Source organism: Vibrio sp. 2132-1, from assembly GCF_033344315.1.
Window position 1 is genome coordinate 57,672 of record NZ_JAWPON010000007.1, and the last position, 230,686, is coordinate 288,357.

A 230,686-nucleotide genomic window follows, 5' to 3' on the forward strand; every position below is an offset into this window, starting at 1 on the left:
ATGGCAACCGCTCGTAAAGCGACCAACGTGCCAGTACTTATCTAAGGAGCGCAACATGCAACAAAGATCAAATAAGCTGTTTGAACCAGCTCAACTGAAAGCGTTGTCACTACAAAACCGTATTGTCATGGCACCAATGACTCGCGCACGCACCACTCAGCCGGGCAACATCCCGAATGAGATGATGGCAACGTATTATCAACAACGCGCTTCTGCCGGGCTGATCATTTCCGAAGCCACACAAATTTCGGACGATTCTCAAGGCTATTCGTTCACCCCTGGCGTTTACACCGATGCGCAAGTGGCGGGCTGGCAGGGTGTGACCCAAGCGGTCAAGTCACAAGGCGCAGCGATGTTTTGTCAGCTATGGCATGTGGGCAGAGTGTCTCACCCAACATTCCAAAATGGTGAACAGCCTATCGCGCCATCTGCGCTCGCTCCGGTAGAGACGCAAGTTTGGATTGCAGATGAACAAGGCAACGGCAATATGGTCGATTGTGTTGAGCCACGCGCCATGACACAAGCGGATATCAACCGAGTTGTCGGTGATTTCGCGAACGCAGCCAAACGCGCTATTGAATCGGGTTTTGATGGTGTAGAAATCCACGGCGGGAATGGGTATCTGATCGATCAGTTCTTAAGAACCAACTCAAACCATCGAATAGACAACTACGGCGGTTCACGAGAAAATCGTATCCGTTTTCTTATCGAAGTAGTGGATGCAGTTATCGCCGCTATTGGTGCGCATCGAGTTGGAGTGAGACTGGCACCATTCATTACGTTTAAAGATATGGACTGCCCAGATATCGTTCCAACAATCTTGGAAGCATCAAAACAGCTACAGGAGCGCGACATTGCCTACTTGCACTTGTCCGAGGCCGATTGGGCCGATGCACCAACGATTCCTGAGACGTTTCGAATCGAACTTAGAAAGCGCTTTCGCAACGCTATTATTGTTGCCGGTCGCTACGATCCTCAACGAGCAAACGAAGTATTAGAGAAAGGCTACGCGGATCTTGTAGCATTCGGACGGCCATTCGTAGCAAACCCAGACTTAGTCTCTCGCTTGCAACATCACCATCCGTTGGCAGAACTCGATGGCTCAACGTTGTTTGGCGGAAACGAACGAGGCTACACCGATTACCCTGCTCTGCAACAGGAATGCGCAGAACAGGCCTAACAAAAAAGCCCCAACCTAGCTGCTACGGTTGGGGCTGTCACCAAACTAAAATTGGTTTTAGCTAGCTTAATCTGGCTAAGAGTTAAATCACTTCTAACGCGCCGCTGCGCCAAGGTTCGATAACCACTTTGATGTGGTCATTGGGAGTCATTAACTGTCTAAACGCATCTTCCACACCATCGATCCCTACTTTGGCAGTGAGCATTTTCTGCCAAGGCAACTTATGTTCGGCAATCGCTTGTAGGCATTGCTCAAACTCGTGCGGTTGGTAGTAGTAAGAGAATCTCAAGTCGAGCTCTTTTACCGTCGCGTACGCGTAGTTAATGATTGCGGGTGTCGTATGGATACCCGAGATGACGATTCGCGCTCGGGCAGGAGCGCGGCGCAGAAAATCGTCAATCAAGGTATGCTTGCCAACACACTCATAAATGACCAAGCGTGAATTCATCGCGTACTGTGCCCCGACGGCGATCTCGTCTTCCTTGGTCGGGTTGATCAATCGATTTGCGCCAAACTCGCTGGCAAGTTGCAGCTTTTCTTCCTGAAGATCGACCGCAAGAATATTGCTGACGCCACGTTGTTTCAGTGCAGCAATCACCGCCAGCCCTATAGGGCCGCAACCGACAACCAGCGCTGTTTCTTCCGTTTCGATTTCACTGCGGTTGACCGCGTGCAAACCGACCGCTAGTGGTTCGGTTAATGCCGCCGCCTCAGACGGCATTCCGTCTGGCACAGGTAGCAATAACGCTTCATCAAGCAGGAAATACTCAGAGTAAGCGCCATAAGTACCCGGAGTAACACCAACGCCCGCGCCATTTTGGCTGAGCAACATCGGCACTGAGGTGACTCGGCTACCAACGGACAACGTTTGCTGCGTATCGGCACCGTATTCGATAATTTCCGCGCAGAACTCATGCCCCAACATCACTTGAGCGTGCTCACCGGCTTCATCAGGCATCAACCCGAGCTGGTGGAATACATCAAATACCTCATCCGCGTGTCGAGTAATGTGAAGGTCGGAGCCACAAATGCCACAAGCTAGACTACGAACCAACACTTGTCCCGCTGCAGGTTTGGGGATTTCGACTTGCTTCAGGCGGACACTACCATCCTGCATTATGATACTGTTCATCTGTTGCATGGGGTTACTCCGCTAGCTCATCGCTTAGGCCAGCAATCGCACCCGGTTTGATGTAGCGCGCAGTGAAGCCTTGTGCTTTCGCTGTTGCAATAACAACTTGCTCAATCCAACCCGCATCCATGATATTGATGAAGTTACCTTCTTCGTCAAAGTTAATGTTTGCACCAGTGATCACCATAAAACCGTCGGCACCGCCTGAGCTTTCAGGGCAGTGGAAGGTATGAATCGAACCGCCCGGCTCATATAAGTAGCTGCCAGCGGTTTGGACTTGAGCTGGGTATTCAATGTAGTGCCAAGCGCCACTCAGCGTATAGAAATGCACCACACCAGTGTGGAAGTGCTTAGGCAGAGTGATACCCGGTTTGAATTTGGCACGAATCACCCAAGTACCGTTTTCTGGGTCAAGAAACAACGGGTAAACATCCACACCCGGTAGCGCGTCTTTGATGAGCGACTCCTCATTGGTATTAAGAGTTAATAAGAAATCTTGGTGCTGAATAACTTCTGGTAATGACATAACTTACATCCTCGCTATTGCTGTAATGTGGCGTACTCGCCTATCCCATAAGTGGGTACTTAAAATTCTCGAAACCGTCAGATGCGCTGATGGTACAACCGTTGATACAGTTGGCTTTCTCGCTGACCAGAAACGCCACCACATCAGCAATCTCTTCTGGTTGTGTGAAGTTTTGACGCATCTGTTCTTTGCGGATGTGGTCCCACAGGCCAATCTCTTCGTATTGCCTTAACATCGGAGTATCAACGCGTCCCGGAGCGACAGCGCAAACACGAATACCCAATGGTGCGAGTTCTAATGCGGCGCATTTGGTCATCATATCGACTGCGGCTTTACTGACGTTGTAGGTAAAGGTCATCTCAGACGCCATTCGTGCGTAAACAGAAGAAGTATTGAGGATCACGCCCGGCGTGCCTTGCGCTTGGAATTGTCTTCCAGAGGCAAGAATGCCGTAGTAAACGCCATTTTGGTTGACCTTAGAGATCGGCTCAAAATCGGCAATTGGGTCGTGGTCAAGCAGAGGTTTCGGTGCACCGATGCCCGCGTTGTTGACCATGATGTCAAGCGAGCCAAACTGTTCAACCGCGCACTTCACCATAGCTTCAACTTGTTGGTAATCGGTGACGTCCGCGACAAAGGTTCCCAACTGCTTTGGGTCAAAACTTGTGTACATTTGCAATGATTGTTCTGAAATATCGACAGCAAGCACTTTGGCTCCTTGCTCTCTCAGCTTTGCAATGATGGCTTGGCCAATTCCACCAGCTGCCCCAGTCACAATGGCAGTTTTATTGATAAGTTCCATACTGCTTCTCATCCATGCGTTGTTGTTATCGAAATGTAACTTAGATCAACTCACTGGCACTCACTTGACCTTTTACGAAGTAAATTTGATATATTGCGATTTACAACCTGTTAACATTTTAAAATCGAGACATGTATATCGTACGAAGTGGCGCTGCTGATAAATTTGATAGCTTGGTTTCAGAATTAGGTCAGAATCCGCAAGAGATAATGGCCGCTGTTGGCCTGTCTGCGGCGCAGTTTCGCAATCCCGATACGTATCTCGCCTACCCTAGGCTGGCTGAATTGCTGGAGGAAGCGGCTGCTCGTTGTCAGCAACCGCTGTTTGGCGTGTTGCTCTCCGAGCGTCAAAACCTACAGAGCTTGGGAGACTTGCCAATGCTGGTTTCCCGGGCGCAAACGGTCGGTGAAGCCTTGGCGCGGGTGAATGATTTTCTCTATCTGCATTCGTCAGGGGTCACTCTCAACATGACGCCACAAGATGATTGGGTACGGTTGTCGCTCAATATTGATGTGCACAGCGAACGAGGTATAGCACAGCTGATGCAGCTCAGTGTGTCGCACTTAGCCATGTTTGTTGCGAGCTTACTTGATATTGAAGCAAGTCACTTCTGTTTACACCTCACCCAACACGCGAGCTTCGAGACAGAACAGAGCGAATTTGCCCAGCAGAACAAACTGCGTTTCGGTGATAAGTTTGACGGTATCCTACTTAAAGCGACTCTGCTTAACGCTAAGAACCACCAAGATGAAGACGCACTAGAGCGCCATTTTCAACAGCACTTCAAAGAGCTGCAAACCCGTTACCCCAACAATCTCAGTGACCAAGCAGCAAACATGATTGGCCGTCTGCTCTCAACCGGAGAATGCAGCGTTGAGCGCGTTGCAAGAGCATTAGACCTGCATCCGAGAATGCTGCAAAACAAGCTGAAACAACAGGGCACAAATTATCGGCAGCTTTTACAACAAGTGCGTCAGGATTTCGCCGAACAGCGATTGCATGAGAATATCCAGAGTATTACCGATATCGCGTTGCAACTGGGCTATGCAGAAACTGCGGTCTTCAGCCGCCACTTTCGCCGTTGGACGGGGAAATCGCCGAGACAATGGCGACAAGAAAAAACTCAGTTACAAACGTTTAAGCCCATCAGATAAAAGCATAAATAACCTATCGCTCAGACCAAAAAGTGTGAGGTGGGAGGGTTGGTATCGAGAATTTCAGCAATCACAGATAACCCGTGTTTGATGTAGCCTCGGTTTGTTTCTGCTCCCAAGCTGATTCGCACGTAAGGCATTGGCTGATTTGTATCGAGAACAAACGGTTTATATCCCGTGATCTGCACCCCTGAACGCTTAGCCGAAGCAACCAGGTCATCGCTATTCCACTGCTCGGGTAGTCTCAACCAAATGTGCTGTCCATTCGGGTGCGAGCTATAAACATGCCCTTCTAAAGCGGCTTTTGCTATTCGCTGTCGCTTAGCAAACTCATTGACTTGAAAGCGAATAAGTCGATTTAACGTACCGTTTTCGATCCACAAATGAGCGACTTCAAATGGTAATGGAGTCGCAGACCAACTCGTTGCCGCTAAACGACCAATCGCGTGCTGCAAAAAATGACGTGGGACCGTCAGATAGCCAGTGCGCATGCCTGGCGCTACAACTTTGGTTAAACTGGTGACATAGAAAGCTTGTTCGGGTAACAATGTGGCAAGGGGTGGGACACGGTTAGGTTCTAGTGCTCCATACACGTCATCTTCAATGACATAGATGTCGTATTGCTGCGCAATATTCGCTATCGCCTCTCGGCGTGCAACATCCATATGCGCACTAGTCGGGTTAGCCATGCTCGGTGTGCAACACAATACCTTGATTGGTTTGTGTTTACATGCCCATTCAAATGCATCCGGCGTTATACCAAACTCATCCATTTCAAGTGGTTGCAACTTAAATCCAAGCATTCTCGAGCGAGAGATCAAGCCATGATCAACCAAGTGACCACAAGCAACTACATCACCGTGTTCAACAACTGTGCTTAAAGCCAACGTTAAACCATGGCATGCACCATTTGTGAGTAATATTTGATCGGCACCCACATCCAGCCCTTGGCTACTTAGAAATCGTGCTCCTGACTCAATATGATGAGGCTGACCTGTTACCGGCTTTGCTTTACTGATCAAACCACGATTGTTTGTTTGCCCAGCAATCTCCATTAACGCCTGATTAAAAAGCGTAATGTGGCGATCGGTCACCACTGGATGTGCAATCGACATATCAATTTCATCCGGCGTTTCTTTCATCTCTTGTGTCAGCATGAACTCCGTGTCCGTACTTTCATCCACAAAACCTGATTTGACAAAAGTACCATTCCCAACCCAAGACTCGATCGCCCCTTTTTTCTCTGCATAACCATATGCATGGCTCACCGTTTGTACGCTGACGCCAATTTGCTCTGCAAACTCACGATGTGTGGGTAATCGAGTCCCCGGTTTTAGATAACCACTGCGGACACATTCGACAAGATAGTTACCAATGGAGATGTATTTAGCGGTGCCTGGCCGAATGATCGGGTTCAAAGAAATTGTCATGACACAATATTTTAATTGATTCATTTTTAACGCTCATTGTAACTTCCATTTAACAAATGGCGAACTTTAACTCACAAAACGAGGTGAAATGCACAAAAATAAACCACAATTGTAATGATTGACATGAAATGTATGGGTTAAACAAACATGTTAAACAGCATCGTTTAATCCAAATACAACCCCAGAGGTAAATTGCAATCATTTTTAACGCAGATCTGGCTAGCTGGTAGAAGGTAGAAATACCTCAGCGTCTCCGAAGGCCCATAAGGCGTCGGATTTCTAACAAGGAGAAAATATGAGAGGCGTTGCTTTGCATTTTACACTGGATGAGTTCCAGGATCGGTTAACGAAAGTTCGGCAATCGATGGAAGAAAGAGAATTGGATGTCCTTATCATTCATGACCCTTCTAACATGGCGTGGCTGACAGGCTATGATGGGTGGTCTTTTTACGTGCCACAATGTGTCGTTGTTGGTCCATCTGATGAGCCAGTTTGGTTTGGACGCTGCCAAGATGCCAACGGAGCATACAGGACTGCGTATATGTCGGCAGAAAACATTACCTACTATCCAGACCATTATGTAATGAACCCGCCGTTACACCCGATGGATTTCCTAGTCGAAGCCGTACTGGCTCCGCGCCTTTGGGATCGTGGTCGCATCGGCGTAGAAAAAGATAACTATTACTTTAGCGCCACCGCTTACGAATCACTCACTACGCACCTACCGAATGCTCAACTTCTCGATGCAACTGGACTAGTCAACTGGTGCCGCGCCGTTAAATCCGATCAAGAACTGGCGTACATGTACCGTGCCGCTCGCATTGTTGAAAATATGCACCGCGTCGCGTTCGACATGATTGAACCTGGATTACCGAAACACCACCTTGTTGCCGAGATTAACCGCCAAGCCGTGCTCGGGCATGAAGACCACTTTGGCGATTACACCGCGATTGTGCCGCTTTTGCCATCAGGTTCTGATGCTTCCGCACCTCACCTGACTTGGGATGACAGACCCTTCAAGAAAGGCGAAGGGACGTTTTTTGAAATCGCAGGGGCGCACCGCCGTTACCATTGCCCACTCTCACGCACTATTTTTCTTGGCGAGCCTGACGACAAGTTTAAACGAGCCGACGAAGCCCTGACTCTAGGACTTGAAGCGGGCTTGAAAGTGGCAAAGCCCGGAAATACCTGCGCCGACATCGCCAATGCACTAAACCAGGTTCTCGATAAAGCGGGATTCTCACGCGAAGGTGCCCGTTGTGGCTACCCAATAGGTTTGAGCTACCCACCAGATTGGGGGGAACGAACCATGAGTTTGCGAGACACCGATAAAACCATCTTGAGAGAAGGCATGACATTCCATTTTATGCCGGGGCTGTGGTTCAAAGATTGGGGGTTAGAAACAACGGAAAGTATCGTCATTACCCATGATGGAGCAAAAACATTGTGTGATTTTCCACGCCACTTATTTGTTAAACACTAATTTTTCAAACCTTAAGCTCTGTTGAGCCAGGTCTGAGAACTAAAAGGACTTGATATGCAAAAAAGCTCGATCACAGCCACCATAGACTTTGACCGAGAAGGTGTACAGCACGGCTTTTTAACGCTGCCCTATTCACATGACGACTCCGCTTGGGGCAGTATTATGATACCTATCACCGTGATCAAAAATGGTCACGGACCAACCGCACTGCTTACTGGCGGTAATCACGGAGACGAATACGAAGGCATCACCAGCCTGCTAAAATTGACGAACTCGCTTCAGGCAGATCAAATCCAAGGTCGTGTCATTATTGTACCCATGATGAACTTACCTGCGGTACAAAATGCCTCACGTACGTCGTTTATCGATAAAGGGAATTTAAATCGCAGCTTTCCTGGCAACCCCATAGGCACAGTGACCGAGAAAATTGCGGATTATTTTACTCGTTACCTAGTTCCTAAGTGCGATTTTGCGTTAGACATTCACTCAGGTGGTAAAACGTTAGATATCGTGCCGTTCGCCGCTGCCCATCGTCTCGACAATCTCGATCAAGAAGAAGCCTGCATATTAGGTGCAAAACTGTTTGGCGCACCTTACACCATGATCTTGCTCGAAATGGACGCCACCAGCCTGTATGACACTGCCGTGGAGTCTCAGGGAAAAATCTTTGTTACCACCGAACTCAGAGGAGGCGGAACCAGCACTCCAGAAACCATCGCTTATTCCGACCGTGGCATTCGCAACTTCTTACGCTTCTCAGGCAACTTGCCCGGTGACTACGAACAACCAACCCAACCAACTAAGTTATTAGATATGCCAGATGCAAGTTGTTATGTGCAAAGCCAACACCACGGCATCACAGAATACTTATTTGATCTTGGCGATACCGTCAAAAAGGGCGATGTATTAGTGAGAATCTTCTCGACCGAGCGCACAGGTACCGCCCCCGTTGAGTACAAGTCACAGCGCAATGGTATTTTCGCGGCACGTCGTTTTCCTGCTATGGTGAATATCGGTGACACTATCGCAGTTATAGCCGAAGACTGCGGCGAGATAGGCTGATTGAAAAGCCAACTAAAGAAATCAAAACAAATGGCATACCAGAAGCAAACTGGAAAGCACCTTATAACAGCGACCAGTCATCAGCCTTTCATGAAATGATTAGTATTCAACAGGGAGACTCATAATGCGCCTCGATCGCTACGACGTAAAAATTCTACAAATACTTCATGATAATGGTCGTATCACCAAATCTCACCTTGCCGAGGCCATCAACCTATCCGTGAGCCCTTGCTGGGAGCGCGTCAAAAAACTGGAAGAAGCAGGCATCATTGAAGGTTACGGAGCAAAAGTAAATACCGATATTTTGTTCAAACGAACGTCAGTTATGGTTGAAGTTACGCTCAAAGAACACAACGCCCAAGCGTTCAAACGCTTCGAGCAACTGGTTCAACATTCACAAGAAGTCACTGATTGCTATGCCACGGGCGGTGGTGTCGATTACATCCTTAAAATTCAGTCAGAAGATATCGACCAATATCAGCGGCTTATCGACAACTGGTTAGACTCAGATGTGGGCATTGAGCGCTACTTTACTTACATTGTGACAAAAACAATCAAACGTGATGCGGGCACATTCGAAGTAAACCAAAACGCTTTGTTATAAAAGGGAAAATGCGTATCAGGCGTGAACAGAAAAAACACCATATTTAACGGCACTAAAAAGAAAGTTCTGACGTTTTAAACCTCGGTATCAGAAATTATTTCGGTCACTTCTCCATTACAGTTTCATTATGGACAACGATGCTGGGAGAAGGACTCATGGCAGCACTGCACAGCTTACACGCTGAAGAATTAAAAGCCTCGCACGACATGATGGCGATAATGAAAGACGTACGTTTGGTGAGAGGTTTAGCGTACGTGAATGGCAAATGGGTAAGTGGTGATCAATTTCATCCGGTGGATAATCCAGCAGATGGCACGGTCATCGGTTACATCACTAAGCTATCTCAGCAACAACTCTATCAAGCGATTGATGAAGCCGACCAAGCCTTTCGTCAATGGCGAAAAATGCAAGCAGAAGAGCGCGCTGAAATTCTCATGCGTTGGCACGACCTGATTCTAGAATCAAAGCAAGACCTTGCTCATTTGATGGTGATGGAGCAAGGAAAAACACTAGGTGATGCTGTAGGTGAGATTGACTACGGCGCATCCTTTGTTCGTTGGTTTGCCGAAGAAGCACGCCGCTGTTATGGCGAAACCATCCCAAGTCATATTCCGAATGCGCAGCTATCAACGGTGCGCGAGCCAATTGGTGTCGCAGCACTGATTACGCCATGGAACTTTCCTAATGCCATGATCACACGCAAAGCCGCTGCCGCACTAGCAATAGGCTGTCCGGTGCTCATTAAGCCCGCCAGTGAAACGCCTTTTTCTGCATTAGCGTTGGCAGAGTTAGCAGACCGAGCTGGCTTTCCACCTGGTGTCTTTAACGTGATCACTGGCGATGCGGTGATGGTGTCACAAGCCTTGTGTCACTCCGATAAAGTCAAAGCGCTCTCGTTCACAGGCTCAACTCGAGTAGGCAAACTATTGCTACGCGACGCGGCACAAACCGTGAAGAAGTGCAGTATGGAGCTCGGTGGTAACGCCCCTTTCATCGTGCTGCCAGATATGGATGTCGAGCAAGCAGCCAAAGCCGCCGTGGATGCGAAGTTTCAAACCGCAGGACAAGACTGCTTGGCCGCAAACCGTATTTTCGTCCCTGACGATAAGTACGAAGCGTTTTTGGAAGCGTTTGCCAAAGAAATGAGCCACATCGTTTTGGGCAATGGCTTAGACGAAAAAACCACCATGGGACCGCTTATTAATCGCACTGCGGTGGATAAAGCGCATGATTTGGTGCGTGACGCGCTCGACAAAGGCGCGCGATTGGTAGCGGGATACCACCAGCCCGTACCAGGCGAAAACTTCTTCGCGCCGACATTGCTAGCCGATGTAACCCCTGAAATGGCGGTGTATCGCGAAGAGAATTTTTGTCCTGTGGCAGGCGTATTGCCTTACCAAGACTTAGATACCGTGATTGAAATGAGCAACGACACTGAGTACGGCTTAGCTGCCTATGTTTATGGTCACGATATTCACCAAATTTGGCACTGCATGCGCGGTTTGGAGTTTGGCATGGTGAGCGTGAACTCCGTCAAAATGACAGGGCACCCTATCCCATTCGGCGGCGTGAAACAGTCTGGTCTTGGACGAGAAGGAAGCCGTCACGGATTTGAAGAATACAGCGAAATCAAATACTGCTGCTTAGGCGCTTTACCAACCGTCAGTGGCAGTTGAGACACGAAATATGGATATCCAATTATTCGAGGAGAAGGATCATGAGTAACAAAACCCAACAACTTTTAGAGATCGATCGTCAGAGAGTATTTCATGCCTCAACCCACCTGAAGCAGTATGCGGCCGGGGAGCTTCCGGGAAGAATTATCTCGAGCGGAAGCGGAATACGCATCACCGATTCAGAAGGCATCGAGCTGATAGACGGCTTTGCCGGGTTGTATTGTGTAAACATTGGCTATGGCAGGACCGAAATGGCCGATGCGATTTATGAGCAAGCCAAAGAACTGGCGTACTACCACACGTACGTCGGTCATACGAACGAAGCGCTCGTGACACTGTCAGATCGCATCATCAAAATGGCGCCTGAAGGCATGAGCAAAGTTTACTACGGCATGTCAGGCAGCGACGCGAACGAAACTCAACTTAAGTTGGTGTGGTATTACAACAATGCTCGTGGTCTACCAGAGAAGAAAAAAATCATTTCGCGTGACCGCGGCTACCATGGTTCAAGTATCGCGTCCGGTTCACTGACAGGTTTACCGTTGTTCCACGCCCATTTTGATTTACCACTTGAGCGTATCAAACACACCATCGCGCCATATTATTATCGCCGTGAAGACGAGAGTATGTCTGAGCTTGAATTCTCTCAATATTGCGCAGATCAACTCGAAGCGATGATCTTGGAAGAAGGCCCAGAAACGGTAGCAGCAATGATTGCGGAACCAGTGCTCGGTACTGGCGGTATTGTGCCACCACCAGCAGGGTACTGGCAGGCGATTCGCAAAGTACTCGACAAATACGATGTGCTCTTGATTGCGGATGAAGTGGTGTGTGGCTTTGGTCGCCTCGGCTCCGATTTTGGCTCACTCCACTACGACATGAAACCAGATCTCATCACGGTAGCGAAAGGGTTAACCTCAGCGTATCAACCGCTGTCTGGCGTGATCGTCGGTGAACGAGTTTGGAGTGTGCTAGAAAACGGCACCGACCAATGGGGCGCTATCGGACACGGTTATACCTACTCTGGTCACCCAATGGGGGCGGCAGCCGCGAACTGCAACCTCGATATCATTGAACGTGAAGGCCTGGTGCAAAACGCAGCCGAAGTCGGCGCTTACTTGCAGCAACGCATGGCGGAGACGTTTAACGATCATCCATTGGTCGGTGATACTCGTGGCGTTGGCTTGTTGCATGCGTTGGAGTTTTCTTCAGACAAGCTCCGCCGTGCACACTTTGATCCAAACTTGAAAGTAGGCCCGCAAATCGCGGCGGCCTGTTTAGAGCAAGGCTTAATCGCTCGCGCCATGCCACATGGTGACATCCTCGGATTTGCTCCACCGCTTATCGCGAACCGTAACGATATAGACACCATTGTCGACAAAGCGCATCAAGCGGTAAACAAAGTGATGGATAACCTCGTCACATCTAAACAGTGGCAGCCATAACCCACCTAGATTTCAGTAATGCTCGCGGGCTTTGGAGAAGGCCCGCTTTGCACTTTCCATTAAAGAGACAACAAGCCAACCAAACATTTTAGACCCATAGAAAGCACTATTATTTACTACAAGTGGCAATAGTGGGTAAAATGCCCAAAATTGCGCACTAACTGGATGAAACATGGCAAAACTTACCCTTCAAGAACAAATGCTGAAAGCTGGCTTAGTTAATGAAAAGAAACTAAAGAAAGCGAAGAAAGGCTCAAAAAAATCACGCGTTCAAGCACGCGAAGTAAAAGCGGCGGTTGAAGAGAATAAACGCCAACAGTTAGAGCGTGATAAACAATTGAGCGAGCAACAAAATGCTGAGCGATTAAATAAAGAGATCAAAGCGCAGATCAATCAATTGATTGAGATGAACAAGATCGACTTAAAAGATGGCGACATCAAATACAACTTCACTCACGGTACGCTAGTGAAATCACTTTATGTAGATTCACTTATCCGCGAGCAGTTGATCAAAGGTATTTTGGCAATCGCAATTGTTGGTGAAAGCTATGTTGTCATTCCACGTGGAGTAGCGAATAAAATTGCTCAACGTGATGAGTCCGTCATCATCGAACAGAAAGAAGCAGAATCTGACATTCCAGCAGAAGACGATCCATACGCAGATTTCGTCGTGCCTGACGATTTGATGTGGTAACAATAAATAATCGATGCATCAACGAAAAGAGCCGCTGATGTAACATCAGCGGCTCTTTTTATAGAAAAATAATCTACAGAGATGATGTGTTGTTATTGCTTACTTAGTAGCAAATTCGCACCTGATGCTGCTAAAAACAACGAACATCCGCGATTGAAACGTTTCGCCATTTTTGGATTTGAAAACCAGTGTCTCAAGTACAAACCAAAGATGGCATAGATTGAAATGGCGACCATTTCTAATATCAAAAACGTGGAGCCAAGGGCAAAAAACTGCTCTTGAACGTTGGCATTGGCATCAACAAATTGCGGCAAGAATGCAGTAAAAATAAGTATCGCTTTCGGGTTGCCAGCAGCAAGCGTAAATTCTTGCTTCGCAAGTCCTGCGTAATTGCGCGAATTGTCCAAGTCAGAGATCGGGCTGGACTCTGAACGCCAAAGGTTGAACGCAATCCACAGTAGATACAGCGCCCCTACCAGCTTTATTGCCAAAAATAGCATTTCTGACGTATACAAAATCACAGCCAGACCTGATGCAGACAACGCAATCATCGCTGAAAAAGCAGCAATTCTGCCTAAACTGGCCGTAAACGCGGCCCTAAAGCCGTAACAACGAGCATTATTCATTGCCAATAAATTGTTTGGGCCTGGAGCCATATTTAGAGCAAAGCAAGCAGGGATAAAAAGGAGAAGCTGCCAAATATCCATAATAAAATGGTCTTAGTGAGTGATTTTGATCGGTACCCTAACATCTGTTAATAAAGTGAGTAAACCACAAACCGATCTTAAAGCAACTCAGCATCAAATCGTGCCGTGCGAGCTTGAACTAACGTGCAGTTCGTTTCAGCCATCAGCTCCGCTAAGGTGATGTTTGGGTTTTGTCTCACCAAACGTATCAACTTCACGTCCAAAGGTTCCAATTTGTCTTGGTGAGCAAGTAGAGCTTGTTCGATCTTGTTGATCGCAAATCGCATCGTCTCTGCTTCTTCGTTTTTGAGATGCTCTAAAAACGCTTTTACATCCAAAGCCTCGCCTGAGATTTGCCAATGACGAGATCGTCTAATTCGCTTAAGATCGCACTGTTTTTCTGCTGCGAGTGTTTTCGCTCGCTTGGCATGGTCGCCCCCAATACGGTGAATCAAGGATGGGAGCGAAATCGTAATCTTCGTCTCTTTCATGGCCTTTTCTTTCATCGCCTTAGCCCTCAACCACCGACACATTCTCGCCAACCCAAGCCAACAACTGTTTTGCCGCTTTGGATAACACCTGATTTTGACGCACGATGTAGCCGAAATCAGTGTTTGGAAAACTTGGCAAAGGCGTAACTTCTCGAGAAAGCTTTAATCTCGGATCGAGCGAAAAATCCGGCACAATAGCAGTCCCAAACCCCGCTTCCGCCCAGTCGATTTGTGCTTCCACACTGCCCACTTCCATCACGCGATGCTTAGGCAGATTTAGTTCAGGTAAAGACGCATCAATCAGCTCTCGGGTTCGAGTATCGTGCCCTAGCAGGATCAGCGTCTGGCTCTCTTTTCGATTGTCTTGCCACTCAAAAATGTTATCGCCAAACGCACACCAGTGAATTTGCGTGAGAGGCGTAAAATGCAGCGGTTGACTCTCTTTTTGTGCGATAACAAAGCCGATATCGGCACGCGCACTTTTCACCAAATCCACCGCTTGAGAAGATGTGGTATTGAACAATGCCAAGTCGATCCCCGGATATTCACTTTTGAATTGCTGAAATGGTTTGATAAGCAGTAAACGTGAAACAATATCGCTCGCCGCAATAGAAAGCGTCCCCTGCGTAAGATCGTTGATGGCATTGAGATCCGACTGACAAATTTGCAGCTCATTAAGCATCCGCTGCGCCGTAGCTAACAAACGCTTCCCCGCTTGCGTCAACTGCACAGGATTTCGCTCAATCAATTTCGTGCGCGTGGCTTGCTCCAGCTGCTTGATATGCAAACTTACGTTCGGCTGTGTCATGTGGAGTTCCGTCGCTGTTTTACCAAAGTGTTTTACCTCTGCAAGAGTTACGAAGGTTCGCAGCCAGTTCAAATCTAACATTGCCAATTCCGATATGAGATTCTTATCAAGTTAATGAGTATAATTAATTTCTCTTATTATGGCGAACACCTTAAGATTTTTGCATCTGTTTTTGGAGATTAAATTATGTCGTCTATCGTTGTTGTGGGTGCAAACTGGGGTGATGAAGGCAAAGGCCGCATCGTTGACTTTTTGGCAGAGCAAGCTTCTGCGAGCATTCGTTTCCAAGGTGGTAACAACGCGGGTCACACCGTGGTTAACGATCTAGGTACGTTTAAGCTGCACCAGCTACCAAGTGGCGTATTCAACCCAGACTGTTTGGCAGTGTTAGGTCCGGGTATGGTTATCAGCCCTGCGTTGCTGTCTCAGGAGATTGCGGAAGTTGAAGAAGCAGGCGTAAAAGTGAATATGTGCATCTCTGATCGCGCAACACTGTGTCTACCGCTACACGCACTAGAAGATACGCTAGAAGAACAACGTTTAGGCGACAAAGCATACGGTTCAACTCGTCAAGGTATTGCACCTGCTTACGGTGACCGCGTAATGAAGAAAGGCATCCTAGTTGGTTGGTTGAAGCAACCAGAAGTATTGGTTGAACGCCTTCAATTCATGATGGATTGGAAACTGCCGCAACTGCGTGCACTTTACCCGACGTTCGAGTTTGAACAAACCGCTGAAGAACTGGCGAACTGGCTGCTAGAAGTCTCTGCACCTTGGCGCGATTCAATTTGCAACGTAACGCTTCCTCTAAAAGAACTACAAGCGAAAGACAAAACTCTATTGTTCGAAGCGCAGCTTGGCGCGGGTCGTGACCTTGTTTACGGTGAGTACCCTTGGACAACATCTTCTAACGTTGTATCAATGTACGCGGGTATCGGTAGTGGCCTTCCGGCACTTCGTCCTGAACGCGTTATTGCGGTTGCAAAAGCCTTCAGCTCATCAGTGGGTACTGGTACGTTGATCACTGCAATGGAAGAGCAAGACGCTTTCCGCGAACTTGCTGGCGAGTTCGGTGCAACTACGGGTCGTCCACGCGACATGGGCTACTTCGACGCAGTCGCTACGAAGAATGGCGTTGAACTGCAAGCCGCAACTGAAATTGCACTAACGAAAGTAGACTGTTTGACTGGCCTTAACGATCTGAAAATCTGTGTTGGCTACGAAGGCGACCACAGCGAAAACCCAATCTGGCCTCAAACTGCCTCTCTTGCGCCAATCTACGAGAAGATGGAAAGCTGGAGCGAGGACATCACAGGTTGTCGTAAGTTTGAAGAGCTTCCAGTAGCAGCACAGAAATACGTTCTACGCATTGAGGAACTCATGGGCGTACCAGTAAAAATGGTGTCTGTGGGTCCTGGTCGTGAACAAATGATTATGCGATAAGATGTGAATTAACACATCATTGGCAAGCGGCTTTTATCTGTTCCGGGGTAAAGCCGCTTTTTTTTACACTGTAAACTTTGGAAAATTGCACGGCTAAATTCATGTTTAATAACCTCATCACGAGACTCCTACCTCCTTTATTTATAAATCAATAAATTATAGGACTTAACACGTTGTGCACGTTACTAGCACATCTCACTTGTTAAAGAAGCACGTCAATTAGGTTAACTGGTTGATTTGATATTCTTTAAGTGATTAGTTGATCACGATCTTCATCTGCAATTTGTTGAACTAGTACTCAAAAAATCTAACCCGCTGTTTTTAGGATAGATGAGTTCCCCAACATCCAACCTAACAGCAGGTGATTCCCATGACGAAAAATCTTTTCCGCCTCAGTACGATAACTCTCGGTTTATGCATCAGTTCGTTCTCTTTTGCGCAATCCGATCTTCCGAACATTAAAATCCTTGCCACTGGTGGCACCATAGCAGGCGCAGGTCAATCTGCAACAGAATCAAACTACACAGCAGGTAAAGTCGGCGTTGAATCATTGATTTCTGCGGTGCCGAGTATGACCAAGATTGCCGATATTTCTGGAGAGCAAGTGGTCAGTATCGGTTCACAAGATATGAATGATGAAGTGTGGCTAAAATTATCGAAAAGAGTTAATGAGCTACTCGCTCAAGATGATGTTGACGGCATCGTCATTACTCATGGTACGGATACGTTAGAGGAAACCGCTTACTTCCTTGATCTGACCGTCAAGAGCACAAAGCCTGTCGTGATCGTTGGTGCAATGCGTCCTTCCACCGCAATGAGTGCTGATGGACCAGTCAACTTATACAATGCAGTCGTAACAGCCACCGATGAAGATTCAGAAGGACGTGGCGTGCTAGTCGCAATGAATGACACGATTTTCGATGCGCGAGATGTGACAAAAACCAATACAACCTCCGTCAGCACTTTCCAGTCACCCAACTTTGGTGCTATCGGCTACATTCATAATAGCGATGCCAAATATCAACGAAGCCCAGAGCGTAAACATACGACAGAAACCCCATTCGATGTATCAAAGCTTACTAAGTTGCCTAAGGTCGGTATTGTTTATAACTATGCAAATGCCTCCAATTTGCCAGTGAAAGCCTTTGTGGATGCGAAGTTTGACGGCATCGTAAGTGCTGGTGTCGGTAATGGTAACTTGTACCACACTGTGTTTGATGAGCTAGAGAAAGCGAGTAAAGATGGCGTTGTTGTTGTAAGAAGCTCCCGAACGCCTAGCGGCTCAACCACTTTGGATGCTGAAATTGATGACAACAAATACGGCTTTGTTGCCGCTGGTACATTGAACCCACAAAAAGCACGTATCTTACTGATGCTGTCACTAACTCAGACCAAAAACTATCAAGACATCCAAAAGATGTTCCAATACTATTAATTCTGTCTAAGGTTCATTCGATAGAAGAGGTATACATCTTACCTCCTCTTACACATAGCGACATGAGCGTCTCTTGTTAGCCAAACAAGCGACGCTTCATTCCTGCTTTTTCCAGAATACGCGTAGTAATTTCCTCAACAGACAGAGAGGACGTATTGATATATGGGATCGCCTCTCTTCTAAACAACGCCTCAACAGTGTCTAGCTCCAGCTTGCACTGCTCTGTGCTAGCGTAATCACTTCCAGACAAACGATTTTCACGGATTTCAGTCAAGCGCTCGGGATCAATAGTCAGCCCGAACAACTTATGACGATGGATCTCAAATTCAGGCAACAAACGCATCATCTTCACATCTTCCGCAATGAACGGATAGTTCACAACACGTAAACCAAATTGCATCGCCATGTACAAGCTAGTCGGCGTTTTTCCACTGCGCGACACGCCAAGTAAGATAATATCAGCTTGCTCCAACCCTTTTAGCGTGATGCCATCATCATGCGCCAATGTGTATTCAATAGCCGCAATACGGTCAAAATAGGTGTCGGAATCTTTCCCCACACTGCGAGAACGCTGCAACTTAGGCTTTGGTGCCATCTGAATGTCGTCTTGCACTTTCTGCACAATACTCTCCAAAACATCGTAACTGTATGCCGGCGCTTCAAGCAGCATTTCACGTACTTCTGGAACGACAATTGAGAAAAAGACCAGAGGTTTGACGCCATTGCGCTGGTAGGAAGTTTCAATTTCTTTGACTACGTCAGTAGCTTTGTCCTGGCTTTCTACAAACGGAAAGGTTTTTTCGTTAGGAATGAACGGAAATTGACCGAGAACAACATGCCCTAATGTCTCACATGTTATCGCCGTACCGTCAGAAACATAGAATACATCACGACTTTGGTTATTTATTTGCATTTCTGTTTAATTTTTCAAAATCTTTTGAGTAGGATGGTACACATAATATTAATAAATCAGTTTGGCTTTCAGTTAGGTTCACCACAGCTTTAAAAATTCTTTTGAATTTTTTTCAGCCAGAACGTAATCGTTTGCCTTTGATATCAATCTAAATGAAGCAATGTATGGTCAACGTGTAATAACAGCCAACATGCGATTGTTTAGATCGATTTAAGTCCCCCTACTAAGCTGCAATGTTTCTGGAGAAAGACATGCAAAAGAACACCCTCTGGTTCAATGGCCTATCCATGGATGATGTCGACAAAGTCGGCGGTAAGAATGCTTCACTTGGCGAAATGGTTTCTAACCTAGCAAACGCAGGCGTTTCTGTACCAAATGGTTTTGCGACAACCTCATACGCGTTTAACCAATTCCTTGACCACGAAGGTTTGGATGAGCGTATTCACCAATTACTCGATGAACTAGACGTTGAAGATGTAGAAGCTCTGCGTAAGACAGGTGCAAACATTCGTCAATGGGTATTAGAGGCCCCTTTCCCTGCGGACCTTGAACAAGAAATTCGTGAAAATTACCAAGAACTGATCGAAGGCAATCCTGAGCTTTCAGTCGCAGTTCGTTCATCTGCTACGGCAGAAGACCTACCTGATGCTTCTTTTGCTGGTCAGCAAGAAACGTTTTTGAACGTGAAAGGCATCGACGCAGTACTAGAAGCAACTAAGCACGTTTACGCTTCTCTATTTAACGACCGTGCGATTTCTTACCGCGTTCACCAAGGGTTCGACCACCGTGGCATCTCGCTATCTGCGGGTATCCAACGTATGGTGCGTTCAGATAAAGCCTCGTCGGGTGTTATGTTTACACTAGACACTGAATCGGGTTTCGACCAAGTTGTCTTCATCACCTCTTCATGGGGTCTAGGCGAGATGGTCGTTCAAGGTGCAGTAAACCCTGACGAGTTCTACGTTCACAAGCCAATGCTTGAAGCAGGCGAACACCCAATCGTTAAGAAAACATTTGGTTCTAAGTTGATCAAAATGATCTACTCAGATAACCAAGAAATCGGCAAACAAGTTGATATCGTTGATACTCCTGATGAAGAGCGCAACACGTTCTCATTGAACGACGACGAGATCAAAGAGCTCGCAAAGCAAGCAATGATCATCGAAAAGCACTATCAGCGTCCAATGGACATTGAATGGGCAAAAGATGGCATTGATGGCAAACTGTACATTGTTCAAGCGCGTCCTGAAACCGTATGTTCACAAACGGAACAAAACGTGATTGAGCGCTACGAGCTACAAAACAAAGCGGATGTTTTAGTTGAAGGTCGTGCAATCGGTCAGCGCATCGGTAAAGGCGTGGTTCGCTTGGTTGACTCTCTGGACCAAATGTCTTTAGTCCAAGAAGGTGACGTGCTAGTTACAGACATGACTGACCCAGATTGGGAACCAGTGATGAAAAAAGCATCTGCAATCGTAACCAACCGTGGTGGCCGTACTTGCCACGCAGCCATCATCGCTCGTGAGCTTGGTATTCCTGCAATCGTTGGCTGTGGCGATGCGACAAGCAAGTTAACCGATGGTGCAACCGTGACCGTATCTTGTTCTGAAGGTGAAACGGGCTACGTTTACCAAGGTGAACTTGAATTTGATGTAAAACGCTCTTCTGTTGATGAACTGCCACTGCTACCAACAAAAGTGATGATGAACGTGGGTAACCCTGATCGTGCGTTTGACTTCGCACAAATTCCAAATGAAGGTGTTGGTCTTGCTCGTCTTGAATTCATCATCAATAAGATGATTGGTATCCACCCGAAAGCATTACTTAACTTTGATGCACAAAGCGATGAGCTAAAAGCAGAAATCACTCAGCGTATTCGTGGTTACAAAGATCCTATCGATTTCTACGTAAGCAAACTGACAGAAGGTATCGCAACCATTGCTGCGGCATTTTGGCCGAAACGCGTTATTGTTCGTATGTCTGACTTTAAGTCTAACGAATACAGCAACTTGGTTGGCGGTAAAGCCTACGAACCGCATGAAGAAAACCCAATGCTGGGCTTCCGTGGCGCGTCTCGTTACATTTCTCCAGTGTTTGAAGACTGCTTCGAGCTAGAAACTCAAGCAATCAAACGCGTTCGTAACGAAATGGGTCTGAAAAACGTTGAAATCATGATCCCATTTGTGCGTACACCAAGCGAAGCAGCATCAGTGATTGATTTGCTAGCGAAGTTTGATCTGCGCCGTGGCGATCAGGGTCTTAAAGTCATCATGATGTGCGAACTGCCATCCAACGCGGTCCTTGCCGATGAGTTCTTGAAGTACTTTGATGGCTTCTCGATTGGCTCAAACGACATGACTCAGCTAACGCTTGGTCTTGACCGTGACTCTGGCGATGTCGCACATCTATTTGATGAGCGCAACCCAGCGGTTAAGGTGATGCTTCAGATGGCGATTGATGCGGCAACAAAAGCAGGCAAATACGTTGGTATTTGTGGTCAAGGCCCATCAGACCACGACGACCTAGCGGAATGGCTAATGGATCAAGGTATTAGCTCTGTATCACTAAACCCAGATACGGTTATCGATACTTGGTTAAAACTCGGTAAAGTTAGCAGCAAGTAACACACGATAAACTCTAGCCCTCACACTCCCCTTGTGAGGGCTTTGTTATTCACACGTCATTTCACAATCAGTTCGTGATTCCTCTCTCAAGTTCGTCATTTAGTCAATTTCATTATCAAAGTCTGATGACCTAAAATGAATGGTATATCGATAACTCCAGAGAGAATTTGATGAAAAAGCCTATCGCACTCCTTACTACATTGATGCTCCTGGCATCCCCTGCTTATGCCGATTGGGATGAAATTTCCAATAAAATGTCTGAGCTTGGCGACGCAGTTTCTGATACTGCACAAGATGCTTGGGACGACACCAAAGCGTTTTCAAAACAAGCGTGGCAAGATTTCACGAATTGGTCCGAGGAAGCGATCAATACCGCAGGCGAATGGACAGAAGCCAGCATCGAGAAGAGCAAAGAATGGATAGATGCTGCCGACAAAAAAATTGATGAGCTGATGGAAGGCGATACGCCAGAAGAAGCTCGCCAAGCCGTGGACTTAATGGCAGATAGCGCTTTGCTCAAGTTATTTAATGAAAAGCCGGAGGCAAAAGCTATTTACGACAACGCGTACGGCTACGCGGTCTTTGATTCTCGTAAATTATCTTTGCTGTTTCACACCAACTCAGGGTCAGGAGTCGCAGTGAATAAGGAAACAGAAGAACGCACTTATATGAATATGTTTGGTTTGGGCGTTGCACTTGGGGCTGGCGGCAAATTTTACCAACAAGTGGTTCTGTTTGAGAGCAAAGAAGACTTTGATACGTTCGTCAACGAAGGATGGGAGGCCACAAGTGAAGCCTCTGCTGTTGCGGGCGAAGATTCAGAGCAACTTTCAAAACAATTTAACAGCGGCGTCGCCGTCTATCAGTTGAACGCTAAAGGTTTGCTCATCGATGCTAACGTGTCTGGTTCTAAATATTGGGTTAACGAAGAGCTCACTAACTCGCAGTAATGCATAGCAACTAATCGCTTAAATAAAACCGTTGTTATGCACCCTTATCAATAAGTTAACGGGGATATGATTCCTCAAAACTGAGCACTTACGCAACTTTCTCTATGGAAGTCACCAGAAGATGGCGACTTCCCTTTCTCGTTGGATTGCTTTTGGTTATGCTTGCGCAAAACCACCTGCAATTCGGTATCCCATGCCTGACAATAACTTTAATAATCTGCTAGCAGAAGCAATTTCTGCTCTTAACACGCCTAACTTTACTCCTAAACTTATGCGTGTCATTCGCACTCTTTTTCATTTTGATTGCGCAGTTATTTTAGGTTACCGAGAAGGTAAACATCCTATTTATCTCTACGACTCAATTGAGAACGAGCGAGAGTTACTTTTTCAACGCTACCTTACTGACTCATTTCAAAATGACCCTTTTTTTCTCAAACTAAACGAGACAAAGCAACAAGGCGTATTTACGCTCAAAGACGTGGCGCGTAAAGGCGTTGACTTCACCTCATACTGCGAGCAGTTCTATCATCAAACAGGGTGGAAAGACGAGCTTAGCATGCTAGTCGAAGTTGAATCTGGCCGTTGGGTCATGCTGTACTTCGGATATATGACTGATGGAAAATACTTTTCTCAGCAACAAATCAATAAGCTAAAGCCCTATTTCCCGATAATTCAGTCGCTTTGTCAGCAGCATTGGAAACAAACGGAATTTACCTTTTCTGAGCCTGTTTTTGCACAGAGTGCTTATTCTGGCAGTATGCGATTAGCCATTGAGCAAGCTTTAGCAACGTTTGGCGTAGAATCACTCACCCGTCGCGAACAAGAGGTGGCTTCGCTTCTCGCTCAAGGGTTTGACACCAAAGAAATTGCCGCGCGGTTACACTTAGTTCAAGGCACGGTCAAAAATCATCGAAAGCGAATTTACTCGCAATTAAATGTGTCTTCATTGAGTGAGTTATTCCAGCTTTTCCTCAATCACCTCATTCTCCATTCAAGATAAAAAACTGTCCCTTAAGGGATATATCGAGAAAAGGTGTCGCGTTTTAGTCTGAATGTAACAACCACTAAAGCAGACAAAAAGAATGACGACACCATTACTGCAAGATTTACAAGATCGCGGCTTGATTGCACAAGCCAGCGATTTGGAAGAAATTCAGACACTTCTCTCACAGCCACAAACCGTTTACTGCGGCTTCGATCCTACAGCTGGCAGCTTACATATCGGCCACCTCGTGCCTTTGATTATGCTTAAGCGCTTTCAAGATGCCGGACACCAAGCTGTTGCCTTGATTGGCGGTGCAACGGGCATGATTGGCGACCCAAGCTTTAAAGCGACTGAGCGCAGTCTGAACTCAGAGGAAATCGTCTCAGGCTGGGTTAACGATCTTTCTAATCAAATTCAGCAGTTGATGAATCACCAACTGGCCAAGCCGATGATCATGGTAAACAACGCTGACTGGATGAAAGCGATCAATGTGATCGACTTCTTCCGCGATGTGGGTAAGCACTTCTCAATCAATACTATGGTCAACCGAGAATCGGTAAAACAACGCCTGCAACGACCTGACCAAGGTATCTCCTTCACCGAATTTAGCTACGCCCTACTGCAATCGTACGATTTTGCCGAGCTAAACCGTCGATACGGTTGCCGTTTGCAAATCGGTGGCAATGACCAATGGGGAAACATCGTCAGCGGGATCGATTTAACTCGCCGTCAAAATGGTGAGCAAGTATTTGGCTTAACTCTGCCGCTGATCACCAAATCCGATGGTACCAAATTTGGCAAAACCGAAGGCGGCGCAGTGTGGCTAGATCCTAGCAAGACCTCTCCTTACGCGTTCTACCAGTTCTGGCTTGGCGCAGAAGACGCCGACGTTTACCACTTCTTGCGTTACTACACATTCTTGAGCTGCGAAGAAATTGCCAGCATTGAAGCGCAAGACCAAGCAAGCCAAGGTAAGCCACAAGCACAACGTATTCTCGCTGAAGAAATGACGCGATTTGTTCATGGCGAAGAAGGCCTAGCCAGTGCCGAGCGTATCACTCAAGCTTTATTCAGCGGTAATGTGCAACAACTGAGTTTGGGTGAATTAAAACAGTTGGAGTTGGATGGTTTACCAAGCATTGAGAGCACACAACAAGATTTGGTTGAGCTGTTGATTGAGTCGGGCTTAGCAAGTTCGAAGCGTGTTGCACGCGAACACATCAGCAACAACGCCATCAGTGTAAACGGTGAAAAAGTGGCGGCTGATAACCCGAGTTTAAGCTTCCCACTGTTTGATCAATATTGGTTACTGCAACGCGGTAAAAAGCACTTCTGCCTCGTAAAGCGTGCCGCGTAGCAACACTCGCAGTACAAAGCCTATAAAAAATTCCCCTCACCACTTTCGTGATGAGGGGAATCCAAATTTGAACGATTTTAAGCCTAACAATAGGCAAAGACGTTGCTTATTGCGTTCTTAAACGTTGCCAGTACTTTTCGTAAATCGCTAACGTTTCTGCGCCAACATCATTAATAAACTCGCCTTTTTTCATGTCTTCTGATGAAGGGAAAATAGTACGGTTATTTTTCAACTCTTCTGGCAATTTGTCACGCCCAGCGTTCGTTGCCGAGGCATAACCCAAACTGGTCACGATTTCCGCTTGGTTCTCTGATTGGTACATGAAGTTAATAAATTTATGCGCCAATGCTTTGTTTTTACTGCCAGACGGAATAGTGAAGTTGTCCATCCACAATACCGCGCCCTCTTCCGGCATCACGAACTTCAGCTCAGGCATTTCAACCTGTCCTTGGAATGCGTTGCCGTTCCATTGCATGCCGACCGATGTTTCACCGGACACGTAAGGGACTTGCGGCGCATCTGAGTTGTACAGTAATACGTTGTTTTTCAGCGCTACTAGAGAATCAAAAGCCTGCTCGATTTCAGCTTCGTCTTTTGTATTCACGCTATGGCCATTTTTCTTCAGCGCCATACCGAACACATCGCGAACGTCATCAATCAGCATGACTTGTTGTTCGTATTGAGACTCCCATAAGTCTGCCCATTTGGTCACTGGTTGCTCAACCATGGATTCGTTGTAGCTGATCCCGGTAATGCCCCAAATATAAGGCAGCGAGTAATCATTTTTAGGATCGTGCGCTTGGCCAAGTAAACCGTCCATTGTGTCTTGCATGTTTGGCACTTGAGCGTGATCTATTTTCGAAAGCAGCCCTTCTCGCCCCATTTTTTCAATGAAGTACGCAGAAGCAAAAACCACATCGTAGCCAGAACCTTTTAGCAATTTTAGCTTGGTGTACATTGATTCATTATTCTCAAAAGTCGAATAATTAATCGTAATACCTTCTTGTTTTTCAAACGCTTTTAACGATGCTTCCGGCAAATAGCCACCCCATGCATAAACGTTCAACGTTTTGCTATCTGCATGAGCAAACATGCTGAGCACAAGAGCACTCAGCCCCAATCCTTTGATGATTAATTTCATGGTATGCAATCCAACCAGTCCAGCGACGCGCTGGGATTCGGGTGCATAATTAGGTAATTGTTACCCAATTGAAAGAAAATTTAATTAATCTTTAACAGCAAAAATATTTATCGAATTTATAAAATTAACGCATGTTTTTAATAGCGACTGTGCATACCAAAATGATGAGACATTCCATCTTCCATTCGGCCACCTTTCCAGCCACCAGAACCGAGTAAATTAAGCACATCTTGAGCGGTATAATCGACACCAGCGAAGAAGTCATGCGCCACGTCTGAGCGTATTGCTTGCAACTCTGGTTGGTTTTCCAAATCAAGATCTTGCGGATCCGCATATAATGCCAACGCAATTTTTTGTTGGCACGCGCTTAACTCGCTGGTGCTCGTCTTTACCTGACCAACCGAAAAGTAGTCACGACTGCCGTATCCCACCACCAATCTGGTACTCATTAGTTTAATCACTTTCTTAATGCGGCGACGTTGTATAAATCTCAACATGTTTTGTTATTCCTGTATTAAGTTGGCTATGTCGTATTCTTTTGTTCGAATTAAAACACTCTGTTTTATCCGCGAAATTTCTCTAGCGCTTTTCGCGATGATCGGTTGTATAATACGATTCTGAAATATTTTGTTACGTTACCTCGGTAACCCCTGAGACTGCAACATGAACAACAGCAGATGGGTCGGCTTTATAGGCGGCACGATTGTCTTACTTAGTACCTTTATCCTATTCGGATCTTCCGTCCACGCTGCTTGGTACCGAATCCCTGCGGAAGCCATTCATGGTATCGCCTTCACTTTGGCTTTTGGTTTAGGGTTAAACAGCCTGCTGGCGTACGCGACGGCAGTGATTACTCTTGCTGCACTATTCTACATTGGCTTTGTCGTTAGCTATCGGGTCCATCAGAAACTTAAATAAACTTCTGTCTCAACCTGAGCTTAATAACGGATACTTAATAACTAAAAAGGGAGCAACTGCTCCCTTTTTAGTTATCAGCATATAGATGTTCTATACCCGCTTTAATCATTAAGGTGGTATACCCTCAACGACTGCTGCATACCTGAAACATCATCACCTAAATACTCAACCGTCATTGGAACGTTGGTCAGTAGAGTAAAACTGGAGTCACTGAACCTTCCATCAACATCACTTTCCAAATGAACAAAAAACGCAGGCTTATCCGCAATCAATGTAATTTGCCTCCCTTCAATAGAGACACCAATATTGGCTTTCGCTATCGGCAAGGTTTTTAGCTCGTGAGTACTAAACCATGTGTTGCTTATTTTGTCTTGACCGATTTGCGCTTCAACATAGAAGAAGCCTGACGTAAGTTCGTCCTTCTCGATCGATTCATCCAATTGCCACAAAATCGTATTGCTGTCTGCTATGACTGTTTGTTCTAAGCTCCAACATTGCTTTTCTTCCCCTTGCCAATCTACCCACTTAAGCAGTGCGTTGACGCTTGCGGACTCTTTGGCATCATTGAGCAAATGTAGGCTCAACTTGCCTGTATGCTCGGAAAATACCAAATACTGTGGCGCAAAAAATCGCTTCGCATGGTAGTGCAACTGCTTCCATCGACCACTGTATTCCAAACTAGACCAAGAACTGACAGGCCAATTGTCGTTGAGTTGCCAGTACAGCATGCCGCGACAAACTGGAGAAATGGCACGCCAATGATCGCATGCAGTTTTGATCGCGATTGCCTGCTGAACTTGACTTAAATACAGCATGCTCTCGAATCCAGAGGGAAAACGAAAATAGCGCGTGAACATCTCTGTGATAATACTATTACCTCGAGGGTTCTTCTGATGTTGTTCGAAAGTTGGGGATGTAATATTCCAGTCTTGCTCAGGGACAAACCGCTTAACTTCAGCAAAAGATGGCCAAGATTGAAAACCAAACTCAGAGCAAAAACGAGGATTCACGTCAAGGTAGGCATTGAATGATTTTCCTGAATGCCAAACGTCCCAAAAGTGCATATCGCCTTTACTATCATCATGCCACGCATCACCGAAATCCAATTCACCATTACACGGGGAACTTGGCCAGAAACGGCGAGTGCTATCTTGCTCGGTAATCTCCTTCTCAATCATGCGATTGAGGCGATCGTAGTTAACCGTGTATTTGACTTTACTGCGCTTAGATTCGTCATACCAACCAATAGCTCCAATCACTTCATTATCACCACACCAAAGTGCGATTGATGGGTGCTTCTTAAGCCTCGGGATTTGGAATCTAAGTTCTTCTTCTACGTCTTTTAAAAACTCGTCGTTTGATGGGTACAACGAGCAGGCGAACATCATGTCTTGCCACACCAACAAGCCAAGTTCATCACAAAGGTTATAAAAGGTTTCACTCTCGTACTGACCACCGCCCCATACGCGAATCATGTTCATGTTGGCGTCAACCGCACTTTGCAAAAGGTTGCGATAACGTGTTTCGTACTCTCGCCCCGGCATTGCGTCAATAGGGATCCAGTTGGCACCTTTAGCATTAATCGGTACGCCATTGACGATAAATTCCATTGCAGAGCCGTGCTCATCAGCTTGGTTATTTAGGGTTAACTGACGCAAACCAATGTTGTGCGTTAACTTTTGCTCTCTGCAAGAAATGGTAATGGGATAGAGATACGCTTCGCCATAACCCGATGGCCACCAGCGTTGAGGCTCCAAAATGTGGAACTGGCAATGATAGTGACCACTTCCTTTTGTTTGAATACGTTGACGCTCACCATTAAATTCAATCATCATTTCATGGCGTTGACTGTCCGTTTCCACTTCAACTACTACATCAAGAAACACACTCCCATCGGCTTGCCATTGCTGCTCTGTCGAGAAACCTTTGAGCCAAAGCTCATTCACAATGTCGATTTGAATGGGGTCGTAAATACCCGACACCATCAAACAAATGCCCCAGTCCCATCCGGAATGGCATTGTGTTTTGCGGATCAAGTTCATGTGTGGAATTTGGTTGTTGCCCATTGCCGATGGAATAGGAAATGGCAATTTTTTTGCTCTTGCGATACCTTCTAAATCCACCCGAGCAAACTCAACCCGAATCGTGTTAGTACCTTGCTTTAAATGCGGTTTAATATCCACACGTTGCTGGGTAAACATGTTGCTGCAAGTTAGTGCTAACTCACCATTAACATAGAAGGTTGCCAAGGTATCTACACGAGTTAGCGTCATCCAAATTTGCTTGGCAGACAACGTAAACGCGTCGACGTCAAACTCACGTGAGATATGCCACTCACACTCTTCAATCCATCGAACTTTGTTTTCATTATCGGCAAAATAAGGATCTGGAATCTGCTCTGCTTGTAAAAGCGCCGACACATTATCGCCCGGAATAAACATTGGAATTTCAAGATTGGGGCGCTGTGGCGAGGTAAGCATCCACTGCCCATTTAGTTCGAAGTGAGCCATCGAGTTAAACCTTAGCTTGGGAAAAACATGTTTTCTCAATGTAATCCTGATAAACCCATGCAAAAACAAGGGAAATGTTAATTACATACGAAATGCGGTGCATTTCACGTAAAAACTCTTTCTTTTGATCTCTACCCAAAAATCAGCAACTTGGCTAACCTGTTAAAAATTAATCGAAATCTAAGGTTATATTTGCAACTTCGACATGTTAACATCATCGGCTTTTTGAACATCCTCACACTTTTCGTTGAAACGATGTGAGGGGAAATGCACGGCTTCATAGCCCTAAAAAGCGAAGTAATTATGTCAAATATGACGAATGCCGCCTCCCACACAGCGCCTATTCAGGATGCTGACTATTCTGCTATTCATCCCCCATCTTTACTCAAGCGCCTCGAACTCACCAATCCTGTCTTTTGGTTAAGTGGTAGCTTCCTCACTCTATTCGTTTTACTTGCTCTAACGAATACCGACTCTCTAACCGCAATGGTTAACACCGGCTTCGGCTTTGCTACTAAATATTTCGGAGCTTACTGGCAAGTACTGCTTCTTCTGAATTTCCTAATTGGTTTGGCTCTTGCGTTTGGTCGCACTGGTTATGTGCGCCTAGGTGGTCTAGCGAAACCTGATATTGATAACTTTAAGTGGTTGTCAATCGTACTCTGTACTCTACTTGCAGGTGGTGGTGTGTTCTGGGCCGCAGCTGAGCCTATCGCGCACTTTGTGACTGCTCCGCCTCTATACGGGGAAGCCTCACCGAAAACTGCCGCAATCAATGCCCTATCTCAGTCTTTTATGCACTGGGGCTTCTTAGCTTGGGCGATCCTTGGTGGTCTATCTTCCATTGTCTTAATGCACTTGCATTACGATAAAGGCCTGCCTCTTAAGCCGCGTACTCTGCTTTACCCTGTGTTTGGTGATAAAGCCATTAAAGGCTGGATTGGTGATGTTGCTGACGCATGTAGCATCATTGCAGTAGCAGCAGGAACCATCGGTCCTATCGGCTTCTTAGGTTTACAAATTAGCTACGCGCTAAACTCATTGTTTGGCCTGCCAGATACGTTCGTAACGCAAAGTATGGTTATTATGGCGGCGATCCTGATGTATACCCTTTCCGCACTGAGCGGTTTGAGCAAGGGTATTCAAATCGTCAGTCGTTACAACATCATTTTGTCTGTACTATTAATTGGTTACATCCTGTTCTTCGGGCCGACAAGCTTTATCGTTGATGGCTACGTGCAAGGCGTTGGTCGTATGGTGGATAACTTCTTCCCTATGGCACTTTACCGTGGTGATACAGGCTGGCTAAGTTGGTGGACAGTATTCTTCTGGGGTTGGTTTATCGGTTATGGCCCAATGATGGCGATCTTTATTGCTCGTATCTCTCGTGGTCGTACAATTCGCCAATTAATCATGTCTATTAGCATCGCGGCACCGCTGATTACTTGCTTCTGGTTTAGTATCGTTGGTGGCAGTGGCCTTGCGTTTGAACTTGATAACCCTGGTTTGATTTCATCTGCGTTTGAAGGCTTTAACTTGCCTGCAGCACTGCTAGCGATTACTGGTGAATTACCTTACCCAATGATCATTTCGGTTCTTTTCCTGATCTTAACGACAACATTTATCGTGACGACGGGTGACTCGATGACTTACACAATCAGTGTAGTGATGACGGGCTCAACAGAACCAAACGCAGTGATTCGCTCGTTCTGGGGTCTGATTATGGGTATTGTCGCTATTGCGCTTATCTCAATGGGCTCTGGTGGTATTTCTGCATTGCAGTCTTTCATTGTAATTACTGCCGTGCCTGTGTCTTTCATTTTGCTGCCAAGCATTTGGAAAGCACCCGGCATTGCAAGCAGAATGGCAAAAGAGCAAGGCCTCGTTTAAACCGCCTCTCTAACCAATATGCGAAAAAGAGCCCTTCATTGGGCTCTTTTTAATTCTGCGCTTTATCCTACGCTATCAATGCGAATCATCACGGCGTCTGGACGCCAATACTCGAATTCGCAGTCCATTAAATGCCCATCTTGTTTGTAGTTTACCCGCCGAATTTTCAGAACGGGTTGTCCTTCAGCTAGGTTCAACGCCTTAGCGACATGAGCAGGCGCTGACGTGGGAATCACATCAAAACGAGAGCGCTTTGTCTCGTAACCATACTTCTCACGATAAATGCCCGTCAGGGACATGGTGAGGTTCTCAAACAATATACCCTCAAACAGTGCCGCTTTGAGCACGTTCTCAACAAACAATACCGCTCGCCCATCAATAAAACGTAACCGTTCAATTACATAAATTGGGGTAATTCGCTCCACCTCTAACGATTTGGCATACTCACCTGCGGCCATTTCACTTCGCACGTTGAGTAACTTAGTTTCTGCAATACGATGCTGCTCTCGAATCATCTGATGGAAGTGAGAACGAGACAACGGGTTGTAACAGATACGCTCAGGAGATACATACCAACCCCGGCGCTCTTCTCGATAAATAAGACCTTCAGTTTCTAAAGATACCAACGCATCTTTGATAGTGATTCGAGTTGTAGAAAACAGCTCACTGAGCTCTCTCTCTGACGGCAGTTTTTGTCCTTCCGACATGATGCCGGAAAGAATCTGCTGTTTTAAGCTGCTTCTAATTTTTCCTAATTGGGTACCAAATTGTCCGGTGCCTGTCGCTCTCATTCTGATCTAGTCCAAGGATAATTTGACGAATAACATAAGGCGTTTACGTAACAAAAATATGACATTAATCAACAGAACACATACTGAACGTATGAAATATAAGTGCCATATAAAATCAGCAAAACTGTCAAATTACTTGCGCTAAATCGTCACATTCCATCCATAGCATACAAAGCGAACTTACTGACCTAGTCCAGAAGGATGGAGACAATGAAAACTTTGCTAAGTCGTTCAATTACCGCACCAGCGGCAATCATTGCGGTAACGCTCGCTACGCCAACAGTAGCGAAAGAAGCCGATATTGAATCTTTGGTAGCAGCAGCACAAAAAGAAGGGGCGGTTTACAGTGTGGGTATGCCTGACAGTTGGGCAAACTGGAAAGACACTTGGGCTGATTTAAAGTCAAATTACAACCTTAAGCACCAAGACACGGATATGAGCTCGGCTCAAGAAATCGCAAAATTCGAAGCTGAGAAGAAAAACGCGACCGCAGACATTGGTGACGTAGGCTTTGCCTTCGCACGTGTAGCGGTAAAAAAAGGCGTCACTCAGCCATATAAACCAACAACTTGGAATGACATCCCAGATTGGGCAAAAGACGAAGATGGTCATTGGGCACTTGCTTACACTGGCACTATTTCTTTTATCTCCAACAATAACCTCGTAAAAGACGCGCCAAAAACGTGGGATGACCTATTAAAAGGCGACTACAAAGTGACCGTAGGTGACGTAGGCGTAGCAGCACAGGCAAACAACGCGGTTCTCGCCGCAGCGTTCGCCAACGGTGGGGACGAATCCAACCTCAAGCCTGCGCTCAAATTCTTTTCTGAACTCGCGAAGCAAGGTCGTCTTTCATTTACCGATCCGAACATCGCCAACCTAGAAAAAGGCGAAGTGGAAGTGGCGATCATGTGGGACTTCAATGCATTGAACTACCGCGACAAAATTGACCGCGACCGCTTTACAGTGAGCATTCCTCAAGATGGCTCTGTGATTTCTGGTTATACAACCATAATCAATAAATACGCGAAGAACCCTAATGCAGCAAAGCTTGCTCGTGAATACATCTTCAGCGATCAAGGGCAAATCAACTTAGCAGAAGGTTATGCGCGTCCAATCCGCACCAACATCACACTGCCTCAAGCAGTGCAAGACAAGCTAATTGCTAATGACCAATACAGCAATGTTCACCCAGTGACTGACTTCTCAGCTTGGGAAAAGTCCGCACGTAAGCTGCCACGTCAATGGCAAGAAAGTGTCTTAATCCACCAGCAATAAGAGTAAGTCGTTATGAGCAATAAGGTCATCCTTGTTGTTCTAGATGGACTGAACTATCAGGTAGCCCGTGATTGCATGGGCTACCTCAATGGTCTTCTAGAACAAAGTCGTTCCCAACAAGAAACTCGCGCAACGCTTTATCCTGTGCAGTGTGAGCTGCCCTCTATGTCTCGCCCACTTTATGAGTGCATTTTAACGGGCGTTCGCCCTGTAGAAAGCGGCATCGTAAACAACAATATCGTTCGTCTATCCAAACACGATTCCATTTTCAGTTTGGCAAAAGCCCAAGGAAAAGTGACCGCTGCGGCTGCCTACCACTGGGTAAGTGAGCTTTATAATCGCGCGCCATTTGAACCTGTTCGCGATCGTTTCACGCATGATGAAACCCTGAATATCCAGCACGGCTGCTTTTACCATTGGGATCATTATCCTGATGAAGCCTTGTTCCTGGACGCAGAGTATTTACGCCGCAACTATCAACCTGATTTCTTACTGATCCATCCGATGAATATCGACGATACAGGACATAAGTTTGGCCTAGACTCTCGCCAATACCGCAATTGTGCGCGAGGTGCAGACATTATTCTTTCCAACTACATCGATCAATGGCTTGCTGATGGGTATCAAATCATTGTGACCAGCGATCATGGCATGAACAACGATCTTTCTCACGGTGGGATTTTACCTGAAGAGCGAGAAGTTCCCCTGTTTGTCATTGGTGATAAGTTTACCCATCAAGATTGTCATATTAAGCAAACTGATATTTGTGGCACCGTTTGTCAATTGCTAAACCTTGACCACACGAAGCCATACACTCAGGAATTGTTAGCACTATGAGCAGTTCAGTCCTCTCCCCAAGCTCTAGCGAATCACGTTCAAATTTGGCAAGTACTTGGTTAAAGCGCTTTAAGCCAGCCATTTGGTTGGCGCCTTTCGCACTGTTTTTCTATCTATTTCAACTCGCACCGATGATTTGGGTACTGTTAAACAGCTTTATCTACGATGGCGAGTTTGCCTTCGATAACTACATTGAAGTGCTCGACTCCGCCTTTATGATGCAGGCGTTTGGCAACAGTTTGTGGTTAGCTGTATGGTCGAGCATTTTTGGCTTAGCCATTGCGACTCTGTTGGTCTCTTCTCTGCGCAGAGTCGATTCTAAAGTCCGCGACGGTGTGATTGCGTTTACGAACATGAGCAGCAACTTTGCAGGCGTACCTCTGTCATTCGCTTTTATTATTGTTTTGGGCACCAATGGGGCGATTACCCTTTTGCTCAAGCAGTATGGCTTACTCGGTGATTTCGACCTTTATGGTAAATGGGGCCTGCTGGCCATTTACATCTACTTCCAAATCCCGCTGGCGGTATTGTTGCTCTACCCTGCGTTCGACGCGTTGAGCGATGATTGGCAAGCAGCTGCTGCGCTACTGGGAGCCAAAACATCACAGTATTGGGCGAAAATCGCTCTGCCAGTGCTCTCACCAGCCTTATTCGGTACCTTTATTATCTTAATAGCCAACGCAATTGGCGCATATGCGAGTGTTTATGCGTTGACCTCCGGTAACTATAACGTCATCACAATTCGAATTGCGAGTCTGGTATCGGGAGACCTGTTCCTTGAACCTAATCTCGCCGCTGCAATTTCGGTGATTCTAATGGCGTTACTTGCCTTTATCACAGTGATTAACCAATGGCTCATTTCGAAAAGCTATGCAGGTAGGAAGTAGTCATGCACAACGTTAATAATCGATTCCATAAAACGGTGGTTTATTCCATTGTTGGGATCATGCTCATCCCGATTTTAGCGACCTTTGTCTATTCGCTTTCATCACGCTGGGGCGCCACGGTGCTTCCAGATGGTTTCACTTTTGATTGGTACGTTAAATTGCTGACCGACCCACGCTTTTTGCAAGCATTTGGGCGTTCGCTGTTTATTTGTATTGCTTCGCTAACCCTCAGTGTGATTCTAGTTCTGCCAGCGATATTCGTGGTGTTTTACTACTTTCCAAGGCTCGATAAGCTCATGAACGTATTGATTTTGCTACCATTCGCTGTACCACCAGTGGTGTCCTCCGTCGGCTTGCTTCAACTTTATGCTGACAGTGAAATCTCCCTTATCGGTACTCCTTGGATTCTAGTAGGTACTTACTTCACCATCGCGTTACCGTTCATGTATCGTGCGATTTCTAATAGCTTCGAAGCAATTAACCTTAACGATTTAATGGACGCTGCACACTTGCTAGGAGCAAGCACAACCAAAGCGTTTTTGATGGTCATTTTACCTAACCTCAAAAAAGGACTGATGGCATCGCTTTTCCTTTCATTTTCATTTCTATTGGGAGAGTTTGTGTTCGCCAATATTTTAGTCGGCACACGTTATGAAACCCTGCAAATCTACTTGTATAACATGCGTCAGACGAGCGGCCACTTTACGTCTGCCTTAGTGATGACCTACTTCCTATTTATTTTTTTACTGACTTGGTTGGCAAGTCGTTTCAGCCGAGGAGTCAAACAATGAGCTACGTAACAGCGAAAAATCTAACTAAACGTTTTGGTGATAACACCGTATTTGAGGACATTCACTTTAACATCGAGCAAGGTGAATTCATTACGCTTTTGGGCCCTAGCGGTTGTGGTAAATCGACACTACTTCGCAGCCTTGCTGGGCTTAACCCTGTCGATGGAGGCGAGATTTGGGTAAACGGAGAAGATATCACGCATCAAGTCCCGCAAGAGCGTGGTATTGGGATGGTCTTTCAATCGTATGCGCTGTTTCCCAATATGACCGTCGAAGGCAACATTGCATTTGGCTTAAAAATGAAAAAGCTTGCGAATGATGATATTCGACGTGAAGTGGCTAAAGTCATCAAACTGGTGGATCTGGCAGGTAAAGAAAAACACTATCCGCATCAACTTTCTGGTGGTCAGCGCCAGCGTGTCGCACTCGCTCGAGCGTTGGTGGTGAAACCTCGCATATTATTGCTTGATGAGCCACTTTCTGCGCTTGATGCCAAAATCCGCAAACACCTTCGTCAGCAAATCCGAGACATTCAGAAAGAGATGAATCTCACCACTATCTTCGTAACTCATGACCAAGAAGAGGCGATGATTATGTCTGATCGTATCTTCCTAATGAGTAAAGGGGAAATTGTTCAAGCAGGAACACCTGAAGAAATTTATACTCATCCTGCTAACGAGTTTGTGGCCGGTTTCATGGGGCACTACAACCTTGTAGAGGCCAATAAAGCCAAGCAACTCTTCAACATTGATACCGAATGGAAAGTAGCGATTCGCCCAGAGTCTATATATGTAAAAGAGCAAGGTCGTCAATATGATAGCCACATCTCAGCGCCACAAGTAGGTACGATCACCAACCACCAGCTTCTAGGTAATGTTATTCGCTATCAAGTGAACGTTGAAGAGTGTGAGCTCACTGTTGACTTGCTTAACCGCTCTTCAGAACGCTTACTAGCGAATGGCAGCCAACTAGAGCTACTCTTTAACCTAAACGAAATTCAACCAGTGAGAGCCTAAACATGTCCAAACCTTTGTATGTTTTTGATATGGATGAAACCCTAATAAACGCTGACTGCGCAATGATTTGGAACGAGTTTATGGTTGAGAGAGGCATCGCGACTGATCCTTTATTTATTAAGGAAGATCAGCGTCTAATGGCCTTGTACTCTGAAGGCAAAATGGACATGGAAGACTATCTAGCGTTCTCCATGAAGCCACTAGAAAACATGCCGATTGAAGAGGTAAATGCCTTGGTTGAAGAATGTGTTGAAAGCCATATTTTGCCTAAACAGTTCCCTCAAGCCAAAACCCTGATTGAGCAACTGTCTCGTGATGGTATAGATATGGTTATCATCTCTGCCAGCGTCACTTTTTTGGTGGAAGCCGTTGGTCGCCGTCTTAATATTCCAACCGCACTCGGAATTGATTTAATCGAGAAAAACAACCGTTATACTGCTGAAATCGACGGTATCCCGAGTTATCGTGAAGGCAAAGTCACGCGATTAAAACAGTGGCTAGAAAATCAGCCTGAGCGTTATTCCGAAATCCATTTCTATACCGATTCAATCAACGATTTACCGCTTTGTGAATACGCGAACTACGCTTATCTGGTAAATCCATGCCCACAACTAAAAGAACACGCCAACAGACCGAATTGGAGTGTGTTAAGTTGGGGGTGATCTAGCCTCACAAGACCGTTCTTCCTAAGTAAATACTTTTCTATTTGTTCAAAGAGCAGTTCTTTCTGCTCTTTTTTACTTCTCTTCATCACAAATTAATCACTTGATTAAATACTGATTAATTTTTCACATGTCACATGAGAAATCAGCGTCTTATAATTAATCAAATGTTTAATATTTTGAGAGAAGATTGTGACGGAAGCGCATCGAAGGGCGGGAAGACCCACAGATAATATCGACGCAAGGGAAAAACTGATTTTCCATGCGCGCGAACTCTTCACCATTATGGCTTATGACAAGGTCTCTACTCGCCTAGTCGCGCAGAAAGCAGGCGTGAACGTGGCGATGATTCGTTACTACTTTGGCAACAAAGAAGGCTTGTTCGAGACCATGTTGCGCGAAACACTGTCACCGATGCAAAAGCAGATGCAGACGTTGGTATCCAACAGTAACGAGCAAAACTTTCTCGATCTAATGCGTACCTACTACCGCGAAATGATCAAGGTACCACAGTTCCCACGCTTAGTTGCCCAAGTTATGCATATGCCCCCATCGGAAACCCAACGCAAACTGCTCGAAAAAGTCTTCGCAGATATCAGCAAGCCAATGCAAGGCGTGATCTTTGATAAGTTGATTGACAGTGGCGTTTTACGAAAAGACGCCGACCCTCAACTTTGTCGCGTCTCTTACATCAGCTTGATGGTGTTTCCTTTTATGGCACCACCAGCACTGCTCGCCATTCATGGCATTGAACTTTCTGAAGCCTTCTTGAACCGATTATTCGAACACAACATACAACTGATGAAACATGGATTTTTAGACTCGGGCGACCAATATGAAGATAAATAAAAAGCTGCTGTTCTTTCCTGCTCTTGCGGTGGGGGTCGTCATTCTGTTTTTGGCGATTAGCCTCAAACCAGATTTGCCCGTAAAACCCGCTGGAGATCGTGCACGGTTGGTCGAGACGATTCCACTTGAGCTGAAAGCGATTGCACCTGTTGCTATTGGCTTTGGTAAAATCGCACCGAAAGTTGAATGGAAAGCGATAGCCGAAGTGACCGGTAAAGTGGTTTACCGTCATCCGCAACTGGAAAAAGGACAAGTGCTGCAAGCAGGAACGGAAATCTTGCGAATCGACCCACTCGATTACGAGTTGAAACTGGTTCAAGCTCAAGCCGATCTCAAATCTGCTCAAACCTCTCTGGCTAAGCTGAACCAAGAAGAAGCGAATCTCAAAAGCACACTCAAGATAGAAGCCAACCGTCTGGTTATCGCCAACAAAGAGTTAGACCGTAAACAAAACCTACGTAAGAAAGGCTTAACCTCGCAATCGGATGTAGATCAGCAAGAGCAAAGCGCGCTCTCTCAACGTAAGTTAGTACTGGATATTGAAAATCAAATTGGTTTGATGCCGGATGAGAAACGAGTCGCGGAAGCCCTAGTTAAAGTTAATGCATCAAAAGTGGATGAGGCCGAACGCTCGCTTGATAAAACTATCATCACGCTTCCTTACGATTTGCGTATTGCTGACGTAGAAATTGAGAAAAAGCAAGTGGTTAACCTCCAACAAACCATGGTGACAGGACATGGTATTGATGTCATGGAAGTGGAAGCTCAACTATCCATTCATGACATGCAAACTTTGGCGGCGAGCATCGGTGAGTTTGTCCGTGATGAATCTGGTATTCCACAACCTGATATGAATGCGATTCATGCCAACATTGAACTCAGCAGCGGTAACCTCTCTGCAAGCTGGCCTGCGAAAGTTGCACGCATCAGTGAAACGGTTGATCCAAGCCAAGCGACTGCCGGTGTGATTCTGGAAATTGAACAAGACTACCGTGCATTAAACCCAACGTCTGCGCCTCCATTGGTGAACGGCATGTTTGTGCGTGCCTTGATTGAGGGACAAGAGAACCCGAGTTGGGTCATCCCAGAGCGTGCGCTTCATGGCAATAAGATTTACCTGATGGGCGATGACAATCGTCTGCAAGTCGTCACGGTTGAAGTGTTATATCGTCGCAATAACCAAGTGGTGATCGATGGTGAACTAGAGCAAGGTCAGAAGCTGATCATCAACGATTTGCTGCCTGCGATTAACGGCATGCTATTGAAAGAGTCACCTGAACAGTCAGAAACGGCTATTGAGGAGTCTGATTCATGATCCGATTCTTCGCCAAGCATCCAACAGCAGCCAACTTGCTGATGCTAACGCTGCTGATATTGGGGATTTCTTCACTTTCCACGATTAAGCGTGAAACTTTTCCTGAGTTTGATCCGCCCTACATCCTAGCTGGTGTGGTTTACCCCGGCGCTTCCCCTCAAGAGGTAGAAGAGAGCATCTGTATCCGAATGGAAGATGCTGTCGATGGCCTTGCCAACATTAAAGAAACTCAGTGTGAAGCGATTGAGGGTTCTGCGCGTCTTATCTTAAAACTGAATGAAGAAGCCGACATTGGGCGCATGTTGGTTGATGTTCAAACCCAGATCAACTCGATAAACGACTTCCCACAAGAGATTGAATCTCCTGTGGTCCAAGAGCTCGATTGGAACGAGCCAGTTGTGGATGTCGCGATCACCGCAGATACCACATGGCCAGAGCTAAAAGCGTATGCCGAACAGCTTAAACGCACGTTAAAAATCGATTACGATGTCTCTTTGGTTGAAGTTGCTGGCTTCTCTGACCACCAATACCGAGTAGAGTTAGACACTCAAGCTATCCGACAACTTGGTTTGAGTGTTGGTGATATTGCGGACCAGATTGGTCGTCAAAACGTCAAGTTGCCAAGTGGTAATGTCGAAACGCCAGATAAGAACTTTCTGATCCGCTTTGACGAACGACGCGTGACGCCGGAAGAGCTTGAGACTATCGTCGTGGGCTCTGGTACAAATGGCTCAATCATCCGTCTAAGAGATATTGCGACGATTACCGACCGGTTTGAATTGGACGAACAGAAAGTCCTCTTCGATGGTCACCCTTCTGCCCTACTAAAAGTCAGCAAAAACAAAGAAGATGACGCACTGCGTATCAAGGAACGGGTTGCTCAATTTGTCGAAGAACAACAAGCTATCGCGCCAGACGGTGTGATGCTACAAATGACCAATGACCTTTCATCCGTGCTTTGGGATCGCCTGACCATGATGGTCAAAAACGGTTGGCAAGGTATCATTCTGGTCTTCGCCACCATGTGGTTGTTCTTTAGTTTTCGCTATTCCTTTTGGGTCGCAGCTGGTTTACCCGTTGCCTTCTTAGGTGGGTTATTTTTGATGGCGCAACTTGGCCTGTCCATCAACATCATGTCTTTGGTCGGGTTACTCATGGCCATCGGTATCATGATGGATGATGCCATCGTTATTGCCGAATCGATTGCCGCTCACCTCGACCGAGGAGAAGAGATCGATGATGCCGTTATCAAAGGAGTGAAAAAGGTACTGCCAGGGGTAATTTCTTCCTTCCTAACTACGGTGTGTATTTTTGGTAGCTTGTTATTCCTGCAAGGTGAAATGGGTGCGGTACTTAAAGCAGTTCCTCAAGTTCTGATCCTCGTTTTGAGTTTGAGTTTGGTGGAAGCCTTCTTGATCCTACCTAACCACCTTTCTCATTCGCTACATAAACAAAAGCAAGAGCGAAAGACACCGAAGTTTAAACAAAAGCTGCTCGCTTCTTTTGAAAACTTCCGTAACACCACCTTGGTCAACGCAGTGGATAAAGTGGTCGAGTATCGCTATGCCTTTATGGGTGGCGTAGTTGCATTACTTCTTATCTCCGCTGCCACGTTAGTAGGTGGTTTACTCAAGTTCCAACCCTTCCCTGAGTTGGATGGCGACATTGCAGAAGCGCGCATTATTCTTCCTCCGGGTTCTTCTCTGTCTCAAACGGAAGCTGTCGTCGATAAGATCGTCGCTTCCGCTCAAAAGCTAGATAAAGAATGGACAGAGAAAGTGGAAGACGGCAATCCATTGGTTCTACACATCACCAGTCAATTCAACGCTAACGCCGACGCGAATGAATCTGGCCCTCACATTGCCACGGTACGTCTGGATTTGCTGGGCGCCGAGAGTCGTAACACACTCATCGATGAATTTATCGACGCATGGCGTGAAGACATTGGTGAACTTGCGGATCCTATCTCACTGGTATTTAAACAACCGACCATGGGGCCGGGTGGACGAGCGATTGAAATTCGAGCGAAGCATGATGAACTGGATGCGCTCAAAGCCGCCTCTATCGACATTCAACAGTACTTAAATGAGTTTGACGGTGTCCATGGCGTGTTGGATGACATGCGTATGGGTAAAGAAGAAGTCTTGGTAAAACTGCGTCCGGGCGCAGAAGCTTACGGGATTAACGGCCAACTCATCGCCAATCAATTGCGTGCAGCTTTCTTTGGCCAAACCGCAGACGAGATCCAAGTTGGGGTAGAAAACATTTCCATCGAAGTTCGCCTCGATAAAGCACAAGCCGGTGACTTACAGCAATTGGCAAACTTTCCGATTATCTTGTCCGATGGCAGTCAAATCCCCCTCGCAACCATTGCGACTTTGGATTTCCAACGTAATTACGTAAGAATCCAGCGCATTGATGGCTTGAGGACTGTGAGCGTATTCGGCGATATCGACAATACGAAAGCCAACTCAACCGCCATTATTCGTCAGTTCCAACAAGATGAAGCACCAAAGCTTATGCAAAAGTATCCTGGTCTTCGCTTTGATTTTGAAGGCGAAGCCAAAGATACCGCTGAAACTGGGGCATCAATGGGTAAAGGCTTCTTGCTTGGTTTGTTTGGCGTGTTTGCGATTCTGAGTTACCAATTCCGCAGTTATTTGGAACCATTCGTCGTCATGCTTGCGATTCCCCTCGCCTTTATTGGCGTGGTATGGGGACACATCCTACTCGGTCACTCATTGAGTATGCCAAGTATGATGGGCTTCGTCTCATTAGCGGGGATTGTGGTGAATGACTCGATTCTGTTAGTTCAGTACATACGCCATCATGTCGATGAAGGGGATAATGTGCACGACTCGGTCGTCAAAGCCAGTCGGGAACGCTTTAGAGCAGTATTCCTGACATCAATGACCACTGCAGCAGGTTTGCTTCCGTTACTGACTGAAACCAGCCTGCAAGCACAGGTTATCCAACCACTGGTTATCTCCATCGTGTTTGGTATTTTCGCATCCACTCTGCTGGTGTTGTTTATGATCCCTGCTGCGTATGCCATTTTAGCTGACTTCGGCCTAGTCCATAAGCACGAAGAAATCTAAAACGACTGATAAGTAAACTTATCAAAATGAACAAGAGCGGCTTAGGTCGCTTTTTGTTCAATACCAACGCGTTAAAAAACACACAATCAGTTAACAAACAGAGGGTTATTGTGTCTCATTAAGTGTAAATATGAACAGTTAAGGATTAAGTATGTTGAGTTTTATATAACCAAATCAAATAACCAACACAAGATTTATAATATGTTTTATTGTCAAAAACGGCATTTCACAGAGTAAAAATACACGCAGGCAACACATTCACAATTTAAACTCACGATAATGAAAACATTGATTGAAGAATTAACATTTTAACAATCATTACAACAATGTTAACTTTAGCCTCGTTGGTCGCACTGGTGGTAAGCCTCTCACCAAGCCTATTGTCAGTTTTATATGGACGTTCGACCACCTCCAAAATGAATAGACACCCAATTTGGTGCCCTTTTTTCGCCCGTGAAAGCATTCTTCGCGGGCTTTTTTCTTTAAGTTAAGTATGAACGCTCTGGATCAACTTTTTTTTGCCAACCTTTCGGATTTGGAGGTAGTATGCGAATCAATAAGCGGAGACAGTGCTAGCAACTCTAAAACATTTTTTTCAAAGATTTCATCCGCGTGTCTTACCCAATCTAAAAACTTTTTTTGAGCAAACATAGGCTCGATTTCATATAAAAATTCAATACTAAAGTAAAACTCATTTTTGATAGGCAAATTGTACACTCTTCGATAGTCTTTTTTATACTCCAAATTTCCTTCTACATATTTTGAAAATGTATTTCCACCAATCTTGATATCTTGGCATTTGATTGGAGGGTAACCACGAAGAAACTCTCCTACAAGGAACTCTTCTTTCGCTCTCTTTTTTTCTTCGTTTATCGGGTCCATTCCCCAACGATGATTTGCATACGCAATGGCATCATTCATCAACTCTGTATGATCACCTTTTTGAGAACCGTCAGGTGACTCTACAGCATGATAAAAATCCACGTACTCTTTCTCTATAAATGAAGATAGTTGATTAACACTAGTAATATATTTATCTGAAGATTTAATCCTTAACCGAATATATAAGCTACCTTGTTTATTGATTGGTAATAGTGGATTTATTATTTTATTTTGAAAAGAGAAATAAATCGTGGCCAAGTTTATAAACTTTTCATGCCGCTCTACTTTTGAATCAATATTGAATCGTTGTAATTCAATAAAATCTTGGTATACATGACCTTCATATATATTGTTCGGACATTCAAATGATAGTACTAAGTCATCTATCTGGAATACATTATGTAACAAGTGTGCAAAATCTGGTTTCCCTCTAAACCCATCTTTAAAGATTTTGATAAAATTCATATTTATATCTCTTGTTATTTAAATATGTATTGATATTTGTGATAAGCTCTATACTAAATCCATTGGCTTTATATGCGCCATGGCGTACAAAGGTAAATAGACATCCAATTTGATTCATTTTTCTCTCATGGCTACATACTTTGCTAGCTTTTCTTGACACTGACGCTGTGTTACTCAGCCTTAGTTTTTTCGTTCAATCCCTTTACTGCTTTGGCTGTATACGAGTCGATGAGCGGAGACAAATCCAGTAATTCCAATACTTTTTTTTCAAAGGTTTCATCCGCACTTCTCACCCAATCTAAAAACTTCTGCTTAGCAAACATCGATTCGTACTTATACCAAAACTCGATGCTCAGGTAGAATTCATTTTTTATGGGTAAATTGTATACTCTTCGTAATTCACTCTTATACTTAAGATTACCTTCTGAGTATTTTGAGTATTTGTTTTTTCCAACTTCAACTATCTCACACTTTATTGGTGGATAACCACTTAAGAAACCTCTAATTAAATATTCTTCTTTTTCTCTTTTTCGGTCTTCACTTTCTGGAATTTCTCCCCATTGTTTATTCGCACGCTTAGTCAATTCTTTCATCAAGTCTGTATGATACCCCCTCATAGAGCCTTCACTTTGCTCCGGGGCATGATAAAAATCATAATATTCTCTCTCTAAAAATGAGGACAATTGACTAATATTATCAATATCTTCTCCAGTAGATTTAACCCGTAGCCTAATATATAATCCACCTTGTTTGTTAATAGGAAGCAAAGGGTTTAATATTTTCTTCTGAAACAAAAAATATACCGTAGCTAACTTTACAAACCTTTCATGCCTCTCTATTTTTGATTCAACATCGAACTGTTCTAAATTAACAAGATCCTGGTATACATGTCCTTCATATATGTTGTTCGGACACTCAAATGACAGCACTAAGTCATCTATCTGGAACGCATTATGTAATAAGTCAGAGAAATCCGGCTTTCCTCTAAAACCATCTTTACACATTTTAATAAAACTCATATGTCTATCTCTTACTCTTCAAATATGCATCAATACCTTTAAACGAGAGCCTGCAATATGAGCTCTAATTCAAGTAAAGGTAAGCCACATACTAAGGTATTATGAAGATCAAAAAGGAGATCGGATCTTTTCTAAATTTTAAATATCTAACATCACCTCCACTTTACTGAAATCTACACTTTTGAAAGTTACATCCGCTCCATCCAGCAATAGCTCATCAAACACGCCAACTATTGATAATAAGCTTGAGGATCTGATCTCCACCCATGAAATGAGAAACAAAAAAGCCAGCCTTAAAAGGCTGGCAAGTAGAGCAACAAGGTCAGTGCTTACTGCTAACTAACACCGAACTCGTATTGGATTCATTTTCGTCTGTTAGTCTCTTTTATCGGCGTTTATGACTTGCTTGCTTTCTCTTTGTGGCACGTTACCTTTACTAACTGTTCTTGCTCATCTTTAATGTTTTTCACGATACGCTCATCACGTGCACGAATGGCATCCATGTTCATTTGCTGAATATCTGCTATAGCTTCATGTTTCATTTCAGAAAAGTCCTGACGTAAATCTGAGCTCCACTCCTCTTTGTCTAAAGTGTTAGCAGCAGCGATTGGTGATGACATTACAGCAATAAGACTTAGAGTAGATAGAAATACGCTTTTCATAATAAGCTCCTTGAGGATTAGCAGTTAATTTTAATTACAATTTATATATTGCACATACGATGCCAACTTTTATTTTGTTATTTTTCAACAACTTAAATAAAACCTCATATTCAACGTTATCTTCGTCTGGTAAATTTCGCTAACCAAGCGTCAAATTAACCATGCAAATTTAAAACATTAGAAACATACATATTAGAAATGCTTTGTCAGGCAGTTTTCTCATCAGATAATTACGTAACTGCCCACTAAAAAATCGCTTTGAATCAAAATACGGAAACAAAAAAGCAGCCCGAAGGCTGCTCCTAATCGTTAACATCAAGCTTGTTAACTCGATACGCTTGCTTCAACGCTCGACGTCACTGGCGACTTTCTGAAACGATTAATCAAACGATGGATAAACCTCTTAATCGATCTGAAAATATTTTTAATATCTTCAAGCATTAAATACAAACAAGGCACCAACACTAAAGTCAGAACCGTTGCGTACAACACCGCAAAGCCCAAAGCGACAGCCATCGGTATGACAAAACGCGCCTGCAAACTCGTTTCAAACATTATCGGCAATACACCCGCAAACGTCGTTATTGAGGTGAGCGTGATAGCTCGAAAACGAGCACAACCCGCCTCAACAACCGCTTGTTTGATGTTCATACCCTTTTCTCTCACTTGGTTTACGTAATCTGTCATAACCAGAGAGTCGTTAATAACCACGCCAGCAGCGGCGATCAAACCAAATGTCGACATCATACTTATGTCTAAACCTAGCCAGAAATGGCCCCAAATCGCCCCCGTCAGACTAAACGGAATGACGGACATTACAATCAAAGGTTGGGTATAACTTTTTAACGGTACAGCTAACAAGATGTAGACGATGATCATGCCTGCAATAAAGAACAAAATCTGTTCATTACGCTGCGCAGCCTGCTCTTCAATATCACCGCCCAATTCTGTTTTCACAGTTGGGAAGGCTTGCTTCATGTCCGGTAAGATATTGTCGTCAATGACCTTAACGATTTCTTGAGGCTCAACCAATTCTTCGTCTATGGAACCATAAACATAAACGGTTTGATACCCGCCTTCACGTCGAATGCTACTCACGCCCGGCTGCTCGTTGATCTTCACCACATCACCTAGCATGACCTTCTTACCTGCTGGTGTGGTAATCACAGCGTAACGCAATGATGAGAATGCTTCACGCGTCAATTGCGGGTAACGCACCATAACTTTAATTTCTTCACCATCACGAATAATGCGCTGTGCTTCGCCACCATAAAAGCTGCCACCAACTTGCTCTGCGATCATGGTGAGATCCAGACCGAGATCGTACGCTACAGGCGCAAGAGACAGGAGTACTTCTTTGCTTCCAGAATCAATAGAAGATGAAATATCATATAACCCTTCTTCCTGCTGTAAACGCTCTATCAAGTAACGCCCAGCCTCGTTGAGCTCACTGATGTTAGAACCAAACAACAAGTAGCCAAACTCATCTCTGTCACCACCACCCGCACTCTGCTCGCGGATTTTGATGCTCTTCATACCTGGGATAACAGGCATAGCTTCACGCCAACGTCGAGCCAGTTCAAATGTATTGAACGGGCGTAACTCTTCATCAACCAGAGGCACTAATACACGACCTTCGGTGCGGCTTCTGTTGTACGACAGCACATCACGAATCATTCCTTGACCATGTTCTGCAATGGTCTCAGATTCGATCTTTTGCATGACACGTTCAATAGTCTTGAGTGCACTGATTGTCTGCTCACTTGAAACGGTATCATTCATTTCAATAGTGATCGCAGGATAGTCGGTCGGCACTTTAGGGTTAGGGATCACCCGAACATAATTCGCGTTGATCAAAGCCGCGCTGATCAGCAGTAAACCACAGAACACCGCAAACACTGTCCAGCGCCAATGGGTGCATGTTGTTACAAAGTTACGATACGGACCGTTTACAAAGCCGAAGAAACGTTGGTTGAAACGATCTCGCCATCCACCAGGCTTGACTGGTTTAAAATGGGTATGCGCCAAGTGCGCTGGTAGGATCAACTTTGATTCAATCAAACTGAAGATCAAACAAAGAATCACAACCCCCGCGATACCATAAAAGAAAGCGCTATCAATACCACTCGAAAGCAAGAATGGTGCGAATACAGCAATCGTTGTCAGAACACCAAATGTCGCTGGCGTAGCAACACGTTTGACACCGCGTACCACGTTCTCGACACCGCCGCCCTTTTCTTCGATTTCACTGTACGCACTTTCTCCCATGACGATGGCGTCATCCACCACAATTCCGAGCACCATAATGAAAGCAAACAGCGAGACGATGTTCACTGTAATACCCAAAGCTGGCATCATCATCACCGCACCAAGGAAACACACTGGTAAGCCGATCATTACCCACATAGCCAAGCGGAAACGTAGGAAAATGGTCAGCATAATCGCGACTAATGCAGCGCCTTGCAGCAAGTTTTTCAACATCATGTCGAGACGCCCATTTAAATAATAAGTCGTATCAACTAAGACTTTGAGCTTAACATCCTGCGGTAATGTCTTGTTTTTTGCTTCAATATAATTACGAACGGACTGTGCAACAGGGATAATGTTCTGATCACGAGTTGCTTCAACAGACATGTAGATCGCATTTTGCCCTGAGTATTCAAAATAGCGCTCTTCTTCCGTAAAACCATCTTTGATCGTGGCGATATCTTGCAGTAAAACCTTCGCACCATTTGCGCCAAGCTTTACAGGAATATTTCTAAACTCATCACCACGGTAGTATTGGTTTTCAATCCTTACTGCAATCATCCCTGAATTTGTTTTTACTTCGCCCGCAGAAAAGTTAGCTGAATAACGGCTGATCGCGCTGCTGATATCGCTCAACGTCAGGTCGTATTTACGAAGAACAAGTGGGTCAACTTCAATCGCTATTTCTTCTTCTGGCGCACTCAGGTACACCAGCATGACGTTTTCTAACTGAAGTAATTCATCTTCGATTTGCTTAGCGATCGGTTTAAGCTCCTCGAGCGGTCGGTCCCCAACTAATCCCATTTCGATTACATCTTGGCGCCATTCAACTTGGTAAACATTGATTGGTTCCATACCCGTTGGTAAGTTAGACAATGTATCAATACGTTGGTTTACATCATCTAAGACACGCTTGATATCGGCATTAACGTCTACCTCGATGGAAACATACGCGCTACCTCTAGAGGCCGTTGAGACTGCTTTTTTAATCCCGGTGACGTCTTTAATCGATTCCTCGACCTTAACGAGAATACTCTCTTCTATCTCTTGAGGAGAAGCGCCAGGATAAGTCGCACGAACATCAATGTAGTTCACCTCAATATTCGGAAACATCTGCCTTTGAATAAAGAGAAAGCTCACCACACCCATGATAATGATGAACACCATCAAAAGGTTGGCAGCGACGGGGTTATTCGCAAAATAGGCAATCAAGCCCTTTTGTTTAGTATCTTCCATGACAAACTCCTACTTACTGTACGACGGTTTCGGAGTCGTCACTCTTTTTTGCGATTTGTACCGCCATGCCTTTTTGAGGGTACTCTGGTAAGGTCAGTACCAACTTATCACTTTGCTCTAAGCCTTCGCCCACCAGCAAAAACTCACCTTCTGCTCTCAAAACCGTGACAGTTCTGGGTTGAAGTTGATTATCGCCATTCACTACCCACACGGTACGATTTTTTACTAATTCCTGTGGTAAGCGGTAGATATGCTTAAGTTCCTTACCAGTGAAGCTCACTTCAACGTAGGAGCCGAATTTAATTGGAGGCTGCTGGTTATCGACACCGTATGGGTCCGCGATTTGAATGACCATGTTAATCATTCGGGTAGCGCTATCAATCATGCCTAAATCACGAACTACTCGACCTTCTCTAGTGGTAGAAAATACACCTTGCTGCGTCACTGTCGCAGTGAGTTCACCAATGGATTCGGGTAAAAATGCACTATCAAAACCGGCAATGGGTACATGCACCTCTGCCACTTCGATGTTGTTTAACGTGGCAACTCGAGAACCAGATGTAACAAATTGACCAACACCAATATCACGCTCAACAACCAGCGCATCGTAAGGTGCAACGACTTTGCAATTTTCTAACTCTCTTTTTGCTCGTTTGAGTGCCGCTTGAGCCGACTTCACTTGGGCTTGTGCGCTCAAAACGTGAGGCTTGCGTAAATACAGATCCGTCACTTGCTTATCGCTCAGTCTCTTTGCCTGACGTTTTGCAACTTCGGCTTTCGCTTGTTCCTCAATCAAGTTTGCGCGTGCACTAGCTAAATCGGCTTCAGCTTGTAAAACCGACGCTTCATAGTTGTCACTTTCAATTGTGAAAAGAACCTCTCCTCGTTTCACGATGCCACCCGTTACAAAATTCGGGTGCCAACTTATCACTTCACCACTGACTTGCGCGGAAAGGTGTGTTTTTTCAAAAGGGACTAATTCACCGTGACTGGTAATCACCACTTTGTGATCAGTAGGAAAAAGAGAAGAAGCCTGAACAGTAGGTTCTGTAATTGCATCTTTGGTTGACTCTTTTTCCGGCGCAGTTGCGGCAATTGCAGCATATCCTGCATAAGAGCCTCCAACGACGACGAAGGGTAAAAGCCAACGTAATATGGGTTTTGCTAACATCGAAAATCCTTTTTTATTGTTGTTTTCAACACCACACTTTTATTCAGTCCATTGCTCCCGGTAAGCATGGTGGTGAGAGAATTGAATTTGAATAAACATCAAAGCGGCACTTGCCTAGTCTTTTAAGCAGCGAACTAGATAGTTATTGCCAATTCAAAGTTAATAAAATTAACAAAAAATTAACCAACTGCGCAAGTTGCTCTGACTTAACTTTTATTCTAAACAGCAAATGACATGCCAAGCATTTATTTATTAAAAATCATATGGTTATATAAAAACCATTATTTTATCCAGTGTGCTATTGGTCATAATCACCAGATATTAGTGATTATGACCAATACGGCCATAATGATAATTAAAATAAATGATTATCTGCGCTCTAAAAGTTGAACTTGGTGCAGGCTCTATGGCAATTCATTGATTAATCGCTCGTTATCAAACGGTTCTGGGTGCATGTGGCGTCAGCTTAAGTCTATAATTTGGAGTAGGTAACACTCTGTAAGACAAGGAAATGTGCTTTGTTACAAACGCTCGCCAAGTTGCTCTTCCCCTCGCTGCTCACTATTTTATCGGCATGCTCATCCGTATCGTTGAATGACGCCAGTGAAAAGTCCACCAGCTTTCAGCTCGGTTATCAAAAGGATTCTGTTCTTGCGCAGTACTTTGAAGCTTACGGGAGAGATCCTAAGTCCATAACTGGCTTTGCACCGTTAAATCAGGGACACGATGCCCTTCTTGCTCGAACCTCTTTGATCGAGTCCGCCCAGAAAAGTCTTGATCTTCAATACTATATTTACCGTGGTGACGAAACGAGTCAGCTAATAACGTGGCGCTTGTATGAAGCGGCAAAGCGTGGTGTTCGAGTAAGGCTGTTGCTTGACGATATGCAAAAGCGAAACGACGATGTGATGGCTGCCCTCAATGCACATCCTAATATAGAAATCCGCTTATTTAACCCGCATCAGTATCGCGACTCCCGTTGGTTCGCTCTTGCTAGCGATTTTGAACGCCTTAATCGTCGTATGCACAATAAGTCTCTGATTGCAGACAGTGTTTCCGCCATTGTCGGAGGTAGAAATATCGGCAATGAATACTTCTCTTTTGAATCGCAAGTTGAGTTTGGTGATTTTGATCTTCTGCTCTATGGTGAGGCGGTACAACAAACTGCCGATCAGTTCGACCTCTACTGGAATAGCGCCTATGCGATACCAATGGAATGGATTACACCGAATTCACAGCAAATTACCGACCAAGCGATTCAAAAGCAGGTCAATAAACTCCGGTTAGAGGAAAAGTTTTCAACCGGCCGCTATGACTTCACCCAACTGGATATGTACCAAGATCTAAAACAAGGCAAACTCAAGCTCTACTGGGGAGAAGCGAAAGTATGGTTTGATCTGCCCGATAAAGTCGCAACCCGAGAGAGCCAACTTATTGATAATTTGTCGGAACTGGTTAAAAATGTTGAGGATTCATTTGTGCTCATTTCTCCCTATTTCGTTCCAACTGAAGCAGGTACTCAAGCATTAAGTAACGCGGCCAAGCGAGGCGTTGATATCACGATTGTGACCAATAGCCTCGCGTCTAACGATGTGTTTGCCGTGCATGGTTGGTACGCAAAATATCGAAAAGATCTACTCGAAGCTGGAATCAAGCTTTGGGAAGTAAAAGCGAGCGCAAAACTCAAAAGTAAGTGGAGCATCACGGGGAGTAGCAGAGCAAGTTTACACGCTAAAGCAATGACGATTGATAACAAAACACTTTTCGTTGGTTCAATGAACTGGGACCCACGTTCGGCAGCTTTGAATACCGAAATGGCAGTTGTTATAGAACAGCCAGAATATGTGCAAATGTTTCTAGAACAACTGCCGAATCAACTGTCGAGTAACGCCTATGCCTTAACTCTGCGCGACGGGGACATTGTCTGGACCGACGTAAAAACAGGCGAAGAATACGACTCCGAACCAGAAGCAGGAGTATGGCGAAAAATGGGTGCTTGGTTCTCCGGAATATTACCAATTGAAGATCAGCTATAACAGTTGCCAATACTGCAAACCTACCCAGTCAAGCGAAACAAAATGGACGCTAGTTTTGGGGCTGGGGGGCACAACCAACATAAGGAAGTTCAATGCCAGCGCAATGGAATGAATACTATCAGAAGATTTTAAGCCAACCTCACCGCCCAAACGTGGAAAATGCCCTGAACCTACTTAAGATAGAAGGCAAAGTCGCTCTCGATATTGGCTGCGGAATAGGTCGAGACAGCCACTTTCTCCTCGAACAGGGATTTAAGGTTCACGCATGTGATAGCAATGAAGATGCAGTAAAAACTTGTTTAACACGCTTTGAAGGTAATAAGCGATTTTCGGTTTCGCAGTGCTGTTTTACTGAATTTAATTACCCTCAGTGCAGCTTGGTTATCGCAAATGCCAGTTTGTTCTTTTGCCCTGACACAGGCTTCAAACAAGTCTGGACAAAAATAGACAGCGCATTACAACCGGGCGGTATCTTCTGCGGCGATTTCTTGGGAGTGAAAGACTCCTGGGTTACCTCCGAAATGCACCCAAACATTACCGCATTAACAAAAAAGGAAGTGGAAAGCTTATTCGAGGGTTACGACCTCATTTCATTGCATGAAAGAGATGAAGACGGGACCACTGTAGTAGGAAGCCAAAAACATTGGCATATGTTTAGTGTGACCGCTCGAAAGCGCTAAAAATGGTCTCTCAATAAAGAAAGCAGCACTTCAAATCAGTGCTGCTATCAGAGATTAATTGACGGGATACACCACTTCAAAACGCTCTAAAACCAGCGTACGTTTCTCATGCCAATCGATGTTCAACTCATCGCATTCAGCTTTAAAAAATGCAGTATGAGCATCACGCCACCAGTTTAAGGTTCTATCACCTTCGCCTTCTGCGAAGGCAAATTCTGCGGTTACATCCTCATATTTGCATGTACTTACGTCAGTAATTCGTATCACGCAAACCGGGTCCCCATCCCAATTCGTCACTACTTGTAAATGACCGACTTGGGGCATGGTTTCACCATGTTCTCGATACCAAAGCTCCAAACTGCACGATGCAGTTTTCTGTCCAATACGAACCAAATCTGCGCATACATTCGCGTTGTATTCGTCGGCACAATAATAGTCAGCACTGACTGATGGTACAGCTTCCCTTTGTTCTGGTGATAATAATTCTAGGAATTGTTCTAAGTAATCCTTAGCTCGCGCGTCCATGCTCACTCCATTAATCATAAATTCGCAAGGAGGATAAAAGATATCACAACAAATAACCACCAGGAACAAACTGAAAAACAACAAGAATATGACTTCTACGAAGACGACAGTTATTTCTTTTGTAATAACTTTGCTAAACGTTTGTGCTATTTGCTATTGTTGCATGGTCTATCTGTACTCTTCTCGTGAAAGGACGTTATATGCGCTTATTTATTGGTATTTTTTTCTCGCTGATACTTGCCTTGCCAACAATGGCATCGGAGGAAAAGTATTCAGAATCGGATCTGTTAGATAGACCATTAATGGAACGCTATATTTTAGATGAACTAAAAGCGCTGCGTCAGGACTATCAAAGCCTAGAAAAGCGAATGATCACAGAGATCACCGATCGCGAGCTAACGGTCGCAGATAAATCGTTGAACTATGCCAACGTGACCGTTACATACTTCTTCTACATCATTGCTGGTGTCGCATCGCTGATTGCCTTTGTCGGATGGCAATCTCTGCGCGAGTTTAAACACAACACCAAAGAGATGGCTGATAAACGATTGGAGAAGATCGCCCAAGAATATGAGAAAAAGTTTGTCGCCCTTGAGCGAGATTTAAAACGCAAAACTCGCATTATCAGCGAAAACAACAAAGAGATTGAGAAAATCAACGAGATCCATAACTTATGGCTACGTGCACAAAGCTCTCAAACTCCAGAACAACGTATTGAAATCTATGATGAAATCTTATTAATTCGTCCAGGTGATTTAGAAGCGTTGACTTACAAAGCCGACGCAGCGATGGAAATCAACGAATACCATTGGGCACTTAGCATTTGTAACCGCGTACTTGAAGTCGATTACACCAACGGCCCTGCACTGTATCAACGCGCGTGTGCATACTCTCGCCTTGGTATCGAAGAGCAAGCTATTGAAGACTTGGAACGCGCAATTGAATACAGCCCATCCATTCGTGATTTACTTGCCGAAGAACGAGACCTCGAATTGCTGCACGGTAATGAGCGTTTTGAAAAGCTCTTACATCTAGCAAGCGAATAATGGAATAAACAGCATGAGCAGCCACTTTAATCTAGAAGACGCTAGCCAAGTATTGGTTGGCGCTTTTGCCCTAGCAGTCCCGATCTCATTTTCGGAGGAAGCGTGGCGATTGGGTGAGAGCCTACCAATGGCAAACTTGCTCATGCTGTTAAGTCTTTCTGTCATTTTCCTCAGTTTTTTCGCGTATCAAAGCGTGTTTCAAAGCCACATCAAGAATCGCGTATCCATCTTTATTTTTCGTGTGGTTATCGCGTACCTCATTGCGGCCGTTGTGGTAGCGTTAGTTCTTTTCTGTCTTGATAAACTGCCACTCATGAATGAGCCTTTGGTTGCGATAAAACGCGTTATCGTCATCACAATGCCTGCTTCGATGGGCGCGATCGTAGTCGACAGTTTCGACAAAGAATAGAGATAATCGCTACTCTTCTTCTAACGTTAAGTTCGACCCCGAGTGGTCTTTCCCTAATATATCTTCTGGGTTTCGAAGTGCGCAGGTTTCTAACGACAAGCACCCGCAGCCAATGCATCCGCCTAAATCGTTTTGCAACGCTTTAAGTTTTTGAATCTTTTGTTCTAACTGTTCATGCCAATGGCTTGCCATTTCTTCCCATTGCGCTTTGTTAGGGGCTTGGTGTTTCGGCAGTTCATCTAACGCATGTTTAATTTCTTCTAACGACAACCCAACTTGCTGCGCTGCTTTGATCACCGCAACACGGCGCAACACACTGCGATGGTAGCGACGCTGATTACCTTGATTTCTCCAGCTCGAAATCAGTCCTTTTTGCTCGTAAAAATGTAGGGCAGATACTTTCACTCCAGAACGTTTTGCCACTTCTCCTACGCTGATTTCCATCCTTGACTCCCTGCGTATCAATTTTGTTAAAAAAATGCTTTACCTCAAGTTTACTTGAGGTTTTAAAGTTGCACCATCTTAATTAACGCTAAACCCCGGCGATCTCAAGATAATGTATTCAGCGCGAACGACTTGGTTGTTAACCACAAGACAGTTGGACATCAACCTTTTGAAATCCATCGGGAGTTAGAGGCAAACATAATGAAAAATAAAACTCAGCCGTACTTAGCTGGCCGCTTCTTCGACAGTATCTCCTCTGGCTTATTCATGATGGCGCTGCCATGGGTCATGCTTTCCGAACCTAACATGGGCACTTTCGTAGCTTTAGTATCTCTGAGCTGCACCGCGATTTCTTTTCTAGCAACGCCTTTCTTTTCCACTTTAATTGACCGACATTCACGCAAAGTACTACTCGTGCTCAATCAATGGATTCAATCGGGTATGGCTTTGGTGGTGTTCATTGCTTATTGGTTAGGGTTCGAGTCACACTGGTTGCTGGCTTTTGCACAATTGGTGTATTGGGTTTCGAGTAATTTTGCATGGACGACCAACAACGCTTTCACCCAAGAAAATTATCAGCACCATGAGTATGCGAAAATTTCGGGTCAGCAAGAAATTGTAATGCAATCCACAACCCTCGGAGCTGGCGCGTTGGGTATTGTTTTGCTTGAAATGTGGGGTATGAAAGAGTTTGCTTTGTTTGCGGCCAGCGCCTCTGCGTTAGCAGCGATGTTCTATATTCTGACGCCTTATACCCAACAATTAAGGGCATCAAAATCCGTTGCTTTCATCGCGCAACTCAAAGAGAGCAAACAAATATTCCGCCTCGAACCCCGATTTTATGGCTTTATTCTGCTCTCTTGCCTCTCTTATCCTGCATTGACGTATTTGAGCAAACTGGTGCCGATTTGGTTTTCTGAACAAGGCATCTCTGGCGATTGGTTTGCAGGGTTCAACATCAGTTTTGGCCTCGGCTCGTTGCTAACCGGCTTTATTGTCACCAAAGTGCTAAGCCGTGCCTCCCATAGCCACATTATGTTCGCTTCGATGGTTATGGTCTCTTTTGCGCTTATCGGGATGAGTTTTGCGATGAGCCCGCTGACCATCTTATTGTTTACGGCGCTGTTTGGCGTATTTAACGCGCTAAATCGCATTGCGAGAGTCAACTGGATGCATCACACCGTAGCGGTTCATCAACGAGGTCGCGTCGATGGCGGCATCAGCATGTTTGCCACCACCATTCAATCTCTCAGTTACGTCCTGATTGCAATGTTGAGTCATTACGAACTAACACAATACGGTTTTGCAATCGCAGCTGCTGTCATGGTGTTAGCAGTGATTTTGATGGGATTACTCAGTCGAGACGTAGAGCCGTTTAACGACCTGCCCCTTCATGCAGCAGCAAAGTGAAGCATAGAAATTGAGAAGTTGAGAAATTGAAAAAGCGAGATAGGAAGGCAACCAACATCGTCTTCCTATTTTTTACGCCAGCACTTTTGCCTCTATCGCTTATCAGCAAGGTTGGGTATTCTGAGGTGACCAACATGAGCAGGGGGAAATCGCAGTGAACTTAAGGCAATTAGAAGTCTTTTACGCCATTATGCAAGCAGGAACGGTGTCAGGCGCGGCTCGCTTACTGCACGTTTCCCAACCTAATGTCACTCGAGTTCTCGCCCATACAGAACAACAACTGAGCTTCGCTTTATTTGAGCGTGTAAAGGGCCGTCTCGTTCCAACTCAAGAAGCCAAAGCCTTATTGCCAGAGGCTGAAAAAGTCTATCAACAACTCGGACAATTTCGCTCTCTGACCAACAAAGTCAAACAGGGAACTCAACATTTACGAGTTGGTGCTCCGCCTGTTTTGGCCGCACACTTGTTAGCGCCGACTGTCGCGTTGCTGTCGAAAGAACACGGCATCTCCTTTGAACTCTTAACGGCCAATCGCGATGAACTGTGCTCAGGATTACTGAAACATGAACTGGATGTCGCCATTGCGTTCGGTGAAGAAACGCCACCAGCGATCATGGGACACATGTTATTAAAAGAAAACTTGGCGCTAATTGCCCCTAAAAGCGCAGCGATACCCACAGAAAAAACCGTCACTTTAGAAGAACTCATCAGTCACGATTTACCCATTATCGGTTTAGATAGCCGAGACCCTCTGGGCTTGCTGTTACATCAAACCTTGTCAGCGCGTGACGAGCATTATCAACATGCCATTACCGTCCGCAGCTACTCCGCGGCGGCTGAACTGGTGAAAAACGAAGCAGGATTCGCGATTGTAGACCCTTGGACTGCAAAACAATATCGCCAAGATAATGCCGTTTCCGTGCATGCTTTGGAGCCAAATATGTCCTTCTCTGTCTCTATTTTATTCGCAGAGCACACACCTCAATCCATTGCGACAAAGCAATTTATCACCGCCCTAAAACAACAGATGGTTTAAAGGTATAACCTGAAGTTATACCTGCCTAACAAATAAGCATTCGGTTTCCTAAATCAGTCTGGCTACATTAATGAGCAATAACGATGACGAAGGGAACCATCATGCAAATTGCTCAACCTTACCTACTTTTTCTTGGCGATGTAACCGATCCACTCGCAGCAAAAACCGCACGTGGCATATATCAATGGCGACCTGAGATTTGTCTTGGCCAAATCCGCCTGACGCCAGAAACCGTATCGCTTGGTTTAACCGACATGACAATACAACAAGCGCAGCAGCAAGGAGCAAAAACGCTGGTGCTCGGCACGGCAAATCCAGGAGGCGTCATTCCCGAAGCTTGGCAAGCAACCTTACTTGAAGCGGCAGAGATGGGATTTGAAATTGCATCGGGCATGCACCAACGTTTGGCGGAATTTGCTCCTCTTGCCGATCTAGAACAACGCGGATTAACCAAACTATATGATGTTCGTCATTATGATGCCCCGCTCAAGGTCGGCAATGGCAAAGCTCGCGCAGGCAAGCGAGTACTTACTGTAGGGACAGATTGCTCCGTTGGCAAAATGTACTCTGCCCTTGCCATTGAGCATGCATTGAAGCGTAAAAACTGTCGTGCAGAGTTCAAAGCAACGGGTCAAACCGGAATTCTCATCGCAGGCAGTGGCATTTCGATTGATGCCGTAGTTGCCGATTTTATCTCCGGCGCAGTAGAAGCGATCAGCCCTAAGTTCACCGATCACGATTGGGACATCATCGAAGGGCAAGGTTCATTGTTTAACCCTTCGTTTGCTGGCGTAAGTTTGGGCTTACTTCACGGCGCACAAGCTGACGCTCTGATACTGTGCCATGAGATTGGTCGCCCGCACATCCGCAACTTACCACATGCGAGCTTGCCAACCATTGAACAAACGATAGAAGCGAATCTGGCCGCTGCTCGCCTAACAAATCCAAACGCTCAATTAGTGGGTATTTGCTTGAACACTTCGGCGGTCAGCGAAGAAGATGCAGCCCAGTTATGCCAGGATTGGAGCGACAAATACCAAGTGCCCGTCACCGACCCTGTACGTTTTGGCGTTGATGCGGTTGCAGATAGGCTCCTTACGATTTAAGAAACATTTACGGTTTAGAAAATAACTGCGGTTTAGGGAAAACTAGTGAGATGAAAATTCATGTAGAACCTGTCACGCTTGCCATGGCGACACCATTTCGCATCTCTCGCGGCAGTCGGACAGAGTGCCACTTAGTCCGAGTGACAATTGAACATCGAGGCATGACAGCCCAAGGTGAATGCACGCCATACCCTCGTTATGGTGAATCGGTTGAATCGGTGATTAAGGCGATTTCTCACGCCGCACATGAACTGCAAAGTTTGTATGCCAAAGGCGAAGCTGATGTCATGGTTCTCAAAAGCCAGCTTCAATCGTTATTGCCCGCGGGGGCGGCAAGAAATGCATTGGATTGCGCCCTTTGGCATCTTCACGTGCTTTTGAGCCACAAGCAACAGGCTCACGACCTCTTTACGTTACCCGAGGCGATTGTGACGGCGATGACGGTTTCTATCGACACGCCGCAAGCGATGGCAAAACAGGCGCAAGCTTACCTTAGCCAAGGCGCAAAACTGCTTAAGGTAAAACTGGATGGTGAAAACGTGATTGAGCGCGTTGCAGCAGTACGCGATGCCGCGCCGCACGCGCAAATTGTTTTAGATGCGAATGAAGCATGGCAAAGCCTCGACCTCGCGACGGTATTTGCTCAACTCGAACCGTTTAATATCACCATGATCGAGCAACCGTTGCCACAAGACTGCGACGACGTACTCGCCAGCATTCCGCACCCCATTCCACTTTGCGCCGATGAAAGTTGTCACACCAGAGAGCAATTGCATCAACTGCTTGGAAAATACGAGATGGTGAATATTAAGCTAGATAAAACAGGCGGGCTCAGTGAAGCATTATTGCTGGCCGACGATGCAAAAAAACTCGGTTTTAGCCTCATGTCCGGTTGTATGTTGGGGACGTCGCTGGCGATGCGTGCTGCGTTACCCATTGCTGCTCAGGCAAGCGTTGTCGATCTTGATGGCCCGGTGTTGCTCGGACAAGATGTAACGCCGAGCTTAGTTTATCGCGACGGCGAAATCGTTCTTTCCAAATAGCCTAAACAATCCAGAGGTTTTGCTCCAAAAGTCAGAACCTCTGAGTTTATGATCTCGATTAAAAAACAATCAGCTCCATCATGAAATAAGTCACATAAATTATATGGTTATTGAGGCATGCTAAGATTCCAGTAGTCCAAGAAGGTGGTCTTATGCATCGAGTCATCCGGAAAATGACGTGGAAAACGAATAGGCGGTAATCCCGCCCTACTCCAATGCAGTGCGTGGGTTTCTATAACAACCCACTTCCTAGCAATTCGTAGGTTTTTCACGCCATCTTGCAAGGAGGCTCTATGCCTATCAATAAAATACGCAATATCGCTTTTATCGGTCAAACCGGGACCGGTAAAACCACACTGATAGAAAAACTGCTCTTCACCTGCGATGCCACCCACCATTTAGGCAGCGTAGAAAAAGGCGATACTGTTACCGACTTCGACCCTCAATCCATCCAATATCAACACAGTATTGAAGCAACGCCAGTCGCACTGCGCTGGAATAAACACCGGCTCAATATCATCGACACTCCGGGACAAAACGAGTTACTTGGCCGTACTATCAGCGTTTTTCCTGCCGTTGAAACATCTGCCCTTGTCATCGACCCTCAAACCCCACTTAACCAAACTTCCGATCGCTTATTCACCTTTGCAAAAGAGCAGCAAAAATGTCAGATGATCATCATCAATAAGCTCGATAACCACGGTAATCAGTTAGAGAGATTGATGGAGAACATCGTTGAGCATTTTGGTGACCACTGCTTGCCGATCAACTTACCTTCGACTGACGGGGAATCTGTAGTTGACTGCTATTTCGAACCAGAATTGGGACGAGAAACCTTACTTGCAACAGTAGATGAAGCTCATGAGACCTTAATTGACCAAGTCATCGAAGTCGATGAAGAACTGATGGAACTGTATCTGGAACAAGGCTCTGAACTCACCGCAGAGCAACTGCATGATCCGTTTGAAGAAGCACTGAGAACTGGACATGTGATTCCGGTCTGTTTTGTCTCAGCACAAACCGGCGCGGGCGTCGAGTTGCTGCTGCGCACCTTGGCGGAGATCATGCCCATGCCAAACGAGGGTAACCCTCCTCTACTGGAAAAGAACGGCAAAAAAATCAAAGTAAATTGCGAAACCTTAGAGCACACCGTCGCACACGTGTACAAAGTCAGCGTCGACCCATATATGGGAAAACTTGCCTACTTACGTGTGTATCAGGGTGAAATCAATGCGGGCAGCCAGCTTTATATTGGCGAAAGCAACAAGGCATTTAAAGTTGGGCACTTATATCAACTGCAGGGCAAAGATAGAACCGAGATCCCTCGCGCGCTTGCAGGCGACTTCTGCGTTTTAGCCAAAGTGGATGATCTCGAATTCGATTCAATCGTTCATGACTCTCACGAAGAAGATGGTGTTCAACTCAAAACGTTGGACCTTCCTGACTCCATGTATTCTTTGTGCTTGAAGCCTCTTAAGCGTGGAGATGAGCAAAAATTAGGAGATGTGCTGAATAAAATTGCCAGTGAAGATCCTTCGCTGCGCATCGAACATCGCGCTCGCACCAACGAAACCATCATCAGCGGCCAAGGGGAGTTTCACCTCAAAGTCGCATTAGAAAAGATGGCGAACGTGTACAAACTGGACGTCGAAACCTGCCAACCAAGCGTCGAATACTTTGAAACCATCACCAAACCTGCCGAAGGGCATTATCGACACAAAAAACAAAGTGGCGGTGCAGGCCAATTTGGTGAAGTGCAATTGAAGGTTCGTCCACTCGAACGTGGTGCCGGATTTAAGTTCATCAACAAAGTGGTGGGTGGCGCCATTCCAACCGCGCTCATTCCTGCTGTTGAAAAAGGTATTTTGCAAGCGTTAGAGGAAGGCGCGATTTCTGGCAACCCAATTAAGGATGTGGAAGTCACCGTTTATGACGGTAAATATCACTCCGTCGATTCGAAAGAAATAGCGTTTGTCATCGCAGGTAAGAAAGCCTTTTTAGATGCGATTAACAACGCAGATCCTATTGTGCTAGAACCCATTGTCCAGATGGAACTGCACATCCCAACCGCGAATGTTGGCGATGTTTCTGGTGATTTATCTGGAAACCGAGGCTTAATCGAAGGCTCCGAGCCAATAGACAGCAGCTTCACCTTACTCAGAGCCAAGTCACCAGTAAATGAGCTGCAAGATTACGCTCGTCGATTGCGCTCCATCACGGGTGGTGAAGGCAGTTTTAGTATGACTTTAAGCCATTACGAGCCCGCGCCACCAGCAGTGCAAAAACAGGTCTGCCAAGGCAGTGCACAACAAGGTTAATTCCCTAAGATTCAAATCAATCACATAAACAAAAAAGCGCCCTCATTTTGAGGGCGCTTTTAGGTAAAAGAAAAATTATTTATCGAGAGACAAACCTATCTGACTGATTTTGCTTTCAAACTCTTCGATGCTGTTCGCTTTGTAAGTCGGAGCACCGTTAAAGTAGCGCGGTTTCTCTGGCAGCATCGCATTTTTCAGCTCTTGTTCTTGATCGATATTGTCATGGTAAACCGTTACACGATTTGGAATATCCTGCTTCATTACAGCCATTTTGGTTCTCCTTTATTAAGACGAATAGTAAGCGTAGAACGAATTTATCGGAGTACAGGCGAGACTGTGTAAAATTTAGACACTCACAGCAAAATCATATTTAAACGGTTGCATTTAATATTTTTGAGGCACTTTGTCGTGGCTATTGGCAAACGTGAGTGCAGCGATTAAGGTGAGATTTCTCTACATGAACACAGGAAGTCCGGTGTCGCAACAAGAACTCAACCAAATGGGCAGTGTCAAAGTTTTTCTCATCGAAAAAGATGGCGTCCAAGTAATAGAAAAACGTAACCCTACTCAAATAGAAGTGGCGTTTTATCAACGCTATGCCGAGCAGTTTAACGCGCTTGGAATACACGTACCGCGCTTGATTCAACTCGACGACCAGAAAAACGTTCTGCACATTGAATACGTTCCCCACGCAGTCGAGCAAGCATTCTTACTTGAAGATCCTCGAGTCATTGAACAACTCGTCAAACTGCACCAACTTCCACCAATATCAGATGGTATTTATCACCGCCATCAGTGGACACCACAAGCGACCCAACAAGCACTCGCAACACTTGAACTGGGCTCAGAGACAGAACAGTTCTTCCACAACCTCCAACAACGATCGGCGCACCTTTTCGATGGACAGAACTTGATCTCCGGAGACTCGAATGCTGGAAACTGGGGACAGCGTAGAAATGGCGAGCTGGTGCTGTTCGACTGGGAGCGCTTCTCTACAGGGCATGTCGCGATAGATTTAGCGCCGCTCATCGAGGGCATGGGCACATTTGATGATTACTTGAACGTAGCAGGCAAGTATATAAAGTGCGCAGAGAAAGGTGAAACAACAGCATTGGCGCGCGATATCGGACTAGCAAAAGCGTGGATCGTTGTCGAGGTAGTCAACATACTGGTCTCCAGAGAGAATCCGCAGACCAGCAAGTATTTGGACTGGTTTCGGCAAACCTTGCCGCAATGGGCCAAAAGCCTTAGTGCTCAGGTGATGAGTTAGGCTCTGAGATTTGATGTAAACGCCTTTCAGGTTCTGCGCATGAGGTTTCGCAGTTGCATACTTTATCAACACCGACGTTGTTTAAACCGCCGCAACTTCCTTGAATACGCTTGTTATGAAAAATGACACCAAGTGACATCAACAAAATGATTGCGAGAAAACCAAGAAAGGTAAATAACCAAACCATATTAACCTGCCTTATTAGCCATCGACTCTAGCTTAAGTATAGCAGGGCTAGATGTTGCTTTGAGTAGCGCTTTAGGTCTTGCCAACAAGGAGGTTTTTGATTTTTGGCCACCACAACCACAGGAGCCGCAGCCGCCTTTTTGTTTGTGAACACTTTTCTTATGATTGTTTGATGGGCGTCCTTGAGAGGGCTCAATCAAAGGCTCTCTTGGAACCGCAAGCACATCTTCCAAGGAACTACGAGTAGACAGCCTAAATACTGGCGTGCCACTGCTAAGTAGCTTTGCCAATACACGTTCACCGATATTTCGCACAAGAACAGCATCCACGTTGTACCCTTGTAGAGACTGAATCAACTGAGACTTCGCATTACAACCCGCTTGTGGCATAGAAGCAATGTTCGCTAAGTTTTTTAGCATACCGTCAGTATCAGAATAAATAGCAATGTATGGTGCTTTTACAAAGTGGTTTGCCACCCGCTCACCATCATTAGGAATAGCATAAATCATAAGTTTGACTCCTCATTCGGAAAAACTAATGCATGACCTTCAACTAAACTTTTTGCGACTTTCAATCTTGCACTTTTTACTGTGTTACCAAAAGTTTGTCTAGAAACGCCCATCTGCTCCGCAGCTTGCTGCTGGCTAAGCCCCTCTAAGTCGGCTAAACGTAGCGCTTCTAACTCTTCTGGTAATATGGCGACTTGCTCCAACTGATTAAATGGAATGCCATTGGGCTTAAAGCAATGGTGAGCCGCACGTCCGCATATTCGTCTTTCTATCTTTGGTCTTGCCATCATTGTCCCTCAAAAACACAGAGTCAAATTACGCCTTAAACTGGCATATGCCAATAACATTTTTAGCATATGCCAATAAACTAAGTTTGCAAAAATCAACACGACAAATACGTAATACATCAGCATTAATTAGACATCTAATAATTTAGGAATTTTGATGACAAACGAACAAAAAGATCAATTCTAATTAACCGGATAATAAAAACGTTAGTTTGCGCAGATTTTTCATACAAATACACGCTAATGTGTTCATTTTATTGAAGAAGAAAAACTATAATCCAAGCAAATCATTAGTTTGAACACTAATGATTGTTTTATTTAAAAGGATGTATACCTAAGGAACGAAAAAGAGAAGTTTGACGACATCGGCCTGAGCTTAAAGGGTAATACTTTCGATACAGAACCTGTCGAACGACCATTACTTGGCCTAGGCGCCCTACTCTTCTTGCCAAATTAAGTTTCTTGAAAGCGCTTAGGTATATCAGAAAAAGGAAGTACATATGTCTGACTCAAATTGGCTCAGCGAATTCCCGGAAATGGATGCCTCTGATCTCAGGGCGATTCGCAAAACACTCGACGGCGCCTACAGAGATTTCTCTCGCGAGTATGGTGAACTCATTGAGTCTCTGTTTGATCCGCTCCTTGCGTTTCTTGTCTGGTTTGAAAAACTTCTGATTTCTACACCTTGGTTCATTATTTTAGGTGTCTGCACCACTCTCGTTTATGCCGCCAGCCGCTCTTGGAAACTGGCCGCTGCATGTTTTGGTTCGCTGATTCTGATTGGCTATTTTGGAATGTGGGAAGACACTATGCGTACGCTCAGTATCATCACTGTATGTACTATGCTTGCCATCGCACTTGGTATCCCTATCGGCATCGCTATGGCGCGCTCTAATCGCATTCAGTCGGTGGTAACACCATTACTCGACGTCATGCAAACCATGCCGGCATTTGTGTATCTCATTCCAGTTGTGATGTTATTGGGCATCGGGAAAATTCCTGGCCTTATCGCAGTAGTGATCTACGCGATTCCACCGGTTATTCGTTTAACCAATTTGGGCATTCGTCTAGTTGATAAAGAAGTATTGGAAGCCGCAACCGCATTTGGTGCCAGCACTCGGCAACGGCTTTTTGGGGTTCAGCTTCCGCTTGCAATGCCAACCATCATGGCGGGAATTAACCAAACGATCATGATGGCACTGTCAATGGTGGTCATCGCATCAATGATTGGGGTAAAAGGTTTAGGTCAGCCTGTTCTAAAGTCTATTACCAATCAATATTTCACTCTTGGTCTTCTCAATGGTTTAGCAATTGTCGCCCTAGCAATCCTTTTTGATCGTGCTTCACAAGCGTATGCGAAACGCACTCAAGCTCATTTAGGAGATTCAAAAAATGACTAGTCCACTTATCGAAATCAGCGGTCTTTATAAAATCTTCGGTACCAGACCCAATAGCGTGATTGAGCGCGTTAAGTTGGGACATAGTAAAGAGCAGGTTTTAGCGGAAACGGGCCACACGGTCGGACTAAAAGACATCAACCTGCAAATTCAAAAGGGTGAAATTTTTGTCATTATGGGATTATCCGGTTCTGGAAAATCCACCATGATTCGCCACTTCAATAGATTAATCGATCCAACCATGGGGCAGATCTTGGTAGAAGGGGTGGATGTCATGCAACTTTCTAACAAAGAACTTGAACAGTTTCGCCGTCACAAGATGTCTATGGTGTTCCAACGCTTTGGCTTGCTGCCTCATCGCACTGTTATCGACAACATCGCATATGGTTTGGAAGTTCAGGGAATGAGTAAAGAGGCGCGCTTAGAAAAAGCAAATGAATGGTTAGAAACCGTTGGACTGACGGGTTATGAGCACCAGTATCCTGCTCAACTATCGGGTGGACAGCAACAGCGTGTGGGCCTTGCACGGGCACTGGCTACCGACGCCGAAATACTGTTGATGGACGAGGCTTTCTCAGCATTGGACCCTCTGATTCGAAGCGAAATGCAAGATCAGTTGGTAGAGCTGCAACAGAAACTGCACAAAACCATTATTTTCATTACTCATGATTTAGATGAAGCGCTTCGACTTGGCGATCGCATCGCGATTCTTAAAGACGGTGAACTGGTCCAACAAGGTTCACCAGACGAAATCTTACTGCATCCTGCCGATGAGTACGTTGAAGCCTTTGTAAAAGACGTCAATAGAGCGCGAGCACTGACGGTCGAAACGCTGATGCAGCCACCTTCGTACTGTGTTCGCGCTGAAACCATTGAAGATGCGCTGAGTGAAATGAAACGTGTTAAACGTGATTATGCCTACCATGAGACCAATGCAGGCTATCAAGGCGTGATAACACAGCAAGGATTGCTAAACGCAGCGAAGTTAACTCACCTATCAGATTGGCGTGATGATATCTATGAAGAGGTGCCTATCATCTCTCCACATTTAGCCATTGAGCAAGTGCTGACTGAAGTCATGTCGTGTGAACATTCACTGCCCGTCATCGATGAGCACGGCCATTTGAAAGGCGAATTAAATCGTCAGGTTATTGCGGAGCTGTTTTCTGATCAACGAAGCACAAAACGAGGCACTTCACGCTCAAGCTTCAATAACGTTTCTTAGATGATGTTGATAATACAACTCACAATAATGTGGGCTGTTATCAATTAACTCGCTCCCACTCCCCTTTTTAGATATTTGTCTGTGGGCTCAAGCTTGATACCCAAAGCAACATTTACATTGTTCTGATTTTCCTGACAATTTCATGCTCATATCCGGTTTTATTGACATAGTTAGATCATTCTATTGCTTTTTGATGACGCAAATCCTCGATAAATGTCTACTATTACTCTCATACAAAATCTTGATTTAAAGAGGGATAAAATGAAAAAGACAATGTTGGCACTAACAGGCGCGGTAATCATTCTTGCAGGCTGTCAAGATGAGAAACCTGCCGAAACAAGCGCAGTTGAAGTACCTCAGGCAACGGAAACTGAAGTCACCACCAGTGCAGACGTTACGACTGAGACAATTGACACGTTACCAGTAGAAGAAGAACAGGTAATTACTGAAGAGACATTTGTAGACTCTGAACACAACGCACAAAGTGCTCTGGACTGGAACGGCACCTACAAAGGAACACTACCTTGCGCGGATTGTGCTGGTATCGATATGACCATCACACTAAATCAAGATGGCACTTACGTACTTGAAGAAAGCTACCAAGACAAAGAAGACGGTCAATCAAAATCTGAAGGTCAATTCACTTGGGACGCAAATGGCAGCATCGTAACGTTGACAAATGAAGATGCACCAAACCAATACTTTGTTGGTGAAAACGTACTTATGAAGCTAGACATGAATGGCGAAAAAGTAACGGGTGACCTAGCACCACTATACAACTTAACGAAACAGTAAGAAGTTAGTATCAATACCTGATAAATACCCCAAATCCGAGCCACCCCAGCTCGGATTTTTTCGCTGTTTTAACGAAAGCTATTCCAGCAACCTTTCTATTCTGAAGCAACATTCTGCTTCTTACCCTGATTGTTCATTACATTTCCATACGCTTTGCCGATAGATGCTTACAACGTCATTTTGTACAGTGTTCAAAACAAAACAGAACAACTCGGAAAAATGATGAAAAAAACATTAATTGCACTACTTACTCTGACAGCTGCTGGCTCAGCTTTCGCTGGCGATACTTACATTCGTAACGGTAACATCTACAACAACGAAGGCGGTTGGAACGTAGAAGCTGGTGTGGCTCAAGGCAGCGATCTTTTCAAAGATCAAAAGCATAATACAGCACCAATTCTCAACGGTGGTTACCATGGTGACGACTTTAATGCCGACCTAAGTGGCATTAACTACCGCTTCTTCGGTAACACCAATGAGTTAATCAACATGAGTGCCTACCTTGTAGGTAGTGGTGTAATGCGCGACGGTGATACAGCGAAAAGCCTGAAAGGCACAGATAAACGCCGTTTCGCCGTCGATCTAGGTTTAAACGCAGACTTTACACTGGATCAAAACAACGTCATTTCTACATACCTTCAGCACGATATCAGCGGTGCTTACAAAGGTTACTTAGCGGGCGCGACTTACTTCCACATCATGAAATTCGGTAGTGTTGATTTTGTTCCTTTTGCTAACCTAACTTATCAAAGTGAAGACTACGTAGATTACTACTTTGGTGTGAAACAACGCGAAGCAAACGCAAACCGCAAAGCATACAAAGGTGATTCAACGGTAAGCTATGGTGTGGGCTACAAACTTGTTATGCCAATCAACGACAACTGGCAAGTAAGCCAAATGACACAATACACGCGCCTAGGCAGCGGTATCAGCGACTCTTCTATCGTTGATAGCGCAAACCAATGGGTTGTTGGCGCAAGTGTGTCGTACAACTTCTAATCCGATACGCCCTTATAAAGCCATCATTTCGATGGCTTTATGCGTTGGACATTTGCATAATCTTGAACACCGACTCTAGTGTGAATGAGCAATCCATAACCTATGTAAATCGCTATAGCCTGTATTCTTCACCTGCACACCTCGCACTTGCTGTGTTTTTGTCACTTCTTCGTAGCCAACAAACAAAGGCAAATATAGGTACTGATCGCGCAGCGCTTTCTCTAGGTTTAATAAAGACTGTAGCGAGTGATCATCTGCCATCGCCCTGCGAACCTTTTCTCTATGGCTTAACATCTGGCTTTGATCAAAACTAAAACGCAGTCCAGTTGCTATCGACAGCCATTCGAAGATGCCATATTCAAATGGTGCTTCCATGACTTCCTCAATGAAGAGCAAATCTGCTTGGTGAGACACTACCTCAGGAAAACTAATGTCATCAATAACAATGATCTCTAACTCTAATCCCGTTGCACGAATCACACTGTGCAACCATTCGGAATGACGAATTAAACTCGGAATCGTCCAGACAGGTTCAGCTAATACCACTTTACCTTTCAGTTTAGGTATCACAACACCATCTGTTATTGATAAATCTTGCTCGTGAGTCTCTAACTGAATGCTGTCAACGGCACTTGGCGCATCATAAATTCGCTTTTGCACATGGATGTAATCAGCGAGTTGATACCAAGTCTCTTTTGTGAGTTGGGATTCCACGCGTTCGCGGTAGGTCAAATATGAAAATGCGCTAATTTTTTCCACTTCAACGTGATCGGAGCTTTGGTTAAAGCTCAACATATTTAAGGTTTTAACATCACCATGAGACAGCGTTATTTGATCTAACAATGCGCGTGCTGAAAAATACTCTTTGTGCGCTTCAAGAGTCATACTCTCCTGGTTCCAGCCGCTGATTTTAAATGGTCCAGTCCCTATGTGGTAGGAATAACTAGAACCGAAAGAGACGACATCTCGACACAGAATAGACGCATGAGGAGTTGCTAGCATGTATGGAAACAACTTGTTCGGATACTTCAATATAATTTTTAAGCAGTTAGATGTTTCTGCAACCACGCTATCAATACACTGCCAGAGCTCGTGAACTGGTCCTTTTATCTCCCTAAGTCTTTCTATACTCCAAACCACATCCTGTATGTTCAGGGGCTCGCCATCATGGCGATATATGCCTGGCCGCAACCATAACGTCATTACCTTGCCTTCCATTTTCCATTCGTGTGCTAACGATGGCTCGATACCACCATTGGAATTTTGGGTCAGCAATACGTCATAAACGCTTTTCGCGACGTGTAATTCAGTGTGACGGTAAGTATTCGCAGGGTCGATTTTGGATACCCAAGGGTAAGAAGAAATCAAAATAGCGTTATTTGATTCATTCAATCGATTCACTTTTTCAGAAGCGATAGTTAGTGCTCTAACCGCGGTTTGACCGAACCAATCAATAAGTTTCGTTATTGAGTTCATTCTTCCTCTGCCAAGCTCCTCAACCAAAAACTCGGTCATCGCTTGTTGGAGGGAAGTATTAATACTGAGACGGCTAGCGTTACTTCGGCCAATCGCAGGTTGCCAATCGACCCAATCGTAAGTGGCAAGCTTTTTCATCACAATAGAAACATTGCGCCTCGACGTGCAAATCACCGCTTCTAGCTCAGAAAGCGTAACAAGGTGATACTGGTGAGGTTCAAAGTGCTTTAACAGTAGATCCAGATACCTAAGATTGACATCGTTCACAAAGATTCCTAAGAGTTATTCCAAAGCAAAAAAATAGCACAGGACGCTTAGCAACTAAACTTCCTGTGCTATATCTAAACAAATTCAAAGCTTGGACTCAGCTCGACCAACAGAAGTCAAAAACGTTTACTAAGCCAAGAGGTAAGTTGAATAAGTATTCTTAGAAACGGTAGCTCATACCTACAGAGAATACATTGATGTCTGCATCAACCGTTACTTTTTCATTGCCAAATTTCGCAATGTCTAGCTCAGGCATCATGTATTCCCATTCAACTTGTAGAGCAAAGTTTTCAGTAATAGCGAACTCTGCACCTAAACCGTACATGCCTGTTACAGTGCTGTCAGAAATGGTGGTATGGCCTGCGCTACCGTCAATCACAGAGTTGCTAATTTTGAATTCAGCATTGAAGTAAGAAAGACCAGCTTTAGCAAAAAGGTTGAAACGATCGCCAATCGGTAGAGTCGCTTTTGGCTGAATCGATAGATACTTCATATCACCAACAGTAACAACTTTGCCGTCTAAAGCATCGTAGCCACCAATGGCTGCTTCTAGAGAAATGTATTCGTTGAATTTGTAACCACCGAATACTTTGCCTGAAAGGCTTGAGTCATCTTCAAGTTTAAGTTTAGTGCTAGCGTTAGTACCACCACCATTGATAGAGCCATTAACATCACCAAACGATGCTTGACCTACAGATGCACCAACGTAAGGAGCTGCGTTTGCAACAGAACATGTTGCTAGAAGGGCTGTCATTAGCCATGTTTTTTTAAACATTGTATTTCACTGCCTGTTAATTATTGAGGTTGTGTTTTGCCCATCCTTAAGCATGCCATGCTATCCATTTCACTTGGTTTCAAAACCAAGTGGATGTTAATGAATAAAAACCCAATAAAACATGAAATATTTAGACACAACTTTGCCACTTTCTTTCTTAATTTTGACAATTTAGTCATTTCACAAGCATTGCTGCTTCAACCAGTTAGTGAGTTTGATGATTTCCGCTTGCTTGGCTCGACTCTTTTTATGAATAAAATAAAAGCTGTCGCCGGTTTCCAATCCATGAGAAGGGATATACACCAAATCGTGCGCTTTATCTCTTTCATTAAGCATAAAATCATTCGCAAATGCGATGCCTTGGTCATAACGCGCCGCCTCAATTGCCAACAACATATGACTAAAATGTTGAACATCGACATCTTTCGGCAAGGTGTAACCGCCCGCTCTGCACCACTCAGCCCAGTCTTTTCCTCTCTCACGATAAATTGAGTCTGTCGACAAAATAGGGTATCGCCAAAGCGCTTCTGGAATCGGTTGATCTTGCAACTCTTTCCAAATTTTATGGCTGCAGACCGGATACAGCGTCTCCGCGTATAACTTTACCGACATGTAGTTTCGCTTTGGCTTTTCTACCGTGATAAAACAATCGCCAACGCTGTCTGTCTGTTCAGGATCACCAACGACCATATTGAGTGTCAGATCGATTTCTGGATGTAAGCGCTTAAAATCAGACAAACGAGGAATAAGCCACTTTACGGCAAGCGAGCTATAAATCGCCAACCGTATGCTGCCTTTGTCCCCTTCTCGCACCTTTTGGCTGGCCATCGCAATTGAGCTAATTGCTGGGCTAATATCCTCTAAATAGCGGGTGCCCGTATCGGACAAAGAGAGCTTTCTGCCTTGACGGATAAATAATGATTCACCCAAATAATCTTCTAATAGTCGTATCTGGTGACTAACGGCACTTTGCGTCACATTGAGTTCTTCAGCAGCAAGCGAAAAGCTAGAGTTTCTGGCAACAGATTCAAAACAGTGAACCGCTCTGAGTGGTGGCAATTTCATTATCTAAAAATCTCATATTAAACTAATAAATATCACTTCACTTCATCCTATGACATCACCTACTCTTTGGCAAAGAAAGAGGAGAGGAAAAAGTGAAAGTTACATCGGTCGGAGCAGCGATGCTGCTATTAATTGTTGGAAATCTCATTGCGGTGCTTTCGGACTCTTTAATTAAAAGTGTCGGAAATGAAGTGCCTATTTTTCAATTTGTCTTTTTCCGACAAATTTCAGCGGTGCTTTTCCTGCTGCCAGTCTACTTGCTAACAAAAAATGCGCCTTTTCTTGAAGGGTTTAAGTGGCATGCTGTTCGCGCTCACGTATGGTTACTTGGTGCAATATTCATGGTTTTGGCGATCTCATCTTTACCGCTCGCAACTGCGAACGCGATCTTTTACGCCGCGCCATTAATCATGTTGCCGCTTGCAGCAATCTTTTTTGGAGAACAGTTGTCTAAGCAATCGGTCGCCGCAGCGATAATGGGCTTTGCCGGTGTATTGGTCATCATTCGTCCAGACCAAATCGATTGGGCAGCCATTTCAGCTTTAGTTGTTGCAATTACTTTAGCAATCAATAACTTGCTCATTCAAAAACTGCCAAAAAATCAGTCTGTGATGCAAACGTTATTGATGACAAACTTGGCAGGTATTCCAGTAGCCTTCTTGCTTGTTCTGATCGAAGCAGAACCTTGGGACTGGAGTGCTTTCCCTGTTGCTGCTGGCTCAAGTTTGTTCATCATGATTTATGCAGCAACATGTGTCATCGCTTACCGCTCGATCGATAGCAACAAAATTGCCAGCGCTGAATACAGTGGCTTAATTGGTGCCGTGTTTGTGGGATTGATTTGGTTTGGAGAAGTGCCAGACATATTTATGGCAATAGGAACCATTATGATTGTTGTGCCTCTGGTTTGGCTTTCTAAACGAGAGCGTCGCAAGAAAAAGTTGCAAGAGCAACAAGAAGCGCACGTTACTTAAAGTTGTGCTCTAACCCAAAGACTAAAAAACCGAGCCGTAAGTGCTCGGTTTTTTTATGTGGCTCTAATCGGTTTTTACGTAAGCGACTACGTGAGATAAAAACTGCCTTGCGAAGCGATCATTAAACCGGATGCGATATTCATGATCGGCTTCCGACACTAGACGCCAACCTTCAGCAAAGTATTCTTTGATATCATCAACCGCCTCTTCTTTATTTTTGATGTGTTTCGCGTTCCACTGATAAGTGCAAGAGACAACGATCAGCCCACCCACCTTGGTGGTTTTTTTTAGAGCATTGATCACGCTAAGTGGCGACTCACATTGATCAATCACATTTAAACATACGACTAAATCAAAGCGAGATTGGAGAGTATCAAGCTCAAAAGGCTGGTTAATTAGCGTCAAATCAACATGAGCACATTTCTGTACGATATCTCTATTCTCTACCTCTAAAGTGTTTAAGGTGTTCACATCGTGAAGGTAAGTAAGCTCGACGCGTTGTTCTTCTATTAATAGTTGCTTCAAGCCATCCATTAACCTATTTGAAGGCTCCACAAGCGTCGCTTCTTTAAGGTTAGGTAAGCGTTGCACTAACTCATAATAATTTCTTCCCAGCGCCGCCCCAACCTCAAGTAGGGAATACGGCTGAACGCTGCTTTCGATTACCGCCTGCGCAATAAAATCAGCAACTTGGGAGCAGTGAGGTGATGACAAAAAAGAAAGTGGGACTTGTTTTGAGCGACTGGTTATCATCTCAATCTGTTGCTCCTCAATGAACTTGTCGAACCATTGAGCTTCGAAATAACCAGCCAGACCGTGCTCGGTCAGGTAAAAATCTTCCATGTTTTTTCCGTTCGTACTTTTAGAAAAGTGATTGTATCGGACGCGGAAATTAACGGGTATTTCTGGCCGCACATTCCAATAGGAAAACAGATGAAAACGCCGCGTATGTGAAAAAGCCCTTTCATCTCAAAGATAAAAGGGCTTGTTAATCGCTTCGGTTAAGTCGCTAACTATTGTGGTAGAACAACGTTACCATCTTGAATTGGGAACGTTTTTGTCGCTGGTTTGCTCGCCAAACGAACCGTCGTTGGTGCACCTGAAACTTCGTAAGTGACGTCGTAACCCACTACTTTATCAGATGTCGTATATTCTGTATGACACTGTTTTTTCGTCGTTGTTACTACATCACCTTTTTGCACATTCTCCTGGATCTTACGACCTGTCAGTGCACCAGCAATCGTACCAGCTGCAGTTGCAATCACTTTACCTGAGCCACCACCGATTTGGTTGCCCAGCGCGGCTCCAGCTGCTGCGCCACCAACCGTACCAATAATTTTATTGTCATCCGCAGGGGCAACTTGCTCGGTTACTACCACGTCTTTACATACTTGGTGCGGCTTTTTCACCGTTTCAGTCACCGCTTCAACCAAAGTAATGTTTGCTTGAGTTGGAGCTGGTGGCGTTTTGTCTTTACAGCCTGCTAGTACAGCAACAACTGCCATTGCAATTGCGATAGATTTCATATTCATGATTTACATCCCAGTATGGTTTGCTTTAATGAGCGTTATGGTAAATCGCAAAAGGGAAATCACATCAGACGAAAACAAACCCTCTGTCATTAACAAGTAAAGAAACACTGTTTTATAAAAGATACGTCAAGAAACACTCAGCAACGTGTCAACAGAGCTAAAACTGTATCACTACTGATTATGATTGGGCTGGACTAGTCTATGAGATTTATTTTTAAGCCAAGCTCAAAAATAGTTCGTCATCCGTTAAATACTTATGACGGTGGCTTAGATTACGCACGTGCATAAACATAAAATCAGGGAAACCAGGCGCTATAATGTTATTTGGTTCCCAGCATACACCGCCAACAAACACATATCGCCCCTGCTTGTCATCTTCGTGAAGGGGGTTATTAAGAGGAGAAGAAAACTCTGCTCGGCAACCTTCAACCACACAAACAATTTGTCCTTTAAAAAGGCCAATCACGCGCTTTACAAGATTTGCCTTGATACCACACCTCCATGCTTGGCGAGTGGCCATCTCATAGCCATATTTTCGGATCGCTTTCTTTTGCAAATGTACTACTAGGTTCATTTTGACTCCTGATTCAAGCAACTACGTGAAGCCCAAAGTCATAAAAGCAGATAGACGTCTATACCCGAGTGAGCTCATGGTACGTGGGAATAAACTACGTGATTAGACTGAGTTTAGTGTCGGATGAGATACACCGTCCACGATGCTGTAACGTATCGATTTACACTAATCAAAGGCAGATAACACATCAACTTTTGAGTGCTTTCCTGCGCTGTATCTGGTTACTTCTGTATATTACTATAACGAAATCACCCTCCACGTTTACCTATATAAATTTGTCGTAACGATAGAGGGTGCTTATCAAGGAGAGAGGATAACGCCTACGCGTCAATGAGATAATTTTGACCTTCAGTTTCTAAACGATCGATCATTTTACGACACTCATTTAAATCAAGAGGTTGTTCAAAGCGGCGCTTGAGATTCATCAAAAAGAAGATATCTTCACACATGGCTTTCTCAGGTTCGTCACTGATTTTGGCGACCGGTGAACCATTGCACGTGACCATTTTTATCACGATAGAAAGTGGCTGGTAGGCTTCACCATCTTTATTGACATAATCACCCATATCATTGGCAAGAAAAGTACCGATACCAAAACTCACCTGAATACGTCCTTGGAAATACTCGCAAATATCTAACGCTTGTTCGAAGTTAAGTCCGTCGGTAAACACCAGTGTTTTTGTTAATGGGTCTATATTCAGTGACTGGTAGTGTGCAATCATTTTTTCACCCCAGCTATAAGGGCAACCACTATCGTGACGTACACCGAAGTACGCGTTACTTAGTTCTTCATCAAAGTCTTTAAGGAAAGCATCGATACCAATCGTATCGGTTAACGCAATGCCTAGTGCACCATTAAACATTTTTTGCCAACGTTGCAACGCCACTTTTTGCGAATCTCGCACATTCACCAGAGCTTGGTGTCCCATAAACCATTCATGAGCAACGGTGCCGATAGGCGTCAAGTTTAGCTCTTTTGCTAAGTGATAGTTGCTTGTTCCTGTCAAACATTCCGGCACTTCCTGGCACAAATATTCCAGCATAGTGCGCTGAGCTTGGAAGGAAAAACGTCGACGCGTCGACATGTCAGAAAATTTAAAGTTAGTGATGTTACGACGTTTTAGTTCCGACTTTAGGTGCCGAACTTTCTCTTCTAAAACAGTGGTAAATTGCACAACAGGGATATCTGACCAACGCTGACGGCTACGAACTTCAGACACGATGCTCATGATGATCGTTTCGTACAAGATGGTATCTCGCCACAAACCGTTAATAGTAATTCTTAACTGGCTTGAGCCATCAGCCATGGCTTTGTTATGGAAAGAGACATCGCTTTGTGGGTTGAAACGGAAATGGCGCAGTGCATCAACAAAGTCAGGATTCAGGTAAGGCGCGACACGCTTAATATATTCAATTTCTTCTTGCGTAAATTGAATATCTTGCAGTTTAAGGACTTCGGCTTTTACCTCAGGCAAAAGCTCAGAAAGGTCTTCCTCACTGCGCACGATAAACTTATATGACACCATCGCATCAGGGTAAAGCGCTGTTACAGCACTCATCATATTGACTTTGTAGACATCGAAATCCAAAGCGCTTTGAATGATGCGGGAAGAAAATAGTTTGGTGGTCATTAGGTGCCCTTCTACATGCCCTTCCTGGGTATATAACTTTTTGTTACTAACTAATTTGCGTAAACAATAAACACCCATCTATAGTTTGTCAACTTTTGTTACTAACCACTCATTTTTATAAGGTTTTTTTGTCTAGAATTCGAACAAGCATTGTGAATAAGTCAGAGTCATCCGTAAATTTATGCTCAAACCGTATTAAGAACACTACCGAAAACGTTTCTAACAACTCGTTACTTACCCATTGATTGACCACTTGTTATGCGCTAGATTACTTACAAATCAATATTAGGACCCAACCATGATCGTATCTGTCGACATTATTCCATTCAGGCTATCTGGCTGTGCCGATAAGGGATTGGAAGTGTTGTTGATTAAACGTTCAAATCCAAATCGGCCATACCATGGAGTCTGGGCACTACCGGGCGGATTTGTCTTTGATAAAGACTTAACCAGTGAAGGCGGACGCCCGGCCGATGAAAACTTTGAAGCGGCGCGTCGCCGAATTTGCCGTGAGAAAATCCATACCTACCCTCGCCATTTTAGCGAAGCGTTTATCGACGGTGATCCAAAGCGCGATCCAGAAGACTGGAGCTTAAACATTACGCACTACGCCTTAGTTGATCGTAACAATGTAGAGCAAATAAATAATGCAGGTGTACCGGAATGCCAACTTAAATGGTTTTCGCTACAGGCTATTCTCAATGGAGAAGAAACCCTCGCATTTGATCATCAAAAAACCATTGAAAAAGCGTGGCAAAAGCTTCGTGCATCCATTGAATACACATCGGTTCTTTTGTTTGCATTAGACAAAGAGTTTTTGGTTGCGGACATCATTTCTGCTTATCAAGAGTTTGGTATTGATATCAGCCGAATGACGATTAAGCGCCGCTTGATAGATTCAGGCGTACTAAAACCCACTAATAAAGTCGCTTCAACCAACAAAGGCAAAGGTGGAAAACCCGCAATGGTATATACGCTGACTAGCGACGAAGTAACCTTTTTTCAAAACTGTTTGCGTGGATAAACGCAGACAATCAGACAGACAAGGAGTCTGCCATGACTGTTCGAGTAAACTATCAAACTACAGCAGTGATCGACGTTGATCCAGAGAAAGGCTTTAGTGAGTTATGTCCAGATGAACTGCCCGTTGCAGGTGCGTTGGAAATCGTACCGGAGCTTTTGAACAATCATGCCAAAGGCCGATTAAAACTGGTCAGTCGTGACTTGCACCCACCGAAAGCAAAATGGGATGCAGAATCGCCAGCCAATATGCTTGAGCCCGTTGGTTTACCGAATGTGGATATAAAGTGGAACCGTCACTGTGTGCTTGGCACAACAGGTTCTGAGCTGCTAGATGGCTTACCACCCGTGTTGGACTATGATTTTCAAGTTAATAAAGGTATGGATCCTGACGCGCACCCTTACGGTATTTTTTTCCATGATATTGCCGACACCAAAACGACAGGCGCGCATGAATTTCTAAAGTTCAACGGGATTGATACCTTAGTTATCGGTGGCCTTGCCTTAGACTTTTGTGTGAAAAAATCCGTCATGCAAGCGCTGGAACTTGGCTACAATGTGGTAGTTAATCTTGCTTCAACTCGTGCGGTGCTGCCTGATAATGTAGAGAATGTGCTGACAGAACTCAGAGATAATGGCGCATTATTTGTCGAAAAAGCGGACGACATCATCGTAGAAAAGTTCGCCTAGAAACGATAGTAACCGAGAAGGATTTCACCATGCATCAACATGAAAAATTGAATTACGTTGAATTTGGTTCCACTAATGTCAGTGCGACCAAACAATTTTTTGAGCGTGCTTTTGACTGGAGCTTTACCGATTATGGTCCAGAATATTCTGCATTTTCAGGACAAGGATTGGATGGCGGATTCTTCAAATCTGAGTTTATAAACCAAACCGCAAATGGTGGCGCACTTTTAGTATTTTATAGCTCAGACATTCAGGCCACTCAGACAAAAGTAGAGCAGCATGGTGGAAAAATTATCCGCCCTATTTTCGAATTCCCCGGCGGCTGTCGATTCCACTTCACTGAACCGAGTGGAAATGAATTCGCAGTATGGTCAGAGAGCCATTAAGTCATCACAAATCAACAACACACTATCAACGTGATCCCAAGCTAGCCAGATCCGGAACTGGCATTACATTTCTGGTTGACCTCATCCTTGGTTTAATTCACTGTTAGCGCAACAATTAATCGATGAGGCGCTAGACCTCGACCAAGGATGTCAAATGACTGCCGTCAGTTTTTTTCGCTTACTCTGCCTCGCTGCTATTTGGGGTGGCTCGTTTCTGTTTATGCGAGTCGCCGCCAACACATTCGGGCCGGCTTACTTAATCGAATTTCGAGTTACATTTGCCGCCGTCGCTTTGTTATTGATCGCCGTATATTTGAAGAAGAAACTCACGTTAACTGCGCATACTAAACACTTCTTTATTATTGGCTTATTCAATAGCGCAGTTCCATTTTTACTCTTTGCGTACGCAGCCCAGACACTGAATGCATCAACTTTAGCAATATTGAACTCAACCGCCCCAATATGGGGAGCACTAGTTGGCTTTGTTTGGTACCGCAGCCCACTCACAGCGAAATCTGTTCTCGGTATGCTAATAGGCATTGGAGGCGTTGCAGTCTTGGTCGGCTTAGATACTTCAACCATAGGTGAAGAAGCCATGCTCCCTATTGCCGCCAGTTTGATGGCTTCTTTCAGCTATGGCATTGCTACCAACTACACTAAAAATGCGCCACAAGTACCAGCTTTTGACAATGCTCACGGCAGCATGTGGGCGGCGGTTATTTGGGTACTGCCGCTGCTACCATTCTTACCAATGCGTGCAGAACCAAGTCATTTCGAATGGAGCTCTGTTGTCACGCTCGGCGTTGTATGCACAGGGTTCGCTTATTTGCTCTATTTCCGCTTAGTTTCTGATATCGGCCCAGCGTCAGCACTGACTGTCACTTTTCTTGTTCCTGTTTTTGGTATCTTATGGGGCTACTTGGTGCTAGATGAGCCCGTCGGCTCTAACACCATCATAGGAACAATTCTAGTGCTTAGCGGCACTATGCTAGTCACCGGTTTCTCCCCAACAGCAATGCTCGCGAAGCGAAAACAAAGCGTTGCTTAATCAGCCTAATATAACTTCCACACCTCGCTTTTTGATTTGTTCAAGGTCGCTTTTCGGAGCGGCTTTGTCAGTCAGCAGCACTGATATTTCGTCAGTCTTACCAATTGATGAGGGATAAATTTGCCCAAATTTACTAGAATCCGTTAGAACAATATTGCGCCTTTTTTTCGCAATGATGGTTTCTGCGATCTCAGCACGCATCATGTCGCGGCTAGTAAAGCCAGTGTCTTGATGGAAGCCGTCAATACCCAAGAAGGCTGTGCTGAAATGAATGTTCTCAATACACAACTTAGTCAGCGGTCCGACCAAACTCTCGCCTTGGTGCTGATATACGCCACCAAGCAAGATAATGTTGGCAGAAGTGTTACGGATGAGATGGGCGATATACGCCGATGGCGTAATGATGGTCACATCGCCGCGCTCAGCCAAAGTCCGAGCCAACAACGCATTGGCACTGCCCCCTTCAATCAGCACTGTCTCATTCGGTGCGACCAAATCCGCAGCTTGGTTTGCGAGCGATTGTTTAATATCGAAACGCACTTCTAGGCGGGCATCAATGTCATCACTTTGCAACGCGGTAGCTGCGCCGTGAACGCGCTTTAGGTAGCCCTGTTGCTCCAGAAAGTTCAAATCCTGTCTGATGGTCACACCCGACACGCCAATGATGTCAGAAAGCTCCGTGACTTGAACGCGTTTACGGTCGTTCACTAATTGCAGGATTTCATTTTGTCTTGGGTTCACAGATTCGCTCCTTATTGATGAGCTTACAGTATACTCACCTGATGTTTCATATGAAAAGAACTTGAAAGTAAAAAGGAAAAAACGCGTGGTCTGATTAGCCAAGCTGCACCTTGCGAATATCGCTCCCATCAACAGATAATAGGGCAACGAAAATGGGATGGAAGAAGAGGGGTTAGATCCCTACATACCAACAAAGGTAAAGACTAGGATAAAAGTAATGGAAGAAATTTACTTCGCAGGCGGTTGCCTTTGGGGCGTGCAAGAATTTATGCGCCACCTTCCGGGCGTAATCAACACAGAAGCCGGGCGAGCAAATGGCACAACGGATAACACTCAATCCGAATACGATGGCTACACAGAGTGCGTGAAAACCCAGTTCGACCCTGAGCAAGTTTCGGTTGAAACTTTAATGGGGTATTTGTTTGAGATAATCGACCCTTACAGCGTTAACAAGCAAGGTGAAGACGTAGGTGAGAAGTACCGTACTGGTGTTTATAGCCAAAACGAACAGCATCTCACCATCGCGAAAGCGTTTATCGCAGCACGACCGGACGCCGACAAGATCGCCGTAGAAGTACTGCCACTCACAAATTATGTGCCAAGTGATGATGAGCACCAAGACAGACTCACAAACTTTCCGAATGATTACTGCCACATCCCATTAGATTTACTACATAAATACAGGGATAACTCGTAACCATTCAGTCAGCATCGCTTTAAAAGGCAAGATGCATATCAGTTTAAATCGATGCCTTCCACTAATGACAATGTCATTTCTGCCGCCGATATTTCCTTACAACCCGACGAGTTTTGTCCGCACCACAACGGTGTGAATTCATCTCGGTTTTGCTTTTCCATAAGCGCTCTTAGTTGAGCCATTTCAATGGAGGCGTATGGGAATTTCGGCGCAAACTCACTGATGTAGCCTAGCTCCGACATCGCGCGATTCACAATGCCTCTCGCTGGTCGGCCCGAGAAAACATTGGTCACAGCGGTATGTTGCGCGCGTTCACTGGCAATGGCATATCGATGTAAAGACGATGTTTTCGCCTCATCACACAACAAATAGGCGCTGCCAACTTGAACGGCACTCGCTCCTAATCTCAACGCGGCTTCCACCCCACTTCTATCAGCGATTCCGCCTGCAGCAATAACAGGCAAATTCACCCGTTTGGCGATTTGTGGTAATAACGCCATCAAACTTAATTGAGTAGTTAAATCATCCGATAAAAACATACCTCGGTGTCCACCAGCCTCCAAGCCTTGGGCGATAATACCGTCAACGCCTTTTGCTTCTAGCCAAAGTGCTTCGTCCACCGTAGTCGCTGACGAAAGGATCTTCCCTCCCCACCCTCTAATTCGAGCTAACAGATCATCGTCTGGCAAACCAAAGTGGAAACTGATCACTGGCGGTGCAAATGGTTCAATCGCGTCAGCAATATCATGATTGAAAGGCATCCTTGTCGGAGCGTTTGGCTGAGCCTGAACGGTTGCATCAACCTCGGAAAAATACGGTTGCAGCGTTTTTTGCCACTTTTCGTGCTTGTTGGCGTCATACTCCGGCATTTCATGGCAAAAGAAATTGAGGTTAAACGGTCGGTTAGTTGCCTGCTTGATAAGTTGAAGTTCTTTTACGATGGCGTCTTTGTTCAGCATTCCACAAGGTAACGAGCCAAGCCCGCCAACATTACTGACGGCTATGGTCATTTGGCTGTCTTGCACACCGGCCATTGGCGCTTGAATAATCGGTAACTCTGTTCCCAAAAGTGTATTAAATACCTTGTTTATCATGCTCTTTCCTTGAAAACTTAACCTTTACCTGTGATGGATCTGCGCCATCGTTATCCAGACTAGACTTTCACATGATTAACCGCTTATAAAGTTAAAGTGATGCATTTGTGCGCTATGCACTTTTGATAGAAATGACAAAGGGAGCCTATGGCTCCCTTAATATGCTGAATAACAAGAATCAAAGTGACTATCGTACGACATCTGATTCAAGCTCTAGCTCTGCTACAGACAGCATGGCAAACTCTTCCTCGGCGGTTGCTGCCACCAGTTTGTTGCGGCTGTATAACCCATAATAAACACCACCGATAAGAAACAATCCCATTGTCATGAAGAAGGCTGAGGGATCAAAAGCATAAACACCTGTCATTGCGATCAAAGAAAGCACCAGAGAAATACTCGAAGTAATTATCCCACCAGGCGTTTTATATGGACGAGTTAATTCCGGCTGTTTAATTCGCAATAAAATATGGCTCAAGGACATTAATGCGTACGATACAGTCGCACCGACAACAGCCATCGCCAAGATTAAGTCCCCCTCACCCGTAAGTGAAACCAAGAACCCAAAAACGCCCGGAACCAAAAGCGCACGAGAAGGCACTTTTTTGTCACTGGTTAATGACAAAGTTTGCGGTAAATAACCCGCGCGGGAAAGCGCAAACACCAAGCGACTGTAACCATAAATGATTGAAAAGAAAGAAGCGATAAGGCCAGCCAATCCAAGTAAGTTCACGGCCATTGCTACCGTTGAATTGCCCGTAAGCTTTAGGGCGTCAACTAATGGCACCGCGCTATCGCCTATGACCTTTGAGCCAACCGCACCAGCCAAAAGGACGACTACGAGAGTTGCGGTTAGCAATAAAAACAGCATCGCACCAATGATGCCTTTGGGAACATCTTTTGCCGGATTTTTTGCCTCCTCTGCCGCTAAAGGCACACCTTCAACCGCAAGAAACAACCACATTGCAAATGGCAACGCAGCCCATACGCCATACCACCCAAACGGCAAGATTTCTGTTGCCTGAGCCGTCGCCGGAGCAATATCGAATAAGTTATTAACATCAAAGTGACCAATAAGCACAGCAGCAGTAATGAGAATAGCTAGCACAGCCAAACCGCTGATGACCATCATCACTTTGAGAGCTTCGCCAACACCTGCCATATGAATAGCGATAAAGACGGCGTAGAAAAGTGCGTAAACAACAGGGCCATCGATACCAACCAATTCATTCACGGCTGAGCCAATAAAAATCACTATCGCAGCAGGCGCGAGCGCATATTCAATCAAAACTGATAAGCCAGTGAAAAAGCCGCCTGTCGGCCCCATCGCCTGTCTTGCGAAGCTGTAACCACCACCCGCAGCAGGAATAGCCGCAGACATTTCAGCTAAAGACAATACTAGCGTGAAATACATTACTGCCATCGCGATAGCAGCAATAAGAAAGCCTCCCCATCCTGCTTGAGCGATGCCAAAGTTCCAACCGGCGAAGTCACCAGATATAACATACGAGACACCTAAGCCAGCAAGTAAAATCCAACCTGCGGTGCCTCTTTTTAGCTGCCTTTTGGCCAAGTACTCCTGATGTTTAGACATAGTAAATCCTTCTACTTTGATGAAATTAAAAAGTTGTCGCTGTGTTTATCTTCAACGCTTGCGCCACTTGGCTCATTGATATCTGAGCGATCTTTCAGATTCACTCCTGACAGTTGTAATTTTCGAGCTTCCTTGAGCAAGTAAAATGCGCGTTCACAGGCATCGTCATAGTTGAGCCCCTGAGGGCGCACATTGGAAATGCAGTTTCTTTGGGAATCTTTAGAGCCTCGTTTAGCCCCCCAAGTGAGATACATACCCATGCTATCCGGAGAAGTTAGACCGGGTCTCTCTCCAATTAAAACCAGCACGGCCTTGGCGTTAAAACATTCACCAACATCATCCCCTACCGCTACTCTTCCTTGCTTTACGATTGTGATAGGTGCGAATTTCCATTGATGTTCATCACCAGCGCTTAAAAGAGAAATCAATCGAGTAACAACAGGCACGGCATGGTTTTGAATTGCGACGGAAGAAAGTCCATCAGCAATAACAATCGCAAGATCAATGTCAGTGTTATGCTCATTTGCTATCGAGTTGAGCGTTTGCCAAGAAGATTCATCAAGCAGCCTTCCTAAATCGGGCCTTTGCAGGTACATAAGCCGGTCACTCACTTGACTGCTAACTATGACAGGAGGTTCTAAGGTATTTTCAAGAATCGAGTAAGAGTCCGATAAACCAGCAACGAGAGAGTCAACATTCAAACTGCAATGCACTGCATCCATAGCTTGGGCGTGATCCAGCTGAAATGAGAGTAACTCGTTGGTTGGTACACTGTTCCCGCTGCGACCCAGAGCGATCCGAGCAGAGGTGAAGTCGCGTAACTTGCCCCAAGGGTTATGTGTGACAACTTCAGACTCATCTTGTGGGGACTGAGCAATGGTGATTACTTTACCCATGAGAATACCCCTTATTCACTTGGTTAATTGCTCCCGAAAACGAGCGAGAGATTTGCTCACTTAACCGAACGTCTTGCACGCTCTCGAAAATCTGCATCTCCATTAACCATTGTTCAAACTCTGGTGCTGGCTTCAAACCGAGTACTTTTCTTGCGTAAAGGGCATCGTGAAATGAGGTAGTTTGATAGTTGAGCATGATGTCATCAGACCCTGGAATACCCATGATGAACGAGCACTCGGCCACACCTAATAGTGTCAGCAAGTTATCCATGTCATTCTGATCGGCATAGGCATGATTGGTGTAACAGATATCGCAACCCATAGGTAAACCAAGCAACTTCCCACAGAAATGATCTTCAAGCCCAGCACGAATGATCTGTTTGCCATCAAACAGATACTCAGGGCCAATAAACCCAACAACTGTATTAACCAACAAAGGATCGAACTGTTTCGCGACAGCATAAGCACGGGCTTCACAAGTCTGTTGATCGACCCCATGAAATGCATTCGCAGACAGCGCGGTACCTTGTCCGGTTTCAAAATACATCACATTGTTTCCTACGCTACCTCGATTCAAAGACAACGCGGCTTCATGGGCCTCTTTCAAAATCGACAAGTCGATTCCGAAGGTATCATTCGTCCCTTGCGTGCCACCTATCGACTGAAAAACGAGATCGACTGGTGCACCCATTTCAATGGCTTCGATCGTGTTCGTTACATGAGTTAACACACAAGACTGAGTCGGTATTTGATAGTGTTGAATCACCTCATCCATTAAGTTCATTAACTTGATAGCTTGAGGCACATTATCTGTTGCCGGATTGATACCGATAACCGCGTCGCCATTTCCGTACATCAGGCCATCAAAAATGGTCGCTGCGATACCGTTGAGAGAATCAGTGGGATGATTCGGCTGTAAGCGAGTAGACAGGCGACTCGGCAAACCAATCGTATTCCGAAAAGCCGTGACAACTTGGCATTTTTTAGCAACGAGAATCAAATCCTGGTTGCGCATAATCTTACTGACTGCGGCCACCATTTCTGGTGTTAAACCTTGACGAATTTTAGCCAACGTTTCACCATCGGCTTCTTCACTCAGCAGCCAATTTCGAAAATCTCCAACCGTCAAGTGCTCAATCGGCTTAAAGGCTTCAAGGTCATGCGTATCGATAATTAGACGAGTGATATCGTCGCTTTCGTATGGAATAACCGCCTCGTTAAGAAACGTTTTAAGTGGTAACTCAGACAGCGCCATTTGTGCGACTACACGTTCTGCCGCTGACTGAGCACAAACCCCGGCTAACGCATCGCCTGAGCGCTCCGGTGTCGCTTTCGCCATCAAGTCAGCTAATGACTTAAAGGTATAGACTTTACTTCCTTGTTGCCGACGATAAGTTGCCGTCATTGCTCTTCCTCTTCACTATTTGGTTCGCTTTTTGCTGAACTATCAATAAGCTTTAAGAAAGTATTGCCAAATGTGTTCCGTAGCGTTATCAAAAACTGGCAACATTTATAAACCAATAATAAACAATGAGTTATGTAAATACTGCTCCAACATGACTCACAAAAAAGGAATGAGCATCACAAGGATGAGTAACCAAATGCCCCAAACTGCACCAATGCTGTGCATCCATCACACTAAGGATGCAAACCAACAAGCTGCGAGTCTGATAAACTGGCAACAGGAATATGACCAACTCAGCGATGGTCGATTTTTAGGTCAAATTCGAGAACGACGATTTCCCAATTTCCATGTATTTCGTGAAGACAGTAACCGCTCGCTAAGACAGCAATGCAGGGTTGAACAGGGAGGTATTTGGTTGGGTTTGAGTACGGAAAATAAGCCGCTACACCTAAATCACAGTCAGTTTAATTCAAGCCAACTTTTGCTTAGGCAAGGTGGCGCTGATTTTGAGTTAATGACACCGGAGCAGTTTTCTATCTATGGAATAGTGCTCGACAAAAACTTCGTTCACATCATAGAAAATCAACTTGAGCTTGGGAGCATCCAAAACAACACATTACACTTAACGGGTTTGACGGAAAAACACATTCAACAACTTAAATACTACTTAGGCACGTTACTTGGTTCCGCCGAGCCAAGATGGTCTGAAACCACACATCAAGCAATCTTAAAAGATATTGTGCTGGAGTTGTTCTCACTCAGTTCACTGCACACGAGCCATCCGATATCAATCTCTCATCGTCAACACGTGATGCACCGTATAAAACAACAGCTACAGGATCTAGACTACCGTACACCGATAACCGTCAGTGAACTGTGTGATGCAGTACACGTCAGTCGTCGCACACTACAGTACACCTTTGAACATTGCTGTAATACTTCCCCAAAGCAGTTCATACATCGAATGCGCCTGAATCAAGTACGTAGAGTGCTACAAAGCCCTGAAGATAATCGAACAATTGCAGAAATCGCTTTTGACTTTGGTTTTTTCCATCTCGGGCAGTTCAGTCAAAGCTACAAGCGGCTATTTGGTGAGACGCCAACTGAAACGAGAAAATGGGAGTCCAGCAAATAAAATGACAGGCAGTATATTCTTTCAGATCCTGCGTTGGGGCCATGTTATGCAGTCGCAATGATTTGCTGAAACTTAGCATGAAGCTCTTCAAGTGCCGCTTCAACATCCGGTTCTGCACGGCTCAAGTGCGAGATTAACGTCATAAAATAGCAGTCAAAAATCAGCGGTATTTTTCCCTCAAGGACGGAGCTTCCGTTTACAGATTGAAACAAAGCTTGGTTAAACGACTGATAATAATCCAAATCCCAAATCACTTCTTTCAACAAAGCTCGGCTCAGCTCAACGTTCGCAAAATAGTAGCGATAGTATTTCTCCGTCAGCGCCAAACCAATGTCGATATCGGTTTTACCTTCCACACTGACTAGCGTTTCTTGGCTGATCTGTTGCAGTTGCGCCAGCATCCCTTCGCGCAAAATCGACAGTTTAGTCGGGAAATGGCTAAACACTGTACCATCGGCTACTCCTGCTTCTCTCGCTATCTGCCTTGTGGTCGTCATGTCATAGCCATTTTGAGCAAAAGATGCCCATGCGGCTTTTAGAATTTTATCTCTGGTTTGTTGTCGCTTCGTCATTGATGTGTCTGCTTAATGAGCCTGAAAGGATCATACCTTGCGTGGTTGAGATTGACAAATTGAGCGCGCTCATTTATAAAATTGAGCATGCTCATTTTATATAAAAACAAAAGGAATCGCTCATGTACGTATTAAACAAACTAGGCCAAGGATTGATTTTCTTCCCGACCATCTTCTGCTTTTCGTATATTTTAAGACCGATATTAATGGTCATCCTTATTCCAGGAGGACTCGCACTTTTGGCGTTAATCGGTGGCGCAGAAGTCAGAGCGGAACTCAAAGCCATGCTGCTTGAGGAGTTTTTTGGCGTTAGCCCATCGCACACCACCTCGAAAAAGGCGTGAGTGCGCTACAAACGTTGGCAAGGCTAAGTAAAAAAGAAAACGCGCAGATATCGAGATCTCAATACCTGCGCGTAGATGCGGTGAAAATAAGACTGGCTTTAGTCAGTATTCATGTTCTGGCCAATTCGCCATAAAACGCCACTAGGGTCAAACAAACAACATTCGCGCATGCCCCAAGGTTGCTCGACTAGCTCTGTCAAACGCGAACCAAATTCCTCATGACCCACTTTGGATAAGTGCTGATGCCAACTTTCCGCGTCTTCTACGAGCAAGTGCATCATGAAGTTATTGCCGTGTTCTGACTCATAAAAATTCTGTAAAAGAAACGCGCAGCTACCTTGAGAGAAGTATGCTACATCACCGAAGTCCGACGCCATTTCAAAGCCAATCGCCTCATAAAAGCGTTTTGATAGCGCGTAATCTTTCGCCGGAACAAATGATTTGATTTCAACAATATTGAGGTTTTCCATTTCCAATTTCCTAAGCCTTTTTCCATAAAACTGACTGACGTAATCTCGCTCTATGCCTTCTATTCGCCTTGCGTGATCTGCTGTGATGACAGTGGCACACACTCTGCCATTTGCGTTTGTAACCACGTGATAAATTTATGTTCGAGTTCTGTACGCTTTTTATCTTGACTCAATAAAACGTAATTGCAACTTGATGGAGAAAACCCAAATGGTGCGACCAAATTACCACGCTTAATATCGTCCATGACAAAAGGATACGATCCCATTGCGACGCCTAAGCCATCCACTGCGGCTTGTATGCAAAAATAAAAATGCGCGAATGATTGCTGAGTGTTGCCGTTGAAAGTTTCACAACGTGTTGATTGCTGCCAATCCGCCCAAGCATTCGGTCTGGTTTGGCTATTCAACAATCGAGCTGCTTTCAAATTGTCTTTAATGGATTGCCAATACTCAGGAGAAAATACCGGCCCCACCCACTCTTCCACAAGAATGGTTTTGTCGTAATCGTGATGCTGCGCAAAATCGTCTCGACGAATCGCCATCGAAAGCCCAGTTGATCCTAATGTTACCGGGCCACCAGCCGTCGACAAACGAACATCAGCACGGTGTTCATCATTAAACGCGGCCAACCTTGGCATCAACCAGCGCATGGTTAATGTCGGTTCACAAGACACTTCAAGATGCTGATGCTTCTCTTGAATAAGCGTATTCACGCCTGTTTCTAGCGTTTGGAATGCCGTTTCTGTGTATGTCTTGAGTAATTCGCCTTCTGCCGTCAACACGACTTTCCTGCCCTCTTTGAAGAACAAAGGTTGAGACAGATATTGCTCAAGTTGCTTGATCTGCTTACTCACGGCTCCGTGGGTAATGTTCAGTTTGTCAGCCGCTTCAGTGTAGCTTGAAGAACTCGCCGCAACGTGGAAGACATAAAAAGATTTCAGGTGACGCATCTGTGAGTTTTTCTCACCAATATGGGAATGTTTTTCGATTATAGTCAGTAATAAAGACGCCTACAATTTCGCTACATCCCAGACTTCATCATTCAAACAGGAAATCGATATGGAATTTGTAACTCTTGCGTTATTAGGTGTGCTTATTGTCATTAGCCCTGGCGCAGACTTTGTTTTGGTATTAAGAAATAGCTTAAATCAAGGACGAAAAGCAGGCGTATACAGTGCGATTGGTATCAGCATGGCGATCAGCATCCACATCGCTTACTCCATGCTAGGGATCAGTTACTTAATTTCACAAAATGAATGGTTGTTTAATCTCGTGCGCTATCTTGGGGCCGCTTATCTTGTCTACCTTGGGATTAAAGGAATATTCTCCTCGCAGCCTGCGTCAAACTCAGAAACCATTCAACAGAGCGAGTATTCAATGTGGCGATTTTTCATGCAGGGATTTCTGTGTAATTTACTCAATCCCAAGACGATGCTGTTTTTTCTGAGTATTTTTAGCCAAGTGATTTCTCCCGACTCTAGTCAGCAACCCATCGCCTTGTTTTACGGGATTTATATGATTGCGCTGCATGGTATTTGGTTTTCTATCGTTGCTGTTTTATTCACGTCATCCCAGCTACAAGCTTTCTTGTTGAAGATTAAGCATCGACTCAATCAAGCATGTGGGGCGGGATTAATCATTTTCGGCGCAATGCTGGGCTTAAAGGTGTAGTGCGCTTGCGGTCCGATTACCCCAGTTCAAATTGATCATTGAACAAGTGGCAGTAATCAAATAAAAATCTACATTATCAATACTTTAAATTAGAAAAAACAGCCAACGTGCGCTGGCTGTTTCGATACAGTTAATGGATGACCCGAGCGTCCCCTTTAAATAACTGAGACAGATCGATAGTGAATATCGTCACTGTCGGACGTTTAGGCAGAGCATTTTCGATCGAAAACTCTGGCCCAGCTGGAACGAGGGGGAAGTGAATAGCAGTCGGCCACGTTGACGAAGCTTCATTACCGCCCGGCTCAGATATTGAGAAAGAAAACGCAGGTAAACGGGTCATAACACTTACCTCAAATGACTGATTAGCGGGCTCAAGCGAGCCCGCTTAGATTTTGCAATGTTATTGTTATTTTAACGCTTACTTAATCACTAACGGTTGATGACGTTAGATATCAAGTTCTTTGTCTTCAACGTGGTTGGTGATCATCGCTTCAGTGGTGATCATCAAGCCAGCAACAGACGCAGCGAATTGAAGCGCTGAGCGTGTTACTTTCGCAGGGTCCAAGATGCCCATTTCGATCATGTTGCCGTATTCACCTGTTGCAGCGTTGTAACCGTAATCGGAATCACCAGATTTGACAGCGTTCGCCACAACAGAAGCTTCGTCACCTGCGTTAGTTGCGATTTGACGAAGAGGCTCTTCCATTGCACGTAGCGCAACTCGGATACCCACGTTTTGGTCATCATTGTCGCCTTTTAGATCCGCCAATTCTTTCGCGATCTTAGTTAGGGCAACACCACCACCAGCAACAATACCTTCTTCAACCGCTGCGCGAGTAGCGTGTAGTGCATCGTCCACGCGATCTTTCTTCTCTTTCATCTCAACTTCGGTTGCAGCGCCGATCTTGATCACCGCTACGCCGCCAGAAAGCTTCGCAACACGTTGTTGAAGCTTGTCTTTATCGTATTGAGAGGTGGTTGTTTCGATTTGTTTTTCAATCGAAGCCACACGATCAGCAATCGCGCTTGCTTCTGCTGCGCCACCCACAATGGTTGTTGTGTCTTTGGTGATGGTCACTTTCTTCGCACTACCTAGTTGCTCTAACGTTGCTTTTTCGAGCTCTAGGCCGATTTCTTCAGAGATGACCGTACCAGCAGTTAGTACCGCAATGTCTTCCATCATCGCTTTACGGTTGTCACCAAAGCCAGGCGCTTTCACCGCGGTCGCACGCACGATGCCGCGCATGTTGTTCACAACCAATGTCGCTAGCGCTTCACCTTCGATGTCTTCAGCAATGATCAATAGCGAGCGAGAAGATTTCGCCACTTCTTCTAGTACAGGCAATAGCTCGCGGATGCTGCTGACTTTTTTGTCCACCAATAGGATGTAAGGGTTGTCTAGCTCGACGCTGCCATTTTCTTGGTTAGTGATGAAGTATGGCGACAAGTAACCGCGGTCAAATTGCATACCTTCAACCACAGACAATTCGTTGTTTAGACCTTGGCCTTCTTCAACCGTAATCACGCCATTGCGACCCACTTTCTCCATCGCTTCTGCAATGATTTCACCGATCGCGCGATCGCTGTTTGCAGAAATGCTACCCACTTGGGTGATAGATTCTTTGTCGCTGCATGGCTTAGACATTTCACGTAGTTTCTCAACCGCCGCTTCAGTGGCTTTGTCGATACCACGTTTTAGGTCCATTGGGTTCATGCCAGAGGCTACCGCTTTAAGACCTTCATTGATGAAAGATTGCGCCAGTACGGTAGCGGTCGTTGTACCGTCCCCCGCTTCATCATTCGCTTTGGACGCCACTTGTTTCACCATTTGTGCGCCCATGTTTTCGAACTTATCTTTCAGTTCGATTTCTTTCGCTACAGACACGCCATCTTTGGTGATGGTTGGCGCGCCGTAAGATTTATCAAGCACAACGTTGCGGCCTTTCGGGCCTAGTGTCACTTTTACTGCGTCCGCCAGTAAGTTCACACCTTTCAGCATTTTTTGACGTGCGTCATTAGCAAATAATACGTCTTTTGCAGCCATGGTTATCTCCTCAAAAAACTACTACAAAAATAATTACTCAACGATTGCTAACACATCAGATTCGGACAGAATTAAGTATTCTGCGCCGTCAATTTTCTCGGTTTTCACGCCGTAACCGTCATTGAAAATGATTTGGTCGCCCACTTTGACTTCCATCGCAGCGCGTTCGCCATTTTCAAGACGTTTACCTAAACCAACAGCAATGACTTTCCCGCGGTTTGATTTTTTCACCGACTGAGAAGTTAAAACGATTCCCCCTTCAGATTTATTTTCCACCTCTTGTCTTTCAACAATTAGCTTGTCATTTAAAGGACGAATTTTCATTTTTAAGTGCCTCCTACTTGGAACCAAAAATAAAAGACAAAATAAACATCAAGATGGATTTGCGAGTCGACAGCTCGCTTTCGATGAAAATAATAAGGTCGAAAAATGAGAGTTCAAGAGGTGAATTTGATAAAAATTTTTTATTAAATTAAATAAAATTTTCTATCGAATTATCGCATTCACAACCACTTAGCATCTCTTTATGATGGAAAATGTGCTCAATCAAATCTAGAGTGGTTACGTACTCTTAAAAAGGATAATCAAACAATGAAAAAGGCCGTATCTCTATTTCTTGCAACGTTGTGCGTTGGCTTCCTCTCACCCAACGTGTCGGCTTCTGAACGCGCTGAACAAGGGTGGCAATTGATTGACAAGGGCGCGATGATTGTCGATGTGCGTACGCCGCAAGAGTTTTCTGAAGGGCATTTGGATAATGCCGTCAACTTCCCTTTATCTGAACTTGATAAACATTTTCAAGACGTCGATAAAGATCAAGCTATCGTGTTGTACTGTCGCTGTGGTAACCGCTCTGGCAAAGCGTATCAATACTTACAATCGCAAGGCTTTACGAATCTGCACAATGCAGGTGGCTTTGAAGAACTACAAGACGCCAAATAGTCGTCTCCGTTCTAATATACAAAGTAAAAGCACAGAGCGCGTCGCAAGCGTATTGTAACGCGCTCTGTTTCTAAATACTTATCTACAACAACTCTATTTTGGCCCTGCATCAAATTGAGTCAGGTTATCCGATATCTCGAGCCACGGCGCTTTCGACGCGACAAAAATATGGAAATCGGGCTTGTGAGAAGGTGTGTCATCCAAGATACCAAGGCGAATATTGACGATCCCATTGTTCTTTTTCGAATACAGACTTGATCCGCAGTGGCGACAAAAGCATAGCATGGTATTTTCGCTTTTCTGATAAGTTTGAATATCTTCTTTCCCTTGGATAATAAGCAGTTTATCCAACGCAATACCACCGGCAGATGAATAGTCAGAACCTGTGAACTTGCGGCATTCAGAGCAATGGCAATTTCCCATGTACTTGAATTCATCTGCCACTTCCAACTTTACCTTGCCGCACAGACATGAGCCTTTTAGTACTTCCATTTGAATTCCTTTTTGTTATGAATCTAATTGAATTAGATGGCTATCTCGACACCATGCCACTGCAATACGAAAAATTAAAGACAGGCAATACAGGTTTTCAAAAATGAAACGAAAATGTAAAACATTCCATTCAGAGGGAAGTGCGCTCGACACGTGAAAAATCGAGCTATTTTAGATACAAAAACACCAAGCAATAACGCTTGGTGTTTACCTCACAGAATGTCGCCTCAGAAAAGGCGCTTTCCGCTGTGCTTAAAAAATGCAGTGTTTAGTAAAGCTGGTCGCTTCGTTTGCAGTCCAGTCACCTTTCGGCTTATCTTTCAGGTTTTCACACCATTGCTCGCTGCCGACACCATCTTGCAGAACACAATGCTTTGCAAAGTCTACCGCGTTGTCTGCTGTCCATTCTGTTTTTGGCTTATCGCGCATGTCGTTACACCAGCCTTCAGTGCCCACTTCATCACTACAAGCGGTCAAAGCAGAAGCCGCCAACATCAGCATGACTAGTTTTTTCATAAATTTAAGGTTCCAGTTGCAAACAATAGTAAAATTAAACTCAATCTCTTCAACACATGCCCATTCAAGTGTCTGAATAAAGGCGTCACTAGCTGAAGTGACTTTTGTATCAACTATAACGAAATTATCAGTCTACGTGTTAAGACACCGAAAAATTATTGAGCGACTCTGTGTAAAGCGCGCCATTCTAAAAGCTATAGGCAGCGCGCTTTTGTTAGCTCACCAACCTTAAAAGAGCCAGTACCAAAGCACGCTAAACGCAGCTCTAATGCCATTTGTTCAAAGTGATCGACGACAGACTGCGTGCTGATCGTCGCAGCTTTTAATACCGCACCAGCTTGCCCAATGAGATTAGCACCCAAATGAATGGCTTTCGCCGCTTCAAGTCCGTTATGAACACCTCCCGAGGCGATCAAGGGTAATGTAGGATGCAGTGCGCGGATTTGAGCCAAACATGTTGCTGTAGGGACACCCCAATCGCGGAAAAGCTCGGCTGCACGCTGCATTTTCGGATTATCTTGGCAATACCCTTCAACCGCACTCCAGCTTGTGCCACCCGCGCCCGCAACGTCAATTGCATCCACACCAGCATCAATTAATCGCTGCGCAACGTGTCCGCTAATACCAAAACCGACTTCTTTGATAATGATAGGAACCTTCACGCGAGATTTAAGCATCTCAATTGCCTGGAAAACACCAACCCAATTGTGGTCGCCATTTTTCTGAAACGCTTCCTGCATTGGATTAACGTGCACAAACAAGGCATCTGCTTGAATCGCCTCAACCGCACGTTGCGCATTATCGAGTTTACCTTTATCGAGCAATTGAGCGGCTCCAAGATTGGAATACAACGGTACTTCTTTCGCCAACTCACGAATGGTTTTACCCAAGCCCGAATGCTGACTTTCTTCTAAGCTAATCCGTTGCGAGCCCACACCCATGGCAATACCTAATTCACTTGCTGCTTCAGCTAGACGACAATTGATCGTTTCTGCGTCTTTTGCTCCGCCAGTCATCGAGCTAATCAAAAACGGTAGCGCTAATTGATGACCAAGAAACTCTGTCGATAAATCGATCGCGTGAAAGTCACATTCTGGCAGCGCACAGTGTTCAAACTCGACAGACTCAAAACCCGCCGTTTTATGCTTCATGCTCATATCATGATGTAAAACAGCATCTAGGTGTAAATCTTTTCGGTTAGTTTGCGGAGCCATAATGTCACCCTAAAGTAAAACAGTCGCGCAGTATTGCGATCCTTATCAGTAACGTCAATGCGAATTTTGTGAATTTGCCGGATTACTTTTCCGAAACGAGTAATGAATCTCGACTGCCCCTGACATTATAAGAAAAGAAACTCGCTTTCCGTTTTAAACAAGCCGGCAAGTTTCTCTTCAAATTGAGATAATCAGCGTACGATACCCATGATGCAAATGGATCACATTGCTCTGTAGTTTACTTTACGCTGTCCGACAGAATTAGCGACACAACAGTGCTTGTCGTCGTTGGTTCAAACTGTTCGGGATCATCACAGAATTGAATTTTTCCTTTTTCTTCTACATGGAACAGCGGTACAACTGAACTACCTTTGTGATGCGCTAAATAATCTTGATACGTGAAGTTATCGCTCAATTTCGTGTGTTTAACCTCTGCACCACGACTTAACATACTGGCTAGCTGGGTATAGCTTACATTGCCGCCCATCAGCAATTTACCATGGTACTCCTGAGCCACGGAGTGCTTCTCGCTGCCATTGCCGTTGGTTTTCACTTTTTGTAAGCAGTGAACTTTATCTTCCCCAAACTCGTCGACGAATTGCATGCAAGCCATAATGTTGAAATGCTGATCGGGCGTTAATGCAACCACTTGTCCAACTCTTATCAAGTTCAAGTTGTCGTCCGCGTGACTAGAAATAGGGTTGCCGTAATAGTAATCCAGTCCCAACATACGAACCTGACTGATGTACTCCCAGTTTGAGTCAGTCATTAATACGCGACGGTCATAACGCGCCAGCGCCTGCCCTATTTCTCTTGCTACTCGGTTAGCACCAATCAACAAGAAGCCGCGTGGTGCTGGCTCTGCAACGCCCAACGTCAGCGCTACAGGACGTGCCGTCGCACTTTGTAACACGACCGTTCCTATAATCACCATGAAGGTCATAGGGACCAGTAAAATCGCTTCATCAATGCCGTATTCGGTCAATTTGATCGCGAAAAGAGACGAAATCGAAGCAGCAACAATACCGCGCGGTGCAACCCAAGACAAAAACAGCTTATCTTTAAGACGCAAGTTGCTGCGGAAGGTTGAAAGAAAAATCGATAACGGACGCGACACTAACTGCATAAATACAAACAACAATAACGCACCGCTACCTAGCGCAGCAAAATCATCCAGACTGATTCGAGCCGCAAGGAAGATGAACAATCCGGTGATCAGTAAAATGGTTAAATGCTCTTTAAAGTGCAGAATTTGCTGAATATTGATGTCTTTAGCGTTTGCGAGCCACATACCCATTACGGTGACGGTTAGTAACCCAGCTTCAGACTCAATGTGGTTAGAGACCGAAAATACACCTAGAACCACCATCAAAACCGCAAATGGCTGCAAATATTCCGGTAGCCAAGAGCGACGCATGATCGTCGCAACTGCATAGCCTGAGGCCGCACCTAGCATGACGCCGACAGCAATGATCGTCCCAAACACTTCGACGCTATTTATCGCGCTGTGAGATACGATAAACTCGTAAACCATCACAACAAAAAGCGCACCGAGCGGGTCAATCAAAATCCCTTCCCATCGCAAAATGTTAGCAAGCGTACTGTTAGGTCTTACGGTTCGTAGAAGTGGCACGATGACCGTCGGCCCTGTTACTACGGTTAAGCTGCCGAACAACATGGCAAGCTCCCAAGTAAAGCCGAGGAAATAGTGTGTTGCGATACTGGTCGCCGCCCACGAAATGATCGCCCCGATGGAAACAATGCTCCATACCGAACCACTCACGCCACGAATTTCTTTAAAATTTAAGGTCAAACTGCCTTCAAATAAAATCACTGCCACCGCCAAAGAGACCAACGGAAAGAGCAAATTACCTAATATCTCATCAGGATTTAACCACTGCATAAATGGCCCGACGATCAGCCCTGCCAACAACAAAAATAAAATCGCTGGCAAACGCAATCGCCAAGCTAACCATTGGCAACCTAAACCAATAACCCCAACCGCTGACAGCACCAGCGCTTCATTACCCACTTGCATCAATAATTACCTGTTTTTGTCTTTTTTCGCGTGAATGCGCTATACCCGAATACATTCAGCCTTACGGTCAGATAGAAACAACCGAACGTGCAAATCAAACGACTGACCTTCGATGACATCGCTACGAAACGCACATGTTTGAAGTCATTTGGCGATCGCATCAGAACTATGAATATAGTTGACCCCCAATGACTTAACGACTCATTTTTGTTCATCAGGTCTTAAAGTGGCACACAAGTGTGCGACTTTGTCGAATTCATCATTACGCATTGAGTTTCATTATGTAGAATGATTTCTAAAGAAAGCGCGGAACCTAGCACTATATGAGGCTAAGGCATAGAGCATGAACTAAGCTTTAGCGTAAGTGCTCAAAGTTAAGAATCGTGGGTCACGCGACGTACGCAAGGAGAAATGGATTGTACGTAATACTAGCACTGTTCATGGCGTGTCTCGCCATCCTCATCGGAGTGAAAGCCGCCAACCGAGCTGCACTTTTAGAAAAAGAACTAACCAAACTTCGTGAGGAAGTCACATCACTACGAGCCAGTGTCCATGGGGGCTCAAACCCACAAGCGCACCAACAATCCAGCATCGAAAAAGACACACCATCTGTAGCGACGTCACCTCACATAGAATCACCACAGAAAAATGTCTCATCCTCTGGGGAACATGATCCAGCTGCCAACCTAGACTTGGACCAGAGCGCTGCGAATCAAGGGTACGCCCAGACAAGAGAAGTGCAACTGGATGTTTTTAGTCAAGAAAATGAGTCATTCCTTCAGAGTAAAGTTCAGAGCCTGCTTAGCAACATTCAAGAAAATTGGTTGGTTTGGGTAGGCGCATTGGCCATGCTGATCGGTGGAGGTTATCTCGTACAGGTGATTGGTAGTCACATCCAGTTTTCGCCATTTATGCGAGTGTCCTTTGCCTTTGTGATCTCATTACTTATGGTGCTTGTTGGCGAGTGGTTTCACCGTAAAGAACAACAGAATCCGCAACGGGCAGCACGAGCCCAAGGCTTTACGTATGTTCCTGCTGCTGTTACCGGTACGGGATTAACGGGCATTTACTGCACCGTCATTTTTGCCTTTGTGGTTTATCAAATGCTAACGCCGAGTATCTCGTTGATCATCTTGGCTTCAGCGGCATTTTTCAGTTTAGCATTATCATTGCGACAAGGGCCGTTAATGGCCGTGCTTGGCTTAATTGGTGGCTACACAGCACCACTGTGGATTGGGGGTAATGAACCCAACTACTTTTTGTTAGCCGGATACATCTGCGCAATTTCGTTCGCGGCGACCTTATTGATGCAAAAAGTGCGTAGGTCATGGATTACGCCAAGTATCGCGATTCCACATGTCATTTGGATGTTGCTGTTGATTGAGAGTACACCAACAGAACTGTTGTTCTCGTGGCTCGCGATTTATCTCTCCATCACTTTGTATCTCATTTTCGCGGTTCCGAGAATGGGTTGGATGCTCAATCCTCGCTTTCGTCACTATCAAAGCAAGTGGACAAACTCGCCGACCGCTACCGCTCTCGCAACTGCTTTATTGACCTTTTCTGCCGTCACCAGAATGCCGGATCTGAACACTCTACAAATGGCGTACTGTTATACGCTGCTTGTTGCGATCATCTGGCTACCAGCACTTCGTACAGGCTGGTCATTACGTGTATTTTTGCCATCCATTCTCGTCTCAGCAACCGCGCTGATTGTTCTTACCATCGCTTTTAATGCGCTGTATATGTTAGAGCGAGAAGCTAGCATCCTATTCGCATTGGCGGTGAGTATTGCGCTGATCTGCTATCGAACATATTGCCAATCACTTAGTGACCGTTCGCAACTCAGTGGGCTGCTTCTGCTGGTACTGGCTCCCGCGATGAGCTTAATTACGTTGTTTTATATTGACGAATTTATGCAAGGCTACCTGTGGTATTGGACTGCATTCTGCGCATTGATGGCCACTTACTACGTTGTGCTTGGTCAGCGTGCACGTTCGTTGGCATTAGAATGCTCTGCCGTTATGCATGCTTTAATCGTAGGTATCGCTTTTGTTTGGTTGAGTGATACTTGGTTAACAACAGCAATCTCAATACAAGTTGCGATAATGGCCTTACAGGCTCAAGTCGGGTTATTTCGACCTGCGAGTTGGGCGATTAAAGTGGCAATGGGAATACTGGTTATCCGACTCACGCTGCTACCTTTCATACCCGAATGGCAACCGGTAGAAGCTGGGCATTGGGCTTGGGTTCTGGTGAGTTATCTGCCTTCTCTCTTCATCTTGTCTTATGCTCGTTCAACACTAAAACAAGTGGACCGAGAACTGACCAACTGGTTTGAAGGGGCGTTTTTACATGTATTCTTAATGGCATTGTTCACCCAAACTAACTACTGGTTAACGGGGCAATATGGTTACTTGGGGAACATCGACTTCACAAGTGCGGCAGTCTTTGCCAATCAAGCATTAGTTATGGGTTTGGTATACAGCTACCGGAGCCAATTTGCGCAACGCTTAAGCCGTATCTACGAAATCTATAGTTACTTGCTTTGGTGCGCGTTCGCTATATTGATTATTTTGCTTAATACGGCAGAATCGCCGTTGGTGACTGATAACGTCTCGGCACAAGCACTTCCCATCTTTAACATGCTGAGTATCGGCTGGCTGTTACCAGCTTGCATCCTGCTTATCGCAACCTTTAAACGCTGGAATACGTTGCAAGTTCATCGATTTGCGATTGCTAGTCTAGGCTTTTTACTTGCAGCCATTTGGTTGGGGATGTCTATCCGTCAATTCTGGCAAACCACATCGATGATGCTGTATCAGCCAACCAGCATGGCAGAGTTGTTCAGTTATTCAGTGGCTGGCTTGCTCGTAGGTGGATTGCTGACTTGGCGCGGCGTGACCCAACAGGGGCTGATGATGCAGCGTGTCGGTCTAGTGGTCCTTGCCGGTGTCGCACTGAAAGTATTCTTATGGGATGTGAGCTCTCTGGATGGGTTCTGGCGAGCAATAAGCTTCTTAGGCTTAGGTGCATCTTTGATAGCACTTGGATGGCTATTCCAGAAATTGAATCGTTCGGTGGCAAAAGCACTCGAGCCCTAGACGAGTCAAAGAGAGATTCCCGACAGTGCGCTGTTTTCGTTATTGGGGGACGATAACAGTGTAAAGCCGGGAATCATTGGAGTGTTCGTTACTTCAGTAAAGCGACCACGGTATGACGACGCACGTTTGCTTGCGCATTCAATGCCTGAAAAGTCGAAGTAAACTCGCCAGACTTTTGCATGAATCCATCCAGTTTTGCATTCACCTCATTGACTGAAAGCTGTGCGGTTTTGGTTTGGATAGAACGCATTTGAGTATTCAGTTCACCATGAAAAGCTTTCGCCTCCTGCAAGCTCGTTTGAACTTGTTTCAGATGCTGATTTACTTTGGCAATCGTCTGCTTGATGCCGTCGCGTGAGCCTAAATCAAACCCGAGCTCCGCAATACCATCTGGCTCAGACTTTAAGTTCAAAACGTTAGGCTGCCCCGCAGGGAATCGGTGCCCTTCCCCCGTTACCATCACCTTTTGCTGCATTTGTTGATAAGCGTTGTCTCTGGCTTCAAATAAAATGCTGCCATCATCGGCTAATGAGGCTCGCATTCCTAACGCAATCAAGCTGCGATCCAGCATTTTGACCGTTCGCTCACCGTCTGATTGTCCATCAAACTGAATCATCACCGCTTGACCTTGAGGAAAATCCAAACGGATTTGCTCGGCCTTGTCGCTTAAGCGATGAACATTCAAACCTGGAATAGAAAAGCGACGAATGTCCGCTTTATCCAGTTTTAAGTGCAGTTCGTTATTTAGGACTTTCTGGCCATCGAAACGTGCTTGCTCAACGACTTTTTGGATGGTGGCTTTAGAGCGAACCAATGTATCCTGCAAACTAGGAACATTTTGTACGCCTTGATTCACAGCTTGCGTCAAACCACGTTTAATTTGCGTGAGCTCTTTGCCAATCACCTGCAGCGATTTGGACGCGATCTGAACCGCCGTGGCTTGCTGCTGACCCTGCGTAAGCTGAATACCAGATACAGAGTAGGCTGACGCAGTGTCAGCCTGAATTTGCGCCGGGCGCGGTTTAATTGCCGTACTTGAGTCTGCAGAACGGGTCGGCATGATAGAGGCTTGTTCTTGTCCACCTAAGCGTATGCTATGGGGTCTAACCTCTACTGTACTCATTACCATAAAAAGAACTTCCTAACCTTATAAACGGTCAAACAGCGACAAACCATCGATCTTCACATAGCTTGCTTGCGTTGCTTGCAAAGCGGCCATGTAATTACTCAATCGTACCGACGCTTCACCATAGTCCAGAGCAGAGAGGTCTCCAGATACTTTGTCAACGAACAGCTTGTTTTCACTGTGCGCGCCACCAACAAGATCTAAGTTGTTGTGTCGACCACCAATCTCAGTCATGGTCCCTAGTACGTTTGAAAAAGTATCGTCGATAGCGCTGATACTCGCCTCAACTTCAGCTCTGAAGTTGGCGGTAGGGCTCTCAAACTCTTTGATCAGCGCATCAATTTGGTTAAGCACGTTATGGCCTCCCCCAAGGTCCAATATTTCTTTTGCAGTCATATTGGAATCCATCGTGACACCTTTAGCAATTGTTACTACGCGCTTGTCACTATTACCTTCAATTACGTAGCTGCCGCTCGCTTTACTTACAGCCGCAGTATCCGTTTTAGTACCAGAGAAAAGGTAGTGCCCTTCTTCATCCTGCGCGTTAAAAGACGACTCAATAGAGTCACGGTAACTCTTAAGCTCTGTAATCATACCGCCACGACTTTCGTCAGTAAGAGAGCCGTTCGCACCCCAAAGCGCGATGTCTCGCATGCTTTTTAAGCTTTCTTTGATCGAATCTAAATGGGTTTCTTGACTCGATAGCGTCGTTTTTACGTTTTCAATGTTGTTTTTGTACTGAGCAATCGCACTGGTTTCTCGGTCTAAGTTAAGCAACTTGATCGAAGCCATTGGATCGTCAGACAGCTTGGTCAAGCGCTTGCCAGTAGACATCTGTTGCAGAGCTTCGCCTAATCCCGCGCTATTGCTCTGCAAGCTGTGCAACATCATTTGACTAAATTGATTGTCACTAATTCGCATCTAAACTTTCCTCTTAGAATAACTGCAGAATAGAATCGAGCAGTTGATTTGCTGTGCTGATCACTTTCATGTTGGCATTGTGCGCATTAGCAAACATCATTAGGTTAGCCGCTTCTTCATCGCTGTTTACGGAACTAACATTATCGCGAGCTGCGTGCGCTTGCTTGTTCATGGCTAACTTCGCTTGATAATCAGCATTAGCTTGGCGTGCTTTAATTGCGGTTTGACCCACCATTGAACTAAAGGCATCGTTCAAGCTTACTGAGCCGTAACCTGATACCGCCACTGGCTTGTTGCTTAACTCGATCAATGATTGCAACGCATCTGCGTTACCAGGTGTTCCATCACTTGAGAACGCAAGCTCATCTGGAGTTAGCTTGGTAATATCCAAACTGGCTGCAGGGTTTGCTGGGTCATAGCTGAACAAAGGTTTACCTGGGTTGCCATTTAAGTCTTTGCCAGTCGCAAGCACGGCGTTGTATTCATCCGCGAGAGCTTTCGCCATGTCATTCAGAGCCAGTTGGTTTGGTTTCAACACTTCGGTTTGATAGTCATTAATCGCACCTAATTTGCCACCAAGCGAGTCACCAATCGCAAAGCTTTGATTCGAGAACGTGACGTGTAAGTCCGCCAAGTAAGGATCACTCGGGTCAGGAATGGCTTCCAGTTTGCCATGGTCCGTACCCATCACAAGCGGTTGACCAGAGGTTAGTGTGACCTGAACACTGCCGTCATGCTGCTGTGTTGTTTTGATTTCAATGGTTTGAGATAACTCACCGATTAACCTATCTCGTTCATCCATTAACTGTGATGGGTTACCACCTGTACCTTGCATCTCTACCAGTTGCTTGTTCACCTTCGCGATATTTTCCATAAGGCTATTCGCGTGGTTAAGCGCTGCATTACGTTGGTCGCTCATGTCTTTATGTTGATTGTATAAAGACTCGGTAAGCGTATTAAAACGGCGGGCCAAAGCTTCAGATTCGTTAATGATCTGCTGGCGGTAGGGTATGGATTCTGGCTTAACGGTCGCATCGTTAAGCGCGGCGTTTAGTGAGTCCAAGCCAGCCGATATACTGAAACCATCGGCACCAAGCGTATTCTCCAGCTGACTCATGTTACTGGTGTATCCAGATGCGTATGCCGCCATACTGTTAGTCGACCACGTTTGCTTAATCAGAAATTGATCAGTAACGCGGCGAATGCTAGTGACTTCTACCCCTAAACCTGGACTTAAGCGATTGGCTTTACCATCATCGACAGACGCCATCAACGCTTGTTGACGACTGTAACCCACGGTATTCACGTTTGCCACGTTTTGCGCGGTTACGTCTAGGGCCACACGGTTCGCGCCTAAACCTGAAAGGGCAATATTAACTAGGTTCATTTACAGCTCCATTTTTCTGATCAACGGCTGAGAAAACGCGGTAGTCATACCGGCCTCACCGAATACCTGTTTAACAGAGGCGACGCCTTGAGAAGCGGTATTAAATAGGCTTGAATTCTTCTCCACCTCTTTAGAATCTACTTGTGAGATAGATTCAGAATTCGAAGCTTTACCATCGTTAGCGGATGAGATGTTGCGCGCAGCATCGAAAGCAACCTCACGCATAGACGGGCTCAGCTGCTGGATGAGCATATTGGCAATGCCTGAGCTCTGTTTCTTTGCTAGTTCCATCGCCAGTTGACCGTCATACATATCACGGAATACCCCTTGTTGCTGACTGGCGAACGGGCTGTCTTTATCAGCAAGAGCATCACTACTGCTGCGCATTTGGCGTAACACCATTTGTAGGAACATTGCCTCAAATTGACCTGCGACGACTTCAAGTGCGCCTTCTTGATCACGACTATGCTTGATGTTAGCCAATGCACTATTGTCGTGATAAAGCATCGAATTTAACTGAGTTTGTTCATTGGTACTGTCTAGCTTCATCCTTAACTCCTTATATCACGACCAATTCAGCGTTCAATGCACCTGCTTCACTCAAAGCTTGCAGGATAGACATCAAGTCTGTAGGCGTGGCACCTAAACTATTTACCGCATTAACTATGGTGTTAAGTTCCGTGCCTGGAGGCCAAATCACCATCTGAGCGAGATCTTCATTCACATCAAGGTCCGTTTGGTTAACGACTTTCGTATCGCCATTTGCAAACGCATTAGGCTGACTAACTTGTTGTGATTCAGAAATTCGCACGGTCAAGTTACCGTGACTTACTGCTGCTTCACTCACTTTGACACTCTTACCGATCACTACGGTGCCAGTGCGAGAGTTAAAGACAATACGAGCAGGTTTACGGCCTTCAACGACGCTCATTTCTTCAAGCATCGACATCATGACGACACGCTGCTGTGTATCTTTTGGTGCACGCATATCAATGCGCGCTTTATTGATCGCAACTGCAACGTTAGGCCCAAAAGTGTTGTTAATTTCACGCGCAATATTTTTTGCTGTAGTGAAGCTAGGCTTGCGCAGGTTTAGGGTGATTTCATCACGTTGGTTGAAATCGGTTTTGATTTCTCTCTCTAAAGTCGCACCATTCGGAACGCGACCCGCCGTTGGTGTGTTTACTTCTACTTTGGAGCCACTTCGCCCCTCTGCAGATAAGCCCCCCACAACCACGTTGCCTTGCGCAATCGCGTACACTTCGCCATCAATACCACGTAAAGGCGTTAGCAATAACGTACCACCGCGAAGGCTCTTTGCATCACCGATTGAAGACACAACCACATCCAACGTTTGTCCTGGGCCTGCCATTGGATCAACGGACGCTGTCACACTCACAGAAGCCACATTTCGTAGCTTAGGGTTCATACTGTCATCAATTTGAACCCCAAACTGACGTAGCATGTTGGTAATAGATTGAGAGGTAAATTTCACTTGGTTTCGGTCACCTTGGCCGGCTAAGCCAACCACCAAACCATAACCAACCAGTTGGTTTTCTCGAATGCCGCGAACATCGACCAAGTCCATGATCGGAATTTCCGCTTCAGCACGTGAAGTGCCTGGTAGTCCCAAGGTCAACACCAATAGGAGAGACATAAAGAAAGATTGCATTGTCTTCATTAGAAAGGTACCCATGGGCTGTTGAAGAACTGAGTTAGCCACCCGGCTGCGTTGCTGTCAGCTAGCGCTCCGCGACCTGCGTAGGTAATTCTTGCATCAGCAATTCGTTGAGAAGAAACTTGGTTACTGCGGTTAATATCATCCACACGGACGATACCGGTTAGACGAATAAACTCGTCGCCTTGATTCAGACGAAGCCATTTTTCACCGCTGATACGCAATACGCCATTAGGTAATACTTCGTGTACCGTTACCGTAATGGCACCTTGAAGCTTGTTGCCTTGTGAACTTGATGCACTGCCATCGAAGTTACGTTTGCCATCCACGCTAACCCCTAACTCATCGATAGTTTTCGTGCCTATGGTCGGCGCCACAAAGTTAATTGCTGAACTTTTACCGAACTTAGTACCCGCATTTTTACTCGATGAGGTTTCTTCTGATAATTGAACCGTTAATACATCGCCAACTCGGTAAGCACGACGATCCTGGAACAGAGTCATCGTGTATTGGTGACGATAAAGGCTACCAGATTGGGTTTCCGGCAGCGTGTAATCGAGCGTTGGTGGTGCATATTCCTCAGCATTCGGCTCAGGCGGAATAAATTCCTGACGGCCAGCACATCCCACCAGCAACACGGCGGCTACTGCCCAACTCTTAGAAAGCCATTTCATTGCTTTTTCCTTCATCATCACCAATTTCATACTTACATTGATTGCGAAACAAACTTCAGCATGTCATCTGCAGCAGAGACCACTTTCGCATTCATCTCATACGCACGTTGAGTGGTGATCATGTCGACCATCTCTTCTACTACTTGTACGTTTGACCCTTCCAGTGCACCTTGCTTGATAATGCCGGCGCCATCAGCTCCTGCAATCAGCTCATCAGCTGGACCGCTGGCTTCCGTTTCACGGAATAAGTTGCCACCCATGGCCTCTAAGCCGGCTGGATTGATGAATTTTGCAAGTGTAATTTGACCAAGCTGCTGAGGTGTTGGATCGTCTGCTGTTGTTGTAGTCACTGTGCCATCAACACCCACAGAGAAAGAGACCGCATTGTCTGGGATCTGGATTTGAGGCTCTAAAGGCAGGCCCTGACTGTTCACCATTAAGCCTTCTGAGTTTCGATGGAACTGACCATTACGTGTATACATGATCTGTCCGTCCGAGTTTTCTATTTGGAAGAAACCCTGACCCATTACAGCAAGATCCAACTCTTGCGTTGTGTTTTGGGTATTACCTTGCGTGAACACTTTTTGTGTGCCAACAACGCGAACACCGCTACCTAGCTGAATACCACTTGGTAGTTCGTTAACTTGGTCTACTTGTGCGCCTGGTTGACGCTGAATGCTGTAGAAAAGATCTTCAAATACGACTCGGTCACGCTTAAAGCCAACCGTGTTTACGTTTGCTAGGTTGTTAGAAATGGCAGTCATCTTCGTGTCTTGCGCTGCCATGCCTGTCTTACTTACCCATAATGCTGAATGCATTTTTTACTCCTTGCGGGGCGAGACTTAGCTCGCCGCCATTAATTTGTTACCAGCTTTTGCTAGAGTTTCCGCCGTTTTCATCATGCGAACTTGCATTTCAAAGTTGCGCGTCAGCGACATCACACTAACCAATTCATCAATAGCAGATACGTTACTGCCCTCAATGTGCTCAGGAGAGAGTTGCACGGTTTCATCTGCCGCGAATGGCACGCCATCTACGCTGTGCAGCAAGCTATCGCTCTCTTTTTGCAGTTGATTAATTTCCGGTTTAACCAACTTCAAAGTGCCTGCCACAATTTCTGCGCCGCCACCTGGTGGGATCACTGAGACTTGACCACGCTCGCTGATTTCAATCTTTTGATAATCCGGCACAACCAAAGGACCATTGTCACCGAGGACAGGGAACCCATTGATTGTTAGAGCGCCAAAAGTATCGACCTGAATATTGCCTGCACGGGTGTAAGCTTCGTTACCCGCTGGGGTTTCTACAGAGAGATATCCCTCCCCCATAACCGCAACGTCCAACGGACGTCCTGTTTTCACAATATCGCCAGCGTCGAAACGTGTTGAGGCAGAGTTGGTCACAACCATAGTGCGACCATCAAAACCTGGGCCTTGCATCTCTACACTACGCACACGCTCCATATCCGCTCGAAAACCCGCAGTATCAGCATTTGATAAGTTGTTTGAACGAACGTGCTGCGCTTTAAGAACTCGGCTGGCACCCGACGTTGCCGTAAATAACAAACTATCCATGCAAAACTCCCATTACACCGCGTTAAACAAAGCTTGAGTAAGCTTGTCGCTGGTAGAAATTGTCTTTGCGTTTGCTTGGTAGTTGCGTTGTGCAGTCATTAGAGCAACAAGCTCGCTGGTTAAGTCAACGTTAGAACCTTCTAATGCACCCGGAGTTAGGTCACCCATCGTACCTGAACCCGGAACACCCATAATTGGAGCACCTGAGCTAAAGCTTTGAGTCCATGATGTTCCACTCACTTTCGCTAAGCCTTGTGTGTTTGCAAAATCAGCAAGAACAACCTGACCTTGTAGCTGTGATTGGCCGTTAGTGTAAGTCGCGTAAACCATGCCGTTACCTTCAACGCGTACACCTGCAAGTTCACCTGATGTGTAACCGTTAGGACTATTAGTACTTACGCCAAAAGCTGCACCAAATTGCGTGCTGCCTTTCAGGTTAATGTCTACACTCATCGCGTTCGCGCCTGCAGCAGGGAATGAAACATTAAACGGCGCAGTTGGTGCTGAAAGCGAGCCGTCTTTACCAAACGTTACAGGCACAGTTGCTACTGGCGTCGTACCGCCATCTACTTGAACGTTCACTTCCCACGAGTTAGAAGCAGTCTTAGTAAAGTACTGAGTTACCGTGTGCGAGTTACCCAGTGAGTCGTAGACTTTTGTTGTGTAAGACGAGTTAAATGAGCTTGGATCTTTTGGATTGAATGGCGTTACGGCTTTATCAATAACAGACGCGCTTGCGTCGAAGTTCGCAACAAAATCTAAGCTGTCTGTTGCTTTAGCATTCAGTGAGGAAGTCGATACCTGAATATTACCCACAGAACCTGTCATTAGGTTGTTGTTGCTATCGACACTGTAACCTTGAAGCTTTGCACCGCTGTTAGCCGTAACAAAGTTGTTCTTATCCGTTGAGAACACACCTGAACGTGTGTACAACATTTGACCCATATTATCTTTAGTAACAAAAAAGCCACCGCCATTAATAGCTAGGTCCATCGCACGGCCAGTTCCTGTGATACTGCCGTCTTTGTCGAAGTTCTGTGAAATTGACGCGACTTCCACACCACCAGGTTGCATGCCGTTATATACAGCGGAGAATTCTGTGCGGCCACCTTTAAAACCATACGTTGATGCGTTGGCAATGTTGTGACTGATTGTGTTTAGCTCTGTGTTGGTCGCGTCCAGACCACTTAGTGCGATGTTAAAACTCATAAATAGACCTCTGATTTCCGTATTTGGTTAAGCACCAAACTGAGTGATTTGATAGAAAGGAACGTTGCCAACGCCATGGACATTGACTAATGCTGCGCCACCGGTATTAGGAATGCGCACTTGCTCAACAGTGCCTGCCATCAGCACATTTGGACTTGCTTGCCCTTCTTGCACTTCTACGGCCACTGAGTATTTGCCTGGTTTAAGACCAAGTTCTTCAGGATTAATTGAAAAGTCGACGTCACCTTTGCCGTGAGCACCTAGTGGCACTTTAGTTGATTGACCAAATTCATCTTTAACAACTAACGTGACTTGGTTTGAGCTATGAGCGAGTTCGATTTTTCCGTTTTGTACGTCTTCACCAAGCTGAAATTCATCCGCATTGACGTAAACCGTTTGCCCAACAAGGCCCGCTGTTGATAGCACTTGCATGTTGTCCAGTAACACCATGCTCTGTTGCATTGTCTTAGACATATTCTCGGTACTTTGTACCTGCGAGAACTGAGCCAATTGACCAACGTATTCCGTACCATCAAGGGGATTAAGTGGGTCTTGGTTTTGAATTTGAGCCACCATCAAAGAAATAAACTCATTCTCCAATGAAGAAGCGCTGTTCATGTCTTTAGGGTTTGGTGAGATACCGTTGCTGTCTTTTGCTTTTGTATTTACTGGAGCGTCAGACGATAAAGGGGTGTATTGTGCAATACTCATTAGCTGCCCTGCCCTAATCTAAGCAGACCTTGCTGCATACTTTTTACATTGGCTAATACTTCAACATTCGTTTCGAAGCTGCGTGTTGCGGACATCATGTCTGCCATTTCAGCAACTACATCAATATCTGGGTAAAACACATAGCCTTCATCATTAGCCAGTGGGTTGTTCGGCTCAAAACGCTTCTCTGCATCTCCAGCATTTTTAACAACGTCAACAATGCGAACTTCTGCATTGGGATAAGCTCCATTTTCTGTTGTCATTTGCGTTTTTTGGTACACAGTCGCAAATACTGGCTTAAGCGCTTTATAAGCATCTTCTGGATTTGCAGATACTGCATCTGCGTTTGCTAAGTTACTGGCTACCGTATTCAGACGCACAGTTTGTGCTGTCATCGCGGAACCAGTGATCGAGTAAATATCAGTGAATGACATAATTAACGTCCCTCAATCGCTTTCGCTAAGCCATTAAATTTCATGTTGAGAAACGTCAGGCTAGTTTGAAAGTCCATGTTGTTTTGCGTGAATTTTGCTTGTTCAACACCAAGCTCTACGGTGTTGCCATTTTTGCTATTCTGGTAAGGCACCGAGTATTGGGCCTGAACCTGGAACTTTGGCACCGGTTTGTTCACACCACCTGCCGTTACTTGGTTCATTACGGTGGTGAAACTTAGGTCTTTCGCCAAATACCCAGGGGTGTCAACATTTGCTAGGTTACTGGCGAGGACTTTGGTACGCTGAACGCGAAAATTAAGTGCCTCTGGATGTACTCCTAAAGCATTTTCAAATGTGATCGCCATGCATCTTCCTTACAGTTGGCTCGAATACGCCAACATACAAACAAGATACGTGCCATAAAAAATAGCTATATATATCAATGATTTACAAACAAGGATGGAAGCCAAACTTCCGGTTCTCGGAAAGCATTAAAAACAAGAGGAAAGTGTCCACTTCCTCAACAATAATGCTGACGTTACTCGCTTTGACATCAGAACAAGCATTCGCCAACACCAATGACAAAACCCTAAGCGTTGAAGAGATAAGGTCCGTTGTAGCAACGGATTTCGAACAAGAGGTGGATCGCGTAGCGCTCTCCAATCAGTGGGGGGAGTACAAACTAGACTTCGACATGTGGGTGCCCGGTTCAGCCAATCACTTGCCAGAATGTGAATCTCCTTTAGTTATCACAGGTCGTGACAACAACACGTTGCCAGTCGGTAACCTCAAGCGCTCAGTCAGCTGCGACAATATCGCATCACCATGGCGAATTAACGTTACGATAAAGTCTTCGCTGACTCTGCCTGTTTTGGTCGCGACAACCACGGTTGGCCGAAATGAAGTCGTAACGGCTAAACACATAAAGCTTGAAACCCGAACCATCTCTCGCCAAGACGATTTTTATACTCGCCCCGAGCAAGCAGTAGGCTTAGAAACCTCTCGTCGTTTGCGGGCTGGACAAGTGGTTAATCCATCCAATTTGTCGGCCCCACCTCTAATCGAGAAAGGCAATGAAGTCATAGTCATTGCGAGCAAAAATGGATTTAGTGCCAGCACAAAAGGAGTCGCCTTAGAAGATGGAGCGAAAGGGCAACAAATTGACGTGGAAAACCCAAGTTCGGGCAAGGTCATAAGAGCAGTCGTAACTGGATTAAACCAGGTTCATACTCAATTTTGATTTTTTGACTCGGGGTAACATTTTTTAATTTTGGCTCTCGTCAGTAACACTGAACTTCGAGTACAAAAAAATATTTAATGTTTATCACATTCTAACCGCCTACTTAATTTAGAACATGATGATGAGGACCACAGCATGAAAATCGACAAAGTCGCGGGCGGTCATGTCCCACAAACAAAATTACAGCAAGCAAGCAAACAGCCTGTCGACGTCGTCGAACAGAGCAAAGTACACGAGCCTGCATTTCAAGCGAATACCGTAGCGATAGATCGCGCTCAAGCTGAAATGGCATCACTACCTGATGTTGATATGGAAAAAGTAGAACAAGTACGCAACGCATTAGCGCGTGGTGAACTTAGCCTAGATACAAAAGTGCTATCCAAGGCAATCATGCAGTTCCATACAGGTCACGAGTAATAAAACGCTAGGAAGACATCATGGCAAGCGCAGTATCGCAGCGAATTCAACAATTTGTTCGCTCTATATCTGAGGATATTAAGCTTTATCAACAACTACTTCCTTTGCTTCAGCAGCAAAAGGTATTGTACTTAAAGTTTGATGGAGAGGCACTGAACGACAATGTTCAAAAACAAATGCCGATACTCAATAAACTCAGCCGCTCCGCCAATGACAGAAGCCAGTGTATGCGAGCGCTGGGGTTAGCGTGTAATGACGCCAGCGTAAAACGAATTTTCAATGCTTTGCCTGCCCAAATAGGTATGCAAGCTAGAAAACAATGGGCGCTATTGGAAACGTTGGTAAGTCAGTGCCAACAATACAATCAGAGCAATGGCCACAGCTCTGCGGCGTTCCATGAGTTGGTCAGTCAACTCAAACAACCTGTGCAACACACTTATGAAGATAAATCGTTCTAAACGATGTTCGTCTTGCCTACAGATTCAGTCGCCATCTCGGCTGAGTACTGTAGGCCTTTTTATTTTTATTGCCTTTCTGTCCTACCTTCCATTCACATGCCAGGCAAAACCAAATGCTGTCGATATTCAAACGCAGTATCAAGTATTAGCCCCATACAAGCCACAAATTGCCAAGCGTCTCGATTCATCCAAACCGGTAATTAACCACATTTTCAAACAGCTTCAAAACCACTCATTACCAAATAGCCTAGCCTTAGTGCCAATGTTAGAGTCTTCTTACAATCCCAAAGCCGTTTCTCATGCTAACGCCGCCGGACTTTGGCAATTGATACCAACCACAGCGAAACGATTCGGATTAACGATAAATACAAAACAAGACGATCGCTTTGACACAGAAGCCAGCACAACGGCCGCGCTCAAGTACCTGGCGTTTTTATACAACAAATTCGATCAAAATATGGCTCTCACTTTAGCTGCATACAATGCCGGAGAAGGACGTGTTGCACGTGCTATTCAGCGAGCAGGAAGTCGAGATTTCCAACAACTCACGCTGCCTAACGAGACTCGTCAATACGTCAGCCGCTTCTATGCATTGGAAAAGTTGATAGATATCGGTCAGTTACAATCCTCATCATTTCAACCTTTACTCTTGTTTGCTCCAGACGCTCCTATGATTTCACAACCGCTGGTCGACTTTAGCCGACTGCCTCCGCTAGTTAATTTGTGATAAAAGCTACGACAGAGCTCAATGTCAGAGAAACGTAAAATTACAAGATCCTGTTCGGCGAATTTGAAAACTCGTGATCTCTATGCAAACGTGTGCAAAAAAGTTGAGGTAAGGTATCTCAAAGATAAGAAAGAGTAGTGGTTTACTAAAAAGCGCCCCAATTGCGCTTGGCAATTGGGTAGATATGCGTCACATTGCGTTTGCAAAAAACATGAAAACCAATGGTCAGACCTAATAATTATTTACACACTAAATGTAAAACAGCTATTGTTTTCATAGTTCGAAACAAATCTAACATATCAAGATGACGCTTCGCTTGCGCGTCTGGAATAAGTCCGGGTTCCGGGGGGGAGTCCGGACTTTTTTATTGCTCTAAAATCTTTACCAACAATAGCGCCAACAGAAGCTAAGTCGTAATGATGCAAGCTAGCTGTTTATAGTAATTCTTTAGAAATCAACTGAAGCAAAAACGTTTCGCGCTCAATGCTCATGCCTTTTTTCGGGCTTTCTGCCATCGTTTTTTCATTGTGTGCAATTGCTTCGTGAATGTTCATCCATACCGGGCGCATTCCATTTTTAACTTCGTAATCTTCATACGCCGTTTCGCCTAGCTCACGTTCGATTTTACATGTATAACAATACGACACCATGTGCATCACGTCAGCGTCATCCTTGTACCACGGACGAAACTCCTCAAAGATTCCGAAAGGCTTAATACCATGTATATTTTGGGCGCCCGTTTCTTCCTCTAATTCACGGACTAATCCAGCAATGACATCTTCACCATCATCAATACCACCGCCTGGTAGCGTGTAGTCATGGTAACGTTCTGTATAGAGCAACAGCACATCTTCACCATCAAGTACAATGGCTCGCGCTGCATTGCGCTGAAAAACAATTTTGTCATCCAAATGCTCTATGTCTGGATGAACGGTCGATTTTAAATGTCTCATCGAAAATACCACGGTCAATGTTTTGTGCGCATATTACCGAATTTTACACTTTAAATCATTGTTGTAGGCCAAGTACGTTCGAGCGCTTGTCAGGAAGTGATTGATATGACCTTCACAACAATACGCCAAGAACAGAAGTGTGACGTGCTAATCAGCAATAAATGAGAATATCTAAATTCTTATACGTCCCTCTTACTTTTAACATCGATAAGACAATAATCTCTTAAAGTTGCCTATAATCAATACAATACTCGCCCACCCCATGCGGAGATAAAGAATGAAAAAGACAAATTTAATGATGGCTATGGCTGCAACATTGGTACTGGCTGGTTGTTCAACTTACGAGGGAGCGACCCGCTCAACTGAGTATACCTCCGTTGCAAATCCCGCAGCCGTATACTGTGTTCAGCAAGGTGGTGAGCTGGATACCGTGTCGGAAAACGGCGAACGTGTCACTTACTGTGTGCTGTCTGACAATGAGCGCGTCGAGCAATGGGAATACTATCGCGAGAATCACAAAGAAAATGAGGGTGACAACTACTAATTATTTTTGTCGATACGTCACCTTCCCTCTATCACTTAGGAGCCTTTGGGCTCCTTTTTTATTTGATTTATCAAAGTGTTCTTACGTTGTTTTTACATATCTCTGACTTTACCGCACATCGACCCTATATCGAACAGTGTTCTATTCTTGACATTCCTCTGACATAACTTTCCACTTGGACAATAAAATTCCAAACACAGATCACACTAATTCACATTTCTTCCACATTTTCTGGGACAGGTGAGCAAGATGAAAACACAAATAGTAAAAGAAGCCGAGTCAGCCCCAAGCAACGTTGTTACTGAAAAATCAAAGCGCATTATTTATAAATCGAGTTTAAACGCCTTGATGATTGTCGCTATAAGTATTCTCGTTAACCTTAGTCTTCGTCTTGATTATGTCGTGTTGGGTTCAAGCCTTGGCGAGCTTTCCGTTACAGAAACGCTCCAGCTTGTGATGCTTGCTATTGCATCATGGTCGTTTTTCAGCTTATCGAAACAACAGCCTCAGCTAAAGCATGCGGCTATTTTGATCGCAGGATTTTTTGCAGTACTGATTATTCGCGAAACGGACTATTGGACAGACATGATTCATCATGGCTCTTGGGTTTTCCCAGCACTTGCTGTCACCGCACTGGCTTGCGCCAAAGCTTACCAAGGTGGTAAAGGTACCATGAACGAAATGGCGACTATTTTAACGGTGCCACATATGAAGCTATTAGTTGGTGCTGTAATGCTATTATTAGTCTTCTCTCGTTTGTATGGTATGGGTAGTTTTTGGCAACAAGTGATGGACGAAAATTACATCCGTGATGTTAAAAATATCTCAGAAGAAGGTATAGAACTGCTTTGCTACTGTTTGATCGCATTAAGCGCCGTCCGCACAAAACGCGAGCTTAATGAATAGACTCTGGGTCAAAGCGACGGTTCAATGCCGTCAGTATCGGATGGAAGATACTTAATGCCTTTTCCGCAGCACCTACAGATTCATCCAAGGCCGTCATTTCGACGGCCTTTTTCATTTCTTCAATATGTTGCAAAGCCTCTTTATCGAGCGGTAAAGAGAGCAATTTGTGAATAGTATCTCTTGCGATCATAAGTGGCTTTTTTCGGACAATTGATAAATCTCGGAAAAATACGCCATGCTTGACCCCTTCTAAATAAACTCGGTAGGTTGTGAGTTCATCGAGTAGCAAGAATGTCTCCGCCATAAGCCCTTTATGTGGGTATGGCACGCTAATATGTTTGCTGATATCCAGTGGAATATTGAGGGTCACCCCCATGGATTCGCAATCGGATTTAAGTACTCGTAATAAGCCTTGCTCATCCATCAAATTCTGGATATCAATGATTCGTTCGAGGTGGTAGTCATTAGACAGCAAGATAACCTCAACCGGATGCCCCAACCATAACTCGAACAACCCACTTTTGCACAAAACTTGGGAAACATAACGCATGTTTTGAAACGTGTTCAACGACTCCGTTTCTAAGAGTATATGACGTTCAGGGAACGGATTCACAGAGTCTGCGTTTAGGGTTCTAAAATACGCGTACATCGCCTCTGCTTCAGAAACACTTTGTCCTTGCGTTACTCCGCCACAAAAAATAATCGCCGTTTGCTCTGTCGGTAGTGATGCAGTCCTACAAGACAAAGCTTCGACTCTTGTTATGCCCTCAGAGGTCAACCTGTTATTGACGAGGCGTTTACCTAAAACGATGACGATGTTGTCTAACTTCATTTTAAAATCTCGCGCTTAGTTGGCAGTGTTACAAAAATCTTCTTTCACTCCCGACCCACAAGCTTTAACATCTAGTTAACAACACTGTTCTAGAGACCTTTATAAAGGTTCACTGCTAAAGGAAGTCAATTATGCTGTCGATTTTCGATATATTTAAAATTGGTGTCGGGCCATCCAGCTCCCACACTAATGGTCCTATGCTTGCCGGATTCCATTTCACTCAGCTAGTTAGCGACTCTATGGCGAAAGTGCATCGGGTGCAAGTGGACCTTTATGGCTCATTGTCACTGACAGGTCGAGGGCACCATACAGACCGAGCCACGGTCCTTGGTTTGATGGGAAATAAACCTGATACCATCAGAATGAGCAGTGCCAAAAGTGCGCTACAAAATACCATAGACAATAATACGCTCATGCTCGCCGGTACACACCAGATTGAGTTTAGCTACGACCATGACATCGTCTTTCATAGCGACAACCTTCCCCTGCATGAAAATGGTATGACGATTACGGCATTAGACGCAGCTGGAGATCAAGTAGCGTTTGAAATTTATTACTCCATTGGGGGCGGATTCATCGCCACCGCCGACGAACTAGAGAACGGCACGCAACAAAATGAGGTCGCAGTACCATTTCCGTTTACATCCGCAGATGAGATGCTGGAAAAAGCCGAGACGAACGGTTTCAGCTTGGGAGGCATGATCCTCCAAAACGAACTCGCATTTCGCTCAGACGAAGAAATCAACCAAAGAGCAGAGCAAATTTGGAAAGTGATGTCGCTCTGCATGCAACGTGGCTTCGACACGGAAGGGATTTTGGAAGGTGGTCTAAATGTCACTCGTCGAGCACCAAACCTTTTGAAAAAGCTCGAAGCCAACGCTGCAGTTGAAAACGATCCGATGGAGATCATGGATTGGATCAATCTCTTCGCCTTTGCGGTTAGTGAAGAAAATGCAGCAGGAGGGCAAGTCGTCACTTCTCCAACGAATGGTGCAGCAGGGGTGATTCCGGCGGTATTGATGTACTACCATCGCTTCATCAAAGAGCTCGATGTTAAACAGCTAAAAGACTTTCTCGCAGTCGCCGGCGCTATCGGCATCTTATATAAAACTAACGCGTCAATTTCTGGTGCAGAAGTGGGGTGTCAGGGAGAAGTTGGGGTTTCTTCATCCATGGCTGCCGCTGGCTTAACAGCGCTAAGAGGGGGCAGTAACGAGCAGATTTGTATTGCTGCGGAAATTGCGATGGAGCATTCATTGGGTATGACTTGTGACCCGATTGGCGGCTTGGTTCAAGTACCTTGTATTGAAAGAAATGCCATGGGAGCAATGAAAGCGATTAATGCATCGCGTATGGCATTAAAGCGCACAAGTAAATGCTTAATTTCGTTAGATAAAGTAATCGAAACCATGTATCAGACTGGTAAAGATATGAATAAAAAATACCGTGAAACCTCTTTGGGGGGCTTAGCTGTCATTCATATGGCACCGCCATGCGAATAATGGCAAGTGGTCATTGCGCTTAGCTTCTCACCATACGCTTATCTGGTAATTATGATCTGATGATATTACATATAGAAATGCCGCGTTCTTCGCGGCATTTTCTTAACAAGAAACTATTCGATTAATCACGTCGACCACGAAGTTCAATTTTTTGAGTTGCAGCATCCGAATGGATTGTTACACCGCCATAGGCCATTTCATTGCGACCCTTCAGCGTCAATTGAGAATCTGCACGCTCTACGTCAACCTGATTTTTCGTTGCCATCGTCATATCAATCGTGCCCGTGTATGACCCATCGCCAGCAAATGCTACGTTTGTTGAGCAAACCATCAAAACAAGTGCGATTAGTTTTTTCATACATCACCTCTATTATCGTTCTTACTTTCTGTCGGTGGAAAAACTGTAACAACAGAAACGCGCTCATACGAGGAAAGCCATTATTTACCAAATGGAAATCCATGCTAATAAACTGATGTAACCAAGAATAACTTATCGTTACCTTCAATAAATCAGGGATAAGGCAGCGACTTAAATTGACCGAGCGTTGTCTTTTCTTAAGAAATTCAGCGATATGATTTGTCGACAAAAGCCAAGCGAGAGAATGTATGAGCGTTAATCTGGATATTCAAAATATTTTGGTATTAAAACGGATGTATGAGCTACGTAACGTCCGGTTAGTCGCAGAATCACTCGGTAAAACGTCAGGAGCAATCAGCAAAAATCTGACTAAGATGAAAATTCAGCTCAATGATCCGCTATTCGTTCAGACTAAAAATGGCTTTGAACCAACAGCTTTTGTGGAAGCGAACATTACACATTTTGAGCAAATACTCAACAGCATTGATTCCATCAAACCACAGCATTTTTCACCAGCTCATTTTGACGGCTCAATCACTATTTATGCCAACACATTGTTTTGGGAGTACTTCGGTGACAAGTTTTACTTGGAGTTACTAAAGCACGCTCCAGAAGCAAAATTCTCATGTTTGCGCTGGGGTAGCGAAGCAAAAAAACGATTAATTGACGGTGAAAACGCCATTGCGATTCATTACTTTGATGAAGATCTGCCACAGTCAATTGTTCAGACCGAGCTAGGGCGAGGAAAAGCGGTATTTTTTGTTCGAGAAGATCATCCCGCTCAAAACTCCCAAGAACTAGAAGAATACCCTTTTATACTTTTTAAAACGCCGGGATGGAACGACTACCGATACCCTGTGTTGGAAAGGCTCAAACATATGGGTTTTAGAACCACACCTAAAGTGGAAATTGAACATCCAGCGATGATTCAAAAAGTGCTTCTGCAAACGAATCATTTTGGCATAACGATGAGTGGACATGTTCCTAAGGGTTGCCGAAGTATCGCGCTTCCTGCTGGGCTAGAGCTTGATGTTCGCTACGTGATGAGCTGCCGTCGCTCTCAACAGCAAGCTCCGGTAAATCAGTGGTTATTAGATGTCATTAAGCATGTCGCTCAGTCCTAGACTGATGACTTGCTACTGCTAATAATAGCCAAACCACACATGCGCTCTACTCACTCGCTGAACGAACATTAAAGACTCTGTATTAACCATTGAGCAAAGGTGTTTACGTGTGATTTTTCGGATGCTCGAACCATCATATAATGTGCACCAGAACTTGGCATATGCCAATTTCCAACCTGGACTAATACGCCCTGTTGCAGCTCATCCTCAACAAGAAAGTCTCTTACCAGCAACACGCCAAGCTGATTAATCGCAGCATGAATAGCAAGCAATGAGTGTTCAAACTCGGCGACGACTTTGCTCACCTTCCCTTGATAACCTTGGTGCGTAAGCCACTCTTGCCAAGATTCATGATAACCGCTAGTACAGATTTTAGGCGCTTTAGCTAACTGCGAGAGGTCATTTATCGGGTTTAAATGCATAAAGCCGGGGCTTGCGACAACAATCCAGTTTTCTTGGGTTAATCGTATGGCTTCTTGCTCTTGCCAATCTCCATCTCCGTTAATAATTTCGATATCCGCAATCGCACTGGCGTTTGGAACTGTATTAGCAGTTGTCGAGACTTTAAAGGAAATGTCTGGGAATTGTCGCTGAAAATCAGCCAATCTTGGCATTAACCACTGAGAGCAAAAGCTGTGAGCGACATGTAAGTTAACTTGCGTATTCTTGGGACGAGTAAATAAATGCTGCGTCGTGGTCGATAATGTTTGAAGCACATGATTAACCACAGGCCAGTATTCTTGTGCGGAGCAGGTCAGCGTAAGGTGAGTGCCCTTGCGCACGAATAACGTCGCATTGAGCTGTGACTCTAGCGATTTCACCTGTTGGCTTACGGCCGCACGAGTCACATTTAGCTCCTCTGCGGCTTTTGTAAAACTCTGTAGTCGCGCCGTGGCTTCAAAAGCTCGGAGCAAATTAAGCGGCGGTAAACTTTGCATAACACTCTCCCAAACACTTGGCAGCCATGGTATGAACTGGTGATGACAAATTGATGAAAGTGCTGAGTTTGTTAAGCGGGATCAAAAAAGCCAGCGTGATACACGCTGGCTTTTGGAACTTTATCTTAAGCAGGAATTATTCTGCTTTTTCAGTTGTTTGGTATTCAAACGCAGGAACAACCACTTCAACACGACGGTTCATTTGACGACCTTGACGTGTCTCGTTGCTTGCCACTGGGTTAGCTTCACCCATGCCTTTCACTGTCATACGCTCAGCCGCAATACCTTTTGCTTGGAACTCGTCAGCAACGGCTTTCGCACGTTTTTCTGTGAGTTGTTTGTTGTAAGCAGCAGAACCTGTCGTATCGCTGTAACCCGTGATCTCAACTTGAGCTTGTGGGTAAGTATTCATCAAATCAACGGTACCAGAAAGGTTCGACGTGTCTTTCACTTCTGCACTTTCTAAGTCGAATTGTACTGTCGCTGTTGTTTGAGCAGGGTAAACGTGATCTACAATGCGTGTTGCAGGACGTGCTTCTACCACCTCTTCAACGGCTTTTTCTTGAACGACTGGCTCAGAACCAAACTTGTAGTTGAAACCGATACCGAAGAAATCTGAATCCATGTCTTCAATTACATCATCAGACATATCTTGGTAGCGTTGGTATTCAGCACGTAGGCTCCAGTTGTAGTTGATTTGGTATTCAGCACCCAGAGAGCCAGTTGGTACGAAATCTTTCTCGTCACCAGCCATCATGTATGCAGCACCAACTTTCGCGAATAGATTCCAAGAATCCGTTAGCGGTAGGTTAAATTTAGGAGCAAGCGTCAACGCCCAAAGATCACCATCAACGGTGTTTAGGCCAGGCTTTTTGAAGTTTGCAGTGAAGTCACCAAGGTAATCAACACCATACTCTGCTGCAACGTACTTGTTGAAGCTGTAGCCTAAGTGCATAGATGCTGCAAAACTGTCGTCGTCACAAGGTTCGTTTAGGTAACACGCATCGTTTAGAGAGTTGTAACCTATTTTACCGCCCATGTAAGTGTCAGCAAGTGCAACGTTTGAGATCACACCACCAGCAAGTACAGTAGCCACTGCTATAGCGATTTTTTTCATTATTCTTTTCCTTTTTCTTGTACACAAAGCAACACATCGCGGCAGCATACTGCCGTAAAATATGAAGCCGTAACTTTCTCTTTTCTTCGAATAGAAATAGCTAAATAGCGTAGGAAAGAATCAAAAATGATATTCAAACGCCAATGACGTAAAACGGAAAAAGGTAACCTCAAGACCATCTATTCATGAGCTTCATCCGCATACCCAACCGAAAAACAAAGTTCGTTGCGTTGGTTTAGCCATAGTCAATTCGTTGCGGAGAATATCACAAAGAAGCCAACTTTCTGTGACGCAAATCACCATAAAAAGCCACTTTCTCAAATTTAAGAATCATCATTTAAGCTTGTGAATGGCAACAAATTTTTACAGGGGAGCGTGGATCTGGAGAGCACAAAAAAACAGCTCATTTAAATGAGCTGTTTTCGAAATAATGAAAAAGCGTTAACTCGTCGCGCTAAATTTTATCCGCTACGGTTAACGTTGCAGCTAATACATCTTGCCCAAACAAGACACTACGCTCAGGAGACCAACCGTAAAGTGGATCTGGGTGATTGTTGTTATCTTTAAATGGCATTTCGATTGTGTAAGACAAGCATTTGAACTGCTCTGCAACCCAATTTGAACCCACCGTCAAATTCGCTTTACCAGGCTCATCTTTATCGTAACCAATCTCATCTTGGAACTCTGGCGTAATAGTCAGTAACGCTTGCTTAAATGATGTCTCTAAAGCGGCAAGATTTTCATCGTAAGAAGGAATACCTTCTGAGCCAGCGACGAAGTTATACGGAATCGCTTCATCGCCATGAATATCTAAAAACATGTCAACACCCGTTTCCAGCATGCGCTGACGCACAAGGTAGACTTCTGGGCTCTTTTCCATTGATGGCGTTTGCCATTCACGATTTAGGTTTACACCTACTGCGTTGGTACGCAAGTGACCGCGAATACCACCGTCTGGGTTCATATTTGGTACGACGTAAAGCACCGCTTTTTCAAGCAATGCACGCGCAACCGTGTCGTTTTCATCTAACAGACGTTGGATCATACCTTCCATGAACCATTCCGCCATGGTCTCACCTGGGTGCTGACGTGCAATCATCCAGATTTTCTTTTTGCCTTCTTCTGGCTCACCGAAAGTAAGCAAGCTCATGTCATTGCCATCTAGCGTATGACCAAGCGTCTCTAGTTGGCAGTGGTGCGCGCTTTGTGCCATGTGTAACAAGTCTAAATGACGATCGTACGTGTATGGCGCAAAGTACGCGAAGTAAATTGAGCTGCGCTCAGGGATTACAGTGAAAGTCAGCGTGTCGCCATCGAACTCTGCCGGTACTCGGAACCATTCTTCACGATCGTAAGACGCAACCACATCGTAACCTTGCCATCCTTCTGGATAAGCCGATTTAGCCAAATCAAGCAATTTGATGGTGTGTGATTGCTCGGCTTCTGTCTCAAGACGGAAGTGGAACCACTGGTAGAATTCCGACATATTGTCGTTAGGAATTTTGAGTTGGATGTCGTTTTTGTCGTCCGCTTTCACTACGTGAATGCTGCCGCTATCGAAGTTGCTGAATACTTTCATTTTATGACTCACCTTTTAAATCTGAGCTTGAAAGACAGAGGCTAACACAAGGCTTCATCGCGCCCCAATGACTTTCACTGCAAACTGTCTCGTTTGTGGCTAAAGTCTTCAGTTTAGTCAAGCTTATCCGCTTTGCCTGCTGGTCCCGCGAGTTTTGCTAGCCACTTATCCCAGATAAACGGCGTTTTCTCGTTATCTTCTGCTTCCTCTTTTCGACGTACCGCGTTGCGCACTATCATAGCCCCAGTCCAGCGAAGCGGGTCTGGAGGGAAATACCCCAACGGTCCTTTGGCTAAACCACTGTTCGTCCACTCGTTATCGATTCCCAATATCAATGAAGATAAGATCTTTCCGCCCATTCGAGTCTGCGCTACACCATTGCCTGAATAACCAAATCCGTAAAAGATATTGCTCTGTTTGTCTAGCTCGCCGAAGAAAGGGAAACCAGTAGCAGAACGATCAGAGCCCCCCGTCCATGAATAAGCAAACTCCTCGCCTCTCAAACGAGGAAACAACTTATCGAACGACTTACGCAGTAGACCTTGGTAGCGCGTTGGCTTGTTGAACATTGCGTTGACTTGGTTGTTGAAAGAGAACTGATTGCCGCCTTTCCCCAACATCAAACGGCCATCTGGCGTATCTCGGTAATAGTGCACAAAAATACGAGAATCCAACACACTAGAACCTGCCTGCCAACCAGATAGAGGTAGTGCGTCACCAAGCGGCTTGGTGATCACCATGTCGGAAGAGACCACCACGATACTGTTTTTGAACTGTTTAAACTGCTCTACCATCCATGCATTTAATGCCAACACCACCTGCTGCGCTTGAATATTTCCTTTAGGTGTACAGACGGTGGCAGGTTTTCCATAATCTAGACGCGTCATTGGCGTGTTCTCATAAACTTCTACACCCAGATCAATAGCAACACGGCGTAACCCTCGCGCGAGTAAGGCGGGTTGCACGTTAGCAGCAACCGGAGAGTGATAGCCTTCTATATGTCGAGGTGAACCCGCATTGGCACGCAGTTCCTCCACCGAGCAACGACGCCAACTGTTCACTTCTAATCGCTTTAACTCGTCCACAACTGGCTGCATTCCCCCAGTTTGAGCCTGATTGGTTGCAGTGTAATAAACCCCTTTCAACGATAAGTGCGCATCGATGTTGTGCTGCTGACAAAAGTCGTCAATCTCTAGCACTGCTTGTTCCGACTCTTTTACTAACCAAGCAGCATGTTCTTCACCGAATAACCGTTTCAATGTCGGAAACTTGGTAGACCAAGTCAGCATACAACCGCCGTTTGCGCCCGATGCACCACTACCACATAAGCCCTTTTCGATAACAACCACCTGTTTTTCCGGAGATTGCTGCTTAATCATAATCGCGGTCCAAAGTCCGGTGTATCCGCCACCAACAATCGCAACGTCAGTATTAATGTTCTGCTGTAACGGTTGTGGCGTTTCTGGTTGCTCAGCTTCAATTGCCTGCTTGAACCAATATGAATGATGTGTCATCGGGTATCCTCGTTAGTGCGTTACATCCATTTCCGCAAACACTTTACAAACGATGATGACAATCAACGAGCAAGAAAATCTAACGCTGAGCGATAGAAAATGTTGCACTGAGAGTGTGAAAATTTTCGCTTTCGACAAAAACAAAATGGGGAGCTCGTGGCTCCCCAAAACAAACAGCAAAAAATATTAGTGGTAAACAATTCAAGTCCGTCTTACTGGTTAGTATTTACCGGTATCACGCATGCGGTACTCGTATTGAACATTGAGAATAGGCTGGTAAACAACTTGCCCGTCACTTTGCAAGAACTCATTTACCATGACTTTTGAGTCAGTGATAGAAAACGATTGGCGATCAACATACGTTGTAAGGCTCGTAAACTCATCACGGAGTTGTCCAGATGATTTATTTTGGTAGCTTTGGATCATGTCTCGGCCCATTTCATAAGCCGCTTGTTTGCTATCCATTACGTCGCCATGGATAGTTTCGGTATCGTTTGTCCACTGATAACCACCAGCAAGAGCCATAGAAGGTGCAGCAATCAGAGCAATCGTACTTGCTAAAGTTGTTAAGCGTTTCATAAACCTCTCCTTACTTACCTTTACATCGGGCCAAAATTGGCTCGATGCTTATAAGGTACGTATAAAGACCTAAAACACGTCAAAACAATTTCAAATAATGTTCAATTTTCGTTCAACTTATTTCACATTAACTTAGCAACTCAACGTCATATTCAGCCGACATTCGCATTTTCTTCCTTTTGAACAATGGGTTTCAACCTGACACTTCCTTACCAAACCATACAATACCTAAGGTCAATTTTCTCTTAGAATTCCAGCAAAAGAACACTGTTCAAAACCTTACACAAACGTCGGACACAGCAAAAACCACCTCTTTTCAGTCGTGCTTTGCATTCCTCCTTTTCGGGTTCTTCGCTGCTCGTCCGTCGGTTCTTAATTGTCGCTATTGAGCACAAGTTAATCTGGAGTGAAAATGACCGCGAACAAATCCATTTTTTACCATAGCAAATCGATTTACTCAGATGATTATGCTGATGTCTACAAGCCAATTTGGACCTACAGAGCTAAGTTCATCTTACGTGCGCTTTATTACAAACGTGCGTTTAAGCACCTTTCAGACAATATTGAATCGTCATTGTTAGAGTTGCTTTGTACACGTACGCATCGATTTTTAGAGAAGCCGTTTCGTCCGTATATCATCAAAAACAACTCAGCGTTCGATCGTTCTAACTTGGTGGTTGATCACTACAAAACGATTTCAGAACTGTTTTCTAAACAAACAATCGAAGAAATCTACACAGACTCGAAAGGCCTAACATTAGCCTCTTTTGAAATTGACGAAATACTGTACTCGGTGAGATTAGTATACGAAGCACGTTATCAAAAAGAAGGCGACATGAGCCTAGTGCTGCACAGCGCTGAAGATGGCAACTTCTACACGCTCTCTTTTACGCTCGGTCACATCGAATCTGGACGCAGCATTATGATTGGCGGCTTACAAGGACCGCGAAGCAGTGAAGAAAACAACGCGAAAATTAAAAAGCTAACTCGTAAGCTTTACGGACAGAGACCAAAAAGCTTGATGGTGAGCTTGCTCACTTTGCTCGCACAAATTTGGGAAGTAAATACGATTCTAGCAGTGAAAACGCAGTCCCATACTTACGCAGCTAAGCGCTACAGCAAAGGGCGAATCAAAACGGATTACGATGCACTCTGGCAAGAATTGGGCGGCACCGAATACAATCGTCATTTTTACTCAATTGATGTAAATGCACCCCGTCGAGATATCGAAGGCATGTCGCGCTCTAAGCGTTCGATGTATCGTCGCCGTTATGAATGGCTAGACAACACCAAGATCACTTTCGAACAAATATTAAAAGGCGAGCAAGCTAAAAGCTAAGGAGAAGCGTTCATGCGTTATTCATTCATTACTGCTTTAGTGTTGTCGGCTTTTTCTTTGTCAGCCAACGCAGAAACCAGTGAGCACATCATAGGTACAAACATTGGCTATGGCGATGTGAACTACGATGCTCCGACAAGCAAAGAATCAGGCGACATGTTCTTAGGTGAAATATATTACCGCTACATGCCAACACATAACTTTGGTATCGAAGCAGGTTATAAAGGCGCGTTTGACGGTATCGGCTCGATACTCGTGAGTCCGATTTCAGAAGTCACCGATACGAGCTTCTCCGGACCTCGCTTGAGTGGCTATGCTAGCTATCCTCTGGGTTCAGGTTTCGAACTGTACGGCAAGGCAGGTGTCACTCTCTACACTCTCGAATACACTTATAAAGTGAACGGTCAGAGCAAGAACATCGAACACTCAAGTGTCGGAGGTGAAGCGGCTGGCGGTATCGGCTGGAGCTATAAACACTTTGGTTTGAATGCAGAATATGTGTACTCAAAAAACAGCGATTTTGACTCTAGCGGCGTGATGTTCGGCGCACAACTGCGTTTCTGACGTCCCTTATACTCCTACCCCTTCCCCAAAAACTCAAAAAGAAAAAGGCAGCGACGGCCTGAGTCGCTGCCTTTTTCTTTCATCAATATGAGTCAGTTCGTCAACGCAAGAATAATCCCCACCAGAATCGAAGTAACCCCAATACCCCGAGTGAGATACCATTTCTCAGACAGAAACCAAATCCCCATAAACAACCCAAACACGATGCTGATTTGCCTTAGTGCCACCACCAAACTCACGTTGTCTGTCATGGTCATCGCAAACAACACCAAGCCGTAGGTAGATGCCATCATTACCCCTGCCATGCTAGCTGTTTTGCGGATCTGCCACGCTGTCTTAATCTCATCTGGTTTGCCCGTAATTAAGCACCACACAAGAGCAGGAATACCAATTGCCCAAAACTGCACGCCCAAGTAGAAGATCGCACTGTACTGATCATTCAAGATCTCTGATGCTTGTCCTGTGAGTAAACTCAGCGCTTCTTTGTCGACCACCGAGTAACCCGTTGTGCCTATTGCGGCAATCAATGCCCAGAACACACCAACGTTCAAATAAGAGCCCAATGTCATCTGACGAAAATTCGTCAGTGGTACCAGCATACAACCAAGGGTAATCAGCAAGAATCCAAGCCACTGCTGACTGGATAATTCATGCCCCAATGCAACACTGATTGCGCCGACCATCATCACAGGCAGTGCCCGAGCAATCGGATAAACCACCCCCACATCAGCGTGCTTATAAGCGACAATCAAACCGACCAAATAAACCATTTGTGAAATGCCGCTAATGAACAGCAATCCCCAAAATTCACTCGGTAATGATGTCCAGCCAATGGTCGCCAAATACCAAATCAAATAAGGGGTAAGAATGGCACAGGCCGAGAAGCTGGCCGCCATAGTAAACGCGAGTCCAGAGCCTGAGTTGCTTTTACCAAGGATATTCCAGCCCGCATGGAGAACAGCAGAAAAAACGACGAGACCAATCGCCAACAAATCCATTTCAATGTTCCTGTCTGAATAAAGTAAAGGCTCCGAGATGGAGCCTTAGATAATGAGAAAATCCACTTAACGATTGAGTTCCGCCAGAGATTCAATGCTGATGGCATCGTGTCGCCAATACTCGATATCGCAATCAATCAACTCACCGTGCTGGTTGTAGTTGATGCGCTCCACCACCATCGCTGGCGTGCCAGCTGTCGCGCGCAGTGCCTGAGCCATTTCACCCAACAAAGTGCTGGTTGAAATGCGGTAGCGAATCTTTTGATACGTTACGCCATAATGATCGCGATAAATGTCCGTCAGTGAATTTGATAAATCGTAGTCCAACAGGTTCGGAAACAGCTCTGGGCGAATGTAGTTTGTTACGAATACCACAGGTCTATCTTCAAGGTATCGCACACGGTCAACTCGATACACATCCGAGAAAGGCTGCAAGTCCAGCAAGCGCGCGGCTTGTTTGTTTGCCAACGTCCCTTTTGCTGCGACCAACTCCGTTTTTGGCACACGATTTTGCGCTTTCGCCATGTTCGGGAAGTTCAGAGTTTGGGTTGGATCGTAACGCAATGGCTCAGGTGAGATAAACCAACCTCGGCGATCTTCGCGATAGATTCGACCTTCCGCTTCTAGCAGTGATAAAGCTTCACGCAGAGTGACGCGTGTAGTATCGAACGACTCCGCCAACTTACGCTCTGCTGGCAGTTTTTGACGCGGCGATAACATGCCCGCTTCAATCTGTTCAACAATCGAATCTTTAATTTTTACGTATTGCACGAAGTGTCCTTATCTTTTGCGCCAAGCTTGTGTGCGATTCTCTAACAATTTACCCAAAGTCATCTGAACAATCTTCGCAATTGCGGCAGCAATCATGATCATCACAGCCATTGCCGCTGCAGCGCCAGTTTGACCTGCATCGTCCATATTCAGAATCGAGACCGAAGCCGGAATCGTATCGGTTGAGTAAAGGAATACTACCGCAGAAGTGGTGGTCAATGCATTAACAAACAAGTAAGTCGCAATGTCCAAAATCGTAGGTAAGCACACAGGTAATGTCACTTTAAAGAACAACTTGTATTGAGGAAGCTTCACCGATGCCGCCGTGGCTTCAATCTCCGATGGCAACTGCTTTAGCGCTGTCAGGGCGGTCATGTGACCCACTGTGTAGTAATGCACTACCGTGTTAATTACCAAGAATGCCATGGTGCCATAAAGTACGTTCAGAGGATTGTTCGCATCGTTGAAGTAAAAGATGTAACCCAAGCCAAGCACCATACCCGGAACTGCCATTGGCACCACGCTGAGCATTTGCATCACCTGACGAATTGGACCAAACGCACGCCCTTTCTCAATGCAGTAAGCACCGACAAAGATAATGGCTGTACCGATCACTGCCGTCCAGCCTGCCAGCGTTAGCGAATTGAAGAATGGGCTCCAACCGTAAGTGCTCATTTCAGCAAAGTTGTAGTTGTTTAGCGTCAGCGCTTTGTTCCAAGGCCAGAACGTCACTAACGAGCCATACACCGCCATGCCAAGCACAGCCAGCACTGCAATAGAAATGATGCTGCAGTAAACCAAACAGATGCTGTCGCGCGCTTTGTTGGGTTCTGGCTGATAAGGCACTGAACGTGTGTCGAATAAGCTCTTTTGTTTTTTCTGTACCCAGCGATCTGCACCAAATGCCATTACCGCAGGGAATAACAACATAATGCTGGTCACCGCACCCATGGCAAAGTTTTGTTGTCCCACAACTTGCTTGAAGATGTCAGTCGCCAGGACGTTGTAGCTTCCACCAATCACTTTCGGCACACCAAAGTCCGTGATAACCAGCGTAAAGACCACGATAAGCGTACTGATCAAACCGTATTTCGCCGCAGGTAACGTCACCATAAAGAAGGTTTTGATGGGTGAAGTTTTCAGTGCGCGGGCTGCTTCATACAAACGGGCATCTGAAGTACGCAGCGAAGTAGTCAAAATCATCAATGCATGAGGGAAGGTCCAGAAAATCAAACCCATCGAGATACCAATCACGCCGTAAATCGAGTTTCCTAACAGCATCTCTTTGGCAATGCCTTGATTACCGAAAAGGAAAATCAAACTGATCGCTGGTAACAACGAAGGCGCGAGAATCGGCGCAGTACCTAGGATTTGGAACAAACCTTTAAACGGCATGCATGAACGAGTCAGCGCATAGGCATAGCCAAACGCAAGCACACCCACTACCGAGGTCACTATCACGCCCAGAGTGAAAGTATTGCCCACCGACACCCACAAGCTTGAAGAAGAAAAGTACGTCGCAAAGTTTGCCAATCCGACAAATTCGCCATTGGCATTTTGCACACTCTTGGTCAACATGGCCCAAAGCGGCATTAAGATGAAGAGCACCATCATGGTCGACAAGCCAGCGAGCAAACCAAACAACACAAGGTTGTCACGGCTGACACGTCCGAGTAAGGGTTTTGCTTTGTCTTGTGTGGTCAGGCTATTCATCGTCATTGTCTTCGCATCCATGTTTACACCTACGCTGCTAGCGCTTTATCAACCGAGGGCACGGCGTAACCATGCAGCCCTTCTTCAACAAACTGGATGTAACGTACATCGCCCGCTTTGATATTGAGTTTTTGAACCGTTTCCACAGGCACATCCACGACGATGGTTTTCGTTGAGCTGTCGTTTTGCAATACGCAATCAATACGGAAAAACGCCCCCAGAAACTCGGTTGCGGTAACTCGCACTGGTAAAGAGTTGGTGTAGTTTTCAACGAACTTGATGCTTTCAGGACGCACCGCAAGGTCGAAGCGATCACCACGTTGGATCTTACGATTGGTCAAGCTTGGCGCTGGCATTAGGGTTTCCGCAATGCGCACTTGGGAGTCCGTAGCTACTGAGGTTTCAATAAAGTTCATGCTGCCGACAAACTCAGCAACAAAGCGCGTGGCTGGTTGTTGGTAGATCTCTTGAGGTGTGCCTACTTGCTCAATCACACCATGGTTCATTACCACGATACGATCCGCCATCGACAACGCTTCGTCCTGATCGTGCGTAACCATGATGGTAGTGATGCCAAGCTTGCGTTGCAGCTTACAAATTTCATCACGTAAGTGAACACGTACTTTCGCATCCAACGCAGATAAAGGTTCATCAAGAAGAAGCAGTCCCGGAGATAAAGCAAGCGCTCGCGCTAACGCCACACGTTGTTGCTGACCGCCCGACAACTGGTTAGGAAACTTCTGCCCTGAGGTTGGTAAGCCTATCGTTTCGAGCCACTGCTCTACTTTCTCCAGCGCCTCTTTGGTTGACATACCTTGGTTTTTCAAACCCACCGCAATGTTCTCTTGTACGGTGAGGTTTGGAAACAGCGCGTAAGACTGAAACACAATGCCGAAATCACGCTTTTCTGGTGGTAGAAATGTGGTCTCTTGGCCGTTTTGAAAAATCGCGCCAGAAGTAGGTAGATCTAAACCTGCAATGGCACGTAATAACGTAGTTTTACCGCAGCCAGAAGGGCCTAAAAAACAAACGAACTCGCCTTTTTCGATCGCCAGTGAGATTTGCTTTAATGCAGTGAACTGTCCGAATTGCTTCACTACATCTTCGATATTTAGGTAATGTTGGTTAGTTGACATAACACACGCTCCAAATGGTATATACCAACTTTAATTTTGGAGTGTTACGTTCCAATGACAAATTTATAGCCAGAATATGACAAATAGATGAAGGGAGATAGGGTTTGTTTAAGTGGTAATTAGAGATTCCCGACTTTCTTAAGTTCGTCATTCCAGCGAACCTAGGTGAGACTAGGAATCTACTTTCAGCAAACTTTGAAATAACAGAGAAAACAAAAAATCCACCTCAACCGAGGTGGATTTCAGTATTCAACTCAAAGCAAATTCAATTAAGACTTTGGCTCTGATTTCGTGTCAAACTTTTCAGACCAAGCCGCTAGAATCTCTGCACGCTTGCTGCCCATTTGCGCGAAGTCCATCTTCGCCATGTTCTCTTGAACGTTCGGGAAGTTAGATACTGTCGCTTTCACTTCTTTATGTGCAACCACTGGGTACATTTCTACGTAAAGCTCGTTTGCCGCTTTAGAGATTGACCAGTCGACAACACGTTTCGCTGCATCAGACTCTTTTACTAGACCAACAGCTTCTGATTCCCAGCCGATGCCTTTTGGTGTGATAACCGATAGTGGTGCACCTTGTGTTTTCAGCTTCGCGCCGCGGCTCGCCATCGAAATACCGATAGCCACTTCACCCATACCCGCTTGAACACATGGCTTAGAGCCAGAGTGCGTGTAGTGTGCAATGTTCTTATCTAGGTCACGCATGTAGTTCCATGCCTGCTCTTCACCCATGTTTTGTAGCCAAGCAGAAACCTGCATGTAGCCAGTGCCTGAAGACGCTGGGTTCGGCATTGCAATGTGACCTTTGTAAACCGGCTTCGTTAGGTCTTCCCAAGACGTTGGTTTCGGTAGGTTAAGTTGTTTCGCTACCGCTTCGTTGAAACAAACTGCGTTAAAGAACGCATCGTTACCGAACCAAGCTTGGTTTGATTGAGGGTCGTTTAGGTTCGCGTGCAGCTCTTCCAAACCTTTTGGTGTGTAAGGCTTAAGAAGACCTTCATCTTTAAGCAGTGCCATTGACGAGCCAGCAAGACCCCAAACCACTTCCGCTTGAGGGTTGTTCTTTTCTGCCAGCAATTTCGCCGTCATGATACCGGTGGAATCGCGAACCCACTTAATCTTGATATCTGGGTTATCTTTCTCAAACGCAGACTTGTATTTAGCAAGAATGTCAGTTTCGAAAGCGGTGTAAACCGTGACTTCCTGTGCTGCCATTGCATTCGTAGCTAGCAGAGAGACAAGTGCAGCCAGCGATCCTTTCATCAAACGGTTTTTCATCATTTTCTCCAGTTAATTTGGCTAAGTTTTCATTTGGTCTGTACCAGTTGACGATATACACCCTACTGAGCCTTTGTGACGAAATCATGACCATTAAATGGCAGTTTTACGAAAATTTGCGATGAATAATCGTTCAATTGATCCGCCATTTTCTGGATATTAAAGTTTTATGAAATTGGAGATTCGCCTATTTACTGCCCTTTTCTTCCTCGATAAAGTGATTTTGAAATTTGGTGTAGACCAACTAGCCTATTCTGATGGAAATCGAGATGAAAAACGAATACCTACTACTGACTCCAGGTCCTCTATCTACTTCTGAAACGGTACGTGAAGCCATGCTTAAAGACTGGTGTACTTGGGATGATGAATACAACAAAGACATTGTAGAAGTGATCCGCACTAAGCTTGTAAAACTGGCAACTCAACAAGACGGTTACACCAGCGTACTAATGCAAGGTAGCGGCACCGCATCAGTAGAAGCGACGATTGGCAGCGCCATTGGCAAAGATGGAAAATTGTTGGTTGTCGACAACGGTGCGTACGGTGCACGTATCGCTCAGATCGCTGATTACCTAAATATTCCATGCCATGTAGTTTCCCCAGGCGAAACATCACAGCCACACTTGAACGAGGTGGAAACTGCATTGGCATCGGATCCTACAATCACACACGTGGCAATTGTTCACTGTGAGACAACCACTGGCATGCTTAACCCAATTGAGGAATTTGCTTCTGCAGCAAAAGCACACGGCAAAGTGGTGATTCTCGATGCCATGTCGAGCTTTGGTGGCATTCCTATCGATATTGCAGAATTAGGCATCGATTTTATGATCAGCTCTGCAAACAAATGTATTCAAGGCGTGCCGGGCTTTGGCTTTGTGATTGCGAAACAAACTGAGCTAGATAAGTGCCAAGGTCAGGCACGTTCTTTGAGCCTTGATCTTTACGACCAGTGGCATTGTATGGAAGTGAACCACGGCAAATGGCGTTTCACGTCTCCAACGCACACAGTTCGCGCTTTCTACCAAGCATTGCTAGAACTGGAACAAGAAGGCGGCATTGAGGCTCGTCATAACCGCTACCAAACTAACCAGAAAACACTGGTTGCAGGTATGCGTTCTCTGGGGTTTGAGCCACTACTGAGTGATGACCTTCACTCGCCAATCATCACTTCTTTCTACTCTCCGACGCACAGTGATTACCAGTTCAAAGCGTTCTACACACGTTTAAAAGAGCAAGGTTTTGTGATTTATCCGGGTAAGGTATCGAACGCAGATTGCTTCCGTATCGGCAACATTGGCGAAGTTTACCCAGCAGATATCGAGCGCTTAATCGGTGCAATTGAAAAAGCAATGTACTGGCAAGTTACGTAAAGCAGCCTTCTGATTGAGAGAGCGTTATGACTCAGAATATCAAACCGACCCATTTCCGCAGCGAAGGCGACGTCAACACAACACCAGCGCGCCAAGCTTGGAATGCATCGATGGACGACGAACGCACGCAAGCATTATTGAAGCGTGATTCGGAGGTCTTTCTTCATCAAGCCATGTCGACGCCTTGCTTAGATACCTTGGAAGCAGCAGAAGGCATCTACATCCAAGATGCCACCGGCAAAAAGTACATGGACTTTCATGGCAATAACGTCCACCAGCTAGGCTATGGTCATCCGCATGTGATTAACCGTGTGCAAGAGCAAATTGCCAAACTGCCGTTTTCACCACGTCGTTTTACCAATGAAACCGCGATTGAATGTGCCGAAAAACTCACCCAAATCTGTGGCGGCGAATTGAACCGCGTGTTGTTTGCTCCAGGTGGCACATCTGCAGTGGGCATGGCTCTTAAATTAGCACGCCACATCACGGGCAATTACAAGGTGGTGTCGCTGTGGGATTCCTTCCACGGTGCATCGTTGGATGCCATCTCAGTAGGTGGCGAAGCGTGTTTCCGCCAAGGCATGGGACCATTAATGGCAGGTGTTGAGCGCATTCCACCAGCCGTATCTTACCGTGGCGCTTTCCCAGTTGCCGACGGCAGTGACGTGCATTACGCCGACTACCTTGAATACGTGATTGAGAAAGAAGGCGGCGTGGGCGCATTTATCGCAGAAGCGGTTCGCAACACAGATGTTCAAGTGCCAAGTAAAACCTACTGGAAACGCATCCGTGAAATCTGTGACAAACACAATGTCATGTTGATCATCGACGACATCCCTAACGGCATGGGTCGCAGCGGTGAATGGTTTACCTACCAAGCCTACGACATCGAGCCAGATATGCTCTGCATCGGTAAAGGTTTGGGCGGAGGCTTAGTGCCTATCGCAGCCATGGTAACCAAAGACAAATACAACACTGCCGAGCAAATTTCCATGGGTCACTACACTCATGAGAAAAGCCCTATCGGTTGTGCTGCGGCACTGGCAACCATGGAAGCCATTGAGCAAGACGGCTTGCTAGATAAAGCCAAAGCCGACAGCCAGTTCATGCGTGAAAAACTGCTAGAGATGAAAGTCAAGTACCCAGTGATTGGTGATGTACGTGGCATCGGCATGTTGTGGGGCATTGAACTGGTCACCGACCACGAAAGCAAAGCACGCGCGTATGACGAAGCGGAAGCTGTGTTGTACCAATGCCTCAACAACGGAGTGAGTTTCAAGGTATCGCAAGGTAACGTGATTCAACTCAGCCCACCGCTGATCATCACCCGCGAACAACTAACAGAAGCGTTGGCGCTCTTCGAAGAAGCCATCGCCAAAGTGTGTAAAGACTTTAACTACTTTTAGGGTCAATAGACCTCAACAAAAACCAATTTATTCAGAGCGCCGTTTCAACGTGTAAGCAGGCGCTCTGGCAAGCAAGAAAAAGGATTGAACATGAGCAACTCACCAATTCAAGCAGTGATCTTTGACTGGGCTGGCACTATCGTCGATTTCGGCTCTTTTGCACCAACCAGTATCTTTGTGGAAGCGTTCAAGCAAGGATTTGATTTCGAAATCGATCTTGAAGAAGCGCGTGAACCAATGGGGCTTGGTAAATGGGACCACATCCAAGCTGTGGGTCGCATTCCTGCGGTTGATAAGCGTTGGAATGAGAAGTTTGGTCGCTCAATGACCAGCGAAGACATCGACGCTATCTACGCAGCATTCATGCCGCTGCAAAAAGCAAAAGTGGCTGACCACGCAGAGCCAATCCTTAATGCGATTGAAGTTGTGAACGGTCTGAAAGACAAAGGCATCAAGATCGGTTCTTGTTCTGGTTACCCTCGCGAAGTGATGGATGTGCTGATTCCTGTGGCTGCGGATTACGGCTACAAACCGGATTACGTAGTAGCAACGGATGACCTGCCGCAAGGTGGTCGCCCAGCACCATTTATGGCACTGAAAAACGTGATTGAGCTGAATGTTACCGATGTTAATGCGTGTATCAAAGTGGATGACGCCGCACCGGGCATCGATGAAGGTCACAACGCGGGTATGTGGACCGTTGGTTTGCTGCTTTCTGGTAACGAAGCAGGTCTAACGTTTGAAGAATACCAAGCCGCGGACGAAGCAACGCTTGATGCCGCTCGTGAAAAAGCGCGTGCAAAACTGCTCAAGAGCTCGCCGCACTACCTTATCGATACGATCGCTGACTTCCCAGAAGTGGTTGCAGATATCGAACGTCGCCTAGCAGCAGGTGAGCGTCCTTAGTAGAGAATCATTATTCTCACGCATAAAAAACCTCTCAGCATCGAGAGGTTTTTTGTATCACGTATTAGTTTCTAACCAAATGAGGTTAGTTGATCGCAGTACTCGCTCGGCGTTTTAGCTTAAAGCCCATGTCCGTTGCATGTTCTACAGGCTCACCTTTAATGGCTTGCAGTAACTTGTCTGCGGCTTTCGTCCCCATACGTTCGTAATCGAATTCCGCACAGGTCAAACTTGGGTAGGCGTGCTCACCCATAGAAGAGCCTTCCAAACAGATAATCGCAATGTCAGTCGGGACTTTCAGCACTCGGCGATGACACTCAAACAACGCGCCAATCGCAATCTCTTCATGGCTACATACCAGAGCATTCAAACTTGAATCGCGCAGCAATAACTTTGCCAACCCTTCCGCACCTAATTGTGAAGATGGCGCTTCGTGGGTGGTTAAGAAATGGTCCGGTGCAAGGTAGTTCTCAATCATCGCGCTTTGCCAGCCGTGTAGCTTACGTTGCAAAGTGGAGTGATCCCCACGCGCACCAATGAAGCCCACGTTCTTGAAGCCTTGCTCAATCACATGCTTGGTACAGGCTTTACCCACCTCAAAATGGTCAACACCGATATTGAGGTAACTGGCTTTCGAACTTAACTCAGCAATTTCCAATACTGGCGTGTTCGAGGCTTCCAAAAGCTGATTAGTACGTTGGCTGTGTTCATTACCAAACAGCACCACTCCCGCTGGGCGGCTCTCAAGAAATGTCGAAAGCAGTTTCTCTTCTTGCTCTACCGAGTAATCACTGTAGCCAAGCAGCAACTGATAACCCGCTTTGTTCAACGCTTGTTGAAAGCTCGGTAAGAAAAGCGCGCACGCTTTTTCAAACAGGGAAGGAATGATAAGAGCGATGGAGTAACTTTCAGCAGACGCCAAAGCCCCTGCCGCTTTATTCGGGATATAGCCGAGCTCATCAACCACTTGTTGAATCTTTTCTCTCAGCTTGTCAGATACTAGCTCGGGCGTTCGTAATGCTCTCGACACCGTCATGGTGCCTACGCCGGCTTTTTTAGCGACGTCCGCCAAGGTGACATTGCCAGTACTTCTTCGTTTGCGAGGTTCGCTCATTGTTCTTATTTAGTGTTCTCTATTTTCTGCCGCGACATCTTACCACAGCGTTTTATTGGTTTTGATATTAGCGCATTAGAAGTCGATCACAAGCATATGAAACTCGGACGACTGATAAAAATGGTAGCGCTATCACAATTTATGATAGCGCTATCAGATAGCGCTACCATTTGTGATCATTCTCAGGTTTTTCTGACAAATTGATCGATAAAGTACCCATCAACAAAACAACAAACCGGAAAGATCCAATGCTACGTGAACTGATTACCTCTGATGTGATTCGCATCCATTCTGATGCTACTGACTGGAAAGATGCGGTGAGCAAATCCTGTGAAGCACTGATTGAAAATGGCGCGATTGAGCCAAGCTACGTGGACGCTATTTACCGCTCACACGAAGAGCTCGGTCCTTACTACGTGGTAGGTCCTGGTATGGCAATGCCACACGCTCGCCCTGAAGATGGCGTTAACCGTTTGTCTCTTGCCATCACGGTGATTCAAAACGGCGTGAACTTCGATTCTGAAGGTAACGACCCAGTGAAAATGCTGGTTACGCTAGCCGCGACAGACAGTAACTCGCACGTGGATGCGATTTCTAAACTGGCTGAGTTGTTTATGAATGAAGAGCATGTAGAAGCCATCTGCACCGCTCAAAACACACAAGATGTTCTCGCGATCATCGAAAAATACTAACTCCTGATGTGCCCTTAAAAAATGGGCATACACCCCTATAAAAAGAAAAGGTCTGAATTATGAAAATTATGGTTGTTTGCGGTCACGGTCTTGGTACTAGCCTAATGATGGAAATGAGCATCAAAGGCATCGTGAAAGAATTGAATGTAAACGCAGAAGTGGATCATATCGATCTAGGTTCTGCAAAAGGTACGGATTGTGACATCTTCATCGGTACTAACGACATCGTTGAACAGTTGAACGCACTTGGCGTTGAACCTCGCATCGTTGCGCTTGATAACATGGTCGACAAAGTGGCAATGAAAGAGCGTCTATCTGTAGCACTTCAAGAGCTTGGCGCTCTATAAGGTGGCGTTATGGAATTTTTCAGTTTCTTAATGAACGATGTCCTATCAGAGCCGGCGGTTCTGGTAGGTCTTATCGCCCTAATCGGCTTAATTGCCCAGAAAAAACCGGTCACCGAGTGCATTAAAGGCACGGTAAAAACCATTCTTGGTTTCATCGTGCTTGGTGCGGGTGCAGGTCTAGTTGTGACTTCTCTGGGTGACTTTGCGACGATTTTCCAGCACGCATTTGGCATCACAGGCGTGGTTCCAAACAACGAAGCTATCGTCTCTATCGCGCAAGAAGCGTTTGGTAAAGAGATGGCGATGATCATGTTCTTCGGTATGTTAGTGAACATCTTGATTGCTCGCTTCACGCCATGGAAATTCATCTTCCTAACAGGTCACCACACACTATTTATGTCGATGATGGTAGCGGCGATCCTTGCTTCTAGCGGCATGAAAGGTGTTCCACTGATCGCACTTGGCTCTCTGGTTGTGGGCTCTGTGATGGTGTTCTTCCCTGCGATTGCTCACAAGTACATGAAGCAAGTAACAGGTTCTGACGACGTTGCGATTGGTCACTTCTCTACCCTTTCTTACGTACTATCGGGCTTTATTGGCAGCAAGTTCGGTAATAAAGAACACTCTACTGAAGAGATGAACGTACCTAAGAGCTTGTTGTTCCTACGTGATACGCCTGTAGCAATCTCGTTCACTATGGGCATCATCTTTATGGTGACGTGTATCTTCGCTGGCGGTGACTTTGTACGCGAAGTTAGCGGTGGTAAGCACTGGTTCATGTTCGCGCTGATGCAATCCATCACATTCGCCGGTGGTGTGTACGTTATCCTTCAAGGTGTACGTATGGTTATCGCAGAAATCGTTCCAGCGTTTAAAGGTATCTCAGACAAACTAGTACCAAACGCAAAACCTGCGCTTGATTGTCCGGTTGTATTCCCATACGCACCAAACGCAGTATTGGTGGGCTTCCTATCGAGCTTTGCGGCGGGTCTTTTGGGCATGTTCCTACTTTACGTGATGGGTCTCACTGTGATTATCCCTGGTGTCGTTCCACACTTCTTTGTAGGCGCAGCGGCAGGTGTATTTGGTAACGCTACAGGTGGTCGTCGCGGTGCAATCTTGGGTGCTTTTGCACAAGGTCTATTGATTACCTTCCTACCAGTATTCCTAATGCCAGTACTTGGTGACCTAGGCTTTGCTAACACGACCTTTAGTGACGCAGACTTCGGCGCTGTTGGTATCCTACTGGGTCTGATTGTTCGTTAAGTAGTTAGTCTGAATATGACTAGCTGATAACTGACTTGATTGATGCGGGAATAGGCTCATAGGCATCAATCCTAAAGAGTCTCTAGTCATAGCAAGCGACTGACTTTAGAACAACCGGAGCATGAAAGAAAACAAACGCCCCTCACGTGAGGGGCGCTTTTCTTTTTGGCACTATCTTAAGGAGGTTTGGCTTATTGAAGCGTAGTTCCGTTAGATAGCAGCTTCCTTGTCGGCTCTTGCTCGGTGTATTCGACCGCATCGTGAGCGGCGAGCTTATCGACTTCCGCCTGTTCACCCACCACAATCAACACATGTTGTTTCACCAGAGCGTCGACTACTTCAATGTTGTGCTGACGAAGAAGCGCTCTCACTTCGCTCTCTTTTCCTTCATGATACTTAATAAAGTAACGTTCAGGTTGCTGCTCGGCTTGATCTTGGCGTTCATCCACGAGAGGAAATCCTTGATTGTTTGCCAAGCTGCTTGAGCTCAGTCCGATTGCCAATAGTGCGGTAGCGCCTACCGCAGACAAAGAAAGTAAGGTCAACTTCTTCATAGTCACTCCTTATTGAAAGGTCAGAGTCCAACTGTTGATGGTGCCTGTGTCTCTTCTGGCACTGTCTACCGCTTTTAGTTCCCATGTACCTTGCGATTCAAAACCAGAAAAATCCGCTTGGAACGTGTTTTTTATATCGTTAGCGCTGCCGCCAGTATTATTGTGAAGTACAACTTCTCCACCAGTCGGTGACGTTAAAGTCACTCGTAGATCACCGATGTAAGTGTGGCTAATATCAACGTCAATACTTACTGTGCCTGAATCACCAGAGCGATCGACTTCTACTGCACTGATTGCGCCAGAAGATTTATTATCTGGAATCGCAACAGGGCTGGTATTTGAGAAGCTAGAGTCCGAAGAGCTACCACCATCAGGTCCATTACAGCCAGCGTCCAAGAACAGCTTCGCCGCTTCAGCATTAACTAGGCCGTGGCCAGTACGGTTGTCTCGACCAGCAACATCAATATCTGTTGCAGTTTTCACTAGGGCATTACGTACTTGCGCTGCAGTACAGGTTGGGTGGTAACTCCACACCAAGCCAGCTACGCCCGTTACGTGCGGTGTCGCCATTGATGTACCATTGTAGTACTCGTAATCTTCACCAGAGGTTGTTGCAACAGTAATCTCCTGACCAACATACCCCAACAGCTCTTGACCAAATGCACGATCAACCGTTACCGAAACCATACGATAAGCGTTGTTTGTGTCTACCAAGAAAGGGTTTTGTAAACCAGGTAGTTCAGAGTTGCTGTATACGATTGCAGCTCGCGCACCCGCATTGTAACAAGCCTGAACCGCATCTACTTCAGGGTAGTTTCCTGAAGACTGGTTGCCGATACGCTCAGTCAAACAAATTTTGCCCGACATATCACCACAGTTAACGTTACCGCCAGATACATCACAGCTATCTAGCATTGCCGTTACTGAACCCGCGATTGGATCCGGAACATACGAAGAACCGTTATTGATCAAACGATTGTGAGGAACAATCCCACGATCAAACTGGCTTACACCATTCAAGGTAATATCAGAAAGTTTACCTTCACCTACCGTAACCGTTGATAAGATCGCCACACCCGGGCCTGAGATCTCAACTTGATTAGTAGATTGTGAGAACGCTGCATGATCATTTTGATTATCAACAGCCGCAACAGACATCACTGAGTCATAAGAAGCTGGATAGCTGTGCGCTGTATTGCCATCATTACCTGCAGCGGCAATCAATAGAACGCCTTGATCGTAAATATTTTGCAGTGCATTTTGCTCAGTTCGGCTTGATTGACTACCACCAAGGCTCATGTTCACAACGTTAGCACCATTATCGGCACAGGTCTGGATTGCTTTAACAAGCCCAGATGAGTAACCCCAACCCGATTCGTTAAATACTTTCACGATGTGCAAATTAACATTCTGGTTTGGCATCACACCCTTTACACCTTCGGTGTTGGCAATCGCAGCAATCGTACCCGCGACGTGAGTACCGTGGGCATTGTTGTTACCCGGATCACTCCATGATCCCGTACCACTATCGTTAGTACCAGCAACGCGGTTACCGCTTAGGTCGTAGTGCGAAATGTCGTACCCTGAATCGATAATACATACAGTGCGATTACCCGCATTGAAGTCAGCTAGCAGTTGAGCATTAACCGCTTCATATCCCCATGGGGTCGTTTCGCTGAGCAAATAGCGAGGTGGATCGACTTCCACGTATTCCACATCACTACGATTGCGAAGCGGCTCTAAGTCATCGCCATCCAGTTCAACGCTGTAAATGGCGCGATTGCCCAGTTTTTCCACCTTACGTGCCTTCACCTGTTCTAGAACAGACTCCTGCGCGATTCGTGGCCCCCAGAATGAGTTACCACCCATTGAAGAACGGCTGACTGCATCTTCTTTGAATTTGACGATGTACTTCGTCGGTAACTTAGATTCATCAAATCCCATTGGTGGAGCCGCAAACGCTGACATCGAAGTGGTCAGTGCTATTGCTACGGCAGACAACGAAAATAAGCCTTGTTTTTTACTTGTTGTGTAGTGCATTTGCCCTATTCCTTATTTGAGCTAATTTTTATTCACTATATTCTCATGAAAAGTCATCATCATGATGTTTGCATGAGAGCTTCAGCTATAGTTTACAGAGCAAAAATGCCAAACAATTTGTTTCATGAATATACAAATTTGTACAAAAGATCATTCAATAAACACTTTAAGTTAACATTAAAAATCACCGACAAAACCTTATAAAGCAATTACTTAATTAACAAAAAGTGAATGTTAAATTAATGTTAGTGAGTAATTATTCTAAATATCACCCATTTAATCGATTGCTATGCTGAATGGATTTTTTGACCGTGGTGCCAAAACTGAAATATTGAATATTTAGTTGTTGACTGTCTTGAGCATTTACTCAGAATTAGAAGGTTTAGTGAGAAAAATTCTCATCTAAATACTGTTATAGCCGAGCGTATTCACGCATTCGGAACAATAACCATTACAAGAAGAGTGAATGATGAAAAAAACAATCACACTATTAACTGCATTACTTCCGCTTGCCTCCGCCATTGCAGAGGAGCCAACTTTATCACCAGCAATGGTTTCTGCGGCTGAAGTGGTTAGCGCGCAAGAAAATCAAACTTATACGTACGTTCGATGCTGGTATCGTACGAGCCACTCTAAGGACGATGCGGCTACCGATTGGAAATGGGCAAAAAACCAAGATGGTAGTGACTTCACTATCGATGGTTATTGGTGGAGCTCTGTCTCATTTAAAAACATGTTCTACACCAATACCTCACAAAACGTAATTCGCCAGCGTTGTGAAGAAACACTAGATCTAGCGAGCGAGAACGCAGACATTACATTTTTTGCTGCTGACAATCGTTATTCTTATAACCACACGATCTGGAGCAATGATGCTGCAATGCAACCAGATCAAATCAACAAGGTAGTGGCTTTGGGTGATAGCTTGTCTGATACAGGCAACATCTTTAACGCGTCCCAATGGCGCTTCCCTAACCCGAATAGCTGGTTCTTGGGTCACTTCTCAAACGGTTTTGTTTGGACGGAATACGTTGCTAAAGCCAAAAACTTACCGCTATACAACTGGGCAGTTGGTGGCGCAGCAGGTGAAAACCAATACATCGCGCTAACTGGTGTCGGCGAACAAGTTTCTTCTTACTTAACCTACACAAAGCTGGCGAAGAACTACAACCCTGCTAACACATTGTTTACGTTAGAGTTTGGTTTAAATGATTTCATGAACTACAACCGTAGCGTGCCGGAAGTAAAAGCGGATTACGCTGAAGCTCTGATTCGTTTAACAGACGCTGGCGCGAAGAACTTCATGTTGATGACACTGCCTGATGCAACCAAAGCACCACAGTTCAAATACTCAACACAGGAAGAAATTGAAACGATTCGTGCGAAAGTATTGAAGATGAACGAGTTCATCAAAGCACAAGCGATGTACTACAAAGCCCAAGGCTACAACATCGCATTGTTTGATACACACGCACTGTTTGAGAAGTTAACCTCGGCACCAGAAGAACACGGTTTCGTAAATGCAAGCGACCCTTGCTTAGACATCAACCGTTCATCTTCTGTTGACTACATGTACACTCACTCATTACGTTCTGAATGTGCAGCATCTGGCGCAGATAAGTTCGTGTTCTGGGATGTGACTCACCCAACCACAGCAACGCATCGTTATGTGGCTGAAAAAATGTTAGAAAGCAGCAATAACTTAGAAGAGTTTCGCTTTTAATAAGCCGTTGTTGTTCATTGCAAGTTAATCTGCATAAAAATGACCACGATGCTTCGTGGTCATTTTTTATCGATATCGACCCCTGATAACGGGTTTATTTGAGCTCGCTTAGTTCAAGCCGTTGATTTAGAGACGTTGACTTTGAGCAGTCTCATTCAGCGTTCTGTTTTGGTACGTTACCGCGGAAGCTGTTCACCATAATAGAGATCAACGTCTTTAAGGTTTCATCATCACTGCGGTATGAGTAGGCTCGTATACCCGTAAACTGAACCTGGAACAACTGAGCAAGAAGCAATGTATCCTGGGCTTCAATTTCGCCATTCTCGATTGCTCGCTCAAACAGCTTTGCAAGAAAAGATTCAAATTGGTTTGCTAAGCTGTTTGTTTGATTGCGCAGCGCATTAAAATCCTCAGCAAATTCACTTGCTGATTTGACTAACATGCACACTTCACTGGGATTGGAGTCTCGCTGATTGATAACCACATCAATCGCGAAAGCTTCTATTGCATCTAGAACCGTTGTGTTCTGAGCTAAATGCAACTCAAACAGGGCTTGTAAGTTCGCAACGTACATTTTTAGCGCTTCACAATATAGCCCCTCTTTTGACCCAAACGTCGCATAGATACTTCCAGGACGCAGATTAACGCTATCTTGCAAATCACGTGTAGATGTTGCATGAAAACCTTTCTTCCAGAATAGATCCGAGGCGGCTTTCACCACTTCATCACGTTGGAATTTCTTTGTATTCGCCATGAGCAATTATCAATTTTGAACATATGCTCAATTTTATATTGAGCGACCGCTCAAAATCAACTATCCTGTTCTTGCCTAATTCGCTCATATCCAATTACAGGAGATTTAAACATGGCAGAATTTAAACTGTATACCGCAGAAAACGCACCCGAAGGATCAAAGCATCTGATTGAAAATTCAGTCAAAGCGTTTGGCATGCTACCAAATCTTCATGCTGTTATGGCTGAAGCGCCAACCTTGCTTGAGGGTTATCAAGTTGTGCATGAGCTCTTTCAACAAACATCATTTAACGCAGAAGAATTGACCGTCGTATGGCAAACCATCAACGTTGAACATGGTTGTCACTACTGCGTTCCTGCTCATAGTGCGATCGCGGCGTCAATGAAAGTGGATCAGGAGATTGTTGATGCTCTCGTCAACCAAACACCATTGGCAGACGAAAAACTTGAAACACTACGAGAAACAACGCTTCAAATGGTGCGTCAACGTGGTGTAGTGGAAGAGTCTCAGATAGAGAAGTTCTTTGCGGCAGGTTACGGACAGCAGCAACTGCTTGAAATTGTACTTGGTCTAGCGCAAAAAGTGATGAGTAACTACACCAATCACCTAGCTGACACCCCGGTTGATGCACCTTTCAAGAAGTTCGCCAAGTAACTTAAGCTTTTATTACTGGTCCCATTCATGGGACCAGTAATACCTTCAAAAAAAGCTTTGTTGCATGGCGCTTCGCTAGTGTGTGCTGACCCCTAATTACAACGGCGCAACGTCGGTTCCCCCTAAAGACTGGTAAAGCGTAACCTGAGAGAGAAACTGGTTGTAGCGGTTTTCCAACAAAGAAGCTTGCGCGTTTCTGGTGTCTTCTTGTGCATTCAAATAGTCCATGATCGACGTCGAGCCATACTGATACCGCGCAGCATAAATGGACTCAGCGGCACTTGCGGCATCATATTGCTCTTGTAAACGCGCCGCTTGATACTTCAATTTCTCGCGTGCTGACAAGGCATTTTCGACATCTTGGAATGCGGCGTACAACACTTGGCGATAACTCACAATAGCCGATTGATAGTCTAAATCGGCAATGGCTTGGCTATTTTTCATCTCATTCCACTGCAAAAACGGCAACGTCATATCCGCACCTAAACTGCCGATAGGGTTGGAAAGCAGGTCTTTGAGCGCTTGTGACGATCCACCCAAAGCCCCAGTGAGCGTCAGCTTGGGCAAGTAGTCTAAATCTGCTGCGTCTTTATTTGCTAGCGCGGCTTTGACTTCATAAAGCGCTGCTTTAATGTCGGGTCTGCGGATCAATAAATCAGACGGAGCACCAACACTCAACGATGGCATATCGCCTTCAGGCAGCATTTGGATGTTTGCACTGATGCTCTTCGGCGGTTGATTGAACAAAATCGCAAAGGCGTTGTTTGCCTCAAGTAAACTCTGTTCAAACTCACTTTGCTGCGCTTGTAAGCTTGCCAACGTACGTTTGGCTTCAAGCACATCTAACTGATCCACAGCGCCAAGTTGGTACTGTTTTTCAATCAATTGTAGCGTTTGAGCTGCGTCTTCCACATTACGCTGACTGAGGTTTAAGCGCTGTTTTAGATAGCCGATTTGCCAATATAACGATGCCGTCGTTGCCACCAAACTTTGTGCGGTCGCCTCGCGATCTTGTTGACTTGCCATCGCCGTCCACTTGGCTTGGTCAACGTCTGCCGAGATTTTTCCCCACAAATCCAACTCGTAATTGACGGACAAGTTAGTGCTGTAGCTATCTGCCGATTCCCCGCTATCAAGAGATTTTTGAACTTGTCCTGATGTGGAAGAACTCAACGTAGGGAAAAGGTCATCTTGCGTTAAACCCAGCTGTAAACGCGCTTTCTTTAGCGTTAGCGTTGCCAGCGTCAAATCGTTGTTTTGAGCCAACACCTGAGCAATGTATTGATTAAGCGTTGGGTCGTTAAACGCCAACCACCAAGGATCCATACTGACATCACCCGCAACATGCATCTGTTGCCAATTTGCAGGCACTTGCACCTCAGGAGCTTGATAGTCGCTACGCATAAGCGACCCACAACCTGACAACCACACTGCACTTAAGGCAGCCGCGACCAATCGAGTTTTGAATTTCATTGTGTTACTCATTTTTAGTCTCTCGCTAGCGCTTCTATCGGATCGAGTTTGGCGGCATTGCGAGCGGGTAAAAAGCCGAAAGCGATGCCAATCAACGTTGAGCAAATAAACGCCCAGATGATCGAGTTCATTGAGTAAATCATTTGGAAGCTGCTGCCAGATGTACTGAATGCAAAACCAATCAAAAACGCCAAGCCAATACCAGCAATGCCACCACACAAACACACTAGTACCGCTTCAATCAAAAACTGACGCAAAATATCCGCTTGCCGCGCACCCACAGCCATTCGTACACCGATCTCTTTCGTGCGCTCTGTCACCGACACCAACATGATGTTCATTACGCCAATTCCGCCGACAATTAGGGAGATCACCGCAATCGCTGAGATCAGTAACGTCATGGTTGCGGTGGTTTTCTCGATGCTCTGACGAATGGTGTCAGTGTTAATCGTGAAGAAATCTTCTGTACCGTGGCGCATTTTTAACAAGTTGATGATGCTCTGTTCTACCGCTGCGCTTGGGGCGTTCTCATCAATCCGTACAGTAATGCCGTTGAGGTAGCGTTGTCCCATCATTCGTCCCGACATGGTGGTGTATGGCACCCAAATTTTCAGCGCGTCGCTGTTGCCAAACGCGTCTTCTTTTTTCTGCGTGACACCCACAATACGCACTGGCAATGAACCTAGAAAAATCACTTCACCAATCGGATTTCTATCCGCAAACATTTCCTTTCTGGTGTTGTCATCAATCACTGCTTCTTGGGCGAGCGAATTCACGCTGTCTTCATCCCAAAACTGACCTTTGGCGATCTCATAACCGCGCACACGGAAATAATCTTCCCCAACCCCTTCCACAGACGCGGTTGCATCCTGATTGGCGTAACGCACGGTTAAGCTGTTGGATAAAGACGGCGTGACACTGTCGACAAAAGGTAGACTCTCCAACGATTTAGCATCGTCGGCGGTTAGCGTTTTCACTCGTCCGGAGCGGCGGTCACCAAACCCTTTGCCCGGCCTGACATCAATGGTGTTTGTTCCCATGGATGAAATATTCGATAAAATTTGCTGTTGTGAACCATTACCTAGTGCCACCACGGAAACCACCGAAGCTATACCAATAATGATGCCGAGCATGGTCAAAAACGTGCGCATTCTGTGGCTAGACATCGCCAGCAGCGCCATTTTGAGCGCGTCAATAAAACTGTCCCACTTCCACCACTTACTGGCGGCTTGCGCTGGGCGATGAAAAGACGCGCTCGGTGTCTTTGCTGCTTGCTCATTGATTACAACTTGTGCATTTGGCGTATCTGCAATGATTTCACCATCTTTGATTTCAATGATGCGATCCGCAAAGTTCGCCACGTTCATATCATGAGTCACTAAGATGATCGTATGCCCAAGTTGATGCAACTCTTTAAGCAGTGCCATCATCTCTTGCCCACTGTGACTGTCTAATGCGCCAGTGGGCTCATCGGCGAGAATCACCTCACCACCGTTCATCAGTGCACGAGCAACACTCACGCGCTGTTGCTGGCCACCACTCAGTTGGCTGGGCTTGTGGGTCAAACGATCTTCCAGCCCTAAGCGTGCCAATAACGACTGCGCTCGCTCCGTTCTTTGACGATGAGGAACTCCCGCGTAAACCGCCGGTACTTCCACGTTTGCCACCGCGGTTAGGTCCCCCAGCAGGTGGTAACGCTGGAATATAAAGCCAAAATACTCGCGGCGCAGCTCCGCCAGTTGGTCGGATTCCAACGTCGAGACATCTTGCCCATTAATGAAGTATCGACCGCTGGACGGTTTATCCAAGCAGCCGAGCACATTCATCAGCGTCGATTTACCAGAGCCTGATGCACCCACGATCGCGACCATTTCACCGCGTTTTATCTCTAAATTAATGTGGTTCAACACAGTAAGCGACTCGTCGCCAGAGACAAAACGTCGAGTTAAATCCTCAACTTTTAAAAGCACGTCACTCATCTTAGAACCTCATTGGAGGTCGACGACGATCACCTCGGCTTGATGATTCTCCATCCATAGCATTGCCAAGAACAACTTGGTCGCCCTCCTTCAAACCTGAGAGAATTTCTGCGTTCACTTTGTTGTTAATACCCACAGTCACGGGCTTTTGCACCACTTGGCCCTGTTCAAACACTGGCACGGTATAGTTGCCTTTGCCGCCAGATTTTTGCAGGACTTGTGAAGGGACAATCAAGGTATTTTCCGATTGCTCAAGGACAATCGAAACTTGCGCAGTCATGCCGATGCGCAAAATACCTTGCGGGTTCTTCACATCAAATACAGCGTTGTAGTAAATGGCGTCGCTATCTGAAATGCTCAAATCGCTGTCATCGCCATCCATGATGGTTGGCCCCGGCTCAATGGCGCGCAATGTACCTTTAAACTGCTGATTCGGTTTGCCTAAAATGGTGAACAGCGCCGTTTGGCCTGGGTGAACAAAAATCACATCGGCTTCCGAGATTTCGGCTTTCACCGTCATCGTATCTAACTTAGCTAACTCGATAATAGTTGGCGTGGTTTGATTGGCGTTTACGGTTTGTCCTTCTTCCACCGCGGTGTAGACCACCGTGCCATCCATCGGTGCGTTGATGGTGGTGTAACCGAGATCTAACTGCGCATTGTCGACGTTGATTTTGGCTTTCTCGATTTCGGCATCCAGTTGCGCTAACTCGGCTTTGTAGATGGCGAGCGTCGCTTCGGCATTCTCGTAATCAGCTCGTGAGCTCGCTTTCGCTGCCAACATGCCTTTTTGGCGCACGTATTCATAGTTTGCTTGTTTAATCTGCGCTTGCTTAGCCTGGTACTGAGCGTTGAGACTATTAAGAGACGCTTGGGCTTCTTTGAGGCTGTTTTGCTGAGTCAGGCTGTCAATCTGTGCAATCAAGTCCCCCTGTTTGATCTCATCCCCTAAGTTCACAGCGAGGCGTTGAATTTGCCCAGATACTTGCGCACCTACATTCACCAATTTGGACGCTTGCAACATGCCGTTGGCTAATACCGCCTTTTCGATATTGCCTTTGCGAACGACTTCTGTCGCGTAAGAAAAAATGGGTTCTGGACGTTGCAGATAATGATAACCACCAGCACCAATAGCAAGTAGGCCACACAAAACGAGCCATTTTTTATTGAGTTTCATAGCAGGAGTGAAGTAAATAATCGTTTTGATTTTATACTGCTATTTGTCTTAGCCGTACAGGGTACGAGACGTAAAGATAGGTAAATTAACGTCAAGATACTGAAGGAATAACTTCACTAACGTGAAAAATCCGAGATATTATAGTCACTTCAAAACTTTATCATTCAATAAATATAACAAAGATCATTTTTAATATAGAAATTCAAGTTATAAGTATTATAAACAAAACTTTTAAATACCAACAAACCAGTAAAATCTAAGCTTATTCAATATGCCATCCATTTAAATTTCATTATGGTCATTTTGATGATTGAATTTCAAGAGGAGTTAAGTGGCAAGTTAAATAAAAAATACCCACATAACACAGGTAAGACCGAGAGGAGTGTGTCATGTGGGTTTAAAACGATAGTTCTCTTGCTGATTCGAACTACCAACGTTGGGATGCAATGGAAATACAAATGACTCAGAGTTTCCATCACGGACACTTTATCGCTGGATTTGCCTCTGTTTGTTAGGGAACAGTCAGCACAATAAAAATAGAGAAGTAATACCGCAAAAATAAAAATATGGGCTCTGAGTTTAATTTACACGTAAAATAATCACCACATTCACGACATGAACCATTAATAAATTTATCAATAAATATTTATTAAGTTAAATTTATTTATTGTCAACATACTGTTAGTTTTACTCCTAAATATACTGGTCAGATTTGTTTATTTTACTGCTTTTCGTTGCAATACAACCTCTAATTAATTCATGAGAAAAAACATGCAGCGACAATTCACTCTTTCACCGATTTATTTATTAATCGGTTTAGCCTCCTCGACGGCGTATGCCGGTGGTTTTCAAATTAACGAACATTCGGCGACGGGTCTTGGTCGTGCTTTTGCTGGTGATGCTGTTATTGGTGATAATGCGTCTGTAGTCAGCCGCAACGCCGCAGCGATGACGCTGTTTAAACAAAATGCCTTATCGTTCGGTGTCACTTACGTCAAACCTGACGTTACCGTTAAAAATGCGCAATATCATCGAGCTAACATTAATGCAGATGTCAATGTTGGTATGGGCGGCTTCCCTCCATCCCCTCAAGTTGACATTACCCCGTCCTTCTCTCAAACCGTGACCGACATTGATGACGTCGATGGCGTTGGTCAACCAGCCGTTGTACCCAATTTTTACTTTATTCACCCTATCAACGACGACTGGTATCTAGGCTTATCGGCATATTCCAACTTCGGAACCGACATGGAGTTTAAACCAAACTATGGCGCACCTGTTTTTGGCGGTGTCACCAGCGTAGCGAGTGTCAACCTTGGCGCAAGCTTGGCATACAAGGTGAACGATCGTTTTAGTATCGGTGGTGGTATTGATGTGATTTACGGCTCTGGTGAGCTGTACCGCGATATAGACGTGGGTGTTTGCGTTGGTGGGAACATACTTGGAAACGAACTAGAACAACGCTGTGGATCCGTAAAAGGCAACGCACTTGATGTGGAAGCAGGCGGCATTGGGCTTGGTGCGAATATTGGCATGATGTACGAGTTTAACGAACGTCATCGCTTAGGTTTAAGCTACAAGCACAGCCCTAACATCGATGCCAAGGGTGACATCCACTTTGCTGGCGAATCGTACGACTCACTTGCTATGCCGCTACCGGATATTGCGGAGTTTTCCGGTTATCACCGCGTCTTACCTAAATTTGCCCTGCACTATTCTGTGCAGTGGATTGGTTGGTCAGCATTTGACAGCTTGAAAGCTGATGATCAGTTGCTAAAAGATTTTCAGTGGCAAGACTCCGCACACTACTCCATCGGTGGGACTTGGTACGCCAATGAACGTTGGACACTTCGTACGGGTTACATGTTCGACAAAACACCTGTCGATGAGCTGACTTCGCTTTCTATTCCAGATTCGAACCGTCACTGGTTATCTGCGGGTGCCTCTTACCAATGGTCATCAGATACCACGGTTGACATCGGTATGACGTACTTGATTGGTGAAGATGTCAACGTAGAAGAGTACGCGTATGAAGGTGTTCCTGCACCGATGGTAACGGGCGTGACCCATTCAAATGCGTTCCTAATTGGTGCCCAACTCAGCCACCGTTTCTAATTTGTCAGGCAGTGATCAAACCTCTAGGTCATTGCCTTGTAACAACGCTTATCAAAGCGACCGAACAGAGACATTATTATGAACAAAACACTACTTGCTTTTTCACTCTCACTTCTCACTCTAGGCGCGGCTCAGGCTTCAGAATGGGGCTATGGCAATGACAAACACGGGCCAGAGCACTGGGGAGAAATCGCCAAAGACTGCGCAACCACGAAAAACCAAAGCCCAATCAACATCGACAACCCAGCCGATGCAAAACTGGAAGCACTGAACCTTTCGTACACTGGTCAGGTCATTGGTTTAACCAACAATGGTCATACGCTGCAAGCGCAAGTGAACGGACGTAACAGCTTCACCATCGATGGCGAGACGTTCGAGCTGCAACAGTTCCATTTCCACACACCTTCAGAAAACCAAATCAAAGGCCGCCAATATCCACTTGAAGCGCACTTTGTACACGCCAACGCAGACGGCGAGTTGGCGGTAATTTCGGTGATGTTTGATGCTGGCGGTCAAAACGCAGCACTGTCTAAACTGATCAACGCAATCCCACAAGAGAATCAAACCACTTTCTTTAAAGATACGTTTGAGATTAACGACTTACTGCCAAAAACTGCAAACTACTATCGATTTAACGGCTCTTTAACCACACCACCATGTTCAGAAGGTGTGCGCTGGTTTGTGCTTAAAGACACTCAAACCTTATCCAAAGATCAAGCCGCGAAACTGATGGAAGTCATGGGACAAAACAATCGTCCGTTGCAACCGCTAAATGCGCGCGTTGTACTTTCTAACTAAACGCCACATCCGATCAGGGGCATCGTATTTGCCCCTTATTTTGATTCGCTCTAACCTCACTTCGTTACAGGAACCCCCAATGAAAACTCCATCTGTTCTGTCACTCTTACTCGCACTCGCCCCGACATTCGCCTTCTCTCATAACCTTTCTGTCGGTCAAACCCCCCCTTCCGTCAGCATTGATACCTATGGCGAAATGACGCTGCAAGGAAACGATGTGGCTTATCAACCTTGGGCAACTCAGCATATGTTAGGCAAAGTCCATGTGATACAAGCCATTGCAGGTCGTAGTAAAGCCAAAGAGATGAACGCGCCGCTGATGTCAGCAATCACTGCCGCTCACTTTCCTGAAGATCAGTATCAGACCACAACCGTGATCAACCAAGAAGACGCCATATGGGGAACCGGTACATTTGTAAAATCGTCGGCAGAGGACAGCAAAAAGACATTCTCTTGGTCTTCCATGGTGTTAGACAAGAATGGCGTATTAGCAACAACTTGGGATCTGCAGCAAGAAAGTTCTGCGATTATCGTACAAAATAAACAAGGTGAAATTTTATTCGTGAAAGAAGGGGCTTTAACTCAAGACGAAGTCACACACGTCATCGAACTGATTAAACAGAATATCTAAACCGAAGGTAAGGAAAAGCTATGAAACTGTTCAACACCATCGCACTCTGTCTTTTAGCGGCTGTAGCCTCTTTCCAATCGGTTGCAGGAGACAACGATTGGGATAAGATTGCAGATAAGACCGTCAGTTTTAAATCGGAAACCGACACAGTCAATCCACTGTCACCATTTGCTAACGCTCGTTTCAGCCACATAAAAATCAAATGTACGCAAGGTACGGTCGATCTGAAAAGCGTTAAAGTAATCATGAAAGATGGTCAGGAAAAGACGTTCGACAGTTTAGGGGTTCTGACTAAAGGCATGTCATCAAGAAGCTTAAGCCTACCAACAAAAGATAACGCGAAGTTAGACAAAATCGAGTTGAACTATGAATCGGTTGGCAGCACTGCGCTGCAAGTCGCGGGGGTGACTAAAAAAGCGCAAGTGGAAATCTTAGGTAAGAAAATCGACGAGTAAGCGATGGCTCAACGAGCTCACCCAAACTAAAAACAGCGGCACTAGGCCGCTGTTTTCATTAAAAAATCGTCATGGATAACTAAATGAATTTCTTCAGCTTCGCCAAACCATAAGCGGCGATGGTGACACAATCTTTGATCGTGCCGTCGATCATCATCTGTTCGAACTCCTCAACAGAAAAAGCGCGAGTGATCAAATCCTCTTCTTCACTGTCGAGTTGATTACCCACGTCCGTTAAATCAGTGGCGAAGTAGACGTGACATGTCTGATTCAAAAAGCCGTATGCGATAAACTGCGCGCCGACATACGCCATAGCGCTCGCCTGCATGCCCGTTTCTTCACGCAGCTCGCCTTTGGCAAGCTCAAGATGATCCGCATCTGGGTTTGATTCCCACGCCCCTTGTGGGATCTCCCAACAACGTTGACCTACGGTGTAACGGTACTGCTGAACCAAGTGAATCATCCCGTTATCGATAGCCAGAATCGCAGCACAATCAGGTTTGTCGACCACACCATAGATACCCTCTGCGCCGCTCGGACGTAAAATTTTGTCCTCACGCACCGTCATCCACTTATTCTGGTAAACGACTTTGCTGTCTAGCTGTTTGATGTCTGACATGGTTATTCCTTGATTTTTCTGAGGGTTACTGCGGAATAATACCGGATTCGGTTACGCCACCAAAATGTTCTTTAGTTCACTCAAAGACTCAACGGTGTAATTTGGTGCGATACGCTCATCGACGCTTGCGCCTGTGGTATTTAACCAGCAAGTTTCAATACCAAAATTATTACCACCCAGAATATCGGAATGAAGGTTGTCACCCACCATCAGTACGCGCGTTTTGCATGGGTTGCCCATTTGCTGCATCGCGTATTCAAAAATACCTAAGTCCGGTTTTGCTACGCCCACTTGTTCAGAGATCACCACTTTATCGAAGTACTCAGTCATCCCTGTGCGCTCAAGGCGAATCGCTTGCAACTCTGTAAAACCGTTGGTGATGATGCCCATTTTAGCTTTGCCTTGCAGCGCTTCCATCAGCTCTTTTGCACCTGGCAACAAGCTGCAAATATCGGCCATTGCTTCTAAAAATGCGCTGTTGAGATCTGCTGTTGTGGTATTCAACTTCTCAGCCCACTCGGTAAAACGCTTATGTTTTAGCTCATCTGCCGTTACTTTGCCGTCTTGGTAATCCACCCAAAGCGGTTTGTTTACGGTTTGGTAATGAGCAAAATCTTGTTCAGTAAAATCTACGCCTTTGCGAGAAAACATAAGCTGCAAACCTTTGAAAGCATCAAAGTGGAATAAGGTTTCGTCAGCGTCAAACAGGATCCAATCGTACTTCATTTTCTTCTTCCCAAAATCAAGGTCGTAATACTGGTGCATAGTCTAGATTGTTTTCTTCTTGAAGATAATCTCTATAATTGGAAATTAATTGTATCCTTGTGCTCAACAATAAATGCTTCACGATAATAGGAGATTGATGTGAACGCGATTGCCTCCCTGCCCGTTTTTGTTGCTGTTGTCGAATGCGGCAGCTTTTCCCTTGCGGCCAAACAGCTGAATCTGACGAAATCGGCGATCAGCAAACGCATCAACCAACTAGAAGACGATTTGGGCATTCGTCTCCTTAACCGAACCACGCGTAAGCTGAGCCTGACCGAAGCGGGAGAACGCTATTTTGAGTACGCCTCTCAAGCGCTCAACCTAGCCCAACAAGGCGTGGACGCGGTATCGGAGCTGCAAGGCTCTCCACAAGGTCGGCTCAAAATTACCGTGCCGATGTCTTTCGGTGTGCTGCATATCGCGCCTTTGATCAGCGAGTTTCTCGCTCGTTACCCGAAAATTGAAGTGGATTTAAACCTCGAAGACAAAATGGTCGATTTGGTTAAAGACGGTTTTGATTTGGGGATCCGTATTGGTGAACTCACCTCTTCCAATCTAATCGCAAAACGTCTCGCCCCTTGTAAAAGTGTGCTTTGTGCCTCACCAGATTACTTAGCGGAGTTTGGAACACCACAAAAACCAAGTGATTTAGTCGGTCACAACTGCCTGCGCTACTCCTATTTCCGTGGTGGCGTCGAATGGATGTTCATCAACAACGGCAGCGAATACAAGGTACTTCCAAAAGGAAACTTTATCGTCAATAACAGCGAAGCCATTCGCCAGTTGCTGTTAAGAGGTTCGGGCATTGCGCAACTGCCAACATTTATTGCAGGAAGAGACTTTGCCGCAGGAAATCTAAAACCGGTGATGGAAGAGTACTCTCTACCAGAACACGCCATTTATGCGGTTTTTCCTGAGCGCAAGCACATGCCGTTGAAAGTAAGAGCCTTTATCGATTTTATCAGCGAAAAACTCGGCACAGATTTACCTTACTGGGATCGTTACAACAGCCCAGAAAAATAACCATATTGATGATAAGTGAGTGAGATTTCACTACTGACATGTTCTGACATTCCATCCGCGTAACCTTATTTGGAACTCAACAGGCAATCCGCCAAAACCAATAAGGAATCACAATATGGAAACCGTTATCGAAACTGTGCAATTTCGTCTAACCGCAGGCACAACAGAGCAAGACGTGATCGCCGCTGCCAAACAGTCACAAACGTTTGTGAAGAATCTGCCGGGCTTTTTGTATCGCTCACTCAGTCACGAAGCGACGGACGATGTGTGGACAGACATCATTTACTGGCGTTCAATGGACGATGCAAAACAGGCGGGAAAACAGCTTAAGCAAGCCGCTGAATTTCAGCCTCTGTTATCAATGATTGACTGCGAAAGCTTCGAGCTTATACATCACAACTTAAAAATGTGCAGTGAGCTAGAGAAGTAATCAGCCACACTACTACTAACAACCAGTAGGTCTAGATAAGGAACATCATGAGCAAATCAGAACGACTGTTTGAGCTACTGACGCTTTTGCGCGCAAAGCGTTACGCAGTGACAGCGAAAGAGCTCGCAGAAAGAATGGAAGTCAGCGAACGTACGATTTATCGCGATATTCAGTCGTTGCTCAGTTCTGGTGTTCCGATTCAAGGTGAAGCAGGTGTCGGCTACCTGTTGCAAGCTGGCTCTCATCTGCCACCTTTGATGTTCTCAGAAAAGGAGATGATGGCGCTTGAACTGGGTATGCGGATGGTTCGAGCCTGGTCGGACGCCGAACTCGCCGAAGCGTCTCACTCTGCGTCCACCAAAATACTTTCGGTATTGCCAGATAAGCTCAAACAACAAGTGGAAGATTGTCCGCTGATTGTGCCCGATTATCACACCCAATCCGAGACTGCCAAACGAGGGCAGCTTCTGCGCCACGCGATTGATCATCAGTTTAAGGTCAGTTTGGATTACCAAGATGAAAGCGGACAGGTGACCGAGAGAAAAATCCAACCGTTAGGCCAGTTCTTTTGGGGCAAAGTCTGGACGCTGGTCGCCTGGTGCGAATTGCGCGATGACTATCGCCAGTTCCGCCTCGACCGTATCCAAGCACTGCGTATGCACGATGAAGAGTTTCAGAGTGCGGAAACCAAATCTCTCAAACATTATATTGCGCAGTATGAATCGAAAGATTGAGTGTTCTTCATCCTTCCATCACAAGGATTCTACATTGCTCTGCTCAATGCGAGATATTTGGAAAGGCACATTTAGTTAAACTAATGTTTCATTTTTAACAGATGCGCAACCAACCTAAGATCGTTAACTTAAGTAGCACGTCAACCACACCGGAGCGTGAAGCTATGAAAGTACTGATTCAATACACCCAAGCAGGGAAATATCGAGATCAAGCGTGGGAGTCTTTAACTCTTCGATCTAAAGGTGATATGCAGGCAGTTACCCCTTCTTATGCTGCCCAACTTATCGAACAAAGCAAAGCGACACTTGTGATGACAGAGGAGCAACAAATCGTTATTCATCCATAACCGATTATTAGCCTTGTTTAACCAACCTTTGTTAGTTGTGCAAGGCTTACATCTCGCCATTTCACGTTATCAATTTTATACACGACCAACTATATTTACATAAAAATCAATAAAATAGTTCTTATTTTCGTTCTCGACACTCCTTCAAAACGGCCTTACATTCATAGCTAAGATATAGGTTATCTGTTAGTCTCTTTATTTCTTCATGATAAAAATTAGGATAAAACCTTTGAAAAAGCATCGGTTTATTATAAGGATAGGTGCAATATGCAATTGATCTGGAACATTATTGGATACTTAATGTTCTCTGGTGTATTAGTTATTTTTTTTCAAACATTCTTTATAGGTATCATGCACCTTTTAATGCCAAAAGACATTGTCAATAGCTACTTTAAAGAACCTTATTTTAACACTTTCGAACTAGCTCTATTTACAGGTTGGCCTTACGCATTTTTCCGAACATTGATGTTTGTTCGTTTAATCGTTCAACCTAACTCAGGTAAAAAACGAAAGTTACCCGATGTATCCCAAGAGGTGCCTAGGTGGTACCGTCTATTATCCTTCATAATAATATGGGTAATTATCATAAACTCTACAATGTTAGCACTTGTATTTTTTATCGCAGGTTTTTTATCACTAGCAAATCATGTATGACCTTCACTTATCCAACCAAGTTTAATATCACACTTTAAATGTAAAAAATCACATTAACAATTTCATACAAATAATAAATACATCAGCTAATTTGTAACTTTTTAAAATGAAAGTCTAGAAGGCAAAAAATAAACCTTTTTAAATATAGTTTTTTGTTAGTATCTGCACAAACAAATTATTAGCTAGAGGTGCTCTGTGTCGGGATTATTTGAGTATAAAATAAAAACTCATGATAACTTATCATCAATTATATTAAACATGTATGGTACTCCATATGAAAGGCTAAATTTATCACTTGATAATAAAAAGCTTACGAGTCTATCCGCATCGCTCGAAGTTGAGGGTTACCTGCGAATGCTCATATAGTTAAACAAGCCGAAAAACTGAATAAAATAGCTCAAGCATCTAAAGTGGGCGGACATGTTTTAGTCGGTGTTGGTCTGACGGCTTCCTGCATTCAGATTGCGAATACACAAGACCAACATGAGAAGAATGAAATTTTTGTTGAGTCAATAACTAGCACAGCTGTAGGAATGGGTACCAGCGCGTTAGTCGGTCTATTTTTAGTATCAAACCCTATTGGCTGGGTGACTGCCATTGTACTCGCTGCCGGCTCAACGGCTGTAGGTTATGCATCCGGTAAAGTGGCAAAAAGCTTTTATAATTCAATTGAAAGCAAGCCAAACTTAGTCGCTAGTACTGGAATAGAGTCTATATGCAGCAAGTAATCACATTTCTTTTTTACACTTTAATGACTGGTGTGATTATTATTTTCTTACAAACCATTTTTATCGGTGTCATGCACTTTCTGATGCCGAAGGAGATTGTTGGGAACTATTTTAAAAAACCATATTTTAATGAATTTGAGCTTTCTTTATTCACAGGGTGGCCTTACGCATTTTTCCGAACATTGATGTTTGTTCGTTTAATCGTTCAACCTAGCTCAGGTGAAAAGCGAAAATTACCTAATATTTCTAGAGAAGTACCAAAATGGTATCGTTATTTGTCGATTCTATTACTGGGTATTATCATTGTTAACTCTGTTGTCGTTGCCCTGACTTTATCAATTGGTGCCGTTCTTTTAGCAATTGAATGAGAAATTAACATTAAAATATAACGATGTACTCGACGAAGAGAGCTCAGTCAGAACTCTCTAATCGCCAGTGTTATTGCATACTGATCTCTACTCTTCTTCGTTGAGACGACGAATCAACTTAGCTGGCGTGCCTCCGTATAGACAATCTGGCGGCACATCATGGTTAACGACCGAGTTCGCCGCAATCACCGAGCGAGCGCCAACTGTTACACCTTGGTTGATGACGGAATTTCCGCCAATCCACACATCATCTTCAATCGTGATAGGTTTACAAAACGTTTCCCAACGTCGACGACTTCGGTAATCAACAGAATGAGAAGCGGTATAGAATTGCACGCTCGGTCCAATGAGCACGTGGTTCCCGATGGTAATTTTGGCACCATCGAGCATGACCACGTTCATGTTGATAAAGGTTTCTTCACCTATTTCGATGGTCTTACCAAATTCACAATGAAAAGGGGACTGGACAATACAACGGCCTACCTTGCCAAATAGCTGCTTTTGCAATTCGTCGCGCTGACTTTCGTCGGTGTTATTATTAAGTGCTCTAAGTGCTTGAAGAGCATGGCTTCTAATGGCGTCAATTTCTTTGTCCATGCCATCAAAGACCTGGCCAGACATCATTTTTTCTAGTTCTGTCACTGGAAGACTCCTACAACCTGCAATTACTGCTTTCAGATTCTTCACAAGGTACGTGAACTGCGAAATAAAAAAAGAGAAAAGCCCGGACTTTTCTCTTTCCTGTTTTTATATTTTGTGGAGTCTGTCAACTTACACAATTTCCCAACTGTGGGTCATCTCAACACCTTCGCCTAGCATTAAGCAAACCGAGCAGTATTTTTCTAGCGAGTCAGCCGCCACTTTTGCTACGACTTCTGGGTCAAGCTCGTCACCTGACACTTCAAAGTGGATATTCACTTGCGTAAAGATACGCGGTGCGGTTTCACGACGCTCTGTGGTTAGCTTGGCATTAACTGACGAAACCTTTTGGCCTGCTGTTTTCAAACCATCAACAACATCGACAGAGCTACAGCCACCAGCAGCCATTAGTACCATTTCCATTGGGCTTGGTGCGGTTGCACCGCCATTGCCATCCATCACTACGGAGTGGCCCGACTGAGATTGCCCAAGAAATTTAAAATCTTCTATCCATTTAACTTCAGCTTGCATGATTTACCTCATTTAGCATCGCTCATTCAAGGCATCGTTGCCCTTACTAGCGGTGTGTTTCTTGTCGATACTTTAGCTCTATCGCATAAAAGGGCAACGGAATTTTCAACATTACTGTAATTTTTTCGCTCGGTTACCTTTCTCTATACGTAACACTTTTTATTCAAGTAACACTTTCTACAAAAATAACGATGAGGTAGCTATGAAGAATATGTCTAAGTTATTGGCCGGTTTCTCCTTCGCACTTCCAGTCTTGTTTCTACTATTGAGTAAAACAGGTACCGCCGATACGATGGATAAGCTGAAGGCTTCAGAGAATACAAGAATCGCAACGCTAGCTGGCGGTTGTTTCTGGTGTACAGAATCGGATTTAGAGCAACTGCCCGGCGTAATCGATGTTGTATCAGGTTATTCAGGTGGTCATATTGAAAACCCGACTTACCGCCAAGTCTCTTCTGGTAAATCTGGTCATATTGAAGTGATTGAGGTGAAGTACGATCCTGCTGTTGTGAACTACGAACAAGTGCTGGATTACTTCTTCCGTCATATCGACCCTACCGACGATAAAGGTTCATTTGTTGACCGTGGTCCTCAATACCGTCCGGCGATCTTCTATCATAATGCGGAGCAAAAGCAGATTGCTAAGCAGTTTATGATGGAAATCGACAAGGCGATGATCTATCCAAAACCGTTGAAAACAGAGCTGATCGAGTTTGAAAAGTTTTACCCTGCGGAGTCGTATCATCAGGATTACTACAAGAAGAGTAGCCTGAAGTACAAATACTACCGCTACGCATCAGGTCGCGATAAATATCTCGACGAAGTATTTGGTGAAGATCGAAAAGAAAGCCCTAAAACACTTCGACAGTTGATTGAAGAAAAAAAGCTGCTTTCGAAAGTGAAAGCGTACAGTAAGCCTGCTCAGTCTGAAATCAAATCAAACTTAACAGAGCTACAGTATTACGTGACGCAAGAAGAAGGCACGGAGCGTCCGTTTGATAATGAATACTGGGACAACAAAGAAGCGGGAATTTATGTGGATATTGTGACCGGTGAACCGCTATTTTCTTCTACTGATAAATACAAATCTGGGACAGGTTGGCCAAGCTTTACTCGACCAATTAACCCGGGTTACATCGTGGAGAAAACCGATTATAAACTACTCTACCCTAGAACGGAGATCCGCAGTAAGTTTGGTGATTCACACCTAGGTCATGTGTTTAAAGATGGTCCGAAGCCGACGGGATTACGCTATTGCATGAACTCTGCTGCGATGAAATTTGTACCTGTGAACAAGATGGCGAGTTTAGGCTACGGCGATTACCTGTACCTATTTGATAAGTAGTTTTAACCAAATTAGGAGTGAACATTCAGCGCGATGAAAGGTTTTAAATCCAACCTTCCCATGAAAGTCTGTCCGGTCTGTCAGCGCCCATTTTCTTGGAGAAAGAAGTGGGCGCGAAATTGGGAGGAAATCGTTTATTGTTCTGAGCGTTGCCGAAGAAATAAATCAACGAAAACGTAGGTCACTCCGACCCTCTCTGGAGTATGTTATTCCCTTTGTATTAACGTTTGTACGCGTTCTCTTACCAAGGTAATAACGTCCCATCATAAGCCCAAAACGCCCCGCTATCTTGCGGAGTTGCTTTTTCTAACAAGCCTAATAAATCCTTTGCGACTCGCTCTGGTGTGAACAGCTTTCCCTCTGGCACATTGGTTTGAAAAGGTGCCGACAAAGCGGTGTCTGTAGTACCTGGGTGAAGTGACAGCACCGTGCCATGTTTGACCATCCTTTGCCATTCGATCGACATGGTTTTGAGGAACATGTTTAATGCGGCTTTCGATGCTCGATAGCTGTACCAACCACCTAACTGATTATCGCTAATGCTGCCAACTTTGGCTGAAATGGTCGCAAACTTAGGTGCAGTACTGCATTTTAGCTTGGGAGTGAAGTATTTTGCCAACAGTAAACTTGGCAAAGTATTGACCGTGATGGTTTGCTGAAAGAAGTCTGCGTCGAGCGAGCTAAGATTCTTCTCAGGACCTTTCTCTTGGGTGTGCAACATACCAACACAGTTCACCAACCAATCGACGTGTTCAATCTGCTCACTGAACGCTTTTACCTGCTCGTCTTGCGATACATCCACTTGATGCCAAACGACATTTGGGTGTTGCCAATCTGGTTGCTGCTTACGATAAGTGGCATGCACGCGCGCTTGAGGGAACCGAGCTGCGGCTTCTCTCACCACTGCCAAACCAATTCCACCATTGCCACCGACGATGAGTATTTCCATCACAAGTTCTCCACGTTTTCTATGTAGTGCTCTGCGGTATCAAGAATCGCTTGGCGTTGCTGTTCTTCCATGTTGTCCCAAGAGCGGAAAATCATCCCGATTCGTGGATTGGCTGCGAGGCGCTTGTCGTGCTTGTTCATAAAGCGCCAATAAAGGCTGTTAAACGGACACGATCCTTCCCCACTCCTCGCCTTATTGTCGTAATGGCAACCCTTACAGTAGTCGCTCATTTTGTTGATGTAAGAACCACTCGCCGCGTAAGGTTTGGTGCCAACAATGCCGCCATCCGCAAACAATGCCATGCCACGTGTGTTCGGCATTTCGACCCATTCAATCGCATCAACATAGATACCGAGATACCACTCATCCACTTGATCTGGGTCGATCTCGGTTAGCAAGCAAAAGTTACCAGTGACCATCAATCGTTGGATGTGGTGTGCGTACGCGTAATCGAGGGACTGCCCAATCGCATTGCGCATACAAGCCATTTTAGTTTCACCATTCCAGAAGAAATCTGGCAGCTTTCTTTCTGCGCCCAATTCGTTGTTTTTCGGGTAATGAGGCATGTTCGCCCAATAGACCCCTCGAATGTACTCTCGCCATCCTAAGATTTGGCGAATAAACCCTTCAACTTGAGAAATGTCGATGTCCGCGTTGGAATGAAATGCCTTGAGTGAAGCATCAATGACTTCTCTCGGGTGCAGTAATTTGCTGTTAAGCGAGAATGAAATTCGGCTGTGATACAAGCTCCACTTAGCGTCGTGCTGGCCTGTCATGGCATCTTGAAAACGTCCGAATAACGGCAGACAGACTTGGCAGAAATGCGCGAGTAAAGAGAGGCTTTGCGCGCGATTAATCGGCCACAACAAGTCCCCTTCGAGATTTCCGATGGTTTTGATGTCATGTCGTGCCAGCCGCTCAATAATGCCGTGGATGTCAGTACTGAACATCAAAGGTTGTGGCAGTTGTTCAATGTCTTTGGCTTTGAGCTTGTTACGATTATTGGCATCGTAATTCCATTTTCCGCCGACGGGCTTTCCGTCTTGCATCAAGATGTCGAAGCGCTTGCGCATACGGCGGTAAAAGTGCTCCATCATGATGTGTTTACCTTGAGGAAACTGCGATTCTATTTCCTCAAACGGCAACAAAAAATGTTCCGAGTCGACACAACGCGTCACGACCCCATCAAGCTTTAGTTTGGCTAACTGCTCCAGAAGACGGTATTCATCCGGGCGTTGATATTCAAACTTACTTGCACCAACTTCACTCGCGTAGTGTTGCAAGACTTGCTCAAGATCGTCGAAGGATTGTGTGTCATCCAACGTGAGGTGCAGAACTTGGTGACCTTCACTCTGACGCTCTTTCGCAAACTGTTCCATTGCGGAAAAGAACGCACACACTTTCTGAATATGATGCGTGACGTAAGTATTCTCTTGCTTGAGCTCCGCAATCAGGTAAAGCACTTGCTCATCCGGTTGCTGAAACCAAGAGTGCTCACTGTTAAGTTGATCGCCCAAGATCAATCGTACGGTTTCAAATTGCATTACGGTTTCTCCGATGACGAAGCTTTGTCACTGCTGCCCATCACAATCGGCCAATCGACCATGTCTACACTATCCAAATGCGCGCCAGGACAACGACCTTGCCACCTATCGATGAACTCCATGTGCGGGTCGTACATTTCGGTTTGCTTTTCGAGGTTGAATTGTCGTGAACCACGCGGATCAGCACCAACGCCTGCTAAGTATTGCCAATTTCCCCAGTTTGATGCCACATCGTAATCGACCAGTTGTGACTCAAAGTACGCCGCGCCATAACGCCAATCGAGGCCAAGCTCATGCACCAAACAACTGGCAACTAACTGTCTGCCACGATTCGACATATAACCCGTTTCATTAAGTTGGTGCATACACGCATTGACGATAGGAAATGGCGTTTCACCTTTCTTCCATTGTTGGAAACGGTGCGCGTAAAAGCTAGTGAGTGGTGCTTGATTTTGGATGCCACCGAATCGGAACAGCTGCCGCTTGTATCGACGGGCATACCAATAAAAGTATTCACGCCAAAGCAGTTCGAAGTAAATCCAATAGGTTGAATCATTTGCACCACTCTCCGCTTCATAACGTTTCAACATGGCATAAATAGTTTTCGGAGAAACGCACCCATGAGCTAGCCAAGGAGAGAACTTAGTGGAGTAATCCATGCCATCTAAACCGTTGCGTGTTTGTTTGTATTCACTGGCTAGTGTGGAAGCAAAATACTGGCGACAATGTTCAAGCCCGCGGCTTTCTCCACCATGAAACGCAGCTTTTGTGTCAAAGTAATATGCAGTAACGGAAGGAAGATTCACACCTAAAGGAATTGGAGGTAACGAACGGATACTCTCGTGGGGCCGAGAGATGTCTAAACCTTCAACTTGCTTTCTAAACTGCGTGAAAGTGGTAGGCAGATTGCTCAAGTCAAATGGCAGTTGTTCTTCCCTTAACAGGGTCCGGATTGCTTGCTGTTTTATTTTTACATGAGAAGCGCCTTCAGCTACGCGATCTAACGCTTGTTGCTCATCCGAACCGGGAAAGGCGTCAGCATATATATGTGTGACGCCGAAGCGATTAACAGCATACTTGATTGCTTGATCGGGCGTTAGTTCAACCGCCCATAATCGCTGACCAAGGTGATTCAAAGATTGATTGAGTTCACTAAGCGATGAGTCGAGAAACTGCAATTTCGCGCGCCCGAAAGAGGCTTCCTGCGCAAAGTGATGCAAGTAAGGCGTCATTGAAGGGTAGCAATACAAGCAAATTAACTCGTCCATTTCTACACTGGCGCTTTTCAACAGTGGGTTGTCGTGCAATCGCAAGTCGTTCGTGAACCAATAAAGTCCTATTTTCTTTTTCAATTCGCACCCTCAGATGTTAATTCTTCGTCTACGAGTTCTTTTCACGGAGACCCTGACGTTAAGCCTTTTGATTTACTTGCTTTTATACGAAAACGAGAGTTTGACGATCATTAGGTTACTAGCGTTTACACGGAATCCATTTGCTGGATATCTCAAAACACGCAATACCACCAAATGCCTGTACATGTTTCATACTGATATTTTATAAAATTTGAATCCAACGGTATTGATCACGATCTTAATCACTCATTTTCTATATAAACCATGCAAAAGTGATAAAAATTAAAGCGACATTAGTTAATATCCGTTAATCTAAGCCCAATCCCATTTTGCTAGTACCATCGCAGAAATGACCGACGAGTTTAAGAAATCAACCGCTAATTTAAAAAAAGCGGTCCCACTGATGATCAAAAACCATGTTGCTGCCACGCCAGCCAACTACGCGCTTTGGTATACCTACGTTGACAAGACCATTCCAGAACTCAACTTTGAGTTAGACACGGTGTTAGAAAACTACGGTATTTGCCCGCCAGCAACCAATAAGCAGCTTTACAACAACTATGTGGCCAGCAAAGCAGAAACCAGCCTTGAAGATCTTAGAACCAATGTAGAAGTTCTGCTACATGAAGTATCCAGTTCAATGAGCGATACGATTTCAGATACTTCCTCCTTTTCTGAGATGGTAGACAAAAGCTTTAATAAACTGGAAAAAGTTGAGGACAATAGCCTAAGCATTGAAGAAGTGATGGTGGTGATTCGTCAACTTGTCGCAGAGTCACACGAAATTCGTCACTCAACAAAGTTTTTGAATAGCCAATTGACTAACGCGAGTGAAGAAATTTCTCGCCTCAAAAACCAATTGGCTGAAGTACAGCAAGATGCGTTGTTCGATGGTTTGTCAAACCTATACAACCGCCGAGCATTTGACAAAGATCTCTCTTCACTTATTGCATCAAATCAGGCAATGACCTTAATCATGCTTGATATCGATCATTTCAAATCATTTAACGATAATTACGGGCACCTTTTTGGCGATACAGTATTAAAAGCCATTGCCCGCCGGCTACAACAAAGCTGTCGAGATGGGATATGTGCGTACCGTTTTGGTGGTGAAGAATTCGCGTTAATTGTACCTAACAAATCTCTGCGAATTGCTCGCCAATATGCAGACACACTACGCCGCATGATAGAAAAACTGCGTATCAGAGATAAGCGCTCAGGCACACAAGTTCACAGCATTACCGCTTCTTTTGGGGTAGCAGAGTTTGAGCCGGGTGATACGCCTGAAGCCTTAATCAATAAAGCCGATAAACAGCTTTATGAAGCAAAACAACTCGGTCGTAACCGCGTGATGCCAATTTAAATAAACTGGCTAAGCGAAAACGACTTTTATGATGAAAAAGAAAACCCCGCGCTGTAAAGTGCGGGGGTTTTGTATCCAATCATGAGTATCTTAATCGACGCTGTAACAGTAACTTAGAATGTAGTCGTCACCATTTTTTGCGGTATATTCTTTATCTTCACTGCATGCCATCGGCTTACCTTTTTTGTCGCCTTTGATTAGACTTATCCAATGGCGCATCGCGGTTGGTGCATTGCCAGTTAGTTCAGGATGAAACGTCGTGCGAGTTTCTAATTGAATATCGTCAATGTCCACTAATTCCACGCAACCAGTGCCTTTGTGACAGCCAAACAGCACTTCTACATGATTGCCCGAATCATCTTTAAACAAAATCGACTTTGGATCTTCCTTTCCACCAGTGTACGCCACAAAATGTTTCGGGCTTTTCAGGCCGCTGTGTGTACCGTCTTTGAAATAAGCCAAAACATGGCGGTAATCAATCACGTAACTTGATACATCTTGGTGCGACCCGTTCTCCAATGGGAACATGCGGTCAAGGAGTTGCTTCGCTTTTACTTGTTTCTCACTCTGCTGCTCAGCACTTACCGCTTCGACGGCAAATACGGCTTCAGCGATAAATGGGCGTTGTTGTTGTTGCATCTCTTTTTTATCGAAGTTCAGCATATTCATCGTCATATCCTCGCACTTAAAAACTCGTCCTAGAGTAAAAACTTAAATCCTTTATTTAAGTTTCAGGCAATTCTGTGAAGTGGATGGTTAATTTCCTTGCCTGCTCATTATGTAGACTAGCGAAATATTGACTACAATTTCACAACAAAAATTTTACAATGTGAATTTTACAAAATGTCTGTGTCAAAAAGCCTTATTCGTCAGTCTCATTTTCTTGGTACGAAAATTCGTAACCTAAGAAAAAACAACCATTTAACGATGGAAGATTTGTCTGCCCGTTGTGTAAGAATTAATCCAGAGTACGCTCCTTCGGTTTCTTACCTTTCGATGATTGAGCGCGGAAAACGCGTACCGAGTATCGATATGCTCGAAGTGATCGCGGAAGTTTTTCAAAAAGATCCGGCGTGGTTTTTAGATGATGAACCCGAATTAGAAGCCATCACACCCAACAAAGGAAATCGTGGCGGGATTAGTGGCATGGCGTTGGAGCCGAGCTTCCTGTTTTCCAATGATATTCTTCAAATCGCGATACCAGAAATGCTCTCCCAAACAGGTATCACGGGGCGTCAATTCGCCCACTTACTGATCCGCGCACACCAAGAAAACCATCAAAACCATTTTCCTGATTTAGAGCGCGCCGCCGAAGAGGTCGGCTTGAAGCGGCTGAATCTATCTGTAGAAGATCTCGTAGACATTGCAAAGAGTATGGGATTGGATATCCGCTGGGTAGATCGAGCGCCACAAGATGTGATTGATGAACTGGGCGTCAGCGCCAAACAGTTGATTACGTCTTTCATGGAGCCACCTGGGACTATTTATCTCAATAAACGAATGCGTGACTATCCAACCCGATTGAAGTATGACTTGGCGGTATATATCGGCCATCGAGTGCTCCATAGCAGCGATGCAATGAATAACGTTTTATCTATCGGGCATCAAAACAATTGGGAGCAAATGGACAGCCCTGTGTCGAACTCTGAACTCAATTCGCAAGATATCCTGCAAGCTTGGCGTGATTTTGAGTCCAGCTTCTTTGCCGGTGCCCTACTCTGCCCCAAAGTACCCTTTCGTCAGTTGCTTGACCGTTCTGGTTATGAGATTGATGTTCACAAAAAGGCGGGGGTTTCTCCTTCCGTTGCAATGCGTCGCATGACGGTGGTCTCGCCTTACCCGCATTGGCACTATTTTGATGCCTATGGCCCCGGCAAGTTAAAAGCAGTGTATCGAGGAAATGGTATTCCATTGCCTTGGGGCAACATGCGCAAAGTAAACGACCCTTGCCAGCACTGGGCGGTATTCCGACGCCTTTCCCAGCCTTTGGATACAAGTTCAGCGCAAATTTCGATTTTAAATGTTGGTGACGAGCCACGTATCTACTGCTGCGAATCGGTCAACGTATTTGATCCTGCGGGGAATAATCGCGTGCTATGTGCCGGTATTGATCTTAACCCTGCCATTTCTGCACAAGGTGGCGATGCCGTTTCCATAGCGGAAGAACTTAAGTCCCTTTGTGTCGCTTCCGGCGGAAGTAGTGTTATTCCTCCCCACATCAAAAAAGACTTAACGACTATCGCTAAGATATTAAACATCAACTGGATAGAGCGCGGGATTCAAACCCAAACAAGGTTGATCTGCTCCAGAGGGGCGGTTTGTCCAAGACAACCTAGTTGTTACAGCAAGTGCGGAGAAGCTGATGAGACGGGCAACGACGTGAATATCATCGGTCTTTAGAAAGAAAAAACGCCAATCACAATATACGTGATTGGCGGTATATACTTGTGAACAATTTGTATTCACTAACAACGTCAGTTGGCTAGGTGACCCTCGGCTTAATAAGGGTCACTCTAAGTAAAGCACGATGCGTGCCAACTTTTAAAAAGCCGTTTTTTAGTAGATCCAGATGCATATCGTTGCTTTATTAACCATTAATTTCGCAAACTGCATTTGCAAAATGCAATATTATGCAAATATGCCACTTAATGCACTGCTAATAACGACTCTCTCAGCAAAGTGTCTGTGAACATATGAAGTCACATATTCTTGCACCTCAATGATGATGAGATTTCGGGCTCCCAACTTTACCATTCTTCTAACCCCTTATTGAAACTGGGTTCAGGCTCATCCGCCATGCTTTTGTTGATACATTCTCTCATCGGCTATTTTCATCATTTGCTCAGGAGATGACATTTTCGGGTCAAATATCGCGTACCCAATACTGGCTTTCAAATAGATAAGCGTTTCATCGTAAATGACGGGCGTCGAGCATAGCGCTAATCGAAGTTTTTGTAGAAGGGACTGAACATTTTCTTCCGTTCCTGGGTGATGAACTACAACTAAGAACTCATCACCGCCCATTCTGGCCACGATGTCTGATTTACGCAGAGAGCTTTTTACCCTTTCAGCCGTAGCGATTAAAACTTTGTCACCTGCGTCGTGACCATAGGTGTCGTTAATGTGTTTAAACCTATCTAGGTCAATATTAATTAAGGCGAAGCTATAACGCTTTTTATAACGTTTCGCTATTTCAAACTGCTGCTTGTAAAACTTCATAAAATAGCGACGGTTTGGTAAATGCGTGAGTTCATCGTGTAAAGCTCTGTCATCTGCAATGGTATACAGTCGATAAATGGCGAACAGCGCGAGGCTAAGTGCGAATATAATGGGATAGCCGATTACTCTAGCTAAATGCAACTGATGCCAAGAGATTTGGCGATCAGCTTTGCCTCCAGAGAAAACCACCATACTCCACCCACCATAAGGAAAATGAACCATCTCTTTTGCATATGCCATGCTATTTACACTTTGCGCGCCAAAGAAAGCATCACCAAATGAGCCACCGCTATCGTAACCACGGATCATTAAAGGGTAACGATACGAGAAATCAATTACGCCGGTTTCTCTCATCAGAGCATCGAAATCAATCACCGCACTGATCACTCCCCAGTAGTCCTGATTCATTGGAGGATCAAGAAAAACAGGCACACGCACGATCAAACCTCGGCCACCTTGAATCAAAGTCACTGGCCCTGCGATGAAAATTTCTTGTACATCCTTGGCTTTTTGCACCTGTACCCACTGCTGTGGCACTGCGCGGTAATCAAGGCCGATTAGGCGCTCATTACCTTGGCGTGGAAATACATGACTAATTACATCATTTTTCGCGATACCGATGATTGTAATATGTTTACTTTTATTTAGGATTCGGTGAGCGGCGATACTCAATTCTTCTTCTTGGTTTTTAGGAAGTAACGTAATGAGTGTCGCTAAAGTACTGGCTTTGTAGATATCCGCCATAAGTACCGCTTCCAAATTGGAACGGAGAATGGAAAGTTGTTCTTTGGCCTCAACTTGAACTCGCTCTTTGTGAAGCTCTTGCTGGTTTCGATTTAACAGCTCGATAACCCCAATACACAAAGCGAAAAAGGTGAGGAAGAACAATGCAAAATAGCATCGCTTTCTGGGTAAATAACGCATTTTCTCCCCACAACTCGTATACAACTACGAGATTTTTTATTTATTGTTAAAATTCTTATTATCACAAGAATAACCAATCATAATCAGAAAGGTAACAGTGATTGACAACTTTTATGTTTTAGGTGTGAGATGATGCATCAACAAGGCGATTTATTTGGCGGCGATCTATGGCAAGAAGTAGAAAGAGGAAAACTTTATTATGATCCTCATTTTCTTAGCCATCTTGAGGCGGATAATTACTTTGACCAACTTCGAAAAACACTACCATGGCACCAAGAACACATTACTATGTTCGGCAAGTCAGTACTTCAACCTCGCTTACAAGCGTGGCACGGTGATGCAGCATATACTTACTCAGGCTTAACCATGCAGCCTCACCCTTGGACTCCTGAGTTAACTCAGTTGAAAGTGCGTTGTGAATCAGTTGCTGATGTCACTTTTAATTCTGTTCTCGCTAACTTATATCGACACGGCCAAGACTCAATGGGCTGGCACCAAGATAATGAACCAGAGTTAGGTAGAAACCCTGTTATCGCATCTTTGAACTTAGGTGAAACACGTCGATTTTTGCTTAGAAATTTACATTGTAAAACTGAGATTGAATACGAGCTTTCTCACGGCTCCTTACTGATTATGGCTGGCGAGCTCCAGCATCACTGGAAGCACTGCGTACCAAAAACCGCGAAAACCAAAGATGAACGTATCAACCTGACTTTTAGGCAAATTTTTAACTATTGACTCAGCTTTTACATTCTCAATTAATATTGATGGTAGGTTTAGGTTCAGGACTTCATAGGGAATGGATTTATGCGTATTAAACCTCTTAGCTTAGCGGTCTTACTCTCTTGCTCACTTACCTTTGCAGCTCAGGCATCACAGGAAGAGGTACCGCTTCTCGATAATACTCAATCAGCGCAGTTGATTCGTAGTACCTACGAACAGGAACTGTTCACTTTCCCGGCGTTTAAAGAGGGCCATTTTGGCTTACGCATGTACCGCCAAACATTAGATGAGAAATATCACTCTGCCATTTGGACCGACATGGCACAAGTAGCCAGCCGGTTAAACCAATTTGCTAATGAAGTTGTTGAACCAGAAGACATCATTCTCTATTCATCTCAAAGGCTGACCACGTATCAAGAGAAAGAAACCGAACGAGGGCAGCGACGCTATACCGTGACTAAACACCATCCTGAGTACCTTTATCTTGGTGTGGATTTGCTTGGCGCAATGGCAAGAGCAAACGAATATGGCCTACAACATAAACAAGACAAAACGCTGAGAAAAATTATTAGGCGCTACGATTTCTCGCGTTACGTTACGGACAAAGAGATGATAGAGGCATGGGCAGCTCAGCTTGCAAACCAAGTCTACTGGCTTCGTCAGTTAGGAGAGCAAGATGTGGTCGAGGAATTCACTCAAACCTTCCGTGACACCTACCCCGACGATAAAGATAAGATGCTTTCAGCTCAGCAGTATTGGAACAAACTCTATGGTATGACGCACATCATCTTTGCCGATTCACAGTATTATCAGGAGCGAGTAAGCGAGAAGAAACACCAATGGATTTATGATTACTTTCGCAACAATATCGACACTATCCTACTGCGCGCCAAAGAAGACGTGATTGCGGAAGTCGGCATTTCGTTTTTGTTAGCAGGCTTGGACCATGATCCGGTCGTAAAGAAAACCCGCCAAGCCATTCGTCACGCAATCAACGCAGAAAAAGGGATGATTCCGTCGGTCGACGGTAACTTTGATCTCAAGTACGGCGAACACCGTAACGTGCTAGCCATCATGCTGCTCGATTGGAAAGGGGTACATAAAGCGCCAACTTATCAAGAGCACCCAGAGGCTTTTAAATCGATACCTTACGGCTTAATGCCCAAGCCTTAGAAATAACAAAACCCGCCATTTAGGCGGGTTTTTAGTGTGTATCTTCAATCTAAATTAGAGAGAGATAAAAATGCCCGCTAAGCACGCACTCATCAGGTTAGCGAGTGTACCAGCAGCAACCGCTTTTAGGCCTAGACTTGCAACATCTTTGCGGCGCTCAGGTGCCATCACGCCGATAGAACCCAACTGAATCGCAATTGAGCCAATGTTCGCAAAACCACACAACGCAAAAGTGATAATAATTTGAGTATGCTCAGACAGTGTCGCTTTGTGCTGCACAAAATCGATAAACGCAACAAACTCATTCATCACCACTTTCTGACCAATGTATGAACCCGCAGCTAGGATTTCGTGGCTTGGCACACCAATCAACCATGCGAGAGGTGCAAACAAATAACCAAAAATCGCTTGTAGCGTTACGCCAGAGAAACCAAGTATCTCACCCAAGTTTTCTAGCCCCGTGTTCACCATCGCGATAACACTCACGAAAGCGATAAGCATGGTACCAACAGCAACAGCAACTTTCATACCGCCCATAGCACCGCTTGCTAGCGCATCAATTACGTTGCTTTCTTCTGATTTATCTAGCTCAATATTGTTGTAATCGCTTGGCGTTTGACGCTCAGGAACGATAATTTTTGCCATCATCAAACTACCTGGCGCTGCCATAAAGCTTGCCGCGATCAAGTATTTGAGGTCGACACCCAAACCAGCATAACCACCAAGCACACTGCCCGCCACTGAAGCCATACCACCAGCCATCACGGCAAACAGTTCAGAGCGAGTCATGTTAGAAAGAAATGGACGAATAAGAAGTGGTGACTCGCCTTGAGATAAGAAGATGTTCCCTGTTGCAACCAAAGACTCTGCTTTACTCGTACCCAAGAACTTCTGGATAGCGCCGCCAATAAATTGAATCACTTTTTGCATAATGCCCAAATAGTAAAGGGCGGAGATAAGAGCACTGAAGAAGATGATGATAGGAAGGACACGAATAGCGAAGATAAAGCCAGAAGAAGCGAGGTCACCAAAGAGGAATTTAATCCCTTCATCAGCAAAGCTGAGTAGCCCCGCGACCCCATTACTTAAACTCGCCAGCGCCGCTTGACCCAACGGGAAATAGAGCACCAAAGCAGCAAACCCCATTTGTAGCATCAAGGCGCGAGATACAGTTTTCCAATTAATGGAAGAACGACCCTCAGAAAGTAGGAAAGCACAACCTAGCAGTGCAACAATACCAAATAGACTAAATAGAACACTCATGAGCTGGACCTACTAAACGTTGAAAAAGAAAAAAGAGCCAAAGGAATTGGCAGAAGAAAGGGACAACGCAGCGAGTGATAACTCACTTTTAGATCCAGAATGTAGACAGAACGAATAGTTCGACATCTTATTTTTACCTTATACAAGCAATTGAACGTAGCTGGTCCGGTCCGTGGGGTCATTCACTGCTGGCGAGCATGTTGCTTGGCCTGCTCCATGTGACGGCTTGTATGGGTAAGGGTCCTGAACAACTAAACCCTAATTCCCGCTTAAACGGGACGCAAGTATAGCCAACAAAAAGAGATATTCATCACATTTATTTACGCAAACGTTCAAGCGTTCAAAATTTAGGCAAAAGTACTCTTTTGTCGTCATACTATTAATAAAAGTAAGGGCATAAGGATAGGCGTTGATGGTAAAAAACATAAAAGTGACCAATAAATATGCAATCAAACTCGAAAGAGCCAAAATTCGTCATTTTGCTCTCGCCAACAGGTGGATTTTGGTTATACAATTCGCGTTGCTTCTTTCGAGGCCTCTGAGTATTCAGAGCATCATGATGCCGAGATGGTGAAATTGGTAGACACGCTAGCATGAGGTGCTAGTGCCTTTGGTGTGAGGGTTCGAGTCCCTCTCTCGGCACCATTATCCTTCTTCCCTAATTTTGTTCGAGTGTAATGCAAAGTTCTAAGCAGGCAAGACAGTCTACAGATGCTAATCAACTTCTGAGTGAGCTTGCGGTTCACGCTTTATTACACCTGCACTTTAAAATTCACGCGTCCTCGCATGGCCTCTCCCTTAAAGAACGTAATGACTTACTTCAGAAATGGCTGAAACCAAAACTGAAGAGTAATCGCTATAAGCTGATTAAAAAGCCGTTAAAATCTTTGACTCAGCAGGCAAAAGGTGAGAACGGAAATCTGGAAGCATTACTCGAGCGCTGCGTCGGTGCAGACAAACCCAGCAACCCTCAACCCGATCTAGATAGCTACTTGCTGCTGATCAACGAGATTGAGAAGAAACTGGGGACTACCGTGTTATTATCTCGACCGGAAGACGTCGACTTATCTCACGACCAACACGGCTGTTTGCTGTGTGTGCTTTCTGAGAACTTAAATCAGCACTTCGATGATAATAACGCCCTAATCGCTCCTATTTCGATGCTGTTCCGCGGACCAATGAGTCAACGTTCACTTTTTCTTGGCAGCATTTACGCCAGTGGTACCTTCAATTATGAAGTGCAGTATCAAGACGACCAGTTCGTTCGCATCACATTAGAGTTGGCGTAAGTGTAACGCTAAGAAATAAACGAATCGAAAAAGGCCGCGAAACTCGCGGCCTTTTGCTTATCTAGATTTAAACTTGAGTTAATCGATCTCTTTAAATCGAGCAGTAAAGTGGCGCAGCACTGGTGGCTCGTACTCGAAAGTGAGCCCTTTTAACTCATGTGCACGATTTTTCAGTTCGATAATCGCATCCGCAATGTAATCCATATGATCGTTTGTGTAGACACGACGTGGAATAGTCAAACGCATCAACTCAAGCTCTGACGCTTTTTGTTTACCCGTTTCCGGATCTCGACCAAGCAGCAACGATCCTATCTCTACTGCTCGAATACCCGCTTCCAAGTACAAAGCATTACACAATACCTGCGCAGGAAACTGATCCGCTGGAATATGTGGCAAAATCTTAGCGGCATCCACAAACACCGCATGACCACCCGTTGGGTATTGAATCGGAATACCGCCTTCACGTAAGCGCTCACCTAAGTATTGAACTTGGCTAATTCTATAGTGAAGAAAATCCTCATCCGCGGCTTCATACAAACCGCGAGCGAGCGCTTCCATATCACGCCCAGCCATGCCGCCGTATGTTACAAATCCTTCCATGGGTACGCAGCGTGTCTGCACCGCCTGGAACAACTCCTTATGATCACGAATACAACACATGCCACCAATGTTTACCATCGGGTCTTTCTTAGCTGACATGGTGAGCATATCACCGTACTGGTACATCTCACGGATGATTTCCAGAATTGATTTATTCTCGTAACCCGCTTCACGCTGCTTGATAAAGTAGGCGTTCTCACAGTAACGAGCCGAGTCAATCACCACTGGAATATCGTACTTGGTTGCAATCTCGTACACACTGCGCATGTTTTCCATCGACACAGGCTGACCACCGGAGCTATTACAAGTAATCGTGGTGATAATTGCACAGATGTTATGCGAACCGTGCGCTTCAATTGTTGCCACCAGCTTATCGATATCAAAATTGCCCTTCCAATCATAAGGCGTAGTGGTGTCGAATGCTTCTTCCGTTACCACGTTAATCGCTTTACCGCCATTGAGTTCAATATGACCCGCTGTGGTATCAAAATGGTAGTTCGAGATAAATACTGGCGTTTCGCCACCACGCACCTGACGCATACGCTCAATCAAAGCGGGGAACAAAATTTGCTCGGCACCACGCCCTTGGTGTGCAGGCACGGTGAGCTTATAACCGAAGAAGTGCTCCACTGCATCACACAGGTTGTAGTAATTTCGACTCCCCGCATAGGATTCATCCCCCATCATGATACCAGCCCACTGATTATCACTCATGGCACCAGTGCCTGAGTCAGTCAGCAAATCGATATAAACATCATCACTACGAAGAAGAAATGGATTATAGCCCGCTTCTTTTAACGCGACTTCACGGTCTGCCAAAGTCGTCATTTTGATTGGCTCAACCATTTTGATACGGAAAGGTTCTGGAATACGTTTCATTGTTAATTTCCTTATACGCATTGCCCTACGCAGTTTCACGTAAGACTAAAAAACAAATAGATAGAATGCTTTTCAATGCGATTGCATTGAGGAAATCAACGAGAAGAGATTTTACTAAGAAGAGACAAGCAGTAGTCTAGGTTATACCAGAACGACAGCACCAAACGGCTATCGAGAATATCCTTTATTCTCATCGTCTTCGTCCTCCTGATAAAAATAAAAAGTCAGAAACCCCATGTCTCTGACCTTTTCAATATAGTGCAGTTTTCAATCAATTTTCAGTGAGGTCACCCTCATTTTAAGAAGGTCTCGCCCTTTTCATTCTGCGTTTGATATTACTTTCTTTGACTAGGTAATCGAAAAGTGGCGCGAATAAGTTAGCAAATAGAATAGCTAACATGATGCCTTCTGGATAAGCCGGGTTCAGCACTCGGATAAAAATCGTCATCACGCCGATTAATAGTCCGTATGCCCATTTCCCGTTATTGGTAAAAGCTGCCGAGACAGGGTCTGTCGCCATGAAGAAGGTACCAAACGCAACCCCACCAATCACGAAGTGCCAGTAGAACGGCATGGAGAACATGGGGTTAGAGTCTGAACCGATCGCATTCAATAGTAATGAAGCTCCGATTAAACCGACCAACACGCCCGCAACAATTCTCCACGATGCAATCTTCATAAAGATGAGAACCAAGCCTGTTAGTGCGATCAACAACGTGGAGACTTCACCCATCGAGCCTGGTAAATTACCAACAAAAGCATCTCCCCATGAAATTGGCTCTCCCGTCATATTATTTATCAAAGCACTTTGCCCTCCTTCATACCATTGGCTAAGTGGAGTAGCGCCAGAGTAACCATCAGCCGCGACCCACACGGCACCACCGGACATGTTGGCAGGATAGGCAAAGTATAAGAACGCGCGCCCTGCTAAAGCTGGATTTAGGAAGTTTCGTCCAGTACCACCGAAAATCTCCTTCGCCACAACAATACCGAAAGTGATACCTAAAGCCGCTTGCCATAGTGGAATTGTCGGAGGAAGGATCAGCGCAAAGAGTATAGAGCTGACAAAAAAGCCTTCATTTACCTCATGCTTTCGCACAATAGCAAACAGAACTTCCCAGAAACCACCAACGATAAACACCGTCGCATAAACCGGGAGAAAGTAAGTAGCACCAAGCCACATTTTACTTCCCCACCCCGCTTGTGAAACCGCATCTAACGAGCCCCATACCCAACTCAGTTGCCATGAAGAAACAAGCGCTTGCTGAGCTGAGGCTTGATCCATTCCATACAACAAGGCATCACTCGCTTGCTGGCCTATGTTGTACATACCCCAGAACATGGCAGGGAAGACCGCCAACCACACCATGATCATAATACGTTTTAAATCGATGCTATCTCGAACGTGAGTCATGCCCTGGTTTACCTTACCAGGCGTGTAAAAAATGGTTTCGACAGCTTCGAAAAGTGGGTAGAACTTGTGATACTTCCCACCTGGACCAAACTTAGGTGTCGCTTTCTCAAAGTAATGTTTAAGGCTCATAACGCTCCTCCTTTATCTAAAAGATGGTACGCACATGTGTAAAAAGCGATCGTTTTTTAATCTCTTCGTCTTCCTTCTTCGTACTTCACCTTGTTCGCCACTCTTCTGTCTCCTCTTTAAATCCGGCGAACAGTTTATCCAACGAAAAAGGGACCGCTCATGGACACACTCGCCATTGACCTAGCTAGATTCCAATTTGCCTTTACTGTCTCTTTCCACATTATTTTTCCAGCTTTTACGATTGGTTTGGCAAGTTATCTCGCTGTATTAGAGGGCTTGTACCTAAAAACGGGCAACAAACAGTACATGCAAATCTATAAGTACTGGCTCAAAATCTTTGCCATCAGTTTTGGTATGGGTGTGGTGAGTGGCATCGTGTTGAGCTATCAATTCGGTACTAACTGGAGCGTGTTTGCCGACAAAACAGGCCCAATCCTAGGCCCGCTGATGGGTTATGAAGTTTTTACTGCGTTTTTCCTCGAAGCGGGGTTTTTAGGCGTGATGCTTTTCGGTATGGATAAGGTGGGTAAGAAGCTTCACTTCGCCGCGACTTGCATTGTTGCATTCGGGACGTTTTTGTCTGCGTTTTGGATACTTTCGGTTAATAGTTGGATGCAAACACCAGCGGGCTATAGTATCAACGAAGCCGGACAGTTTATCCCAGAAGACTGGTGGGCGATTGTCTTCAACCCTTCTTTTCCTTACCGGCTCGTTCATATGTTGCTCGCCGCTTACCTTACTACTGCCTTTGTTGTAGCTGGCGTTGCCGCTTACCACTTACTAAAAGCAAACCATAACCCTCTAGCCAGAATTATGTTCTCGATGGCAATGTGGATGGCTGCCATCGTGACACCAATTCAAATCGTTGCTGGAGACATGCATGGATTAAACACCCTTGAACATCAACCCGCCAAAGTCGCCGCGATGGAAGGGCACTATGAGTCTCACCAAGGCGCGCCATTGATCCTCTTCGGTATCCCTAACGATGAAGAAAAACGTATGGAATACGCACTGGAAATCCCCAAACTCGGTAGTTTGATTTTAACTCATGACCTCAACGGTGAAGTGAAGGGGTTAGATGCTTTTCCAGAGGAGGAACACCCTCCTGTATCTATCGTTTTCTGGTCTTTCCGAGTAATGGTCGCGCTTGGTTTTGGCATGCTTGTTATTGGTTTGTGGAGCCTTTGGCTAAGAAAACGTCGCAAACTTTTTGATTCAAGGGCACTTCAACGTATTTGTGTCCTGTTTGCCCCAGCGGGGTTTATTGCAGTTTTAGCAGGCTGGATAACTACCGAAGTCGGTCGACAGCCTTACACCGTATACGGTCTTTTAACCACAGCCAATTCGGCATCGCCTATTGATGCCGCCGCGGTGAGCGTCTCCCTGACGGCGTTCATCGTGGTTTACTTTGTGGTTTTTGGAGCTGGCTTCTTCTATCTCCTACGTTTGATGCGCAAGTCTCCAACTCGATATGAAGAAGGTCTAGATAGCCGACTTCCTGATGGCACGAAAACTGATGCCATCACACATTCTAACCATCTAACCTAGGAGCTAACTCATGGATTACGCATTAATTTGGTACGCTTTGATTGGGCTCGCCGTTCTGATTTATGTCGTGTTAGATGGCTTTGATCTCGGTATTGGTATCCTATTCCTCAGCGCTAATGACGATGAAGAGCGCGACATGATGATGAATAGCATCGCTCCTGTTTGGGATGGGAATGAAACTTGGCTAGTTCTTGGCGGTGGTGGGCTTTTTGCCGTGTTCCCCCTCGCCTACGCGGTCATTATGCCAGCACTCTATGCTCCTCTGATTTTAATGCTGCTCGGGTTAATTCTGCGCGGGGTTTCTTTTGAGTATCGCTTCCGAACACAACGCGGAAAGTTTTTATGGGATAGCGCTTTTTTCATTGGTTCACTCACCGCGGCATTGATGCAAGGCATTATGCTCGGAACCCTGCTCCAAGGTATAGAGGTTAGTGAACGAGCATACGCAGGTGGATGGTTTGATTGGCTTTCGCCATTTAGCGTATTTTGTGGCCTGGCGCTTGTTTGTGCTTATATTCTGCTCGGTTCATGCTGGTTATTAATCAAGCTTCCAGAAGAGCTGATGGGGCGCTATTACGTGGTCGCGCGACGATGGGGACTAGCGATGGTAGCCTGTATATTCATCGCCAGTTTGTGGCTGCCATTGAGCCAAAATATCGTATTTGAACGTTGGTTCTCATTACCAAACTCGCTACTGTTTTTCATTTTACCAATTATTGCAGCGGCACTTATTTGGCAGCTATTCAAAGCATTGCTCGACCACAAAGCCGTCCGAGCCTACGTTCTTGCGATCGGCCTGTTTCTTGTGTCCGCGATGGGTTTCGGTGTCAGTACATTCCCTTACTTGGTCCCATTCGCACTCACTTATCAAGACGTCGCCGCGCCAGATAAGAGTTTGGCATTTTTACTTGCCGGTGCGGTGGTATTACTTCCTCTGATCGTAGCCTACACGGCTTATTCGTACTGGGTTTTCCGCGGCAAGATGAAACGTGGAGAAGGATATCACTGATGAAACTAAAACCCATTTTGTGGTTCATTGGCATTTGGCTGGCAAGCGTGGTCGCCTTGTTTATCATCAGTTCGTTGATACGAACTGCGATATTGTAGGCCCAGAGTCTACTGCACCACATCTGAAGCCATTGAGGTCTATACTCAAGCAAGAGTAAAACAACGGAGTGTTTTTATGACCTTAAAGCGGTTTCTGGTAACTTTGATTCTTTTGACGGTTCCACTGTTTTCACCAAATGCATTGGCCGTAGACAAGCAGATGTCATCCGCCATGAAAAGTAAAATGCGGTCTATTTGCTCCGCAACAGACGAGCAGGGCCATTGGCAACTTGCTGAAGCAACTCCTGACGCCAGACGCTCACTCAACATGGTGCTTTATCAAATGAATGCCGATGATAAATTGAAAGCAATTCATGAGGTGAGAACGAAAATGGTCGGCGGCACCCATTATGCGTTTGAGTTCGAGTTGCAAGATGGTCAAGTCTGGAATGCAATTGTATTGCACAGTGCCCGAGGCGATTACATGATAGAAAGACACGCAAAGAAAGGGGAACTCTGCCCTAAATAGCAATAGACACTACAACTTTACAGCCGACACAATAAAGTCGACTGATTCAGTCGCCTTTATTGTTGGTATGTTTAGGTATCGCTTCAAAAGCTTGGGAAAAGTAATAGCTTTCAACCTGAGGCCTAACTAAATCACAAGCTAACCCAAGGTCATCATTTTTTGTGAAAGGTAAATGTTCTGACACTAATTCCTGGGAATCTTTGTCCACGGTCTGGAAAGATTCAACAATTCTAAGTGGCCAGTAAGCTTTATTCTCAGTAACAAGAAAAAAGTAATATTGGAGCTGCTCTCCATGAGTCACGGCATTGTTAATTTCACTTCTAATTTTAACCACTTCGATTTTGCTACCAACACAAGTGAAGTCATATGCATCAGTAATTTCCGCTTCCTTCGCGCCCGGAGTATATACCATATAATCCGATTCAAACTTATTATCAGTCAGAAAATAACCATCGTCGACACTAGTTAACTGAAAGGAAAATGCAGGGTAATGTACTATCAAACAAGCTCCAAAAGCCCTACTTAAAAATTTCTTTGAAAATACCTTTTTTATACAGTTCGGTAAATATCTCATGTCGTTGTCCATATGAATCTGTATTTTTATTAATAACCCTAGTAATACTATCAGTAACCGTTCTAGATGCTCCCTTATCGGCTTTTAAATATAGTTTATTCTTCAGCCAAAAAATCATAGCAGTCCTGATGGCATATTTAGGTTGAGCAACTAACTGGGGCGAAGAAGAGAAACTCGTATTTTCGTTCCAAATATTTGCGTGTATGCTTTCTGTCGCTAAATAGTTTCCTTTCCCTGTTAACTGTATCATTCCTCTACCGCGATATTTCCATCCATCTCCGGTACTTGCATCACCATTGCCTATTTTCATGGCATAGGCATTATTTGCTATCGCTTCTTGGTTTGCTTTTTGATTGATGGCATTTTTTCTCCCGTGCTTTTCAGCTAACGCCGGCCTATTCCGATAGACTCTGAAAGTGCTTTTCAATCCTTGAACTGAATAATTCAGGTTTTCCTCCATTCTCATTCCAGGACCAACCTCTTTTGCTAATTGAGCGACAAAGTGTGACAGTCTCAGTTCACTATCTAACTTACATTCAGAGATCTTCATAGAAAGTTCTTTGCTTATAATCACTAAATAGTCTTCTGAAACTTTAGTTTCATTCTTCCATACTTTTCTAAGGTGCTGTTTTGTAATCATAGTCCCTCCATCTGATGAAGATTAAAACTGAAAGAACAAAAAATCACCTATAAAATTTGAAGTTGACATTGTATTACGACACTTTAAAACCATTTCTTACATACTAATTACATTATTGTGCGGCAAATAACATACCAGTCAATATTCTAGAAAAGCATTCTTTTCGCTCATATATTTTAACATGGCTTTTTACTGTTAAACCGTCTCGGTTTTCGCCTCTATCTTCTCATTCACTTTATCGCAAATGTACTCTCCAATAGGCATTGCAGATGTCGCTGCAGGAGAGGGGGCGTTGCAAACGTGCAGGCTTCTTGCGCTCTCGGCAAACAAAAAGTCATGAACCAAGGTGCCATCGGATAACACTGCTTGCGCACGAATACCCGCAGGATATGGTTTGAGATCTTCTACCTTGATGCTTGGGCAATATTTGTTGACCAACTTGAGGTAGCCCGGCTTCCACCACGAGTTCTTAAACTCACCCAGTCCGGTTTTTAGATGCTTTTGTGTCACCTTCCAAAAGCCGGAGAAACTGAGCATTTGCATGGTATCTTGCAAGCTGAAGTTAACCTTGTCGTACCCTTCTCGCTTCCAGCCTTGCACCGCATTTGGACCAACGGTCACACTGCCATCAATCATGCGAGTCAGGTGGACACCTAAGAATGGCAAATCAGGGTCGGGAATTGGATAAATAAGATGATTCACCACTTGGTCGTGTTTGCTATCTAAGCGGTAGTATTCACCACGATAAGGGATGATCTGAAAGTTAGTTGGAATACCCATCATCTTGGTCATGCGATCCGCCATCAAGCCGCTGCAAGTAACCAAGAACTTGGTATTAAGTTGCATGGTTTGCCCGTCTGAAATGCAGGTCAGTTGAACTTCTTCATCCTTCTCTTCGGCAGCCACCACTTTGGTTCTCAGACTGATTTGACCGCCAAGCTTTTTAAACTCTTCCGCCATCTGCTCTGTGACCAAACGATAATCGACAATACTGGTGGTTTTGACATAAATCGCACCCAAACCTGTGATGTTTGGCTCAGCCAGCTTGAGTTGGACTTCATCGAGTAGCTTTACGTCGATGCCGTTGACATGGCAGCGCTCATAGAGGGCATTCATGCGTTCGATTTCTTGCTCATTGGTCGCAACCAGTAACTTGCCACAGTTCTCCACCGGAATATCGTGCTCGGCACAAAACGAAATGGTTCGCTCTACCCCACGCTTACAAAAATCCGCTTTTAAGCTGCCCGGTGCGTAGTACACCCCGGCATGAATCACGCCGCTATTGTGTCCGGTTTGGTGCTGGGCAAAACCGGACTCTTTCTCAACCAATAAAATGGATTTGTCTGGATGACGTTGCTGTAGTTGCCATGCTGTCGACACACCAACGATACCGCCACCAACAATGATGTAGTCATAGACTGATTTCATACGACCTCTTATAAAACCGATAGTTGAGATTGTTGCAATTTGAACTTGCGACCACTGTAAATGAACACCGCGACAAATACCGCGCAGCTTGCCACACGAACCAACATTGGGATGTCGTGCCAAACCAGCAATGTACCCACCACTACCAACAAGAGACGAGTCAGAATGTTTAGAGGACCTTCCAAGTAGCCTTCAATCGCACCAATCAATGCATAGGTTCCGATGATGGCGAAGAAGCCCACGGTAATTACCGACGTTACATCCCAACTTACTAAGCCTGTGTAGGCAATAAGTAATGGTACAAGATACAAACCCTTAGCGATTTTCCATGCCATCAAACCGGTACGCATTGGCGGTGTTTTTGCAATGGTTGCTGCTGCAAATGCGGTCAAACACACTGGAGGCGTAACGTTGCTGTCTTGCGATAACCAGAAGATGATGAGGTGAGCAGCCAGCAATGCCAAGCCTACCGCTTCCATACCCAAACTTTGCTCTAGTAGGGTTTCCATAAAGTCCGCGGGTACTAGCGCCACCATTTCTTTCGCAGTTTCCAACGCCATTGGTGCATTAAGCAGTTCCAGCTTTTCTGGCGCCGCCAACATGAAGATGGCTTTTGCTTGTTCAGGCAATTGACCTGACACCATCAATTCAAGCAGTTGGTTTTCCGCAATCAACTTGTAAAGCGCAGGGGCAGACAGTGTACCCAATACAATATACGCCGCTGTCACAGGTAAACCCATACCCAAAACAAGAGAAGCGAGTGCAATCAGAACGATCATGATGAACAAGTCACCATTCGCCCAACCATCGATCATCAATGAGAACGTGTTGCCGATACCCGTTGTGCTGATCACATTGATCACCAGACCAATCCCCACCAGCAATACGGCGGTTGTCGCCATGTTTTTCGCACCTTGTGAAAGTGCCTCGATGATCGCTTTTGGTCCCATCTTGTGATCTTTTGAGAACCAAGAAGCCACCACCACAGAAATGATCGACAAGCCAGCAGCGTAAGTTGGCGTAAAGCCTTGAACCAACAAAGTAACCAACACCGCCAGCGGGATAAGGTTGTGCCAACCGCTGATCAGCACTTTCAATAGAGATTCATCGCTGGTCGTGATTTTTTGAACGCCGCTGCGTTTGGCTTCGATACGCACAAAGAACGCAACAGATAAGAAATAAATAAGAGCAGGAATGAAAGAAACTGCGATGATATCGACATAAGGAATTTGCGTGTAAGACGCCATGATGAAAGCACCCGCCCCCATCACTGGTGGCATCAACTGACCACCTGTCGACGCTGCAGCTTCAACCCCCGCCGCAAAGCGCGAAGGAAAACCTGCTTTTTGCATTAAAGGAATACTGATAACACCAGTTGAAACCGTATTTGCCACACTAGATCCCGATACTGAGCCCATCAATCCCGAGCCAATCACTGCGATAAAACCGGGACCACCAATGATTTTGCCAGCCGCAGCACGTGCCACATTGATGATGTAATCACCGACACCAGAGCGCACAAGAAACGCACCAAACAGAATGAACATGAATACGAAAGTCCAACTGATGCGCGAAATAGAGCCAAACATGCCCTCAGAAGAATAGAAGCTACGGTAGAGCAAGGTTTCCATGCTCAAACCCGGGAAGTGGAAAATACCTGTCGCCCACTTACCCCAAAGCACAACGTAGCTTAAACACACCACAATCAGCACTGGAATAAACCAACCCATGGTGCGTCGGATCAGCTCAATCACAATCAGGATTGCCATGATGGCGAAGACCCAATCGCTGGTCACGAACTTCACACCGCGTTCATACAGCGCATCTTCGGCATAGGGAATGTAGAGCAAACACGCGACCGCGCCCATAGCAATTAACACATCGATGCCGAGTGCAATCTTACTCTGCTTAAGAGAGATATGAGCCGGATACCAAAGCGCACAAATCACCGCAAAGCCAGCAAAGTGGGTCGCGGAAATCCATAACTCTGGTAACGTCGATAAGGTATTAAACCAAATGTGCAAAGCAGACAACACCACGCCAAACACTGTAATTGTGGTGGTTACCCACGGAAAATCAGTGCGCGTGGGCAGCTCAAACTTCTGCAATTCCTTTTCTATTGAGTCGCTCATCTCATACTCCAAGCTCTGGCGGCTTTTTCCATCTTAGAAATCGGTAGGGATAAAATGCCCCGAGCCAAAACTCGGGGCGAAGTTGGCGTTATTTCGCCATTAAGTCTGATGGGATTTCGATGCCCATTTCTTTGTAGTAACGCGCCGCACCTGGGTGAAGAGGCACTGGCAAGCCAGCAATCGCTTTCTCAATCGCCATTGCTTTTGTTGCTTTGTGGATGCCTTGTAGGAAAGGCAGGTTCTCGTAAATTGCTTTGGTTAGCTGGTAAACGTCTTCTTCCGAGATATCTTCACGAACTGCCAAGAAGTTTGGCTGTGCAATGGTAGTGATCGGCTTATCTAGACCTGGATACGTGTTCGCTGGGATCTCGTACTTCGTCCATAGGTTGTAATTGCCGTTCGCCTCTTTGATTTGTTCGTCAGTAAACGAAAGAATCGAAATGTCTTTACCCAACGCAGCAAAAGCTTGAGTGACCGCACCAACAGGTACACCCGCAGGCGTGTTCATGCCGTCAATGGTGCCGTTTTGAAGTGCGCTCGCACTGCCGCCGTAACCCATGTAAGCAAGATTGAATTTATCAGGGTCGACCTTCAGACCTTTCATGATTTGGCGACCAGAGTTCTCAGTTCCTGAGTTCTTCTTACCGATAGAGAACTTCTTGCCATCTAGGTTGTTCAGATCAGTCACTGTGCCCGTTTTTGCTAGGTCAGAGCGAACAATAAAGTGCTCAACGTTTTGCCAAAGCATAGAGACTGAGCGCAGTTGTTCTTGGCGACCGCTCTTCTCATAAGGACCTTCACCAGACCAAGCCCACGCACCGTAAAGGCCTTGTAGAATCGCGAACTGTGCTTCGTTTTCATTCAGCAGTTTAACGTTTTCACCAGAGCCCGCAGAGCTGATTGCAGAAAGGGAGAAGTGGTGCTTTGGTGCCAACTTCACTTTGCTTAACGTCGCCAACGCTACGCCCACAGGGTAGTAAGTACCACCTGTCGATGCCGTTGCAAGAATATAGCTACGATCTTCTGCCGCAGCGTTAGCAGCAATACCAAAAGAAGTCACAGCGACAGCCAAAGCTTTTACCAGCTTATTCATTTTCATTATTACTCTCCGTGTAGTCGTTTCACGATTGGGGATTTACATCATGTTAAACCTTTATTAACAACACATTCCCTAGAGCAATTGAAATGCCAACTTTTAACCCTTTGTATTTATTGAACTAAGAGCTGAAAGACATCAAAAATGAGCAAAATCATGCTGATTTGATAGCAAAGTAATGAGCAAGATCTTGCTCATTGAAGAGGAGAAGGTTGCACGCCTAGATCGCAAAAGGTTAATAAAATGTGATCAAGACAAAATAAATGCACGATTCACTAATAAGCAATATTTTGCCGATGCAATTTTGGATTGAATTGCAACTAATGAGCGTCTTAACAATAAGAAGAAAAAGCGCATCATTCTAAACTGCTCAATTTATCAGCTGAGGTTTATAGCCTAAACGACTACAAATAGCACAAAAATACAGCAAAGAAAGCCATGTTACAAAAATGAAAAGTCATTTATTCTAATTTTTAATTTAAAAAGCAGCTCGATCCACCAGTTCAGAAATAAACATTGACCGTATCAACTTATTTTCTACTTCGGGGTTGTGCCAATGGCCCTATGTTCGTTAGTGTAACAACACGCCAAGGCAAACGTATTCCTTGGTATTTTTTCGTCTTTAAGGATCACCCATGTCAGCAACTGCGCAATTACAATTCGCTTTAAAACGCCCATCTGGCGTTGCTGCTGCGATCCTCCTGCTCTCTCTGAAACTGATTCAGAGCTGACAGGCTATATCTAAACTTTCTGTCAGCTTGAGAAGAAGCTGACGGGAACACCACATACTCCTCCCATTCCTTTCAGTTTCTTCCAAGCGAAACATAAGAGGAATAACAATGTTAAGCGCACGCAATATCGCCGCTTTGGGCTTCATGACTTTCGCCATGTACTTAGGCGCGGGTAACCTGATCTTCCCTCCATTTTTGGGTTACCAAGCAGGTGAAAACTTTCTGAGCGGGATGTCTGGCTTCCTCTTGACGGGTGTAGGTCTGCCTGCGATGGCACTGGTGATGGTGGCTATCGTAAACGGTTCAGACAAATTAACCGCTGCCCTACCTAAACCTTTGGCGACCAGTTTTTGGGTGATGGTGTTTATCGTGATTGGCCCTGCGTTCGTGATCCCACGTGCGATTACCGTCGCTTACCAATTTAGCTTTGCACCAATGTTTGGTGATGCCGCTTTGGTGCCTTTCACTATTGCCTTCTGTGCTATCACCATTCTATTTGCCCTATATCCGGGTAAGTTGGTCGACAACCTAGGCAAGATCTTAACGCCTGCCTTGATGGGTATCTTGATCATCATGTCTGTGACGGCTTTGATTTCTCCTGCAGGTGAGCTAACTACCGCAACAGGACCATACGTATCTGGCGCATTTGCTGAAGGCTTGACCCAAGGCTACATGACCATGGATGCGCTAGGTTCTATCGGTTTTGGTTGGATTATCTTCCGCGCGATTCGCAGCATGGGTGTGGATAGCCCGAAAGCCACTGCAAAATACACACTAATTGCTGCTTTAATGTACGCGGTTGCCATGGCATTTGTTTACATCTCATTGGCTTACATTGGCTCAACAAGCTCATACTTAGGCTCTGAATTCAGTAACGGTGGCGACATCTTAACGGCATTCACCTTTAGCCACTTCGGCGCATTTGGCTCACTATTACTAGGGGCCGTGATGGTATTGGCGTGTTTGACTACTGCTATCGGCGTAACCACCGCAGGCAGTGAGTTCTACGACAACACTTTCAGCAAAGTGAACTACAAAGGCTGCGTTATCACGACCATGGTATTGGCAGGTTTGATCGCTAACGTAGGTCTAGAGCAACTATTGGCTATCACATTGCCAGCGGTTGTGGCGCTTCACCCAGTCGCGATTGCGTTGATGGTCATGGCACCAGTGCGCAACAAGATGTCACAAATCATGGTGGTAGCGACGGCGTTCACTGCTTTAACGTTTGGTTGTGTTGATGCGCTGCACATCCTAGGTTACATGCCAGATTCCACCGATGAGTGGATGGGTAATTACATGCCTCTGTACAATGACTTTGCTAGCTGGATTATGCCTAGCGTATTTATGATGATTGTTGGTCTGCTGTTTACGACGAAAACCAACCAAACCGAACAATTCGAGCTGGTGAATGAATAGCCGTTTAACATAAGACATCGCTCAATAAGTGAGTTACTATGTAGCTCGCTTATTGATATCAGGCAAAGGAGTTGCCTGAATGAAAGATTGATATGGGTCGCCTATGGATAATCAGTATCTAGACATCAGAACACTGAACTTTATCGTTATTCTGTTCTCTTGCATTTACTCTATTAGTCTGCTTTGTTATCAATACACTCAGGGTAGAGTCAAAGGCCTAAAAACCTTCTCGATATCACTACTGTTTATTGGTTTAGGTCCTTTTTTACTTGGCTTTAGAGGCTCTGCGCCAGACTGGCTGACCATCGTCATAGCCAACACTCTCATATTAGTCGGCTTCTTGCTTACGCTATATAGCGTAAGCATTTTTCGTCAATACCCTTTAAAATTGGCTCACTGTCTCACCTTGTTAACACCTGTTTTTAGTGGTTCATTTTACTATTTCACCTTCCATGACCCTTCTATCAAAAGCCGTATTATTTATCTGAGCACGTATATTTGTATCGTCACCTTCTTTAGTGGTGTCGCCATGCTTAAAGGTACCCAAAAGGACTTAAAGCTCCCTGTTAAAGCAATGGCTTACTCTTTCTTTGGATTTAGTTTTTTTATGGGATTTAGGGCGCTTTGGAGTACTTTTTCAGGTGAGTTACCAAGTTTTATGGTCGCAGGCCTTATCCATCAGCTGACTTTCTTATTTAGCATCTGCCTGATCGTTGCTTTGAGCTTTAGTATGCTGTGGTTAATTAACGGACGCTTGGTGCAATCCATTAATGCTCTCTCTCATTTAGATGCACTCACAGGGCTATATAATCGTCGAGCCATGGAAGAAATCGTTCCAAACTTGGTTAGTAAAGCACATAAAAAAAACCAAGCAATCAGCATTATTATGACTGATGTCGACAAGTTCAAAGCGATTAATGATCACTATGGTCACACGGTTGGCGACTCCGTCATGGCAACGATCTCCACTATTTTTAAAAAGCATCTTCCTGAGTCAGCCTGCATTGTGCGATTTGGTGGTGACGAGTTCATGATTGTTTTGCTCGAAAAAGCACAGCAAGCCAAAATTTTCGCAGAGCAAATTCGCCTTGCGGTCGAAACTGAAACCGCTTTGCAATCATTTAAAACTGAAGTGACCATGAGCTTTGGTATCAGTCAGTTATCTGAGGGGCAATCACTTCAAGAGGCGCTTGCTGAAGCAGACGAAGCGCTATATAGCTCTAAACATACAGGAAGGAACCTCGTTACCTTGTTTGGAGAAGGTAAAGACCTAAATTATAAGTTTGTCCCAGCTCCTGCCAAAAGCGCATAACATGTTTGTTATGCCAGTGATTTCGAATTAGCTAGAAATCGCACTAAGTATAGTCGGAGCGATTCAAACCAAACTTCTGCATCTTTTGGTTAAGGGTTCGACGTGGTAAATCCAACTCCTGCATCACCTCATTGATGCGTCCATGATGCCTGACTAAAGAATCATGCAGCACTTTACGCTCAAAATTATGTAGCTGAATCGCCAACGGAACGCCTGCTTGTGTCTCTTCGGTTGTAGAAGATGGTCGACTGGAGAGAATTTCCATCACGGAGACGGTTTCATCCAGAGCAAAACGCATTGCTACATTTCTAAGCTCACGCACGTTACCGGGCCAAGCGTAAGCAAGAATGGCTTTTCTATCGGCTTCACTCAGCGGACGACTCTCAGGGTTACTTTTCAGGGCAAAGTGTTCGAACAAGATCAACGCGTCTTCTTCTCGCTCACGTAGCGGAGGCAAATAGATCTGCGCCACATTAAGACGATAGTACAAATCCTGACGAAACTCGTCATGCTCATTGAGATCTTCTTTCGCGGCGGCGATCACTCTTAAATCAACCGAGATCTGTTGGTTACCCCCAACGCGCTCAACCGTATGTTCCTGTAATGAACGCAACACTTTCACCTGCATAGACAGTGGCATACTCTCGATTTCATCAAAGAATAAAGTGCCTTTATCCGCGTATTCCAACTTACCAATGCGCTTTTTACCCGCTCCGGTAAATGCCCCTGCTTCATGTCCAAACAGCTCACTTTCAAACAGGTTCTCAGGAATAGCGCCACAGTTGATTGGCACAAAATGATAGGATCTGCGTTGGCTTTCATTATGCAAACTGGTCGCCACCAGCTCTTTACCACAACCTGTTTCGCCGTAAATGATCACGTTAGTATCAATGCGTGCTAACTTGGCAACTTGTTCTCTAAGCTGTTGCATCACACGGCTTCGGCCAATCAGCACTTCTTCTAAGCCGCTAACGCTAGATAGATACTCTTGGCGATCTTGAGTAGACGTTTGTGCGCGATAACTCTCGACCGCATCGGTCACTCGCTGGGATAGGCGCTCAGGTTGGAAAGGTTTCTCGATAAAATCGAACGCACCGTTTTGCAACGCCCCAACTGCCATATCGACATCACCATGTCCGGTGATCAAAATAACTGGCGTTGGGATGTGATTAGCAATCAGGCTTTCTAGTATCGACAAGCCGTCGGTGTCCGGCAGGCGAACATCACTGACAATCGCATCAAATTCTTGGCTAAGAATGGCCGCTTTCCCCTCTTCTCCTAAACTGAATGCGGTCACGTCGAACCCCGCCAGTTGCAGCCACTGACTGGTAGCCTGACGAACAATGTCATCGTCTTCGATAAGTGCAATTTTAGGGGTGTCGTCAAAAGCCATGAGTTACTACCGTAGGTGGAATAGAAATCGCTCTTTGCTAACGGTAGCAAAAACCACTGAGGAGAAAAGGAGCTAGATCTCACTTCTTGCTTACAAGTCTTTAACATCCAACCAGTTAGGCGCACTCTTTAATGACTCTCGGTGAGAACGCACTAGCTGAACGGAGTCAGTATGCAGCGCAAAAGGAATGGCAAAACGTGGCTTGTGGTCGTAATTGCAACAGTGCTGATGTTGTCTTGTTATAGCGCCAGCAGAGAGGTTGCTCGTCAATGGTTGAGCGTACAAACTCAAACCGAAGCTCAACAAAAACTGCTCGACTATATCGGTGAAGTTCGCCGTGCACTCAAACGCTTCTATCACTTGCCTTACCTTGTCACCAATAATCCGGAAACCATCGCGTTTGTAAAAGGAAACCGGACTTATTACGAGCCATTGCAAACCCAACTGACTCAGCTAGATAAAGCCGCCAATACGGAAGGTTGGCTAATCCTGTCTAACTCTGGCGAAGTATTGGTCTCGAGTTTAATCGAAGAGCGCTTTAGCCTATCTGACCGAAAAGCCATTGTGGAACAAATTCACAATCAAGGCGGCGGTGTTTCCTTGGTGAACAAAACCAAAGGTTCGAGTCCGTTGTATTATCTTGCAGCCCCTATCTACGACGGTCTGGATATAGCAGGCATTGTGGTGGTGCAAATCAACCTCAGCTTATTGACCGAACAGACTATTACTAGCCAAGACATCATTACGTTGCAGAACCGTCAGCAACGCTTTTTCCTATCGAGCAGCTCGCTCTATAACGCAGACTGGTTTAACGAACCAAGCAACGCCGTTCAGTTAGAAACGCAGCGCTTATACGACAACACTAATATCAGTGTGTGGACGCTCAATCAGCAACGCTATTTTGCGCACACCGTTAAATTGGATGATTTGAATTGGTACGTCAGCTACCTCACCCCTTCTAAGCCGATTCAACAAACCATCAACGTGATTGGTTGGAGCGTAGCGGCGCTGCTCTTGTTGGTTGTATTACTCGTCATCATTGGTCTACAACGTCGACAAAAGCACATCAATCAACAACGAATTCAAGCCCTGTTGGAAGAGTCCCAACGCCGCTTGAAACAGATGATCAATAAAACCCACGTTGGTTTGCTATTGATTGATGAACAAGGGCAACTGTTCGATCTCAACCCAATGGCGAAGCGTTTGTTCTGTTTACCAGAGAGCGTCAATCGACACGCTTTTGCTTGGGAATTATTCGACGCAGGCAACCCCAATTCCACCACACTTAAGTTGCTCAAGGACTTGCCTAAGCATAAAGAGCTCGCAGAGATCAGCACGGTCGAAACCATTGCCAGACGCAGCGATGGAAGCGTCTTCCCTGTCCTGTTCTCGCTAACCAGTTTCCCTTGGCATGGCGAGCAGTATTTCCTTGCAACGATCATAGACATCAGTAAGCGGAAAAAAGCCGAGCAATCGCTGCAACAGGTCAACCAAGAACTGGCGCAACGGGTAGAAGAGCGAACTCAAGCGCTAAAAGAAGCGCAAAACCAATTAATTGAATCGAGCAAAATGGCCGCCTTGGGTCGCATGTCGAGCGCGATTACTCATGAGCTCAATCAGCCACTGACAGGCTTGCGTACCCTGCTCACCACGAACGAACTGCTGGCGGAACGCGGCGAAACCGAGATGATGAAAGCCAACAATGTTTTGGTGCAAAAGCTGATTGATCGTATGGCAAGCATGACCAGTCAGCTGAAGACGTTCGCCTACAACAAACCAGAAAGCCTACAAGCAATTTCTCTTACTTCCGCACTCGAAGAGACCCTACGCGTTTATCAAACCCAACTAGACAAAGTGGATGTGCGTGTTCGAGTTGCTCATGACTTACCTAACATCTTGGGTGAAGAACAACGACTGCTTCAGGTACTCGGTAATCTTGTCTCGAATGCGCTAGACGCAATGAACCATACCACCAACCCGCAGCTCAGCTTGATCGTCAATCCAACCGACAATCAGGTCGAACTGATCGTCAGTGATAATGGCTGCGGCGTGTCGAATGAGATGCTTGAATCCATGTTTGAACCCTTCCAAACCTCAAAGAAAATTGGTGAAGGGTTGGGGCTGGGTTTAGCGATTACGGCCAACAATATGCGTGATATGAACGGACAAATTACCGTGCATAAGAATGAACAAAATGGGCTGACTTTCACTCTATTGTTCAAATCAGCCTAGGTTGATATTGATTACAAAATCATCATTAGAACTAAGCATCCCCGCTGTTTGAGAAAAATACGATCTCGATACAAGTATCGAGGTGTCTCCTACACTATTCTCAAGCAATAAATCCACAAACATTTCCTAAATATAAAGAGTGAGAAACATGATTAAGTTTCCTGAACATTTTCTTTGGGGTGGTGCCATTGCTGCAAACCAAGTAGAAGGGGCGTACAACCTTGGGGGTAAAGGGTTATCGACATCAGACATGCTGCCAAACGGTATTTTGAGTCCGCATCAAACCCGTGAAGAGCGTACACCGGGTATCAAAGACGTGGCGATCGACTTCTACAATCGCTACCCAGAAGACATCGCGCTGTTCAAAGAGATGGGCTTTAACTGTCTGCGTCTCTCTTTGGCATGGAGCCGCATCTTCCCGAACGGGGACGAACTAGAACCTAACGAAGAAGGTTTGGCGTTCTACGATAAAATTTTTGACGAACTTGCCGAGCACAACATCCAACCTTTCGTGACATTATCTCACTACGAAATGCCTTACGCACTGGTCGAGAACTACGGTGGTTGGGGCGATCGTCGCGTCATCGAATTCTTCGAACGTTATGCTCGCACCGTGCTGGAACGCTACAAAGACAAAGTGAAGCTGTGGTTAACGTTCAACGAAATCAACATGTCTCTACACGCACCATTTACTGGTGTTGGTTTGCAAGAAGACGCCAGTGAACAAGAGATTTACCAAGCGATTCACCACCAACTAGTCGCCAACGCAAAAGCGGTAAAACTGTGTCAGCAAATCGTACCAAACGGCAAGATTGGTAACATGCTGCTTGGCGCAATCAACTACCCATATACCTGTAACCCTGATGACGTGCTTGCTGCAATGCATGAAAACAACAAGTGGTTGTTCTTCGGTGATGTGCAAACACGTGGTCAGTACCCTGGCTACATGAAGCGTTACTTCCGCGAAAACGGCATTGAAATTCAGATGGAAGCAGGCGACTTAGAAGAAATTGCGTCTGCGAGTGTCGACTTCATCTCATTCAGCTACTACGCAAGTGGCTGTGCAAGTGCAGACCCGAAACAGAAGGAAGTGGGTAACATTGTCGATAGCGTACCAAACCCATATCTTGAGAAGAGCCAATGGGGCTGGTTGATCGATCCAAAAGGCCTGCGCATTCTGCTGAACTTCCTTCACGATCGCTACCAAAAACCACTGTTTGTCGTAGAAAACGGCTTAGGTGCACGTGATGAAATCGATGAAAACGGTGAGATTCAAGATGATTACCGCATCGCTTACTTGAACGACCACCTTGTGCAAGCACACGAAGCGATTCTGGATGGCGTTGAGTTGATGGGCTTTACCAGCTGGGGGCCAATCGATTTGGTCGCGAACTCAACCGCTGAGATGAGCAAACGTTACGGCTTTATCTATGTCGATCGTTATGATGATGGGCAAGGAACGCTAGAACGTAAACGTAAGAAAAGCTTTTTCTGGTATCAAGACGTGATTCGTACTTCAGGCGGTTCATTGAAAAGCTAAGCCTGTTGTCTAGGTACAAAGTGCAACTAGGCATTCGCCTAAACCATCAAGCCCTGCAATTGCAGGGCTTGAATTTTAAGGTGTTTATTCATTTAGAGATTAAACTGCAATCTCTCCACCGTCTTCACGGCGAATAACCACTGTCGCCGCTCGTGGGCGCACAGAAACACCAGCAGGCGTTTCTTCGGCTGCATCTTCACTGTATGGCCAGTTGCCTGGGTGCTGAATATTCACAAACAATGATTTGTAATCAGGGCTGATGGTAAAGCCTGTTACTTCACAACCATTTGGTCCGACAAAGAAGCGTTTCAATTCAGCTTGATTATCCGCACCAATCACAGCTTGATCACCATTCTCATCTGTTAGCTTAGATGGAACAACAGCCAACATTTGATCATTGGTGTAAGACGTGACTTCATCTGCGCCGTTATCAGTCTGAATCCACAAAATACCACGGCCATCAAACGCTAATCCGTCTGGGCTCGCAAACTGGTTTAACTCATTCAAGCCAGAACGGTTGGTATCTGCATCACCATTTGCTGGCGAACCAAACACAAAGATATCCCAAGTAAAGTCAGTTGCTGAAGCACCTTCATCCCAACGGATAACATGACCAAACTTATTATTCAAACGTGGATTCGCAGGATTGGTTTCATCTGTACGGCGCGTATTGTTCGTCAATGTTAAATATACTGAACCCGTGAATGGATCAACCGTACACCACTCTGGTCGATCCATTGGTGTTGCCCCAACTAAATCCGCCGCACCCGCAGTATTGATGATAATTTCAGCCAGTGAATCAAAGTGATCCGCTAACGTACCACCAGCGGTTGTTACGCTATCAAGCGTTAATGGTAACCAAGTACCTGTGCTGTCTTCATTGAAGCGCGCCACATACAGTGTGCCTTCGTCCATGTACTTGTCACCCATCGCCAAGCGGTTATCAGGGTTAGCATCTGCTGGATCCCACGCTGCCGCAGATTCAAATTTGTATAGGTATTCAAAGCGAGAATCGTGACCAGAATAAAATACCACTGGTTTGCCTTCTTCAAGCTTACCGAAAGTACAGCCCTCGTGACGGAAACGACCTAGCGCAGTACGTTTCTTCGCACGTGAGTTTTGCGTGTAAGGGTCAATCTCGACAATGTAACCGTGACCATTGGCTTCATTACGGTAATCATCCATCGCACTTGCTCCTGTTGGAGCCACATTAAAGCGAGAGAACTCATCAAGACGCTCTTCTGCATTACCTGCTAATGTCTCCCACAAGTAGCGTGTGCTTTGGTCATCAACACCAATGCGATCTTGCTCTTCTGTACGAGTCCCGGCGTTAACAAAGTAACCAGGCCAGTTCTCTTCACACGTTAAGTAAGTGCCCCACGGCGTGTAGCCGTTGCCACAGTTGTTTAACGTACCACGCGCTTGGCTGCCATCTGGTGAGAAACGAGTGACAGTTAAAGATGTGTGGGCTACCGGGCCAGACAAATCCATGACTGTCGCACCAGTATAACGACGGTTTAGTGGGTCAGTATCAACCAACTTCCACATGTTGTCTTCCAGTTGAATGCGAACCACTGATACACCGTGCGCGTAAATCTCTTTGCGCACTTCATCTACAATGGTACGTACGCCATTTTCAACCGTCGGACCGTTTGGATGCAGTGCTGATGTGTCGATGTACTCGTGGTTAATACATAGCAAGCCATCTGTAGTGCTATCGTTCAATGGGAAAAAATGCATGCCGTCATGGTGCATGCCTAGCGCATTTAACTGATCGGTACTGGTGTTGGTACCATCATTTTGCCATGCGCTGCCTTGTGCATTAAGTGGTGTTCCCCAAGGTACTAGTACTTGTGCGGTGTAGCCTTGTGGAATTGAAACTGCGTCAGTGAGTGAGCCAGGGATAGATTCAAAGTTAAGAACGGCTTTAGATGCGCCCGAACCACTGCTTACTGTACTCCCTGAGTCAGACGAGTTACAACCAGCCAATCCGAAAGCACCAAACGCTGCCATCGCACTGATACCTAAACCACCTTTCAGAATGCTGCGTCGAGATAGGCTCGCTTCTAATACTTCTTCAAATGGTTTGTTTTCACTTTGGTTATAACGCGTCGCGTCAAAGGTTTCCTTGCTCATTTTTACTTTCCCGATCTTATAGTTTAATTAATAAATAAGTGATTAGTTGAACGGCAAGAAGTTTGGATAAGAAAAATGACAAAAGTGCTTAAAACATATGAAACTTGTGTTTCAACAATACTGCAAACCAACCAACACAGCTAACGAAGCAATTAAATTCTGGTCACATAATCACCAACTGTATCGCTTCATTCTGATTTTACTTGGGCTAAAGTATGATAGAAGGTATAAGGTGTACGAAATCAAATCATCTACGAGAGATAATCATGAAATTAGACAAGATCGATAACAAGAGCCGTCGTATCCGTAAAAAGCTGTTCTTAGGTGAGTTCGCAATCCTAGGTTTCGAGATCAGCTGTGAAACAGACATTAACGACTTCGACCGTTACGATGCATTCGTTGATGACTTTATCGACTACATTGACGAGCTTGGTCTTTGCTTCGGTGGCGGTGGTCTAGAACTGTTTGAAGGCTTCCTATGTTCTACTAACCGTTACGGCAGTGCGACTGAAGAACAGAAAGCGCAAGTTATCAAATGGTTAGAAGCACGCCCAGAAGTGAAAAGCGCGCAAGCGGGCGAACTAGTTGACGCCAACTACCTGTAACTAAAGGGCAACCTGTAATACGCAGAGCTCAATAAATGGTAGAGAAAGCTGGTCTTAAGACTGGCTTTTTTATTTTTGGAAGAATGCGATATTAAAAATAGGGTGCTTGGGAAGTTGCGCGGAGTGATTTTGGCGTTTTTGAGCTGGCAATCAACGGGAAACTGCGTTCCACAGCCAGCTCGTGCCTTTAGGTATAATTAACTATGATTTTTTAGCTGGGGCGTCTTTCGTGTCTTTCCAGTATTGAATACGCACACGATGTAGCTGAGCTCTTCTAGTCTTTTTCATAGTAAAGTCCCTCATCTTATATAAGTAACGCTCCTCATGGAGCTTATTGTCTAAGGTCGTATCCCCTTCAATCTATAAGGGAATCAATCATTTAACCGTGACCAATTTCACAACATAATGATAATTACCGATTTCTTGCAGCCTGTTTTTACTGGCAAACGGCATATTATCTATCTGACACAGTTAACTTACTCACCAGATATGACAGAAAAATGGCAATCAAGTTCCCTACTTATACTGTCATTGAATCTTAATAAGGATTAACAAGGTGGGCATTTCAGATTTACCATACTGTTTATAAAAACCGCAAGATTTTTTATTTCTTTTCAAACAAATCTCTACTCAAGATCAATTCACTTTCATCTTTATCGTCTCCCTTTTAACGCATTGTGATCCAGTTCAATCCACAGAACTCGGAACAAAAAGCGCTCATTAATACATTCACCACCAAACTTGTGCGAGATCTCTTACAAGAGTTGTAAGCAAATAGATTAACCACGTCTAAGAGCAATGCCAGAAAAAACATTAAACATATAATTTAACAGTAATATTTAAATTCACTTAAAATAATAAGTAAAAATAATTTAGAAAAGTTAATTGAGTCAAATCAGCAAAACATCAATACTCAATTTGTCGACAGGATGTTGGCGGGAACAGGAAAAAAGCCTAAAGGATTGGGTATCTTCAGGATGAAGATTTGATAGCTTAGGATGAGTTGTCAGCAAGGATGTAGTTAAGCTCTAGGATAGAGTTCGCCCGTCAGGATGATAGGCAAGAATGGACACCGCTAGGAAGGCGATGAACAAGGAACTCGGTTAAAGGACTTAGCCACAATCAAGGATAGATGCAGGGAGCACCTATTAGTAGCTGGATTGCTGCGAAAAAGAATAAGCCCCGTCTGGGAAACCAGGCGGGGTTTTATTTTGTCTGTAATGTATTGATAAAGATTCATCTTTATCGTTTAAGTCTTCTCTGTTTTCATAAAACACCGTGCTATCATTTTCTTTACGTCTCCCAACAAAGCTCTCAGAAAATCACACACTATGCTTAATCCTGTTTGGTTACATACATTTAAGACATTGATTGAAGTCGGTCATTTTACGCAAACGGCAGAAAAACTTTTTATGACTCAGCCTGGCGTCAGCCAACACATCAAAAAATTAGAGCAAAGTTGTCAGCATGCCTTGATCAAGCGCGAAAACAAAAGCTTCGAATTAACCGAGCAAGGCAGGATTGTCTACGCATATGCGCTCGAGTTAGAAGATAGAGAGAAGAAGCTGCTCGAAGAGCTCAGTTTTGATGATGCGTTTTCAGGCCACTGTAAACTGGCTTGTTCTGGTGCAATGGCGTTAATGTTGTATGGGCCCATTTTGGAGAAGCAAAAACAGCACCCGAGCTTATCGTTACATTTAGAAGCCGCGCCAAATCAATCTATTCTCAACGCCATAACGCAAGGGCACATCGATATTGGTATCGTGACTGATGTTCCCAACAAAGGTCTGTTTCACAGTGAGCGAATTGGTAAAGAGAGGTTGTGCTTGGTTCTGCCAAAGCATTATCAAAATAAGCAGATAACGCCACAACTCTTGCATGACTGTGGTGTCATTAGCCACCCTGATGCCGAGCATTACATGACGCTGTTTTTTGACCAGTGTGAAGAACCACAGCTCCAAGAAATTAAGATGAGCGATTTACCATTATCCGGCTACGTAAATCAATTGAGCCAAATTTTGCTACCTGTCAGCAAAGGACTTGGCTTCACCGTGCTGCCTCAAAGTGCGGTCGACAATTTTCCACTAAAAGACACGTTATACATTGCTCAACTGAAAAACACTGTATGTGAAGAGCTATTTCTGGTTCGTAAGCGCAGTCGTGCTCTACCTCTGCGCTATCAGACCATCAAAGAAGTGTTATTGGATGTGGTCGGTGGTGCGCATCAATGATGTTAGCCACTCTTCGCTGGTAATGCGTTCCTCTTGGCAATCCACCCAATATGGTTTGCCAGATAACCAACTTTTCGACGCAACTTCTTTTATAAACACATCCACGGAATCAACGTCATCTTTGGCGTAATCCCATTTATTGCGCATGTGTTCTGCCGCTTCTTGATTAGTGTACGCCTTGCCGTTGCGGATAAAGGTGCAAGAGGATTGCTCAACTCGTTTTATCAACGTCGAGATATCTTGCTCTACCCCTGCTAGTGCAAAGGTCGGCAGAATGCTTAATGTAAGTAACAACGTCCACTTTGCTTTCATCGCACCTTTATCCTTATCCCTGACCACGTAACTACTAATAGTAACTACTGATAAGTGACTTAACTATTCTGGTGTTTGGCTGTTTAGCTCAGCAATTATTGCCACCACGCCTTAGCAGGCTGAGGCTCCGCAATCGCCAAGCGTTGACCAATCTCAGGGCTCACTAACGTTACACCGCGCTCTTCACTAATGTCTAACGCGCGTTGCATCGGTTCATTCCAATCGTGCATCGACAGATCAAACGTGCTGTTGTGAATCGGCATCATCACTTTACCCTGCACATCAATGTGTGCTTGAACACTTTGCTCAGGGAACATGTGAATGTCTGACCAAAGTTCATTGTATGCACCTGTTTCAATCATGGTGAAGTCAAACGGACCGTACTTTTCGCCAATCTCTTTAAAGCCATTGAAGTAACCAGAGTCACCACTGAAGAACACTTTGTGTTGTTGTGCATTAATAACCCAACTGCCCCACAGTGTCGTATCGCGGTCTGTCAAACCTCGACCAGAGAAATGCTGAGTCGGAGTCAATGTATATTCAATACCGTCGACAGAATGTGACTCCCACCAATCTAGCTCGATCACTTTCTCCTTCGGCACACCCCAATTCACCAGTAATTGGCCAACTTTTAACGGTACCAAGAAAGTGCCCACCTTGTCGCCTAGCACTTTAATAGAAGCTTTATCTAGGTGATCGTAATGGTCATGACTGATCACCACCACATCGATAGTTGGCAAATCTTCTATCGTGATGGGGGTTTGGTGAAAGCGTTTTGGCCCTGCCCATTGTACAGGAGACGCGCGATCACTGAATACAGGGTCGGTCATCACCAGTTTTCCATCGAGCTTCATTAATACGCTTGAGTGACCCAGACGATAGATGACGTCATCTTGCTCTTCTAACAGTTGCCGCGCTGTGATCGCATGCACTGGAATTTCAATCGTTGGTGTTGGGTTAAGGCGCTCAGTCGTAAAATACGCTTTCATGATTTCGAACATGTCGCCCAAACCGCTTTTGTATTCCAACTCTGTATTTGCAAATTTGTCCGGGTATGTTGGCGCTTTTTCAGTATCAACATTAGAACAAGAAATCATGGATGTACCCATCGCGAACGCTCCTACTGTGGCTAGCAAAGTTTTTTTCATAAAAAGTTAACCCGAACAAAAGTAAACTACACGGTGCAGTTTACATTCTAATTATCAAAAGTAAACTACTTAGTGTAAAATAGATCAAGAAATGATCTTCTTAACTTAGCAAGCTTATGAATGTAAAAAGAAAAAGTCGTAGCGAAACCAAAAGAGAAGCCATCTTGTGCGCGGCAAGGCAAGCGTTCCAAGAGTTTGGGGTGCAAAACACCAGCATGGATAAGCTCTCTGCAATCGCACAAGTCTCTAAGCGCACGGTCTATAATCACTTCCCTTCTAAGGAAGCGATCGTGACGGAGTTGCTGACTGAGCTTTGGCGTTCGTCAATGATGGAAAGCGATATTAAACGCTTGGCCACTCTGCCACTCAAAGATCAATTGATTGAATTACTCTACAGCGAGATCATTGTGGTGACGGAACCAAACTATATTGAGCTGGCAAAAGTGGCATTTGGGCACTTCTTATTTAAGCCGGAAGATCTCAAAGAACAAGCAGAACAAATGTCGAAACAGGAAACCGCCCTGTACCGCTGGCTTACTGAGAAATCGAACAGTGGCGCTTTGCAAATTGATGATGTACATATAGCAAGCACTCAATTGCACAACTTACTTAAAGGCAGTGCATTCTGGCCGCAGTTAATGGGAATTCGCCCCTCTTTGTCGAATGAAGAATCTAGGCTGTTAGCTACCCAAACGGCGGAACTTTTTTTAAGTCACTATCAAAACAGCTAAAAACAGCTAAAAACAGCGGTCAAATTGGCCGCTTTTTTAAGCGATAATTCGTGACAAAGCGATGAAATTTTTGCTCAATTTTATTTATCTCACCCTTGACAGTCTCATACCGCAAGGCGTGAGCGTTTGATAAAATATTTTTGTCGTGTCGACGATGCTTTTTCGTTTTCATCTCACAAAAAAACGCCCTAAGGTGCGCACCTCTGACGACGTGGTTGTTCAACCACAATTCTAAATCGTTGAAGTAAGTAGGTTATGTCATAACATGATCACCTGCCTACTGCATTCTATGCTCTATACTTATATTTTAATTTGGTACTGACTTACTAAGGAATTGCCATGCGTATTGCTATTCTCTCTCGTAATGAGAATTTATATTCAACCATGCGCCTAAAACAGGCGGGTGAAGAACGTGGGCATCAAATCGATGTGATCGACACGCTTCACTGTTATATGGACATTACGAGCAACAACCCTAAGATCCGCTACAAGGGTGAAGAATTACCGCAATACGATGCTGTTATTCCGCGTATTGGGGCATCTATTACGTTTTACGGCACTGCTGTTGTACGTCAGTTTGAAATGATGGGTACATTTTGTGTCAACGAATCTGTCGCGATCAGCCGCTCTCGTGACAAATTGCGCTCATTACAACTGCTATCACGTAAAGGCATCGGTTTGCCACGCACTGGCTTTGCTCACCATCCTGACAACATTCAGGACGTGATCAAAAACGTTGGTGGCGCACCTCTAGTGATTAAATTGCTAGAAGGCACTCAAGGCATTGGTGTTGTACTTGCTGAAACAAATAAAGCGGCAGAAAGCGTGATTGAAGCTTTCATGGGTTTGAAAGCTAACATCATGGTGCAAGAATTTATCGAAGAAGCAAAAGGCGCGGACATCCGTTGTTTTGTTGTCGGAAATAAGGTGATTGCCGCAATGAAGCGCCAAGCAAAAGAAGGCGAGTTCCGTTCTAACCTTCACCGCGGTGGCTCTGCACAACTCGTGCGTTTGAGCAAAGAAGAGCGTGCGACCGCTGTAAATGCAGCGAAAGTGATGGGCTTGAACCTTTGTGGTGTGGATATCCTTCAATCTAAAAATGGCCCAGTGGTAATGGAAGTGAACTCTTCCCCTGGTCTAGAAGGCATCGAACTAGCAACGGGTAAAAACATTGCAGGTATGATCTTCGATTTTATCGAGAAAAACGCTAAGCCAAATTCAAACCGTACTCGCGGTAAAGGTTGATTTTTGTTTAACGCACAAGAGAGCCAAAAAACGGCTCTCTTGTTACTCGTCGCTAGGATGACACTATGAATCAGAAAATGATCATTGGGAATGCCGAAGCTATTTGCTTGCCAGAGTTAGGGATTACTCACCTTGAAGCGCGTATTGATACAGGCGCTCAAACCTCTTCATTACATGTAGACAATATTGATTGCTTTGAAAAAGATGGTCAGTCTTATGTTGCATTCGATCTGCACCCAGATGTATACCATTTAGAACAAGTGGTTCGCTGCACAGCGAAACTAAAAGCAAACCGTAAGGTTAAATCTTCTAACGGTACTTTTGAGCACCGCTGCGTGATCACGACGATGCTGCGTATGGGCGACCAACAATGGCCAATCGACATTACGTTGACTAACCGTGAAAAAATGACTTACATGATGTTGTTAGGTCGTCAAGGCATGGCAGACAAAGTGCTCGTTGATCCTAGCCAATCTCACTTATTGGCATCTTAACCCCGTAGTTTCAGATGAGTGATCGAACGTTTTTGTTGAGCATCACTCGTCTGGCTTTATCTTCGCCTACTTCCTACGAAATAACGCAAACAACAATCCCTTCGCTTTAACTTTTGTCACTCGCCAGTGCGTCATTGGCTTAGTCGGCGCTGTATTCAAAATGTGCTGATACGCTTTTTCATCCAAAGTCACCTCTCCCCCATGTGCCAGAAGCAAACATTGCGGATTCATCTCAAACACACGCTTTAATGATTGCCGATACTGATTCGGATGAAATATGGGAAACGGCGCAATCAGATGCTTTTTCACCTGCACCATTAAATCCGCCACATACAGCACATCTTGTTCAGAATGATAAACCGACAGATCTCGGTCGGTATGCCCAAGCGTTTCTAGCACCTGCCAATCATCAAATCCAGGAATAAACTCTCCATCAATAAGTTCAATATCTGGCTTTAACTTACGGGAATACCACAGGTTTTGCTTTGGTTTACGCATCCGATTCGCCATCCAGCGTGCTAACATCAAATCGGTCAAATGCATTAGCCAACCGTCTACACCGCTATACCACTGGCTCTCTCGCTTTGCGGCCAATAGCTTACATCCTGTTAAATCACGTAGTTTGTGCGCACCACCAGCATGGTCTGGATGCATGTGGGTCACAACAACCAACTTTAGGTCAGAAAAAGGACGATGGAGTTGATGTTCAATAAAGTCTTTAAGATGAGGGATGTCTGCTCGACTGGCACCATCAAGCAACAATAATTTATCGGGATATTCGGCGAGATACATGGTCTGAATGTACCCCTGAATTCTGTGCAGCTGCAAAATATGTCCTTATTTTAGTGAGATGCTTCATGACCGAATCCTTACTGGTCAGACCAACTATAACAGCAGAATGGACGCTTCGGTAAACAAATATTCACACGTAGCGACGACAACAAATCATAATCGAGATGATAGATTTTAATCATTAGACTCAAGGGCACTTTTATCCGTTAATGCGCGCACACGGAGTTCGTGTCAGGGTATGAGGTAAATGCCTCATGATTTGCTTTTTTGTACTTTTCCTTCTAATTAATTAAGGAGTTAAGTACATTTTTGTGAGAATCGAGTTGGAAAAAGCAACTAAATTAGACCGCATCCGCGCGGACTACAACGTTCACTACTGGAGCCAAGGTTTCTACGGCATTGATGACCAAGGCGAAGTATATGTATCACCACGTAGTGATCGTGCACATCAAATCCCTTTCAGCGCTATTGTAAATGAGCTAGAAGCGAAGCAGTTAAATCTGCCTGTATTAGTACGCTTCCCGCAAATCGTGCACCAACGTGTGCATGGTATTTGCCACGCATTCAACCAAGCAATTGAAGAATACCAATATCCAAACAAATACTTGTTGGTGTACCCAATTAAAGTAAACCAACAACGTGAAGTGGTGGATGAAATTCTAGCGAGCCAAGCTCAACTAGAAACCAAGCAGCTTGGTCTTGAAGCGGGTAGCAAGCCAGAATTGTTGGCGGTACTTGCATTGGCTCAACAAGGTAGCTCCGTGATCGTGTGTAATGGCTACAAAGACCGTGAGTATGTGCGTCTTGCACTGATCGGTGAAAAGCTGGGTCACAAGGTATTCATCGTACTAGAGAAGCTTTCTGAGCTGGATCTGGTACTAGAAGAAGCGAAAAGTTTGGGCGTAAAACCGCGCCTTGGTTTACGCATTCGCCTCGCCTCTCAAGGCGCAGGGAAATGGCAAGCAAGTGGCGGTGAAAAATCGAAGTTTGGTTTATCAGCATCGCAAGTGCTTAGCGTTATTGAACGTCTTAAACGCGAAGGCAACCTAGACGCGATGCAACTGGTTCACTTCCACCTTGGTTCACAGATGGCAAACATCCGTGATGTACGCAATGGTGTGAACGAGTCTGCACGTTTCTACTGCGAACTACGCGCACTCGGTGCAAACATCGAGTACTTCGATGTGGGCGGCGGCTTGGCAGTGGATTATGACGGCACACGCAGCCAATCATCGAATTCGATGAACTACGGCCTTGCAGAATACGCACGTAATATCGTCAACACAGTGGGCGATGTGTGTCTGCAATACGAACAACCAATGCCAGTGATCATTTCGGAATCGGGTCGCTCGCTAACAGCGCACCACGCTGTGTTGATTTCTAACGTAATTGGTACCGAGTCGTACCTACCGGAAGAAGTACATGAGCTTGATGATGACGCTCCGCTTTTGCTACAAAACATGTGGCGAAACTGGGAAAACTTGCAAGATGGTACAGACGCTCGTGCGTTAATTGAGATTTACAATGATACCCAAAGTGATTTGGCAGAAGTGCACTCTCAATTTGCTACAGGTGTGCTTAACTTGGAACAACGTGCGTGGGCAGAACAATTGTCACTACGCATTTACTTCGAATTAAGCCGCAAGATGAGCACTAAGAATCGCTTCCACCGTCCGATTCTGGACGAGTTGAGCGAACGTCTTGCGGATAAGTTCTTCGTGAACTTCTCTCTCTTCCAATCTCTACCAGATGCTTGGGGTATTGATCAGGTGTTCCCTGTTCTGCCACTTTCTGGTCTTGGCGAGGCGGAAGAGCGTCGTGCAGTGATGTTGGACATCACATGTGACTCTGATGGCGCGATCGATCACTACGTTGATGGTCAAGGCATCGAGAGCACGCTACCTGTACCAGCTTGGAGCAAAGACAAACCGTACCTAATGGGCTTTTTCCTAGTAGGCGCATACCAAGAAATCCTTGGTGACATGCACAACCTATTTGGTGATACCCACAGTGCTGTAGTCAATGTTGATGAACATGGTCAATTTGAGATCAGTTACATCAACGAAGGTGATAGTGTAGAAGACATGATGCGCTACGTTCATATCGACGTGGATGCGATTCGTGACAATTATAAACAATTGGTTTCACAGCGAGTTGAAGCCAATGAACAAGCACAAATCCTAGCAGAACTAGAACAAGGTCTAGCAGGATACACCTATTTAGAGGACTTCTGATATGAATGATTTGTTTACTAAAACTGATTATTCGCTTTACTCCAACTCTATGTCGTTTTTACGTCTGCCGTACATTCGTAACCCGGTATCGGCAGACGCAGACGTTGTGGTGTTGGGAGTCCCTCTGGACATGGCAACATCTGGTCGTCCAGGTGCGCGTATGGGTCCAGATGCAATTCGCCGTGCCTCAGTCAACTTGGCATGGGAAGGTAAGAAGTTCCCGTGGAGCTTCAACGTATTGGATAAACTGAAAGTGATCGACGCAGGTGATCTCGTGTTCGATTGCGGTGATGCGGAAGATTTTACTTACCGCCTTGAAGCGGCAACCAGTGAAATTCTAAAAAGTGGTAAAACCATGTTGGGATTGGGCGGTGACCACTTCATCACGCTACCTATCCTACGTGCCTATGCGAAGCATCATGGCCAAATGGCTTTGATTCACTTTGATGCTCATACGGACACCTATGCAAATGGCAGTTCATACGACCACGGTACGATGTTCTACCATGCGCCGAAAGAAGGTTTGATCTCAGCGAAGAACTCAATACAAATCGGCATTCGTACGGAGTACAAACAGCAAGATCACGGCTTCAATGTGATTAATGCGATGCAAGCGAATGACATGTCGGTGAACGAGATCCTAGAAGAAATTCGTCGCACCGTCGCAGACAAGCCAGTATATGTCACTTTTGACATCGACTGCTTAGACCCGGCCTTCGCACCGGGAACTGGTACACCAGTTTGTGGTGGCTTGAACTCAGACAAAGCGCTGAAAATTATTCGTGGTTTAGCCGGCATGAATATCGTGGGTATGGATGTTGTCGAAGTATCGCCTCCATACGACCACAGTGATGTTACCGCACTAGCGGGAGCAACCATCGCACTAGAAATGCTTTACGCATACGCATCTGAGCGCGAATAGACATAATCATTTCTAAGGGAGCTTCGGCTCCCTTTTCTTTCTGATGCCTTCCTCTACCTTTTATTCACTCGTTTCATCTTGAACTCAGATCAACCGATCAGACGCTTTATTTTTGCACTTTAACCATTAAAACCAGTTACCTATAAGGCTCATTCTATTCACGAAAAGTAAAAGATTTAACGTAATTAGACAAAGAAATGCACCGCTTTTTGAAAACAAAATCGGATTAGTTTTTCTAATTGAAATCATAGATTTTTATCTTGCTCAACTTCACACTTTTCGATTGCTAATTATACAAGCAAGCACTATTATCTCGCGCAAATACCCCCGCAACACAAGAAGTCAGTTGGCACTCTGTAAAAGAGCGCTAAGGGTTTTTACGTCTTAAATTTTTTGGAGAGATACGCAAATGTCTGCTTCGTTTCCATTAGCGAAACTTACCTTTTTAATCGCTATATTGACTGCCGTGGGTCAAATGACCCAGACAATGTACGTGCCTTCAATCGGTCATATGGCGGGCGAGTTTTTGGTATCTGCGTCATCACTTCAAGCTGTGATGGCTTGTTACCTAATCCCATATGGCTTGTCGCAATTTGCGTATGGCACACTATCGGACCGCTTGGGACGCAAACCGATCATCATCGTCGGGCTGCTTATCTACATCGCGGGTACACTGGTAGCATTATTTGCACATCAATTTGAATGGTTCTTGATTGGTAGCTTTATCCAAGGCTTAGGTATTGGCTGCGGCGGTGCGATGTCACGCACTCTGACTCGCGATTGCTTTGAAGGCTCTGATCTACACAGAGCAAACAGCTTAATTAGCATGTGTGTGATTTTCTCACCATTAATGGCACCAGTATTAGGCGGTTACCTAACAGAAGCTTTCGGATGGCGGTCGAGCTACTTGTTCTTAGCGCTATTTGCTATCGCGGTTGTGATCACCATGATGACAAGCATGATGGAGACGCTACCAAAAGAGAAACGCAAATTCGAACCAGTAGCCAAAAGCTACAAACACGTTTTGTCTGACCGTCGCTTTCAAGGCTTTTTGATTTGCCTGGTTGCAACATTCGCTGGTGTGGGTGTATTCGAAGCAGCGGCTGGGGTGTTGTTGGGTGGGGTATTAGAATTACCTGCAACAACGGTAAGTTTGCTGTTTATATTGCCGATCCCAGGTTACTTGGTGGGCGCAGGCTTATCTAGCTACATCGCAAGACGTCGCTCTGAGCGTCGTGCTTTAAACGTAGGCTTGGTCTCTATTTTTGTAGGCTCTGCTATTGTGCTCATCCCAGGCTTGTTTGGTTTAACCACGGCATTAACGCTAGTTGGAGGCGCAACCGTGTACTTTTTGGGTGCGGGCATTCTCTTCCCAGCAGCAACAACTGGAGCGATTGCGCCATTCCCATACCATGCAGGAACAGCAGGCGCGACATTGGGTGGCATGCAAAACTTGGGGGCAGGTGTCGCAACTTTGCTCGCGTCACTATTTCCAGCGCATAACCAGATGCCTTTGGGCATTTTGATGATGGCAATGTCGGTAATTGCAATGCTTGGGCTAATGTGGGTGAATCGAGCACACAATCACTCAAACGAAGTACCGCAAGTTATCTGATCATTATCAGCTTACTTTCAAAATCCAAAAGGGACACACTCAACAAGTGTGTCCCTTTTTTCATATCACACTATATCGATTTCCCGATGAGAATGATTTAACTTTCGAATTGATATTTGTTAAAAATAACAGCTGCTTACACAATGTGTTTTCAGCTCCCTTCAAATTGAGTATCCAACTCGGAAATATTGAGGATTCTCACTTTTTCGGTATACCCCATAACAAAGAATGGACAACTGAAAACCACTGACAAAATGAAAGCCCAGCCCTCAGGATGAGGCCACTTGGGTGTACAATAAGGATAAAATCAGATGCGTTTCACTTTAGCTACGTTGGCCGTCTCGGTCGCGCTTGTCGCCGGATGCAGCAATCAAGGAATCCCCAGCATGACTCAATACTCCCAAACACAGATCGTTGCTCAACAAACTCAAGCTCCGGTTGCGAAAAAAGTCCCTCACGCGATGACTATTCATGGCGATACCCGCGTTGATAACTACTACTGGATGCGTGACGACGAACGTAAAGACCCTGAAATTTTACAGCACCTAGAGAAAGAAAATCAGTACGCAGAAACCGTTCTAAAGCACACTGAAACACTTCAAGATACGCTATTTGAAGAAATTAAAGGGCGCGTCGCAAAAGACGACAACTCAGTACCGGTTCGTAAAGGCAACTACTTCTACTCCAGTGAAGTGACCGGAGATAACGAGTACGAAGTCCATTTGCGAGCTAAAGACTTTGCAGGCAAAGACAAACAAATCATTTTAGATGTCAATGAACTAGCAAAAGAACATGAATTTTTCAGTATCGGCGGCCTATACGTTAGTCCGAATGAAAACTTATTGGCGTATGGCGAAGACACATTAAGCCGCCGCGTGTACACCCTTAAGATCAAAGACCTGACAACAGGCAATTACCTACAAGATGAAATCGAAGGGGCCTCAAGCGCTGTCGCATGGCAGAACGATAACAACGCCTTTTACTACATCAAAAAAGATCCTCAGACCTTATTGGGCTACCAAGTTTATCGTCATGTATTGGGCACACCACAAAGCAACGATGAGCTGATTTTTGAGGAAACCGACAGCGCCTATTACACCTCACTAAGCAAAAGCAAAGATGGCGAAGATATTTATATCTGGCATTCGAGTACAGAAACCAGTGGGGTCTCTATCATTGATGCGAACAACCCTAAAGCAAAGGCGAAACCGTTCTATCCTCGCGAAGATGGCATTGAATACAGTATTTCTAAGCTAGGCGATTGGTACTACATTTATACTAACTATCAAGCCGTCAACTTCCGTTTGATGAAAGTTCATCAAAATGACATGCATGACCGCTCTAAATGGCAAGATGTGATTGCCGCAGACGACAATACTCAACTTGTCGACTTCGAGTTATTCGATGATCACATCGTCTATGAGCAGCGCTCTAACGGCCTAGCAAGCGTCACTGTACGTCAGCTTTCAACAGGAAAAGAATTCCCCCTCACATTTAATGACGATGCGTTTGCTGCCTATTTGACAGGTAACCTAGAGCTGGATAACGAGAAAGTTCGTATTTATTACAGCAGTTTAACCACTCCAGGAACCTACTACGATTTCGATCTAAAAACGGGCGGGTCAGAAATCATGAAGCAAACACCTGTACTTGGTGATTTTAATCCTGACAATTACCAATCAGAACGCATCATGGTCACAGCCCGTGACGGTAAAGAAGTACCCGTTTCTTTGGTGTATCGTAAAGACTTATTTAAGAAAGATGGTACGAATCCACTCTACCAATATGGTTATGGATCTTATGGCGCAACCATTGAGCCAACTTTCCGCTCGACACGTTTGAGTCTATTGGATCGCGGCTTTGTTTACGCCATTGCTCATATTCGTGGATCTGAAATGCTTGGCCGCCCTTGGTATGAAGACGGTAAAAAACTAACCAAGCAAAACACATTCAACGACTTTATTGATGTGACTAAAGGTTTGGTTGAACAAGGCTACGGCGCGAAAGATAAAGTCTTCGCTGTTGGTGGCTCTGCAGGAGGTCTCTTAATGGGGGCTATCATCAACCAAGCACCAGAACTGTACCGCGGTATCGGTGCACATGTTCCGTTTGTGGACGTGGTAACCACCATGCTCGATGAATCGATTCCATTGACCACCAATGAGTATGATGAATGGGGTAACCCAAATAACAAAACATACTATGACTATATGTTGAGTTACTCGCCTTACGACAACATCAAGGCGCAAAACTACCCGAACATGTTGGTAACGACTGGCTTGCACGACTCTCAAGTACAGTACTTTGAACCAATGAAGTGGGTCGCCAAACTTCGTGAAATGAAGACAGACGATAACGTCTTGTTGTTCAAAACCGATATGGAAGCCGGACACGGCGGCGCATCTGGTCGATTTAAGCGCTTAAAAGAAGATGCGCTAGAGTATGCCTTCTTCCTCGATTTACTCGATAAAAAATAAGCGTATTAATAGAACTGTATCTCTAACAACAAAAAATGCCCGCAAGTTGCGGGCATTTTTTATAGACGCACTCTCTAAACAAAGAGTGGGGTTACCTAAGCACAGAATGACTAGCGTCTCTTATAGCCAAAGGAAAGCAGAAAGAAAAACGCCTACTCACAACGAGTAGGCGTTAACACAATAAATGTGTTTAGGCAGTAGAAACTGGCCTATTTATTAGAAGTAGTAACGAGCACCTAGAGTCCAGTAGTCGTTCTCTTCATTGTTGTAGTCGTTACCTAGGTCAAACTGGTAACCAGCGAAAGTAACGAATGCAGGAGTTACTGCGTACTCTGCTTGTAGCGCAGTTTCGCTTGAAACTGTCTTGTTGTCTTTGTCGTCTTCTACACCTTCGTAGTTAACGCTGAACGTCCAATTGTTGACTCCGTACGCTAGTAGGCCCTCAATCTGAGTAGTTTCTTCACGCATCTCGTAGAAGTATTCGTTCATGCCGTATACAACAGCTGCGTACAGACCAGAGCCATACTCACCGTAATTTACAGAAACAAGGTGTGATTCAGCAGTTTTAGTACCTAGACCAGAATTCTCAACATCACCGCCGCTGTATACGTAGCCTAGACCAAAGCCCGCAACAGAGCCGCTCAGTGCGATTTGACCACGTTGGTCATACTTGCTGCCTTTAGAAACGTATTCTGGAAGACCTGTGTTAGGGTTTTGTTGTAATGATAGGCCTCTATCATCATTTTCACCTTGCCAACCAAGACCTAGGTTGAAAGCAAAACCTTCGCCAAACTCAAAGCTTTTACGGTAGCTGATCATTTTTTCAGCACGACCAGTACCTAGATTGTTGTGATTGTCGTACAAAAAGTCGTTCGCGAACGCGATTGGTAGATCCGCAACGCCAGCGACATCGTAGTACGGAGACCACTGTGTACCTCCCACTAAACGGCCAAACTGCTGGTGGGTCGCGCCGATGTAGCCCAAACGAGTTGAAAACGACTGGCTACCACCATTTAGGTAGTTAAGTGCCCATTCGCCTTTAGCGTCGATAGTGATACCGTTGCCAATGTCTTTCTTGCCCGCAACATTGATACGTGGAGACACTTGGTGAACTTTTACTTCTTCTTCGAAATACTCACCCACGCCAACTGAAACGTGACCGCCGATCGATAAAGATGTACCATCGCTGTTGTAAACTTCTGCTGCGAAGGCCTGTGAACCACATGCTAGTGCCGCCACTGCAACGGCTAGAGTTTTCATTTTCATTGTTAACATCCGTATAGTTGTTTGTACCGGTTCGCTTAGAAACAGATTAAATCCGAATCAATCGCAACGAACACATAACAAAGTAGTAATGAAATAGAAATGAAACAAACACTTTCTTATGCAACCAGTGGTATCAGTGCTCACATTTTGAACTTAATCACAAAAAAATAGGGAACTTTTCATTCCCCATCATAAAATCTGTGGCTTTTTACGTGTCACATCTCCCAACGTGCGAGTGGCTTCTCAGTTTTGATACCGTTACTGCCCCAGCGGTCAATAACATCAATTTGCAGTATGCGGCTCGGTTTAATAAGCGATGTCAAGGTTTTCGACGGTCGTTTATCCGTCACTAACCATAGCGTTTTATCTTGTTCAAGCTGAGCTTTTAAAGATAATTTGTCTTCTTCTGTCCACTCAAGTTCCGGCTTAAATTCGCGCCCAACCACAAACAATTGGTTGCCAGAGGCAAAGTCCTCTAATGACTCACTCATCAGCACCACTGAATCGATGCCTTTATCGAAGATCTCAGCCTGTTGTTGGTTGATCAGTTCACGCACATTTAGCATAAGAGCCTGTTGATTCGTTTGAATCGCCTTTTGGTGTTCAGGATATACACGTTGTAGATCCTCTCCAACAATGCCCGCCATTCGGATTAAGTTTGTAGGGTTCAGCCATGCGTACTTCGATGTTGACCCGTTTTCCAATGTCAGAACTGCAACTCCTTGAGCTCTAGGAGAAATGGCCTGCGATGCATCGATTTCAATCAAGTGAATGTTGCCCTGTCGAGCGTAAACATAAGTCGGGTCTTGTTTCCAAATCGCACCAAGAGTAATAGCAACCGTCGCGGCTTGACCCGCTTGCTTAACTTGCTCTGTACCTTTATTTGCGAACCAGTTCTCAAGACGCTCAACGCCGTAACGCTTTGGAGGCAGATACTGAGTCTCTATCCCTGTACCTTTCATGAGTTGCTCAGACAACATGTACGTGACGGGAGTGCTGGTTAAAATGTCTTTGGCGCTTGCCAACGATGGAAGTGTTGTCGCTATAACCAAACCAAAAGTTATCGCTAATTTTTTTATCTTCATGTTCATTACTTTATAAAAAGGGTTACGCTTTTTGGATAATTCGGTAAACCGTTGCTGTTAGGAAAAATGCCGCAGAAACAATGATGATGGATGCGCCTGATGGCACTGTTAGCTCAAGCTCCATCGGCAGTATGGTTCCTATTAAACACGCAATGGTTGCCAATAAAGAAGAAAGGAGAACAAAACTGCCCATGCGTTTAGTCAATAACCTAGCCGTTGCACCAGGAATCAGTAGCAATGCACCAACCAATACCGCGCCAATAATCTTTACCGCGGCGATGGTGACCAAGGTGATCATCATGACAAACAAGTAATCATAAAAGCTGGTATTAAAGCCGCGTACACGTGCAATATCCGGGCTGATACAAGTTAGCAAAATGCGGTTAAACGTTGGAATAAGAAGCAGTAATATGATCAAACAACTGATCGCTAAAATAAGGATACCGTTGTCCGTCACAGTCAAGATCGAGCCAAACAACACGTTCTCCAACATGTGAATGTTGATCTTGCGAGCAACGTACATTAACAGCGCAGCACCAACCGCTAACGCTAGTGCAAGAAAAACCCCAACCAGTGTGTCGTAAGGTACATTCGTACGATTACGAACAAAGTGAAGCAACAGCGCAAAAATCATACAAAAGCTAAACAATCCGATGATCGGATTCTCTGGCGGCTCACCGAGCAACACACCAATCGCGATTCCGGTAAGCGCAGCGTGCCCAACCGCTTCAGAGAAAAAAGCCAGTCGCTTGGCGATGACTAATGTCCCAAGACCACCAAGTAATGGTCCTAATATCAGCGCTGCTACAATTGCGTTCACCATGAAAGCATAAGAAAAGCTATCGCTTAACCATCCAGCTTCAACGCCGCTAACCGCTAACTCTCGCAACCAATCCATTATGCAGCCTCCACTTTTGCTGTGTAGTGCTTGAATAATGTTTCTATACGATCAGGACTTAGCACATCTGAATGGTGCCCTGACGCCACAATTTGACGATTTACGACATGGACCTGCGCATCTAAACGGCGCACTGCGGTCACGTCATGGTGTACTGCCAGTACCGTTTTGCCTTCTCCAACGACTTCATGAATCAAACCTTCAAGATATCGAACACCTTGCTCATCCATGCCAGTTGTAGGTTCGTCTAAAACCAATAAATTGGGCTCATCCAGTAAAGCTTGCGCAAACAAAACACGCTGTTGCTCACCGCCAGAGAGTTGCCCCATACGACGGTCGCTACGCGTTGCCATACCCACGCGATCCAGCTGGGTCAGGGCATGTTGAGTTTGTTTCGTTTTACGTCGCCAAAATAGAGGGATACGAGTTTGGTTAAGCAGTACAAAATCCATCACGGTTAACGGGAGGCTTGCTTCAAACATCGCTTTTTGTGGCACATACCCTATCTTCCCCGATGCAGCTGATGGTTCTGGCCAATTGAGTGCAATGTTTCCCGAAAATGGCGTAAGTCCAAGTACCGAACGAAGCAAAGAAGTTTTCCCACCACCATTCGGTCCCATAATCACGTGACATTTCGCGTTCTCGAATTCGGCGCTGATGTTCTGCAAAATGATATTGTCGGCGTATTTTAGGCCCACGTTACTTAAGGAAACGGAAGGTCCAGTCATTACGCCTTTTCCCCTGCTCGCTTACTCGCCACAAATTTCATGGCTTCGATTAGTGTTTCCACATTATCTCGCATCTCAACCTCGACTTTATCAGCCTCATACTCACCGTGAGTCATGTGAGAAAAGCGATAAAGCTGCACCCCGGTCGCCTCTTCGATGGTATCAACAAAGCGATTCGGCATATTGAGCTCATAAAACAGAACATCAATGCCCGATTCACGAATTTTCTCTATCGTTTCCTGTAGCTGACTTGCACTTGGTTCTACACCATGAGCAGGCTCAATGACAGCGGCAACGTCAACACCAAACTCCTGAAGGATATATCCGTAAGCATTGTGGGTTGTCGCCACCTTCATACCAGCCGTGTCCAACTCACCAAGAGACAACATTGCATCACGCTTCATCAGGCGAAATGTTTTCGCGTATTTACGAGCATTTTGGCGATAGAACGTAGCATTGTCTGGGTCCAATTGGCTTAGCTCACTCGCGATGGTGTAAACCTTTTGAATGGTTGTTGATAGACCGACAAAGGTGTGAGGGTTCACTGCTCCTTGACCAACAGACTGCCCCATAGCGGGCAATAAAGGCACTTCTTTGTTCGCTTCTATAACCACGAGATCATCACGCTGAGAAGCCTTGATCACTTTCAGTGCAAAATCGTCATGACCAATACCATTGATCACTATTACGTCCATTTCATTTAAGCGCTTAAGATCATTAGGTTGTGGCAAATAGTTGTGAGGATTAAAACCAGCATCAACCAAAGGAACGATGTCCGCCTTCTCACCAACAACGGCTTTAACATAGCTGTAATAAGGTTGAAGCGTAATACCAATACTGAGTTTATCGGCAGCAAAGCCAGTAGAAGACACCGTCAATAACGCGGTGGCTGTAAGAATACGACGTAAAAGAGAGCGTTTGATCATAGTACTTATCAATTATGTTGTCTTAATGGGCGTGAGAATGAGAGGAAGAGTCTGACAGAACGATTTGTTTCCACCCGAAATCGTGGCGTTTAGCTAGATCGCTTAGTCCCTCCAAATTTAACGAACGGCTAGAATCATTAAACCAAATATCAGCTTGAGAACTGCGGCTATCCAACAGCATGGAAGCAGAGCCTTGGGCACTGGTCTTCACGCCAATGTAGACACCGTCATCAATTCGTTGCCACTGATGAGAACCTTTACGCTTCCAGTTTTGGTCTTTCACGAACGGAGCAATCCAAAGCACCTCCATATCAGAGATCTCAGGCCAAGTTCCGGTATCTAACTGCAAATCACGAATCTCTTCATGAGCGAGCTTAAGCTCAGCGATCAACCCCAACTCATTTTGATGTAAATCCGTGATTAACACTTGATGAGACTGCATGTCTGGCTTTTCAGTCGCGACCTGATGGTAGGGCATAAGTATGGCTGCTGAACTGAGAATTGCTGCGATTGTCAGTGCGACCCACTTTCCTTCTCGGTTACCATCATCAGGGCGAACTTTCTGTACACTCATTTCTCTTTCAGCTCAACGATATCCACTTCCACCGGGCTTTCATGTCCGGCATCAAATACCAAATAGAAATCTGTTTCAGGGTGAGTAAATTCTGCGATGGAACGCTTATCTGTTTTTTCTTTGGCGATCAGATTGTCGTCGTAATCGTACATTTCGACATCGTAGTCGACCGCTGTCGATCCATCCGAGTAGCCCGCTTCACAAATCACTTTATCTTGCGCCAAGTGACAGCTCATCAGAGGAAAATGTGCAGCAGCGTGAAAGGACGCAAATCCAGAAAAAAGCAAAACCGCTTTTAGAAGAGAAGTGTTATTCATGATAATTCCAAAATGGCCCAGCAATTGCTGAGCCTAATTCGATTAGTTAAGTTGAGTTTCAAACGTAAGGTGAACATTGGCACTCGCTTTATCCGCCAATGGATTATCTTTCAATTCACCTTTGTAGTTCGCTTTCATTAAGTAGCGCCCGGCGACTTCTGGCGTGAAGATCACTTTGCCATCTTTATCGCTCACCACATCGATTTGTTCTTGATGGTTTCGGTACATAGTACCTTCACGTGTAATCTCAGCAGTAACGCCCTCTTGTGGCTCTCCGTTAAAGAAAAACTGGAACGTCACAGGCTCACCTTCAATGATGTCCGATGGATGCGTGATCGGTTTCATCTCCAGCATTTTGCCTTCAATCTCCAACGCTTTGTCCGTTGGCATACCAACCGTAATGTAGCTTTCTGCTCGGGTGTAACTTAGTTGAGTAACCACATCACGCGCTTGCTCGGGAAGCACATCACCACGCTCAGCTTTGCTTGCTCGCGCCCATTTCACCGTATCACGACGGCCCGCTTTGTATTGTGTGTAGTAGCTCGGCTGATTATTAATCGCAACTTTGTGCGTGCCTTCTTCTGTAAAAAAGAAATCAAACATAGAGCGACGCTTGCCACGAACAACAAAGTTAGGACGCTCAGAGCGGCCATCCGGCATCACCACAAATGCCTGATCACTACCCGCAGGCTTATCAAAAACAAACGTTCCGTGAGAGGCAGTAACATCAAATGTCAGCCAGTCACCGCCTTCTTTAGAAACCGTAAAGTGAGAGGGCAGAACCCAACGTGGATGTGCTTGCGCGGTGGTGGTTACAGCCAATCCCATTGCCATTACACTCGCCAATGCCACTGCTTTCATTTTGGTTTTCATTGTTGTGTCCTTTAATCACTTAACTTGATAATTGACGGTGATGACACCCGTCTCTTGTGTTGGTTTAAGCTCATAGCGCACGTCACTGTCCGCTAGCGTTATTTTTTGACGTAAGTAGTTTCGCCCACCGTGTTCACGAACGACTTCGACGTACAACGTGTAATTTCCTTGTTCCAAACGCTCCCCTGCGTCATTGGTTCCATCCCAGACAAAGCGGTATTGACCAGCAGGACGTGTTGCAGAAGTCACCGCATCAACAAGTTCACGATCATAACGACCCGCTTTTCTCCACCAGCTGCGTAGATCTTTTAACCATTCGTCTTTCCCTACCCATAACTGAATGGTTTTAACCGGTTTACGCTGATCGTTTTCAACCCAAACCGCCACATAAGGGCGTGCATACATTGAGGTATCTATCTTTGGAAGTTCGAGTTCGAAGTCGACCTTCGCGTTATCTGGTAGAGGCGCCGCGGAAAGAGAGAAAGGAGCAAAAGCCGCGATCAAAGCGGCTTTACAAAAGTGATTACGGCGGAAAAATCTTCCTGTGTTCAACATAAGTGTTCTCTAAAAAAGCTGTTATGGAACAGCAACAAAATAAATTACGAGCGACAGTAACGTACCAAAGCTCATCCATTGCATAGACGTTCTGAGCGTCTTCTTCTTAGGCAGTAACAAGCACACGCCTGTAAGAACAAAAAACACCATCAAAAGCGCAGTGACGTCGATAAACCACTTCCAAATCCCACCACTGTTGCGCCCTTTATGTAGATCGTTCAGCAGCGCAACAATACCGTAGTGCGTCGTTTCAACATCTGCCGCACCAGTAGTCATATCAATAAAGACCGTAGCGTTATAACCTGGGCCTTTAAAATCCATAGACAGCTCTCCGAGTAACAACTCACCTTGCTCAACTTCGGTATACACATCTAGTGCGGAGGGAGTGCCGCGAAGCTCGGTTTCTTTAGTCAAGAAAGCCACCAGTTCTTCACGATTAGGTTGAAAGGTATCTGAATGTGAGAATAGAACTGAGTGCGGAACCGTCAGAGTATGTTGTTGAATGATAGGTTCACTGCGTTCAAACAATTCGGGGCGATTGAGGGTAATACCAGTTACTGCAAAAAACAGCGTAACTAAGAGAAGAGCCATCGAAATATAGATATGTAGGCGGCGAGCCCAAGTTTGAACACCTTTGCTTTTAAGCAACATAGAAACAATCATCACCAATAAATGTGGGGCATAATTTAGGTGATAATCATTCGTATTGGCATTTAATTTACATTGTTTACTTTTTCAATTCAGCTTGGCTTGCGCATGTTTTAGCTATTTGGGCCAATGCGAGTTACAGGTTGCCTACCTTTTAGATAATAATCATCTCAATTAAAATAACTAAAAGTTAAACCACTTCCTCAATTCGCAAAAATGACATAGATCTCATATAAACGTAGGTTACTATGTTCTTTTTAACCTAATTACTTTCGGTGTAAAACATGAATAAATGTCCTGCGATCATCGGTATTGTATTTGATGAAAAGAGTTTGAAAGCTATCGATAGAATAAATGAATTACATGAATTAGAGAGATCGGCCAAAGTATTTATTAGCTTGGGTAACCTTTGGAGTATTTTTGGAGGAAACTCCCTGAAGGGGACAGCGAGTAGTGGCCTATCTAAAGCAATTACTGCTATTCCCGCCAAACCAGGATGGGAAACCGCTAAAAATGTTAGCATTGGATTAGGAAGAGGAATTTCTTCTGATGCAAGCCAAACTGCTTGGAGTATATCACAAGCTAATTGGGAGTATTACTTCAAATCATATAGTGCCTTAGATCAGATCAAGCTGAGAGAAATCGAAAAAATCGCCACTTTCCAAGCACTTGATCATGTACACGATAGCAAGCAATATAGATTTTGGAAAGCGATCTCAGATGGATGTAAAATATGAACAAGAACGCTGTAATAATACTCTTATCATTTTTCTCAAGTGTCGCTTTAGCAAATGCAAAATTTGAAGACAGTTTATTTAAAAATGTAAGCCAATCTATTGATAATTATGGTGCTAAGATAAAGCAGTGTGAGTCTATGGCAAAACAGAATACGCCTGACAAAAAAACCCTAGAGTATTCAAAGAACCATATAGAAGCATTAACTCCTGTTCTGCCGTTTTTAAGCGAAAAAGCTTTTGAAGCTTGTGTCTTAAAAGAGAAACAAGAACTAGCATATTACTTATTAATAGCAAAAAATAACGCTTCAAGAACCTCAACATTAAAGCTTGTAGAATCGACTGAAAGCCTTACTTTTCATATCGAACCTACATCTATAGAAAAGTTTGAAACACTGAGCAAAGTACATCAAGAATATATAGAGAAAAGCCCCTTTTTCTCCCGACCATTTGATGCGTTAGCCTTTTATGAAAAACTCATGCAGTAAATAGCCTTTATGACTTTAGACAAAAAAAATACCCGAGACTGAGCTCGGGTATTTAATAAAAATGTTCGCTATGAGTCCTGCGTCGATTCTACTTTGCGTAGCTGAGATAGATACTTAACCCAACTTTTTGCCTGATTCGATGGCTTAATCTCATTCGCTCTTTTGGCATTAGCGAGCGCATCGTCAAACCGCTTAAGTTTGTAGTAAGCGCGAGTTTTGATAAGTGCAACATCCGCTTTACGACCTCTGACCTTATCGAGCGCGGCAATGGCATCTTTATAATGGCCTTCTTGCACCAACAGTTGAGAATAGTTCCAGTAATACTGCCTATCTAGCTGAGCTGCAATACGCCAGCTATCAATAGACTCTTCCCACTCTTTTGCCATTTGCCAATACGTTGCTTGCTGGGCTTTTAGCTTACTATTCGAGTTTACATCCTCTAGCTCGTTCATCACCAACGCAGCTCTCTCAGGAATACCTCGTTTCGCGTACAATTGTGCCAGCAGCTTTAAGTCATCTTGGCTAAGTTGTAACCCTTTCAGTTTTGCCAACGCCAAAGAGTCTAGGGCACGTTTGTTGTCATCAACCCGTAGGTATAGAGCAACAAGCTGACGCCACCATTCAATTCGTTCAGGTTCAATCACGATTAAGCGTTTGATGGTCGAGATTGCCGGCTTCCACTTTTTCAGTTCTAGCTCAGCAGAAAGCTTTATCGACAACGCGCCAAGCTTGTCTGGCTGACCAAACTTCTCATAACGAGCCATTGCTGAAAGCACTTTTTGCCACTGACTCAGTTGATAATGAGATTGGGAAATACGCAGCCATAGTTCATGCGCTTTTTGACCTTTAGGAATGTTTTTGCTCAAGGCATAGTAATGAGGTAAAGCCTTAGAAAAACGTTGCTCGTTCAGCAGTATATCAGCCAACATTTTTCGGGTTTGCCATGCTTGCTCATCTTGTAGCAAACCACTATTGACTGCCAACTCAAGTTGCTTAATCGCCGCTTGAGTTTGCTCGTTCTGCCAGTAAAAAATACCCAACATTCGAGCGACATAAGCTTGGTCATATCCACGAGAAAGCTCCATAGCTTCAAGAGATGAAATCGCTTCTTTTAGTTTCTCCTCCTGAGCCAAGTTGTGTGCTCGTTGAACTCTCGCTGCGGTGTATTGGCTTAACTCACTGGCAATGGTTGAGAGTGCACTCAGGCTTAATACCGTACCGATTAAGAATTTTTTCATCATTTGGCTAACTTGAACTCCACTTTAGCGGTTTGTCCGAACTGCTCAATTGACACACCATCCTCAACTTTTGGCTGATACTTCCATTTTTTAAGCGCACGGATTGCTTCCCTTTCAAACATGCGCTCGGGCTCAGCCTCGATCACTTCAATATCTTTTGGTCGTCCAGTTGCATCGATCGTGAAACGCATAATGACATAACCTTCCACTCTACGTTTCAGCGCCTTACTTGGATAGCGAGGATCAACACGATACAACGGCAGTGCTTGCTGGTTGCCCATTGTTCCCTTCAAGTTTGGGGCGCTAATCGCGATGCCTTCAAGGGCTGTGTTTAAACCTAAAGCACTGACTGGCGTCATCTGACTCATTGGTTCCATTTGAGTGTCAGCTTGAGACAGATCCATTGGCTCCGGCGCTTGAGGTGGTTCTGGTTGCTCCGGCACTGAACGTTGACGACGCTGCACGTCTGCTTCATTCTCTACCATCACCATATCAAAACGAACGGCTTCTGAAGCTTCTGGTGCACGCTGGTTGCCTTTATCAACCATCCACGCCATAAAGCTAAACAAGCTCACAGAAATTAACAGTGATGCTGGTAGTGCAAGTAACAGCCTGCCCATTAAGGTTTCTCCGCCGCCAAAGCAATGTTTTTCACACCTGCTGCCTTTGCAGCGTCCATCACTTTCACGACAGTGCCATTGTAAGCATGCTCGTCAGCTTGGATAACTAACGAGGCATCAGGCTGATCAAGTAACAGATGCTCAATAGAGGCCTCAACACGCTCAATATCAACCACTCGTTTGTCGATGTACACATCATTCGCTGCCGTTACTGCGATAAAAATGCCCGCGTCTTTTTGACTTACTACATTAGAAGCCTGAGGGCGATTCACTTCTACACCGGATTCACGTACAAACGAACTGGTCACAATGAAGAAGATCAACATGATGAAGACGATATCAAGCATCGAGGTTAAATCGACTTGAGCTTCATCTTGTTGGTTAGGTCTGCGTCCGAGTCTCACTTTTGACTCCTTAAAGATTGTTCTAACTGGATAGCTTTTCGTTCACACACTTTGCTAAGGCGAGCATGAATAAACATGCCCGCAAGCGCTGCTACCATACCTGCCATGGTTGGCAGCGTAGCAAGTGAGATACCAGAAGCCATCAATTTCGGATTGCTGCTGCCTTGCGATGCCATTACGTCAAACACCGTAATCATGCCTGTCACCGTCCCTAACAACCCTAGCATTGGGCAAACCGCCACAAGTAGCTTAATAGTCGATAGGTTTTGGCGCAGTTCGATTTGCGCTTTTGCAATCCATCCTTCACGGATTTGATGCGCGTACCAAGAGTGGTGCTCTGATCTTGCTTGCCACTGCTCACAAAGCTGTTTTTTTACCCCAGGGAAAACCGTTGTGAGATAAATAACTCGCTCCATAACCAACAGCCAGCACACCGCCACGACGGCGGCCAGCCACCATAGGATTTGACCACCTTGCTGCATAAAGCTCATCAATGTTGTGGCCCAATCCTCACTGATCAAACCCAATGTGCTGAGTAGGATCTGCTCCATTACGCTGCGTTCTCCGCTAAGGTGTTAGAGTGACTTTTGTTACTCGGCATATCACGCTCAGCTTGTTCTGCAACTAAACCGATGCCTTGTTTTTCTAAGATACTGCGAATATTTTCTGCTTGAGAGCTCAATACGTTGTGCGCTAATAGCAAAGGCATGGCTGAAACAAGGCCAAGTACGGTAGTCACAAGTGCCATTGAAATACCACCCGCCATTACTTTCGGATCACCATTACCAAATTGAGTGATGACTTGGAAGGTTTCGATCATACCCGTTACCGTGCCTAGTAGGCCAAGCATAGGAGCTAGAGCAGCAAGAAGCTTAAGCATCGACAACCCTTTTTCTAGGTGGGTTTGCTCATCAACAACAGCTTCCAAAAGACGTAGTTCTAACGCTTCTACGCTGCGATGCTTGTCTTTCTGGTATACCGCAAGCACGCGACCCAAAGGGTTGTTTCCTGGCTGCGCTGGGGTTTTCAGTTGCTTCATGATTTTCTGGCGCGAAATCATCAGTGATGCACCACGTACGAGCGCAATCAATAGGCCGATAGCCAATAAACCAAGGATTATTTTACCGACAACGCCACCCGCATTTAGGCGATCAGCCAAAGTCGGTGAGTTTGCAAGCTGTTCAAGAAGAATGCCACGTGATGGATCAATGACAAGTGCATCAATGTCACCAGAGGAAATAGTATTCGCTGTTGGACCGTTCTCAGGCTGACGAAGATAGTTTACCGCGTCTCCGCGTTGACCATTCCACTTAACGTAGCCAGTCTCATCCAGCAGCGCCATAGAACCAAGACGAACACCATTAACCGTTTGTTCACGACCTTCGCCATTTAGCAGTGTGAAAGAGACGTTTGCCATTTCACCGCTTGCTTTGATTTGTTCTTCCATGCTGCGCCACATCGCCTGAAGTTGGGTCAACGTTGGCAGTGATTTAGCCGCAACAATAGCATCGATATCTTTCTGATATGAGTTTGCATCTACACCCGTTACTGAGCTCTTGAGCTCTGACTCTAGCTCTTTTGCGTTCTGGCGAACGACGCCAAATAGCTCACCTAAGCTCCCGGTTTCTAGACGTAGCTTTTCTTCTAGCTGCGCCAGTTCCGCTTCGTTTTCACCGAAAGTAACACTTAATGAATCCGCTTCTGCTTGAAGAGCAGCTCGCTCTGCGGCCAATTTATTCTTTATAGCCTGTAGCTCTTGCTCTGTTTGCTTAAAACCTGATTCACGCGTGACATTGTGCGATTGCTGTTGACGATTTTCTTGCTGCGCCTTTTGTAACAACGCATCACTAGCAACAGTTGTATGAGGCATTAATGCGGCTGTCGAGATTAGTGCAACCGATAACCATTTTTTCATCATTTATTTGCCCTCCGCAGCGGTTAACGACACTGGCAGAGTTAACATACTCGGCGCGATCTGTTTATTCGCCATAGCGAACGCTTTATCTAGCTCTGATTTTTGCTCAGAACCCACTTGTTGCCATGCTTGTTGTTGCTGTGACCAGCTCCAAAATGTGTCACCAGATAAGCTACGCGCTACCAAAGACAAACGCCCTAAATAGAGAATGTCCGCCTCCACAGCTTCATTGTCACCTAGGTTAATCTTGCCTTGGTAAACGCCAAGCTTGGTGCCGTAATCCATTTCAATTTGGTACGCTTCTAAAATACGACGAAACTTCTCTGCATCCGCAACGTCTGCACGCGTCATCATGGAATCCAGCTTTGCAATTCGCTCCTCACGTTGCGCTTTGCGTATAGGCTTGTCGTTAGCGACGAGCACTTTTAAGCCCTCAAGCATGTGATACATCAAAGGCACGACACCTTGACGAGTTTGAGCAATCTGCTCAATTTGCTCGTTCAAGCTATCAACTTCTTGATTTTGACTTTCAACAAGGCTTGCAAGATGATCGCGATAAATCTTCAAGTTACCGACTTCCTCTTGCAGCTGCTCAATTTCAGCTTCTAGAGTAAGTGATTTTTCTGCGCTTGCATCAATACGTTTTTGGCTTACCGCCGACGACTGGTTTGTTTTACTCTGCACAGCTTGTGCATCGTTTAAGTTCGCCGCGTGAGCGGGAATCAAAACCGATGATATCAACAGAGCGATACTTGATTTCATTAGATTCATACGAGTTATATTTCTGTGTTCCAAAAACGACCAAAGGGGAAGACTACCCTTCCCCTTTAATAATCAAATTGTTATCAGTACTTGAACTGGATTGTTGCCATGTAGTTGCGGCTTTCTCCAACCACAACCCCACTCGCACCTTTTTGCTCGCCATTCGTGCTACCACCACCTGCGAAGTAGTCGGTATCGAATAAATTCTCGACATTGAATCGAGCAATAATATCCAAGTTTTCATCGTACTTATGTTTGTATGACACGCCCATATCAACGCGAGCGTAGCCATCTTTCTTGAAGGTGTTCTGTGCATCACCGTAGCGATCACCTTCATAAATCAAACCAAGGTTTAAGTTAGTGTTGTCTTGAACCTTGTAGCTAGACCATAGACTTGCCGAGAACTCTGGCACGTCTACAGGGCGGTTACCTTCATATCTTTCTGCCTTCTTAAGCTCTGCATCCAAATACATTGCAGAAGCGGTTAGCGACAACTCTGGGGTCACAAAACCTTGAGCCATTAACTCAGCGCCTTTGTGAACTTGCTCACCACCTTGCGTTTTCTTGTGTAGGAGATTGCCGCCCGCGTCTTTGCCGCTTTCAACATCCAGCGAGATGTTCTCTAACGTGATATCAAACACAGCACCAGATACAAATAAACGCTGATCAAACAGTTCCCACTTCGTACCGATTTCATAAGAGATACCACGCTCAGCGTCGAGTTTCTCACCTTCATTGATGTAGGTACGACTACCGTTGCTGACTTCACCTTGAGGCATGAAGCTTTCAGAATACTGAACGTAAACCGAGCCATTCGTCGATGGGTGGAAAATGACACCAAATTTTGGAGAAACCTGGTTTTCGGTCAGTTCATCATCACGCTTTTCGTCATAACGAACACCTGCAAGCACTTGCCAGTAATCATTAATCGTCATCATATTTTGCGCGTAGATACCCCAAGTATCGTACTCAGCAGTTGGTGATTTCTTCGAACTACGATAGCTAGGCTTAGGCACCGTTTCTCCTGGCGCAATACTCGCCTCATTATGAAATGCCATAAAGCGATCATAACTGTAATCTAAGTAGTTAGCGCCCACTAACAACGTGTTTTCCGTACCGAACAAAGTAAAGTCCGTCGTCACATCTATATATGCAGTATCAAATACCCAATTATCGGAGCGATCGTTGCCTCGATGCTTAATCGTATTTAACTCTTCATACTGATCAAACTTAGGGTAAGACTCTACATCAAAACGCTTAAAGTCTTGGCGGTTGTAACCTGCTTTTACGTTCACGTTATCCGTGACTTGCGCATTAATATCGACACCGTAGTTTTCTACTTCGTTATCAATTTTAGACCACTGCGCATCCCAAATGTACTTATCACCGCGAACCGCTTTGCCATCAACAATGTATGCGCCAGAGTCCACGCTACCATCGTCTTTCGTGCGATCGTAATGAGCCGATACCATAAAGTTGTCTGTGATATCGTACTCAACCACTAGGCCAGCTACCGTACGATCTGTTTTAGGCTCAGTGCCATCACCGTACCTGCGCCAAGAGCCGTAGCTTTCTTTGGCAAAAATTGCGCGCGCTCGCAGTGTCTCTGCATCATTTAGCGCGCCGCTCACATCAAGCACAGTGCGTGAGTGATCATTCGA

The 230,686-nt window shown here is 45.2% G+C and carries 220 protein-coding genes and 1 tRNA gene (2 of these 221 only partly in view); 105 read left to right on the top strand and 116 right to left on the bottom strand.

Going from position 1 to position 230,686, the window contains the following annotated elements; genetic code table 11:
- On the top strand, positions 1 to 45 hold the end of the coding sequence (gene grxB, locus R8N47_RS09315; RefSeq protein ID WP_029825713.1) for a glutaredoxin 2. 585 nt of this gene lie to the left of the window's left edge; the window shows 45 of its 630 coding nt (coding positions 586-630); its start codon lies off the left edge, out of view; it ends in the stop codon at positions 43 to 45.
- Between the two features lie 10 nt (positions 46 to 55).
- Positions 56 to 1,180, top strand: a complete 1,125-nt coding sequence (locus R8N47_RS09320) for an alkene reductase (RefSeq protein WP_064354541.1) — start codon at positions 56 to 58, stop codon at positions 1,178 to 1,180.
- Between the two features lie 82 nt (positions 1,181 to 1,262).
- Here R8N47_RS09320 and R8N47_RS09325 read toward each other — a convergent pair whose 3' ends face one another.
- The 3 genes from R8N47_RS09325 to R8N47_RS09335 are packed head-to-tail and all read right to left on the bottom strand — an operon-like array spanning position 1,263 to position 3,640.
- Positions 1,263 to 2,321 carry a zinc-binding dehydrogenase gene (locus tag R8N47_RS09325; RefSeq protein ID WP_053307200.1) on the bottom strand — a complete coding sequence of 353 codons (1,059 nt, stop codon included), beginning with the start codon at positions 2,319 to 2,321 and terminating at the stop codon, positions 1,263 to 1,265.
- 4 nt (positions 2,322 to 2,325) lie between these two features.
- Positions 2,326 to 2,838, bottom strand: a complete 513-nt coding sequence (locus tag R8N47_RS09330; RefSeq protein ID WP_064354540.1) for a 2,4'-dihydroxyacetophenone dioxygenase family protein — start codon at positions 2,836 to 2,838, stop codon at positions 2,326 to 2,328.
- A 40-nt stretch (positions 2,839 to 2,878) separates the two neighbouring features.
- Complete coding sequence (locus R8N47_RS09335) at positions 2,879 to 3,640, bottom strand: SDR family NAD(P)-dependent oxidoreductase (RefSeq protein WP_064354539.1); 762 nt, start codon at positions 3,638 to 3,640, stop codon at positions 2,879 to 2,881.
- A gap of 131 nt (positions 3,641 to 3,771) precedes the next feature.
- Here R8N47_RS09335 and R8N47_RS09340 point away from each other — a divergent pair, with 131 nt between their 5' ends.
- Positions 3,772 to 4,794 (top strand): helix-turn-helix domain-containing protein, encoded by a 1,023-nt coding sequence (locus tag R8N47_RS09340; RefSeq protein WP_064354538.1) that lies wholly within the window; start codon positions 3,772 to 3,774, stop codon positions 4,792 to 4,794.
- Between the two features lie 20 nt (positions 4,795 to 4,814).
- Here the strand turns inward: R8N47_RS09340 and R8N47_RS09345 are convergent, their stop codons facing one another.
- Positions 4,815 to 6,248: a PLP-dependent aminotransferase family protein gene (locus R8N47_RS09345; protein WP_081248204.1), complete on the bottom strand. Its 1,434-nt coding sequence runs from the start codon at positions 6,246 to 6,248 to the stop codon at positions 4,815 to 4,817.
- A 271-nt stretch (positions 6,249 to 6,519) separates the two neighbouring features.
- On the opposite strand from R8N47_RS09345, the gene doeA reads away from it, so the two are divergent.
- The 6 genes from doeA to R8N47_RS09375 all read left to right on the top strand — a co-directional run bounded on the left by doeA (position 6,520) and on the right by R8N47_RS09375 (position 13,188).
- Positions 6,520 to 7,707, top strand: a complete 1,188-nt coding sequence (doeA, locus tag R8N47_RS09350) for an ectoine hydrolase DoeA (RefSeq protein ID WP_005373780.1) — start codon at positions 6,520 to 6,522, stop codon at positions 7,705 to 7,707.
- A gap of 54 nt (positions 7,708 to 7,761) precedes the next feature.
- Positions 7,762 to 8,769 carry a N(2)-acetyl-L-2,4-diaminobutanoate deacetylase DoeB gene (doeB, locus tag R8N47_RS09355; RefSeq protein ID WP_005373782.1) on the top strand — a complete coding sequence of 336 codons (1,008 nt, stop codon included), beginning with the start codon at positions 7,762 to 7,764 and terminating at the stop codon, positions 8,767 to 8,769.
- 124 nt (positions 8,770 to 8,893) lie between these two features.
- Positions 8,894 to 9,373, top strand: coding sequence for an Lrp/AsnC family transcriptional regulator (locus tag R8N47_RS09360; RefSeq protein WP_053349313.1), 480 nt, complete (start codon positions 8,894 to 8,896; stop codon positions 9,371 to 9,373).
- Between the two features lie 155 nt (positions 9,374 to 9,528).
- Positions 9,529 to 11,049, top strand: a complete 1,521-nt coding sequence (locus R8N47_RS09365; RefSeq protein ID WP_064354537.1) for an NAD-dependent succinate-semialdehyde dehydrogenase — start codon at positions 9,529 to 9,531, stop codon at positions 11,047 to 11,049.
- A 41-nt stretch (positions 11,050 to 11,090) separates the two neighbouring features.
- Positions 11,091 to 12,494 carry an aspartate aminotransferase family protein gene (locus tag R8N47_RS09370; protein ID WP_017819816.1) on the top strand — a complete coding sequence of 468 codons (1,404 nt, stop codon included), beginning with the start codon at positions 11,091 to 11,093 and terminating at the stop codon, positions 12,492 to 12,494.
- Between the two features lie 172 nt (positions 12,495 to 12,666).
- On the top strand, positions 12,667 to 13,188 hold the full coding sequence (locus tag R8N47_RS09375) for a DUF2058 domain-containing protein (RefSeq protein WP_053307193.1): 522 nt from the start codon (positions 12,667 to 12,669) through the stop codon (positions 13,186 to 13,188).
- A gap of 92 nt (positions 13,189 to 13,280) precedes the next feature.
- On the opposite strand, the gene R8N47_RS09380 is transcribed toward R8N47_RS09375, so the two are convergent.
- From R8N47_RS09380 to R8N47_RS09390, 3 genes are all read right to left on the bottom strand, one after another.
- Positions 13,281 to 13,895 carry a LysE family translocator gene (locus R8N47_RS09380; RefSeq protein ID WP_017633575.1) on the bottom strand — a complete coding sequence of 205 codons (615 nt, stop codon included), beginning with the start codon at positions 13,893 to 13,895 and terminating at the stop codon, positions 13,281 to 13,283.
- A 77-nt stretch (positions 13,896 to 13,972) separates the two neighbouring features.
- Positions 13,973 to 14,365, bottom strand: coding sequence for a ribosome recycling factor family protein (locus tag R8N47_RS09385; protein WP_017819813.1), 393 nt, complete (start codon positions 14,363 to 14,365; stop codon positions 13,973 to 13,975).
- A gap of 19 nt (positions 14,366 to 14,384) precedes the next feature.
- On the bottom strand, positions 14,385 to 15,254 hold the full coding sequence (locus R8N47_RS09390; RefSeq protein WP_005373812.1) for a LysR family transcriptional regulator: 870 nt from the start codon (positions 15,252 to 15,254) through the stop codon (positions 14,385 to 14,387).
- 105 nt (positions 15,255 to 15,359) lie between these two features.
- On the opposite strand from R8N47_RS09390, the gene R8N47_RS09395 reads away from it, so the two are divergent.
- Positions 15,360 to 16,616 (top strand): adenylosuccinate synthase, encoded by a 1,257-nt coding sequence (locus tag R8N47_RS09395; RefSeq protein WP_005373814.1) that lies wholly within the window; start codon positions 15,360 to 15,362, stop codon positions 16,614 to 16,616.
- A 370-nt stretch (positions 16,617 to 16,986) separates the two neighbouring features.
- A complete protein-coding gene (ansB, locus tag R8N47_RS09400; protein ID WP_064354536.1) occupies positions 16,987 to 18,051 on the top strand; it encodes an L-asparaginase 2 in 1,065 nt (354 codons plus the stop codon).
- A 76-nt stretch (positions 18,052 to 18,127) separates the two neighbouring features.
- Here ansB and R8N47_RS09405 read toward each other — a convergent pair whose 3' ends face one another.
- On the bottom strand, positions 18,128 to 18,964 hold the full coding sequence (locus R8N47_RS09405) for a pyruvate, water dikinase regulatory protein (RefSeq protein ID WP_005373820.1): 837 nt from the start codon (positions 18,962 to 18,964) through the stop codon (positions 18,128 to 18,130).
- A 251-nt stretch (positions 18,965 to 19,215) separates the two neighbouring features.
- On the opposite strand from R8N47_RS09405, the gene ppsA reads away from it, so the two are divergent.
- The 4 genes from ppsA (at position 19,216) to tyrS (ending at position 24,880) form a co-directional block, all read left to right on the top strand.
- Positions 19,216 to 21,588 (top strand): phosphoenolpyruvate synthase, encoded by a 2,373-nt coding sequence (ppsA, locus tag R8N47_RS09410; RefSeq protein ID WP_047102763.1) that lies wholly within the window; start codon positions 19,216 to 19,218, stop codon positions 21,586 to 21,588.
- 170 nt (positions 21,589 to 21,758) lie between these two features.
- Positions 21,759 to 22,538, top strand: coding sequence for a hypothetical protein (locus R8N47_RS09415; RefSeq protein ID WP_005373824.1), 780 nt, complete (start codon positions 21,759 to 21,761; stop codon positions 22,536 to 22,538).
- 193 nt (positions 22,539 to 22,731) lie between these two features.
- Positions 22,732 to 23,538 (top strand): response regulator transcription factor, encoded by an 807-nt coding sequence (locus R8N47_RS09420; protein WP_021707696.1) that lies wholly within the window; start codon positions 22,732 to 22,734, stop codon positions 23,536 to 23,538.
- An 82-nt stretch (positions 23,539 to 23,620) separates the two neighbouring features.
- Entirely contained in the window at positions 23,621 to 24,880 is a 1,260-nt protein-coding gene (gene tyrS, locus R8N47_RS09425; protein ID WP_025767979.1) for a tyrosine--tRNA ligase, read from the top strand.
- Between the two features lie 106 nt (positions 24,881 to 24,986).
- Here the strand turns inward: tyrS and R8N47_RS09430 are convergent, their stop codons facing one another.
- Entirely contained in the window at positions 24,987 to 26,021 is a 1,035-nt protein-coding gene (locus tag R8N47_RS09430; protein ID WP_042523267.1) for an ABC transporter substrate-binding protein, read from the bottom strand.
- 137 nt (positions 26,022 to 26,158) lie between these two features.
- Entirely contained in the window at positions 26,159 to 26,518 is a 360-nt protein-coding gene (locus R8N47_RS09435) for a DUF6559 family protein (protein WP_054865478.1), read from the bottom strand.
- Between the two features lie 166 nt (positions 26,519 to 26,684).
- On the opposite strand from R8N47_RS09435, the gene R8N47_RS09440 reads away from it, so the two are divergent.
- Positions 26,685 to 26,939, top strand: coding sequence for a hypothetical protein (locus R8N47_RS09440; RefSeq protein WP_005387084.1), 255 nt, complete (start codon positions 26,685 to 26,687; stop codon positions 26,937 to 26,939).
- A 101-nt stretch (positions 26,940 to 27,040) separates the two neighbouring features.
- Here R8N47_RS09440 and R8N47_RS09445 read toward each other — a convergent pair whose 3' ends face one another.
- Positions 27,041 to 29,449: a beta-mannosidase gene (locus R8N47_RS09445; RefSeq protein WP_064354535.1), complete on the bottom strand. Its 2,409-nt coding sequence runs from the start codon at positions 29,447 to 29,449 to the stop codon at positions 27,041 to 27,043.
- 303 nt (positions 29,450 to 29,752) lie between these two features.
- Between R8N47_RS09445 and R8N47_RS09450 the strand changes: the two genes are divergently transcribed.
- Complete coding sequence (locus R8N47_RS09450) at positions 29,753 to 31,339, top strand: BCCT family transporter (protein ID WP_005373846.1); 1,587 nt, start codon at positions 29,753 to 29,755, stop codon at positions 31,337 to 31,339.
- Positions 31,340 to 31,401: 62 nt separating this feature from the next.
- Here R8N47_RS09450 and R8N47_RS09455 read toward each other — a convergent pair whose 3' ends face one another.
- Entirely contained in the window at positions 31,402 to 32,130 is a 729-nt protein-coding gene (locus R8N47_RS09455) for a UTRA domain-containing protein (RefSeq protein ID WP_064354534.1), read from the bottom strand.
- Between the two features lie 210 nt (positions 32,131 to 32,340).
- On the opposite strand from R8N47_RS09455, the gene R8N47_RS09460 reads away from it, so the two are divergent.
- The 9 genes from R8N47_RS09460 to R8N47_RS09500 all read left to right on the top strand — a co-directional run bounded on the left by R8N47_RS09460 (position 32,341) and on the right by R8N47_RS09500 (position 42,863).
- On the top strand, positions 32,341 to 33,408 hold the full coding sequence (locus R8N47_RS09460) for an ABC transporter substrate-binding protein (RefSeq protein WP_005373851.1): 1,068 nt from the start codon (positions 32,341 to 32,343) through the stop codon (positions 33,406 to 33,408).
- A gap of 12 nt (positions 33,409 to 33,420) precedes the next feature.
- Positions 33,421 to 34,245 (top strand): alkaline phosphatase family protein, encoded by an 825-nt coding sequence (locus tag R8N47_RS09465; protein ID WP_005373854.1) that lies wholly within the window; start codon positions 33,421 to 33,423, stop codon positions 34,243 to 34,245.
- Entirely contained in the window at positions 34,242 to 35,132 is an 891-nt protein-coding gene (locus R8N47_RS09470; protein ID WP_213913790.1) for an ABC transporter permease, read from the top strand. Before R8N47_RS09465 ends, R8N47_RS09470 begins: the two co-directional genes overlap by 4 nt.
- Before the next feature lie 2 nt (positions 35,133 to 35,134).
- Complete coding sequence (locus R8N47_RS09475) at positions 35,135 to 35,923, top strand: ABC transporter permease (RefSeq protein ID WP_064354533.1); 789 nt, start codon at positions 35,135 to 35,137, stop codon at positions 35,921 to 35,923.
- Positions 35,920 to 36,939 (top strand): ABC transporter ATP-binding protein, encoded by a 1,020-nt coding sequence (locus R8N47_RS09480; protein ID WP_005373862.1) that lies wholly within the window; start codon positions 35,920 to 35,922, stop codon positions 36,937 to 36,939. Before R8N47_RS09475 ends, R8N47_RS09480 begins: the two co-directional genes overlap by 4 nt.
- A 2-nt stretch (positions 36,940 to 36,941) precedes the next feature.
- A complete protein-coding gene (locus R8N47_RS09485; protein WP_064354532.1) occupies positions 36,942 to 37,601 on the top strand; it encodes an HAD family hydrolase in 660 nt (219 codons plus the stop codon).
- Positions 37,602 to 37,793: 192 nt separating this feature from the next.
- The gene (locus R8N47_RS09490; protein WP_025767986.1) at positions 37,794 to 38,450 is read left to right on the top strand and encodes a TetR/AcrR family transcriptional regulator; all 657 of its coding nucleotides are present in this window, start codon (positions 37,794 to 37,796) and stop codon (positions 38,448 to 38,450) included.
- Positions 38,437 to 39,765, top strand: coding sequence for an efflux RND transporter periplasmic adaptor subunit (locus R8N47_RS09495; RefSeq protein WP_025767987.1), 1,329 nt, complete (start codon positions 38,437 to 38,439; stop codon positions 39,763 to 39,765). The genes R8N47_RS09490 and R8N47_RS09495 overlap by 14 nt, the downstream gene beginning before the upstream one ends.
- Positions 39,762 to 42,863, top strand: a complete 3,102-nt coding sequence (locus R8N47_RS09500; RefSeq protein ID WP_025767988.1) for an efflux RND transporter permease subunit — start codon at positions 39,762 to 39,764, stop codon at positions 42,861 to 42,863. The genes R8N47_RS09495 and R8N47_RS09500 overlap by 4 nt, the downstream gene beginning before the upstream one ends.
- A 507-nt stretch (positions 42,864 to 43,370) precedes the next feature.
- Here R8N47_RS09500 and R8N47_RS09505 read toward each other — a convergent pair.
- The 5 genes from R8N47_RS09505 to R8N47_RS09525 all read right to left on the bottom strand — a co-directional run bounded on the left by R8N47_RS09505 (position 43,371) and on the right by R8N47_RS09525 (position 50,545).
- Positions 43,371 to 44,210, bottom strand: a complete 840-nt coding sequence (locus R8N47_RS09505; RefSeq protein WP_064354529.1) for a hypothetical protein — start codon at positions 44,208 to 44,210, stop codon at positions 43,371 to 43,373.
- A 170-nt stretch (positions 44,211 to 44,380) separates the two neighbouring features.
- On the bottom strand, positions 44,381 to 45,229 hold the full coding sequence (locus tag R8N47_RS09510; protein WP_064354528.1) for a hypothetical protein: 849 nt from the start codon (positions 45,227 to 45,229) through the stop codon (positions 44,381 to 44,383).
- Positions 45,230 to 45,624: 395 nt separating this feature from the next.
- Complete coding sequence (locus R8N47_RS09515; protein WP_064354527.1) at positions 45,625 to 45,891, bottom strand: hypothetical protein; 267 nt, start codon at positions 45,889 to 45,891, stop codon at positions 45,625 to 45,627.
- 324 nt (positions 45,892 to 46,215) lie between these two features.
- Positions 46,216 to 49,374, bottom strand: a complete 3,159-nt coding sequence (locus R8N47_RS09520) for an efflux RND transporter permease subunit (RefSeq protein ID WP_064354526.1) — start codon at positions 49,372 to 49,374, stop codon at positions 46,216 to 46,218.
- Between the two features lie 13 nt (positions 49,375 to 49,387).
- Positions 49,388 to 50,545, bottom strand: coding sequence for an efflux RND transporter periplasmic adaptor subunit (locus R8N47_RS09525; protein ID WP_025767993.1), 1,158 nt, complete (start codon positions 50,543 to 50,545; stop codon positions 49,388 to 49,390).
- 518 nt (positions 50,546 to 51,063) lie between these two features.
- On the opposite strand from R8N47_RS09525, the gene R8N47_RS09530 reads away from it, so the two are divergent.
- Both R8N47_RS09530 and R8N47_RS09535 read left to right on the top strand, forming a co-directional pair.
- On the top strand, positions 51,064 to 52,581 hold the full coding sequence (locus R8N47_RS09530) for a phospholipase D family protein (RefSeq protein ID WP_064354525.1): 1,518 nt from the start codon (positions 51,064 to 51,066) through the stop codon (positions 52,579 to 52,581).
- Positions 52,582 to 52,673: 92 nt separating this feature from the next.
- On the top strand, positions 52,674 to 53,261 hold the full coding sequence (locus R8N47_RS09535) for a class I SAM-dependent methyltransferase (RefSeq protein WP_064354524.1): 588 nt from the start codon (positions 52,674 to 52,676) through the stop codon (positions 53,259 to 53,261).
- 54 nt (positions 53,262 to 53,315) lie between these two features.
- Here the strand turns inward: R8N47_RS09535 and R8N47_RS09540 are convergent, their stop codons facing one another.
- On the bottom strand, positions 53,316 to 53,786 hold the full coding sequence (locus tag R8N47_RS09540) for an ASCH domain-containing protein (protein ID WP_005373887.1): 471 nt from the start codon (positions 53,784 to 53,786) through the stop codon (positions 53,316 to 53,318).
- A gap of 200 nt (positions 53,787 to 53,986) precedes the next feature.
- Here R8N47_RS09540 and R8N47_RS09545 point away from each other — a divergent pair, with 200 nt between their 5' ends.
- Together R8N47_RS09545 and R8N47_RS09550 are read left to right on the top strand one after the other, a co-directional pair.
- Complete coding sequence (locus tag R8N47_RS09545; protein ID WP_005373890.1) at positions 53,987 to 54,832, top strand: tetratricopeptide repeat protein; 846 nt, start codon at positions 53,987 to 53,989, stop codon at positions 54,830 to 54,832.
- Between the two features lie 13 nt (positions 54,833 to 54,845).
- Positions 54,846 to 55,241, top strand: coding sequence for a DUF2391 family protein (locus tag R8N47_RS09550; protein WP_005373896.1), 396 nt, complete (start codon positions 54,846 to 54,848; stop codon positions 55,239 to 55,241).
- Between the two features lie 9 nt (positions 55,242 to 55,250).
- Here the strand turns inward: R8N47_RS09550 and soxR are convergent, their stop codons facing one another.
- Positions 55,251 to 55,685 carry a redox-sensitive transcriptional activator SoxR gene (soxR, locus tag R8N47_RS09555; RefSeq protein ID WP_064354523.1) on the bottom strand — a complete coding sequence of 145 codons (435 nt, stop codon included), beginning with the start codon at positions 55,683 to 55,685 and terminating at the stop codon, positions 55,251 to 55,253.
- 201 nt (positions 55,686 to 55,886) lie between these two features.
- On the opposite strand from soxR, the gene R8N47_RS09560 reads away from it, so the two are divergent.
- The 5 genes from R8N47_RS09560 (at position 55,887) to fusA (ending at position 62,598) form a co-directional block, all read left to right on the top strand.
- On the top strand, positions 55,887 to 57,095 hold the full coding sequence (locus R8N47_RS09560) for an MFS transporter (protein ID WP_017635140.1): 1,209 nt from the start codon (positions 55,887 to 55,889) through the stop codon (positions 57,093 to 57,095).
- Between the two features lie 154 nt (positions 57,096 to 57,249).
- Complete coding sequence (locus R8N47_RS09565) at positions 57,250 to 58,131, top strand: LysR family transcriptional regulator (protein ID WP_213913792.1); 882 nt, start codon at positions 57,250 to 57,252, stop codon at positions 58,129 to 58,131.
- Positions 58,132 to 58,232: 101 nt separating this feature from the next.
- The gene (gene dgcN, locus R8N47_RS09570) at positions 58,233 to 59,237 is read left to right on the top strand and encodes an N-acetyltransferase DgcN (protein ID WP_191115971.1); all 1,005 of its coding nucleotides are present in this window, start codon (positions 58,233 to 58,235) and stop codon (positions 59,235 to 59,237) included.
- 50 nt (positions 59,238 to 59,287) lie between these two features.
- Positions 59,288 to 60,280, top strand: coding sequence for an N-acetyl-D-Glu racemase DgcA (gene dgcA, locus R8N47_RS09575; protein ID WP_213913794.1), 993 nt, complete (start codon positions 59,288 to 59,290; stop codon positions 60,278 to 60,280).
- Positions 60,281 to 60,573: 293 nt separating this feature from the next.
- Positions 60,574 to 62,598, top strand: a complete 2,025-nt coding sequence (fusA, locus tag R8N47_RS09580) for an elongation factor G (RefSeq protein WP_213913796.1) — start codon at positions 60,574 to 60,576, stop codon at positions 62,596 to 62,598.
- A 75-nt stretch (positions 62,599 to 62,673) separates the two neighbouring features.
- Here fusA and R8N47_RS09585 read toward each other — a convergent pair whose 3' ends face one another.
- Positions 62,674 to 62,868 carry a hypothetical protein gene (locus R8N47_RS09585; protein ID WP_005373920.1) on the bottom strand — a complete coding sequence of 65 codons (195 nt, stop codon included), beginning with the start codon at positions 62,866 to 62,868 and terminating at the stop codon, positions 62,674 to 62,676.
- A gap of 187 nt (positions 62,869 to 63,055) precedes the next feature.
- On the opposite strand from R8N47_RS09585, the gene R8N47_RS09590 reads away from it, so the two are divergent.
- A complete protein-coding gene (locus R8N47_RS09590; RefSeq protein WP_213913798.1) occupies positions 63,056 to 63,868 on the top strand; it encodes a phosphotransferase in 813 nt (270 codons plus the stop codon).
- Here the strand turns inward: R8N47_RS09590 and nqrM are convergent.
- The 3 genes from nqrM to R8N47_RS09605 are packed head-to-tail and all read right to left on the bottom strand — an operon-like array spanning position 63,846 to position 64,850.
- The gene (gene nqrM, locus R8N47_RS09595; RefSeq protein ID WP_025768002.1) at positions 63,846 to 64,055 is read right to left on the bottom strand and encodes a (Na+)-NQR maturation NqrM; all 210 of its coding nucleotides are present in this window, start codon (positions 64,053 to 64,055) and stop codon (positions 63,846 to 63,848) included. The genes R8N47_RS09590 and nqrM overlap by 23 nt on opposite strands.
- Before the next feature lies 1 nt (position 64,056).
- Positions 64,057 to 64,563: a NifB/NifX family molybdenum-iron cluster-binding protein gene (locus R8N47_RS09600; protein ID WP_005373923.1), complete on the bottom strand. Its 507-nt coding sequence runs from the start codon at positions 64,561 to 64,563 to the stop codon at positions 64,057 to 64,059.
- Positions 64,560 to 64,850 (bottom strand): DUF134 domain-containing protein, encoded by a 291-nt coding sequence (locus R8N47_RS09605; protein WP_005373924.1) that lies wholly within the window; start codon positions 64,848 to 64,850, stop codon positions 64,560 to 64,562. The genes R8N47_RS09600 and R8N47_RS09605 overlap by 4 nt, the downstream gene beginning before the upstream one ends.
- Positions 64,851 to 65,350: 500 nt before the next feature.
- On the opposite strand from R8N47_RS09605, the gene R8N47_RS09610 reads away from it, so the two are divergent.
- The 4 genes from R8N47_RS09610 to ompV all read left to right on the top strand — a co-directional run bounded on the left by R8N47_RS09610 (position 65,351) and on the right by ompV (position 69,266).
- The gene (locus R8N47_RS09610) at positions 65,351 to 66,250 is read left to right on the top strand and encodes an ABC transporter permease (RefSeq protein ID WP_053304614.1); all 900 of its coding nucleotides are present in this window, start codon (positions 65,351 to 65,353) and stop codon (positions 66,248 to 66,250) included.
- A complete protein-coding gene (locus R8N47_RS09615) occupies positions 66,243 to 67,472 on the top strand; it encodes a quaternary amine ABC transporter ATP-binding protein (RefSeq protein ID WP_213913800.1) in 1,230 nt (409 codons plus the stop codon). Before R8N47_RS09610 ends, R8N47_RS09615 begins: the two co-directional genes overlap by 8 nt.
- 261 nt (positions 67,473 to 67,733) lie before the next feature.
- Complete coding sequence (locus R8N47_RS09620; protein ID WP_005373930.1) at positions 67,734 to 68,267, top strand: copper resistance protein NlpE; 534 nt, start codon at positions 67,734 to 67,736, stop codon at positions 68,265 to 68,267.
- Between the two features lie 222 nt (positions 68,268 to 68,489).
- Positions 68,490 to 69,266, top strand: coding sequence for an outer membrane protein OmpV (gene ompV, locus R8N47_RS09625; RefSeq protein WP_017635134.1), 777 nt, complete (start codon positions 68,490 to 68,492; stop codon positions 69,264 to 69,266).
- Positions 69,267 to 69,341: 75 nt separating this feature from the next.
- Here ompV and R8N47_RS09630 read toward each other — a convergent pair whose 3' ends face one another.
- The 3 genes from R8N47_RS09630 to R8N47_RS09640 form a co-directional block, all read right to left on the bottom strand.
- Positions 69,342 to 71,009, bottom strand: coding sequence for an ABC transporter substrate-binding protein (locus R8N47_RS09630; protein ID WP_318070290.1), 1,668 nt, complete (start codon positions 71,007 to 71,009; stop codon positions 69,342 to 69,344).
- Between the two features lie 160 nt (positions 71,010 to 71,169).
- On the bottom strand, positions 71,170 to 71,784 hold the full coding sequence (locus R8N47_RS09635) for an outer membrane beta-barrel protein (RefSeq protein WP_005373936.1): 615 nt from the start codon (positions 71,782 to 71,784) through the stop codon (positions 71,170 to 71,172).
- A gap of 180 nt (positions 71,785 to 71,964) precedes the next feature.
- Positions 71,965 to 72,849, bottom strand: a complete 885-nt coding sequence (locus tag R8N47_RS09640; protein ID WP_005387224.1) for a LysR family transcriptional regulator — start codon at positions 72,847 to 72,849, stop codon at positions 71,965 to 71,967.
- A gap of 92 nt (positions 72,850 to 72,941) precedes the next feature.
- Here R8N47_RS09640 and R8N47_RS09645 point away from each other — a divergent pair, with 92 nt between their 5' ends.
- A complete protein-coding gene (locus tag R8N47_RS09645) occupies positions 72,942 to 73,823 on the top strand; it encodes a DMT family transporter (RefSeq protein ID WP_064354516.1) in 882 nt (293 codons plus the stop codon).
- Between the two features lie 63 nt (positions 73,824 to 73,886).
- On the opposite strand, the gene R8N47_RS09650 is transcribed toward R8N47_RS09645, so the two are convergent.
- The 4 genes from R8N47_RS09650 to pncB all read right to left on the bottom strand — a co-directional run bounded on the left by R8N47_RS09650 (position 73,887) and on the right by pncB (position 77,560).
- Positions 73,887 to 74,666, bottom strand: coding sequence for a methyltransferase domain-containing protein (locus R8N47_RS09650; protein WP_064354515.1), 780 nt, complete (start codon positions 74,664 to 74,666; stop codon positions 73,887 to 73,889).
- Positions 74,667 to 74,836: 170 nt separating this feature from the next.
- Complete coding sequence (locus R8N47_RS09655; RefSeq protein ID WP_053307172.1) at positions 74,837 to 75,355, bottom strand: glycine zipper 2TM domain-containing protein; 519 nt, start codon at positions 75,353 to 75,355, stop codon at positions 74,837 to 74,839.
- A 214-nt stretch (positions 75,356 to 75,569) separates the two neighbouring features.
- Positions 75,570 to 75,929 carry a hypothetical protein gene (locus tag R8N47_RS09660; RefSeq protein WP_017819785.1) on the bottom strand — a complete coding sequence of 120 codons (360 nt, stop codon included), beginning with the start codon at positions 75,927 to 75,929 and terminating at the stop codon, positions 75,570 to 75,572.
- A gap of 320 nt (positions 75,930 to 76,249) precedes the next feature.
- On the bottom strand, positions 76,250 to 77,560 hold the full coding sequence (gene pncB / locus R8N47_RS09665) for a nicotinate phosphoribosyltransferase (RefSeq protein WP_021035923.1): 1,311 nt from the start codon (positions 77,558 to 77,560) through the stop codon (positions 76,250 to 76,252).
- A 298-nt stretch (positions 77,561 to 77,858) separates the two neighbouring features.
- Between pncB and R8N47_RS09670 the strand changes: the two genes are divergently transcribed.
- The 4 genes from R8N47_RS09670 (at position 77,859) to R8N47_RS09685 (ending at position 80,704) form a co-directional block, all read left to right on the top strand.
- Entirely contained in the window at positions 77,859 to 78,584 is a 726-nt protein-coding gene (locus tag R8N47_RS09670) for an NUDIX domain-containing protein (RefSeq protein ID WP_005373953.1), read from the top strand.
- A 32-nt stretch (positions 78,585 to 78,616) separates the two neighbouring features.
- Positions 78,617 to 79,270 (top strand): isochorismatase family protein, encoded by a 654-nt coding sequence (locus R8N47_RS09675; protein WP_005389657.1) that lies wholly within the window; start codon positions 78,617 to 78,619, stop codon positions 79,268 to 79,270.
- 29 nt (positions 79,271 to 79,299) lie between these two features.
- Positions 79,300 to 79,656, top strand: a complete 357-nt coding sequence (locus R8N47_RS09680; protein WP_042523322.1) for a VOC family protein — start codon at positions 79,300 to 79,302, stop codon at positions 79,654 to 79,656.
- Between the two features lie 154 nt (positions 79,657 to 79,810).
- Entirely contained in the window at positions 79,811 to 80,704 is an 894-nt protein-coding gene (locus R8N47_RS09685) for a DMT family transporter (RefSeq protein ID WP_064354514.1), read from the top strand.
- On the opposite strand, the gene R8N47_RS09690 is transcribed toward R8N47_RS09685, so the two are convergent.
- The gene (locus tag R8N47_RS09690) at positions 80,705 to 81,445 is read right to left on the bottom strand and encodes a DNA-binding transcriptional regulator YciT (RefSeq protein ID WP_017635127.1); all 741 of its coding nucleotides are present in this window, start codon (positions 81,443 to 81,445) and stop codon (positions 80,705 to 80,707) included.
- A 217-nt stretch (positions 81,446 to 81,662) separates the two neighbouring features.
- On the opposite strand from R8N47_RS09690, the gene R8N47_RS09695 reads away from it, so the two are divergent.
- Positions 81,663 to 82,142, top strand: a complete 480-nt coding sequence (locus tag R8N47_RS09695; protein WP_033906299.1) for a peptide-methionine (S)-S-oxide reductase — start codon at positions 81,663 to 81,665, stop codon at positions 82,140 to 82,142.
- A gap of 38 nt (positions 82,143 to 82,180) precedes the next feature.
- Here the strand turns inward: R8N47_RS09695 and R8N47_RS09700 are convergent, their stop codons facing one another.
- The 4 genes from R8N47_RS09700 to R8N47_RS09715 all read right to left on the bottom strand — a co-directional run bounded on the left by R8N47_RS09700 (position 82,181) and on the right by R8N47_RS09715 (position 87,128).
- Positions 82,181 to 83,236, bottom strand: coding sequence for an NAD(P)H-dependent flavin oxidoreductase (locus tag R8N47_RS09700; RefSeq protein WP_042523324.1), 1,056 nt, complete (start codon positions 83,234 to 83,236; stop codon positions 82,181 to 82,183).
- A gap of 187 nt (positions 83,237 to 83,423) precedes the next feature.
- The gene (gene eat, locus R8N47_RS09705) at positions 83,424 to 84,827 is read right to left on the bottom strand and encodes an ethanolamine permease (protein ID WP_005373969.1); all 1,404 of its coding nucleotides are present in this window, start codon (positions 84,825 to 84,827) and stop codon (positions 83,424 to 83,426) included.
- A gap of 11 nt (positions 84,828 to 84,838) precedes the next feature.
- Positions 84,839 to 85,723, bottom strand: coding sequence for an ethanolamine ammonia-lyase subunit EutC (eutC, locus tag R8N47_RS09710; RefSeq protein WP_064354513.1), 885 nt, complete (start codon positions 85,721 to 85,723; stop codon positions 84,839 to 84,841).
- Entirely contained in the window at positions 85,716 to 87,128 is a 1,413-nt protein-coding gene (locus R8N47_RS09715) for an ethanolamine ammonia-lyase subunit EutB (protein ID WP_053349343.1), read from the bottom strand. The genes eutC and R8N47_RS09715 overlap by 8 nt, the downstream gene beginning before the upstream one ends.
- A gap of 184 nt (positions 87,129 to 87,312) precedes the next feature.
- On the opposite strand from R8N47_RS09715, the gene R8N47_RS09720 reads away from it, so the two are divergent.
- On the top strand, positions 87,313 to 88,263 hold the full coding sequence (locus tag R8N47_RS09720) for a helix-turn-helix domain-containing protein (RefSeq protein ID WP_064354512.1): 951 nt from the start codon (positions 87,313 to 87,315) through the stop codon (positions 88,261 to 88,263).
- 44 nt (positions 88,264 to 88,307) lie between these two features.
- Here the strand turns inward: R8N47_RS09720 and R8N47_RS09725 are convergent, their stop codons facing one another.
- Positions 88,308 to 88,835 carry a TetR/AcrR family transcriptional regulator gene (locus R8N47_RS09725; RefSeq protein ID WP_005373975.1) on the bottom strand — a complete coding sequence of 176 codons (528 nt, stop codon included), beginning with the start codon at positions 88,833 to 88,835 and terminating at the stop codon, positions 88,308 to 88,310.
- 122 nt (positions 88,836 to 88,957) lie between these two features.
- Between R8N47_RS09725 and R8N47_RS09730 the strand changes: the two genes are divergently transcribed.
- The gene (locus R8N47_RS09730) at positions 88,958 to 89,179 is read left to right on the top strand and encodes a hypothetical protein (RefSeq protein ID WP_017635120.1); all 222 of its coding nucleotides are present in this window, start codon (positions 88,958 to 88,960) and stop codon (positions 89,177 to 89,179) included.
- Between the two features lie 98 nt (positions 89,180 to 89,277).
- Here R8N47_RS09730 and R8N47_RS09735 read toward each other — a convergent pair whose 3' ends face one another.
- Positions 89,278 to 89,649 carry a VOC family protein gene (locus R8N47_RS09735; RefSeq protein WP_054865462.1) on the bottom strand — a complete coding sequence of 124 codons (372 nt, stop codon included), beginning with the start codon at positions 89,647 to 89,649 and terminating at the stop codon, positions 89,278 to 89,280.
- A 59-nt stretch (positions 89,650 to 89,708) separates the two neighbouring features.
- Positions 89,709 to 90,599 (bottom strand): LysR family transcriptional regulator, encoded by an 891-nt coding sequence (locus R8N47_RS09740; RefSeq protein WP_005388706.1) that lies wholly within the window; start codon positions 90,597 to 90,599, stop codon positions 89,709 to 89,711.
- 109 nt (positions 90,600 to 90,708) lie between these two features.
- On the opposite strand from R8N47_RS09740, the gene R8N47_RS09745 reads away from it, so the two are divergent.
- On the top strand, positions 90,709 to 91,320 hold the full coding sequence (locus R8N47_RS09745) for a LysE family translocator (protein ID WP_064354511.1): 612 nt from the start codon (positions 90,709 to 90,711) through the stop codon (positions 91,318 to 91,320).
- Between the two features lie 130 nt (positions 91,321 to 91,450).
- Here R8N47_RS09745 and R8N47_RS09750 read toward each other — a convergent pair whose 3' ends face one another.
- From R8N47_RS09750 to R8N47_RS09760, 3 genes are all read right to left on the bottom strand, one after another.
- On the bottom strand, positions 91,451 to 91,660 hold the full coding sequence (locus R8N47_RS09750; RefSeq protein ID WP_005373984.1) for a hypothetical protein: 210 nt from the start codon (positions 91,658 to 91,660) through the stop codon (positions 91,451 to 91,453).
- 105 nt (positions 91,661 to 91,765) lie between these two features.
- On the bottom strand, positions 91,766 to 93,364 hold the full coding sequence (groL, locus tag R8N47_RS09755) for a chaperonin GroEL (RefSeq protein ID WP_064354510.1): 1,599 nt from the start codon (positions 93,362 to 93,364) through the stop codon (positions 91,766 to 91,768).
- A gap of 33 nt (positions 93,365 to 93,397) precedes the next feature.
- Complete coding sequence (locus R8N47_RS09760) at positions 93,398 to 93,688, bottom strand: co-chaperone GroES (RefSeq protein WP_005373989.1); 291 nt, start codon at positions 93,686 to 93,688, stop codon at positions 93,398 to 93,400.
- A gap of 267 nt (positions 93,689 to 93,955) precedes the next feature.
- Here R8N47_RS09760 and R8N47_RS09765 point away from each other — a divergent pair, with 267 nt between their 5' ends.
- A complete protein-coding gene (locus R8N47_RS09765; protein WP_318070289.1) occupies positions 93,956 to 94,306 on the top strand; it encodes a rhodanese-like domain-containing protein in 351 nt (116 codons plus the stop codon).
- A 93-nt stretch (positions 94,307 to 94,399) separates the two neighbouring features.
- On the opposite strand, the gene R8N47_RS09770 is transcribed toward R8N47_RS09765, so the two are convergent.
- The 4 genes from R8N47_RS09770 to R8N47_RS09785 form a co-directional block, all read right to left on the bottom strand.
- Positions 94,400 to 94,798 carry a GFA family protein gene (locus R8N47_RS09770; protein ID WP_005388696.1) on the bottom strand — a complete coding sequence of 133 codons (399 nt, stop codon included), beginning with the start codon at positions 94,796 to 94,798 and terminating at the stop codon, positions 94,400 to 94,402.
- A gap of 252 nt (positions 94,799 to 95,050) precedes the next feature.
- A complete protein-coding gene (locus R8N47_RS09775; protein ID WP_005373992.1) occupies positions 95,051 to 95,314 on the bottom strand; it encodes a DUF3012 domain-containing protein in 264 nt (87 codons plus the stop codon).
- A 194-nt stretch (positions 95,315 to 95,508) separates the two neighbouring features.
- On the bottom strand, positions 95,509 to 96,528 hold the full coding sequence (fni, locus tag R8N47_RS09780) for a type 2 isopentenyl-diphosphate Delta-isomerase (protein WP_005388695.1): 1,020 nt from the start codon (positions 96,526 to 96,528) through the stop codon (positions 95,509 to 95,511).
- Positions 96,529 to 96,766: 238 nt separating this feature from the next.
- On the bottom strand, positions 96,767 to 98,566 hold the full coding sequence (locus R8N47_RS09785; protein ID WP_318070288.1) for a sodium:proton antiporter: 1,800 nt from the start codon (positions 98,564 to 98,566) through the stop codon (positions 96,767 to 96,769).
- Between the two features lie 440 nt (positions 98,567 to 99,006).
- Between R8N47_RS09785 and R8N47_RS09790 the strand changes: the two genes are divergently transcribed.
- A complete protein-coding gene (locus R8N47_RS09790; protein ID WP_054576171.1) occupies positions 99,007 to 101,670 on the top strand; it encodes a DUF2339 domain-containing protein in 2,664 nt (887 codons plus the stop codon).
- An 88-nt stretch (positions 101,671 to 101,758) separates the two neighbouring features.
- Here the strand turns inward: R8N47_RS09790 and R8N47_RS09795 are convergent, their stop codons facing one another.
- The 12 genes from R8N47_RS09795 to flgB are packed head-to-tail and all read right to left on the bottom strand — an operon-like array spanning position 101,759 to position 111,749.
- Complete coding sequence (locus R8N47_RS09795) at positions 101,759 to 102,799, bottom strand: flagellin (RefSeq protein WP_042523339.1); 1,041 nt, start codon at positions 102,797 to 102,799, stop codon at positions 101,759 to 101,761.
- A gap of 18 nt (positions 102,800 to 102,817) precedes the next feature.
- Positions 102,818 to 103,717 (bottom strand): flagellar hook-associated protein FlgL, encoded by a 900-nt coding sequence (gene flgL / locus R8N47_RS09800; protein WP_005373998.1) that lies wholly within the window; start codon positions 103,715 to 103,717, stop codon positions 102,818 to 102,820.
- A gap of 13 nt (positions 103,718 to 103,730) precedes the next feature.
- A complete protein-coding gene (flgK, locus tag R8N47_RS09805) occupies positions 103,731 to 105,104 on the bottom strand; it encodes a flagellar hook-associated protein FlgK (protein WP_005374000.1) in 1,374 nt (457 codons plus the stop codon).
- Complete coding sequence (locus tag R8N47_RS09810) at positions 105,105 to 105,653, bottom strand: rod-binding protein (RefSeq protein ID WP_064354508.1); 549 nt, start codon at positions 105,651 to 105,653, stop codon at positions 105,105 to 105,107.
- 10 nt (positions 105,654 to 105,663) lie between these two features.
- Entirely contained in the window at positions 105,664 to 106,800 is a 1,137-nt protein-coding gene (locus R8N47_RS09815; protein WP_086026720.1) for a flagellar basal body P-ring protein FlgI, read from the bottom strand.
- The gene (gene flgH / locus R8N47_RS09820) at positions 106,785 to 107,456 is read right to left on the bottom strand and encodes a flagellar basal body L-ring protein FlgH (RefSeq protein WP_017635111.1); all 672 of its coding nucleotides are present in this window, start codon (positions 107,454 to 107,456) and stop codon (positions 106,785 to 106,787) included. Before flgH ends, R8N47_RS09815 begins: the two co-directional genes overlap by 16 nt.
- Positions 107,457 to 107,488: 32 nt before the next feature.
- Positions 107,489 to 108,274 (bottom strand): flagellar basal-body rod protein FlgG, encoded by a 786-nt coding sequence (flgG, locus tag R8N47_RS09825; protein ID WP_005374008.1) that lies wholly within the window; start codon positions 108,272 to 108,274, stop codon positions 107,489 to 107,491.
- A gap of 24 nt (positions 108,275 to 108,298) precedes the next feature.
- On the bottom strand, positions 108,299 to 109,030 hold the full coding sequence (flgF, locus tag R8N47_RS09830) for a flagellar basal-body rod protein FlgF (RefSeq protein WP_005374009.1): 732 nt from the start codon (positions 109,028 to 109,030) through the stop codon (positions 108,299 to 108,301).
- A gap of 12 nt (positions 109,031 to 109,042) precedes the next feature.
- Positions 109,043 to 110,239, bottom strand: coding sequence for a flagellar hook protein FlgE (gene flgE, locus R8N47_RS09835; protein ID WP_005374010.1), 1,197 nt, complete (start codon positions 110,237 to 110,239; stop codon positions 109,043 to 109,045).
- A gap of 27 nt (positions 110,240 to 110,266) precedes the next feature.
- Positions 110,267 to 110,950: a flagellar hook assembly protein FlgD gene (flgD, locus tag R8N47_RS09840; protein ID WP_005384410.1), complete on the bottom strand. Its 684-nt coding sequence runs from the start codon at positions 110,948 to 110,950 to the stop codon at positions 110,267 to 110,269.
- On the bottom strand, positions 110,950 to 111,384 hold the full coding sequence (gene flgC, locus R8N47_RS09845) for a flagellar basal body rod protein FlgC (RefSeq protein WP_005374012.1): 435 nt from the start codon (positions 111,382 to 111,384) through the stop codon (positions 110,950 to 110,952). Before flgC ends, flgD begins: the two co-directional genes overlap by 1 nt.
- Positions 111,385 to 111,386: 2 nt before the next feature.
- Positions 111,387 to 111,749: a flagellar basal body rod protein FlgB gene (gene flgB / locus R8N47_RS09850; RefSeq protein WP_005374013.1), complete on the bottom strand. Its 363-nt coding sequence runs from the start codon at positions 111,747 to 111,749 to the stop codon at positions 111,387 to 111,389.
- A gap of 77 nt (positions 111,750 to 111,826) precedes the next feature.
- Between flgB and flgA the strand changes: the two genes are divergently transcribed.
- The 4 genes from flgA (at position 111,827) to R8N47_RS09870 (ending at position 114,226) form a co-directional block, all read left to right on the top strand.
- A complete protein-coding gene (gene flgA, locus R8N47_RS09855; protein ID WP_047102793.1) occupies positions 111,827 to 112,624 on the top strand; it encodes a flagellar basal body P-ring formation chaperone FlgA in 798 nt (265 codons plus the stop codon).
- Positions 112,625 to 112,759: 135 nt separating this feature from the next.
- Complete coding sequence (gene flgM / locus R8N47_RS09860) at positions 112,760 to 113,041, top strand: flagellar biosynthesis anti-sigma factor FlgM (protein ID WP_005374016.1); 282 nt, start codon at positions 112,760 to 112,762, stop codon at positions 113,039 to 113,041.
- 20 nt (positions 113,042 to 113,061) lie between these two features.
- Positions 113,062 to 113,499: a flagellar export chaperone FlgN gene (flgN, locus tag R8N47_RS09865; protein ID WP_005374018.1), complete on the top strand. Its 438-nt coding sequence runs from the start codon at positions 113,062 to 113,064 to the stop codon at positions 113,497 to 113,499.
- Positions 113,480 to 114,226 carry a lytic transglycosylase domain-containing protein gene (locus tag R8N47_RS09870; RefSeq protein WP_054579235.1) on the top strand — a complete coding sequence of 249 codons (747 nt, stop codon included), beginning with the start codon at positions 113,480 to 113,482 and terminating at the stop codon, positions 114,224 to 114,226. Before flgN ends, R8N47_RS09870 begins: the two co-directional genes overlap by 20 nt.
- Positions 114,227 to 114,660: 434 nt before the next feature.
- Here R8N47_RS09870 and R8N47_RS09875 read toward each other — a convergent pair whose 3' ends face one another.
- Positions 114,661 to 115,179: an NUDIX hydrolase gene (locus R8N47_RS09875; protein WP_005374021.1), complete on the bottom strand. Its 519-nt coding sequence runs from the start codon at positions 115,177 to 115,179 to the stop codon at positions 114,661 to 114,663.
- 277 nt (positions 115,180 to 115,456) lie between these two features.
- On the opposite strand from R8N47_RS09875, the gene R8N47_RS09880 reads away from it, so the two are divergent.
- Both R8N47_RS09880 and R8N47_RS09885 read left to right on the top strand, forming a co-directional pair.
- Positions 115,457 to 115,723: a DUF333 domain-containing protein gene (locus tag R8N47_RS09880; protein WP_005374023.1), complete on the top strand. Its 267-nt coding sequence runs from the start codon at positions 115,457 to 115,459 to the stop codon at positions 115,721 to 115,723.
- 249 nt (positions 115,724 to 115,972) lie between these two features.
- Complete coding sequence (locus R8N47_RS09885) at positions 115,973 to 116,629, top strand: hypothetical protein (RefSeq protein WP_005374025.1); 657 nt, start codon at positions 115,973 to 115,975, stop codon at positions 116,627 to 116,629.
- Here the strand turns inward: R8N47_RS09885 and R8N47_RS09890 are convergent.
- Entirely contained in the window at positions 116,619 to 117,461 is an 843-nt protein-coding gene (locus R8N47_RS09890; RefSeq protein ID WP_064354507.1) for a YdcF family protein, read from the bottom strand. The genes R8N47_RS09885 and R8N47_RS09890 overlap by 11 nt on opposite strands.
- A 131-nt stretch (positions 117,462 to 117,592) precedes the next feature.
- Between R8N47_RS09890 and R8N47_RS09895 the strand changes: the two genes are divergently transcribed.
- The gene (locus R8N47_RS09895) at positions 117,593 to 118,963 is read left to right on the top strand and encodes an L-serine ammonia-lyase (protein ID WP_053349354.1); all 1,371 of its coding nucleotides are present in this window, start codon (positions 117,593 to 117,595) and stop codon (positions 118,961 to 118,963) included.
- Between the two features lie 121 nt (positions 118,964 to 119,084).
- On the opposite strand, the gene R8N47_RS09900 is transcribed toward R8N47_RS09895, so the two are convergent.
- Positions 119,085 to 119,321 carry a hypothetical protein gene (locus R8N47_RS09900; RefSeq protein WP_005374030.1) on the bottom strand — a complete coding sequence of 79 codons (237 nt, stop codon included), beginning with the start codon at positions 119,319 to 119,321 and terminating at the stop codon, positions 119,085 to 119,087.
- A gap of 248 nt (positions 119,322 to 119,569) precedes the next feature.
- Between R8N47_RS09900 and R8N47_RS09905 the strand changes: the two genes are divergently transcribed.
- Positions 119,570 to 120,445 (top strand): LysR family transcriptional regulator, encoded by an 876-nt coding sequence (locus tag R8N47_RS09905; protein WP_064354506.1) that lies wholly within the window; start codon positions 119,570 to 119,572, stop codon positions 120,443 to 120,445.
- Between the two features lie 68 nt (positions 120,446 to 120,513).
- Here the strand turns inward: R8N47_RS09905 and R8N47_RS09910 are convergent, their stop codons facing one another.
- From R8N47_RS09910 to R8N47_RS09930, 5 genes are all read right to left on the bottom strand, one after another.
- On the bottom strand, positions 120,514 to 121,383 hold the full coding sequence (locus R8N47_RS09910) for a LysR substrate-binding domain-containing protein (RefSeq protein WP_064354505.1): 870 nt from the start codon (positions 121,381 to 121,383) through the stop codon (positions 120,514 to 120,516).
- Between the two features lie 136 nt (positions 121,384 to 121,519).
- Entirely contained in the window at positions 121,520 to 122,500 is a 981-nt protein-coding gene (locus R8N47_RS09915; RefSeq protein ID WP_054579230.1) for an outer membrane beta-barrel protein, read from the bottom strand.
- Positions 122,501 to 122,954: 454 nt separating this feature from the next.
- Complete coding sequence (locus R8N47_RS09920) at positions 122,955 to 124,079, bottom strand: M14-type cytosolic carboxypeptidase (RefSeq protein ID WP_017819760.1); 1,125 nt, start codon at positions 124,077 to 124,079, stop codon at positions 122,955 to 122,957.
- A gap of 113 nt (positions 124,080 to 124,192) precedes the next feature.
- The gene (locus R8N47_RS09925) at positions 124,193 to 125,593 is read right to left on the bottom strand and encodes an FAD-dependent oxidoreductase (protein WP_064354504.1); all 1,401 of its coding nucleotides are present in this window, start codon (positions 125,591 to 125,593) and stop codon (positions 124,193 to 124,195) included.
- A gap of 219 nt (positions 125,594 to 125,812) precedes the next feature.
- Complete coding sequence (locus R8N47_RS09930) at positions 125,813 to 126,172, bottom strand: DUF3316 domain-containing protein (RefSeq protein WP_017819758.1); 360 nt, start codon at positions 126,170 to 126,172, stop codon at positions 125,813 to 125,815.
- A 412-nt stretch (positions 126,173 to 126,584) separates the two neighbouring features.
- On the opposite strand from R8N47_RS09930, the gene R8N47_RS09935 reads away from it, so the two are divergent.
- Together R8N47_RS09935 and R8N47_RS09940 are read left to right on the top strand one after the other, a co-directional pair.
- Positions 126,585 to 127,511: a VirK/YbjX family protein gene (locus R8N47_RS09935; RefSeq protein ID WP_005384371.1), complete on the top strand. Its 927-nt coding sequence runs from the start codon at positions 126,585 to 126,587 to the stop codon at positions 127,509 to 127,511.
- A 12-nt stretch (positions 127,512 to 127,523) separates the two neighbouring features.
- Positions 127,524 to 128,075 (top strand): outer membrane beta-barrel protein, encoded by a 552-nt coding sequence (locus R8N47_RS09940; protein WP_005374044.1) that lies wholly within the window; start codon positions 127,524 to 127,526, stop codon positions 128,073 to 128,075.
- Between the two features lie 92 nt (positions 128,076 to 128,167).
- Here R8N47_RS09940 and R8N47_RS09945 read toward each other — a convergent pair whose 3' ends face one another.
- The 5 genes from R8N47_RS09945 to R8N47_RS09965 all read right to left on the bottom strand — a co-directional run bounded on the left by R8N47_RS09945 (position 128,168) and on the right by R8N47_RS09965 (position 133,973).
- Positions 128,168 to 129,073: an EamA family transporter gene (locus tag R8N47_RS09945; RefSeq protein ID WP_064354503.1), complete on the bottom strand. Its 906-nt coding sequence runs from the start codon at positions 129,071 to 129,073 to the stop codon at positions 128,168 to 128,170.
- A 66-nt stretch (positions 129,074 to 129,139) separates the two neighbouring features.
- Positions 129,140 to 129,844 carry a phosphonate utilization transcriptional regulator PhnR gene (gene phnR / locus R8N47_RS09950; protein WP_005442366.1) on the bottom strand — a complete coding sequence of 235 codons (705 nt, stop codon included), beginning with the start codon at positions 129,842 to 129,844 and terminating at the stop codon, positions 129,140 to 129,142.
- A 9-nt stretch (positions 129,845 to 129,853) separates the two neighbouring features.
- Positions 129,854 to 131,578 carry a putative 2-aminoethylphosphonate ABC transporter permease subunit gene (locus R8N47_RS09955; RefSeq protein WP_064354502.1) on the bottom strand — a complete coding sequence of 575 codons (1,725 nt, stop codon included), beginning with the start codon at positions 131,576 to 131,578 and terminating at the stop codon, positions 129,854 to 129,856.
- 8 nt (positions 131,579 to 131,586) lie between these two features.
- The gene (locus tag R8N47_RS09960; RefSeq protein WP_318070287.1) at positions 131,587 to 132,693 is read right to left on the bottom strand and encodes a putative 2-aminoethylphosphonate ABC transporter ATP-binding protein; all 1,107 of its coding nucleotides are present in this window, start codon (positions 132,691 to 132,693) and stop codon (positions 131,587 to 131,589) included.
- A 269-nt stretch (positions 132,694 to 132,962) separates the two neighbouring features.
- Positions 132,963 to 133,973, bottom strand: coding sequence for a putative 2-aminoethylphosphonate ABC transporter substrate-binding protein (locus R8N47_RS09965; RefSeq protein ID WP_064354500.1), 1,011 nt, complete (start codon positions 133,971 to 133,973; stop codon positions 132,963 to 132,965).
- A gap of 266 nt (positions 133,974 to 134,239) precedes the next feature.
- Here R8N47_RS09965 and phnW point away from each other — a divergent pair, with 266 nt between their 5' ends.
- From phnW to phnX, 3 genes are all read left to right on the top strand, one after another.
- The gene (gene phnW / locus R8N47_RS09970; RefSeq protein ID WP_064354499.1) at positions 134,240 to 135,343 is read left to right on the top strand and encodes a 2-aminoethylphosphonate--pyruvate transaminase; all 1,104 of its coding nucleotides are present in this window, start codon (positions 134,240 to 134,242) and stop codon (positions 135,341 to 135,343) included.
- Positions 135,344 to 135,369: 26 nt separating this feature from the next.
- Complete coding sequence (locus R8N47_RS09975) at positions 135,370 to 136,749, top strand: aspartate aminotransferase family protein (protein ID WP_064354498.1); 1,380 nt, start codon at positions 135,370 to 135,372, stop codon at positions 136,747 to 136,749.
- A gap of 90 nt (positions 136,750 to 136,839) precedes the next feature.
- A complete protein-coding gene (gene phnX, locus R8N47_RS09980; RefSeq protein ID WP_042523361.1) occupies positions 136,840 to 137,655 on the top strand; it encodes a phosphonoacetaldehyde hydrolase in 816 nt (271 codons plus the stop codon).
- Positions 137,656 to 137,740: 85 nt separating this feature from the next.
- Here phnX and R8N47_RS09985 read toward each other — a convergent pair whose 3' ends face one another.
- A complete protein-coding gene (locus tag R8N47_RS09985) occupies positions 137,741 to 138,769 on the bottom strand; it encodes a LacI family DNA-binding transcriptional regulator (RefSeq protein ID WP_005442357.1) in 1,029 nt (342 codons plus the stop codon).
- A 248-nt stretch (positions 138,770 to 139,017) separates the two neighbouring features.
- Here R8N47_RS09985 and R8N47_RS09990 point away from each other — a divergent pair, with 248 nt between their 5' ends.
- From R8N47_RS09990 to R8N47_RS10000, 3 genes are read left to right on the top strand one after another with little or no spacing between them, the layout of a single operon-like run.
- Entirely contained in the window at positions 139,018 to 139,461 is a 444-nt protein-coding gene (locus R8N47_RS09990) for a PTS sugar transporter subunit IIA (protein WP_005384357.1), read from the top strand.
- A 59-nt stretch (positions 139,462 to 139,520) separates the two neighbouring features.
- The gene (locus tag R8N47_RS09995) at positions 139,521 to 139,808 is read left to right on the top strand and encodes a PTS sugar transporter subunit IIB (protein ID WP_005374080.1); all 288 of its coding nucleotides are present in this window, start codon (positions 139,521 to 139,523) and stop codon (positions 139,806 to 139,808) included.
- A 9-nt stretch (positions 139,809 to 139,817) separates the two neighbouring features.
- The gene (locus R8N47_RS10000) at positions 139,818 to 141,074 is read left to right on the top strand and encodes a PTS ascorbate transporter subunit IIC (RefSeq protein WP_042523363.1); all 1,257 of its coding nucleotides are present in this window, start codon (positions 139,818 to 139,820) and stop codon (positions 141,072 to 141,074) included.
- 191 nt (positions 141,075 to 141,265) lie between these two features.
- Here the strand turns inward: R8N47_RS10000 and R8N47_RS10005 are convergent, their stop codons facing one another.
- Entirely contained in the window at positions 141,266 to 141,628 is a 363-nt protein-coding gene (locus tag R8N47_RS10005; RefSeq protein ID WP_017635087.1) for a hypothetical protein, read from the bottom strand.
- A 9-nt stretch (positions 141,629 to 141,637) separates the two neighbouring features.
- Entirely contained in the window at positions 141,638 to 143,668 is a 2,031-nt protein-coding gene (locus tag R8N47_RS10010; RefSeq protein ID WP_017635086.1) for a S8 family serine peptidase, read from the bottom strand.
- Positions 143,669 to 144,134: 466 nt separating this feature from the next.
- Between R8N47_RS10010 and R8N47_RS10015 the strand changes: the two genes are divergently transcribed.
- Positions 144,135 to 145,391, top strand: coding sequence for an SGNH/GDSL hydrolase family protein (locus R8N47_RS10015; protein ID WP_017635085.1), 1,257 nt, complete (start codon positions 144,135 to 144,137; stop codon positions 145,389 to 145,391).
- Between the two features lie 151 nt (positions 145,392 to 145,542).
- Here R8N47_RS10015 and R8N47_RS10020 read toward each other — a convergent pair whose 3' ends face one another.
- On the bottom strand, positions 145,543 to 146,145 hold the full coding sequence (locus R8N47_RS10020) for a TetR/AcrR family transcriptional regulator (protein ID WP_005384344.1): 603 nt from the start codon (positions 146,143 to 146,145) through the stop codon (positions 145,543 to 145,545).
- A gap of 111 nt (positions 146,146 to 146,256) precedes the next feature.
- Here R8N47_RS10020 and R8N47_RS10025 point away from each other — a divergent pair, with 111 nt between their 5' ends.
- Complete coding sequence (locus tag R8N47_RS10025) at positions 146,257 to 146,799, top strand: carboxymuconolactone decarboxylase family protein (RefSeq protein WP_005374097.1); 543 nt, start codon at positions 146,257 to 146,259, stop codon at positions 146,797 to 146,799.
- Between the two features lie 96 nt (positions 146,800 to 146,895).
- Here the strand turns inward: R8N47_RS10025 and R8N47_RS10030 are convergent, their stop codons facing one another.
- From R8N47_RS10030 to R8N47_RS10040, 3 genes are read right to left on the bottom strand one after another with little or no spacing between them, the layout of a single operon-like run.
- Complete coding sequence (locus tag R8N47_RS10030; protein WP_081008330.1) at positions 146,896 to 148,272, bottom strand: efflux transporter outer membrane subunit; 1,377 nt, start codon at positions 148,270 to 148,272, stop codon at positions 146,896 to 146,898.
- A 14-nt stretch (positions 148,273 to 148,286) separates the two neighbouring features.
- Positions 148,287 to 150,251 carry a MacB family efflux pump subunit gene (locus R8N47_RS10035; RefSeq protein WP_054576181.1) on the bottom strand — a complete coding sequence of 655 codons (1,965 nt, stop codon included), beginning with the start codon at positions 150,249 to 150,251 and terminating at the stop codon, positions 148,287 to 148,289.
- A 1-nt stretch (position 150,252) separates the two neighbouring features.
- Positions 150,253 to 151,428 (bottom strand): efflux RND transporter periplasmic adaptor subunit, encoded by a 1,176-nt coding sequence (locus R8N47_RS10040; protein ID WP_064354497.1) that lies wholly within the window; start codon positions 151,426 to 151,428, stop codon positions 150,253 to 150,255.
- A 771-nt stretch (positions 151,429 to 152,199) separates the two neighbouring features.
- On the opposite strand from R8N47_RS10040, the gene R8N47_RS10045 reads away from it, so the two are divergent.
- The 4 genes from R8N47_RS10045 to R8N47_RS10060 all read left to right on the top strand — a co-directional run bounded on the left by R8N47_RS10045 (position 152,200) and on the right by R8N47_RS10060 (position 155,427).
- Positions 152,200 to 153,543 (top strand): OmpP1/FadL family transporter, encoded by a 1,344-nt coding sequence (locus tag R8N47_RS10045; RefSeq protein WP_064354496.1) that lies wholly within the window; start codon positions 152,200 to 152,202, stop codon positions 153,541 to 153,543.
- Between the two features lie 78 nt (positions 153,544 to 153,621).
- On the top strand, positions 153,622 to 154,341 hold the full coding sequence (locus tag R8N47_RS10050) for a carbonic anhydrase (RefSeq protein ID WP_064354495.1): 720 nt from the start codon (positions 153,622 to 153,624) through the stop codon (positions 154,339 to 154,341).
- A gap of 79 nt (positions 154,342 to 154,420) precedes the next feature.
- Positions 154,421 to 154,972, top strand: coding sequence for a YtfJ family protein (locus R8N47_RS10055; protein ID WP_064354494.1), 552 nt, complete (start codon positions 154,421 to 154,423; stop codon positions 154,970 to 154,972).
- A 20-nt stretch (positions 154,973 to 154,992) separates the two neighbouring features.
- The gene (locus R8N47_RS10060; RefSeq protein ID WP_005480927.1) at positions 154,993 to 155,427 is read left to right on the top strand and encodes a hypothetical protein; all 435 of its coding nucleotides are present in this window, start codon (positions 154,993 to 154,995) and stop codon (positions 155,425 to 155,427) included.
- Between the two features lie 79 nt (positions 155,428 to 155,506).
- Here R8N47_RS10060 and R8N47_RS10065 read toward each other — a convergent pair whose 3' ends face one another.
- Both R8N47_RS10065 and yjjG read right to left on the bottom strand, forming a co-directional pair.
- Positions 155,507 to 156,046: an NUDIX domain-containing protein gene (locus R8N47_RS10065; protein WP_017635078.1), complete on the bottom strand. Its 540-nt coding sequence runs from the start codon at positions 156,044 to 156,046 to the stop codon at positions 155,507 to 155,509.
- A 51-nt stretch (positions 156,047 to 156,097) separates the two neighbouring features.
- Complete coding sequence (gene yjjG / locus R8N47_RS10070; RefSeq protein WP_005374109.1) at positions 156,098 to 156,772, bottom strand: pyrimidine 5'-nucleotidase; 675 nt, start codon at positions 156,770 to 156,772, stop codon at positions 156,098 to 156,100.
- A 138-nt stretch (positions 156,773 to 156,910) separates the two neighbouring features.
- On the opposite strand from yjjG, the gene R8N47_RS10075 reads away from it, so the two are divergent.
- The 6 genes from R8N47_RS10075 (at position 156,911) to R8N47_RS10100 (ending at position 161,095) form a co-directional block, all read left to right on the top strand.
- A complete protein-coding gene (locus tag R8N47_RS10075) occupies positions 156,911 to 157,834 on the top strand; it encodes a LysR family transcriptional regulator (RefSeq protein ID WP_053307145.1) in 924 nt (307 codons plus the stop codon).
- Positions 157,835 to 157,949: 115 nt separating this feature from the next.
- Positions 157,950 to 158,264 (top strand): hypothetical protein, encoded by a 315-nt coding sequence (locus R8N47_RS10080; protein WP_029795225.1) that lies wholly within the window; start codon positions 157,950 to 157,952, stop codon positions 158,262 to 158,264.
- 47 nt (positions 158,265 to 158,311) lie between these two features.
- On the top strand, positions 158,312 to 158,998 hold the full coding sequence (locus R8N47_RS10085; protein WP_005497912.1) for a helix-turn-helix transcriptional regulator: 687 nt from the start codon (positions 158,312 to 158,314) through the stop codon (positions 158,996 to 158,998).
- A 164-nt stretch (positions 158,999 to 159,162) separates the two neighbouring features.
- Positions 159,163 to 159,345, top strand: coding sequence for a hypothetical protein (locus R8N47_RS10090; RefSeq protein ID WP_021035913.1), 183 nt, complete (start codon positions 159,163 to 159,165; stop codon positions 159,343 to 159,345).
- Between the two features lie 1,064 nt (positions 159,346 to 160,409).
- Positions 160,410 to 160,727: a hypothetical protein gene (locus tag R8N47_RS10095; protein ID WP_235213034.1), complete on the top strand. Its 318-nt coding sequence runs from the start codon at positions 160,410 to 160,412 to the stop codon at positions 160,725 to 160,727.
- The gene (locus R8N47_RS10100; RefSeq protein ID WP_005374128.1) at positions 160,715 to 161,095 is read left to right on the top strand and encodes a hypothetical protein; all 381 of its coding nucleotides are present in this window, start codon (positions 160,715 to 160,717) and stop codon (positions 161,093 to 161,095) included. The genes R8N47_RS10095 and R8N47_RS10100 overlap by 13 nt, the downstream gene beginning before the upstream one ends.
- A gap of 87 nt (positions 161,096 to 161,182) precedes the next feature.
- Here R8N47_RS10100 and R8N47_RS10105 read toward each other — a convergent pair whose 3' ends face one another.
- Together R8N47_RS10105 and R8N47_RS10110 are read right to left on the bottom strand one after the other, a co-directional pair.
- Positions 161,183 to 161,737 carry a sugar O-acetyltransferase gene (locus R8N47_RS10105; RefSeq protein ID WP_031780875.1) on the bottom strand — a complete coding sequence of 185 codons (555 nt, stop codon included), beginning with the start codon at positions 161,735 to 161,737 and terminating at the stop codon, positions 161,183 to 161,185.
- Positions 161,738 to 161,866: 129 nt separating this feature from the next.
- Entirely contained in the window at positions 161,867 to 162,265 is a 399-nt protein-coding gene (locus R8N47_RS10110) for an OsmC family protein (protein WP_005374132.1), read from the bottom strand.
- Positions 162,266 to 162,467: 202 nt separating this feature from the next.
- Here R8N47_RS10110 and msrB point away from each other — a divergent pair, with 202 nt between their 5' ends.
- Positions 162,468 to 163,610, top strand: a complete 1,143-nt coding sequence (msrB, locus tag R8N47_RS10115; protein ID WP_005374134.1) for a peptide-methionine (R)-S-oxide reductase MsrB — start codon at positions 162,468 to 162,470, stop codon at positions 163,608 to 163,610.
- 33 nt (positions 163,611 to 163,643) lie between these two features.
- Positions 163,644 to 163,790 (top strand): DUF2256 domain-containing protein, encoded by a 147-nt coding sequence (locus R8N47_RS10120; RefSeq protein WP_005374142.1) that lies wholly within the window; start codon positions 163,644 to 163,646, stop codon positions 163,788 to 163,790.
- 61 nt (positions 163,791 to 163,851) lie between these two features.
- On the opposite strand, the gene R8N47_RS10125 is transcribed toward R8N47_RS10120, so the two are convergent.
- From R8N47_RS10125 to R8N47_RS10135, 3 genes are read right to left on the bottom strand one after another with little or no spacing between them, the layout of a single operon-like run.
- Positions 163,852 to 164,559, bottom strand: coding sequence for an SDR family oxidoreductase (locus R8N47_RS10125; protein ID WP_064354492.1), 708 nt, complete (start codon positions 164,557 to 164,559; stop codon positions 163,852 to 163,854).
- Positions 164,559 to 166,103, bottom strand: a complete 1,545-nt coding sequence (locus R8N47_RS10130) for a cryptochrome/photolyase family protein (protein WP_005374147.1) — start codon at positions 166,101 to 166,103, stop codon at positions 164,559 to 164,561. The genes R8N47_RS10125 and R8N47_RS10130 overlap by 1 nt, the downstream gene beginning before the upstream one ends.
- A complete protein-coding gene (locus tag R8N47_RS10135) occupies positions 166,103 to 167,455 on the bottom strand; it encodes a DASH family cryptochrome (RefSeq protein ID WP_064354491.1) in 1,353 nt (450 codons plus the stop codon). The genes R8N47_RS10130 and R8N47_RS10135 overlap by 1 nt, the downstream gene beginning before the upstream one ends.
- A gap of 349 nt (positions 167,456 to 167,804) precedes the next feature.
- Here R8N47_RS10135 and R8N47_RS10140 point away from each other — a divergent pair, with 349 nt between their 5' ends.
- A complete protein-coding gene (locus tag R8N47_RS10140) occupies positions 167,805 to 168,818 on the top strand; it encodes a GGDEF domain-containing protein (RefSeq protein ID WP_005374150.1) in 1,014 nt (337 codons plus the stop codon).
- A gap of 90 nt (positions 168,819 to 168,908) precedes the next feature.
- Here R8N47_RS10140 and R8N47_RS10145 read toward each other — a convergent pair whose 3' ends face one another.
- A complete protein-coding gene (locus R8N47_RS10145; protein ID WP_064354490.1) occupies positions 168,909 to 169,487 on the bottom strand; it encodes a malate synthase in 579 nt (192 codons plus the stop codon).
- 174 nt (positions 169,488 to 169,661) lie between these two features.
- Between R8N47_RS10145 and R8N47_RS10150 the strand changes: the two genes are divergently transcribed.
- A complete protein-coding gene (locus R8N47_RS10150; protein WP_081248203.1) occupies positions 169,662 to 171,218 on the top strand; it encodes a DUF3612 domain-containing protein in 1,557 nt (518 codons plus the stop codon).
- Positions 171,219 to 171,605: 387 nt separating this feature from the next.
- Here R8N47_RS10150 and R8N47_RS10155 read toward each other — a convergent pair whose 3' ends face one another.
- Positions 171,606 to 172,961: a diguanylate cyclase gene (locus R8N47_RS10155; RefSeq protein WP_064354489.1), complete on the bottom strand. Its 1,356-nt coding sequence runs from the start codon at positions 172,959 to 172,961 to the stop codon at positions 171,606 to 171,608.
- Positions 172,962 to 173,093: 132 nt separating this feature from the next.
- Between R8N47_RS10155 and R8N47_RS10160 the strand changes: the two genes are divergently transcribed.
- Entirely contained in the window at positions 173,094 to 173,699 is a 606-nt protein-coding gene (locus tag R8N47_RS10160) for an alpha-ketoglutarate-dependent dioxygenase AlkB family protein (RefSeq protein WP_005374161.1), read from the top strand.
- A gap of 69 nt (positions 173,700 to 173,768) precedes the next feature.
- Positions 173,769 to 174,857 carry a DUF3541 domain-containing protein gene (locus R8N47_RS10165; RefSeq protein ID WP_064354488.1) on the top strand — a complete coding sequence of 363 codons (1,089 nt, stop codon included), beginning with the start codon at positions 173,769 to 173,771 and terminating at the stop codon, positions 174,855 to 174,857.
- 54 nt (positions 174,858 to 174,911) lie between these two features.
- Here R8N47_RS10165 and R8N47_RS10170 read toward each other — a convergent pair whose 3' ends face one another.
- A complete protein-coding gene (locus R8N47_RS10170) occupies positions 174,912 to 176,120 on the bottom strand; it encodes a NupC/NupG family nucleoside CNT transporter (RefSeq protein ID WP_017635515.1) in 1,209 nt (402 codons plus the stop codon).
- 561 nt (positions 176,121 to 176,681) lie between these two features.
- Here R8N47_RS10170 and R8N47_RS10175 point away from each other — a divergent pair.
- Both R8N47_RS10175 and R8N47_RS10180 read left to right on the top strand, forming a co-directional pair.
- Positions 176,682 to 176,765, top strand: a tRNA-Leu gene (locus R8N47_RS10175).
- Between the two features lie 32 nt (positions 176,766 to 176,797).
- Entirely contained in the window at positions 176,798 to 177,409 is a 612-nt protein-coding gene (locus tag R8N47_RS10180) for a DUF2913 family protein (RefSeq protein ID WP_005374167.1), read from the top strand.
- A gap of 78 nt (positions 177,410 to 177,487) precedes the next feature.
- Here R8N47_RS10180 and R8N47_RS10185 read toward each other — a convergent pair whose 3' ends face one another.
- Positions 177,488 to 178,888, bottom strand: a complete 1,401-nt coding sequence (locus R8N47_RS10185; RefSeq protein WP_005384172.1) for a tryptophanase — start codon at positions 178,886 to 178,888, stop codon at positions 177,488 to 177,490.
- Positions 178,889 to 179,186: 298 nt separating this feature from the next.
- On the bottom strand, positions 179,187 to 180,431 hold the full coding sequence (locus R8N47_RS10190; protein ID WP_047102825.1) for an NADH:ubiquinone reductase (Na(+)-transporting) subunit B: 1,245 nt from the start codon (positions 180,429 to 180,431) through the stop codon (positions 179,187 to 179,189).
- 159 nt (positions 180,432 to 180,590) lie between these two features.
- Here R8N47_RS10190 and R8N47_RS10195 point away from each other — a divergent pair, with 159 nt between their 5' ends.
- The 3 genes from R8N47_RS10195 to R8N47_RS10205 all read left to right on the top strand — a co-directional run bounded on the left by R8N47_RS10195 (position 180,591) and on the right by R8N47_RS10205 (position 183,555).
- Positions 180,591 to 181,979: a cytochrome ubiquinol oxidase subunit I gene (locus R8N47_RS10195; RefSeq protein WP_017635517.1), complete on the top strand. Its 1,389-nt coding sequence runs from the start codon at positions 180,591 to 180,593 to the stop codon at positions 181,977 to 181,979.
- Between the two features lie 10 nt (positions 181,980 to 181,989).
- On the top strand, positions 181,990 to 182,988 hold the full coding sequence (gene cydB / locus R8N47_RS10200) for a cytochrome d ubiquinol oxidase subunit II (RefSeq protein ID WP_064354487.1): 999 nt from the start codon (positions 181,990 to 181,992) through the stop codon (positions 182,986 to 182,988).
- 174 nt (positions 182,989 to 183,162) lie between these two features.
- The gene (locus R8N47_RS10205; protein WP_053307134.1) at positions 183,163 to 183,555 is read left to right on the top strand and encodes a hypothetical protein; all 393 of its coding nucleotides are present in this window, start codon (positions 183,163 to 183,165) and stop codon (positions 183,553 to 183,555) included.
- A 46-nt stretch (positions 183,556 to 183,601) separates the two neighbouring features.
- On the opposite strand, the gene R8N47_RS10210 is transcribed toward R8N47_RS10205, so the two are convergent.
- The 5 genes from R8N47_RS10210 to R8N47_RS10230 all read right to left on the bottom strand — a co-directional run bounded on the left by R8N47_RS10210 (position 183,602) and on the right by R8N47_RS10230 (position 189,428).
- Positions 183,602 to 184,129 carry a hypothetical protein gene (locus tag R8N47_RS10210; RefSeq protein WP_250155878.1) on the bottom strand — a complete coding sequence of 176 codons (528 nt, stop codon included), beginning with the start codon at positions 184,127 to 184,129 and terminating at the stop codon, positions 183,602 to 183,604.
- The gene (locus tag R8N47_RS10215; protein WP_005374179.1) at positions 184,074 to 184,769 is read right to left on the bottom strand and encodes a glycoside hydrolase family 19 protein; all 696 of its coding nucleotides are present in this window, start codon (positions 184,767 to 184,769) and stop codon (positions 184,074 to 184,076) included. The genes R8N47_RS10210 and R8N47_RS10215 overlap by 56 nt, the downstream gene beginning before the upstream one ends.
- 195 nt (positions 184,770 to 184,964) lie before the next feature.
- Entirely contained in the window at positions 184,965 to 186,197 is a 1,233-nt protein-coding gene (lhgO, locus tag R8N47_RS10220; RefSeq protein ID WP_064354485.1) for an L-2-hydroxyglutarate oxidase, read from the bottom strand.
- 8 nt (positions 186,198 to 186,205) lie between these two features.
- Positions 186,206 to 188,329 (bottom strand): TRAP transporter permease, encoded by a 2,124-nt coding sequence (locus R8N47_RS10225; protein WP_009705104.1) that lies wholly within the window; start codon positions 188,327 to 188,329, stop codon positions 186,206 to 186,208.
- A gap of 88 nt (positions 188,330 to 188,417) precedes the next feature.
- Positions 188,418 to 189,428, bottom strand: coding sequence for a TAXI family TRAP transporter solute-binding subunit (locus tag R8N47_RS10230; protein ID WP_005374185.1), 1,011 nt, complete (start codon positions 189,426 to 189,428; stop codon positions 188,418 to 188,420).
- An 836-nt stretch (positions 189,429 to 190,264) separates the two neighbouring features.
- Here R8N47_RS10230 and brnQ point away from each other — a divergent pair.
- Together brnQ and R8N47_RS10240 are read left to right on the top strand one after the other, a co-directional pair.
- Positions 190,265 to 191,575 carry a branched-chain amino acid transport system II carrier protein gene (brnQ, locus tag R8N47_RS10235; protein ID WP_064354484.1) on the top strand — a complete coding sequence of 437 codons (1,311 nt, stop codon included), beginning with the start codon at positions 190,265 to 190,267 and terminating at the stop codon, positions 191,573 to 191,575.
- 103 nt (positions 191,576 to 191,678) lie between these two features.
- A complete protein-coding gene (locus tag R8N47_RS10240) occupies positions 191,679 to 192,887 on the top strand; it encodes a GGDEF domain-containing protein (protein ID WP_064354483.1) in 1,209 nt (402 codons plus the stop codon).
- 43 nt (positions 192,888 to 192,930) lie between these two features.
- Here R8N47_RS10240 and R8N47_RS10245 read toward each other — a convergent pair whose 3' ends face one another.
- Positions 192,931 to 194,280, bottom strand: a complete 1,350-nt coding sequence (locus tag R8N47_RS10245; RefSeq protein ID WP_064354482.1) for a sigma-54-dependent transcriptional regulator — start codon at positions 194,278 to 194,280, stop codon at positions 192,931 to 192,933.
- A gap of 171 nt (positions 194,281 to 194,451) precedes the next feature.
- Here R8N47_RS10245 and R8N47_RS10250 point away from each other — a divergent pair, with 171 nt between their 5' ends.
- The gene (locus tag R8N47_RS10250) at positions 194,452 to 196,512 is read left to right on the top strand and encodes a sensor histidine kinase (RefSeq protein WP_064354481.1); all 2,061 of its coding nucleotides are present in this window, start codon (positions 194,452 to 194,454) and stop codon (positions 196,510 to 196,512) included.
- A gap of 148 nt (positions 196,513 to 196,660) precedes the next feature.
- A complete protein-coding gene (locus R8N47_RS10255; protein ID WP_064354480.1) occupies positions 196,661 to 198,052 on the top strand; it encodes a glycoside hydrolase family 1 protein in 1,392 nt (463 codons plus the stop codon).
- Between the two features lie 99 nt (positions 198,053 to 198,151).
- Here R8N47_RS10255 and R8N47_RS10260 read toward each other — a convergent pair whose 3' ends face one another.
- Positions 198,152 to 200,188: a PhoX family protein gene (locus tag R8N47_RS10260; protein ID WP_064354479.1), complete on the bottom strand. Its 2,037-nt coding sequence runs from the start codon at positions 200,186 to 200,188 to the stop codon at positions 198,152 to 198,154.
- 266 nt (positions 200,189 to 200,454) lie between these two features.
- Between R8N47_RS10260 and R8N47_RS10265 the strand changes: the two genes are divergently transcribed.
- Both R8N47_RS10265 and R8N47_RS10270 read left to right on the top strand, forming a co-directional pair.
- Positions 200,455 to 200,793: a YggL family protein gene (locus tag R8N47_RS10265; protein WP_054701928.1), complete on the top strand. Its 339-nt coding sequence runs from the start codon at positions 200,455 to 200,457 to the stop codon at positions 200,791 to 200,793.
- A 1,331-nt stretch (positions 200,794 to 202,124) separates the two neighbouring features.
- A complete protein-coding gene (locus tag R8N47_RS10270) occupies positions 202,125 to 203,024 on the top strand; it encodes a LysR family transcriptional regulator (RefSeq protein WP_054574492.1) in 900 nt (299 codons plus the stop codon).
- Here R8N47_RS10270 and R8N47_RS10275 read toward each other — a convergent pair.
- Both R8N47_RS10275 and R8N47_RS10280 read right to left on the bottom strand, forming a co-directional pair.
- Positions 202,992 to 203,336, bottom strand: a complete 345-nt coding sequence (locus tag R8N47_RS10275; RefSeq protein WP_017635527.1) for a DUF5329 family protein — start codon at positions 203,334 to 203,336, stop codon at positions 202,992 to 202,994. The genes R8N47_RS10270 and R8N47_RS10275 overlap by 33 nt on opposite strands.
- A gap of 95 nt (positions 203,337 to 203,431) precedes the next feature.
- Positions 203,432 to 204,445 (bottom strand): MBL fold metallo-hydrolase, encoded by a 1,014-nt coding sequence (locus R8N47_RS10280; protein WP_031780877.1) that lies wholly within the window; start codon positions 204,443 to 204,445, stop codon positions 203,432 to 203,434.
- A gap of 155 nt (positions 204,446 to 204,600) precedes the next feature.
- Between R8N47_RS10280 and R8N47_RS10285 the strand changes: the two genes are divergently transcribed.
- From R8N47_RS10285 to R8N47_RS10295, 3 genes are all read left to right on the top strand, one after another.
- Positions 204,601 to 205,215, top strand: coding sequence for a TetR/AcrR family transcriptional regulator (locus R8N47_RS10285; protein WP_025768062.1), 615 nt, complete (start codon positions 204,601 to 204,603; stop codon positions 205,213 to 205,215).
- A 339-nt stretch (positions 205,216 to 205,554) separates the two neighbouring features.
- Positions 205,555 to 206,460 (top strand): 30S ribosomal protein S6--L-glutamate ligase, encoded by a 906-nt coding sequence (rimK, locus tag R8N47_RS10290; RefSeq protein ID WP_005374224.1) that lies wholly within the window; start codon positions 205,555 to 205,557, stop codon positions 206,458 to 206,460.
- 65 nt (positions 206,461 to 206,525) lie between these two features.
- On the top strand, positions 206,526 to 206,954 hold the full coding sequence (locus tag R8N47_RS10295) for an ATP-dependent zinc protease (protein ID WP_005384193.1): 429 nt from the start codon (positions 206,526 to 206,528) through the stop codon (positions 206,952 to 206,954).
- 66 nt (positions 206,955 to 207,020) lie between these two features.
- On the opposite strand, the gene R8N47_RS10300 is transcribed toward R8N47_RS10295, so the two are convergent.
- Entirely contained in the window at positions 207,021 to 207,746 is a 726-nt protein-coding gene (locus R8N47_RS10300; RefSeq protein ID WP_064354549.1) for an MBL fold metallo-hydrolase, read from the bottom strand.
- A 323-nt stretch (positions 207,747 to 208,069) separates the two neighbouring features.
- Between R8N47_RS10300 and speA the strand changes: the two genes are divergently transcribed.
- The 4 genes from speA (at position 208,070) to R8N47_RS10320 (ending at position 214,994) form a co-directional block, all read left to right on the top strand.
- Positions 208,070 to 209,980, top strand: a complete 1,911-nt coding sequence (speA, locus tag R8N47_RS10305) for an arginine decarboxylase (RefSeq protein ID WP_033906546.1) — start codon at positions 208,070 to 208,072, stop codon at positions 209,978 to 209,980.
- 1 nt (position 209,981) lies between these two features.
- Positions 209,982 to 210,902, top strand: coding sequence for an agmatinase (gene speB, locus R8N47_RS10310; protein WP_005374233.1), 921 nt, complete (start codon positions 209,982 to 209,984; stop codon positions 210,900 to 210,902).
- Positions 210,903 to 211,311: 409 nt separating this feature from the next.
- Positions 211,312 to 212,517 carry a multidrug efflux MFS transporter EmrD gene (gene emrD, locus R8N47_RS10315; protein ID WP_005374234.1) on the top strand — a complete coding sequence of 402 codons (1,206 nt, stop codon included), beginning with the start codon at positions 211,312 to 211,314 and terminating at the stop codon, positions 212,515 to 212,517.
- A 311-nt stretch (positions 212,518 to 212,828) separates the two neighbouring features.
- Positions 212,829 to 214,994 carry a S9 family peptidase gene (locus R8N47_RS10320; protein WP_081248202.1) on the top strand — a complete coding sequence of 722 codons (2,166 nt, stop codon included), beginning with the start codon at positions 212,829 to 212,831 and terminating at the stop codon, positions 214,992 to 214,994.
- A 216-nt stretch (positions 214,995 to 215,210) separates the two neighbouring features.
- Here R8N47_RS10320 and R8N47_RS10325 read toward each other — a convergent pair whose 3' ends face one another.
- The 10 genes from R8N47_RS10325 to R8N47_RS10370 all read right to left on the bottom strand — a co-directional run bounded on the left by R8N47_RS10325 (position 215,211) and on the right by R8N47_RS10370 (position 222,867).
- The gene (locus tag R8N47_RS10325; RefSeq protein WP_005374238.1) at positions 215,211 to 216,260 is read right to left on the bottom strand and encodes a porin; all 1,050 of its coding nucleotides are present in this window, start codon (positions 216,258 to 216,260) and stop codon (positions 215,211 to 215,213) included.
- Between the two features lie 215 nt (positions 216,261 to 216,475).
- Complete coding sequence (locus R8N47_RS10330; RefSeq protein ID WP_064354477.1) at positions 216,476 to 217,345, bottom strand: metal ABC transporter solute-binding protein, Zn/Mn family; 870 nt, start codon at positions 217,343 to 217,345, stop codon at positions 216,476 to 216,478.
- 22 nt (positions 217,346 to 217,367) lie between these two features.
- The gene (locus R8N47_RS10335) at positions 217,368 to 218,243 is read right to left on the bottom strand and encodes a metal ABC transporter permease (RefSeq protein ID WP_213913803.1); all 876 of its coding nucleotides are present in this window, start codon (positions 218,241 to 218,243) and stop codon (positions 217,368 to 217,370) included.
- Positions 218,243 to 218,971, bottom strand: coding sequence for a metal ABC transporter ATP-binding protein (locus R8N47_RS10340; RefSeq protein ID WP_064354476.1), 729 nt, complete (start codon positions 218,969 to 218,971; stop codon positions 218,243 to 218,245). The genes R8N47_RS10335 and R8N47_RS10340 overlap by 1 nt, the downstream gene beginning before the upstream one ends.
- On the bottom strand, positions 218,971 to 219,897 hold the full coding sequence (locus tag R8N47_RS10345; RefSeq protein WP_005374249.1) for a metal ABC transporter solute-binding protein, Zn/Mn family: 927 nt from the start codon (positions 219,895 to 219,897) through the stop codon (positions 218,971 to 218,973). The genes R8N47_RS10340 and R8N47_RS10345 overlap by 1 nt, the downstream gene beginning before the upstream one ends.
- A gap of 22 nt (positions 219,898 to 219,919) precedes the next feature.
- Positions 219,920 to 220,471 carry a DUF6162 family protein gene (locus R8N47_RS10350; protein ID WP_064354475.1) on the bottom strand — a complete coding sequence of 184 codons (552 nt, stop codon included), beginning with the start codon at positions 220,469 to 220,471 and terminating at the stop codon, positions 219,920 to 219,922.
- Positions 220,468 to 220,788, bottom strand: a complete 321-nt coding sequence (locus R8N47_RS10355; RefSeq protein WP_005374251.1) for a hypothetical protein — start codon at positions 220,786 to 220,788, stop codon at positions 220,468 to 220,470. The genes R8N47_RS10350 and R8N47_RS10355 overlap by 4 nt, the downstream gene beginning before the upstream one ends.
- A 42-nt stretch (positions 220,789 to 220,830) precedes the next feature.
- Complete coding sequence (locus R8N47_RS10360; RefSeq protein ID WP_025768070.1) at positions 220,831 to 221,661, bottom strand: DUF4198 domain-containing protein; 831 nt, start codon at positions 221,659 to 221,661, stop codon at positions 220,831 to 220,833.
- Between the two features lie 15 nt (positions 221,662 to 221,676).
- Positions 221,677 to 222,216 carry a DUF2271 domain-containing protein gene (locus R8N47_RS10365; protein ID WP_033906231.1) on the bottom strand — a complete coding sequence of 180 codons (540 nt, stop codon included), beginning with the start codon at positions 222,214 to 222,216 and terminating at the stop codon, positions 221,677 to 221,679.
- Positions 222,217 to 222,237: 21 nt separating this feature from the next.
- Positions 222,238 to 222,867: a PepSY-associated TM helix domain-containing protein gene (locus R8N47_RS10370; RefSeq protein ID WP_021035904.1), complete on the bottom strand. Its 630-nt coding sequence runs from the start codon at positions 222,865 to 222,867 to the stop codon at positions 222,238 to 222,240.
- Between the two features lie 281 nt (positions 222,868 to 223,148).
- Here R8N47_RS10370 and R8N47_RS10375 point away from each other — a divergent pair, with 281 nt between their 5' ends.
- Both R8N47_RS10375 and R8N47_RS10380 read left to right on the top strand, forming a co-directional pair.
- Positions 223,149 to 223,601, top strand: coding sequence for a hypothetical protein (locus tag R8N47_RS10375; protein ID WP_033906230.1), 453 nt, complete (start codon positions 223,149 to 223,151; stop codon positions 223,599 to 223,601).
- Positions 223,598 to 224,086: a hypothetical protein gene (locus R8N47_RS10380; RefSeq protein WP_064354474.1), complete on the top strand. Its 489-nt coding sequence runs from the start codon at positions 223,598 to 223,600 to the stop codon at positions 224,084 to 224,086. The genes R8N47_RS10375 and R8N47_RS10380 overlap by 4 nt, the downstream gene beginning before the upstream one ends.
- Positions 224,087 to 224,154: 68 nt before the next feature.
- Here R8N47_RS10380 and R8N47_RS10385 read toward each other — a convergent pair whose 3' ends face one another.
- The 7 genes from R8N47_RS10385 to R8N47_RS10415 form a co-directional block, all read right to left on the bottom strand.
- The gene (locus R8N47_RS10385) at positions 224,155 to 225,327 is read right to left on the bottom strand and encodes a tetratricopeptide repeat protein (protein ID WP_033906228.1); all 1,173 of its coding nucleotides are present in this window, start codon (positions 225,325 to 225,327) and stop codon (positions 224,155 to 224,157) included.
- Complete coding sequence (locus R8N47_RS10390; protein WP_005374256.1) at positions 225,324 to 225,944, bottom strand: energy transducer TonB; 621 nt, start codon at positions 225,942 to 225,944, stop codon at positions 225,324 to 225,326. Before R8N47_RS10390 ends, R8N47_RS10385 begins: the two co-directional genes overlap by 4 nt.
- On the bottom strand, positions 225,944 to 226,348 hold the full coding sequence (locus R8N47_RS10395; protein WP_005374257.1) for an ExbD/TolR family protein: 405 nt from the start codon (positions 226,346 to 226,348) through the stop codon (positions 225,944 to 225,946). The genes R8N47_RS10390 and R8N47_RS10395 overlap by 1 nt, the downstream gene beginning before the upstream one ends.
- The gene (locus R8N47_RS10400) at positions 226,345 to 226,899 is read right to left on the bottom strand and encodes a MotA/TolQ/ExbB proton channel family protein (RefSeq protein ID WP_017635540.1); all 555 of its coding nucleotides are present in this window, start codon (positions 226,897 to 226,899) and stop codon (positions 226,345 to 226,347) included. Before R8N47_RS10400 ends, R8N47_RS10395 begins: the two co-directional genes overlap by 4 nt.
- A complete protein-coding gene (locus R8N47_RS10405) occupies positions 226,899 to 228,266 on the bottom strand; it encodes a MotA/TolQ/ExbB proton channel family protein (RefSeq protein ID WP_054574484.1) in 1,368 nt (455 codons plus the stop codon). Before R8N47_RS10405 ends, R8N47_RS10400 begins: the two co-directional genes overlap by 1 nt.
- Positions 228,267 to 229,034 carry a DUF3450 domain-containing protein gene (locus R8N47_RS10410; RefSeq protein ID WP_005374260.1) on the bottom strand — a complete coding sequence of 256 codons (768 nt, stop codon included), beginning with the start codon at positions 229,032 to 229,034 and terminating at the stop codon, positions 228,267 to 228,269.
- A 74-nt stretch (positions 229,035 to 229,108) separates the two neighbouring features.
- Positions 229,109 to 230,686 carry the 3' portion of a TonB-dependent siderophore receptor gene (locus tag R8N47_RS10415; RefSeq protein WP_318070286.1) on the bottom strand. Its footprint extends 516 nt past the window's final position, so the window shows 1,578 of its 2,094 coding nt (coding positions 517-2,094); its start codon lies off the right edge, out of view; it ends in the stop codon at positions 229,109 to 229,111.

Excerpts from the sequence above, each read along its gene's own strand:
- R8N47_RS09785 (WP_318070288.1), bottom strand. The coding sequence starts at position 98,566 with ATGCAAGTGGGTAATGAAGCGCTGGTGCTGTCAGCGGTTGGGGTTATT.
- R8N47_RS10020 (WP_005384344.1), bottom strand. The coding sequence starts at position 146,145 with ATGGCGAATACAAAGAAATTCCAACGTGATGAAGTGGTGAAAGCCGCC.
- R8N47_RS09365 (WP_064354537.1), top strand. The coding sequence starts at position 9,529 with ATGGCAGCACTGCACAGCTTACACGCTGAAGAATTAAAAGCCTCGCAC.
- R8N47_RS10410 (WP_005374260.1), bottom strand. The coding sequence starts at position 229,034 with ATGAATCTAATGAAATCAAGTATCGCTCTGTTGATATCATCGGTTTTG.
- R8N47_RS10190 (WP_047102825.1), bottom strand. The coding sequence starts at position 180,431 with ATGAGCCTTAAACATTACTTTGAGAAAGCGACACCTAAGTTTGGTCCA.
- R8N47_RS09545 (WP_005373890.1), top strand. The coding sequence starts at position 53,987 with ATGCGCTTATTTATTGGTATTTTTTTCTCGCTGATACTTGCCTTGCCA.
- phnW (WP_064354499.1), top strand. The coding sequence starts at position 134,240 with ATGAAAAACGAATACCTACTACTGACTCCAGGTCCTCTATCTACTTCT.
- R8N47_RS09985 (WP_005442357.1), bottom strand. The coding sequence starts at position 138,769 with ATGAGCGAACCTCGCAAACGAAGAAGTACTGGCAATGTCACCTTGGCG.
- R8N47_RS09810 (WP_064354508.1), bottom strand. The coding sequence starts at position 105,653 with ATGAAGCTAGACAGTACCAATGAACAAACTCAGTTAAATTCGATGCTT.
- R8N47_RS09615 (WP_213913800.1), top strand. The coding sequence starts at position 66,243 with ATGACTAGTCCACTTATCGAAATCAGCGGTCTTTATAAAATCTTCGGT.
- R8N47_RS09590 (WP_213913798.1), top strand. The coding sequence starts at position 63,056 with ATGAACACAGGAAGTCCGGTGTCGCAACAAGAACTCAACCAAATGGGC.
- R8N47_RS10025 (WP_005374097.1), top strand. The coding sequence starts at position 146,257 with ATGGCAGAATTTAAACTGTATACCGCAGAAAACGCACCCGAAGGATCA.
- R8N47_RS10085 (WP_005497912.1), top strand. The coding sequence starts at position 158,312 with ATGAGCAAATCAGAACGACTGTTTGAGCTACTGACGCTTTTGCGCGCA.
- R8N47_RS09730 (WP_017635120.1), top strand. The coding sequence starts at position 88,958 with ATGTACGTATTAAACAAACTAGGCCAAGGATTGATTTTCTTCCCGACC.
- rimK (WP_005374224.1), top strand. The coding sequence starts at position 205,555 with ATGCGTATTGCTATTCTCTCTCGTAATGAGAATTTATATTCAACCATG.
- R8N47_RS09535 (WP_064354524.1), top strand. The coding sequence starts at position 52,674 with ATGCCAGCGCAATGGAATGAATACTATCAGAAGATTTTAAGCCAACCT.
- R8N47_RS10370 (WP_021035904.1), bottom strand. The coding sequence starts at position 222,867 with ATGTTGCTTAAAAGCAAAGGTGTTCAAACTTGGGCTCGCCGCCTACAT.
- R8N47_RS10110 (WP_005374132.1), bottom strand. The coding sequence starts at position 162,265 with ATGCAAGCTGAAGTTAAATGGATAGAAGATTTTAAATTTCTTGGGCAA.
- R8N47_RS10145 (WP_064354490.1), bottom strand. The coding sequence starts at position 169,487 with ATGAATATGCTGAACTTCGATAAAAAAGAGATGCAACAACAACAACGC.
- R8N47_RS09480 (WP_005373862.1), top strand. The coding sequence starts at position 35,920 with ATGAGCTACGTAACAGCGAAAAATCTAACTAAACGTTTTGGTGATAAC.
- R8N47_RS09905 (WP_064354506.1), top strand. The coding sequence starts at position 119,570 with ATGAGCGTTAATCTGGATATTCAAAATATTTTGGTATTAAAACGGATG.
- R8N47_RS09465 (WP_005373854.1), top strand. The coding sequence starts at position 33,421 with ATGAGCAATAAGGTCATCCTTGTTGTTCTAGATGGACTGAACTATCAG.
- flgE (WP_005374010.1), bottom strand. The coding sequence starts at position 110,239 with ATGAGTTTTAACATCGCACTAAGTGGTCTGGACGCGACCAACACAGAG.
- R8N47_RS10140 (WP_005374150.1), top strand. The coding sequence starts at position 167,805 with ATGACCGACGAGTTTAAGAAATCAACCGCTAATTTAAAAAAAGCGGTC.
- R8N47_RS09445 (WP_064354535.1), bottom strand. The coding sequence starts at position 29,449 with ATGGCTCACTTCGAACTAAATGGGCAGTGGATGCTTACCTCGCCACAG.
- R8N47_RS10280 (WP_031780877.1), bottom strand. The coding sequence starts at position 204,445 with ATGGGTACATCCATGATTTCTTGTTCTAATGTTGATACTGAAAAAGCG.
- R8N47_RS09420 (WP_021707696.1), top strand. The coding sequence starts at position 22,732 with ATGCCTGACAATAACTTTAATAATCTGCTAGCAGAAGCAATTTCTGCT.
- pncB (WP_021035923.1), bottom strand. The coding sequence starts at position 77,560 with ATGACCACCAAACTATTTTCTTCCCGCATCATTCAAAGCGCTTTGGAT.
- yjjG (WP_005374109.1), bottom strand. The coding sequence starts at position 156,772 with ATGAAGTACGATTGGATCCTGTTTGACGCTGACGAAACCTTATTCCAC.
- doeA (WP_005373780.1), top strand. The coding sequence starts at position 6,520 with ATGAGAGGCGTTGCTTTGCATTTTACACTGGATGAGTTCCAGGATCGG.
- flgF (WP_005374009.1), bottom strand. The coding sequence starts at position 109,030 with ATGGATAGTTTGTTATTTACGGCAACGTCGGGTGCCAGCCGAGTTCTT.
- R8N47_RS09620 (WP_005373930.1), top strand. The coding sequence starts at position 67,734 with ATGAAAAAGACAATGTTGGCACTAACAGGCGCGGTAATCATTCTTGCA.
- R8N47_RS09960 (WP_318070287.1), bottom strand. The coding sequence starts at position 132,693 with ATGTCAACTAACCAACATTACCTAAATATCGAAGATGTAGTGAAGCAA.
- R8N47_RS10285 (WP_025768062.1), top strand. The coding sequence starts at position 204,601 with ATGAATGTAAAAAGAAAAAGTCGTAGCGAAACCAAAAGAGAAGCCATC.
- R8N47_RS09605 (WP_005373924.1), bottom strand. The coding sequence starts at position 64,850 with ATGGCAAGACCAAAGATAGAAAGACGAATATGCGGACGTGCGGCTCAC.
- R8N47_RS09680 (WP_042523322.1), top strand. The coding sequence starts at position 79,300 with ATGCATCAACATGAAAAATTGAATTACGTTGAATTTGGTTCCACTAAT.
- R8N47_RS09760 (WP_005373989.1), bottom strand. The coding sequence starts at position 93,688 with ATGAAAATTCGTCCTTTAAATGACAAGCTAATTGTTGAAAGACAAGAG.
- R8N47_RS09935 (WP_005384371.1), top strand. The coding sequence starts at position 126,585 with ATGACCGCGAACAAATCCATTTTTTACCATAGCAAATCGATTTACTCA.
- eutC (WP_064354513.1), bottom strand. The coding sequence starts at position 85,723 with ATGGGTAAAGTAATCACCATTGCTCAGTCCCCACAAGATGAGTCTGAA.
- R8N47_RS09675 (WP_005389657.1), top strand. The coding sequence starts at position 78,617 with ATGACTGTTCGAGTAAACTATCAAACTACAGCAGTGATCGACGTTGAT.
- flgB (WP_005374013.1), bottom strand. The coding sequence starts at position 111,749 with ATGGCGATCACATTTGAAAATGCTTTAGGAGTACATCCAGAGGCACTT.
- R8N47_RS09345 (WP_081248204.1), bottom strand. The coding sequence starts at position 6,248 with ATGAATCAATTAAAATATTGTGTCATGACAATTTCTTTGAACCCGATC.
- flgC (WP_005374012.1), bottom strand. The coding sequence starts at position 111,384 with ATGTCATTCACTGATATTTACTCGATCACTGGTTCCGCGATGACAGCA.
- R8N47_RS10120 (WP_005374142.1), top strand. The coding sequence starts at position 163,644 with ATGAAAGGTTTTAAATCCAACCTTCCCATGAAAGTCTGTCCGGTCTGT.
- R8N47_RS09920 (WP_017819760.1), bottom strand. The coding sequence starts at position 124,079 with ATGAAAGTATTCAGCAACTTCGATAGCGGCAGCATTCACGTAGTGAAA.
- R8N47_RS09925 (WP_064354504.1), bottom strand. The coding sequence starts at position 125,593 with ATGACACATCATTCATATTGGTTCAAGCAGGCAATTGAAGCTGAGCAA.
- R8N47_RS09540 (WP_005373887.1), bottom strand. The coding sequence starts at position 53,786 with ATGGACGCGCGAGCTAAGGATTACTTAGAACAATTCCTAGAATTATTA.
- R8N47_RS09765 (WP_318070289.1), top strand. The coding sequence starts at position 93,956 with ATGAAAAAGGCCGTATCTCTATTTCTTGCAACGTTGTGCGTTGGCTTC.
- R8N47_RS09635 (WP_005373936.1), bottom strand. The coding sequence starts at position 71,784 with ATGTTTAAAAAAACATGGCTAATGACAGCCCTTCTAGCAACATGTTCT.
- R8N47_RS09455 (WP_064354534.1), bottom strand. The coding sequence starts at position 32,130 with ATGAGAGCGACAGGCACCGGACAATTTGGTACCCAATTAGGAAAAATT.
- dgcN (WP_191115971.1), top strand. The coding sequence starts at position 58,233 with ATGCAAATTGCTCAACCTTACCTACTTTTTCTTGGCGATGTAACCGAT.
- R8N47_RS09700 (WP_042523324.1), bottom strand. The coding sequence starts at position 83,236 with ATGATAAACAAGGTATTTAATACACTTTTGGGAACAGAGTTACCGATT.
- R8N47_RS09990 (WP_005384357.1), top strand. The coding sequence starts at position 139,018 with ATGCTACGTGAACTGATTACCTCTGATGTGATTCGCATCCATTCTGAT.
- R8N47_RS10215 (WP_005374179.1), bottom strand. The coding sequence starts at position 184,769 with ATGATTACAAAACAGCACCTTAGAAAAGTATGGAAGAATGAAACTAAA.
- R8N47_RS10340 (WP_064354476.1), bottom strand. The coding sequence starts at position 218,971 with ATGACTGGACCTTCCGTTTCCTTAAGTAACGTGGGCCTAAAATACGCC.
- R8N47_RS10375 (WP_033906230.1), top strand. The coding sequence starts at position 223,149 with ATGAATAAATGTCCTGCGATCATCGGTATTGTATTTGATGAAAAGAGT.
- R8N47_RS10015 (WP_017635085.1), top strand. The coding sequence starts at position 144,135 with ATGATGAAAAAAACAATCACACTATTAACTGCATTACTTCCGCTTGCC.
- R8N47_RS09900 (WP_005374030.1), bottom strand. The coding sequence starts at position 119,321 with ATGAAAAAACTAATCGCACTTGTTTTGATGGTTTGCTCAACAAACGTA.
- R8N47_RS09995 (WP_005374080.1), top strand. The coding sequence starts at position 139,521 with ATGAAAATTATGGTTGTTTGCGGTCACGGTCTTGGTACTAGCCTAATG.
- R8N47_RS10150 (WP_081248203.1), top strand. The coding sequence starts at position 169,662 with ATGTCTGTGTCAAAAAGCCTTATTCGTCAGTCTCATTTTCTTGGTACG.
- R8N47_RS09695 (WP_033906299.1), top strand. The coding sequence starts at position 81,663 with ATGGAAGAAATTTACTTCGCAGGCGGTTGCCTTTGGGGCGTGCAAGAA.
- R8N47_RS10365 (WP_033906231.1), bottom strand. The coding sequence starts at position 222,216 with ATGTTGAACACAGGAAGATTTTTCCGCCGTAATCACTTTTGTAAAGCC.
- R8N47_RS10205 (WP_053307134.1), top strand. The coding sequence starts at position 183,163 with ATGACCTTAAAGCGGTTTCTGGTAACTTTGATTCTTTTGACGGTTCCA.
- R8N47_RS09505 (WP_064354529.1), bottom strand. The coding sequence starts at position 44,210 with ATGAATTTTATCAAAATCTTTAAAGATGGGTTTAGAGGGAAACCAGAT.
- lhgO (WP_064354485.1), bottom strand. The coding sequence starts at position 186,197 with ATGAAATCAGTCTATGACTACATCATTGTTGGTGGCGGTATCGTTGGT.
- R8N47_RS10405 (WP_054574484.1), bottom strand. The coding sequence starts at position 228,266 with ATGATGAAAAAATGGTTATCGGTTGCACTAATCTCGACAGCCGCATTA.
- phnX (WP_042523361.1), top strand. The coding sequence starts at position 136,840 with ATGAGCAACTCACCAATTCAAGCAGTGATCTTTGACTGGGCTGGCACT.
- R8N47_RS09945 (WP_064354503.1), bottom strand. The coding sequence starts at position 129,073 with ATGGATTTGTTGGCGATTGGTCTCGTCGTTTTTTCTGCTGTTCTCCAT.
- R8N47_RS10155 (WP_064354489.1), bottom strand. The coding sequence starts at position 172,961 with ATGCGTTATTTACCCAGAAAGCGATGCTATTTTGCATTGTTCTTCCTC.
- flgK (WP_005374000.1), bottom strand. The coding sequence starts at position 105,104 with ATGAACCTAGTTAATATTGCCCTTTCAGGTTTAGGCGCGAACCGTGTG.
- ppsA (WP_047102763.1), top strand. The coding sequence starts at position 19,216 with ATGCAAAAGAACACCCTCTGGTTCAATGGCCTATCCATGGATGATGTC.
- R8N47_RS09670 (WP_005373953.1), top strand. The coding sequence starts at position 77,859 with ATGATCGTATCTGTCGACATTATTCCATTCAGGCTATCTGGCTGTGCC.
- R8N47_RS09965 (WP_064354500.1), bottom strand. The coding sequence starts at position 133,973 with ATGATGAAAAACCGTTTGATGAAAGGATCGCTGGCTGCACTTGTCTCT.
- R8N47_RS09610 (WP_053304614.1), top strand. The coding sequence starts at position 65,351 with ATGTCTGACTCAAATTGGCTCAGCGAATTCCCGGAAATGGATGCCTCT.
- R8N47_RS10035 (WP_054576181.1), bottom strand. The coding sequence starts at position 150,251 with ATGAGTGACGTGCTTTTAAAAGTTGAGGATTTAACTCGACGTTTTGTC.
- R8N47_RS10330 (WP_064354477.1), bottom strand. The coding sequence starts at position 217,345 with ATGAAGATAAAAAAATTAGCGATAACTTTTGGTTTGGTTATAGCGACA.
- cydB (WP_064354487.1), top strand. The coding sequence starts at position 181,990 with ATGGATTACGCATTAATTTGGTACGCTTTGATTGGGCTCGCCGTTCTG.
- R8N47_RS10080 (WP_029795225.1), top strand. The coding sequence starts at position 157,950 with ATGGAAACCGTTATCGAAACTGTGCAATTTCGTCTAACCGCAGGCACA.
- R8N47_RS10325 (WP_005374238.1), bottom strand. The coding sequence starts at position 216,260 with ATGAAAATGAAAACTCTAGCCGTTGCAGTGGCGGCACTAGCATGTGGT.
- R8N47_RS10225 (WP_009705104.1), bottom strand. The coding sequence starts at position 188,329 with ATGAGCGACTCAATAGAAAAGGAATTGCAGAAGTTTGAGCTGCCCACG.
- R8N47_RS09745 (WP_064354511.1), top strand. The coding sequence starts at position 90,709 with ATGGAATTTGTAACTCTTGCGTTATTAGGTGTGCTTATTGTCATTAGC.
- R8N47_RS10185 (WP_005384172.1), bottom strand. The coding sequence starts at position 178,888 with ATGAAACGTATTCCAGAACCTTTCCGTATCAAAATGGTTGAGCCAATC.
- R8N47_RS09685 (WP_064354514.1), top strand. The coding sequence starts at position 79,811 with ATGACTGCCGTCAGTTTTTTTCGCTTACTCTGCCTCGCTGCTATTTGG.
- R8N47_RS09930 (WP_017819758.1), bottom strand. The coding sequence starts at position 126,172 with ATGAAACGCTTAACAACTTTAGCAAGTACGATTGCTCTGATTGCTGCA.
- ompV (WP_017635134.1), top strand. The coding sequence starts at position 68,490 with ATGAAAAAAACATTAATTGCACTACTTACTCTGACAGCTGCTGGCTCA.
- R8N47_RS09380 (WP_017633575.1), bottom strand. The coding sequence starts at position 13,895 with ATGGATATTTGGCAGCTTCTCCTTTTTATCCCTGCTTGCTTTGCTCTA.
- R8N47_RS10295 (WP_005384193.1), top strand. The coding sequence starts at position 206,526 with ATGAATCAGAAAATGATCATTGGGAATGCCGAAGCTATTTGCTTGCCA.
- R8N47_RS09450 (WP_005373846.1), top strand. The coding sequence starts at position 29,753 with ATGTCAAATATGACGAATGCCGCCTCCCACACAGCGCCTATTCAGGAT.
- R8N47_RS10010 (WP_017635086.1), bottom strand. The coding sequence starts at position 143,668 with ATGCACTACACAACAAGTAAAAAACAAGGCTTATTTTCGTTGTCTGCC.
- R8N47_RS09720 (WP_064354512.1), top strand. The coding sequence starts at position 87,313 with ATGAGTAACCAAATGCCCCAAACTGCACCAATGCTGTGCATCCATCAC.
- R8N47_RS10245 (WP_064354482.1), bottom strand. The coding sequence starts at position 194,280 with ATGGCTTTTGACGACACCCCTAAAATTGCACTTATCGAAGACGATGAC.
- R8N47_RS09515 (WP_064354527.1), bottom strand. The coding sequence starts at position 45,891 with ATGAAAAGCGTATTTCTATCTACTCTAAGTCTTATTGCTGTAATGTCA.
- R8N47_RS10180 (WP_005374167.1), top strand. The coding sequence starts at position 176,798 with ATGCAAAGTTCTAAGCAGGCAAGACAGTCTACAGATGCTAATCAACTT.
- R8N47_RS09320 (WP_064354541.1), top strand. The coding sequence starts at position 56 with ATGCAACAAAGATCAAATAAGCTGTTTGAACCAGCTCAACTGAAAGCG.
- R8N47_RS10385 (WP_033906228.1), bottom strand. The coding sequence starts at position 225,327 with ATGATGAAAAAATTCTTAATCGGTACGGTATTAAGCCTGAGTGCACTC.
- R8N47_RS10170 (WP_017635515.1), bottom strand. The coding sequence starts at position 176,120 with ATGAGTGTTCTATTTAGTCTATTTGGTATTGTTGCACTGCTAGGTTGT.
- R8N47_RS10380 (WP_064354474.1), top strand. The coding sequence starts at position 223,598 with ATGAACAAGAACGCTGTAATAATACTCTTATCATTTTTCTCAAGTGTC.
- R8N47_RS09375 (WP_053307193.1), top strand. The coding sequence starts at position 12,667 with ATGGCAAAACTTACCCTTCAAGAACAAATGCTGAAAGCTGGCTTAGTT.
- R8N47_RS09415 (WP_005373824.1), top strand. The coding sequence starts at position 21,759 with ATGAAAAAGCCTATCGCACTCCTTACTACATTGATGCTCCTGGCATCC.
- fusA (WP_213913796.1), top strand. The coding sequence starts at position 60,574 with ATGCCTATCAATAAAATACGCAATATCGCTTTTATCGGTCAAACCGGG.
- fni (WP_005388695.1), bottom strand. The coding sequence starts at position 96,528 with ATGGCTCCGCAAACTAACCGAAAAGATTTACACCTAGATGCTGTTTTA.
- R8N47_RS10390 (WP_005374256.1), bottom strand. The coding sequence starts at position 225,944 with ATGGGCAGGCTGTTACTTGCACTACCAGCATCACTGTTAATTTCTGTG.
- R8N47_RS09795 (WP_042523339.1), bottom strand. The coding sequence starts at position 102,799 with ATGGTAATGAGTACAGTAGAGGTTAGACCCCATAGCATACGCTTAGGT.
- R8N47_RS10230 (WP_005374185.1), bottom strand. The coding sequence starts at position 189,428 with ATGAAAATGAATAAGCTGGTAAAAGCTTTGGCTGTCGCTGTGACTTCT.
- R8N47_RS09585 (WP_005373920.1), bottom strand. The coding sequence starts at position 62,868 with ATGGCTGTAATGAAGCAGGATATTCCAAATCGTGTAACGGTTTACCAT.
- R8N47_RS10060 (WP_005480927.1), top strand. The coding sequence starts at position 154,993 with ATGAAACTGTTCAACACCATCGCACTCTGTCTTTTAGCGGCTGTAGCC.
- flgM (WP_005374016.1), top strand. The coding sequence starts at position 112,760 with ATGAAAATCGACAAAGTCGCGGGCGGTCATGTCCCACAAACAAAATTA.
- R8N47_RS10250 (WP_064354481.1), top strand. The coding sequence starts at position 194,452 with ATGCAGCGCAAAAGGAATGGCAAAACGTGGCTTGTGGTCGTAATTGCA.
- R8N47_RS09385 (WP_017819813.1), bottom strand. The coding sequence starts at position 14,365 with ATGAAAGAGACGAAGATTACGATTTCGCTCCCATCCTTGATTCACCGT.
- R8N47_RS10300 (WP_064354549.1), bottom strand. The coding sequence starts at position 207,746 with ATGTATCTCGCCGAATATCCCGATAAATTATTGTTGCTTGATGGTGCC.
- R8N47_RS09470 (WP_213913790.1), top strand. The coding sequence starts at position 34,242 with ATGAGCAGTTCAGTCCTCTCCCCAAGCTCTAGCGAATCACGTTCAAAT.
- R8N47_RS09430 (WP_042523267.1), bottom strand. The coding sequence starts at position 26,021 with ATGAAATTAATCATCAAAGGATTGGGGCTGAGTGCTCTTGTGCTCAGC.
- R8N47_RS10265 (WP_054701928.1), top strand. The coding sequence starts at position 200,455 with ATGAAATTAGACAAGATCGATAACAAGAGCCGTCGTATCCGTAAAAAG.
- R8N47_RS09550 (WP_005373896.1), top strand. The coding sequence starts at position 54,846 with ATGAGCAGCCACTTTAATCTAGAAGACGCTAGCCAAGTATTGGTTGGC.
- R8N47_RS10270 (WP_054574492.1), top strand. The coding sequence starts at position 202,125 with ATGCTTAATCCTGTTTGGTTACATACATTTAAGACATTGATTGAAGTC.
- R8N47_RS09460 (WP_005373851.1), top strand. The coding sequence starts at position 32,341 with ATGAAAACTTTGCTAAGTCGTTCAATTACCGCACCAGCGGCAATCATT.
- R8N47_RS09740 (WP_005388706.1), bottom strand. The coding sequence starts at position 90,599 with ATGCGTCACCTGAAATCTTTTTATGTCTTCCACGTTGCGGCGAGTTCT.
- R8N47_RS10125 (WP_064354492.1), bottom strand. The coding sequence starts at position 164,559 with ATGGAAATACTCATCGTCGGTGGCAATGGTGGAATTGGTTTGGCAGTG.
- R8N47_RS09485 (WP_064354532.1), top strand. The coding sequence starts at position 36,942 with ATGTCCAAACCTTTGTATGTTTTTGATATGGATGAAACCCTAATAAAC.
- R8N47_RS10165 (WP_064354488.1), top strand. The coding sequence starts at position 173,769 with ATGCGTATTAAACCTCTTAGCTTAGCGGTCTTACTCTCTTGCTCACTT.
- R8N47_RS09440 (WP_005387084.1), top strand. The coding sequence starts at position 26,685 with ATGAACAACAGCAGATGGGTCGGCTTTATAGGCGGCACGATTGTCTTA.
- flgL (WP_005373998.1), bottom strand. The coding sequence starts at position 103,717 with ATGCGAATTAGTGACAATCAATTTAGTCAAATGATGTTGCACAGCTTG.
- R8N47_RS10030 (WP_081008330.1), bottom strand. The coding sequence starts at position 148,272 with ATGAAATTCAAAACTCGATTGGTCGCGGCTGCCTTAAGTGCAGTGTGG.
- R8N47_RS09895 (WP_053349354.1), top strand. The coding sequence starts at position 117,593 with ATGCTGTCGATTTTCGATATATTTAAAATTGGTGTCGGGCCATCCAGC.
- R8N47_RS10260 (WP_064354479.1), bottom strand. The coding sequence starts at position 200,188 with ATGAGCAAGGAAACCTTTGACGCGACGCGTTATAACCAAAGTGAAAAC.
- R8N47_RS10160 (WP_005374161.1), top strand. The coding sequence starts at position 173,094 with ATGCATCAACAAGGCGATTTATTTGGCGGCGATCTATGGCAAGAAGTA.
- R8N47_RS09735 (WP_054865462.1), bottom strand. The coding sequence starts at position 89,649 with ATGGAAAACCTCAATATTGTTGAAATCAAATCATTTGTTCCGGCGAAA.
- flgN (WP_005374018.1), top strand. The coding sequence starts at position 113,062 with ATGGCAAGCGCAGTATCGCAGCGAATTCAACAATTTGTTCGCTCTATA.
- groL (WP_064354510.1), bottom strand. The coding sequence starts at position 93,364 with ATGGCTGCAAAAGACGTATTATTTGCTAATGACGCACGTCAAAAAATG.
- R8N47_RS09640 (WP_005387224.1), bottom strand. The coding sequence starts at position 72,849 with ATGAAATTGCCACCACTCAGAGCGGTTCACTGTTTTGAATCTGTTGCC.
- R8N47_RS09725 (WP_005373975.1), bottom strand. The coding sequence starts at position 88,835 with ATGACGAAGCGACAACAAACCAGAGATAAAATTCTAAAAGCCGCATGG.
- soxR (WP_064354523.1), bottom strand. The coding sequence starts at position 55,685 with ATGGAAATCAGCGTAGGAGAAGTGGCAAAACGTTCTGGAGTGAAAGTA.
- R8N47_RS09560 (WP_017635140.1), top strand. The coding sequence starts at position 55,887 with ATGAAAAATAAAACTCAGCCGTACTTAGCTGGCCGCTTCTTCGACAGT.
- R8N47_RS10045 (WP_064354496.1), top strand. The coding sequence starts at position 152,200 with ATGCAGCGACAATTCACTCTTTCACCGATTTATTTATTAATCGGTTTA.
- R8N47_RS09525 (WP_025767993.1), bottom strand. The coding sequence starts at position 50,545 with ATGTTAGCAAAACCCATATTACGTTGGCTTTTACCCTTCGTCGTCGTT.
- flgG (WP_005374008.1), bottom strand. The coding sequence starts at position 108,274 with ATGCATTCAGCATTATGGGTAAGTAAGACAGGCATGGCAGCGCAAGAC.
- R8N47_RS09955 (WP_064354502.1), bottom strand. The coding sequence starts at position 131,578 with ATGGATGCGAAGACAATGACGATGAATAGCCTGACCACACAAGACAAA.
- R8N47_RS09340 (WP_064354538.1), top strand. The coding sequence starts at position 3,772 with ATGTATATCGTACGAAGTGGCGCTGCTGATAAATTTGATAGCTTGGTT.
- R8N47_RS09600 (WP_005373923.1), bottom strand. The coding sequence starts at position 64,563 with ATGATTTATGCTATTCCTAATGATGGTGAGCGGGTGGCAAACCACTTT.
- R8N47_RS09870 (WP_054579235.1), top strand. The coding sequence starts at position 113,480 with ATGAAGATAAATCGTTCTAAACGATGTTCGTCTTGCCTACAGATTCAG.
- R8N47_RS09330 (WP_064354540.1), bottom strand. The coding sequence starts at position 2,838 with ATGTCATTACCAGAAGTTATTCAGCACCAAGATTTCTTATTAACTCTT.
- R8N47_RS10065 (WP_017635078.1), bottom strand. The coding sequence starts at position 156,046 with ATGTCAGACATCAAACAGCTAGACAGCAAAGTCGTTTACCAGAATAAG.
- speB (WP_005374233.1), top strand. The coding sequence starts at position 209,982 with ATGAATGATTTGTTTACTAAAACTGATTATTCGCTTTACTCCAACTCT.
- R8N47_RS09370 (WP_017819816.1), top strand. The coding sequence starts at position 11,091 with ATGAGTAACAAAACCCAACAACTTTTAGAGATCGATCGTCAGAGAGTA.
- R8N47_RS09520 (WP_064354526.1), bottom strand. The coding sequence starts at position 49,374 with ATGGAAGATACTAAACAAAAGGGCTTGATTGCCTATTTTGCGAATAAC.
- R8N47_RS09880 (WP_005374023.1), top strand. The coding sequence starts at position 115,457 with ATGAAAAAGACAAATTTAATGATGGCTATGGCTGCAACATTGGTACTG.
- R8N47_RS09475 (WP_064354533.1), top strand. The coding sequence starts at position 35,135 with ATGCACAACGTTAATAATCGATTCCATAAAACGGTGGTTTATTCCATT.
- R8N47_RS10275 (WP_017635527.1), bottom strand. The coding sequence starts at position 203,336 with ATGAAAGCAAAGTGGACGTTGTTACTTACATTAAGCATTCTGCCGACC.
- R8N47_RS10320 (WP_081248202.1), top strand. The coding sequence starts at position 212,829 with ATGCGTTTCACTTTAGCTACGTTGGCCGTCTCGGTCGCGCTTGTCGCC.
- R8N47_RS10195 (WP_017635517.1), top strand. The coding sequence starts at position 180,591 with ATGGACACACTCGCCATTGACCTAGCTAGATTCCAATTTGCCTTTACT.
- R8N47_RS09650 (WP_064354515.1), bottom strand. The coding sequence starts at position 74,666 with ATGGAAGATTTTTACCTGACCGAGCACGGTCTGGCTGGTTATTTCGAA.
- flgH (WP_017635111.1), bottom strand. The coding sequence starts at position 107,456 with ATGAAATGGCTTTCTAAGAGTTGGGCAGTAGCCGCCGTGTTGCTGGTG.
- R8N47_RS09325 (WP_053307200.1), bottom strand. The coding sequence starts at position 2,321 with ATGCAACAGATGAACAGTATCATAATGCAGGATGGTAGTGTCCGCCTG.
- R8N47_RS10050 (WP_064354495.1), top strand. The coding sequence starts at position 153,622 with ATGAACAAAACACTACTTGCTTTTTCACTCTCACTTCTCACTCTAGGC.
- R8N47_RS10040 (WP_064354497.1), bottom strand. The coding sequence starts at position 151,428 with ATGAAACTCAATAAAAAATGGCTCGTTTTGTGTGGCCTACTTGCTATT.
- dgcA (WP_213913794.1), top strand. The coding sequence starts at position 59,288 with ATGAAAATTCATGTAGAACCTGTCACGCTTGCCATGGCGACACCATTT.
- R8N47_RS09655 (WP_053307172.1), bottom strand. The coding sequence starts at position 75,355 with ATGAATATGAAATCTATCGCAATTGCAATGGCAGTTGTTGCTGTACTA.
- ansB (WP_064354536.1), top strand. The coding sequence starts at position 16,987 with ATGACGAAAAATCTTTTCCGCCTCAGTACGATAACTCTCGGTTTATGC.
- R8N47_RS09510 (WP_064354528.1), bottom strand. The coding sequence starts at position 45,229 with ATGAGTTTTATTAAAATGTGTAAAGATGGTTTTAGAGGAAAGCCGGAT.
- R8N47_RS09770 (WP_005388696.1), bottom strand. The coding sequence starts at position 94,798 with ATGGAAGTACTAAAAGGCTCATGTCTGTGCGGCAAGGTAAAGTTGGAA.
- R8N47_RS10360 (WP_025768070.1), bottom strand. The coding sequence starts at position 221,661 with ATGAAAACCAAAATGAAAGCAGTGGCATTGGCGAGTGTAATGGCAATG.
- flgD (WP_005384410.1), bottom strand. The coding sequence starts at position 110,950 with ATGAGTATTGCACAATACACCCCTTTATCGTCTGACGCTCCAGTAAAT.
- R8N47_RS09885 (WP_005374025.1), top strand. The coding sequence starts at position 115,973 with ATGAAAACACAAATAGTAAAAGAAGCCGAGTCAGCCCCAAGCAACGTT.
- emrD (WP_005374234.1), top strand. The coding sequence starts at position 211,312 with ATGTCTGCTTCGTTTCCATTAGCGAAACTTACCTTTTTAATCGCTATA.
- R8N47_RS10055 (WP_064354494.1), top strand. The coding sequence starts at position 154,421 with ATGAAAACTCCATCTGTTCTGTCACTCTTACTCGCACTCGCCCCGACA.
- R8N47_RS09715 (WP_053349343.1), bottom strand. The coding sequence starts at position 87,128 with ATGACGGCAACTTATCGTCGGCAACAAGGAAGTAAAGTCTATACCTTT.
- R8N47_RS09750 (WP_005373984.1), bottom strand. The coding sequence starts at position 91,660 with ATGACCCGTTTACCTGCGTTTTCTTTCTCAATATCTGAGCCGGGCGGT.
- R8N47_RS09910 (WP_064354505.1), bottom strand. The coding sequence starts at position 121,383 with ATGCAAAGTTTACCGCCGCTTAATTTGCTCCGAGCTTTTGAAGCCACG.
- R8N47_RS10400 (WP_017635540.1), bottom strand. The coding sequence starts at position 226,899 with ATGGAGCAGATCCTACTCAGCACATTGGGTTTGATCAGTGAGGATTGG.
- R8N47_RS10345 (WP_005374249.1), bottom strand. The coding sequence starts at position 219,897 with ATGATCAAACGCTCTCTTTTACGTCGTATTCTTACAGCCACCGCGTTA.
- R8N47_RS09495 (WP_025767987.1), top strand. The coding sequence starts at position 38,437 with ATGAAGATAAATAAAAAGCTGCTGTTCTTTCCTGCTCTTGCGGTGGGG.
- R8N47_RS09405 (WP_005373820.1), bottom strand. The coding sequence starts at position 18,964 with ATGCAAATAAATAACCAAAGTCGTGATGTATTCTATGTTTCTGACGGT.
- brnQ (WP_064354484.1), top strand. The coding sequence starts at position 190,265 with ATGTTAAGCGCACGCAATATCGCCGCTTTGGGCTTCATGACTTTCGCC.
- msrB (WP_005374134.1), top strand. The coding sequence starts at position 162,468 with ATGAAGAATATGTCTAAGTTATTGGCCGGTTTCTCCTTCGCACTTCCA.
- flgA (WP_047102793.1), top strand. The coding sequence starts at position 111,827 with ATGATTTACAAACAAGGATGGAAGCCAAACTTCCGGTTCTCGGAAAGC.
- R8N47_RS10240 (WP_064354483.1), top strand. The coding sequence starts at position 191,679 with ATGGATAATCAGTATCTAGACATCAGAACACTGAACTTTATCGTTATT.
- R8N47_RS09915 (WP_054579230.1), bottom strand. The coding sequence starts at position 122,500 with ATGAAAAAAATCGCTATAGCAGTGGCTACTGTACTTGCTGGTGGTGTG.
- R8N47_RS09500 (WP_025767988.1), top strand. The coding sequence starts at position 39,762 with ATGATCCGATTCTTCGCCAAGCATCCAACAGCAGCCAACTTGCTGATG.
- R8N47_RS10005 (WP_017635087.1), bottom strand. The coding sequence starts at position 141,628 with ATGAAGAAGTTGACCTTACTTTCTTTGTCTGCGGTAGGCGCTACCGCA.
- R8N47_RS09775 (WP_005373992.1), bottom strand. The coding sequence starts at position 95,314 with ATGAAAAAACTAGTCATGCTGATGTTGGCGGCTTCTGCTTTGACCGCT.
- doeB (WP_005373782.1), top strand. The coding sequence starts at position 7,762 with ATGCAAAAAAGCTCGATCACAGCCACCATAGACTTTGACCGAGAAGGT.
- R8N47_RS09975 (WP_064354498.1), top strand. The coding sequence starts at position 135,370 with ATGACTCAGAATATCAAACCGACCCATTTCCGCAGCGAAGGCGACGTC.
- R8N47_RS10350 (WP_064354475.1), bottom strand. The coding sequence starts at position 220,471 with ATGAGTGTACAGAAAGTTCGCCCTGATGATGGTAACCGAGAAGGAAAG.
- R8N47_RS09395 (WP_005373814.1), top strand. The coding sequence starts at position 15,360 with ATGTCGTCTATCGTTGTTGTGGGTGCAAACTGGGGTGATGAAGGCAAA.
- R8N47_RS09360 (WP_053349313.1), top strand. The coding sequence starts at position 8,894 with ATGCGCCTCGATCGCTACGACGTAAAAATTCTACAAATACTTCATGAT.
- R8N47_RS09875 (WP_005374021.1), bottom strand. The coding sequence starts at position 115,179 with ATGAGACATTTAAAATCGACCGTTCATCCAGACATAGAGCATTTGGAT.
- R8N47_RS09335 (WP_064354539.1), bottom strand. The coding sequence starts at position 3,640 with ATGGAACTTATCAATAAAACTGCCATTGTGACTGGGGCAGCTGGTGGA.
- R8N47_RS09390 (WP_005373812.1), bottom strand. The coding sequence starts at position 15,254 with ATGTTAGATTTGAACTGGCTGCGAACCTTCGTAACTCTTGCAGAGGTA.
- eat (WP_005373969.1), bottom strand. The coding sequence starts at position 84,827 with ATGTCTAAACATCAGGAGTACTTGGCCAAAAGGCAGCTAAAAAGAGGC.
- R8N47_RS09815 (WP_086026720.1), bottom strand. The coding sequence starts at position 106,800 with ATGGGTACCTTTCTAATGAAGACAATGCAATCTTTCTTTATGTCTCTC.
- R8N47_RS09660 (WP_017819785.1), bottom strand. The coding sequence starts at position 75,929 with ATGAACCTAGTAGTACATTTGCAAAAGAAAGCGATCCGAAAATATGGC.
- R8N47_RS10090 (WP_021035913.1), top strand. The coding sequence starts at position 159,163 with ATGAAAGTACTGATTCAATACACCCAAGCAGGGAAATATCGAGATCAA.
- R8N47_RS10100 (WP_005374128.1), top strand. The coding sequence starts at position 160,715 with ATGCAGCAAGTAATCACATTTCTTTTTTACACTTTAATGACTGGTGTG.
- R8N47_RS09890 (WP_064354507.1), bottom strand. The coding sequence starts at position 117,461 with ATGAAGTTAGACAACATCGTCATCGTTTTAGGTAAACGCCTCGTCAAT.
- R8N47_RS10000 (WP_042523363.1), top strand. The coding sequence starts at position 139,818 with ATGGAATTTTTCAGTTTCTTAATGAACGATGTCCTATCAGAGCCGGCG.
- R8N47_RS10355 (WP_005374251.1), bottom strand. The coding sequence starts at position 220,788 with ATGAATAACACTTCTCTTCTAAAAGCGGTTTTGCTTTTTTCTGGATTT.
- R8N47_RS09435 (WP_054865478.1), bottom strand. The coding sequence starts at position 26,518 with ATGTTGAGATTTATACAACGTCGCCGCATTAAGAAAGTGATTAAACTA.
- R8N47_RS10130 (WP_005374147.1), bottom strand. The coding sequence starts at position 166,103 with ATGCAATTTGAAACCGTACGATTGATCTTGGGCGATCAACTTAACAGT.
- nqrM (WP_025768002.1), bottom strand. The coding sequence starts at position 64,055 with ATGGTTTGGTTATTTACCTTTCTTGGTTTTCTCGCAATCATTTTGTTG.
- R8N47_RS10335 (WP_213913803.1), bottom strand. The coding sequence starts at position 218,243 with ATGGATTGGTTGCGAGAGTTAGCGGTTAGCGGCGTTGAAGCTGGATGG.
- R8N47_RS09790 (WP_054576171.1), top strand. The coding sequence starts at position 99,007 with ATGGCGTGTCTCGCCATCCTCATCGGAGTGAAAGCCGCCAACCGAGCT.
- R8N47_RS09940 (WP_005374044.1), top strand. The coding sequence starts at position 127,524 with ATGCGTTATTCATTCATTACTGCTTTAGTGTTGTCGGCTTTTTCTTTG.
- R8N47_RS10210 (WP_250155878.1), bottom strand. The coding sequence starts at position 184,129 with ATGAGATATTTACCGAACTGTATAAAAAAGGTATTTTCAAAGAAATTT.
- R8N47_RS10255 (WP_064354480.1), top strand. The coding sequence starts at position 196,661 with ATGATTAAGTTTCCTGAACATTTTCTTTGGGGTGGTGCCATTGCTGCA.
- tyrS (WP_025767979.1), top strand. The coding sequence starts at position 23,621 with ATGACGACACCATTACTGCAAGATTTACAAGATCGCGGCTTGATTGCA.